At 73.1% G+C, this 224,806-nt stretch carries 202 protein-coding genes, 5 tRNA genes and 2 pseudogenes (1 of these 209 cut by a window edge); 78 read left to right on the top strand and 131 right to left on the bottom strand.

Annotated features, from left to right (window positions below):
• The 4 genes from rfbC to ACWDRR_RS12025 form a co-directional block, all read left to right on the top strand.
• A protein-coding gene (rfbC, locus tag ACWDRR_RS12040) for a dTDP-4-dehydrorhamnose 3,5-epimerase (RefSeq protein WP_352286363.1) crosses the window boundary here: on the top strand, positions 1-191 show its 3' end. 409 nt of this gene lie to the left of the window's left edge; the window shows 191 of its 600 coding nt (coding positions 410-600); its start codon lies off the left edge, out of view; the stop codon is at positions 189-191.
• A 168-nt stretch (positions 192-359) separates the two neighbouring features.
• The gene (locus tag ACWDRR_RS12035) at positions 360-1,262 is read left to right on the top strand and encodes a glycosyltransferase family 2 protein (protein WP_449772044.1); all 903 of its coding nucleotides are present in this window, start codon (positions 360-362) and stop codon (positions 1,260-1,262) included.
• A gap of 67 nt (positions 1,263-1,329) precedes the next feature.
• Positions 1,330-2,286, top strand: coding sequence for an NAD-dependent epimerase/dehydratase family protein (locus ACWDRR_RS12030; RefSeq protein ID WP_449772043.1), 957 nt, complete (start codon positions 1,330-1,332; stop codon positions 2,284-2,286).
• A gap of 116 nt (positions 2,287-2,402) precedes the next feature.
• Complete coding sequence (locus tag ACWDRR_RS12025; protein WP_449772042.1) at positions 2,403-3,608, top strand: acyltransferase family protein; 1,206 nt, start codon at positions 2,403-2,405, stop codon at positions 3,606-3,608.
• On the opposite strand, the gene ACWDRR_RS12020 is transcribed toward ACWDRR_RS12025, so the two are convergent.
• From ACWDRR_RS12020 to ACWDRR_RS11980, 9 genes are all read right to left on the bottom strand, one after another.
• Entirely contained in the window at positions 3,595-4,062 is a 468-nt protein-coding gene (locus tag ACWDRR_RS12020) for a GtrA family protein (RefSeq protein ID WP_449772041.1), read from the bottom strand. The two genes, ACWDRR_RS12025 and ACWDRR_RS12020, sit on opposite strands and share 14 nt — an antisense overlap.
• A 29-nt stretch (positions 4,063-4,091) precedes the next feature.
• Complete coding sequence (locus ACWDRR_RS12015) at positions 4,092-6,500, bottom strand: hypothetical protein (protein ID WP_449772040.1); 2,409 nt, start codon at positions 6,498-6,500, stop codon at positions 4,092-4,094.
• Between the two features lie 94 nt (positions 6,501-6,594).
• Positions 6,595-7,608, bottom strand: coding sequence for a glycosyltransferase family 2 protein (locus tag ACWDRR_RS12010; RefSeq protein ID WP_449772039.1), 1,014 nt, complete (start codon positions 7,606-7,608; stop codon positions 6,595-6,597).
• Positions 7,609-7,813: 205 nt separating this feature from the next.
• Positions 7,814-9,007: an acyltransferase family protein gene (locus tag ACWDRR_RS12005; RefSeq protein WP_449772038.1), complete on the bottom strand. Its 1,194-nt coding sequence runs from the start codon at positions 9,005-9,007 to the stop codon at positions 7,814-7,816.
• Between the two features lie 209 nt (positions 9,008-9,216).
• On the bottom strand, positions 9,217-10,410 hold the full coding sequence (gene tuf / locus ACWDRR_RS12000) for an elongation factor Tu (RefSeq protein ID WP_313764195.1): 1,194 nt from the start codon (positions 10,408-10,410) through the stop codon (positions 9,217-9,219).
• Between the two features lie 234 nt (positions 10,411-10,644).
• A complete protein-coding gene (gene fusA, locus ACWDRR_RS11995; RefSeq protein WP_449772037.1) occupies positions 10,645-12,750 on the bottom strand; it encodes an elongation factor G in 2,106 nt (701 codons plus the stop codon).
• A 39-nt stretch (positions 12,751-12,789) separates the two neighbouring features.
• A complete protein-coding gene (rpsG, locus tag ACWDRR_RS11990) occupies positions 12,790-13,260 on the bottom strand; it encodes a 30S ribosomal protein S7 (protein WP_030055803.1) in 471 nt (156 codons plus the stop codon).
• 2 nt (positions 13,261-13,262) lie between these two features.
• A complete protein-coding gene (gene rpsL / locus ACWDRR_RS11985) occupies positions 13,263-13,634 on the bottom strand; it encodes a 30S ribosomal protein S12 (protein ID WP_014144289.1) in 372 nt (123 codons plus the stop codon).
• A gap of 431 nt (positions 13,635-14,065) precedes the next feature.
• Entirely contained in the window at positions 14,066-14,647 is a 582-nt protein-coding gene (locus tag ACWDRR_RS11980; RefSeq protein WP_449772036.1) for a DUF1707 and DUF4190 domain-containing protein, read from the bottom strand.
• A gap of 239 nt (positions 14,648-14,886) precedes the next feature.
• Here ACWDRR_RS11980 and ACWDRR_RS11975 point away from each other — a divergent pair, with 239 nt between their 5' ends.
• The 4 genes from ACWDRR_RS11975 (at position 14,887) to ACWDRR_RS11960 (ending at position 19,988) form a co-directional block, all read left to right on the top strand.
• Complete coding sequence (locus ACWDRR_RS11975; protein ID WP_449772035.1) at positions 14,887-15,690, top strand: ABC transporter ATP-binding protein; 804 nt, start codon at positions 14,887-14,889, stop codon at positions 15,688-15,690.
• Positions 15,687-17,333 carry a transporter gene (locus ACWDRR_RS11970; protein WP_449772034.1) on the top strand — a complete coding sequence of 549 codons (1,647 nt, stop codon included), beginning with the start codon at positions 15,687-15,689 and terminating at the stop codon, positions 17,331-17,333. The genes ACWDRR_RS11975 and ACWDRR_RS11970 overlap by 4 nt, the downstream gene beginning before the upstream one ends.
• Positions 17,334-17,454: 121 nt before the next feature.
• Positions 17,455-18,777: a DUF2786 domain-containing protein gene (locus tag ACWDRR_RS11965; protein ID WP_449772033.1), complete on the top strand. Its 1,323-nt coding sequence runs from the start codon at positions 17,455-17,457 to the stop codon at positions 18,775-18,777.
• A 104-nt stretch (positions 18,778-18,881) separates the two neighbouring features.
• Complete coding sequence (locus ACWDRR_RS11960; protein WP_449772032.1) at positions 18,882-19,988, top strand: ADP-ribosylglycohydrolase family protein; 1,107 nt, start codon at positions 18,882-18,884, stop codon at positions 19,986-19,988.
• Between the two features lie 82 nt (positions 19,989-20,070).
• Here ACWDRR_RS11960 and ACWDRR_RS11955 read toward each other — a convergent pair whose 3' ends face one another.
• The 17 genes and pseudogenes from ACWDRR_RS11955 to ACWDRR_RS11875 form a co-directional block, all read right to left on the bottom strand.
• Positions 20,071-21,417, bottom strand: coding sequence for a serpin family protein (locus ACWDRR_RS11955; protein ID WP_449772031.1), 1,347 nt, complete (start codon positions 21,415-21,417; stop codon positions 20,071-20,073).
• A gap of 71 nt (positions 21,418-21,488) precedes the next feature.
• Positions 21,489-22,487 (bottom strand): ADP-ribosylglycohydrolase family protein, encoded by a 999-nt coding sequence (locus ACWDRR_RS11950; protein WP_449772030.1) that lies wholly within the window; start codon positions 22,485-22,487, stop codon positions 21,489-21,491.
• Between the two features lie 8 nt (positions 22,488-22,495).
• A pseudogene (locus ACWDRR_RS11945) lies at positions 22,496-23,709 on the bottom strand (cytochrome P450).
• Between the two features lie 74 nt (positions 23,710-23,783).
• Positions 23,784-24,524: an SIR2 family NAD-dependent protein deacylase gene (locus ACWDRR_RS11940; RefSeq protein ID WP_449772029.1), complete on the bottom strand. Its 741-nt coding sequence runs from the start codon at positions 24,522-24,524 to the stop codon at positions 23,784-23,786.
• 171 nt (positions 24,525-24,695) lie between these two features.
• Positions 24,696-24,769, bottom strand: a tRNA-Met gene (locus ACWDRR_RS11935).
• Positions 24,770-24,994: 225 nt separating this feature from the next.
• A complete protein-coding gene (locus ACWDRR_RS11930) occupies positions 24,995-28,888 on the bottom strand; it encodes a DNA-directed RNA polymerase subunit beta' (RefSeq protein WP_449772028.1) in 3,894 nt (1,297 codons plus the stop codon).
• A gap of 104 nt (positions 28,889-28,992) precedes the next feature.
• Positions 28,993-32,469, bottom strand: coding sequence for a DNA-directed RNA polymerase subunit beta (rpoB, locus tag ACWDRR_RS11925; RefSeq protein WP_449772027.1), 3,477 nt, complete (start codon positions 32,467-32,469; stop codon positions 28,993-28,995).
• Between the two features lie 804 nt (positions 32,470-33,273).
• Positions 33,274-33,654: a 50S ribosomal protein L7/L12 gene (gene rplL, locus ACWDRR_RS11920; protein ID WP_329488166.1), complete on the bottom strand. Its 381-nt coding sequence runs from the start codon at positions 33,652-33,654 to the stop codon at positions 33,274-33,276.
• Positions 33,655-33,744: 90 nt separating this feature from the next.
• Positions 33,745-34,308 (bottom strand): 50S ribosomal protein L10, encoded by a 564-nt coding sequence (gene rplJ, locus ACWDRR_RS11915; RefSeq protein ID WP_352286328.1) that lies wholly within the window; start codon positions 34,306-34,308, stop codon positions 33,745-33,747.
• A gap of 338 nt (positions 34,309-34,646) precedes the next feature.
• Positions 34,647-35,516: a hypothetical protein gene (locus tag ACWDRR_RS11910; RefSeq protein ID WP_449772026.1), complete on the bottom strand. Its 870-nt coding sequence runs from the start codon at positions 35,514-35,516 to the stop codon at positions 34,647-34,649.
• A 357-nt stretch (positions 35,517-35,873) separates the two neighbouring features.
• Positions 35,874-36,707, bottom strand: coding sequence for a hypothetical protein (locus ACWDRR_RS11905; protein ID WP_449772025.1), 834 nt, complete (start codon positions 36,705-36,707; stop codon positions 35,874-35,876).
• Between the two features lie 90 nt (positions 36,708-36,797).
• Positions 36,798-37,589 carry a hypothetical protein gene (locus ACWDRR_RS11900; RefSeq protein WP_449772024.1) on the bottom strand — a complete coding sequence of 264 codons (792 nt, stop codon included), beginning with the start codon at positions 37,587-37,589 and terminating at the stop codon, positions 36,798-36,800.
• A 204-nt stretch (positions 37,590-37,793) separates the two neighbouring features.
• Positions 37,794-38,516, bottom strand: coding sequence for a 50S ribosomal protein L1 (gene rplA, locus ACWDRR_RS11895; RefSeq protein WP_449772023.1), 723 nt, complete (start codon positions 38,514-38,516; stop codon positions 37,794-37,796).
• A 76-nt stretch (positions 38,517-38,592) separates the two neighbouring features.
• Positions 38,593-39,027 carry a 50S ribosomal protein L11 gene (gene rplK, locus ACWDRR_RS11890; protein WP_148644356.1) on the bottom strand — a complete coding sequence of 145 codons (435 nt, stop codon included), beginning with the start codon at positions 39,025-39,027 and terminating at the stop codon, positions 38,593-38,595.
• Between the two features lie 180 nt (positions 39,028-39,207).
• On the bottom strand, positions 39,208-40,128 hold the full coding sequence (gene nusG, locus ACWDRR_RS11885) for a transcription termination/antitermination protein NusG (RefSeq protein WP_449772022.1): 921 nt from the start codon (positions 40,126-40,128) through the stop codon (positions 39,208-39,210).
• 212 nt (positions 40,129-40,340) lie between these two features.
• The gene (secE, locus tag ACWDRR_RS11880; protein ID WP_449772021.1) at positions 40,341-40,694 is read right to left on the bottom strand and encodes a preprotein translocase subunit SecE; all 354 of its coding nucleotides are present in this window, start codon (positions 40,692-40,694) and stop codon (positions 40,341-40,343) included.
• A 149-nt stretch (positions 40,695-40,843) separates the two neighbouring features.
• Positions 40,844-40,916, bottom strand: a tRNA-Trp gene (locus ACWDRR_RS11875).
• A gap of 252 nt (positions 40,917-41,168) precedes the next feature.
• Between ACWDRR_RS11875 and ACWDRR_RS11870 the strand changes: the two genes are divergently transcribed.
• A complete protein-coding gene (locus ACWDRR_RS11870) occupies positions 41,169-42,416 on the top strand; it encodes a pyridoxal phosphate-dependent aminotransferase (protein WP_449772020.1) in 1,248 nt (415 codons plus the stop codon).
• A gap of 96 nt (positions 42,417-42,512) precedes the next feature.
• Positions 42,513-43,592: an adenosine deaminase gene (locus tag ACWDRR_RS11865; protein WP_449772019.1), complete on the top strand. Its 1,080-nt coding sequence runs from the start codon at positions 42,513-42,515 to the stop codon at positions 43,590-43,592.
• A gap of 43 nt (positions 43,593-43,635) precedes the next feature.
• Here the strand turns inward: ACWDRR_RS11865 and ACWDRR_RS11860 are convergent, their stop codons facing one another.
• From ACWDRR_RS11860 to ACWDRR_RS11835, 6 genes are all read right to left on the bottom strand, one after another.
• A complete protein-coding gene (locus tag ACWDRR_RS11860; RefSeq protein ID WP_449772062.1) occupies positions 43,636-44,679 on the bottom strand; it encodes a UDP-N-acetylmuramate dehydrogenase in 1,044 nt (347 codons plus the stop codon).
• A 70-nt stretch (positions 44,680-44,749) separates the two neighbouring features.
• Entirely contained in the window at positions 44,750-45,172 is a 423-nt protein-coding gene (locus tag ACWDRR_RS11855; RefSeq protein ID WP_449772018.1) for a MaoC family dehydratase, read from the bottom strand.
• A 4-nt stretch (positions 45,173-45,176) separates the two neighbouring features.
• Positions 45,177-45,635 carry an FAS1-like dehydratase domain-containing protein gene (locus ACWDRR_RS11850; protein ID WP_449772017.1) on the bottom strand — a complete coding sequence of 153 codons (459 nt, stop codon included), beginning with the start codon at positions 45,633-45,635 and terminating at the stop codon, positions 45,177-45,179.
• Positions 45,636-45,750: 115 nt separating this feature from the next.
• Positions 45,751-45,915, bottom strand: a complete 165-nt coding sequence (gene rpmG, locus ACWDRR_RS11845) for a 50S ribosomal protein L33 (RefSeq protein WP_006604855.1) — start codon at positions 45,913-45,915, stop codon at positions 45,751-45,753.
• Between the two features lie 83 nt (positions 45,916-45,998).
• A tRNA-Met gene (locus ACWDRR_RS11840) sits at positions 45,999-46,071 on the bottom strand.
• Positions 46,072-46,114: 43 nt separating this feature from the next.
• A tRNA-Thr gene (locus ACWDRR_RS11835) sits at positions 46,115-46,187 on the bottom strand.
• A gap of 253 nt (positions 46,188-46,440) precedes the next feature.
• Between ACWDRR_RS11835 and ACWDRR_RS11830 the strand changes: the two genes are divergently transcribed.
• Positions 46,441-47,712 carry a hydrolase gene (locus ACWDRR_RS11830; RefSeq protein ID WP_449772016.1) on the top strand — a complete coding sequence of 424 codons (1,272 nt, stop codon included), beginning with the start codon at positions 46,441-46,443 and terminating at the stop codon, positions 47,710-47,712.
• A 261-nt stretch (positions 47,713-47,973) separates the two neighbouring features.
• On the opposite strand, the gene ACWDRR_RS11825 is transcribed toward ACWDRR_RS11830, so the two are convergent.
• The 8 genes from ACWDRR_RS11825 to ACWDRR_RS11790 all read right to left on the bottom strand — a co-directional run bounded on the left by ACWDRR_RS11825 (position 47,974) and on the right by ACWDRR_RS11790 (position 60,520).
• A complete protein-coding gene (locus ACWDRR_RS11825; protein ID WP_449772015.1) occupies positions 47,974-48,648 on the bottom strand; it encodes a response regulator in 675 nt (224 codons plus the stop codon).
• A complete protein-coding gene (locus ACWDRR_RS11820) occupies positions 48,645-51,179 on the bottom strand; it encodes an ATP-binding protein (RefSeq protein WP_449772014.1) in 2,535 nt (844 codons plus the stop codon). Before ACWDRR_RS11820 ends, ACWDRR_RS11825 begins: the two co-directional genes overlap by 4 nt.
• Positions 51,180-51,292: 113 nt before the next feature.
• Positions 51,293-51,925 (bottom strand): potassium-transporting ATPase subunit KdpC, encoded by a 633-nt coding sequence (kdpC, locus tag ACWDRR_RS11815; RefSeq protein ID WP_449772013.1) that lies wholly within the window; start codon positions 51,923-51,925, stop codon positions 51,293-51,295.
• A gap of 15 nt (positions 51,926-51,940) precedes the next feature.
• Complete coding sequence (gene kdpB / locus ACWDRR_RS11810) at positions 51,941-54,058, bottom strand: potassium-transporting ATPase subunit KdpB (protein WP_449772012.1); 2,118 nt, start codon at positions 54,056-54,058, stop codon at positions 51,941-51,943.
• On the bottom strand, positions 54,058-55,719 hold the full coding sequence (gene kdpA / locus ACWDRR_RS11805) for a potassium-transporting ATPase subunit KdpA (RefSeq protein WP_449772011.1): 1,662 nt from the start codon (positions 55,717-55,719) through the stop codon (positions 54,058-54,060). Before kdpA ends, kdpB begins: the two co-directional genes overlap by 1 nt.
• Before the next feature lies 1 nt (position 55,720).
• Positions 55,721-55,810 (bottom strand): K(+)-transporting ATPase subunit F, encoded by a 90-nt coding sequence (gene kdpF / locus ACWDRR_RS11800; protein WP_097237446.1) that lies wholly within the window; start codon positions 55,808-55,810, stop codon positions 55,721-55,723.
• A 549-nt stretch (positions 55,811-56,359) separates the two neighbouring features.
• Positions 56,360-58,354: an APC family permease gene (locus ACWDRR_RS11795; RefSeq protein ID WP_449772061.1), complete on the bottom strand. Its 1,995-nt coding sequence runs from the start codon at positions 58,352-58,354 to the stop codon at positions 56,360-56,362.
• A 333-nt stretch (positions 58,355-58,687) separates the two neighbouring features.
• Complete coding sequence (locus ACWDRR_RS11790) at positions 58,688-60,520, bottom strand: APC family permease (RefSeq protein WP_449772010.1); 1,833 nt, start codon at positions 60,518-60,520, stop codon at positions 58,688-58,690.
• Between the two features lie 362 nt (positions 60,521-60,882).
• Between ACWDRR_RS11790 and ACWDRR_RS11785 the strand changes: the two genes are divergently transcribed.
• Both ACWDRR_RS11785 and ACWDRR_RS11780 read left to right on the top strand, forming a co-directional pair.
• On the top strand, positions 60,883-61,575 hold the full coding sequence (locus ACWDRR_RS11785) for an HAD family hydrolase (protein WP_449772009.1): 693 nt from the start codon (positions 60,883-60,885) through the stop codon (positions 61,573-61,575).
• Between the two features lie 79 nt (positions 61,576-61,654).
• Entirely contained in the window at positions 61,655-61,876 is a 222-nt protein-coding gene (locus tag ACWDRR_RS11780) for a hypothetical protein (RefSeq protein WP_449772008.1), read from the top strand.
• A 106-nt stretch (positions 61,877-61,982) separates the two neighbouring features.
• On the opposite strand, the gene ACWDRR_RS11775 is transcribed toward ACWDRR_RS11780, so the two are convergent.
• Positions 61,983-62,064: transfer RNA gene (locus tag ACWDRR_RS11775), tRNA-Tyr, on the bottom strand.
• A gap of 216 nt (positions 62,065-62,280) precedes the next feature.
• On the opposite strand from ACWDRR_RS11775, the gene ACWDRR_RS11770 reads away from it, so the two are divergent.
• A complete protein-coding gene (locus ACWDRR_RS11770; protein ID WP_449772007.1) occupies positions 62,281-62,769 on the top strand; it encodes a YajQ family cyclic di-GMP-binding protein in 489 nt (162 codons plus the stop codon).
• Between the two features lie 71 nt (positions 62,770-62,840).
• Here ACWDRR_RS11770 and ACWDRR_RS11765 read toward each other — a convergent pair whose 3' ends face one another.
• Positions 62,841-63,431: a hypothetical protein gene (locus ACWDRR_RS11765; RefSeq protein WP_449772006.1), complete on the bottom strand. Its 591-nt coding sequence runs from the start codon at positions 63,429-63,431 to the stop codon at positions 62,841-62,843.
• A 96-nt stretch (positions 63,432-63,527) separates the two neighbouring features.
• Positions 63,528-64,028 (bottom strand): hypothetical protein, encoded by a 501-nt coding sequence (locus ACWDRR_RS11760; protein WP_449772005.1) that lies wholly within the window; start codon positions 64,026-64,028, stop codon positions 63,528-63,530.
• A gap of 413 nt (positions 64,029-64,441) precedes the next feature.
• Between ACWDRR_RS11760 and ACWDRR_RS11755 the strand changes: the two genes are divergently transcribed.
• From ACWDRR_RS11755 to mug, 6 genes are all read left to right on the top strand, one after another.
• The gene (locus ACWDRR_RS11755; protein WP_449772004.1) at positions 64,442-65,974 is read left to right on the top strand and encodes an APC family permease; all 1,533 of its coding nucleotides are present in this window, start codon (positions 64,442-64,444) and stop codon (positions 65,972-65,974) included.
• Complete coding sequence (locus ACWDRR_RS11750) at positions 65,971-66,408, top strand: hypothetical protein (RefSeq protein ID WP_449772003.1); 438 nt, start codon at positions 65,971-65,973, stop codon at positions 66,406-66,408. The genes ACWDRR_RS11755 and ACWDRR_RS11750 overlap by 4 nt, the downstream gene beginning before the upstream one ends.
• Positions 66,409-66,462: 54 nt before the next feature.
• On the top strand, positions 66,463-67,815 hold the full coding sequence (locus ACWDRR_RS11745) for a M20/M25/M40 family metallo-hydrolase (protein WP_449772002.1): 1,353 nt from the start codon (positions 66,463-66,465) through the stop codon (positions 67,813-67,815).
• A gap of 109 nt (positions 67,816-67,924) precedes the next feature.
• Positions 67,925-69,043 (top strand): aminopeptidase P family protein, encoded by a 1,119-nt coding sequence (locus tag ACWDRR_RS11740; RefSeq protein WP_449772001.1) that lies wholly within the window; start codon positions 67,925-67,927, stop codon positions 69,041-69,043.
• A 111-nt stretch (positions 69,044-69,154) separates the two neighbouring features.
• On the top strand, positions 69,155-70,159 hold the full coding sequence (locus ACWDRR_RS11735; protein WP_449772000.1) for a phosphatase PAP2 family protein: 1,005 nt from the start codon (positions 69,155-69,157) through the stop codon (positions 70,157-70,159).
• A gap of 88 nt (positions 70,160-70,247) precedes the next feature.
• Positions 70,248-70,787: a G/U mismatch-specific DNA glycosylase gene (gene mug, locus ACWDRR_RS11730; RefSeq protein ID WP_449772060.1), complete on the top strand. Its 540-nt coding sequence runs from the start codon at positions 70,248-70,250 to the stop codon at positions 70,785-70,787.
• A gap of 23 nt (positions 70,788-70,810) precedes the next feature.
• Here the strand turns inward: mug and ACWDRR_RS11725 are convergent, their stop codons facing one another.
• Positions 70,811-71,773 carry a LysR family transcriptional regulator gene (locus ACWDRR_RS11725; RefSeq protein ID WP_449771999.1) on the bottom strand — a complete coding sequence of 321 codons (963 nt, stop codon included), beginning with the start codon at positions 71,771-71,773 and terminating at the stop codon, positions 70,811-70,813.
• A gap of 138 nt (positions 71,774-71,911) precedes the next feature.
• On the opposite strand from ACWDRR_RS11725, the gene ACWDRR_RS11720 reads away from it, so the two are divergent.
• Complete coding sequence (locus ACWDRR_RS11720) at positions 71,912-72,922, top strand: NADP-dependent oxidoreductase (protein ID WP_449771998.1); 1,011 nt, start codon at positions 71,912-71,914, stop codon at positions 72,920-72,922.
• Between the two features lie 18 nt (positions 72,923-72,940).
• Here the strand turns inward: ACWDRR_RS11720 and ACWDRR_RS11715 are convergent, their stop codons facing one another.
• From ACWDRR_RS11715 to ctaD, 4 genes are all read right to left on the bottom strand, one after another.
• Complete coding sequence (locus ACWDRR_RS11715) at positions 72,941-73,342, bottom strand: YccF domain-containing protein (RefSeq protein WP_449771997.1); 402 nt, start codon at positions 73,340-73,342, stop codon at positions 72,941-72,943.
• 200 nt (positions 73,343-73,542) lie between these two features.
• Positions 73,543-74,532 carry a M56 family metallopeptidase gene (locus ACWDRR_RS11710; RefSeq protein WP_449771996.1) on the bottom strand — a complete coding sequence of 330 codons (990 nt, stop codon included), beginning with the start codon at positions 74,530-74,532 and terminating at the stop codon, positions 73,543-73,545.
• 3 nt (positions 74,533-74,535) lie between these two features.
• Positions 74,536-74,961: a BlaI/MecI/CopY family transcriptional regulator gene (locus tag ACWDRR_RS11705; protein WP_329488209.1), complete on the bottom strand. Its 426-nt coding sequence runs from the start codon at positions 74,959-74,961 to the stop codon at positions 74,536-74,538.
• An 88-nt stretch (positions 74,962-75,049) separates the two neighbouring features.
• Positions 75,050-76,744 (bottom strand): aa3-type cytochrome oxidase subunit I, encoded by a 1,695-nt coding sequence (ctaD, locus tag ACWDRR_RS11700; protein ID WP_449772059.1) that lies wholly within the window; start codon positions 76,742-76,744, stop codon positions 75,050-75,052.
• Between the two features lie 299 nt (positions 76,745-77,043).
• Between ctaD and ACWDRR_RS11695 the strand changes: the two genes are divergently transcribed.
• Positions 77,044-77,514, top strand: coding sequence for a DUF7144 family membrane protein (locus ACWDRR_RS11695; RefSeq protein WP_449771995.1), 471 nt, complete (start codon positions 77,044-77,046; stop codon positions 77,512-77,514).
• A gap of 81 nt (positions 77,515-77,595) precedes the next feature.
• On the opposite strand, the gene ACWDRR_RS11690 is transcribed toward ACWDRR_RS11695, so the two are convergent.
• Positions 77,596-78,513, bottom strand: coding sequence for a DMT family transporter (locus ACWDRR_RS11690; RefSeq protein WP_449771994.1), 918 nt, complete (start codon positions 78,511-78,513; stop codon positions 77,596-77,598).
• On the opposite strand from ACWDRR_RS11690, the gene ACWDRR_RS11685 reads away from it, so the two are divergent.
• On the top strand, positions 78,512-79,987 hold the full coding sequence (locus ACWDRR_RS11685) for an aminotransferase-like domain-containing protein (protein ID WP_449771993.1): 1,476 nt from the start codon (positions 78,512-78,514) through the stop codon (positions 79,985-79,987). The two genes, ACWDRR_RS11690 and ACWDRR_RS11685, sit on opposite strands and share 2 nt — an antisense overlap.
• A 75-nt stretch (positions 79,988-80,062) precedes the next feature.
• Here the strand turns inward: ACWDRR_RS11685 and htpX are convergent, their stop codons facing one another.
• The 11 genes from htpX to ACWDRR_RS11630 form a co-directional block, all read right to left on the bottom strand.
• Positions 80,063-80,926: a zinc metalloprotease HtpX gene (gene htpX, locus ACWDRR_RS11680; protein WP_449771992.1), complete on the bottom strand. Its 864-nt coding sequence runs from the start codon at positions 80,924-80,926 to the stop codon at positions 80,063-80,065.
• A gap of 140 nt (positions 80,927-81,066) precedes the next feature.
• Positions 81,067-82,719, bottom strand: coding sequence for an NADH-quinone oxidoreductase subunit N (locus ACWDRR_RS11675; protein ID WP_449771991.1), 1,653 nt, complete (start codon positions 82,717-82,719; stop codon positions 81,067-81,069).
• Between the two features lie 2 nt (positions 82,720-82,721).
• Positions 82,722-84,326: a complex I subunit 4 family protein gene (locus ACWDRR_RS11670; protein WP_449771990.1), complete on the bottom strand. Its 1,605-nt coding sequence runs from the start codon at positions 84,324-84,326 to the stop codon at positions 82,722-82,724.
• Positions 84,327-84,401: 75 nt separating this feature from the next.
• Positions 84,402-86,438, bottom strand: coding sequence for an NADH-quinone oxidoreductase subunit 5 family protein (locus tag ACWDRR_RS11665; protein ID WP_449771989.1), 2,037 nt, complete (start codon positions 86,436-86,438; stop codon positions 84,402-84,404).
• Complete coding sequence (gene nuoK / locus ACWDRR_RS11660) at positions 86,435-86,806, bottom strand: NADH-quinone oxidoreductase subunit NuoK (RefSeq protein WP_449771988.1); 372 nt, start codon at positions 86,804-86,806, stop codon at positions 86,435-86,437. The genes ACWDRR_RS11665 and nuoK overlap by 4 nt, the downstream gene beginning before the upstream one ends.
• Positions 86,806-87,504: an NADH-quinone oxidoreductase subunit J family protein gene (locus tag ACWDRR_RS11655; RefSeq protein WP_449771987.1), complete on the bottom strand. Its 699-nt coding sequence runs from the start codon at positions 87,502-87,504 to the stop codon at positions 86,806-86,808. The genes nuoK and ACWDRR_RS11655 overlap by 1 nt, the downstream gene beginning before the upstream one ends.
• Entirely contained in the window at positions 87,501-88,052 is a 552-nt protein-coding gene (locus tag ACWDRR_RS11650; RefSeq protein WP_449771986.1) for a NuoI/complex I 23 kDa subunit family protein, read from the bottom strand. Before ACWDRR_RS11650 ends, ACWDRR_RS11655 begins: the two co-directional genes overlap by 4 nt.
• A 73-nt stretch (positions 88,053-88,125) precedes the next feature.
• Positions 88,126-89,079, bottom strand: a complete 954-nt coding sequence (nuoH, locus tag ACWDRR_RS11645; RefSeq protein ID WP_449772058.1) for an NADH-quinone oxidoreductase subunit NuoH — start codon at positions 89,077-89,079, stop codon at positions 88,126-88,128.
• A 2-nt stretch (positions 89,080-89,081) separates the two neighbouring features.
• Positions 89,082-90,272, bottom strand: a complete 1,191-nt coding sequence (locus tag ACWDRR_RS11640) for an NADH-quinone oxidoreductase subunit C (RefSeq protein ID WP_449771985.1) — start codon at positions 90,270-90,272, stop codon at positions 89,082-89,084.
• Complete coding sequence (locus ACWDRR_RS11635) at positions 90,269-90,913, bottom strand: NADH-quinone oxidoreductase subunit B (protein ID WP_449771984.1); 645 nt, start codon at positions 90,911-90,913, stop codon at positions 90,269-90,271. The genes ACWDRR_RS11640 and ACWDRR_RS11635 overlap by 4 nt, the downstream gene beginning before the upstream one ends.
• Positions 90,904-91,311, bottom strand: a complete 408-nt coding sequence (locus ACWDRR_RS11630) for an NADH-quinone oxidoreductase subunit A (RefSeq protein ID WP_449771983.1) — start codon at positions 91,309-91,311, stop codon at positions 90,904-90,906. The genes ACWDRR_RS11635 and ACWDRR_RS11630 overlap by 10 nt, the downstream gene beginning before the upstream one ends.
• Before the next feature lie 310 nt (positions 91,312-91,621).
• On the opposite strand from ACWDRR_RS11630, the gene ACWDRR_RS11625 reads away from it, so the two are divergent.
• Positions 91,622-92,845, top strand: a complete 1,224-nt coding sequence (locus ACWDRR_RS11625; RefSeq protein ID WP_449771982.1) for a sensor histidine kinase — start codon at positions 91,622-91,624, stop codon at positions 92,843-92,845.
• 192 nt (positions 92,846-93,037) lie between these two features.
• On the opposite strand, the gene ACWDRR_RS11620 is transcribed toward ACWDRR_RS11625, so the two are convergent.
• Entirely contained in the window at positions 93,038-94,186 is a 1,149-nt protein-coding gene (locus ACWDRR_RS11620) for a S1C family serine protease (protein ID WP_449771981.1), read from the bottom strand.
• Positions 94,187-94,368: 182 nt separating this feature from the next.
• Here ACWDRR_RS11620 and galE point away from each other — a divergent pair, with 182 nt between their 5' ends.
• Positions 94,369-95,370: a UDP-glucose 4-epimerase GalE gene (galE, locus tag ACWDRR_RS11615; RefSeq protein ID WP_449771980.1), complete on the top strand. Its 1,002-nt coding sequence runs from the start codon at positions 94,369-94,371 to the stop codon at positions 95,368-95,370.
• Positions 95,371-95,401: 31 nt separating this feature from the next.
• Here the strand turns inward: galE and ACWDRR_RS11610 are convergent, their stop codons facing one another.
• On the bottom strand, positions 95,402-97,786 hold the full coding sequence (locus ACWDRR_RS11610) for an outer membrane protein assembly factor BamB family protein (protein WP_449771979.1): 2,385 nt from the start codon (positions 97,784-97,786) through the stop codon (positions 95,402-95,404).
• Positions 97,787-98,211: 425 nt separating this feature from the next.
• On the opposite strand from ACWDRR_RS11610, the gene ACWDRR_RS11605 reads away from it, so the two are divergent.
• Entirely contained in the window at positions 98,212-98,859 is a 648-nt protein-coding gene (locus ACWDRR_RS11605; protein ID WP_380571712.1) for a TetR family transcriptional regulator, read from the top strand.
• Between the two features lie 284 nt (positions 98,860-99,143).
• Here ACWDRR_RS11605 and ACWDRR_RS11600 read toward each other — a convergent pair whose 3' ends face one another.
• From ACWDRR_RS11600 to ACWDRR_RS11575, 6 genes are all read right to left on the bottom strand, one after another.
• Complete coding sequence (locus ACWDRR_RS11600) at positions 99,144-100,088, bottom strand: beta-ketoacyl-ACP synthase III (RefSeq protein ID WP_449771978.1); 945 nt, start codon at positions 100,086-100,088, stop codon at positions 99,144-99,146.
• Between the two features lie 119 nt (positions 100,089-100,207).
• On the bottom strand, positions 100,208-101,545 hold the full coding sequence (locus ACWDRR_RS11595; RefSeq protein ID WP_449771977.1) for a L,D-transpeptidase family protein: 1,338 nt from the start codon (positions 101,543-101,545) through the stop codon (positions 100,208-100,210).
• Positions 101,546-101,670: 125 nt separating this feature from the next.
• The gene (mqnE, locus tag ACWDRR_RS11590) at positions 101,671-102,834 is read right to left on the bottom strand and encodes an aminofutalosine synthase MqnE (RefSeq protein ID WP_329488230.1); all 1,164 of its coding nucleotides are present in this window, start codon (positions 102,832-102,834) and stop codon (positions 101,671-101,673) included.
• 62 nt (positions 102,835-102,896) lie between these two features.
• Complete coding sequence (locus ACWDRR_RS11585) at positions 102,897-103,859, bottom strand: threonine ammonia-lyase (RefSeq protein WP_449771976.1); 963 nt, start codon at positions 103,857-103,859, stop codon at positions 102,897-102,899.
• 4 nt (positions 103,860-103,863) lie between these two features.
• Positions 103,864-104,325, bottom strand: coding sequence for an Lrp/AsnC family transcriptional regulator (locus tag ACWDRR_RS11580; RefSeq protein ID WP_329488232.1), 462 nt, complete (start codon positions 104,323-104,325; stop codon positions 103,864-103,866).
• A gap of 141 nt (positions 104,326-104,466) precedes the next feature.
• A complete protein-coding gene (locus tag ACWDRR_RS11575) occupies positions 104,467-105,120 on the bottom strand; it encodes a UbiX family flavin prenyltransferase (RefSeq protein WP_449771975.1) in 654 nt (217 codons plus the stop codon).
• Positions 105,121-105,187: 67 nt separating this feature from the next.
• Here ACWDRR_RS11575 and ACWDRR_RS11570 point away from each other — a divergent pair, with 67 nt between their 5' ends.
• Positions 105,188-105,931: a cyclase family protein gene (locus ACWDRR_RS11570; protein ID WP_449771974.1), complete on the top strand. Its 744-nt coding sequence runs from the start codon at positions 105,188-105,190 to the stop codon at positions 105,929-105,931.
• A 59-nt stretch (positions 105,932-105,990) separates the two neighbouring features.
• A complete protein-coding gene (locus ACWDRR_RS11565) occupies positions 105,991-106,701 on the top strand; it encodes an MOSC domain-containing protein (protein ID WP_449771973.1) in 711 nt (236 codons plus the stop codon).
• Positions 106,702-106,721: 20 nt separating this feature from the next.
• Here ACWDRR_RS11565 and ACWDRR_RS11560 read toward each other — a convergent pair whose 3' ends face one another.
• Positions 106,722-107,105 (bottom strand): VOC family protein, encoded by a 384-nt coding sequence (locus ACWDRR_RS11560; RefSeq protein WP_449771972.1) that lies wholly within the window; start codon positions 107,103-107,105, stop codon positions 106,722-106,724.
• A gap of 213 nt (positions 107,106-107,318) precedes the next feature.
• Here ACWDRR_RS11560 and gcvH point away from each other — a divergent pair, with 213 nt between their 5' ends.
• Positions 107,319-107,705, top strand: a complete 387-nt coding sequence (gene gcvH / locus ACWDRR_RS11555; RefSeq protein WP_449771971.1) for a glycine cleavage system protein GcvH — start codon at positions 107,319-107,321, stop codon at positions 107,703-107,705.
• Positions 107,706-107,732: 27 nt separating this feature from the next.
• Here the strand turns inward: gcvH and ACWDRR_RS11550 are convergent, their stop codons facing one another.
• A complete protein-coding gene (locus ACWDRR_RS11550; protein ID WP_449771970.1) occupies positions 107,733-108,620 on the bottom strand; it encodes an ATP-grasp domain-containing protein in 888 nt (295 codons plus the stop codon).
• Between the two features lie 96 nt (positions 108,621-108,716).
• On the opposite strand from ACWDRR_RS11550, the gene ACWDRR_RS11545 reads away from it, so the two are divergent.
• Complete coding sequence (locus tag ACWDRR_RS11545) at positions 108,717-109,211, top strand: GNAT family N-acetyltransferase (protein WP_449771969.1); 495 nt, start codon at positions 108,717-108,719, stop codon at positions 109,209-109,211.
• An 11-nt stretch (positions 109,212-109,222) separates the two neighbouring features.
• Here ACWDRR_RS11545 and ACWDRR_RS11540 read toward each other — a convergent pair whose 3' ends face one another.
• Positions 109,223-109,843, bottom strand: a complete 621-nt coding sequence (locus ACWDRR_RS11540; RefSeq protein WP_449771968.1) for a DJ-1/PfpI family protein — start codon at positions 109,841-109,843, stop codon at positions 109,223-109,225.
• An 89-nt stretch (positions 109,844-109,932) separates the two neighbouring features.
• Positions 109,933-110,415, bottom strand: a complete 483-nt coding sequence (locus tag ACWDRR_RS11535; protein ID WP_449771967.1) for an HIT family protein — start codon at positions 110,413-110,415, stop codon at positions 109,933-109,935.
• A gap of 233 nt (positions 110,416-110,648) precedes the next feature.
• Between ACWDRR_RS11535 and ACWDRR_RS11530 the strand changes: the two genes are divergently transcribed.
• Entirely contained in the window at positions 110,649-110,864 is a 216-nt protein-coding gene (locus ACWDRR_RS11530; RefSeq protein ID WP_449771966.1) for a DUF4287 domain-containing protein, read from the top strand.
• A 28-nt stretch (positions 110,865-110,892) separates the two neighbouring features.
• Here the strand turns inward: ACWDRR_RS11530 and mqnP are convergent, their stop codons facing one another.
• Entirely contained in the window at positions 110,893-111,801 is a 909-nt protein-coding gene (gene mqnP / locus ACWDRR_RS11525; protein ID WP_449772057.1) for a menaquinone biosynthesis prenyltransferase MqnP, read from the bottom strand.
• Complete coding sequence (locus tag ACWDRR_RS11520; protein WP_449771965.1) at positions 111,798-113,249, bottom strand: menaquinone biosynthesis decarboxylase; 1,452 nt, start codon at positions 113,247-113,249, stop codon at positions 111,798-111,800. Before ACWDRR_RS11520 ends, mqnP begins: the two co-directional genes overlap by 4 nt.
• A gap of 112 nt (positions 113,250-113,361) precedes the next feature.
• Between ACWDRR_RS11520 and ACWDRR_RS11515 the strand changes: the two genes are divergently transcribed.
• The 4 genes from ACWDRR_RS11515 to ACWDRR_RS11500 all read left to right on the top strand — a co-directional run bounded on the left by ACWDRR_RS11515 (position 113,362) and on the right by ACWDRR_RS11500 (position 116,995).
• A complete protein-coding gene (locus ACWDRR_RS11515) occupies positions 113,362-113,766 on the top strand; it encodes a PLD nuclease N-terminal domain-containing protein (RefSeq protein WP_449771964.1) in 405 nt (134 codons plus the stop codon).
• Positions 113,767-114,208: 442 nt separating this feature from the next.
• Positions 114,209-115,810: an acyl-CoA carboxylase subunit beta gene (locus ACWDRR_RS11510; protein WP_449771963.1), complete on the top strand. Its 1,602-nt coding sequence runs from the start codon at positions 114,209-114,211 to the stop codon at positions 115,808-115,810.
• Positions 115,811-115,869: 59 nt separating this feature from the next.
• Positions 115,870-116,082, top strand: a complete 213-nt coding sequence (locus ACWDRR_RS11505) for an acyl-CoA carboxylase epsilon subunit (protein WP_360630498.1) — start codon at positions 115,870-115,872, stop codon at positions 116,080-116,082.
• Positions 116,083-116,371: 289 nt separating this feature from the next.
• The gene (locus ACWDRR_RS11500) at positions 116,372-116,995 is read left to right on the top strand and encodes a ScbR family autoregulator-binding transcription factor (RefSeq protein WP_449771962.1); all 624 of its coding nucleotides are present in this window, start codon (positions 116,372-116,374) and stop codon (positions 116,993-116,995) included.
• Between the two features lie 79 nt (positions 116,996-117,074).
• Here the strand turns inward: ACWDRR_RS11500 and ACWDRR_RS11495 are convergent, their stop codons facing one another.
• On the bottom strand, positions 117,075-117,692 hold the full coding sequence (locus ACWDRR_RS11495; protein ID WP_449771961.1) for a ScbR family autoregulator-binding transcription factor: 618 nt from the start codon (positions 117,690-117,692) through the stop codon (positions 117,075-117,077).
• A 349-nt stretch (positions 117,693-118,041) separates the two neighbouring features.
• On the opposite strand from ACWDRR_RS11495, the gene ACWDRR_RS11490 reads away from it, so the two are divergent.
• Positions 118,042-119,094, top strand: coding sequence for a ScbA/BarX family gamma-butyrolactone biosynthesis protein (locus ACWDRR_RS11490; RefSeq protein WP_449771960.1), 1,053 nt, complete (start codon positions 118,042-118,044; stop codon positions 119,092-119,094).
• A gap of 57 nt (positions 119,095-119,151) precedes the next feature.
• On the opposite strand, the gene ACWDRR_RS11485 is transcribed toward ACWDRR_RS11490, so the two are convergent.
• The 7 genes from ACWDRR_RS11485 to hemL all read right to left on the bottom strand — a co-directional run bounded on the left by ACWDRR_RS11485 (position 119,152) and on the right by hemL (position 126,131).
• Positions 119,152-119,556, bottom strand: coding sequence for a hypothetical protein (locus ACWDRR_RS11485; RefSeq protein WP_449771959.1), 405 nt, complete (start codon positions 119,554-119,556; stop codon positions 119,152-119,154).
• Between the two features lie 123 nt (positions 119,557-119,679).
• Complete coding sequence (gene ccsB, locus ACWDRR_RS11480) at positions 119,680-120,810, bottom strand: c-type cytochrome biogenesis protein CcsB (RefSeq protein ID WP_449771958.1); 1,131 nt, start codon at positions 120,808-120,810, stop codon at positions 119,680-119,682.
• Positions 120,811-120,813: 3 nt separating this feature from the next.
• Positions 120,814-122,535 carry a cytochrome c biogenesis protein ResB gene (resB, locus tag ACWDRR_RS11475; protein ID WP_449772056.1) on the bottom strand — a complete coding sequence of 574 codons (1,722 nt, stop codon included), beginning with the start codon at positions 122,533-122,535 and terminating at the stop codon, positions 120,814-120,816.
• Between the two features lie 65 nt (positions 122,536-122,600).
• Positions 122,601-123,374, bottom strand: a complete 774-nt coding sequence (locus tag ACWDRR_RS11470; RefSeq protein WP_449771957.1) for a cytochrome c biogenesis CcdA family protein — start codon at positions 123,372-123,374, stop codon at positions 122,601-122,603.
• Positions 123,371-123,979: a TlpA family protein disulfide reductase gene (locus ACWDRR_RS11465; RefSeq protein WP_449771956.1), complete on the bottom strand. Its 609-nt coding sequence runs from the start codon at positions 123,977-123,979 to the stop codon at positions 123,371-123,373. Before ACWDRR_RS11465 ends, ACWDRR_RS11470 begins: the two co-directional genes overlap by 4 nt.
• A 110-nt stretch (positions 123,980-124,089) precedes the next feature.
• Positions 124,090-124,737 carry a histidine phosphatase family protein gene (locus ACWDRR_RS11460; RefSeq protein WP_329492147.1) on the bottom strand — a complete coding sequence of 216 codons (648 nt, stop codon included), beginning with the start codon at positions 124,735-124,737 and terminating at the stop codon, positions 124,090-124,092.
• A gap of 62 nt (positions 124,738-124,799) precedes the next feature.
• Complete coding sequence (hemL, locus tag ACWDRR_RS11455) at positions 124,800-126,131, bottom strand: glutamate-1-semialdehyde 2,1-aminomutase (RefSeq protein WP_449771955.1); 1,332 nt, start codon at positions 126,129-126,131, stop codon at positions 124,800-124,802.
• Between the two features lie 291 nt (positions 126,132-126,422).
• Here hemL and ACWDRR_RS11450 point away from each other — a divergent pair, with 291 nt between their 5' ends.
• A complete protein-coding gene (locus ACWDRR_RS11450) occupies positions 126,423-127,052 on the top strand; it encodes a hypothetical protein (RefSeq protein ID WP_380383597.1) in 630 nt (209 codons plus the stop codon).
• A 79-nt stretch (positions 127,053-127,131) separates the two neighbouring features.
• On the opposite strand, the gene ACWDRR_RS11445 is transcribed toward ACWDRR_RS11450, so the two are convergent.
• The 9 genes from ACWDRR_RS11445 to ACWDRR_RS11405 all read right to left on the bottom strand — a co-directional run bounded on the left by ACWDRR_RS11445 (position 127,132) and on the right by ACWDRR_RS11405 (position 137,845).
• On the bottom strand, positions 127,132-128,076 hold the full coding sequence (locus ACWDRR_RS11445; RefSeq protein ID WP_449771954.1) for an EamA family transporter: 945 nt from the start codon (positions 128,074-128,076) through the stop codon (positions 127,132-127,134).
• A gap of 182 nt (positions 128,077-128,258) precedes the next feature.
• The gene (locus ACWDRR_RS11440) at positions 128,259-129,479 is read right to left on the bottom strand and encodes an ATP-grasp domain-containing protein (RefSeq protein WP_449771953.1); all 1,221 of its coding nucleotides are present in this window, start codon (positions 129,477-129,479) and stop codon (positions 128,259-128,261) included.
• Positions 129,480-129,545: 66 nt separating this feature from the next.
• Complete coding sequence (locus ACWDRR_RS11435) at positions 129,546-130,886, bottom strand: hypothetical protein (protein ID WP_449771952.1); 1,341 nt, start codon at positions 130,884-130,886, stop codon at positions 129,546-129,548.
• A gap of 183 nt (positions 130,887-131,069) precedes the next feature.
• Positions 131,070-131,810 carry a GNAT family N-acetyltransferase gene (locus ACWDRR_RS11430; RefSeq protein ID WP_449771951.1) on the bottom strand — a complete coding sequence of 247 codons (741 nt, stop codon included), beginning with the start codon at positions 131,808-131,810 and terminating at the stop codon, positions 131,070-131,072.
• Positions 131,807-133,048: an ATP-grasp domain-containing protein gene (locus ACWDRR_RS11425; protein ID WP_449771950.1), complete on the bottom strand. Its 1,242-nt coding sequence runs from the start codon at positions 133,046-133,048 to the stop codon at positions 131,807-131,809. The genes ACWDRR_RS11430 and ACWDRR_RS11425 overlap by 4 nt, the downstream gene beginning before the upstream one ends.
• Positions 133,041-134,297 carry an ATP-grasp domain-containing protein gene (locus tag ACWDRR_RS11420; RefSeq protein ID WP_449771949.1) on the bottom strand — a complete coding sequence of 419 codons (1,257 nt, stop codon included), beginning with the start codon at positions 134,295-134,297 and terminating at the stop codon, positions 133,041-133,043. Before ACWDRR_RS11420 ends, ACWDRR_RS11425 begins: the two co-directional genes overlap by 8 nt.
• A gap of 89 nt (positions 134,298-134,386) precedes the next feature.
• Positions 134,387-135,088 (bottom strand): hypothetical protein, encoded by a 702-nt coding sequence (locus tag ACWDRR_RS11415; RefSeq protein ID WP_449771948.1) that lies wholly within the window; start codon positions 135,086-135,088, stop codon positions 134,387-134,389.
• Between the two features lie 436 nt (positions 135,089-135,524).
• The gene (locus tag ACWDRR_RS11410; protein ID WP_449771947.1) at positions 135,525-136,811 is read right to left on the bottom strand and encodes an MFS transporter; all 1,287 of its coding nucleotides are present in this window, start codon (positions 136,809-136,811) and stop codon (positions 135,525-135,527) included.
• 53 nt (positions 136,812-136,864) lie between these two features.
• On the bottom strand, positions 136,865-137,845 hold the full coding sequence (locus ACWDRR_RS11405; RefSeq protein ID WP_449771946.1) for an ArsR family transcriptional regulator: 981 nt from the start codon (positions 137,843-137,845) through the stop codon (positions 136,865-136,867).
• Between the two features lie 86 nt (positions 137,846-137,931).
• On the opposite strand from ACWDRR_RS11405, the gene ACWDRR_RS11400 reads away from it, so the two are divergent.
• Positions 137,932-139,209, top strand: coding sequence for an MFS transporter (locus ACWDRR_RS11400; RefSeq protein ID WP_449771945.1), 1,278 nt, complete (start codon positions 137,932-137,934; stop codon positions 139,207-139,209).
• 17 nt (positions 139,210-139,226) lie between these two features.
• On the opposite strand, the gene yczR is transcribed toward ACWDRR_RS11400, so the two are convergent.
• From yczR to ACWDRR_RS11380, 4 genes are all read right to left on the bottom strand, one after another.
• Complete coding sequence (gene yczR, locus ACWDRR_RS11395) at positions 139,227-140,663, bottom strand: MocR-like transcription factor YczR (protein ID WP_449771944.1); 1,437 nt, start codon at positions 140,661-140,663, stop codon at positions 139,227-139,229.
• Complete coding sequence (locus tag ACWDRR_RS11390) at positions 140,660-140,983, bottom strand: hypothetical protein (protein ID WP_449771943.1); 324 nt, start codon at positions 140,981-140,983, stop codon at positions 140,660-140,662. Before ACWDRR_RS11390 ends, yczR begins: the two co-directional genes overlap by 4 nt.
• A gap of 61 nt (positions 140,984-141,044) precedes the next feature.
• Positions 141,045-142,040 (bottom strand): NAD(P)/FAD-dependent oxidoreductase, encoded by a 996-nt coding sequence (locus ACWDRR_RS11385; RefSeq protein ID WP_449771942.1) that lies wholly within the window; start codon positions 142,038-142,040, stop codon positions 141,045-141,047.
• A gap of 210 nt (positions 142,041-142,250) precedes the next feature.
• The gene (locus ACWDRR_RS11380; protein ID WP_449771941.1) at positions 142,251-143,273 is read right to left on the bottom strand and encodes a ParB/RepB/Spo0J family partition protein; all 1,023 of its coding nucleotides are present in this window, start codon (positions 143,271-143,273) and stop codon (positions 142,251-142,253) included.
• Positions 143,274-143,424: 151 nt separating this feature from the next.
• On the opposite strand from ACWDRR_RS11380, the gene ACWDRR_RS11375 reads away from it, so the two are divergent.
• Both ACWDRR_RS11375 and ACWDRR_RS11370 read left to right on the top strand, forming a co-directional pair.
• On the top strand, positions 143,425-143,598 hold the full coding sequence (locus ACWDRR_RS11375; protein ID WP_449771940.1) for a hypothetical protein: 174 nt from the start codon (positions 143,425-143,427) through the stop codon (positions 143,596-143,598).
• Positions 143,567-144,955, top strand: coding sequence for a helix-turn-helix domain-containing protein (locus tag ACWDRR_RS11370; RefSeq protein ID WP_449771939.1), 1,389 nt, complete (start codon positions 143,567-143,569; stop codon positions 144,953-144,955). Before ACWDRR_RS11375 ends, ACWDRR_RS11370 begins: the two co-directional genes overlap by 32 nt.
• A 566-nt stretch (positions 144,956-145,521) precedes the next feature.
• On the opposite strand, the gene ACWDRR_RS11365 is transcribed toward ACWDRR_RS11370, so the two are convergent.
• The 3 genes from ACWDRR_RS11365 to ACWDRR_RS11355 form a co-directional block, all read right to left on the bottom strand.
• Positions 145,522-147,024: a DHA2 family efflux MFS transporter permease subunit gene (locus tag ACWDRR_RS11365; RefSeq protein WP_449771938.1), complete on the bottom strand. Its 1,503-nt coding sequence runs from the start codon at positions 147,022-147,024 to the stop codon at positions 145,522-145,524.
• 93 nt (positions 147,025-147,117) lie between these two features.
• Positions 147,118-147,606 carry a MarR family winged helix-turn-helix transcriptional regulator gene (locus tag ACWDRR_RS11360; protein WP_449771937.1) on the bottom strand — a complete coding sequence of 163 codons (489 nt, stop codon included), beginning with the start codon at positions 147,604-147,606 and terminating at the stop codon, positions 147,118-147,120.
• 104 nt (positions 147,607-147,710) lie between these two features.
• Positions 147,711-148,982 (bottom strand): hypothetical protein, encoded by a 1,272-nt coding sequence (locus ACWDRR_RS11355; RefSeq protein ID WP_449771936.1) that lies wholly within the window; start codon positions 148,980-148,982, stop codon positions 147,711-147,713.
• A gap of 181 nt (positions 148,983-149,163) precedes the next feature.
• Here ACWDRR_RS11355 and ACWDRR_RS11350 point away from each other — a divergent pair, with 181 nt between their 5' ends.
• Positions 149,164-149,754: a DUF4291 domain-containing protein gene (locus ACWDRR_RS11350; RefSeq protein ID WP_449771935.1), complete on the top strand. Its 591-nt coding sequence runs from the start codon at positions 149,164-149,166 to the stop codon at positions 149,752-149,754.
• A gap of 10 nt (positions 149,755-149,764) precedes the next feature.
• On the opposite strand, the gene ACWDRR_RS11345 is transcribed toward ACWDRR_RS11350, so the two are convergent.
• Both ACWDRR_RS11345 and ACWDRR_RS11340 read right to left on the bottom strand, forming a co-directional pair.
• Positions 149,765-151,444 (bottom strand): RICIN domain-containing protein, encoded by a 1,680-nt coding sequence (locus ACWDRR_RS11345; RefSeq protein WP_449771934.1) that lies wholly within the window; start codon positions 151,442-151,444, stop codon positions 149,765-149,767.
• Between the two features lie 277 nt (positions 151,445-151,721).
• Positions 151,722-151,961 carry a chaplin gene (locus ACWDRR_RS11340; RefSeq protein WP_449771933.1) on the bottom strand — a complete coding sequence of 80 codons (240 nt, stop codon included), beginning with the start codon at positions 151,959-151,961 and terminating at the stop codon, positions 151,722-151,724.
• A gap of 231 nt (positions 151,962-152,192) precedes the next feature.
• Here ACWDRR_RS11340 and ACWDRR_RS11335 point away from each other — a divergent pair, with 231 nt between their 5' ends.
• From ACWDRR_RS11335 to ACWDRR_RS11320, 4 genes are all read left to right on the top strand, one after another.
• Positions 152,193-152,444, top strand: a complete 252-nt coding sequence (locus tag ACWDRR_RS11335) for a chaplin (protein ID WP_449771932.1) — start codon at positions 152,193-152,195, stop codon at positions 152,442-152,444.
• Positions 152,445-152,756: 312 nt separating this feature from the next.
• On the top strand, positions 152,757-152,999 hold the full coding sequence (locus ACWDRR_RS11330) for a chaplin (RefSeq protein WP_449771931.1): 243 nt from the start codon (positions 152,757-152,759) through the stop codon (positions 152,997-152,999).
• Positions 153,000-153,109: 110 nt separating this feature from the next.
• Positions 153,110-153,382, top strand: coding sequence for a chaplin (locus ACWDRR_RS11325; RefSeq protein ID WP_449771930.1), 273 nt, complete (start codon positions 153,110-153,112; stop codon positions 153,380-153,382).
• 119 nt (positions 153,383-153,501) lie between these two features.
• The gene (locus ACWDRR_RS11320) at positions 153,502-153,933 is read left to right on the top strand and encodes a hypothetical protein (RefSeq protein WP_449771929.1); all 432 of its coding nucleotides are present in this window, start codon (positions 153,502-153,504) and stop codon (positions 153,931-153,933) included.
• A 105-nt stretch (positions 153,934-154,038) separates the two neighbouring features.
• Here the strand turns inward: ACWDRR_RS11320 and ACWDRR_RS11315 are convergent, their stop codons facing one another.
• A complete protein-coding gene (locus ACWDRR_RS11315; protein WP_449771928.1) occupies positions 154,039-154,695 on the bottom strand; it encodes a hypothetical protein in 657 nt (218 codons plus the stop codon).
• 299 nt (positions 154,696-154,994) lie between these two features.
• Here ACWDRR_RS11315 and ACWDRR_RS11310 point away from each other — a divergent pair, with 299 nt between their 5' ends.
• The 3 genes from ACWDRR_RS11310 (at position 154,995) to ACWDRR_RS11300 (ending at position 156,237) form a co-directional block, all read left to right on the top strand.
• Entirely contained in the window at positions 154,995-155,339 is a 345-nt protein-coding gene (locus tag ACWDRR_RS11310; RefSeq protein ID WP_313764319.1) for a rodlet layer protein, read from the top strand.
• A 75-nt stretch (positions 155,340-155,414) separates the two neighbouring features.
• Positions 155,415-155,759 (top strand): rodlet layer protein, encoded by a 345-nt coding sequence (locus tag ACWDRR_RS11305; protein WP_449771927.1) that lies wholly within the window; start codon positions 155,415-155,417, stop codon positions 155,757-155,759.
• 220 nt (positions 155,760-155,979) lie between these two features.
• Entirely contained in the window at positions 155,980-156,237 is a 258-nt protein-coding gene (locus ACWDRR_RS11300; RefSeq protein ID WP_449771926.1) for a hypothetical protein, read from the top strand.
• Between the two features lie 65 nt (positions 156,238-156,302).
• Here ACWDRR_RS11300 and hemB read toward each other — a convergent pair whose 3' ends face one another.
• The 7 genes from hemB to ACWDRR_RS11265 form a co-directional block, all read right to left on the bottom strand.
• Positions 156,303-157,283 carry a porphobilinogen synthase gene (gene hemB, locus ACWDRR_RS11295; RefSeq protein ID WP_449771925.1) on the bottom strand — a complete coding sequence of 327 codons (981 nt, stop codon included), beginning with the start codon at positions 157,281-157,283 and terminating at the stop codon, positions 156,303-156,305.
• 70 nt (positions 157,284-157,353) lie between these two features.
• Positions 157,354-159,021 (bottom strand): uroporphyrinogen-III synthase, encoded by a 1,668-nt coding sequence (locus tag ACWDRR_RS11290; RefSeq protein WP_449771924.1) that lies wholly within the window; start codon positions 159,019-159,021, stop codon positions 157,354-157,356.
• Entirely contained in the window at positions 159,018-160,028 is a 1,011-nt protein-coding gene (gene hemC, locus ACWDRR_RS11285) for a hydroxymethylbilane synthase (RefSeq protein WP_449771923.1), read from the bottom strand. Before hemC ends, ACWDRR_RS11290 begins: the two co-directional genes overlap by 4 nt.
• A 41-nt stretch (positions 160,029-160,069) precedes the next feature.
• Complete coding sequence (locus ACWDRR_RS11280) at positions 160,070-161,407, bottom strand: glutamyl-tRNA reductase (protein WP_449771922.1); 1,338 nt, start codon at positions 161,405-161,407, stop codon at positions 160,070-160,072.
• A gap of 100 nt (positions 161,408-161,507) precedes the next feature.
• On the bottom strand, positions 161,508-162,410 hold the full coding sequence (locus tag ACWDRR_RS11275; protein WP_449771921.1) for a redox-sensing transcriptional repressor Rex: 903 nt from the start codon (positions 162,408-162,410) through the stop codon (positions 161,508-161,510).
• A 101-nt stretch (positions 162,411-162,511) separates the two neighbouring features.
• Entirely contained in the window at positions 162,512-163,258 is a 747-nt protein-coding gene (locus ACWDRR_RS11270) for a 3'-5' exonuclease (protein ID WP_449771920.1), read from the bottom strand.
• 172 nt (positions 163,259-163,430) lie between these two features.
• Positions 163,431-163,715 (bottom strand): glutaredoxin family protein, encoded by a 285-nt coding sequence (locus tag ACWDRR_RS11265; protein WP_449771919.1) that lies wholly within the window; start codon positions 163,713-163,715, stop codon positions 163,431-163,433.
• Between the two features lie 174 nt (positions 163,716-163,889).
• Here ACWDRR_RS11265 and ACWDRR_RS11260 point away from each other — a divergent pair, with 174 nt between their 5' ends.
• From ACWDRR_RS11260 to ACWDRR_RS11250, 3 genes are all read left to right on the top strand, one after another.
• On the top strand, positions 163,890-164,951 hold the full coding sequence (locus tag ACWDRR_RS11260) for an HAD family hydrolase (protein ID WP_449771918.1): 1,062 nt from the start codon (positions 163,890-163,892) through the stop codon (positions 164,949-164,951).
• 587 nt (positions 164,952-165,538) lie between these two features.
• A complete protein-coding gene (locus ACWDRR_RS11255) occupies positions 165,539-166,318 on the top strand; it encodes an ECF subfamily RNA polymerase sigma factor, BldN family (RefSeq protein WP_449772055.1) in 780 nt (259 codons plus the stop codon).
• A 280-nt stretch (positions 166,319-166,598) separates the two neighbouring features.
• Positions 166,599-167,903, top strand: a complete 1,305-nt coding sequence (locus ACWDRR_RS11250; protein ID WP_449771917.1) for a DUF5667 domain-containing protein — start codon at positions 166,599-166,601, stop codon at positions 167,901-167,903.
• A 118-nt stretch (positions 167,904-168,021) separates the two neighbouring features.
• Here the strand turns inward: ACWDRR_RS11250 and ACWDRR_RS11245 are convergent, their stop codons facing one another.
• The 6 genes from ACWDRR_RS11245 to ACWDRR_RS11220 form a co-directional block, all read right to left on the bottom strand.
• Positions 168,022-169,032, bottom strand: a complete 1,011-nt coding sequence (locus ACWDRR_RS11245; protein WP_449771916.1) for a lysophospholipid acyltransferase family protein — start codon at positions 169,030-169,032, stop codon at positions 168,022-168,024.
• Positions 169,033-169,039: 7 nt separating this feature from the next.
• On the bottom strand, positions 169,040-170,134 hold the full coding sequence (locus tag ACWDRR_RS11240; protein WP_449772054.1) for an NAD-dependent epimerase/dehydratase family protein: 1,095 nt from the start codon (positions 170,132-170,134) through the stop codon (positions 169,040-169,042).
• 149 nt (positions 170,135-170,283) lie between these two features.
• Complete coding sequence (locus tag ACWDRR_RS11235; RefSeq protein ID WP_003948845.1) at positions 170,284-170,382, bottom strand: 30S ribosomal protein bS22; 99 nt, start codon at positions 170,380-170,382, stop codon at positions 170,284-170,286.
• Positions 170,383-170,571: 189 nt separating this feature from the next.
• Positions 170,572-170,781, bottom strand: a complete 210-nt coding sequence (locus ACWDRR_RS11230; RefSeq protein ID WP_148644250.1) for a helix-turn-helix domain-containing protein — start codon at positions 170,779-170,781, stop codon at positions 170,572-170,574.
• Between the two features lie 226 nt (positions 170,782-171,007).
• On the bottom strand, positions 171,008-172,204 hold the full coding sequence (locus ACWDRR_RS11225; RefSeq protein ID WP_449771915.1) for an acetoin utilization protein AcuC: 1,197 nt from the start codon (positions 172,202-172,204) through the stop codon (positions 171,008-171,010).
• Positions 172,205-172,270: 66 nt separating this feature from the next.
• Positions 172,271-172,624 (bottom strand): HGxxPAAW family protein, encoded by a 354-nt coding sequence (locus ACWDRR_RS11220; RefSeq protein WP_449771914.1) that lies wholly within the window; start codon positions 172,622-172,624, stop codon positions 172,271-172,273.
• 143 nt (positions 172,625-172,767) lie between these two features.
• Between ACWDRR_RS11220 and ACWDRR_RS11215 the strand changes: the two genes are divergently transcribed.
• Entirely contained in the window at positions 172,768-173,247 is a 480-nt protein-coding gene (locus tag ACWDRR_RS11215; RefSeq protein WP_449771913.1) for a MarR family transcriptional regulator, read from the top strand.
• A 28-nt stretch (positions 173,248-173,275) separates the two neighbouring features.
• Here ACWDRR_RS11215 and ACWDRR_RS11210 read toward each other — a convergent pair whose 3' ends face one another.
• The 3 genes from ACWDRR_RS11210 to proC all read right to left on the bottom strand — a co-directional run bounded on the left by ACWDRR_RS11210 (position 173,276) and on the right by proC (position 176,085).
• Positions 173,276-174,481, bottom strand: coding sequence for an MFS transporter (locus ACWDRR_RS11210; protein WP_449771912.1), 1,206 nt, complete (start codon positions 174,479-174,481; stop codon positions 173,276-173,278).
• Positions 174,482-174,581: 100 nt separating this feature from the next.
• Positions 174,582-175,235: an HAD family hydrolase gene (locus ACWDRR_RS11205; RefSeq protein ID WP_449771911.1), complete on the bottom strand. Its 654-nt coding sequence runs from the start codon at positions 175,233-175,235 to the stop codon at positions 174,582-174,584.
• 22 nt (positions 175,236-175,257) lie between these two features.
• Positions 175,258-176,085: a pyrroline-5-carboxylate reductase gene (gene proC, locus ACWDRR_RS11200; protein WP_449771910.1), complete on the bottom strand. Its 828-nt coding sequence runs from the start codon at positions 176,083-176,085 to the stop codon at positions 175,258-175,260.
• A 223-nt stretch (positions 176,086-176,308) separates the two neighbouring features.
• Here proC and ACWDRR_RS11195 point away from each other — a divergent pair, with 223 nt between their 5' ends.
• Positions 176,309-176,758, top strand: coding sequence for a hypothetical protein (locus ACWDRR_RS11195; RefSeq protein ID WP_449771909.1), 450 nt, complete (start codon positions 176,309-176,311; stop codon positions 176,756-176,758).
• A gap of 133 nt (positions 176,759-176,891) precedes the next feature.
• Positions 176,892-178,235: an SCO2583/SCO2584 N-terminal domain-containing protein gene (locus ACWDRR_RS11190; RefSeq protein WP_449771908.1), complete on the top strand. Its 1,344-nt coding sequence runs from the start codon at positions 176,892-176,894 to the stop codon at positions 178,233-178,235.
• 15 nt (positions 178,236-178,250) lie between these two features.
• Here the strand turns inward: ACWDRR_RS11190 and ACWDRR_RS11185 are convergent, their stop codons facing one another.
• From ACWDRR_RS11185 to ACWDRR_RS11145, 9 genes are all read right to left on the bottom strand, one after another.
• Positions 178,251-178,778, bottom strand: a complete 528-nt coding sequence (locus ACWDRR_RS11185; RefSeq protein ID WP_449771907.1) for a hypothetical protein — start codon at positions 178,776-178,778, stop codon at positions 178,251-178,253.
• An 83-nt stretch (positions 178,779-178,861) separates the two neighbouring features.
• Positions 178,862-180,706 (bottom strand): dihydroxy-acid dehydratase, encoded by a 1,845-nt coding sequence (ilvD, locus tag ACWDRR_RS11180; RefSeq protein ID WP_449771906.1) that lies wholly within the window; start codon positions 180,704-180,706, stop codon positions 178,862-178,864.
• Positions 180,707-180,824: 118 nt separating this feature from the next.
• Positions 180,825-181,595 carry a class I SAM-dependent methyltransferase gene (locus ACWDRR_RS11175; protein ID WP_449771905.1) on the bottom strand — a complete coding sequence of 257 codons (771 nt, stop codon included), beginning with the start codon at positions 181,593-181,595 and terminating at the stop codon, positions 180,825-180,827.
• Between the two features lie 39 nt (positions 181,596-181,634).
• Positions 181,635-182,438, bottom strand: coding sequence for a sugar phosphate isomerase/epimerase family protein (locus ACWDRR_RS11170; protein ID WP_449772053.1), 804 nt, complete (start codon positions 182,436-182,438; stop codon positions 181,635-181,637).
• Positions 182,439-183,182: 744 nt separating this feature from the next.
• Positions 183,183-184,148: a Ppx/GppA phosphatase family protein gene (locus ACWDRR_RS11165; protein ID WP_449771904.1), complete on the bottom strand. Its 966-nt coding sequence runs from the start codon at positions 184,146-184,148 to the stop codon at positions 183,183-183,185.
• 107 nt (positions 184,149-184,255) lie between these two features.
• On the bottom strand, positions 184,256-185,116 hold the full coding sequence (locus tag ACWDRR_RS11160; protein WP_449771903.1) for a glycerophosphodiester phosphodiesterase: 861 nt from the start codon (positions 185,114-185,116) through the stop codon (positions 184,256-184,258).
• A gap of 225 nt (positions 185,117-185,341) precedes the next feature.
• A complete protein-coding gene (locus ACWDRR_RS11155) occupies positions 185,342-186,646 on the bottom strand; it encodes an SUKH-4 family immunity protein (RefSeq protein WP_449771902.1) in 1,305 nt (434 codons plus the stop codon).
• Between the two features lie 88 nt (positions 186,647-186,734).
• Positions 186,735-189,629: a toxin glutamine deamidase domain-containing protein gene (locus tag ACWDRR_RS11150; RefSeq protein ID WP_449771901.1), complete on the bottom strand. Its 2,895-nt coding sequence runs from the start codon at positions 189,627-189,629 to the stop codon at positions 186,735-186,737.
• Between the two features lie 168 nt (positions 189,630-189,797).
• Entirely contained in the window at positions 189,798-190,238 is a 441-nt protein-coding gene (locus ACWDRR_RS11145) for a hypothetical protein (protein ID WP_449771900.1), read from the bottom strand.
• Between the two features lie 257 nt (positions 190,239-190,495).
• On the opposite strand from ACWDRR_RS11145, the gene ACWDRR_RS11140 reads away from it, so the two are divergent.
• Positions 190,496-191,329 (top strand): hypothetical protein, encoded by an 834-nt coding sequence (locus ACWDRR_RS11140; protein WP_449772052.1) that lies wholly within the window; start codon positions 190,496-190,498, stop codon positions 191,327-191,329.
• A gap of 51 nt (positions 191,330-191,380) precedes the next feature.
• On the opposite strand, the gene ACWDRR_RS11135 is transcribed toward ACWDRR_RS11140, so the two are convergent.
• Positions 191,381-192,550 carry an NADH-quinone oxidoreductase subunit D gene (locus ACWDRR_RS11135; RefSeq protein WP_449771899.1) on the bottom strand — a complete coding sequence of 390 codons (1,170 nt, stop codon included), beginning with the start codon at positions 192,548-192,550 and terminating at the stop codon, positions 191,381-191,383.
• Positions 192,547-193,566 carry an SAM-dependent methyltransferase gene (locus tag ACWDRR_RS11130; RefSeq protein ID WP_449771898.1) on the bottom strand — a complete coding sequence of 340 codons (1,020 nt, stop codon included), beginning with the start codon at positions 193,564-193,566 and terminating at the stop codon, positions 192,547-192,549. Before ACWDRR_RS11130 ends, ACWDRR_RS11135 begins: the two co-directional genes overlap by 4 nt.
• 128 nt (positions 193,567-193,694) lie before the next feature.
• Here ACWDRR_RS11130 and ACWDRR_RS11125 point away from each other — a divergent pair, with 128 nt between their 5' ends.
• The 19 genes from ACWDRR_RS11125 (at position 193,695) to ACWDRR_RS11035 (ending at position 215,739) form a co-directional block, all read left to right on the top strand.
• Positions 193,695-194,924: a sensor histidine kinase gene (locus tag ACWDRR_RS11125; protein ID WP_449771897.1), complete on the top strand. Its 1,230-nt coding sequence runs from the start codon at positions 193,695-193,697 to the stop codon at positions 194,922-194,924.
• A 31-nt stretch (positions 194,925-194,955) separates the two neighbouring features.
• Entirely contained in the window at positions 194,956-195,645 is a 690-nt protein-coding gene (locus ACWDRR_RS11120; RefSeq protein WP_449771896.1) for a response regulator, read from the top strand.
• A 196-nt stretch (positions 195,646-195,841) separates the two neighbouring features.
• Positions 195,842-196,789 carry a Rossmann-like and DUF2520 domain-containing protein gene (locus ACWDRR_RS11115; RefSeq protein ID WP_449771895.1) on the top strand — a complete coding sequence of 316 codons (948 nt, stop codon included), beginning with the start codon at positions 195,842-195,844 and terminating at the stop codon, positions 196,787-196,789.
• Positions 196,789-197,694 carry a pantoate--beta-alanine ligase gene (gene panC, locus ACWDRR_RS11110; protein WP_449771894.1) on the top strand — a complete coding sequence of 302 codons (906 nt, stop codon included), beginning with the start codon at positions 196,789-196,791 and terminating at the stop codon, positions 197,692-197,694. Before ACWDRR_RS11115 ends, panC begins: the two co-directional genes overlap by 1 nt.
• A 118-nt stretch (positions 197,695-197,812) precedes the next feature.
• Positions 197,813-198,262: an aspartate 1-decarboxylase gene (gene panD, locus ACWDRR_RS11105; protein WP_449772051.1), complete on the top strand. Its 450-nt coding sequence runs from the start codon at positions 197,813-197,815 to the stop codon at positions 198,260-198,262.
• Between the two features lie 17 nt (positions 198,263-198,279).
• Complete coding sequence (locus ACWDRR_RS11100) at positions 198,280-199,953, top strand: L-aspartate oxidase (protein WP_449771893.1); 1,674 nt, start codon at positions 198,280-198,282, stop codon at positions 199,951-199,953.
• A gap of 4 nt (positions 199,954-199,957) precedes the next feature.
• The gene (gene nadC / locus ACWDRR_RS11095; protein WP_449771892.1) at positions 199,958-200,920 is read left to right on the top strand and encodes a carboxylating nicotinate-nucleotide diphosphorylase; all 963 of its coding nucleotides are present in this window, start codon (positions 199,958-199,960) and stop codon (positions 200,918-200,920) included.
• Between the two features lie 35 nt (positions 200,921-200,955).
• Entirely contained in the window at positions 200,956-201,741 is a 786-nt protein-coding gene (locus ACWDRR_RS11090) for a type III pantothenate kinase (protein WP_449771891.1), read from the top strand.
• Positions 201,742-202,067: 326 nt separating this feature from the next.
• Positions 202,068-203,714, top strand: a complete 1,647-nt coding sequence (locus tag ACWDRR_RS11085) for a peptidoglycan-binding protein (RefSeq protein WP_449771890.1) — start codon at positions 202,068-202,070, stop codon at positions 203,712-203,714.
• Positions 203,711-204,406, top strand: a complete 696-nt coding sequence (locus tag ACWDRR_RS11080; RefSeq protein WP_449771889.1) for an ABC transporter ATP-binding protein — start codon at positions 203,711-203,713, stop codon at positions 204,404-204,406. The genes ACWDRR_RS11085 and ACWDRR_RS11080 overlap by 4 nt, the downstream gene beginning before the upstream one ends.
• The gene (locus ACWDRR_RS11075) at positions 204,403-205,638 is read left to right on the top strand and encodes an ABC transporter permease (RefSeq protein WP_449771888.1); all 1,236 of its coding nucleotides are present in this window, start codon (positions 204,403-204,405) and stop codon (positions 205,636-205,638) included. Before ACWDRR_RS11080 ends, ACWDRR_RS11075 begins: the two co-directional genes overlap by 4 nt.
• A 99-nt stretch (positions 205,639-205,737) precedes the next feature.
• Positions 205,738-206,469 (top strand): hypothetical protein, encoded by a 732-nt coding sequence (locus tag ACWDRR_RS11070; RefSeq protein ID WP_449771887.1) that lies wholly within the window; start codon positions 205,738-205,740, stop codon positions 206,467-206,469.
• A 121-nt stretch (positions 206,470-206,590) separates the two neighbouring features.
• A complete protein-coding gene (lysX, locus tag ACWDRR_RS11065; protein WP_449771886.1) occupies positions 206,591-208,150 on the top strand; it encodes a bifunctional lysylphosphatidylglycerol synthetase/lysine--tRNA ligase LysX in 1,560 nt (519 codons plus the stop codon).
• Positions 208,151-208,154: 4 nt separating this feature from the next.
• On the top strand, positions 208,155-208,277 hold the full coding sequence (locus tag ACWDRR_RS11060) for a hypothetical protein (protein WP_329488349.1): 123 nt from the start codon (positions 208,155-208,157) through the stop codon (positions 208,275-208,277).
• A gap of 117 nt (positions 208,278-208,394) precedes the next feature.
• Positions 208,395-208,832 (top strand): BlaI/MecI/CopY family transcriptional regulator, encoded by a 438-nt coding sequence (locus ACWDRR_RS11055; RefSeq protein ID WP_449771885.1) that lies wholly within the window; start codon positions 208,395-208,397, stop codon positions 208,830-208,832.
• A 9-nt stretch (positions 208,833-208,841) separates the two neighbouring features.
• Complete coding sequence (locus ACWDRR_RS11050; RefSeq protein ID WP_329488351.1) at positions 208,842-209,378, top strand: amino-acid N-acetyltransferase; 537 nt, start codon at positions 208,842-208,844, stop codon at positions 209,376-209,378.
• 92 nt (positions 209,379-209,470) lie between these two features.
• The gene (locus ACWDRR_RS11045; RefSeq protein WP_449771884.1) at positions 209,471-209,821 is read left to right on the top strand and encodes a histone-like nucleoid-structuring protein Lsr2; all 351 of its coding nucleotides are present in this window, start codon (positions 209,471-209,473) and stop codon (positions 209,819-209,821) included.
• A 691-nt stretch (positions 209,822-210,512) separates the two neighbouring features.
• Complete coding sequence (locus ACWDRR_RS11040; RefSeq protein ID WP_360634506.1) at positions 210,513-213,032, top strand: ATP-dependent Clp protease ATP-binding subunit; 2,520 nt, start codon at positions 210,513-210,515, stop codon at positions 213,030-213,032.
• Positions 213,033-213,384: 352 nt separating this feature from the next.
• On the top strand, positions 213,385-215,739 hold the full coding sequence (locus ACWDRR_RS11035) for an immune inhibitor A domain-containing protein (protein ID WP_449771883.1): 2,355 nt from the start codon (positions 213,385-213,387) through the stop codon (positions 215,737-215,739).
• A 176-nt stretch (positions 215,740-215,915) separates the two neighbouring features.
• Here the strand turns inward: ACWDRR_RS11035 and ACWDRR_RS11030 are convergent, their stop codons facing one another.
• Positions 215,916-217,085: a threonine aldolase family protein gene (locus ACWDRR_RS11030; protein ID WP_449771882.1), complete on the bottom strand. Its 1,170-nt coding sequence runs from the start codon at positions 217,083-217,085 to the stop codon at positions 215,916-215,918.
• A 378-nt stretch (positions 217,086-217,463) separates the two neighbouring features.
• On the opposite strand from ACWDRR_RS11030, the gene ACWDRR_RS11025 reads away from it, so the two are divergent.
• Positions 217,464-218,396 (top strand): M23 family metallopeptidase, encoded by a 933-nt coding sequence (locus ACWDRR_RS11025; RefSeq protein ID WP_449771881.1) that lies wholly within the window; start codon positions 217,464-217,466, stop codon positions 218,394-218,396.
• Positions 218,397-218,504: 108 nt separating this feature from the next.
• Here the strand turns inward: ACWDRR_RS11025 and ACWDRR_RS11020 are convergent, their stop codons facing one another.
• Positions 218,505-219,131, bottom strand: a complete 627-nt coding sequence (locus ACWDRR_RS11020) for a TetR/AcrR family transcriptional regulator (RefSeq protein ID WP_449771880.1) — start codon at positions 219,129-219,131, stop codon at positions 218,505-218,507.
• A gap of 234 nt (positions 219,132-219,365) precedes the next feature.
• On the opposite strand from ACWDRR_RS11020, the gene ACWDRR_RS11015 reads away from it, so the two are divergent.
• Complete coding sequence (locus ACWDRR_RS11015; RefSeq protein ID WP_449771879.1) at positions 219,366-220,973, top strand: MDR family MFS transporter; 1,608 nt, start codon at positions 219,366-219,368, stop codon at positions 220,971-220,973.
• Positions 220,974-221,055: 82 nt separating this feature from the next.
• On the opposite strand, the gene ACWDRR_RS11010 is transcribed toward ACWDRR_RS11015, so the two are convergent.
• Positions 221,056-222,003: an A/G-specific adenine glycosylase gene (locus ACWDRR_RS11010; RefSeq protein WP_449771878.1), complete on the bottom strand. Its 948-nt coding sequence runs from the start codon at positions 222,001-222,003 to the stop codon at positions 221,056-221,058.
• A 181-nt stretch (positions 222,004-222,184) separates the two neighbouring features.
• On the opposite strand from ACWDRR_RS11010, the gene ACWDRR_RS11005 reads away from it, so the two are divergent.
• Together ACWDRR_RS11005 and ACWDRR_RS11000 are read left to right on the top strand one after the other, a co-directional pair.
• Positions 222,185-223,084 carry a hypothetical protein gene (locus ACWDRR_RS11005; RefSeq protein ID WP_449771877.1) on the top strand — a complete coding sequence of 300 codons (900 nt, stop codon included), beginning with the start codon at positions 222,185-222,187 and terminating at the stop codon, positions 223,082-223,084.
• A 364-nt stretch (positions 223,085-223,448) separates the two neighbouring features.
• Positions 223,449-224,654, top strand: a pseudogene (locus ACWDRR_RS11000) (S8 family serine peptidase); the annotation flags it as partial.
• Positions 224,655-224,806 lie beyond the last annotated feature (152 nt).

The raw sequence follows: 224,806 nt of genomic DNA, 5'->3' as shown, positions 1-224,806 counted from the left end.
CCTACAACCCGACCGGCGAGCACGCGGTGCACCCGCTCGACCCGGACCTCGGGATCGAGTGGCCCACCGACGCCCCGCAGCTGTCCGCCCGTGACGACGCCGCGCCCTCGCTGGCCGAGGCGCTCGCCACCGGCCTGCTGCCGGACTACGAGAAGTGCCTCGCCTTCACCGAGAGCCTGCGCACCCGCTGAACCGCCCGATGCCCGGGCCCGCCGCCCTCCGGCGCGGGTCCGGGCATCGTCGTACTCCCCGGCGGGCGGCACGGCCGGAGCCGGCGGCGGGCTCAGTATGATGGGCGCGCCGCGGGGTCTTCGCCCTGCTCCCGGCCCCGACTCAGACCAGCGGATGTGCCCTCCACCATGACCACTCTGGAAATCCTGCTTCCGTACTACGGCAACGTCGCACTGATGCAGGCCGCGGTCCGCAGCGTGCTGGCGCAGAGCGATCCCGACTGGCGCCTGACCGTCGTCGACGACGGCCGGGAGCCCGGCGTCCCGGAGTGGTTCGCCGAGCTCGACGACCCGCGGGTGCGCTACTTCCGGAACGAGCAGAACCTCGGCGTCACCGGCAACTACCGCAAGTGCCTGGGCATGGCCGAGCACGAGTACATGATGTTCATGGGCACGGACGACATCATGCTGCCCAACTACGTCGCCACCATCCGCTCGATCCTCGCCCAGTACCCCGGCGTCGCGATGATCCAGCCGGGCGTCCAGGTGATCGACGGCGACGGCAAGCCCTCCAGCTCGCTCGCCGACGAGGCCAAGCGCCGCATCTACGCGCCCAAGCAGCAGGGCCGCACCCTGCGGGGCGGCGAGGAGCTCGCGGTCAGCCTGCTCAAGGGCAACTGGCTGTACTTCCCGTCGATCTGCTGGCGCACCGAGGCCGTGAAGACCACCGGCTTCCGCGACAACCTGGAGATCATCCAGGACCTCGCGCTCGTCATCGACCTGCTCCAGGCCGGCGAGCACATGGTCGTCGACGACGTCCGGGCCTTCCAGTACCGCCGGCACGCGGTCAGCATCTCCTCCTCGTCCGCCTTCAGCGGCACCCGGTTCACCGAGGCCCGCCGGTACTTCCTGGACGCCGCCGACCGCCTGGACGCGCACGGCTGGCCGCGGGCCGCCAAGGCGTCCCGGATGCACCTGTCGGCCCGGATCCACGCCCTCACCCTGGTCCCGGGCGCGATGCGCGCCGGCCAGTGGGACGGGGCGAAGGCCCTGCTGCGCAACGCCACCAGCACCGCCGCCCGCCCCCGCTGATCACGCCCACCACCCTCCCGGGCCCGTCACCGTCCCGGGCCCGTCACCGTCCCAGGGAGTCACCGCAATGACCGCACCGCACCCGGCCGCCTCCCGCGTCGCCGTCCTCGGCGGGACCGGCTTCATCGGCCGCGTGCTCGGCGCCCGCCTGCTGGAGCGGGGCGCCGAGGTCGTGAGCCTCGCCCGCAAGGCCCCGGCGGTGCCGGCGCCCGGCCGGTTCGTCGCCTTCGACATCTCCTCCGACGCCGCCGCCGACCTCACCGCGCTGCTCGACCGCGAGCGGATCGACACCGTCGTCAACGCGGCCGGCGGCATGTGGGGCCTGAACGACGAGCAGATGTACCAGGCCAACGTGGTCCTGGTGGACCGGCTGATCGAGGCCGTCGCCGCGATGGCCTCCCCCGCCCGCCTGGTCCACCTCGGCACCGTGCACGAGTACGGCATGGCGCCGGTCGGCACCAGCCAGCGCGAGAGCGACCCCGCCGCCCCGGTGATGGAGTACGGCAAGCTCAAGCTCGCCGCCACCGAGGCCGTGGTCCGCGCCGTCGAGGCCGGCCGGCTGGACGCGGTGTCGCTGCGGCTCGGCAACGTGGTCGGCGCCGGCCAGCCCGGCCACAGCCTGCTCGGCGTGATGGCCGCCAAGCTGGACGCCGCCCGCCGGGCCGGCGAGACCGCGCAGCTCTCGCTCCAGCCGCTCACCGCCCAGCGCGACTTCGTCGACCTCACCGACACCCTGGACGCCGTGCTCCTCGCCGCCGTCCGGCAGGGCGTCCCGCCGGTGGTCAACGTCGGCACCGGCGCCGCGTCCTCCGCCCGGCTGCTGGTCGAGCTGCTGATCGAGGAGAGCGGGGTGCCCACCGAGATCACCGAGGTCCCCGCGCCGGACGGCACCGGCCCGGAGACCGAGTGGCAGCAGCTCGACATCACCGTCGCCCGCGAGCAGCTCGGCTGGGAGCCCCGGCGCACCCTGCGCCAAGCCGTCCGGGAGCTCTGGGAGGCCCAGATCGCCGCTCCCCAGGCGTAGGTCCCGGCCACGGCCGAACGAGCACCGCATGCCATGACGTGGCGGCGTCCGCGACCGGTCGCGGACGCCGCCCGGCCGAACCAGCCGGGGGAAGGGGAGCCATCAGCCGACCAGCAGTGCTCCGCCCGCGCGGCACGCTCGCGCAGCTCCTCCACGGCCGGGCCAACGGGTTCGGCGCGCTCCGGCTCCTGCTGGCCGCCACCGTCGTCGCCTCGCACGTCTTCCCCATCGGCTGGGGGCACCCGGATCCGCTCTGGTACTGGAGCGGCGGGCAGACCGACCTCGGCAAGGCGGCCGTCCTCGGGTTCTTCGCGCTCTCCGGCTTCGTGATCACCGGGAGCGCCCGGCGGCTCCCGGTCGGCCGCTACGTCTGGCACCGGGCCCTGCGCATCGTGCCCGGCGTCTGCGGCTCACTGCTGTTCTCGGCCGCCGTCCTGATGCCCGCCCTCTACTGGTGGCAGCACGGCACCCTGAGCGGCTTCTGGAGTCGCCCGGACGGTCCGCTGAGCTACCTGACCAGTCTCGGGAGCGCCACGCCGACCACGGGCTGGGACGTCTCGGGCGTCATCGCCGAGGGCGTCCGCAGCGGAACCAACTTCGACCGGAGCCTCAACGGCGCCCTCTGGTCGCTCAAGTACGAGCTGCTCTGCTACCTGGTGGCCGGACTGCTGGCCGCCCTCGGGCTGCTGAACCGGCGACTGTTCGTCGCCGCGGCGACGCTCGCCCTCTGGCTCCTGATCGCGGCCGGTGCGGCGGACCTCCCGGCCGGGGTGCCCCCGGCGGGCGGGCCCGGGGTCGCGCTCCCGCTGCTGGGCCAGGTCACCTTCCACCTCGCCGCCGGCCTCGGGCTCGCCTTCCTGCTCGGTGGCGCGCTGCGGCTCCACGCCGAGCGGATCCCGCTCGACGACACCCTGGCACTGGCCGCCGCCCTCGTCGCGGCCGGGGCGGCCCGCTGGGGCGGCTTCGCGCTGCTCGGCGTCCCCGCGCTGGTCTACCTGCTGTTCTGGGCCGCGGCCAGGCTGCCCCAGCGCTTCCGGGCGGTCGGGAGCCGCACCGACTACTCGTACGGCGTGTACATCTACGGCTTCCCGGTCGAGCAGGCGATCGCGCTGGTCGGCGGCGCGCAGTTCGGCCCGCTCGGCTTCCTGGCCTGCGCCCTCGCCGCGACCGGCCTGCCGGCGGCGCTCTCCTGGCACCTCGTCGAGGCGCCCGCGCTGCGGCTGCGCTCCTGGACCCCGGGGCCGCTGCGGCGGGCCGCCGAGCGGGAGCCCCGGCCCGCGTCGCAGCCACCGTCGCAGCCGCCCGAGGTCACTTCGTCCTGAAGACCCAGACCTTCATCAGCAGGAACCGGACCACCGTCGCCAGACCGTTCGCCGCGACCAGCCCGGCCACCTCGACGGTCTTCGAGGCGTTCGGCGCCGCCAGGTCGAGCAGCGCCAGCGCCCCGGAGCTCAGGCCGAGGCCGATCACGAAGGCCACCGCGCCCTGGAGCTGGTGACGCAGCGCGCCCTCACTGCCGGTGATGCCGAAGGTGAACCGGCGGTTGGCGGCCGTGTTGGCGACCGCGCTGACCGCGAGCGCGACGAGGTTGGCCACCTGGGGGTCGACGAAACGCCGGGCCACCACGTAGAGGAGCAGGTAGAAGAGGGTGCTCAGGACCCCGATCACCAGGAAGGAGGGGACCTGGCGCTTGGCCGTCCCGGTGTCGGAGGGCTGCGGGCCCTGGCCGGCCGGCGGCACCTCGGCCGCTTCGGTCGGCTGGTCGGTGGAAACCATGTGAGCACCCATGTGATCGGTTCGTCGGATCAGGAAATCTCGTACACGGCCATCCGGCCGTTGTCGAAGACCTGCTTGGCGAGGGTCTTCAGGGCCGGGGACTCCGGCGCCACCTTGCGGTTGACCACCACGTAGCGGACGTGGTGCCGCTCGCGCAACTGGTCGAGGATAGCGGCCGTCGGCCGGTAGACGGCGTCCTCGTTGAGCTTGAGCAGCTCCTGGTCCCAGAAGGAGCCCGACTTCTCCGACATCAGCCGCGGCGAGTAGGCCCAGCCCTCCACCAGCACCGAGCGCTCGGAGTACCCGCTCAGGTAGAAGGACAGGGAGTTCCAGCAGTTCTCCCCGGGGACGGTGTAGTCGCTCTCCGAGCGGCAGTGGCCGTTGGTGGCCAGGACGTCGTCCGGTTCGCTGTGCGCGCGGACCCAGCGCGCGGCCTCCACCTGGCTGGCCGGCAGCGGCCACGCGCCGTCCCACGGGACCTGCCGGGACTGCTGGACGTCGAGCAGCAGTGCGGGGGCGCCCGCCGCGAGCGCCGCGGTGAGCAGGACCACGGCGCCCCGGCCGCGCAGGGCCGGCAGCGCCCGGCCGGCCGCCCACCAGAGCGCACCGCCGACCGCCGCGATCCCGGCCAGCGCCGCCGCGGCGGCCAGCGCCGGGACCAGCGCGGTGTAGGACGCGGTGCCGTCGGCGTCGCCGACCGCCTTGAGCGCGAAGGTCGCCCAGTCACCCGCGTACTGGTAGATGCCGTAGGTGAGCAGGAGGACGAAGGCCACCGTGCCGACGCCGAGCGCGATCTTGCCCCGGGCGGGCAGCGCGGCACGCTCGAAGACCTCGCAGTAGCCCCAGGCCGAGAGCAGCACCCCGAAGGAGAGCCCGGCGAGGGTGAAGTAGCTGGCGTTGAAGCCGTTGACCACCAGGTAGACGGCCGGGCCGGCGAGGGCCCCGCCGAGCAGGAACCACTGGGTCTGCTCCAGGCGGAGCCGGCGACGCCACAGGAGCGGGATCATGCCGACCATCCGGAGCTGGTGGTTCAGCAGGAACGCGACCAGCGTCGCGGCGACGACCACGCTCTGGGTCACCGCCGTCCGGGTGTGCTGCGGATCGGCCCAGTACTTCTCGATGTTGCCGAAGGGCACCACTTCGAGGCCGTAGCTCTCGAACCGGAACAGCACCGCGGTGGCGAAGACCTGGGCACCGGCGATGATCGCGCCGAGGCCGACGACGGTCCACGGGATGCGCCGCGTCCCGATCAGCACCATCGCACCGGCGAAGGCCAACGCGGCCAGCGTCACCGGGAGCGAGCTCGCCTTGGCCGCGCTGGAGGCCACCGCGAACAGCGCGGTGAGCACGAACGCACCGCGGCCGAGCGCCGGGATCCGAGCGGCCCCGTCCTCCTCGCCACGCCCCTCGCCGCCGCGCCCGCGCAGGGCGTCGGCGACCACGCCGATCAGGGCCATCAGCAGCGGCTGGCTGTACGTCAGCGACAGGCTCGCCCAGGACATCAGCGGCACCGCCGGAGCCCCGAAGGTCCAGTGGCCGACGTTGTTGGGGTAGATGGCGTTGAACTCGCCCACGGCGAAGATCAGCAGGGCGGCGACCGGACCGGCCCACGGCCGGCCGGTCAGCCGGTGCGCCACCACGGCGGTGATCACCATGGCCAGGGCGGCCAGCGCCGGGACCATCAGCCGCATCTGGACCACGGTCAGGTCGATGTGCCCGACCAGGTCGGTCATCGCCATGTGGACGAAGGTGAACCAGTGGTAGTGCAGCGGCTCCCCGGCGGCCTGCGGGAAGGTCAGCGGGAAGTTGTGCTTGGCGTTCCCCGCCAGCGACAGCAGGTACGGCAGGTCGATGTACTGCCGGGTGGTCTCGCTGTCCGGCACGATCGGGTTCCGGCTGAGCACCGCCCCGTACATGTAGGCACTGGTGAACGCCACCGTGCCGGCGACCGACCAGGACCAGCCCGGCGAGGTACGGCGGTAGCCGCGCGGCCGCCAGTGCCGCCGCAGCCGCGGCACGGCGGCGAACGGGATCACGACCACCAGCGGCCAGGCCGTGGCCACCGACTGCAGGCCGAGGCCGACCAGCACCACCCAGGCGGCCAGCTCCAGCACCAGGCCGACCACGGCGCCGAAGGCCAGGTCCTCGACCAGCGTGTGCGGACGGCGGCGCAGCAGACGGAAGACCAGCGTGCCCGGGAGCATGACGCCCCACAGCACGTAGAAGGTGTAGCGCGCGACGTCGCTGACCGAGGTGTCGGCGGCCAGCAGCAGGACGACCAGGAAGAGGTAGGCCGCGACCGCGGGCAGGAAGGCCGTCAGCCGGTCGCGGAGGCCGAGCGGGGCACCGCCCGCGTCCGGCGCGGAACTACCGGTCCGCCGCCCGTCGGGCGCGGTCGGCGTGCCCAGGGCGGGCGCGGTGCTGTCGGTGGTGCCCATCGCTCTTCTCTCCTGCGGGCTGTGCGTCGGCTTTCCCGGTCGGCGGCGGTCGGGTCCGTCCCGCGGCGGTCGGCGCCGCGGGACGGACCGGAGGTCACACCGCGTACTCGGAGACCTTCGCGGTCTTCGCGCTGTTGTCCTCGGCCGAGTCGTACCCGACGAAGTAGGCCGGTCGGGCCTGCGCCGCCGAGTAGATCCGGCCGACGTACTCGCCGAGCAGACCGATGCAGACGAGCTGGACGGCGCCGAGGAAGAGCATGCCGACGAACAGCGAGGACCAGCCGGGCACGGTCTTGCCGAGCGCGTACTCCACCGTGGTGTAGATCCCCAGGCAGAAGCAGAGCACGAAGCTCAGCAGGCCGAGCCAGGTGGCGAGCCGCAGCGGGCTGGCGGAGAAGTTGGTGATGCTGTCGATGGCGAGACGGACCATCTTGGACAGCGGGTAGTGCGTGCTGCCCGCGACCCGCTCCTCGCGGACGTAGACGACCTCGCCGCTGGGGAAGCCCAGCCACGGGACCAGCAGCCGGTAGACCGGCTGGTGCTCGGGCATCGCCTTGAGCGCGTCCACCGCGGCCCGGCTGAGCAGCCGGAAGTCACCGGCCTGGTTCGGCATGTTCTTGCCGACGAGCTTGCGCATCAGCCAGTAGTAGGCACCGGCGGTCCGCCGCTTGAAGAAGGTGTCGGTGCCGCGGTCGCCGCGCACACCGTAGACGATGTCGAGGTTCTTCTCGCGGGCGAGCGCGAGCATCTCGGGGATCTTCTCCGGCGGGTCCTGCAGGTCGGCGTCGATGGAGACGACGTAGTCGCCGTAGGCGCGGTGGATGCCGGCGGTCAGCGCCGCCTGGTGCCCGGAGTTGCGCGCGAAGCGGACGATCCGGAACTCCGGCCAGTCCTGGTGGATCTTCTGCATGATCGCCGGGGTGGCGTCGGTGCTGCCGTCGTCGATGCCGACGACCTCGTAGGTGATCCCCAGCTCATCCAGGATCGGACGCAGGCGCTGGACCGTCAACGGCAGGGCCTCCTGCTCGTTGTAGATCGGCATCACGACCGACAACAGCGGCGCCGGCGGGACGGCCACCTGCTCTGCCGATACAGCTGCGTTGTACATCAGTGTCGCCTGTCCCTTATGTCTTTGAGAACGATCGATCGATGCCGGAGTGCGGCCGGATGGCCCGGACGACCGAGCTGATGGATGCGAAGGAGAGGTGCGGAGCCGGAGCCGGATCCGTGATGGCGGTCAGGCTAGCAGCAGGATTTTGCGATTGCATGAATGATCCTTGGGGCCGCGCATGCACGCGGCCCCCCATGCATTGTCAGCGCTTCACCGGGGCGGGCTCGTCCGAAACCCTGCGCAGGGTCGCCATCGAACGGTCCAACGCGCTCTTCAGGATCTTGGACACCGGCCGCTCGACCAACCGGTGGATCAGCCAGGCCGCGACCATCACCGCGGCCAGCGTCGTCACCAGGGCCGCCTTGACGCCGAAGTCCTCGGTGAGCAGGTAGTGGATCAGCGTCCAGCCGATCTCCTGGTGGATCAGGTAGAGCGGGTAGGTCAGCGCACCGGCGACCGTCAGCCACTTCCACTGCACCCAGTCGAACAGGCCCAGCGCGGCACCCAGCACCAGGGCGAACGCCGCCGTCACCGCGCCGGCCATGACGTTCCACGACAGGGGGTGGCCGAGGACGTTGACGTAGACCTCCTGGATCGCCCCCAGACGGGTCAGCGCCAGGATCCAGGAGAATCCCACGATCCCCCAGAGCAGCAGGTTCTGGCCGAAGCGGTACATCAGGAACATGCCGACGCCGGCGATGAAGAACGGCGACTCGTTGGGCATGGCGAGCGTGGTCAGCAGCGGAATCTGCGCCTGCGGGGCGAGCACCGCGAGAATCGTCCAGATCCCGCAGAAGGCCACCACCTTGCGGTAGGTGAGGCCGGTCGCCACCACGATGGCGAAGAGCAGGTAGAACCGCATCTCCACCCAGAGCGTCCAGTAGACGCCGTCGACGTGCCGCATCCCGAGCGGGGTCTGAAGCATGGTCAGGTTGCCGAGGATGGTGCTGGCGTTGAGCCCGTCACCCGCACCCGAACGGGCGAACTGCTTGAGGTTCAGCACCACCAGGCTGGTGAGCGCTATGCCCGCCCAGTAGCCGGGGTACAGGCGGACCACCCGGGAGACGAAGAACTCCCCCGGTCGCTTCCCCCAACAGCTCATGCAGATCACGAAGCCGCTGATGACGAAGAACAGCTCCACGCCCAGCCAGCCGTAGGCCGCCATCCGGTTCACCAGGGGCAGGGCCTCCTTCGGGGTGACGCCCTGCCACACCCCGGAGATGCCCACGTAGGCCGTCCAGTGGAAGGAGAGCACGCTCAGGGCCGCGAACAGCCGCATCCCGTCGAGCGCGTACAGCCGGGGGCGCTTGGCGCGGCCGTCGGGCGACTGGCCCGCGCGGGTGGCCGACCGGCGCCGAAGGAGCGACGGCTTCGAAAGAAGGGGGGCAGAGGTCATTCCGGAGCGCTTTCGGCGAGTGGGGCGGAGAGCCTCGGTCAGCCTCGCCCTGGCGACGGCTGCGGGTGGCTCAGTCTATCCGCAGCACGATTCCCCTACACACATGGCCCCCGCGCTCTCCACCCGACACGCCGAAGGGCCCCGCACACCGAGGTGTGCGGGGCCCTTCGAACATCACCTGTGTCGAACAGGCAGGTCAAGAGCCTCGATTACTTGAGGATCTTGGTGACCTGGCCGGCGCCGACGGTGCGGCCACCCTCACGGATGGCGAACTTCAGGCCCTCCTCCATGGCGATCGGCTGGATCAGCACGACCGTCATGGCGGTGTTGTCGCCCGGCATGACCATCTCGGTGCCCTCGGGGAGGGTCACGACGCCGGTCACGTCCGTGGTACGGAAGTAGAACTGCGGGCGGTAGTTGTTGAAGAACGGGGTGTGACGGCCACCCTCGTCCTTCGACAGGATGTAGGACTGGGCCTCGAACTCGGTGTGCGGGGTGACCGAACCGGGCTTGATGATGACCTGGCCGCGCTCGACGTCCTCGCGCTTGATGCCACGGAGGAGCAGACCGACGTTCTCACCGGCCTGGCCCTCGTCGAGCAGCTTGCGGAACATCTCGATGCCGGTGACCGTGGTGGTGGTCTTGGTCTCCTTGATGCCGATGATGTCGACAGTCTCGTTGACCTTGAGGATGCCACGCTCGATACGACCGGTGACGACGGTGCCACGACCGGTGATCGTGAAGACGTCCTCGATCGGCATCAGGAACGGCTGGTCCACGGCGCGGGCCGGGGTCGGGATGCTCTCGTCGACCGCGTGCATGAGGCCGAGGAGCTTCTCGCCCCACTCCTTGTCGCCCTCCAGCGCCTTCAGCGCGGAGACGCGGACGACCGGCAGGTCGTCGCCCGGGAACTCGTACTCGGAGAGGAGCTCACGGACCTCGAGCTCGACGAGCTCCAGGATCTCCTCGTCGTCCACCATGTCGGCCTTGTTCAGGGCGACGACGATGTAGGGGACGCCGACCTGGCGGGCCAGGAGGACGTGCTCCTTGGTCTGCGGCATCGGGCCGTCGGTGGCGGCGACGACGAGGATCGCACCGTCCATCTGGGCCGCACCGGTGATCATGTTCTTGATGTAGTCCGCGTGACCCGGGCAGTCGACGTGGGCGTAGTGACGCGCCTCGGTCTGGTACTCGACGTGCGCGATCGAGATGGTGATACCGCGCTGCCGCTCCTCCGGCGCCTTGTCGATCTGGTCGAACGGCGTGAAGGGGTTGATCTCCGGGTACGCGTCGTGCAGCACCTTGGTGATGGCCGCGGTAAGGGTCGTCTTACCGTGGTCGATGTGACCGATGGTGCCGATGTTGACGTGGGGCTTCGTCCGCTCGAACTTCGCCTTCGCCACTGCAGTCCTCCTGAGGACAGTTCTGTACGCCGTGCTGACGTCAGTTGGTCTTTGATCGGGTTGGGTACGGGGCGCCCGGGAGCGCCCCATGCCGTCCCGCGGGTGGGGGCGGAGGCCCCGGGAGAATCCGGTCGGATTCTCCCGGGTCGCCTCCTAATAGCCTAAGGGTTCGCAATCGTCCCGAATGTCGGGATGTCCTGCGGCCTCGGGTAGGGACTCGGCTGGTGCCGGTCCTTACTCGCCCTTGGCCTTGGCGATGATGTCGTCCGCCACGTTCCGCGGAACCTCGGCGTACGAGTCGAACTGCATCGAGTAGCTCGCGCGACCAGAGGTCTTGCTGCGCAGGTCACCGACGTAGCCGAACATCTCGGAGAGGGGCACCAGCGCCGAAACGACGCGGGCACCGTAACGCTCGTCCATGGACCGGATCTGGCCACGGCGAGAGTTGATGTCGCCGATCACATCGCCCATGTAGTCCTCGGGCGTGGTGACCTCGACGGCCATCATCGGCTCGAGCAGCGTCGGGGACGCCTTGCGAGCGCCCTCCTTGAAGGCCATCGAACCGGCGATCTTGAACGCGAGCTCGGAGGAGTCGACGTCGTGCGAGGCACCGTCGAGCAGCGTCACGCGGACACCCTGGAGCGGGTAGCCGGCGAGCACGCCGAACTCCATGGCCTCCTGGCAACCGGCGTCGACCGAAGGGATGTACTCCTTCGGCACGCGGCCACCGGTGACCTTGTTGACGAACTCGTAGCCCTCGCCGGACTCGATCGGCTCGATCGCGATCTGGATCTTCGCGAACTGGCCGGAGCCACCGGTCTGCTTCTTGTGCGTGAAGTCGATGCGCTCGACGGCCTTGCGGATCGTCTCGCGGTACGCGACCTGCGGCTTGCCGACGTTGGCCTCGACCTTGAACTCACGCTTCATACGGTCGACCAGCACCTCGAGGTGCAGCTCGCCCATACCCGCGATGATGGTCTGGCCGGTCTCCTCGTCCGTGTTGACCTGGAAGGACGGGTCCTCCTCGGCCAGGCGCTGGATGGCGGTACCGAGCCGCTCCTGGTCGCCCTTGGACTTCGGCTCGATGGCGACGCGGATGACCGGGGCCGGGAAGTCCATGGACTCCAGGATGACCGGGTGCTTCTCGTCGCTCAGGGTCTCACCGGTGGTGGTCTGCTTGAGACCCATGACGGCGACGATGTCGCCGGCGCCCACCGACTCGATCTCCTCACGCTTGTTCGCGTGCATGCGGTAGATCTTGCCGATCCGCTCCTTGCGGCCCTTCACCGCGTTGAGGACGGCGGTGCCGGCCTCAAGGCGCCCGGAGTAGATCCGGACGAAGGTGAGCTTGCCCAGGTGCGGGTCGGACATGATCTTGAACGCCAGAGCCGCGAGCGGCTCGTCGTCCGACGCCTTGCGGGAGATCTTGACCGTGTCGTCGCCGGGCTTGGTGCCCTCGATGGACTCGATGTCCAGCGGCGACGGGAGGTAGTTGACGACCGCGTCGAGCAGGGGCTGAACGCCCTTGTTCTTGAAGGCGGTGCCGCAGAAGATCGGCGTGAAGTCCGAGTTCAGCGTGCCCTTGCGGATCGCGGCGATGAGCAGCGCCTCGGGGACGTCCTCGCCCTCCATGGCGAGTTCCATCACCTCGTCGCTGACGGTCGACACGGTGTCCAGCAGCTTCTCGCGGTACTCCTCGGCCTGGTCCACCAGGTCGGCCGGGATGTCGACGATGTCGTACATCTCGCCCTTGGCGGCCTCGGCCGTCCAGACCAGCGCCTTCATGCGGACCAGGTCGACGACGCCCTGGAAGTCCGCCTCGGCACCGATCGGGAGCTGCATCACCAGCGGGGTCGCGCCGAGGCGCTCCACGATGGTGTCGACGCAGAAGAAGAAGTTCGCGCCCGTGCGGTCCAGCTTGTTGATGAAGCAGATGCGCGGGACGCCGTAGCGGTCAGCCTGCCGCCACACGGTCTCGGACTGGGGCTCGACACCGGCGACACCGTCGAACACCGTGACGGCACCGTCGAGGACGCGCAGCGAGCGCTCCACCTCGACGGTGAAGTCGACGTGACCCGGGGTGTCGATGATGTTGATGGTGTTGTCAACGCCGTCGAGCGTCCAGTGACAGGTCGTCGCGGCCGACGTGATCGTGATGCCGCGCTCCTGCTCCTGCTCCATCCAGTCCATGGTGGCAGCGCCATCGTGGACCTCACCGATCTTGTACGAGACACCGGTGTAGAACAGGATCCGCTCGGTGGTGGTGGTCTTGCCCGCGTCGATGTGCGCCATGATCCCGATGTTGCGGACCCTGGCGAGGTCAAGGGAGGTTGCAGCCATGGTGGCTCGTTCTCTCTCTGTCTAGTGACGGGGTTGGGACTACCAGCGGTAGTGCGCGAAGGCCTTGTTGGACTCGGCCATCTTGTGGGTGTCCTCGCGACGCTTCACGGAAGCGCCCAGGCCGTTGCTGGCGTCGAGGATCTCGTTCATCAGGCGCTCGGTCATGGTCTTCTCGCGACGGGCGCGGGAGTAACCGACCATCCAGCGCAGCGCCAGGGTGCTGGCGCGGCCCGGACGGACCTCGACCGGGACCTGGTAGGTCGCGCCACCGACACGGCGGGACTTGACCTCGAGGGCCGGCTTGACGTTCTCCAGCGCGCGCTTCAGCGTCACGACGGGGTCGGAGCCGGTCTTCTCACGGACGCCCTCGAGGGCGCCGTAGACGATCCGCTCGGCGGTGGAACGCTTGCCGTGCAGCAGGATCTTGTTGACCAGCTGGGTGACGACCGGGGAGCCGTAAACCGGGTCGATGATGACCGGGCGCTTCGGGGCGGGGCCCTTACGAGGCATTCTTACTTCTCCTTCTTGGCGCCGTAGCGGCTGCGAGCCTGCTTGCGGTTCTTGACACCCTGGGTGTCGAGCGAACCGCGGATGATCTTGTAGCGGACACCAGGAAGGTCCTTCACACGACCACCGCGCACCAGCACGATGGAGTGCTCCTGCAGGTTGTGGCCCTCGCCCGGGATGTAAGCGGTGACCTCGATCCCGCTGGTGAGGCGCACACGGGCGACCTTACGAAGCGCCGAGTTCGGCTTCTTCGGGGTGGTCGTGTACACACGCGTGCAGACGCCGCGACGCTGGGGCGAACCCTTCAGCGCGGGAGTCTTGTTCTTCTCGACCTTGTCCTGCCGGCCCTTTCGGACCAGCTGCTGGATCGTAGGCACCGTTTCTCCGTTTTCTGTGTGCCAAGGCTTGGTGGAACTAACCTGCGGTGTCTCCATCGCACACGGCCCCGTGGTCGACCCACGCGGTCGGGTGTGTTGGGCTTATTCCGACACGGAATCCCATGAGCTGATGTACAGCGACGGCGCTCAACGCGCGGAGCACCGAAAGGCGCTCCGGCTCGGCGCGGCGGCCGGTGTGCATGCACGCACAAGGACCCGGGGACACCCCAGGCACAAGGTCAGAGCGTACCTAGCGCATCGGGCTCGGTCAAAACAAATGCAACGCCGCAGGTCGCGGCCGTCGGCCGGGTGTCGCCGGGGTGTCCCGCGCACGGCCGCCCGGTGTCGAACCGCTCTCCTGCCGCTCTACCACACCCCGGCGGGCGCCGCCACCGGAGCGGGGGCGGCCCCGGCCCCCGGGCGGCCCGGGCTCAGGCGATCAGGGCCAGCATCAACAGGGTGTAGAGCGCGGTCGCCAGGTAGCCGAAGACCAGGCCGACCGTGGCCATCGTGTCGCCCTCCTCGTTGCGCTCCCGGATCTGGGCCTTGGCGATGTGGCCGGTGATCACCGCGGGCAGCCCCAGTCCCAGCAGGCCGAGCACCATCGACGCGACGGCCGTGCCGTTGGTCGGCCGGGACGGCACCGGCGGGGGCAGCAGGAAGGTCTGCGGCACCGGGTGACCGACGGCCGTCATCGGCGCCATCGGCGTCACCATCGGACCGGAGGGCAGGTCGGCCACCAGCCGGGCCAGCTCGCCGTACGTCTGCGCGGCGCTCGCCGCGTCGAAGCGCTGGCCGTACTCGTCGGCGGAGAGCCGGCCCTCGGCGTACGCGGCCTTCAGCACGTCGACGGTGCGGTCCCGGTCCGTGTGCGCCGCCCGCATCGCCGCCTGCGGCATCGGCGCGGGCTGGGCGTAGGGCTGGGCGTACGGCTGGGCGTACGGCTTGGCCGGTACCTGGGGCGGCCGTCCTCCGTACCCGGGGCCCTGCTCGCCCCACGGTTGAACGGCCATCCGCCACCTCCGACACCCCGGCGCGCCGTGCGCGCTCACTGGCCTTCATAGTGCAGGACGAACAGGGGCTCTGAGTAGTTGCCACTTTCCCCGACCGGCCTCGACGGGCTTCGGCGGGCCCGGTGTGCTCACCCGTTCGGCCCAGACGCACCGAAGAGCGCCAATCCGGACGACAGCCCGCCCCGGGCAATGGCAGGCTGGCCTGGACATTCACCCGTTTCCCAGCAGAGAAGGCCGCCATGCAGGCGTCAGCGCCGCCGTCCCCAGTCCCCTCCTCCCCTGCCGCCTCCGCCGTGAGCATCCAGGGGCTGTGGAAGCACTTCGGCAGCCAGGCGGCGGTCGCCGGGCTGAGCCTGGAGCTGCCGGCCGGAGCGTTCATCGGCCTGGTCGGTCCGAACGGCGCCGGCAAGACCACCACGCTGTCCATGGTCACCGGCCTGCTCCGGCCCGACCAGGGCACCGTCCTGGTGCACGGCGCCGACGTCTGGGCCGACCCGGTCGCCGCCAAGGCCCGGATCGGCATCCTGCCCGAGGGCCTGCGGATGTTCGAGCGGCTCAGCGGCCGCGAGCTGCTGCAGTACAACGGCCGGCTGCGCGGCCTGCCCGGTGCCGAGGTGGACCGCCGCGCCGAGGAGCTGCTGGCCGTCCTGGACCTCGCCGGCCACGCCGACAAGCTGGTCGCCGACTACTCCACCGGTATGCGCAAGAAGATCGGCCTGGCCGCCGCGCTGCTGCACAACCCCGACGTGCTCTTCCTGGACGAGCCCTTCGAGGGCGTCGACCCGGTCTCCGCCCAGACCATCCGCGGCGTGCTCAAGCGCTACGCCGCGGCCGGCTCGACCGTCATCTTCTCCAGCCACGTCATGGAGCTCGTCGAGCAGCTCTGCGACTGGGTCGCCGTGGTCAACGCCGGCCGGGTGATCGCCCAGGGCCCGCTGGACGCCGTCCGCGGCGAACGCAGCCTGCACGAGTCGTTCCTGGACCTGATCGGCGTCCGCGAGGACGACGGCCAGGCCCTCGGCTGGCTCGGGGGCGAGCGGTGAGTGCCGCCCCCGCCGACGCCCGGGCCGGCACCACCCGCACGCCGGTGCCGGACGGCCGCGTCGTGGTCCGCACCCTGGTGTCGCTCAAGCTCCGGCTGCTCCGCAACGGCCTGCGGCGCAGCCGCGGGCGGGCGGTGCTCTACGTCGTCGGCGCGGTGGCCGGCCTGCTGTTCGCCGCGCTGGTCGCGCTCGCCCTGGCCCTGCTGAACGGGCACCGCGGCGCCGGCGACGCGGGCGTGATGCTGGCCGGCGCCCTCACCGTCAGCTGGGCCGCGCTGCCGCTCTTCCTGTTCTCCACCGACGAGAGCGCCGACCCGACCCGGCTCACCATGCTGCCGCTGCGCCCCGGCCCGCTGCTGCGCGGCTCCCTGCTGGCCGCGCTGATCGGGCCCGGGCCGCTGGTCGCCCTGGTCCTGCTGACCGGTGCGGCGCTGTCCGGCGCGAACGGCGCCGCCTCGGCGGTGGCCGCGGTGGTCGGTGTCCCGCTCGCGGTGCTCGGCCTGGTGACGCTCTCCCGGTCGGTCGCGGCGGGCAACGCCCGGCTGCTCTCCAGCCGGCGCGGCAAGGACTTCGCGATCTTCGGCGGGCTGCTCTTCGCGCTGCTGATCCAGGTGGCCAACGTCGGCTCGCAGAGCGTCTTCGGCAAGGCCGGCAAGGACGGCCTGGACCTCAGCCCGCTGGCGCCGATCGCGTCGGTGCTGCGCTGGGTGCCGCCGGTCGCCGGGGTGGACGCCGCCCGCACCGCCGGCGAGGGCCGGTACGCGCTCGCCCTGCTCCAGCTGGCCTCGACGGCCGCCCTGCTGGTGCTGCTGCTGCGCTGGTGGCGCTCCAGCCTCCAGCAGCTGATGGTCACCGCCGACGCCTCCACCCTGGAGGTGTCGCGCGGCGTGCAGGCCTCGCGCGGCTGGGGCTTCCTGCCCGGGGGCCGCACCGGCGCGGTGATGCAGCGCCACCTGCGGTACGCCTGGCGGGAGCCGCGGGCCAAGGCCGCCGTCTTCACCAGCATCGGGATGACGCTGGTGATCTGCGTGCTGTCGGTGGTCCAGGGCTGGTCGAGCGTCTACCTGGTGGCCGCCACCGGGATGTTCCTCGGCCTGCAGATGCTCAACCTGTTCGGCATGGACGGCTCGGCGTTCTGGATGGTCGCCGCCACCCTGCTCACCCCCGCCGACGCCCGGGAGGAGCTGCGCGGGCGGGCGTTCGCGGTGCTCTCGTACGCGCTGCCGGTCACCCTGGTGCTGTCGCTGTTCCTGGCCGTCGTCACCGGGGACTGGGCCGGTCTGGCCCCGGCGTTCGGCCTGGCGCTCGGCCTGCTCGGCTGCGGCATCGCGATCGGCGCGGTGCTCAGCGTGCTGGCGCCGTACACCATGCCGGCCGACAGCAGCCCGATGCGCAACGCCGCCCCCGGCCAGGGCGGGCTGGTGATGCTCAACAGCTTCGGCTCGATGTTCGGCGCCGCGCTGCTCAGCCTGCCGGTCGCCGGCTACCTCGGCTGGGCGCTGCTCTCCGACGGTCCGACCTGGCCGGTGCTGCTGCTCGGCCCGCTGTACGGCGCGCTGGTCGCCTTCCTCGGCATCCGGCTGGCCGCCGGCCGTCTGCTGGAGCGGGCCCCGGAGATCCTGGCCAAGGCCGTCGAACGCTGACCGCCGCTCCCTCCGAGCACCCGTGCGAGCGCCCGGTCCCCGTCGTCGGGGCCGGGCGCTCCGGCATCATGGGCGCAGGCCCCCTGACCGCAGGACGGGCACGAGGAGAGCAGGCGACACCGTGGGCAAGCGCAGCCGACAGGGCGGGACCGGGGCGGACGGGAGCGCCGGACCGCTACTGGAGCAGGCGGTGCGGGCGGTGCTGGCGGCGCCGGACGAAGGGCTGGACCTCGCGCTGGACACCGGGGCCTCGCTGCTGGCCGCCTCCCCCGGCCAGTGGCAGGCGGTGAGCCGGGCCGTGCTCGGGTACGCGGACACGGCGGTCGGGCGGTGCTGGTCGGCGGGCTGGCGGCCGGCGGATCTGGCCCGGGTGGTGCGGCGGGAGCTGAAGCCGGTGCACCTGGCGCTCGCGGTGGACCTGATCGCGGCCGAGAACCGCCGCCACCCGGCGGCCACGACGGACCGGCGCTGGCAGGAGCAGCTGCGCGAGCTGGAGACCGAGGTGTGGTGGGAGGGCGACGAGGCGTACCTGGGAGCGTTCGCCCACCGGCACCGGCTGGACCGGTTCGCGCTGGCCACCACCCTCCTGGAGCTGCTGCGCAGCTGGGGCCGGCTGCCCCCGGTCGCCCCGGTCGGCCCGGCTCCCGGGCAGGGCGCGGCGGGCGGGCAGGCGCCGCGGGTGGAGCGCCGGGCGCAGGGCCCGGTGACGGGCGAGCCGCGGATGCTGTCCCGGATCCGGGCGCTGCTGGCGAAGGCCGAGTCCACCGAGTACCCGGAGGAGGCCGAGGCGCTGACCGCCAAGGCCCAGCAGCTGATGGCCCAGCACAGCCTCGACGAGGCGCTGCTGGCGGTCGGCGGCGAGGACCGCAACGCCCCGGCGGCGCTGCGGATCGGCGTGGACAACCCGTACGAGGGCCCGAAGACGATGCTGCTGGACGCGGTGGCGGCGGCGAACCGGTGCCGGGTGGTGTGGGCCAAGGAGTTCGGCTTCTGCACCATCATCGGCTTCGACGCCGACCTGGACGGCGTCGAGCTGCTGTACACCTCGCTGCTGGTGCAGGCGACGCACGCGATGAACAAGGCCGGTTCGCGCCAGCACCTGGACGGCGCCTCGCGCACCAAGGCGTTCCGGCACTCCTTCCTGGTCGCGTACGCGGCGCGGATCCGCGAGCGGCTGACCGCCGCGACCGAGCGGGCCACCAGCGACGCGGCGGCCGGCCGGCACCTGCGCGAGGACGGCACCGCGGAGCAGTTGGTGCCGGACGAGCGACTGCTGCCGGCGCTGGCGGCCCGGACCGAGGCGGTCGACCAGCAGGTCGGGCGGATGTTCCCGAAGCTGGTGTCGCAGCGGGTCCGGGTGAGCGACGGCGAGGGCTGGGTGGCGGGCCGGGCGGCCGCCGACCGGGCCGCCCTGCACGGCCGGGCCGGGGAGATCCGGCGGTAGCGGCCGGCCTGATAGAACGGACTTCGTCAGGGCCGGTCTCGGCCGGCCGGGCCGGTCTCGGCCCGAATCGGCCGGTCCGGCCCCAGGAGCGAGGGGGAGCGACGGTGGCGGTGACGGAGTCGGGGTACGCGGACCGGGTGCGCGGGGCGCTGCTCGGCGGGGGCGTCGGAGACGCCCTGGGCTGGCCGGTGGAGTTCCAGCAGCTGCACCAGATCCGGGAGCAGTACGGCCCCGCCGGGGTGACCGGGCTGCCGAGCGGCGGACGGATCGCCGAGGTCACCGACGACACCCAGATGACGCTGTTCACCGCCGAGGGGCTGATCCGCGGCTTCGTCCGGGGCTGGTCGGGCGGCGGCGGCTCGGTGCCGGAGGCCGTCCACGGCGCCTACCGGCGCTGGCTGCTGACGCAGCAGCAGGGCGCGCCGGACCAGCGGCCGCTCCCCCGCCCCTACGACGGCTGGCTGCTGCGGCAGCCGTTCCTGTACGCGCGGCGGGCGCCGGGCAACGCCTGCCTGAGCGGGGTGTCGTACCACCCGGAGTTCCAGGCGCCGGCGCCGTTGGGGCAGCCGGGGCCGATCAACGCGCACTCCAAGGGCTGCGGCACGGTGATGCGCTCGGCACCGTTCGGGCTGGCCCGGCTGGGCGTCGAGCAGTCCTTCGGGCTGGCCGCGCAGTGCGCGCAGCTCACCCACGGGCACCCGACCGGCTACCTGGCGGCGGGCGCGTTCGCGTCGCTGGTCGAGCGGCTGGTGGACGGGGTCGAGCCGTGGACGGCGGTCGGCCAGGTCGTCGAGCAGACCCGGGACCTGCCGGCCTCCAAGGAGACCGTCCTGGCGCTGCACCGGGCGGTGCGGGTGGCCGAGGAGGCGGAGCCCTCCGCGGAGGCGGTGGAGCGGGTCGGGCTCGGCTGGATCGCCGAGGAGTGCCTGGCGATCGCGGTGTACTGCCTGCTGGCCGCCGCGTCCGGGCCGGACCCGGCCCGGACGGCGCTGCTGCTGTCGGTGAACCACTCCGGGGACAGCGACTCCACCGGCGCGGTCTGCGGCAACCTGGTCGGCGCGGCGTACGGCGCGGCGGCCCTGCCGGCGGACTGGACCGAGGCCGTCGAGGGCGGGGAGACGCTGCTGCGGGTGGCGGACGACCTGCTGGTGCTGTTCGGCAGCCGGGAGCCGACCCACCCGGCGCTCGACGGGCGCTACCCGGCCTGGTGACCGGGCGCGGCACGCGCGCCGCGCCGCCGGGCTCCGGGTCGGTGAGCAGGCCTGCCCGCCGGTCAGCGGGCCTGCGGGTCGGTCAGCGGGCCTGCGGGTCGGTGACCTGGCCGAGGAAGAGCGGCCGGCCGCTGGTGGTGTCCCTGATCAGGAACAGGAACGGCCGGTCGATGTGCAGCTCGACGGCCTTCTGCGGGGCCGCCGCACCCGCCGCCTCGATGCCCACACCGCTGCCCGCGGCGGCCACCGTGCCGTCCTCGTCCACCTGGACGGTGGCCTTCTGCACCACCGTGCCGACCTTCAGCTGCTCGCCGGCCCCCGGTCCGGGGATGCCGCTGAGATCGGCGGCGTCGAAGGCGGCGTTGACGCCGAGCGCGCGCAGGACCGGCGTCAGCTCGTTGGCCGTGTCGAAGTGGAAGCGCGGCAGGGTGAGGTCGACCGGCCGTTCGGCCAGCGAGTCCAGGATCATCGTGAGCTGGGCCTGGTCCAGGCCCTTGCCGAAGGCCTCGAACCCGCCCTGCGCCGGTACCAGCAGGTCCATCGCCGTCCCGCCGTCCGCGTAGCGGAGTTCGACGGCCTGCCAGGGCTGGCCGAGGATGCCGCCGGTGCCCTCGGCGTAGCGGAAGGTGCCGCTCTGGGCCATCGTGGCGACGGCGGGGGTCGAGCCGTCCAGGCGGTGGAACGGCCGGTCGGAGGTCTGCGCGGGCTTGAACGGGGACGCCCACTTCGCCTTCAGGTAGAGCGCGTCGGTGAGCGCCAGCCGGGTGTCCGGGTTGATCGCCTTCTCCCCGAAGAGGTCCTTGATCCGGCCCTCGGTCGCCTTCTCCACCGCCGCGTTGACGGTCTTGCGGGCGCCCTGCGGGTCCTTGCGGAAGTCGGCGGTGTGCACGCCGGTGCCGAAGGCGGCGGCGAGGGTGGCCAGGTAGCCCTGGTCGAGCGGGAAGCCCTGCTGGACCCAGAGGTCGTCCGCCTGGCGCAGGGTCAGGCCGTCGGTGGGCGGCGCGGCGCGGTTGAGCGCGCCGGTGGCGAGGGCGTACTGCTGCGGGGTCAGCCCGGTGTGCAGGGCCCTGGCGAGTTCGTCGGCGGTCGTGCCGCGGGCCCCGGGCAGCACCATGGCGAGCACGGTGGCCAGGCCGGACGGGGAGAGCACGAGGTTGCGACCGGCGCCCTCGGGCGCGGCGGTGAGGGTGTGCAGCAGGTCCAGGCCGAAGGCGCCGGTGGCGGCGGAGGTCGCCGAGACCTGGGCCGGGTCGACGGGTGGGGCGGAGGTGGGCACGGAGGCCCGGACGACGACCGGGTCGGCGTTGCCCGTGCTGCCGCAGCCGGTGAGCAGCGGTGCGGCGAGCGCGGCGGCGAGGACCGGCGCGAGGAGCGGGGCCACCGGACGGCGGCCGGTGCGACTGCGGGTGCTGCGAGTGCGGCTCGTCATGGCGGTTCGACGCGGCCGGCGTCCGGGCGGTTCCCCCACCGCCGCCCGGGCGCCGCCGCCGCGCCGTGCGCTCAGTCCCAGAGGGCGCCGAGCGCGAGCAGCTCGTCCCGGTACTCGATCCGCTCGACCCAGTCCGCCGGCCAGGCCCGCTCGCCCAGGTGCGCGCCGGCGAAGGCGCCGGTCAGGCAGGCGATGGAGTCGGAGTCGCCGGAGGAGTACGCGGCCCGGCGGACGGCGGCGACCGGGTCGTCCGGCAGCAGCAGGAAGCAGAGCAGGCCGGTGGCGAGCGCCTCCTCGGCGATCCAGCCCTCGCCGGTGGCCAGGCACGGGTCGGCCTCGACGTCGGGCGCGGCGAGCGCCGCGTCCAGCCGGTCGAGGACACCGAGGCACTCGTCCCAGCCACGGGCGATGAACTGCTCCGGCGACGGGTCCTGGGCGTGCTGCGCGAGGTCACCGAGCCAGAACTCGTCGTACCGGGTGCGGTTGGCCAGCGCGTACGTCCGCAGTGCGGCGGTCAGGGCGGACGGCGCCAGGCCCTCGGCGAGCCTGCGGACCGCGTACGCGGTGAGGTCGCTGGCCGCGAGCGCGGTCGGGTGCCCGTGGGTGAGGGCGGACTGCAGCTGGGCGGCGCCGGAGAGCTGGCGCTCGGTCAGCTCCTTGACCAAGCCGATCGGGGCGACCCGCATGTTGGCGCCGCAGCCCTTGGAACCGATGTCGCTCGCCTCCTGCCAGCGGCGGCCGTCGCTGAGCCGCCAGCAGGAGCGCAGGCAGGTCATCCCCGGTGCGCGGTTGTTCTCCGGCGACCGCCACCAGTCGACGAACTCCTCGCGCAGCGGCCGCTCCAGCCGCAGCGGGCCGAGCGGCCCGCGCTCCAGGGCGGTGCGCAGGGCGCGGCCCAGGGCGAGCGTCATCTGGGTGTCGTCGGTGACCATCGCCTGCCTGGCCAGCGGCAGTCGACGCCAGTCCGGCCCCTCGTAGGCGGCGATCGTCTCCACCGTGCGGAACTCGGTCAGCCGTCCCAGCGCGTCCCCGATCGCCAGGCCCAGCAGTGACCCCGTCGCCTTGCCCACCGTTCCCCCTAGATCTCGACCAGCAGTTCCTCCAGCCCCGGATCACATAGCCCGGGCGCCACCCGGGCTCGCGGACCGGCCGCAGGCCGGGCGCCCGGCGCAGCAGTGCGCCGTAGGACTCGATGAGCTCCAGTCTGGCGAGCGGAGCGCCGAGACAGAAGTGGATTCCGGCGCCGAAGGTGATGTGCGGGTTGTCGGCGCGGCCGAGGTCGAGCCGGTCGGGGTCGGCGAAGCGGGCCGGGTCCCGGTTGGCGGAGCCGAAGAGCAGCGCGACCTCGGAGCCGCGCGGGACGGTCGTGCCGCGGATCTCGATGTCCTCCAGCACCCAGCGCTCGAACATCTGCAGCGGGGTGTCCCAGCGCATCAGCTCCTCGACGGCGGTGGGGAGCAGTTCGTCCACCGAGCCGCGCAGCCGGGCGAGTTCGCCGGGGTTGCGGAACAGCGCCCACCAGCCGTTGCCGGTGGTGTTGACGGTCGCCTCGTGACCGGCGTTCAGCAGCAGCACGCAGGTGGAGATCATCTCCTGCTCGCTGAGCGCGTCGGCGCCCTCCTGGGCCTGGATCAGCGCGCTGATCAGGTCGCCGCCGGGATCGGCGCGGCGGGCGCGGATCAGGGCGCGCAGGTAGTCCGAGAACTCGGTGCTCGCGGTGACGGCCCGGCGGGCGGCCTCCTCGGTCGGGTTGAGCTCGTACATGCCGGTGATGTCGGCCGACCACGGCCGCAGGAGGTGGCGGTCGCTCTCCGGCACGCCCAGCATCTCGGCGATCACCGCGACCGGCAGCGGCTCGGCGACGGCGGCGATCAGGTCGCCGCCGCCGGCCGCGAGCAGCCCGTCCACGAGGTCCGCGGCGAGCCGCCGGACGGTCGGGCGCAGCCCCTCGACCATGCGCGGGGTGAAGGCCTTGGAGACCAGCCGCCGGATCCGGGTGTGGTCCGGCGCCTCCAGGTCGAGCAGCCCGTGGTCGTTGAGCGTGTGGAACGGCTCGTGCGCCGGGTCGGGCGCGGGCCGGCCGAACTCCTCGTGGGTGAAGCGGTGGGTGTACGTCCGCCCCAGCCGGCGGTCCCGCAGCAGCGCGCTGACGTCCTCGTGGCGCGACACCAGCCACTGGCCGGTCGGCTCGTAGTACGTCACCGGGGCGTGCTCGCGCAGTTCGGTGTACGCGTCGTAGGGGTGGGCCACGAACGCCGCCGACCAGGGGTCGAACTTCGCCGTCGTCGTCATCGATCGATCACTCCTGGCCGTGAGGGGGAGCCGGGGTGATCATCGTACGCACGCGGCCGGTCGGTCGACAGGGGTCAGAACCGCCCGGCCACCAGCCTGCGGACCAGGGCCGGGAGCGCGGTGGAGATCGGCTCGCGGATCACCTCGTCCGCCGCCTCGTCGAACGGCGTGGGCTCGCCGTTGACGACGACCAGCCGGGCGCCGGACTCCAGCGCGATCTGCGGGAGGGCGGCCACCGGGTACACCTGGAGGCTGGTGCCGACCGCGATGAAGAGGTCGCAGGCCTTGGTCACGGCGTCGGCCTGCTGGAGCACCACCGGGTCGAGCGCCTCGCCGAACATCACCGTGCGGGGCTTGAGCACCCCGCCGCAGTCCCGGCAGGCCGGGTCCGGCTCGCCCGCGGCGACGCGCTCCAGCGCCTCGGCCGTCGGCGCGACCACGTGACAGCGCACGCACTCCACCTCCCGCGCGGTGCCGTGCAGTTCGAGCACCTTGCGGGCGGGCATCCCGGCCCGCTGGTGCAGGCCGTCCACGTTCTGGGTGAGCACCCGCACCGGCAGCCCGCTGCGCTCCAGCTCGACCAGCGCGAGGTGTCCGGCGTTCGGCTCGGCGGTCAGCGCGCCCGCGTCCCGGCGCATCAGCCAGGCCCGCCGGCGGACGTCCGGATCGGCCAGGTACGGGCCGATGGTGACGAGCTGTTGGGCCGCCGGGTCGCGCTGCCAGAGGCCGGCCGGGCCACGGTAGTCGGGGATGCCGGAGTCGGTGGAGATACCGGCACCGGTGAGGACGGCGATCAGCGGACGCTTGGCGGTCATGCCCGGGACGCTACGGGCCCGGAGCCGCGGACCGCCACCGAGAATCCGGTGCCCGGGCCGCCGCCCGGGGCCGGCCGACCCACCCGACCGGTCCCCCGGGGTCCCCCGCACGAGGGGGCCGGGGAACGCCGAAGGGCCCGGAGGCTGAATGCCTCCGGGCCCTTCGATTTGTAGCGGGGACAGGATTTGAACCTGCGACCTCTGGGTTATGAGCCCAGCGAGCTACCGAGCTGCTCCACCCCGCGTCGGTAAACACGACTCTACGCGACTTCTGCCGGGGAACCTAATCCGCTGAACTTCCGCCCCTCGGGCCCCCGACGAGCGGCCCCGCGGGGTGCCACGGAGGACGCGCGGACGAGGCCGCCACCCGGTGCCGCGGAAGGCCCCTGCGGGGCCCTGGAGCCCCCGGGAACGCCGCCGGGCGGCCACCCCGTGAGGGGTGACCGCCCGGCGGTTCGGTGACCGTGGACTCAGCCGGTGTACGGGCCGTAGTCGTAGTCGTCCAGCGGAACGGCCTGGCCGGAGCCGGCGCCGAAGGGCGACAGGTCGTAGTCGTCGTAGCCGACGGCCGAGTACATCGCGGCCTTGGCCTCCTCGGTCGGCTCGACCCGGATGTTGCGGTAGCGGGGCAGACCCGTACCGGCCGGGATGAGCTTACCGAGGATGACGTTCTCCTTGAGGCCCAGCAGCGGGTCCGACTTGGCGTGGATCGCCGCGTCGGTGAGGACCCGGGTCGTCTCCTGGAAGGAGGCGGCCGACAGCCAGGACTCGGTGGCCAGCGAGGCCTTGGTGATACCCATCAGCTGCGGACGGCCGGAGGCGGGGTGACCGCCCTCGGAGACCACACGACGGTTCTCGGTCTCGAAGCGGCCGCGCTCGACGAGCTCGCCCGGGAGCAGCTCGGCGTCGCCCGACTCGATGATCGTCACGCGGCGCAGCATCTGCCGGATGATGATCTCGATGTGCTTGTCGTGGATCGACACACCCTGCGAGTTGTAGACCTTCTGGACCTCGGCGACCAGGTGGATCTGGACGGCACGCTGGCCCATGATCCGCAGCACGTCGTGCGGGTTGGTGGCACCCATGGTCAGCTTCTGGCCGACCTCGACCGCCTCGCCCTCGCTGACGAGCAGCTTCACACGCTTCGAGACCGGGTAGGCGATCTCGTCGGTGCCGTCGTCCGGCGTGACGACCAGCTTGCGGGTCTTCTCGGTGTCCTCGATGCGGACCCGGCCCTGCGCCTCCGAGATCGGGGCCACACCCTTGGGGGTACGGGCCTCGAAGAGCTCGACGACACGGGGCAGACCCTGCGTGATGTCGTCACCGGCCACACCACCGGTGTGGAAGGTACGCATGGTCAGCTGGGTACCGGGCTCACCGATGGACTGGGCGGCGATGATGCCGACCGCCTCACCGATGTCGACCAGCTTGCCGGTGGCCAGCGAGCGGCCGTAGCAGAAGGCACAGGTGCCGACGGCCGACTCACAGGTCAGGATCGAGCGGGTCTTGACCTCGCTGATGCCGTGGCGGATCAGCTCGTCGATCAGCACGTCACCGAGGTCGGTGTTGGCGGTGGCGAGGAGCTTGCCGTCCACCGTGATGTCCTCGGCGAGCATGCGGGCGTAGACGCTGGTCTCGACGTCGTCCGTCTTGCGCAGGACGCCGTCGGCACCGACGGTGCCGATCGCAAGCTTCAGGCCGCGCTCGGTGCCGCAGTCCTCCTCGCGAATGATGACGTCCTGGGAGACGTCGACCAGACGACGGGTGAGGTAACCGGAGTCGGCGGTACGCAGAGCGGTGTCGGCCAGACCCTTACGGGCACCGTGGGTCGAGATGAAGTACTCGAGAACGGTGAGGCCCTCACGGAACGACGCCTTGATGGGACGGGCGATCGTCTCGTTCTTCGCGTTCGACACCAGACCACGCATACCGGCGATCTGACGCATCTGCATCATGTTTCCTCGAGCGCCCGAGTCCACCATCATGAAGATGGGGTTGGTCTTCTCGAAGTTGGCGTTCATCGCCTCGGCGACCTCGTTGGTCGCCCGGGTCCAGATGCCGATGAGCTCCTGCTTGCGCTCGTCGTTGGTGATCAGACCGCGCTCGTACTGCTTCTGGATCTTCTCGGCCTGCGCTTCGAAGCCCTCGAGGATCTGGGCCTTCTGCGGCGGGACGACGACGTCCGAGATCGAGACGGTGACACCCGAGCGGGTGGCCCAGTGGAAGCCGGCCGCCTTCAGGTTGTCCAGGGTCGCCGCGACGACGACCTTGGGGTAGCGCTCCGCCAGGTCGTTGACGATCGCGGAGAGCTGCTTCTTGCCCACCTCGTAGTCGACGAACGGGTAGTCCTCGGGCAGCAGCTCGTTGAAGAGCGCGCGGCCCAGGGTGGTGCGCAGGCGGAAGGACTCGCCCTCGAACCAGGCCGGCTGACCGTCCTCGTCGACCGGCGGGGTCCAGCCGCGGGGCGGGACGGTGCCGATCGGCAGGCGGACGTCGATGACGGCCTGGACGTCCAGCTCCTTGGCGTCGAACGCCATGACCGCCTCGGCGGTCGAGGAGAAGGAGCGGCCGTCGCCCTTCACCTTCTCCCGGTCCGAGGTGAGGAAGAACAGACCGAGCACCATGTCCTGGGTCGGCATGGTGACGGGGCGACCGTCGGCCGGCTTCAGGATGTTGTTCGAGGACAGCATCAGGATGCGGGCCTCGGCCTGCGCCTCCGCGGAGAGCGGCAGGTGGACGGCCATCTGGTCACCGTCGAAGTCCGCGTTGAACGCGGTGCAGACGAGCGGGTGGATCTGGATGGCCTTGCCCTCGACCAGCTGGGGCTCGAAGGCCTGGATGCCGAGGCGGTGCAGGGTGGGTGCACGGTTCAGCAGCACCGGGTGCTCGGCGATGACCTCTTCGAGCACGTCCCACACGACCGGGCGGGCACGCTCGACCATGCGCTTGGCCGACTTGATGTTCTGCGCGTGGTTGAGGTCGACCAGGCGCTTCATCACGAACGGCTTGAAGAGCTCCAGCGCCATGGCCTTCGGCAGACCGCACTGGTGCAGCTTGAGCTGCGGGCCGACGACGATGACCGAACGGGCCGAGTAGTCGACTCGCTTGCCGAGCAGGTTCTGACGGAAACGACCCTGCTTGCCCTTCAGCATGTCGCTGAGGGACTTCAGCGGGCGGTTGCCGGGGCCCGTGACCGGGCGACCACGACGGCCGTTGTCGAACAGCGCGTCGACGGCCTCCTGGAGCATGCGCTTCTCGTTGTTCACGATGATCTCGGGGGCACCGAGGTCGAGGAGGCGCTTCAGGCGGTTGTTGCGGTTGATCACGCGGCGGTACAGGTCGTTCAGGTCGGAGGTCGCGAAGCGGCCACCGTCCAGCTGCACCATCGGACGCAGGTCCGGCGGGATGACCGGGACGCAGTCCAGCACCATGCCGTTGGGCTTGTTGGTGGTCTGCAGGAACGCCGAGACGACCTTGAGGCGCTTGAGCGCACGGGTCTTCTTCTGGCCCTTGCCGGTGCGGATGATCTCGCGCAGGCGCTCGGACTCCTCCGCCAGGTCGAAGGTCTCGAGGCGGTCCTTGAGGGCCGCCGCGCCCATCGAGCCGGAGAAGTAGGTGCCGAAGCGGTCGCGCAGCTCGCGGTAGAGCAGCTCGTCGCCCTCGAGGTCCTGGACCTTGAGGTTCTTGAAGCGGGCCCACACCTCGTCGAGGCGGTCGAGCTCGCGCTGCGCACGGTCGCGCAGCTGCTTCATCTCGCGCTCGGCACCCTCGCGCACCTTGCGGCGCACGTCGGCCTTGGCGCCCTCGGCCTCCAGCTCGGCCAGGTCGGTCTCGGCCTTCTTGGCACGGGCCTCGAGGTCGGAGTCGCGGCGGTTCTCGATCTGCTGGCGCTCGACCGAGACGTGCGCCTCCAGGGACGGGAGGTCGCGCTGGCGGCGCTCGTCGTCGACCCAGGTGATCATGTAGGCGGCGAAGTAGATGACCTTCTCGAGGTCCTTCGGCGCCAGGTCGAGCAGGTAGCCCAGGCGGGACGGGACACCCTTGAAGTACCAGATGTGGGTGACCGGAGCGGCCAGCTCGATGTGGCCCATCCGCTCACGGCGCACCTTGGCGCGGGTCACCTCGACGCCGCAGCGCTCACAGATGATGCCCTTGAAGCGGACGCGCTTGTACTTGCCGCAGTAGCACTCCCAGTCACGGGTGGGGCCGAAGATCTTCTCGCAGAAGAGCCCGTCCTTTTCCGGCTTCAGGGTGCGGTAGTTGATGGTCTCCGGCTTCTTGACCTCGCCGTGCGACCACTGGCGGATGTCGTCGGCGGTGGCCAGGCCGATGCGGAGCTCGTCGAAGAAGTTGACGTCAAGCACTGGTCGTCAAGCCCTCTTTCGTAAGTCGAGAGTCGTTCATGTGGTCTGAGGGGGGCCTGGGGGCGGGCCGGCTCCCGGGTTGCGGGGAGCCGGCCCGGCCTCCGTCAGACCTCTTCGACGCTGCTCGGCTCGCGCCGGGACAGGTCGATGCCGAGCTCCTCGGCGGCGCGGAACACGTCCTCGTCGGAGTCCCGCATCTCGATGGACTGGCCGTCCGAGGACAGCACCTCCACGTTGAGGCAGAGCGACTGCATTTCCTTGATGAGGACCTTGAAGGACTCGGGAATGCCGGGCTCGGGGATGTTCTCGCCCTTGACGATGGCCTCGTAGACCTTCACGCGGCCGAGAACGTCGTCGGACTTGATGGTGAGGAGCTCCTGCAGCGCGTAGGCCGCGCCGTACGCCTCGAGGGCCCACACCTCCATCTCACCGAAGCGCTGACCACCGAACTGCGCCTTACCACCGAGCGGCTGCTGGGTGATCATCGAGTACGGACCGGTCGAGCGGGCGTGCAGCTTGTCGTCGACCAGGTGGTGCAGCTTGAGGATGTACATGTAGCCGACCGAGACCGGCATCGGGAACGGCTCGCCGGAGCGGCCGTCGAACAGCCGGGCCTTGCCCGTGGAGTTCACCAGGCGCTCACCGTCACGGGTGAGGGTGGTGTTGTCCAGCAGACCGGTGATCTCGTCCTCGCGGGCGCCGTCGAAGACCGGGGTGGCGAGGTTGGTGCCGCCCTGGACGGTGTCGGCGCCGATCGCCTGCAGGCGCTGGGCCCACTCGTCGGCCAGCCCGGAGACGTCCCAGCCCTGCTTGGCGAGCCACCCGAGGTGGATCTCCAGGACCTGTCCCGGGTTCATTCGGGACGGGACACCCAGCGGGTTGAGGATGATGTCGACCGGGGTGCCGTCCTCCAGGAACGGCATGTCCTCGACCGGCAGGATCTTCGAGATGACGCCCTTGTTGCCGTGACGGCCGGCGAGCTTGTCACCGTTGGTGATCTTGCGCTTCTGGGCCACGTAGACGCGGACCAGCTGGTTGACGCCCGGGGGCAGCTCGTCGCCCTCTTCGCGGTCGAAGACGCGGACGCCGATGACCTTGCCGGACTCACCGTGCGGCACCTTCAGCGAGGTGTCGCGGACCTCACGGGCCTTCTCGCCGAAGATCGCGCGGAGCAGGCGCTCCTCCGGGGTCAGCTCGGTCTCGCCCTTGGGCGTGACCTTGCCGACCAGGATGTCGCCGGTGACGACGTCGGCGCCGATGCGGATGATGCCGCGCTCGTCGAGGTCGGCGAGGACCTCCTCGGAGACGTTCGGGATGTCCCGGGTGATCTCCTCGGGGCCGAGCTTGGTGTCACGGGCGTCGACCTCGTGCTCCTCGATGTGGATCGAGGAGAGGACGTCGTCCTGCACGAGGCGCTGCGACAGGATGATCGCGTCCTCGTAGTTGTGACCCTCCCACGACATGAACGCCACGAGCAGGTTCTTGCCGAGGGCCATCTCGCCCTCGTCGGTGCACGGGCCGTCGGCCAGCACCTGGCCGGACTCGACCCGGGCGCCCTCGTCCACGAGCACCTTCTGGTTGAAGGCGGTGCCCTGGTTCGAGCGGGTGAACTTGGCGGCGCGGTACGTGGTGTACGTGCCGTCGTCGTTGGCCACGGTGACGTAGTCGGCCGAGACCTCCTGGACGACACCGGCCTTCTCGGCGGTGATGACGTCCGCGGCGTCGACGGCGCAGCGGTACTCCATGCCGGTACCGACCAGCGGAGCCTCGCTCTTCAGCAGCGGCACCGCCTGGCGCATCATGTTCGAGCCCATGAGCGCGCGGTTGGCGTCGTCGTGCTCGAGGAACGGGATCATGGCGGTCGCGACCGACACCATCTGGCGCGGCGAGACGTCCATGTAGTCGATCTCGGTGCCCGGGATGTAGTCGATCTCGCCGCCACGGCGGCGGACCAGGACACGCGGCTCGGCGAAGGTCAGCTCCGCCGTCAGCGGGGCGTTGGCCTGCGCGATGACGTAGCGGTCCTCCTCGTCGGCCGTGAGGTAGTCGACCTGCTCGGTGACGACACCCTCGATGACCTTGCGGTACGGGGTCTCGATGAAGCCGAACGCGTTGACCCGGCCGTACGAGGCCAGCGACCCGATCAGACCGATGTTCGGGCCTTCGGGGGTCTCGATCGGACACATGCGCCCGTAGTGCGAGGGGTGCACGTCTCGGACCTCGAAGCCGGCGCGCTCACGGGAGAGACCACCGGGGCCGAGGGCGGACAGACGGCGCTTGTGGGTCAGGCCCGACAGCGGGTTCGTCTGGTCCATGAACTGCGACAGCTGGCTGGTGCCGAAGAACTCCTTGATGGAGGCGACGACCGGCCGGATGTTGATCAGGGTCTGCGGCGTGATCGCCTCGACGTCCTGGGTGGTCATGCGCTCGCGCACGACGCGCTCCATACGGGCGAGACCCGTACGGACCTGGTTCTGGATGAGCTCGCCGACGTTGCGCAGACGACGGTTGCCGAAGTGGTCGATGTCGTCGACCTCGACCACGATGTCGCGGCCTTCGGTGTCACGCCACTCGGTCTCGCCCGCGTGCAGCTTCACCAGGTACTTGATCGCACCGATGATGTCGGGCTCGGTGAGCACGCCGGAGTCGAGCGACTCGGCGTTGCCCAGCTTGCGGTTGACCTTGTAACGGCCGACCTTGGCGAGGTCGTAGCGCTTCGGGTTGAAGTAGAGGTTCTCCAGAAGCGTCTGCGCGGCCTCGCGCGTGGGCGGCTCGCCCGGGCGCAGCTTGCGGTAGATGTCGAGGAGCGCGTCGTCCTGGCCCTGGGTGTGGTCCTTCTCCAGGGTGGCGCGCATCGACTCGTACTCGCCGAACTCCTCGAGAATCATCTCGTTGGTCCAGCCGAGCGCCTTGAGCAGCACGGTGACGGACTGCTTGCGCTTGCGGTCGATGCGGACGCCGACCATGTCGCGCTTGTCGATCTCCATCTCCAGCCAGGCACCACGCGAGGGGATGACCTTGCAGGAGTAGATGTCCTTGTCGGACACCTTGTCCAGGGTGGAGTCGAAGTACACACCCGGGGAGCGGACGAGCTGCGAGACGACGACACGCTCGGTGCCGTTGATCACGAACGTGCCCTTGTGGGTCATGAGCGGGAAGTCGCCCATGAAGACCGTCTGAGACTTGATCTCACCGGTCTCGTTGTTGGTGAACTCGGCCGTGACGAAGAGCGGGGCCGCGAACGTGAAGTCGCGGTCCTTGCACTCGTCAATGGAGTTCTTCGGCGGCTCGAAACGGTGGTCGCGGAAGGTCAGCGACATCGACCCACTGAAGTCCTCGATCGGGGAGATCTCTTCGAAGATCTCCTCCAGACCGGACTTGGTGGGGACGTCCTGACCACTCTCCAGGGCCGCCTCGACCCGGGACTTCCAGGCCGCGTTGCCGAGCAGCCAGTCAAAGCTCTCGGTCTGCAGGGCCAGGAGGTTCGGGACCTCGAGGGGCTCCTTGATCTTCGCGAACGAGACGCGGAGCGGGGCGGTGGATGCGGCGGAATTGTTCGAGGCGTTGCGCGGCGCGGCCAAGAGGGGGGTCCTTCCGAGGGCTCGGAGCTCACTGCGCGCGTACCGGCCGGGCCTGGAAAGGCTTGGTCCCACCTCCCTCGCCACTGGCCTCCGCCTGGGGTGAAACCCGAGGTCAGAGCCGTTTTGCGGAGGCGGTGCCAGACCCCTTCAGGGCAACGCAAACTCCGGGCGACGAGTCACGGAGCAGCTAACAGGCAGCGCAAAGGGACAGTGTAGCCAAACGGCACACTGCTGTCCAGCTCTGATTCGGAAACCGAATCGGAGACTCCTCCCGGTAGCCGGCGGACGCGAACGCCCACCGGGTACTGCACGGGCCCGGACGCTGCCGGGCCGCTTCGACTCACGTGGAGTCACTTCCCTCCGGAGCCGCTGGTTATGCATCCACCAGCGAACCAACCGGGGCGGACTCGCGCCACGAGAATCGCGCGCCGCGCCTGGTTCGTCAAGGGCCTGCCTCCGGCACGGACCTCGACCCGTTCATCGCCCGGAACCCTCCCGGCGTTACAGAAGCCGTGGTGAGGGCCACTCTCGATGACAGCGATCACCATACCCGCCCGGACCGACAGTGCCGAGTGCGCTCTCGGCCACACCCGCGCACCCGGGCCGCCGGGCCCGCCGCGGGGCCTTCCCGGGCCGCCGCCGACCCGCCTGCGGCCTGCCTCCGGGCCGCCCCGGCCCGCCCGCGGCCGGGAACGCGAAAAGGCCGGGCCGACCACCCGCAAGGGTGATCGGCCCGGCCTCCGGCAGCCTCCGCCCTCAATGAGGGCGTGCGGCTGCCTCCCGGCCCTCAGGGCCGGAGAGGAGTCACTTGACGGTGACCTTGGCGCCAGCGGCCTCGAGGGCAGCCTTGGCCTTCTCGGCAACGTCCTTGGCAACCTTCTCCAGGACCTTGGCACCAGCGGTGTCAACGAGGTCCTTGGCCTCCTTCAGGCCGAGGGAGGTCAGGGTGCGCACCTCCTTGATGACCTGGATCTTCTTGTCGCCGGCACCGTCGAGGATGACGTCGAACTCGTCCTGCTCCTCAACAGCCTCGACCGGGGCAGCGCCACCGGCGGCGGCAACGGCGACCGGAGCGGCAGCGGTGACGTCGAACTTCTCCTCGAACGCCTTCACGAAGGCGGCGAGCTCGATGAGGGTGAGCTCCTCGAACTGCGCGAGCAGCTCGTCCTGGGTCAGCTTCGCCATGATTGGCGTCCTTCCACTAATTCGGCAGGTGGTGCCGTATGTACGGGTTGGCGGGCGTACGGGCCCGCAGCGAGGCGTGAGCCTGCGGAATTACTCCGCGGCCTCGTCCTCGGCGGCGGGAGCCGGCGTACCGGCACCGCCCTGCTCGACCTTGTCGCGCAGCGCGTCCACAGTGCGGACGAGCTTCGACGGCAGGGCCTGGAAGAGCGCGGCAGCCTGGGACTGCTTGCCCTTCAGAGCGCCGGCCAGCTTGGCGAGCAGCACCTCGCGGGACTCGAGGTCCGCGAGCTTCTTGATCTCATCGGCGGTCAGCGCCTTACCGTCAAGGACACCGCCCTTGATGATGAGAGCGGGGTTCTCCTTGGCGAAGTCACGCAGAGCCTTCGCCGACTCCACCGGGTCACCGGTGACGAAGGCGACAGCCGTCGGACCGGCGAACAGGTCGTCGAGCTCCGTGATCCCGGCCTCATTGGCCGCAATCTTGGTCAGCGTGTTCTTCACCACGGCGTACTGGGCGTTGTCACCCAGCGAGCGACGCAGGGTCTTAACCTGCTTCACCGTCAGACCGCGGTACTCGGTCAGCACGGCCGCGCTCGAGGCACGGAACTGCTCCGTGATCTCGGCGACGGCGGCAGCCTTGTCGGGCCTAGCCATAGGCTTACGCCTCCTTCCGTGATGTCGAAGTCGGGCCGACCGCGAAAGTCGACCATTCGAGCCTCGGACCACCGGACGGAAGGAAAGCTCCTGCGGAAAGCAGATGAGCCCCGGTGCGCAGGCGCACGGGGCTCAGTTCGACCTCTACAGATCCACGTGCGAACACGCGGGACCCGGAAGTCCAAGCTCCAAACAATCCTGCGCGGGCTGCCTGCGACGAATCGCAGATCCTTCGGCCCCCGTGTCTCTCGCGAGCGCACGGCGACAACCAGCGGTCTTTGGCTTCGGTAACACTAGCCGGACTCCGCCGTCCGGGGCAAATCGCCCACCTCCGGCCCTCAGCGGGCCAGCGGGGAGACGCTGCGGGTGCCCGCGTCCACGGTGTCCGCCTCGGCCGGGGCCTGCACCGAGAGGGTGCCGGCGAAGTCGCTGTAGAGCACCGCGTCGTCCGCCCGGCCGCTCTCCCCGGTGCCGGTCCGCTGCATCCTGACCAGCTGGTCCTTGTCGTTCAGCCACAGGTCGAGGGTCAGCGAGACGGACCCGCCGGGGGCCAGCGCGGTCCGCAGGCCGTCCCGGCGGGCCTGGCTCAGCTGGACCTGGGCGGCCGCGTACCGCTCGGCGTCGGTGGTGACCCGGTAGTGCTCGACCGTCGAGTCCTCGAACTTCTCCTCGCCGACGAACTGCGCCTCGACGCCGTCGGCGGTCGCGGCGGCCAGCGCCTCGACCGGGTTGAGCAGGTCGATCAGCCCGGCGTACGGGATCTCCCGGTGGCCGTCCGCACTCGGCGCCCCGGAGAAGCGCTCCCAGTGCTTGCCGCCCAGTCGGGCCGCGGTGGCCGCGTCACCGCCCTGGTAGGCCACGGTGTCCACGACGATCAGCTGCTCGGCCTCGGCCGGGGTGGAACGTTTGACCTGGAGCGCGGTCTTCGGCTGCCAGAACAGCGGGCCGGTGCCGGCGTCCGCCCCCAGCCGGTAGCCGACCTTGGCCCGGCGGGCGGTCTGCATGGCGAGCTGGGCCGAGAGCAGGACGCCGTGCGGCGACCGGTCGGTGGGCTTGGCCGGCCCGGTCGGGGAGGCGCTGCTCGTCGTCGGGGTGCCGGTGGAGGGCGTCGCCGTCGCGGCACCGCCCCCGCCGCCGCCGCACGCGGTGAGGCCGCTCGCCAGGAGCACCGCGGCCGTCATGGCCGCCAGTCGCTGCCGCACCGCCATGCCCCCTCCCCTTCCGTCCGGTCGCCGCGGCGGTCCCGCCGCGGGACGCCCCGTCCTCGGCCGCCTGTCCCGGCTGCCCTGTTCCCGGCCGCTGTGCTCGGCCGCTGTCCCAGCCACCATGCCACCAGGGGGCCGGTCGGCCGGCGGCGCCCCCCTCGGCCTCCCGGGCGGTGTCGGCGAAGTCCGGCACCCCGGCCGGGCCGGGCGAGGCGCCGGAAACCGTGGCCCCGCCGCCCGGTCGGGTGACGGTGACGTCGAACGGCCCGCCCCCGCCCGGCCCGTCCGCCCGGCTCCTCCGGTCGGCCGGCCCCGCCGCCCGGCCGCCCTGGAACGGCCGACCGGGTCACCCGGTCCGGGTCAGAACTTGAAGCCCTTGGCGAGGTCGGCGCCCGAGCCGACGTCGCTCGCGGCCGGCGCCTCGATCTTGGGCGCGGCACCGAGGCCCGTGTAGCCGACGGTGACGGCCGAGGCCTCGCCGCCCTTGTCGCCGTACTCCTTGAGCTGGACGAGCTGCTGCCCCGCGTTGATCCAGAAGTCCACGGTCAGCGTGCTGCCGCCGGTGTCGAGCGTCTGCTTGACGGCCGCGCGCTGGTCGGCGGAGAGCATGGTCAGGCTCTCGATCAGCTTGGCGGCGTCCTCGACGGCGCGGTAGTGGGTGGCCTGGCCCCCGGCCACCGTCTCCGTACCGATCTTGGTGAGCTTGCCGCTCTGGGCCGCCGCCGACAGCTGGAGGACCGGGTTGGTCAGCTGCGCCATGGTCAGGAACACCAGCGACATCGAGCCGACGACCGGGTCCTTCGGGCCGACCTTGGCCCAGTGCCGCCCGCCCAGCACGACCGTCGTCTCGGGGCCGCCGCCGAGGTAGACGTCGTCGCCCAGCACGCGTGCCCTGGTGCCCCCCTTGGACTTGCCGGCCAGGTCGACGAGGGTCTGCTGCCGCCAGTCGCCGCTGCCGGTCAGGGTGTCGCCGTCGGTGGCCAGCGTGAGGGAGCCGTTGCCGGCCCGCTGCATCACCACGGCCGACGCGGCCAGCGCCGCCCGGGGGTCGAGGTCCGCCACCTTGCCGGCGATCGCGTCCCCGGCGGCCTTGGTGTCCGCCGTACCACCGGTACCGCTGCTGCTGCAGGCCGACAACCCGGCGGCCAGGACGGTCGCCGCGACAGCGACGGATGCAAGGCGCACGATGCGCATGAAGAGCCCCCCATTGACCGATCATCAGAAATACCCAGCGGACTCTAATGGATCGCCGGGCCCCTCCCCCACCGCACGCGGCGGCCCCGCCTACCCGGCCGGGGCCGGGCTCTCGGTGCTCGCCACGGGGTCGGAGACGTCCGTCGTGGTGACCACGGTTCCGGCGCTGCCCGCCGCGGTGGCACGCAGCCGGAGCAGGCGGTCCCCGGGCGCGACCCAGAAGTCGTAGCCGATGGCGGTGACCCCGCGCTCGCGGTAGTACCCGAGCACCACCGCCAGCCGCTCGGGCGTGAGGCCCTGGTCGACGGCGAAGAACTCGGCCACCGGCGCGCTGCCCCGGTAGTGCGCCACGATGCCGCCGGCCAGCTGCTCCCCGCCGAGCGAGGTGAGCCGGCCGGCCAGCGCCATGCCGTACACCGAGTCGCCCGGATTGGAGACCAGGCCGGACATCCAGCCGCCCGCGTAGCCGCCCGTCCCCCGGACCGCGCGCGGGTCGAGCGACTCGGCCTCGGCCCGCTCGGCCCGCATCGGCGGCGCCCCCTCGTACCCGAGGTCGATCGTGCCGTCCTGGCTGTGCAGCCGGCCGGTGCCCCGCTCGTCGGTGACGGTCAGCTCGGCCGCCTCCCGGGCCCCCCAGAACACCGTGCCGGTGGCGGTGCGCCGGCCGGCCGGCCCCTCCTCGACCACCTCGACGTGCGCGCCGCCGGTGTCGTCCAGCGTCTGCGCGGCCGCGAGCAGCACCTGCTTGGGCGGCCGGACGGTCGCGGGCGTGCCCTGCGGGGTGCGGTCCCCCGAGACGGCCAGCAGGCTGCACGCGGTCAGGCCGCTGGCGAGCACCAGCAGGGCCGCCCCCCAGGCGGCGGGGCGAAGGGCGGGCGGCACGGCACACTCCGGCGGTCGGCTGCGATCACGCGTCGATCGGATGATCGGACCGGCCGAGCGTACGACGACCCGCCCGGGAGTTCCCCACCGCCCGGATCTCGATCCGGACACGACGACGGGCCCGCACCCCCGGTGAGGGGGTACGGGCCCGTCGTACGGACTACTGCTGCGCCCAGGACGCGGCTACCGGTCGGAGCTCAGGGCTCAGACGGCGGCCGGGTCCTCCTCGACCAGGAGGTTGCGGGTGCGGTTCGGGTCCACCAGGATGCCGGGGCCGATCGTGGTGCTGATCGCGGTCTTCTTGATGTAGCGACCCTTGGCGGCGGACGGCTTGGCGCGGAGCACCTCGTCCAGCGCGGCGGCGTAGTTCTCGACCAGCTGCACGTCGGTGAAGGAGGCCTTACCGATGATGAAGTGCAGGTTCGAGTGCTTGTCGACGCGGAACTCGATCTTGCCGCCCTTGATCTCGTTCACGGCCTTGGCCACGTCCGGGGTCACGGTGCCGGTCTTCGGGTTCGGCATCAGGCCACGGGGACCGAGCACGCGGCCCAGGCGGCCGACCTTGCCCATGAGGTCCGGGGTGGCGACGACGGCGTCGAAGTCGAGGCGGCCCTTGGCGACCTCGTCGATGAGCTCGTCGGAGCCGACGATGTCGGCGCCCGCAGCACGCGCGGCCTCGGCACGCTCGCCGGTCGCGAAGACCAGGACCCGAGCGGTCTTACCGGTGCCGTGCGGGAGGATCACGGTGCTGCGGACCATCTGGTCGGCCTTGCGCGGGTCGACGCCCAGACGCATGGCGACCTCGACGGTGCCGTCGAACTTGGTGGTGCTGGTCGCCTTGGCGAGGCGGATGGCCTCGAGGGGGGCGTAAAGGCGCTCGCGGTCGACCTGTGCGTCCGCGGCCTTCAGAGCCTTGCTGCGCTTCACTGCTGCTCCTGAATGGGGAATGGAGTCGTGGTATGGACGGGCCGCGCAGGCCCTACCACATGGACGAGAAGGGTGATCAGCCCTCGACCGTGATGCCCATCGACCGGGCGGTGCCGGCGATGATCTTCGACGCGGCGTCCAGGTCGTTGGCGTTCAGGTCGGGGAGCTTGACCGTGGCGATCTCGCGGACCTGGGCGGCCGTGAGCTTGGCAACCTTGGTCTTGTGCGGCTCGGCCGAGCCCTTGTCCACGCCCGCGGCCTTCAGGATGAGGCGCGCGGCCGGCGGCGTCTTCGTGATGAAGGTGAAGGAGCGGTCGTCGTAGACCGTGATCTCCACCGGCACGATCATGCCGCGCTGCGACTCGGTCGCGGCGTTGTAGGCCTTGCAGAACTCCATGATGTTGACGCCGTGCTGGCCCAGCGCGGGGCCGACCGGCGGCGCCGGGTTGGCCGCACCGGCGTTGATCTGGAGCTTGATAAGCCCCGTGACCTTCTTCTTCTTGGGAGGCATTTCTCTCCGGGTCCTTCCGAGAGGTGATTGCTGGTGTGTGCCGAGCCGGGGCGACACCCGACCGCCAGCACACACATCGGACCAGGCTAACGCGGATGCGCCGCTGGACCAAAACGGTTTCGGGGCGGAGCCGAAGCCCCGCCCCGAAGCCGAAGACTCGTACGAGTTCTTCCGGCCGTGCTAGTTCTTCTGGATCTGGTCGAAGGAGAGCTCGACCGGGGTCTCGCGGCCGAAGATCTCGACCAGGCCCTTGACCTTCTTCGAGTCCGGGTTGATCTCGTTGATGGTCGCCTGCAGGGTGGCGAAGGGGCCGTCGGTGACGGTGACCGAGTCGCCGACCTCGAAGTCCAGGACCTGGATCTCGCTCGGCTTGACCGGCGAGGGCTTGCCGGCCTCCTTGGCCGCCTGGCGCTCGACGTCGGGGGCGAGCATCTTGACGACCTCGTCCAGGGTCAGCGGGTACGGGTCGTAGGCGTTGCCGACGAAGCCGGTGACACCGGGGGTGTTGCGCACGACGCCCCAGGACTCCGGGGTGAGGTCCATGCGCACCAGGACGTAGCCGGGGAGCTTGTTCTGGCGGATGGTCTTGCGGTCGCCGTTCTTGATCTGGACGACCTCCTCCTGCGGCACCTCGGCCTGGAAGATGTACTCCTCGACGTTGAGGGAGACCGCGCGCTGCTCCAGGTTCTGCTTCACCCGGTTCTCGTAGCCCGCGTAGGTGTGGATCACGTACCACTCGCCGGGCATGAAGCGCAGGTCCTCGCGGAACTTGGCGACCGGGTCGACCTCGACGGCCTCCTCGGCGGCCTCGTCCTCGGCCTCGACCTCGTCCGCAGCCTCGTCCTCGTCCTCGGCGGCCTCGGCGTCGAGCTCCTCGGCGGCGGGCTCCTCGTCGGACTCCACGTGCAGCGCGGCCTCCTCGGCGGGCTCGCCGGCCTCGGCCTCGTCGTCCGCCGCGACCTCGTCCTCGTCGCTGTCCGCGGCGTCCACGATCTGCTCGGCGGCCTCGGCTTCGTCAGCCAGCTCGGCCGCGTCCAGCTCGGCGGCGACATCCGCCTCGCGGACGGTCTCGTCGGCGTCGTACAGGGGGGACTCAGACACGGTGGCTGCTTCTTTCCTGGAGATGGTGAAGGTGGCGCGCTCCGGGACCGCTCCGGCGCCGCTCCGCTTCACGCGGGCGCCAGGAGATGACTCGGAGACTTCAACAGTACCGAGTCAACGGTAGCGGCCTCGTACGTCCGGCGCCGACAGCTCGACCCGGACCGAAGAATCGGCCCGGGTCGGGAAGCTGTTTCGAAGGTGGGACCGGTCGGTCAGCCGAAGACCCAGAGACTGAGCTTCGAGAAGCCGTAGTCGAGGCCGGCGACAAACGCCATCACGACCACGACGAACACGACCACCACTGTGGTGTAGTTGACCAGCTCGTTGCGGGAGGGCCAGACGACCTTGCGCAGCTCCGCGATGATCTGGCGGTAGAACAGCGCGAGCCGGGCGAAGACGCCCTTCTTGGCGCGCTTGCCGGACTTCTTGTCCGCGCGGCCCGCCCGCTTGCGGTCGCGGCGCGATCCCTTGCCATCGCCCTCGGCAGGCGTGGTCTCGTCAGCGCCGTCGGCACCCTCGGGGTTGCCGCTCTCAGGCGTTGCGGTGGAGCCCGTGGTCTCCGTCACTCGTCCTCACCTGAATCCGGGTCCTGCCGAGCATCACCTGCGTACCCGACGGGGCACGAGCGGCCGGCTAAAGCGGTGCTGTTCGGTGCCCTCTCCGCATCAAGCCCGCTCGCTCTGTGGAGCGAACGGGCTGAATACGGATCAAGCAGCAGGGCAAGAGGGACTTGAACCCCCAACCGCCGGTTTTGGAGACCGGTGCTCTACCAATTGAGCTATTGCCCTACGGTGCCTTGCGGCTCCTGTAGCGACCACCAACCTACCGCATCTCCCGCTGCTGCATGCACAGGCAGTGGAAGTCGTGGCTTCTCGGTGGCCGTCGAGGAGTGAGCATACGTGGTCGAGGGGCGTTTGGTCGAACCTCTTCTTTCACGACCGACCACCGACCGGACCACGTTCGGGCCGCCATGTGGACGAGCCCGTACATATGGTGAAACCCCCATGCCCGGTCCGTCCCGGTTCTGCGACCATGCAGGCATGAGCGCTTCCACCCCGCAGCCCGACAGTTCCGTCCGCCCCGCCGACCGCCGGGTCTCCGCCCGGATCGGCGCGATCGCCGAGTCCGCGACCCTCGCCGTGGACGCCAAGGCCAAGGCCCTCAAGGCGGCCGGCCGGCCGGTCATCGGCTTCGGCGCCGGCGAGCCGGACTTCCCCACCCCGGACTACATCGTCGAGGCGGCCGTCGAGGCCTGCCGTGACCCGAAGAACCACCGCTACACCCCGGCCGGCGGTCTGCCGGAGCTGAAGGCCGCGATCGCCGCCAAGACGCTGCGCGACTCCGGCTACCAGGTGGACGCCTCCCAGGTGCTGGTGACCAACGGCGGCAAGCAGGCGATCTACGAGGCCTTCGCCGCGATCCTCGACCCGGGCGACGAGGTCATCGTCCCGGCCCCGTACTGGACGACCTACCCGGAGTCGGTCCAGCTGGCCGGCGGTGTGCCGGTGGAGGTCGTGGCCGACGAGACCACCGGCTACAAGGTCTCGGTCGAGCAGCTGGAGGCCGCCCGCACCGAGAACACCAAGGTGGTGCTCTTCGTCTCGCCGTCCAACCCGACCGGCGCGGTCTACACCGAGGCCGAGGCCCGGGCCATCGGCGAGTGGGCACTGGAGCACGGCCTCTGGGTGCTGACCGACGAGATCTACGAGCACCTGGTCTACGGCGACGCGAAGTTCACCTCGCTGCCGGCCCTGCTGCCCGAGCTCGCGGACAAGACCATCGTCGTCAACGGCGTGGCCAAGACCTACGCCATGACCGGCTGGCGGGTGGGCTGGGTGATCGGCCCCAAGGACGTGGTCAAGGCCGCGACCAACCTGCAGTCGCACGCCACCTCGAACGTCTCCAACGTCGCGCAGCGCGCCGCGCTCGCCGCCGTCAGCGGCGACCTCGCCGCCGTGCACGAGATGCGCACCGCCTTCGACCGGCGCCGCAAGACCATCGTCAAGATGCTGAACGAGATCGAGGGCGTCGTCTGCCCCGAGCCCGAGGGCGCGTTCTACGTCTACCCGTCGGTCAAGGGCCTGCTGGGCAAGGAGATCCGCGGCAAGCGCCCGCAGAGCTCCGCCGAGCTGGCCACGCTGATCCTGGACGAGGCCGAGGTCGCGGTCGTTCCCGGCGAGGCCTTCGGCACCCCGGGCTACCTGCGGCTCTCCTACGCGCTGGGCGACGCCGACCTGGTCGAGGGCGTCGGCCGGATGCAGAAGCTGCTCGGCGAGGCGACCGCCTGACGGGCCCGCTCCTCCGCGACCGCCCCCTTTTCACCCCTTCGGGGGACGTGAAGGGGGCGGTTCCCGTATCGGGGCCCGATGCGGCAGTATCGGCGAATGGAACGCCTGCCAGAACCGCGAGACGTCAGGGACCTCCCGAAGGCCCACCTCCACCTGCACTTCACCGGCTCGATGCGGCCCGCCACGCTGCTGGAGCTGGCCGACAAGCACGGCGTCCGGCTGCCGGAGGCGCTCAGCTCCGCCGAGCCGCCCAGCCTGCGGGCGACCGACGAACGCGGCTGGTTCCGCTTCCAGCGCCTCTACGACACGGCCCGCTCGGTCCTGCGCGACGAGTCCGACATCCGCCGGCTGGTCCTGGAGACCGCCGAGGACGAACGCCGGGACGGCTCGCGCTGGCTGGAGATCCAGGTCGACCCGACCTCGTACGCGCCCCGGCTCGGCGGTCTGATCCCCGCCCTCGAACTGATCCTGGACGCGGTGGAGCAGGCAGCCGGGGCCACCGGCGTCGGGATCCGGGTGCTGGTCGCGGCCAACCGGATGAAGTCCCCGATGGACGCCCGGACGCTGGCCCGGCTCGCCGTCCGCTACGCCGACCGGGGCGTGGTCGGCTTCGGCCTCTCCAACGACGAGCGGCGCGGCCTCGCCCGGGACTTCGACCGGGCCTTCGACATCGCCCGCAAGGGCGGGCTGCTGGCCGCCCCGCACGGCGGCGAGCTGGCCGGGCCGGAGTCGGTCCGGGACTGCCTGGACGACCTGGGCGCGGGCCGGATCGGCCACGGCGTCCGGGCCGCCGAGGACCCCCGGCTGATGCAGCGGCTGGCCGACCGCCAGATCACCTGCGAGGTCTGCCCGTCGTCCAACGTCTCGCTGGGCGTCTACGAGCGGGCCGAGGACGTCCCGCTGCGCCGGCTGTTCGACGCGGGCGTGCCGCTGGCGCTGGGCGCCGACGACCCCCTGCTGTTCGGCACCCGGCTGGCCGCCCAGTACGACCTGGCCCGCGACGTGCTCGGCTTCTCCGACGCCGAACTCGCCGAGCTGGCCCGCCAGTCGGTGCGCGGCTCGCGCGCGCCGGACAGCGTCCGGAAGGAGCTGCTGGCGGACATCGACACCTGGCTGGGCGACGGCGGCGCCCCCAGCCTGCCGGCCGCCCCGGACCTGACGGCCGCCCCGAGCTGACCGCCGGCCGGGGCTCGACCGCCGACCGGAGCCCGACCGCCGGCTAGAGCTCGACGCCCACCATGACCGGCTCGTTGACCAGCTCCACGCCGAACGCCGCCCGGACGCCGTCGCGGATCTCGCGGGCCAGCGCCAGCAGGTCCTCGGCGGTGGCCGCGCCGCGGTTGGTCAGGGCCAGGGTGTGCTTGGTGGAGAGGGTGGCCGGGCCGGTGCCGTAGCCCTTGCCGAAGCCGGCCTTGTCGATCAGCCAGGCCGCCGAGGTCTTGGTCCGGCCGTCCGGCGCCGGGTAGGCGGGGGCGGTGAGCTCGCGCTCGGCGGCCAGCGCCAGGAAGGCGCCGTACTGCTCGGCGGACAGCACCGGGTTGGTGAAGAAGGAGCCCGCCGACCAGGTGTCGTGGTCGGCCGGGTCGAGCACCATGCCCTTGCCGGCGCGCAGCCGCAGCACGGCCTCGTGGGCCTCGCGCAGTCCGACCGGCTCGCCCTGCTCGACGCCCAGGTGCCTGGCCGTCTCGGCGTAGGCGACCGGGGTGGAGAGCCCGCCGTCGTCCCGCAGGCCGAAGCGGACCCGCAGGACGACGTAGCGCTCCGGGTCGGCCTTGAAGCGGCTGTGCCGGTAGGAGAACTCGCACTCGGCGTTGGAGAGGGTCACCGTCTCGCCGGCCCGGCGGTCGTAGGCGACCACCTCGGTGACGGACTGCGCGACCTCCTGGCCGTACGCGCCCACGTTCTGGACCGGCGTGGCGCCGGCCGAACCGGGGATGCCGGCCAGGAACTCGATCCCGGCCAGCCCCTCGTCCACCGTGCGGGCCACGGCCGAGGCCCAGACCTCGCCGGCGGCCAGCTCCAGGGTGGTGCCGTCCAGCGCGAAGCCGGTGGTGGCGATCCGCAGCACCGTCCCGGCGAAGCCGGCGTCGCCGATCACCAGGTTGGAGCCGCCGCCGAGGACCAGCAGGGGCTCGCCGGCCGCGTCGGCCTCCCGGACGGTGGTGATCACGTCCTCGTCGGTCTGCGCGGTCACCAGCCGGCGGGCGGGACCGCCGAGCCGCAGGGTGGTCAGCGGGGCGAGGGGGGCGTCGAGTTCTACCAGCACGCCCCCAGCGTACGGGGAGGGGCCGGTCGGCCCCTCCCCGCCGCCTCCGTCGGCACGGACCGGCGGCTCAGACCAGCCGGACGACGGCGCGGGACATGCCCAGCACCTTCTGGCCGCCGTAGGTCGCCAGCAGGTCGACCTGCACCTTGCGGTCGTCCAGCAGCTTGGCGACCTTGGCGGTGACGTCGATCACGGAGCCGACGCCGTCGTTGGGCACCATCACCGGCCGGGTGAAGCGCACCCCGTACTCGACCACCGCGCCCGGGTCGCCGACCCAGTCGGTGACCACCCGGATCGCCTCGGCCATGGTGAACATGCCGTGCGCGATGACGTCGGGCAGGCCGACCTCCAGGGCGAACTTCTCGTTCCAGTGGATCGGGTTGAAGTCGCCGGAGGCGCCCGCGTACTGCACCAGCGCGGCGCGCGTCACGGGGAAGGACCGGGCCGGCAGCTCGGTGCCGACCGCGACCTCGTCGTAGCTGATCGCCATCGTGTTACTCCCCCGCCTCGTCGGCGGCCCGGGCCACCAGGGTCATGACCGACGTCACCACGTGCTCGCCGGTCTCGTCCGTCACCTCGCCGCGCACCGTGAGCACGTCGTTGCCCGCGAGCGACTTGATGTTGTCGATGGTCACCGCGACCGAGAGCCGGTCGCCGGCCCGCACCGGACGGGTGTAGGCGAACTTCTGGTCACCGTGCACCACGCGGCTGTAGTCCAGGCCCAGCTGCGGGTCCTCGACCACCTGGCCGGCGGCCCGGTAGGTGAGTACGAAGGGGAAGGTCGGCGGGGCGATGACGTCCGGGTGGCCGAACGCCTTGGCGGCCTCCGGGTCGGTGTACGCCGGGTTGGCGTCGCCCACGGCGACGGCGAACTCGCGGATCTTCTCCCGGCCGACCTCGTACGGTTCGGTGGGCGGGTAGGTCCGCCCGATGAAGGAGGGGTCGAGTGCCATGGCAGCTCCTCAAGAGCGCGGTGAATGACGAAAAGACTCCGGGCCGCACCCTGTGAGGGGTACGGCCCGGAGTCGTAGACCTGTAGTCACACAGGCCCGCAGACACGCGACAGGGTCAGCGGGTCTCGCGGTGCGCGGTGTGCGAGTTGCAGCGGGGGCAGTGCTTCTTCATCTCAAGACGGTCCGGGTCGTTACGCCGGTTCTTCTTGGTGATGTAGTTCCGCTCCTTGCACTCCACGCAGGCCAGCGTGATCTTCGGGCGGACATCGGTGGCAGCCACGGGAGTGCCTTCCTTGGACAATGAATAAGAACACAACAAGAGTAGCCGACCGGGAGTGCGATCTCCCGACCGACTACGCGGGGTAGCGGTGACCGGACTTGAACCGGTGACACAGCGATTATGAGCCGCTTGCTCTACCAACTGAGCTACACCGCCACAGTGATCCGGAGCACAGCCGAAGCTGACTCCTTCTCACCAGAGCCCCCATGCGGAATCGAACCGCAGACCTTCTCCTTACCATGGAGACGCTCTACCGACTGAGCTATAGGGGCGAACGAGGAAGAGATTACACGTTCCGCGCCCAGAGGTGAAATCCGTATCCCGGCGCGAAGACCGCAGGTGGGCGAGGTGCACGGGCAGGCGATCGAAGGCCGGGTGTTCGAACGGCCTCCGCGGGGCGCGGCCCGACCCGATACGACTATTGCCCGCCTCCCCGCACCCCGCGCCCCGGCGCCATAGGCTCGTCGCTCATTGATCGGGACGGGCCGGGGATCTGGACGGGCCAGCGCGAGGAGGAACCGGGCGATGGACAGCGCACCCTCCGACGGGCCGCACCCCGGCTCCGGCCCGGCCGCCAACCCGCTGGGGCACGGCCCCGTCCTGCTGCTCACCGACGCCCGGCTCGCCGACGGCCGGGTGGTGGACGTGCGGATCAGCGGCGACCGCATCCAGGCCGTCGGCACCACCGGCAGCCTCGGCCCGCTGCCCGCCCTCCCCGGCGCCCCCACGGCCACCACCGGCGCCCGGATCGACCTCAAGGGCTACCTGCTGCTGCCGGCCCCCGCCGAGGCGCACGCCCACTACGACGTCGCCTTCTCCGCCGCGCTGCCCGCGCCGCCGCCGGAGACCTCCACCGACCTCACCCGCCGGGTCACCGAGGCCGCGCTCACCTCGCTCGGCTACGGCGCCACCGCGCAGCGCACCCACGTCCGGATCGGCGACGTGCACGGGCTGCGCCGGCTGGAGGCGGTGCTCACCGCCCGGCAGGCGCTGCGCGGCCTGGCCGAACTGCAGGCCGTCGCGATGCCCCGGCTGCTCACCGGCCGGGCCGGCGCGGACGGCCGGGCCCAGCTGCGCGACGCGCTCAAGCTGGGCGCCACCGCGGCCGGCGGCTGCCCGGAGCTGGACCCGGACCCGGCCGGGTACGTCCAGGTGCTGCTGGAGGCCGCCCGGGACGCGGACTGCGGGGTGGACCTGCACACCACGGGGGCCGACGCGGCGCAGCTGGCCCGGCTGGCGAGTGCGCTCGCCCCGCTGCGGCCCCGGGTGGTGCTCGGCCCGTGCGGGGCGCTGGCGCCGGGCGGCCCGACGGTGCTGGCCAGCAGTGGCGTCCGGGTGGTCTGCCTGCCGCAGAACGGCTGCTGCAGTGGGCTGGAGGGCCGGGCGGCCGGGATGCGGCCGGGGCTGGCACGCGAGCTGGCCCAGGCCCGGGTGCCGCTCGCGGCGGGCAGCGGCTCGCTGCGCGACCCGGCCAATCCGGTGGGCCGGGCCGATCCGCTGGAGGCCGCCTACCTGCTGGCGGCGAGCGGGATGCTGGACGTGGAGGCGGCGTACGACGCGGTGGCCAACCAGGCCCGGGCGGCGCTCGGGCTGCCGCCGGTCCGGGTGGACGCCGGGTTCCCGGCGGAGCTGCTGGCGGTGCGCGGGGACAGCCTGGCGGGGGCGCTCGCGGGCGGCCACAGCCGGTTGGTGGTGCACAGCGGGCGGATCGTCAGCCGGACCAGTGCCGTCCGGGAGTTCGCCGACACGGTGGCGCTGGCGCTGCCGCGGCAGTCGGGGAGCACGGGCGGGGGCTGAGTGCCGCACGCCCGGCGACGGGCCCTGCCCGGGGCCGATCGGGTGATAGGGGCGCGCGTCGTTGCTCGCGCGCCCCTCCCCCACCGGTCGGCCGCCGAGGCGGCGGAGCGGCCCCGGCATCCCCCACATGGAGCAGGGCCGCTCTCCCACCGCTGACGCTACGCCCCCGAACGGCACCGCCCGGCCTGCCTTGACGCCCTCCTGTCGCCCGGCGGCCCGCCCTTGACGGCTCGTTGACGCCGGCCGCCGCCCGACCGGTCGTCAGGGCTCGTACCGGTAGCCGATACCGGGTTCGGTGATCAGATGGCGCGGCCGGGCCGGATCGCGTTCCAGCTTGCGGCGCAGCCCCGCCAGGTAGACCCGCAGGTAGTTGCCGCGCTCCTCCTGCGCCGGGCCCCAGACCTCGCGCAGGATCTGCCGCCCGGGCACCAGCCGGCCGGGGTTGGCGAGCAGCAGCGTGAGGATGCGCCACTCGGTGGGGGTGAGCCGGACCGGGCCGCCCGGGCCGGTGACGGTGGTGGCGGTGATGTCCACGGTGTGCTCGCCGATCACCGGCGCGGCCGGGGCGGGGCCGCCCGGCGGGCGGCGCAGCACGGCGCGCAGCCGGGCCAGCAGCTCCTCCATCAGGAAGGGCTTGGTGAGGTAGTCGTCGGCGCCGGCGTCGAGGGCGCCCACCTTGTCGGCGGCGTCGGTGCGGCCCGAGAGCACGATGATCGGCACGGCGCTGCGGCTGCGCAGGCCCCGGATGACGTCCATGCCGTCCAGGTCGGGCAGGCCCAGGTCGAGCAGGACGGCGTCGGGCGAGGTGCGGGCGGCCCGGTCCAGCGCCTCGCCGCCGCTGGCGGCCGTCCGGACGGCGTACCGGCGGGCGCTCAGATTGATCCGCAGGGTGCGCAGCAGCGCCGGTTCGTCGTCGACGATCAGGATCTCGCTCATGCGGGCGCTCCTCCCGGGTGGACGGCGGGCAGGGTGAGCAGCATGGTGGTGCCGCCGCCGGGGGTGTCCTCGACCTCCAGGCTGCCGCCCATGGCCTCGGCGAGGCCGCGGGAGAGCGCGAGCCCGAGGCCGACGCCGGTGGTGTTGTCGGTGTCGCCGAGGCGCTGGAAGGGCAGGAAGACGCGGTCGCGGTCCTCGGGGGCGATGCCGGGGCCGCGGTCGATGACGCGGACCTCCACCTGGTCGCGGAGGTGGCTGGCGGTGACCAGGACGGGGGCGCCGGGGGCGTTGTGCCGCAGGGCGTTGGCGATGACGTTGGCCAGCACGCGTTCCAGCAGCGGCGGGTCCACCAGGACGGCCGGCACCGTGTCGAGGTCGAGCGGCTGCACCGGCGCGTACGGGTCGGGGAGGGTGTCCAGGGCCCGGGGCAGGATCTCGTCGAGGTGGGTCTCGGCGAGGTGGAGGGTGAGGGCCCCGGCCTGGAGGCGGCTCATGTCGAGCAGGTTGTCCACCAGCCGGGTGAGCTTGACCAGGGACTCGTCGGCGGTGGCCAGGAGTTCGGCCTGGTCCTCGGCGGAGAACTCGACGTCGGGGCTGCGCAGCGAGCCGATCGAGGCGAGGGCGGCGGCCAGCGGGGTGCGCAGGTCGTGGCTGACGGCGGCGAGCAGGGCGGTGCGCATCCGGTCGGCGGCCCTGATCGGTTCGACCTCGGCGGCGACCACGGCGAGCCGGTCGCGCTCCAGGGCGGCGGCGACGTGGGCGGCGAAGGCGGTGAGGACGCGCTGGTCGGCGGCGGGCAGCCGGCGGCCGGTGAGCGCCAGCAGGGCGTCGGCGCCGACCGGGATCTCGGTGGTCTCCCCCGGTCCGGCGGGTTCGCCCTCGCCGTCGCAGCGGGCCAGCACCGTGCCGCCGGTGCGTTCCAGCAGGGCGACGGAGTCCATGCCGAAGGCCGTCCGGGACTTCTCCAGCAGGGCGGGCAGGGCGTCGGCGCCGCGCAGCACGCTGCCGGCGAGGGTGGACAGGGTCTCGGCCTCGGCGGTGGCCCGGGCGGCCCGGGTGGTGAGCCGGCCCGCGTGGTCGACCACGGTGGAGACGGTGAGGGCGACGGCGGCGAACACCACCAGGGCGACGATGTTGTTGGTCTCGCCGATGGTCAGGGTGTGGACGGGCGGGATGAAGAAGTAGTTCAGCAGCAGCGAGGCGACGAGGGAGGCCAGCAGGGCCGAGGTCGCGCCGCCGAGCAGGGCGACGACGACCACGCCGAGCTGGAAGATCAGCGCGTCGGTGGTGAGGTTGACGGTGTCGTGGGCCTGCGAGAGGGCGGCCGTCAGCAGCCAGGGCAGGACGAAGCCGGCGAGGAAGCCGGCGACGGTGCGGCGCCTGGAGTGGCGGCGGCCGAGCGAGGGCAGCCGGCCGCGGCCGGTGAACTCGTGGGTGACCATGTGGACGTCGATGTCCTCGGAGGCGTCCACGGTGGTCTCGCCGATGCCCGGGCCGGTGAGGAGCCGGGTGATCCGGCCGCGCCGGCTGGTGCCCAGGACGAGCTGGGTGGCGTCGTGGGCGCGCGCGAAGGCCAGCAGCGCGGTGGGGATGTCGTCGCCGACCACCACGTGGTAGCTGCCGCCCAGCGCCTCCACCAGCTGCCGCTGCTGGGCGAGCGCGCCGGAGGAGGCGCCGGCCAGGCCGTCGCTGCGGGTGACGTGCACCGCGAGCAGGTCGCCGCCGGCCGTGCGGTCGGAGATCCGGGCGGCGCGGCGGATCAGCGTCTCGCCCTCCGGGCCGCCGGTGAGGGCGACCACCACCCGCTCGCGGGTCTCCCAGACGCGGTCGATGTTGTGGCTGGCCCGGTAGTCGCGCAGCCCCTCGTCGACCCGCCCGGCCACCCAGAGCAGGGCGAGCTCGCGCAGGGCCGTCAGGTTGCCGACCCGGAAGTAGTTCGAGAGCGCGGCGTCCACCTTCTCCGCCCTGTAGACGTTGCCGTGGGCCATCCGGCGGCGCAGCGCCTGGGGGGCCATGTCGACGAGTTCGATCTGGTCGGCCCGGCGGACCACCTCGTCCGGGACGGTCTCGCGCTGGGGGATGCCGGTGATCTTCTGGACGACGTCGTTCAGCGATTCCAGGTGCTGGACGTTGACGGTGGTGACGACGTCGATCCCGGCGTCGAGCAGCTCCTCGACGTCCTGCCAGCGCTTGGCGTGCCGGCCGCCGGGGATGTTGGTGTGCGCCAGCTCGTCCACCAGGACCACCGCGGGCCTGCGCCGCAGCACCGCGTCGAGGTCCATCTCCTCGAACTCGGCGTCCCGGTAGGAGCGGGACACCCTGGGCAGCACTTCGAGCCCGTCCACCAGGCCTTCGGTGAACCTGCGCCCGTGGCACTCGATGTAGCCGACCACGACGTCCGCGCCACGGGCCCGTCTGCGCTGGGCCTCGTCCAGCATCCGGTAGGTCTTGCCGACACCGGGGGCGGAACCGAGGTACACCCTCAGCCGGCCGCGGCGGGGGCCGGTGCCGGGGGTGAGGTCGCGGGCCATGGGCGCTGCTCTTTCGTCTTCGTACGAGAGTCGGGACGTACGGCGGCCGACCCGGGCGCGGGGTGGTGCCCCGGCCCGGGTCGGCCTGTCTCACGGATCCAGCCGATCGGCCGTCACTTCTGCTGCGCCAGCGCGGTGTTGAGGAGGACGACGTTGACGCCCTCGTCGCCGAGGAAGCCGAGTGAGCGGCTCTCGGTGTACTTCTCGACGAGCCCGTTCAAGGTCTCGGCCGAGACGTTGCCGCGGGCCCTGGCGACCCGGTCGACCTGCTCCTTGGCGTAGGCGACCGAGATGTGCGGGTCGAGGCCGGAGCCGGAGGCGGTGACGGCGTCCACCGGCACGCTCGCCGGGTCGACGCCGTCGAACGCGGCGACGGCCTTGCGCCGCTCCTCGACGGCCGCGCCCAGGTCCTCGCTGTTGGGGCCCTGGTTGGAGGCGCCGGAGCTCCGCGGGTCGTAACTCCCCGCGGAGGGCCGGGGCTGGAACCACCGCGGGTCCGGGACGGCGGCCTCCTCGGCGTCGTCCGGGTTCTTCTTCGGCAGGTCGTAGTTCTGGCCCAGCAGGCTGGAGCCGACCTCCTTGCCGTCGGCCTTCACGATCGAGCCGTTGGCCTTGTCGCTGAAGGCGACCTGGCCGATGCCGGTGATCAGCAGCGGGTAGGCGAGACCGAGGATCACCGTCATCACCAGCAGCATCCGCAGTGCGGTGAAGTGCGTGCGCACGGTGGTGGGCAGGGGCTTGGACATCTGGGTTCTCCTCTCTCAGCTCAGGCCGGGGATGAACTGGACGACGAGGTCGATCAGCTTGATCCCGACGAAGGGGACCACCAGCCCGCCGAAGCCGTACAGCCCGAGGTTGCGACGCAGCAGCGAACTGGCGTCGGAGGGACGGTACGTGACGCCGCGCAGGGCGAGCGGGATCAGGCCGACGATGACCAGGGCGTTGAACACGATCGCCGAGGTGATCGCGGACTGCGGGCTGTGCAGGCCCATGATGTTGAGCCTGTCCAGGCCCGGGTAGACGCTGGCGAACATCGCCGGGATGATCGCGAAGTACTTCGCGACGTCGTTGGCGATCGAGAAGGTGGTCAGCGCGCCGCGGGTGATCAGGAGCTGCTTGCCGATCTCGACGATCTCGATCAGCTTGGTGGGGTTGGAGTCCAGGTCGACCATGTTGCCGGCCTCCTTGGCCGCCATGGTCCCGGTGTTCATCGCGACACCGACGTCGGCCTGGGCGAGGGCGGGGGCGTCGTTGGTGCCGTCGCCGGTCATCGCGACCAGCTTGCCGCCGGCCTGCTCCTTCTTGATCAGGGCCATCTTGTCCTCGGGGGTGGCCTCGGCGAGGAAGTCGTCCACGCCCGCCTCCTCCGCGATCGCCCTGGCGGTCAGCGGGTTGTCGCCCGTGATCATGATGGTCTTGATGCCCATCCGGCGCAGCTCGTCGAACCGCTCCCGCATGCCCTCCTTGACCACGTCCTTGAGGTGGATGACGCCCAGGACCTTGGCCGGGGCGGAGGCCGTCCTCGTCGCCACCACCAGCGGGGTGCCACCGGCGGCGGAGATGCCGTCGACCAGGGTGGAGACCTCGTCGGTGACCGTGCCGCCGTTGTCGGTGACCCAGGTGGTGACGGCGGCGGCCGCGCCCTTGCGGACCTGGTGGACGCCTTCGGCCTCGTCCAGGTCGACGCCGGACATCCGGGTCTGCGCGGTGAACGGCACCCAGGTGGCGTGCGTCAACTCGCCCTGGGCGCGCGCCCGCAGACCGTACCCGGTCTTGGCGAGGACGACGATGGAGCGGCCCTCGGGGGTCTCGTCCGCGAGGGAGGAGAGCTGGGCGGCGTCCGCGAGCTCCTCGGTGGTGACGCCCGTGGCGGAGAGGAACTCGGCGGCCTGGCGGTTGCCGAGGGTGATGGTGCCGGTCTTGTCGAGCAGCAGGGTGTTGACGTCGCCCGCCGCCTCGACGGCCCGGCCGGACATCGCCAGCACGTTGCGCTGGACCAGCCGGTCCATGCCCGCGATGCCGATCGCCGAGAGCAGCGCGCCGATGGTGGTCGGGATGAGCGCCACGATCAGGGCGACCAGCACGATCATCGACTGCGGCGCACCCGCGTAGGTGGCCATCGGCTGGAGGGTGACGACCGCGATCAGGAAGACGATCGTCAGCGAGGCCAGCAGGATGTTGAGCGCGATCTCGTTCGGCGTCTTCTGCCGGGCCGCGCCCTCGACCAGGGCGATCATCCGGTCGATGAAGGACTTGCCGGGCTCCGAGGCGATCTTCACCACGATCCGGTCGGAGAGCACCTTGGTGCCACCGGTCACCGCGCTGCGGTCACCGCCCGACTCGCGGATCACCGGCGCGGACTCGCCCGTGATCGCCGACTCGTCCACCGAGGCGACGCCCTCGACGACGTCGCCGTCGCCGGGGATGATCTGCCCGGCCTCGACCACCACGTGGTCGCCCAGCCGGAGCGCGGTGCCGGAGACCTCCTCCTCCGCCCGGCTCCTCGGCCAGTCGGTGAGGCGGCGGGCCATCGTGTCGGTCTTGGTCTTGCGCAGGGTGTCCGCCTGCGCCTTCCCGCGGCCCTCGGCCACCGCCTCGGCCAGGTTGGCGAAGATCGTGGTCAGCCAGAGCCAGACCGTGATCGACCAGGCGAACACCGACGGGTCGCCGATCGCGGCAACGGTGGTGACCACCGAGCCGACCTCGACCACGAACATCACCGGGTTCTTGACCATCACCCGGGGGTCGAGCTTCTTCACCGCGTCGGGCAGCGAGGAGAGGATCAGCTTCGGGTCCAGCAGACCGCCGGAGACTCTGTGCGGCGCCGCGGCGGGCGCCTCCGGCTGCGTGGCCGGCTTGTCGGTAAGGGTGGACGACATCAGGAGAGACCTTCCGCGATCGGCCCGAGAGCCAGGGCCGGGAAGTAGGTGAGGCCGACGACGATCAGGACGACGCCCGACAGCAGGCCCACGAACAGCGGCTTGTGGGTGGGCAGGGTGCCCGGGGTGGCGGGGACGGGCTGCTGCTGCGCGAGCGAGCCGGCCAGCGCCAGGACGAAGACCATCGGCAGGAACCGGCCGAACACCATGGCCAGGCCGATCGCGGTGTCGTACCAGTCGGTGTTCACGGTGATCCCCGCGAACGCCGAACCGTTGTTGTTCGCGCCCGAGGTGAACGCGTACAGCACCTCCGAGAAGCCGTGCGCACCGGAGTTGAGCATCCCGGCCCGCTCGCCGGGCAGCGCCATCGCGACACCCGTACCGACCAGCACCAGCGTCGGCGTGGTCAGGATGTACAGCGAGGCGAACTTCATCTCGCGCCCGCCGAGCTTCTTGCCCAGGTACTCCGGCGTGCGGCCGACCATCAGACCGGCCACGAAGACCGCGACGACCGCCAGGATCAGCATCCCGTACAGGCCCGAACCGGTGCCGCCGGGAGCGATCTCCCCCAGCATCATGTTGAACATCGTCAACCCGCCGCCGAACGGCGAGTACGAGTCGTGGAAGGAGTTCACCGCGCCCGTCGACGTCAGCGTCGTCGAGGCCGCGAACAGGCCGGAGGCCGCGATGCCGAACCGCTGCTCCTTGCCCTCCATCGCGCCGCCGGCCGCCTGCATCGCCGAACCGGAGTGCTGCGACTCGAAGAAGGTGATCAGCGCGACCGAGGCCACCCAGAACAGGCCCATCACCGCGACGATCGCGTAGCCCTGGCGGTTGTCGCCCACCATCTTCCCGAAGGCGCGCGGCAGCGCGAACGGGATCAGCAGGATCAGGAAGACCTGCAGCAGGTTGGTGAACCCGGTGGGGTTCTCGAACGGGTGCGCCGAGTTGGCGTTGTAGAAGCCGCCGCCGTTGGTGCCCAGCAGCTTGATGACCTCCTGCGAGGCCACCGGACCGCCCGGGACCGCCTGCGGGTCGCCCGCCAGGGTGGCCACCTCGTGGAAGCCGTGGAAGTTCTGCACCACGCCGTTCGCCACCAGCACCAGGGCGAACACGATCGAGACCGGCAGCAGCAGCCGCAGGGTGATCCGGGTCAGGTCGACCCAGAAGTTGCCCACCCGGTCCGTCCGGTTGCGGGTGAAGCCCCGGATCAGGGCCGCCACGATGGCGATGCCGACGGCGGCGGAGACGAAGTTCTGCACCGCCAGGCCGGCCATCTGCGCCAGGTGGCCCATCGCGGACTCGCCGCTGTAGGACTGCCAGTTGGTGTTGGCGACGAACGAGATCGCGGTGTTCCACGCCTGGTGCCCCGACATCTGGGGGACCCCGAGGCTCAGCAGCAGGTGGCCCTGGAGCCGGATCAGGCCGTAGAGGAAGAGCACGGAGACGGCCGAGAAGGCCAGCACCGAGCGCAGGTAGACCGGCCAGCGCTGGTCGGCGTCGCCGTCCACCCCGATGACCTTGTAGAGGCCGCGTTCGGCTCTGAGGTGCTTGGACGTGGTCAGGATGCGGGCGATGTGGTCGCCCAGCGGCCGGTAGCACAGGGCCAGGGCGCCCACCAGGGCGATGACCTGCAGCCAGCCCGCGAGAGTGGAGCTCATGTCAGAACTTCTCCGGGTAGATCAGCGCGACGACGAGGTAGCCGACGAGGGCGACGGCGACGATGAGACCTGCGATGTTCTCGGCGCTCATGCGTCCACCTCGCTCCGCTCGGCGGGCGCTTCGCGCCGCGCGCCGCCACTGACGGTTCGTTCGCTGCGCTCGCTCACAGCTTCTCCACCCCTCGCGCGATCAGGGCGATGACGGCGAACACGGCGACCGTGACACCGACGTAGATGAGATCGGACATGGGCTCCACCACAGTGGTTCGGAGGTGGCCGCGGCCAGGCCCTGGGGGCGGTCGACGCGGCGCCGGCGGCGGGCCGGCTAGGACAGCCAACCGCCCCTACGGACCGTTACCGCCGTTCTTGACGGCCTCCATACGGCGCCCGTTCGATTGTTGACGGGCTCCATACGGCGGCTCGGCGCCGTGGCGGGCGGGCGCGCCGCGGGCCCGCTTCGGGAGCGCCCCGGGACCGCTTCGGCACGGGCTCCGGAACGGCTTCGGAACCGGCGTGGGAACGGCTCCGGCACCGCTCCGGGACCGGCTCCGGAACGGCTTCGAGGGCGGCTCCGGGGCCCGCCCGCCGGGCATGCCGAGAGCCCCGGACCGTGCGGTCCGGGGCTCTCGCGGGCGAAGCCTCAGGCGTTCTCGGGCGCCGGCAGCTTCTCGTACTCCGACCGCGTCGCCGGCTCGCCGCGGCGGACCGCGCCGGGGGCCCGGCGGGACGGGTGGTAGGCCTTGCTGGAGGAGGTGAGCTGCCACGGCACGCTGATCACCATCACCCCCGAGGTGAACAGCAGCCGGCTCTTCAGCCAGAGCGCCGACTGGTTGTGCAGCAGGTGCTCCCACCAGTGCCCGACCACGTACTCGGGGATGAACACGGCCACCGCGTCCCGGGGGCTGGTCCGGCGGTACTCGCGCACGTACCCCACCACCGGCCTGGTGATCTCCCGGTACGGCGAGTCCAGCACCTTCAGCGGCACCTGGACGTCCAGGTCCCGCCACTGCCGCTCCAGCTCGTCGGTGGCCTCCTGCTCCACCGCCACGGTCAGCGCCTCCAGCGAGTCCGGCCGGAACGCCTGCGCGTAGCCGAGCGCCCGCAGCGTGGGCTTGTGCAGCTTGGAGACCAGCACGATCCCGTGCACCTTGGAGGGCCGCACCGAGTCCGCGTGCGGGTCGTCCACCGCCAGCTCCTCGGCGACGCTGTCGTAGTGCCGGCGGATGCCCCGCATCATCACCCAGAGCACGACCGCCGCGACCACGGCCAGCCAGGCGCCCTGGGTGAACTTGGTGAGCAGCACGATGACCAGCACCAGCGCCGTGGTGACCGCGCCGAAGGCGTTGATCACCCGCGACCGCTGGGCCGAGCCGCGCACGGCCGGGTCGGCCTCGGTGCGCAGCACGCGGTTCCAGTGCTTCACCATGCCGATCTGGGAGAGCGTGAAGGAGGTGAAGACGCCCAGGATGTAGAGGTGGATCAGGCTGGTGACGTCCGCGTCGTACAGCCAGAGCAGCCCGCCGGCCACCACCGCGAGCGCGATGATGCCGTTGGAGAAGGCCAGGCGGTCGCCGCGGGTGTGCATCTGCCGGGGCAGGTAGCGGTGCTCGGCCAGGATCGAGGCCAGCAGCGGGAAGCCGTTGAAGGCGGTGTTGGCCGCCAGGATCAGCACCAGCGCGGTGACGGCCTGGATGAAGTAGAAGAGGAGGCTCTGGTCGCCGCCGAAGATCGCGGCCGCCAGCTGGGCGATCACGGTCTGCTGCGGCGCGGTGTGGCAGTCCCCGGGGAAGCCGGTCAGCGCGCAGGCGTCGTCGGTGATGTGGACCTTGGACATCAGGGCCAGCGCGGTGATGCCGACGAACATGACCACGGCGGTGGTGCCCATCACGGCCATCGTGGCGGCGGCGTTCTTGGACTTGGGGGCCCGGAAGGCCGGTACGCCGTTGGAGATCGCCTCCACGCCGGTCAGCGCCGTGCAGCCGGAGGCGAACGCCCGCAGCCCCAGCATCAGCAGCCCGAGCCCGGCGAGGGTGTCCTTGCCGTCCACCGGCAGGACCCCGTACGAGGCGCTGGCCGCGACCGGGGTGTCCCCGAAGGCCGCCTTGATCAGGCCGGTGACCACCATCAGCAGCATGCCGCCGATGAACAGGTACGTCGGCGCGGCGAAGGCCTTGCCGGACTCCCGCACCCCGCGCAGGTTCATCGCCGCGAGCAGCACGACGAAGGCGACCGCCAGCTCGACCCGGTGGTCGGCCAGCGAGGGCAGCGCCGAGATGATGTTGTCGACGCCCGAGGCCACCGACACCGCGACCGTCATCACGTAGTCGACCAGCAGCGAAGCCGCCACCACCAGCCCCGAGTTGGCGCCGAGGTTGCGGGACACCACCTCGTACGAGCCGCCGCCGCTCGGGTAGGCGTGCACGACCTGGCGGTACGACATCACCACGACCGCCATCAGGGCGACCACGCCGGCCGCGACCCACGGGGTCAGGTACAGGAAGGCGGTGCCACCGACGGTGAGCACCAGCAGGATCTCCTGGGTCGCGTAGGCGACCGAGGAGAGCGGGTCGGAAGCGAAGATCGGCAGCGCGAGGCGCTTGGGGAGCAGCGTCTCGCCCAGCTCCTCGCTGCGCATGGCTCTGCCGATCACTAGGCGCTTGAGCGCCTGGGGCACGTTGAACACATGGGCGAGCGTAAGGGCCGGGAACGGGCCGGCAATGGGCCCGGACGGAGTGCCGCGAGCGCCCGACACGCCCTTTGGGAGGGGTGTTCCCGCAGGTGGAAGCCGCTATGTGCGGGGCGTGCCGGGCGAACGGGGGGCGTTTGGGAGGCGTTGAGAGGGCCCGTTAAGACATCGTCAAGATATGACGATCGGATAGGGCATTCACGACATAGCCGACGAATCCACCGGGTGCGCGACGTCCGACCCCGCCTCGTCCGGGCCCCTCCCGCCACCCCCTCCGCCCCCCTACATCCGCATCCGCAGCCGGCAGACCACCGCGTCGGTGTGGCGGCGCAGGGCCCGGTCGATGACGGCGCCGCGCCGGTTCTGCAGCGCCCGCTGCCAGGGCCGGACCGGCTCGACCTCGGGGATCAGCACGGTGAGGCGGTCGTAGGCGTGCTCGGTGGCGAGCCGGTTGACGAAGGCGGCGATCGGCGGACCGAGCCGGCGGTGGTCCTCCGGGATCTCCACCAGCGGCACCCCCGGGCGCCAGAGCTCCCAGTCCCGGCGCAGCGCCTCGGCCTCGGCGGGTTCGTGCACCACGGTGACGGCCATGACCTCGTCGCCGAGCGAGAGGGCGGTGGAGAGGGCGTCGCGGGTGAGGCGGGTGATCGCGGTCACCGGCACGACGACCAGGCTCCGCTGCGGGGTGAGCGGGCCGGGGACGCGCCCGAGCTCCAGGCGCTCGCCGATCCGGGCGTAGCCGCGGTGGATCGCCTCGAAGAGCAGCACCAGCAGCGGCAGGGCCAGGCAGATGCCCCAGGCGCCCTCGGTGAACTTGGTGCCGGTGACGACGACCGCGGCCACCCCGGTGAGCAGCGCGCCGAAGCCGTTGAGGGCGGCCTTCGCCCGCCAGCGCGCCGGCTTCTCCAGGGACCAGTGGCGGACCATGCCGACCTGGCAGACGGTGAAGCCGACGAACACCCCGATCGCGAACAGCGGGACCAGGCTGTTGACGTCGCCGCCCGAGCCGACCAGCAGCACCGCCGAGACGGCGGCCAGGAAGAGCACGCCGTGGCGGTGGACCTGGCGGTCGGCGCGCAGGGCGAAGACGTGCGGCAGGTGGTTGTCGCGGGCGAGCAGGTGGAGCAGGACGGGCAGCCCGCCGAAGGAGGTGTTGGCGGCCAGCCCGAGCAGGACGACGGTGGAGAACTGCACCAGGTAGAAGCCGGCGCCGTGGCCCAGCGAGGCGTCGGCGAGCTGGGCGAGGACGGTGACGCCCTCGACCGGCTGGAGGTGGAAGCGGCCGATCAGCACGGCCAGTCCGATCAGCATCACGCCCAGCAGCGCGCCGAGCGCGACCTCCGTACGCTGCGCGCGCTTCACGCCCGGCGCGCGGAACGACGGGACAGCGTTCGCCACCGCCTCCACGCCGGTCAGCGCCGAGCAGCCGGCCGCGAAGGCCTTGAGCAGCAGCAGCGCGCCCACCGCGGTGGCGTTGCCGGCCAGCACGGACGCGTGCCCGGCGGCGGCCTCGGTGCTCGCCGGCGCCGCCCGGAACAGGCCGACCACGATGATCGCCAGGATCGACAGCACGAACACCGCCGTCGGCGCCAGGAACCAGCGTGCCGACTCCGCGATCCCCCGCAGGTTCACCGCCGTCACCAGGGCGAGCACGCCCAGGCAGAGCCAGACCCGGTCGTCGTACAGGCCCGGCACCGCCGAGGTCAGCGCCGCCACCCCGGCCGTCACCGACACCGCGACGTTCAGCACGTAGTCGATGACCAGGGAGGCCGCCGCCGTCAGCGCGGTCCGCCGCCCCAGGTGCGCCTTGGCCACCGCGTACGCGCCGCCGCCGTCCGGGAACGCCGCGATCACCTGCCGGTAGGAGGCCACCAGCACGGCCAGCAGGACCGCGATCGCCGCCGTCACCGGGAGCGTGAAGCCCAGGCCGTACGCCCCGGCCGCCGCCAGCACCAGCACGATCGACTCCGGCCCGTACGCCACCGACGCCATCGCGTCCAACGACAGTGCCGCGAGCCCGCCCAGGGCGGTCAGCCGGTGGCGGTCCGCCGGGGCCGCGCCGGTATCCGGGGGCTCGGGCTCGGCGGTGACAACCGGGGTGGTGGCGCTGGACATCGGACAAGACCTCCGCAGTCGGGTACTGCTCCGATCCTGCGGGCCCCCGGGCTGCTCGCCGCCCTTCCCCTACGCGTTCCTGACGGGCCGCCGGGCGTCCTTGACGCCTCGTTGACGCCCCTCGCGCGCGAAGTGGCGGGGAGAGTGGGCGGGGTGGGTGGGCCGATGTCCCGGCGGGCGCCGGTTGGGAAGACGATCAGCTCGGACGGAGGACCCCCGGCGCACCTGAGCACGTCCGGGACTTCTCGGCGGGGAGGCTGAACGGCCCGCCCCACCCCTCGGAGAACACTCTGCTGCTTGCTCCGGGCAATTGCAAGTAATGCGCAATAATGCCGACCCGCCTGTTGCGCTACTGTCCGCTCATGATCAACCACTCTCCGCATCGGGACCGCCACGCCGGCTCCGGCCCCCTCCTCCTCATCGACCTCGACCACACCCTGGTCGAACGCGACGGCGGCGCGGACGCCTGGACCCCGGGCTTCTGCACCGCCCACGGCCTCCCCCTCGACGCCGCCCCCGTCGTCTTCACGCTCTTCCGCGCCGACCGCTCCCCCGCCGGCTTCGCCCGGATCGCCGCCCGCTACGGCCTCCCGCAGTCCGGCGGGAGCCTCTGGGAGGAGCACGTCGCCCGCGAGGCCGCCCGCACCCACCTGATCCCCGGCGTCCCCGCCGCCCTCGCCGCCCTGCGCGAAGCCGGCTGGACCATCGGCGTCGTCACCAACGGCTGCACCGACATCCAGCGCGCCAAACTCGCCCGGACCGGCCTGCTCCCCGCCGTCGACACCGTCTGCGTCTCCCAGGAGGCCGGCGTCCGCAAGCCCGCCCCCGAGATCTTCCGACTGGCCGCCGCCCGCCTCGGCCGCACCCTCACCCCCGACGCCTGGATGGTCGGCAACAACCCCGCCACCGACGTCCAGGGCGCCCACGCCGCCGGCATCCGCTCCATCTGGATCACCCCCGCCCCGCCCCCGCGCCTGCCCGCGTCCCACCCCACCCCCACCCACACCGCCCCCGACACCCCCACCGCCACCACCCTCCTCCTCACGGGCCAGTGAGCCGGTGAGCCAGTGAGCCGGTGAACCGGGCCGCTCCCGCCCGTCCGCCGATGTCGGCCCCCTCGGGCAGGCTGTCCCCATGCGCGCACCCCGAGTCCAGTGCCCCGCCTGCGGCCGACCGGTCGCCCTGATGCCCACGCGCCGGTCCGGCTACGGCGTCATCCACGACCACAAGAGGGACCGCCGCTCCCTGGTCCTCTGCGAGGCGAGCATGCGTCCCCTCCCGCTCTCCCAGGCCACCGCCTGGCAGGACGCCCTCCCCGGAGTCGTCCCCGACCCTCCGGCACCCACACTCTTCTGACACCCCGGCACCACCCCGCCGGGCGGGCCCCCGCGCACTCGTCCGGATACAACAGAACCGGCCCTGAGCGGCGTTTCCGCTGCTCAGGGCCGGTCTGGTAATCCAGTGGCTGGTGTAGGGTTCGAACCTACGTAGGCTATGCCGGCAGATTTACAGTCTGCTCCCTTTGGCCGCTCGGGCAACCAGCCAGGATTGGTGTCTCGCGGGGGCTTGCCCCGTTCGACTCCGTAAACAATACCCGATGCCGGGGGGTGGTTCGCCACCCGGTTGGTCACGTGATGATCAAGGGACCTGGCGTGGCTGTCGGGGGCGGTGGCGGGGTGGTGCTGGATAGGCTGGGGTGGCGGGCGTCCGGTGGGACGGTCCGTGTCAGTGAAGCCAGAGCATCAAGGAGACCAACACCCATGGCCGACTCCAGTTTCGACATCGTCTCGAAGGTCGAGTGGCAGGAGGTCGACAACGCGATCAACCAGACCTCGCGTGAGATCGCCACCCGCTTCGACTTCAAGAACGTCGGCGCCGAGATCAGCCGCTCCGGCGAAACGATCGAGATGAAGGCCAGCGGCGAGGAGCGGGTGAAGGCCATTCTGGACGTGCTGCAGAGCAAGTTCATCAAGCGTGGCCTGTCGCTGAAGGCGCTGGACGCCAAGGACCCGCAGCTGTCCGGCAAGGAGTACAAGATCTTCGCGGACGTGAAGGAGGGCATCTCCCAGGACGATGCCAAGAAGGTCGCGAAGATCATCCGTGACGAGGGCCCGAAGGGCGTGAAGGCCCAGGTCCAGGGTGACGAGCTCCGCGTGAGCTCGAAGAGCCGTGACGACCTGCAGACCGTCCAGGCACTGCTCAAGGGCAAGGACCTCGACTTCGCGATCCAGTACGTGAACTACCGCTGACCCCGCGGGGCGTGCGCGGCGAGGCCCCGGTCCCGGGTTCGGGACCGGGGCCTCGCCCGTTGGCCGGGGGGTCAGCCGGCGGCGGGGTGGGGGTGGAGGGCGGCCAGGCGGGCCGCGGCGTCCGTGAGGGACTGCCCCTGCGCCTTGAGCGTGGCGAGCTGCTCCGACAGGGCCGGCGCGGTGGCGCCGGGGACGCTCGGCGGGTCCGGGACGGTCACCGGCGGCGTCGGCAGCTGGCCGAGCAGGCCCTGGAGGACGGCCTGCAGCGAGGCGAGCAGCTGCTGGATGCCGAGGTCCGGGAGGGAGGAGAGCAGGGACGGGATCAGCCCGGTGACCGTGCCGACGAGGTCGCCGACCGTCCCGAGCACCGCGCCCGGGTCGGGGACGGCGGAGAGGTCCGGGGCGGCGGGCGCGGCGGGGAGGCCGGGCACCGGCGCACTGGCCGGAGGCACCGTCACGGGCAGCGGCGCATCGGCCGGACGCGCGGGGACGGCCGGGACGGCGACGGCCACCGGGAAGCCCGGCAGGGCCGGGACGGTGACGGCGAAGGGGGACGTTCGGGGAGCCGGGCCTTCATGGCCGGCGGGGGTGGCGGACGCCGTGGCGACCGGGGTCAGCACGATGGCTGCGGTCAGCGCGGCGGCCATCCAGGTGGCACGCATGGGTGTTGCTTCCTCTCGATGCGAATCAGGCGAAATGCCTGATTCACACGTTGGGGCACGCCAGTTGACCCGGCCACCGCGCCTACGCCGAACGGTTCACGCCCCGCCGGGGGCGGCCCAGTGCCCGGTGCTGCGGTGGGCGGCCAGGCCGACCGCCTCGAACTCGTCGTGGTGGCGGGCGTCCACGACGCGGGCGCCGATGCGCCGCAGGGCGCGGGAGATCGGGCTGCCCTCGGGCGGACTGGGCTCGAACTCGCCGCTGACGAGCGGCCCCAGGTCGAGCCGGCCGTCGGCCCAGACGGCGGCGCGCTGGGTGCCGCTGCCGCCGAAGTAGTCGGCCTCGACGCAGGCGATCGGGCCGGCCTTGGACCAGGCGGCGAGCCGGCGTTCGAGACCGTCCGGGAACCAGTCGAAGCCGGACTCGCCGCCGAACCCCGGCTCACCGCGGCCGAACTGGAGCGCGGACAGGAAGGCGGGGGTGGCCGGTATCAGGGCCAACCCCTGGGACAGCGGACTGAGATGGGCGGCCGGGACCTCGGCGGCGGCCACCGCGAGCAGCTCCGCCGAACCGATCAGCGCCTGAAGTTCGTACGACATTCAGTCATCCTGAACCACGGCACTGACACTCCGCCCGGCATTTACCATTCCGTACCCGGACGGGTACGACCCGGACGGCACCGCTCCGGGCGCGGGTCGCCCCGGGAACGGGCACGAGCGGCCCCGGGGCCGGGCGCGGCCCACCCCGGAAGCGGGCGCGAGCGGCCCCGGAGGAGGCCCCACAGCAGGCTCCGCAGCAGGCCCCGCAGCAGGCCCCGCAGCAAACCCCGGCCGGCGGCGGTCCCCGGCCGGCACCTGGCCAAACCTCCGGCACGCGGTCCTGACAGTCGATCACCCGTGCGGGTGCACGCCGCATGCGACACCCCCGGCAACCGGGTGAACTGGCCGGGTACGGCCCGCCTCCGGGGATCTCCCGGAGCGAACGCACCCGGGGCCGCACCCGAGGAGGACGCATGAGTTCGATGGAGGCACCGTCGCCCGGCCGGGGCAGCCCGGGCCCGACCACCCCCCGGAAGAGCGGCGGCGCGGTGGCCGCCCGGATGGCCAGCGCACCGCGGATGTCCTGGCTGACCCTGGCGCTGATGACGACCAGCTCGGTGGCCAGCCTCCGGGCCGCCCCGACCATGGCGGTGTACGGCCTGGCCTGCGTCTTCCTCTACCTCGTCCCCGCGATCGTCTTCCTGCTGCCGACCGCGCTGGTCTCCGCCGAGCTGGCCTCCGGCTGGGAGGGCGGCGTCTACCGCTGGGTGTCGGAGGGCCTGTCGAAGCCGCTCGGCTTCCTCGCCGTCTGGTGCCAGTTCGCGATGACGATCTTCTACTACCCGTCCCTGCTCGCGTACGTGGCCTCGACCATCGCGTACGTGGTCAACCCCTCGCTGGCCAGCAACGGCCCGTACACCGCCGTGGTGATCATGGTGCTGTACTGGACCGGCGTCTGGGTCTCCTCGCGCGGGACGAAGGCCGTGGCCGGCCTCTCCTCCTGGGGCCTGGTGATCGGCACCCTGATCCCCGGCACGCTGCTGGTGGTGCTCGGCATGGTCTTCCTCGGCCAGGGCAACTCCTCGGCCGCCCCGATGAACGCCGCGCACATCTTCCCGCAGTGGACCGGCCTGGCCAGCCTGGTGCTGATCGTCAACAACTTTCTCAGCTACTCCGGCATGGAGATGAACGCGGTGCACGTCTCCTCGCTCCGCGACCCGGCCCGCGAGTTCCCGCGGTCGATGTTCACCGCCTCCGGGATGGTCCTGCTGATCTTCATCCTGCCCGCACTGGCGATCAGCTGGGTGGTGCCGTCCAGCGAGCTGAGCCTGACGGCCGGCGTGATGCAGGCCTTCGACGCCTTCTTCCAGTACTTCCACATCGGCTGGCTCACCCCGGTGATCGCGGTGGCGCTGGTCGCCGCCGCCCTCGGCGGCATGCTGACCTGGCTGGCCGGGCCCTCCAAGGGCCTGCTGATGATCTCCCGCCAGGAGGGCTACCTGCCGCCGTTCCTGCAGCGGCTGAACAAGGAGGGCATCCAGCAGAACCTGCTGGTCACCCAGGGTGTGGTCACCACGGTCATCGCGCTGGCGTACGCGCTCATCCCGAACGTCTCCAGCGCCTACTGGATCTTCTCCGTGATCACCACGCAGGTGTACCTGATCGTCTACCTGCTGATGTTCCTCGCGGCGATCCGGCTGCGCCGCACCCAGCCGGACCACCCCCGCGGCTACCGCGCCCCGGCGCTGGTCCTGGTCTGCGTGACCGGTTTCCTGGCCTCGGCGGCGGCGATGGCGATCGGGTTCGTGCCGTCCTCGCAGTTCGGCAGCGGCAGCGTCTGGTCGTACGTCGCGATCGTCGCCGGCGGCCTGGTGCTGCTCGGCCTGGTGATCCCGTACCTGTTCCTGCGGCTGCGCGAGCCCTCCTGGCGCTCCCCCGAGGCCCAGGCCGAACTGGCCGCGCAGGAGGCCCAGGAGCGGCGCGACGCCACCGGAGGTGCGGCATGAGCGGCACGATGATGGCCTCCCGCCACCGCTGGATCTACGTGGGCGCGATCGTCCTGCTGGTCGGGATGGTGATCACCGGCCTGCTGACGTACGAGCAGCTGCACAGCACCAACCAGGCCAACGACAAGGCCAAGCAGCTCTCCTCGGCACTGGGGGCGGCCGGTTACCCGGTGCCCAGCCAGAGCCAGATCGTGCACACCCTGGGCGAGGACGGCGGCGCCGTCTGCGAGAACCCGGCGAACGCGCTGACCCAGGCGCAGTGGAAGTACGGCATGTCCAACGGCGCGGGCGGGCCCGGGCAGCGTCCGGTGCTCTCCGACCGCGAGGTGGTGTTCGCGGAGTCGATCGTGCTCTCGGTGTACTGCCCGGACAAGCTCGCCGACATCAAGGAGAAGATCGACGACCTCAAGCTCCGCGACACCGTACGGAACTGACACTCCCTCAGACATTGCCCCGACCCCACGACCGATCGCTCAGGAGTCGTACCCATGACCGACGAACTCGCCCGCCGGATCGCCGACCTGATGCCCCGGGCCAAGGCCGACCTGGCCGAGCTGGTCGCCATCCCGTCCGTCGCGGACCCCCGCCAGTACCCGCCGGAGAAGTGCCGCGAGGCCGCCGAGTGGGTCGCCGCCGCCTTCACCGGCGCCGGGCTGCGCGACGTCCACCTGGAGGAGACGCCGGACGGCAGCCACGCCGTGATCGGCCACCGCCCGCCCCCGCCCGGCGCTCCGACCGTCCTGCTCTACTGCCACTACGACGTCCAGCCGCCGCTCGACGACGCGGCCTGGACCTCCCCGCCGTTCGAGCTCACCGAGCGCGACGGCCGCTGGTACGGGCGCGGCACCGCCGACTGCAAGGGCAACATCGTCATGCACCTCACCGCGCTGCGGGCGCTCGGCGACGACCTCCCGGTCGGCATCAAGTTCGTCGCCGAGGGTTCGGAGGAGCAGGGCACCGGCGGCCTGGAGGCGTACGTGCCCCCGCACGCCGGCGAGTTGCACGCCGACGCGCTGCTGGTCTGCGACACCGGGAACGCCGCCGTCGGCGTGCCCACCGCCACCACCTCCCTGCGCGGGGTCACCAACGTGGTGGTCACCGTCTCGACCCTCGCCGGCGACATGCACTCCGGCATGTTCGGCGGCCCCGCCCCGGACGCCCTGGCCGCGCTGATCCGCGCCCTCGACTCGCTGCGCGACGCCGACGGCGGCACCCGGATCGACGGGCTGGACTGCACCGGCACCTGGAGCGGCGTCGGCTACGACGAGCAGCAGTTCCGGACCGACGCCGGGGTCCGGGAGGGCGTGCGGCTGACCGGTTCGGGCACCGTCGCCGACCGGCTCTGGGCCAGGCCCGCCGTCACCGTGCTCGGCATCGACTGCCCCCCGGTGGTCGGCTCGGCCGCCGCCGTCCCGGCCACCGCCCGCGCCCGGGTCAGCCTGCGGGTGCCGCCCGGCACCGACGCGCAGGCCGCCCAGGACGCGCTCACCGCGCACCTGGAGGCCGCCGTGCCGTGGGGCGCGCAGGTCGGGGTCGAGCCGGAGAGCGTCGGCTCGCCGTTCCGCGCCTCCACCGGCGGGCCGGCGTACTCGGCGCTCGACAAGGCCGTGCAGGAGGTCTACGGCAAGCCGATCTCCTTCCTCGGCCAAGGCGGTTCGATCCCGCTCTGCAACGTGTTCGCCCGCACCTACCCGGAGGCGGAGATCATCCTGATGGGCGTCGAGGAGCCGCGCTGCCTGATCCACGCACCCAACGAGAGCGTCGATCCCGGCGAGATCGAACACATGGCCAATGTCGAGGCGTTGTTCCTCCGGCACTACGCCGACTCCGTCCGGACGTGATGGAGTTCGGAGCACGCGACAGCAGCCCGCGCCCGGCGGCCGGCCCGATCCGGACGGCCGCCGGTCCGGGACCGACGCCGGTACGGGACAGACGCAGAGAGGAACCCTCATGCCACGACCGTTCACCACCGAGGACTACACCGCCCGGATGGCCCGGGCCACCGCCGCCGCGGCCGCCGCCGGACTCAGCGGCCTGGTCGTCGCCCCCGGCCCCGACCTGGTCTACCTCTGCGGCTACCAGCCGACCGCGATCACCGAACGGCTGACCGCGCTGCTCCTCACCGACGGGAACGAACCCGCCCTGATCGTCCCCAAGTTGGAGCGCCCGGACGCCGAACGGGCCACCGGCGCCCCCGGCCTGCGGCTGCTCGACTGGACCGACGGCGAGAGCCCGTACGCCACCGCCGTCCCGCTGCTCGACCCGGCCGGCCGCTACGGCGTCTCGGACAACGCCTGGGCCATGCACCTGCTCGGCCTCCAGGCCGCCCTGCCGGGCGCCGGCTGGACCTCGCTCACCGAGGCGCTGCCGATGCTCCGGGCGGTCAAGGACACCGACGAGCTGGAGCGCCTGGCCGCGGCCGGCGGCGCCGCGGACGCCGCCTACCGGGGCATCCTGGAGGTGCGGTTCGCCGGCCGGCGGGAGACCGACGTGGCCGCCGACCTCAGCGCCCTGCTCATCCAGTACGGGCACAGCCAGGTCGACTTCACCGTCGTCGGCTCCGGCCCCAACGGCGCCAACCCGCACCACGAGGCGGGCGACCGGGTGATCCGCGCCGGGGACACCGTCGTGCTGGACTTCGGCGGCCTCAAGGACGGCTACGGTTCCGACACCACCCGGACCGTGCACGTCGGCACCGACGTCCCGGCCGAGGTGCAGAAGGTGCACGACGTCGTCCGGCAGGCGCAGCAGACCGCGTTCGAGGCCGTCCGGCCCGGGGTGACCTGCCAGGAGATCGACCGGATCGCCCGCCGGGTGATCACCGAGGCCGGGTACGGCGAGTACTTCATCCACCGCACCGGGCACGGCATCGGCATCACCACGCACGAGCCGCCGTACCTGGTCGAGGGCGAGGAGCAGCCGCTCGTCCCCGGGATGTGCTTCTCGATCGAGCCCGGCGTCTACCTGCCCGGCCGGTTCGGGGTGCGGATCGAGGACATCGTGACGGTGACCGAGCAGGGCGGCCGGCGGTTCAACAACACGCCCCACGAGCTGGGCACCGTCGCCTGACCGCGGCCGGAGCGGGCCGCTGCGCTGTCCGGTGTCTTTCTGAGTCTTTGCTGGACGACAGGCCGTTCGCGTGAAGAGTTCTCAAAGAATGCCTTGCTAGCTTCGGCTGGCATGACCAAACTGCTCCGCCCGGCGCCGCCCCCACCCGCGAGCGCCGGGCGGCTGCGTCCGGTGACCCGGCCGCTGCCCGGTGCGCCCGCCAGCGCACTGGCCCGGCTGCGGCTGCTGGCGTGGCCGCTCTACCTCGTCGCCCTGCTCTGGTACGTGCGCACGTACGGCCTGCCGTACTCCAACGACGTGGTCTTCTGCTGGCTGATCGGTGCCCTGCTGGCCGCCGCGGTGCACAGCGGCCACGGACCGCGCGGCTTCCTGCTGGTGCTGCGGGACTGGGTGCCGGTGATGGCCGTCGTCTGGGCGTACTCGCTGCTGCGCGGGTACGGCGCCCACACCCCGTGGGCCCCGCACTGGCGGCCGCAGCTGCGGGCGGACGAACTGCTCGGCTTCGGTGAGACCCTGACGGTCCGGCTGCAGTACGGGCTCTACACCCCCGGGTCGCCGCACTGGTACGACTACGCGGCGGTCGCCGTCTACATGTCGCACTTCTTCATGATCTTCGTGGTGCTGGCCGTGCTCTGGCGGCGCCGCCACGACCGGTTCCGGCACCTGCTCACCTGCTACCTCGCGCTGACCTTCGCCGGGTTCGCGACGTACATCCTCTTCCCGGCCGACCCGCCGTGGCTCACCGCGCAGGAGGGTCACATGCCGGCGCTCACCCGGGTGGTGTCGGACGTGCTGACCCAGAGCGGGCTGCCGCGGGCCGGGTCGGTCTTCGAGAACGGCAGCCGGTTCGCCAACGACGTCGCCGCGATGCCCTCGCTGCACTCCGCCTACCCGGCGATGCTGCTGTTCTTCTTCTGGCCGACGGCCGCCCGGTGGCTGCGCGTGCTGCTGGTCGCGTACCCGCTCGCGATGGCGTTCACCCTGGTCTACGGGGCGGAGCACTTCATCGTCGACGTCTTCGCGGGCTGGGCGTACGCGGCGCTGGTGGTCTACGGCGTGCAGTGGCTGCGCGAGCGGCGCCGGACCAGGCTGCTGGCGGCCGCCGCGCCGGGGTAGCCGGCCCGGGCCGCCGGACGACGGCCCGCCACCCCCGCACCGGGTCGGCGGCCGCCACCGGCAGACTGGGCGGGTGACCGAGACGCCCATGAGGCCCACCCAGGACCAGCTGCTCGCCGCCCGCGACAGCACCATCGCGGACATCGTCGCCCCCGGGCTGCGGGTGCTGTTCTGCGGCATCAACCCCGGCCTCTGGTCCGGCGCCACCGGCCACCACTTCGCCCGGCCGGGCAACCGGTTCTGGCCCGCCCTGCACCGCTCCGGGTTCACCCCGCGCCTGTTCCGCCCGGACGAGCAGCGCGAACTGCTCGACCTCGGCCTGGGCATCACCAACGTCGCCCCGCGCACCACCGCCAAGGCGGACGAGCTCACCGCCGAGGAACTGCGCGAGGGCGGCGCGGCGCTCGCCGAGCGCGTCCGGTCGCTGCGCCCGCGGGCCCTGGCCGTGCTCGGCATCGGCGCCTACCGGACGGCCTTCGGGCGGCGGACGGCGGCGGTCGGCCGGCAGCCGCAGGGCCTCGGGGAGACCGAGGTCTGGGTGCTGCCCAACCCGAGCGGGCTCAACGCCCACTACACGCCGGACGCGCTGGCGCAGGAGTTCCGGCGGCTGCGGGAGGCGCTGGAGTAGCCGGCCGCTGACGACCCGGCCGCCTACACCGCCGCCAGCCCCTCCGGCAGGGCCAGCGCCCGCAGTTCGCGGATCATCGCCCGGACGGCCGCGGTGCCCGCCAGCTCGGGCGTGGTGACGTACCCGACGTACCGGCTGGGCGGGCGCGGGCCGAGGTCGGTGACGGCGAGGCCGGGCGGCGCACCGAGCAGGGCGGTCCGGGGCATGATCGCCATGCCGAGCCCCTGGGAGACCAGCGAGACGGCGACGGTGTCGTCCTCGACGTCGATGGTCGCGGGCGGGATCCAGTCCTGGCGGTCCCACCACTGACGGGTGTAGGAGCCGCAGTTCTCGTCCCAGTCGACCAGCGGCAGCCCGTGCGGCGCCGGGTGGCCCTGCGGGTGCACCAGCGCGTACGTCTCCTCGAACAGGCGGACCGCGACCAGCCCGGGGACGGGCGGCGGCCCACCGGCGTCCAGGGTGGCGAGCCCGAGGTCGGCGCGGCCGTCCGCGACCTCGCCGGCCGTGCCCCGGCCGATCTCGCGAACGATCCGCACCTGCGGGGTCAGCCCGGGGTGGCGGGCGGTGAGCCGGGCCAGCACCGGCGGCAGCAGATGGGCGGCGACGCTGCGGAAGGCGGCGATCCGCAGCGGTCCGGTCACCTCCGCGGCGGCGTCCTGCGTACCGGCGCCGCGCACCTCCGGGCCCATCGCCTCCAGCAGCCGCAGGATGCGCCGGGCGTAGGCCACGGCCCGCGCGCCGGCGTCCGTGGGGCGCGCGCCGTGGCGGCCGCGCTCGAAGAGCACCGCGCCGAGCTTCCGCTCGCAGACCCGCACCGCGTGCGAGACGGCGGACTGGGTCGTGCCCAGGCGCACGGCCGCGGCGGTGAAGCCCTTCTCCTCCTCGACGGCCACCAGGATCCGCAGCTCCTGCGGGGCGAGATCGGGCGTGGCGGCGCGTTCGACGGCGGGGGCAGGGCCGGTGCGCCCCGGCGCGGTGACGTTCATGGGCCGAATCTACCGGCATCCATCGATCCCGCTCATGGACCGGGCCCTTCCATCGACGCGGACCCCTGCCCGGCGCACCACCGCGCTCCCTACGGTGATCACCTCAGCCCCGCCCCTTCGACCGTTCCGGAGCCCCCGATGACCCGCCCCACCGCCCTCGCCGTCCACCAGGTCTCCCGCCCGTCCGGCGCCCCCACCGCCGCCGACTTCGCCTTCGTCGAGGAGACCGTCCCGGTGCTCGCCGAGGGCGAGGCCCTGGTCGAGAACGTCTACCAGTCCGTCGACCCGTACATGCGCGAGGAGATGGACGAGGGCGGCTGGGAGCTCCACGCCCCGCTGGAGGGCCGGACGCTCGGCCGGGTCGTGGAGTCCCGCACCCCCGCGCTGCCCGTCGGCACGCTGGTCCACCACCGCCGGGCCTGGCGCACCCTCTCGGTGGTCGGCGCGGCCGAGGTCACCGTGCTGCCCGACTTCGCGGGCGTCCCGCTCAGCGCCCACCTGAGCGTGCTGGGCGGCACCGGCCTCTCCGCCTGGGTCGGCCTGACCAGGATCGCCCGCCTCCGGCCCGACGAGACGATCTTCATCTCGGCCGCCGCCGGCGGTGTGGGCAGCGCGGCCGGGCAGCTCGCCCGGCTGCTCGGCGCCGGCCGGATCATCGGCAGCGCCGGCTCCGCCGCCAAGGTCGGGCACCTCACCGACCGCCTCGGTTTCGACGCCGCGTTCGACTACCACGACGGCCCGATCGGCGACCGGCTCCGCGAGGCCGCCCCGGACGGCCTGCACGTCTACCTCGACAACGTCGGCGGCGACCACCTCGAAGGCGCGATCGGCGCGCTGCGCGACCACGGCCGGATCGCCTGGTGCGGCGCCGTCGCCCAGTACAACCACCGGAGCCGGCCGCCCGCCGCGCCGCGCAACCTCTTCGACGTGGTCGGCAAGAGCCTGCGCCTGGAGGGCTTCCTGGTCCGCGACCACCTCGACGCCCGGCCGGAGCTCTACGACTTCCTCGTCCCCCACCTGCGCTCCGGCGCCGTCGTCCCGGACGAGACCGTCGTCCGGGGCTTCGAGAACGTGGTCGACGCCTTCCTGGGCATGCTGCGGGGCGCCAACACCGGCAAGATGATCGTCCAGCTCACCGACGCGCCGTGACCCACCAGCGGCAACGGGTCAGCGTCCGCCGAACCGCTCGTCCGTCGACACGACCTCGCGCCCCAGCGGCATCAGCGAGATCGGGATCATCTTGAGGTTGGCCCAGCCGAACGGGATCCCGATGATCGAGATGAAGAGCGGGATGCTGGTCGCGATGTGCGCCAGCGCCAGCCACCAGCCCGCGAACACCAGCCAGATCACGTTGCCGACGCAGGACGGCGCCCCGGCGTCCGCCTTCTCCACCGTCGTCCGCCCGAACGGCCAGATCACGAAGCCGGCGATCCGGAACGAGGCGATGCCGAAGGGGATCGTGACGATGAGGACGCAGCAGATGATGCCGGCGATGGCGTAGCCGATCGCCATCCAGATGCCGCAGAAGATCAACCAGATGGCGTTCAGGACGAATTCGATCACCTTCATGGTGGGCACCCTCTCACGACGGACGGCCGGCCCCCATGACGTGCCATGCCCGCTGCGGGGCGTGTCTACGCCGCCGCCGGCGGCCCGGGGCGCCCTGCGCTCCGGTGCCCGCCCGCCGCGGGGGACGGTCGCCGGAGCGGGGAGTCGTCGCCCGGGCACCCGTCGTGGCGGTCCGGCGCCGGCCGCGGACCGGCGCCGCGCTACAGCGGGGTGACGGCCTTCAGCACCAGCAGCAGCGCCACCGCCGCGTTGAGCGCGCAGAGCGCCGATGCCGCCGTCCCGATCGCCGCCACCATGGCCGCGAGGCCCGCCCGGGTGTGCGCCGGCGGCCAGTTCCGCGAGGACGGCACCGGGCCGAGCAGCGCGGCCACCCGGCGCGGCACCGGTCCGGGGACCGGCCCCGGCGCCGCGAAGGCGGCGAACCCGGGGGCGGGCGCCCGGTGCGAGACCAGCGCCGCCCGGGCCACCGCCCGGGCCGTGATCCGCCGGTCGCCGACCACCGCGGCCGACTGCTCGTCCGCCCACCGCTCCGCGCTGTACGCCACTGCCTGCTGCAAGGGCCGCAGGAACGGGTTGACGCAGCCCGCGAGTTGGGTGATCAGCAGATAGCGGTGGTGCCGGTGCTCCAGGTGCGCGCGCTCGTGCGCGAGCAGCGCCGCGCGCTCGTCGGCCGCCAGCCCGGCCAGCATCCCGGTGGAGACCACCACCCGCCCCGGCGAGCCGGGCAGCGCGTACGCGTACGGGCGGTCGTCCGGCAGCACCGCGAGATCGTCCGCGACGGCGTCCCCGGGCGCGGCGGCGAGCCCGTACCCGGCCGTGCCCCCGAGCTCGCGGCCGAGCGCCCGGCGCGCCCGGGCCCGGACCCGCAGATGCCGCACCACCGTGCGCAGACAGGCCCCGGCCACCACCACCAGCACGCAGATCGCCGCCGTCCCGACCGTCTCGTGGTACGGCAGCGCGGCCCGCACCTCCGGGTCGGACCAGCTGTCCGGCAGCGGGTTCCCCGGGAGCTGGGCGGTGCCCACCACCCCGGTCAGACCGAGGCAGACGGCACTGCACAGCGCCATCACCGCACTGATCGCGGTCAGCAGCCGGGCCGCCCCGCGCGGATGCAGGTGCTGCTCGGCGAGCCGGGCGATCGGGACCGCGGTCAGCGGCAGGACGAGCGGGAGGAAGACGAAGACGCCCACGGCTCAGCTCTCGTGGTCGGCCACTGCCGGATCGGCACCGGCGCTGTCCAGCAGCGTCCGCAGCAGCTCCTCGTCGTGCGGGAGCAGGGCGGTGACGAAGCTGGCCAGCACGGCGTCCCGGTCCGGCTCGCCGTCGAGCATCCGGCGCATCCGCAGGGCGGCCAGCCCGGCCGCGTCGGAGGAGGCCTGCCAGAGGTAGGAGCGGCCCGAACGAGTCCGTGAGACGGCCTTCTTGGCGTGCAGCCGGGACAGGATGGTCATCACGGTGGTGTACGCGAGGCCGCCGTCCAGCCGCTCCTGCACCCACACCGCGGTGGCCGGTCCGGGCGCCCGCTGGAGCACCGCCAGCACCTGGGCCTCCAGCTCGCCCTGGCCGCGCCGCCGGGCCCGTGGATCCCCGGCCGCCGGGGCGTGCCTCTCCTCTGCCATGACGGCCACTCCCTCCGGATGCCGCGCCCGCAGCCGGCGGAACGCGTTCTCATCCTAACGAGCGGCCGCCGGCCGCCCGGCGGCCCGCTCAGCCCAGCGGCTCGCGCGCGTTCTGCCGCCGGTCCAGCTCGGCGATCTCGGGGTGGTGCAGGTCGAACGCCGGGGACTCCGAGCGGATCCGGGGCAGGGTGACGAAGTTGTGCCGCGGCGGCGGGCAGGAGGTCGCCCACTCCAGCGACCGCCCGTAGCCCCACGGGTCGTCCTCGCCGGCCAGGCGGCCGTGGCGCGCGGTGTGCCAGACGTTGTAGAGGAACGGCAGGGTGGAGATGCCGAGCAGGAAGGAGCCGATCGTGGAGACGGTGTTCAGCGTGGTGAAGCCGTCCGAGGCCAGGTAGTCGGCGTACCGGCGCGGCATGCCCTCGGCGCCCAGCCAGTGCTGCACCAGGAAGGTGGCGTGGAACCCGACGAAGAGGGTCCAGAAGTGGATCCGCCCGAGCCGCTCGTCCAGCATCCGCCCGGTGAACTTGGGCCACCAGAAGTGGAAGCCGGCGAACATCGCGAAGACGACCGTCCCGAACACCACGTAGTGGAAGTGGGCGACGACGAAGTACGAGTCCGAGACGTGGAAGTCGAGCGGCGGCGCCGCCAGCAGCACACCCGTCAGACCGCCGAAGAGGAAGGTCACCAGGAAGCCGACCGTCCAGAGCATCGGGGTCTCGAAGCTCAGCGAGCCCTTCCACATGGTGCCGATCCAGTTGAAGAACTTCACCCCGGTGGGCACCGCGATCAGCATCGTCATGATCGAGAAGAACGGCAGCAGGACCTGCCCGGTGACGAACATGTGGTGCGCCCAGACCGTGATCGACAGGCCGGTGATGGCGATGGTGGCGGCGATCAGGCCGGAGTAGCCGAAGACCGGCTTGCGGCTGAACACCGGGATGATCTCGGTGACGATGCCGAAGAACGGCAGCGCGATGATGTACACCTCCGGGTGCCCGAAGAACCAGAAGAGGTGCTGCCAGAGCATCGCACCGCCGTTGGCCGCGTCGAAGACGTGCGAGCCGAACTTGCGGTCCGACTCCAGGCAGAGCAGCGCCGCCGCCAGCACCGGGAAGGCGAAGAGCACCAGCACGGCGGTGAGCAGGACGTTCCAGACGAAGATCGGCATCCGGAACATCGTCATCCCGGGGGCGCGGAAGCAGACGATCGTGGTGATGAAGTTGACCGAGCCGAGGATGGTCCCGAAGCCGGAGAAGGCCAGGCCCATGATCCACAGGTCCGCGCCGAGGCCCGGGCTGTGCTCGGCGCTGTTCAGCGGGGCGTAGGCGAACCAGCCGAAGTCGGCCGCGCCGTCGGGGGTCAGGAAGCCGTAGAGCGCGATCAGCGAGCCGAACAGGTAGAGCCAGTAGGCGAGGGCGTTCAGCCGGGGGAAGGCCACGTCGGGCGCGCCGATCTGCAACGGCATGATCCAGTTGGCGAAGCCTGCGAACAGCGGGGTCGCGAACATCAGCAGCATGATCGTGCCGTGCATGGTGAAGAGCTGGTTGAACTCCTCGCTGCTGAGCAGCTGCAGCCCCGGCCGGGCCAGCTCGGCCCGCATCAGCATCGCCATCAGCCCGCCGACCAGGAAGAACAGGAACGCGGTGGTGATGTAGAGGGTGCCGATCCGCTTGTGGTCGGTGGTCGTCAACCAGCCCACCAGGGCCCGGCCGCGCCGCCGGCGCGCGGCCGCCCGCCGGCGGTCCCACCGCGGCGTGCGCGACGGGTGCGGGGCCTGCTCCACGACGTCCTTCGGCAGAAGAGTCACGCGGCGCCTTCCGTGCTCGGGGCCGGGCCGCGGACGGGACCGCCGGAGCGGCCGGCCCGGGTCCGGACGGCGGTCGGACAACCACTACCAGCCGCCGTCCGGGCCCGCCGGGGGCGCGCGGGACGCGTCACCCGAACAGGCGCGGCCCGGTTGCCCGGCGCCCGGCTCCGGTGGACGGTCGAAGTCCGTACCCCTTTCCGTACGCCCGTTCGGCCGTCGGCCCGGTTCCGGCCGGGCTCCGCCGACGGCCCAGGCCTACGGCCCAGGAGGAGTCCATGACCACCTCGTCGCCCACTCCCGACCAGCCCCCGCCCTGGCGTTCCGGCACCGGGGCACCGCCACCACCGCCTTCGGTCAACCGGTTCAGCGACTGGGCCCCCGGCCTGGTGATGTTCGCGGGTGTGCTGATGCTCATCAACGGCTTCATGGAGGCGGTGCGGGGCATCATGGCGGTCGCCGACGACGACATCTTCGTCTCGACCCCGCGCTACGTCTTCCGCTTCGACCTCACCGGGTGGGGGTGGGTCCACATCATCGTCGGCGCACTGGTCGCGGTGGTCGGTGCCTTCGTCCTCAAGGGCGCCGCCTGGGCCCGCTACACCGGCATCTTCCTCACCGCGGTGAGCGCCCTCGACAACTTCCTGGCCCTGCCGTACTACCCGCTCTGGTCGATCGTGGTGATCGCCCTGGACGTCTTCATCATCTGGGCGCTCTGCGTCTACCGCCCGGAGGACGCGGTCTACTGACCGCCCGCCGTACCCGACGGCCGCGCCCGTACCGACCACCGGGTCGGTGCGGGCGCGGCGGTGCTCCCGGCGGGCGGCGGCTCAGGTGCGGGCGCGCTGGGTGACCGCGATGCAGACCAGCACCACCACCGCGGTGACCGGCGCCGCCGCCGGCAGGTCCTCGGCCAGCAGCAGCACCGCCCAGACCAGCGTCAGCAGCGGCTGGGCGAGCTGGAGCTGACTGGCCCTCGGCACCCCGATCGCCGCCATCCCCCGGTACCAGAGCACGAACCCGCCGAACTGCGAGACCGCCGCCGTGTACGCCAGCCCGGCCAGCGCCTTCGCCCCCGGGTGCACCGCCTCGGACGGCAGTGCCAGCGCGGTGGTCGCCACGGTGACCGGCAGCGCCGCGACCACCGCCCAGGCGATCACCTGCCACCCCGGCAGCTCGCGCGCGATCCGCCCGCCCTCCGCGTACCCGGCCGCGCAGACCAGCAGCGCGGCGAACAGGAAGAGGTCCGCGGTGGTCGGCCGCCCGTGGCTCTGCAGCAGGGTGAAGGCGAGCACGGCCGCCGCCCCGGCGAGCGCCGCGCACCAGAAGGTCCGGGACGGGCGCCCACCGGTGCGCAGGGCCGAGACCGCGGCGGTGGCCAGCGGCAGCACCCCGATGACGACCGCGGAGTGCGCGGTCGAGGAGGCCCGCAGCGCCAGCGTGGTCAGCAGCGGGAAGCCCAGCACGCAGCCGGCCGAGACCACCAGCAGCCCGGGCCAGTGCCGCCGTGCGGGCAGCGGGACGCGGGCGGCCGCCAGGCAGAGCGCGGCGAGCAGCCCGGCCAGGGCGCCGCGCAGCCCCGTCGCCGTCCAGGGACCGAAGCCGGTCAGCGCCCAGGAGGTCGCGGGGAAGCTGAAGGAGAAGGAGAGGACGCCGAGGGCCGCCAGGGCGGTACCGGAGCTGCCGGGGAGTACCAGGCTCCGCGGTGCTATCGCGATCGGGCTGGTAGCGCTATCTTGTGCCGTCATGAACGAGCGTAGCAGTGTGACCGATCTCGCCGACAGCCTGCGCCGGGAGGTGGAGCGCTACCCGGAAGGGCGGAAGCTGCCGTCGAGCCGGGCCCTGATGGAGCGCCACCAGGTCAGCCCGGTGACGGTCTCCCGGGCGATCGCCGTGCTGGCGGCGGAGGGCCTGGTGGTCTCCCGCCCGGGCGCCGGGGTCTTCCGCGCCGCCGCGTTCGCGGACGGCGGCGCCGGATTCACCGGCGGCGGCTCGGCGGCGGCCGCGCCGACCGCCCGGCCCGGCGACCTCTCCTGGCAGGAGATCGCGCTGAGCGCCGACGCGGGCCCGCGCGACCAGGGCGCGGGGCCGCTGTTCGCCACCCTGAACGTCCCGTCGCCCGACGTGGTCGACCTCAACGGCGGCTACCCGCACGCCTCGCTCCAGCCGGAGCGGCTGCTGGCCGCCGCACTGGCCCGGGCCGGGCGGCGGCCCGGCGCCTGGGAGCGCCCGCCGGTCGACGGGCTGACCGAGCTGCGCGCCTGGTTCGCCCGGGACATCGGCGGCAACGGCGGGCCGCTCGGCGCGGGCGACGTCCTGGTCACGGCCGGCGGGCAGAGCGCGCTCACCATCGCGATGCGCTCCCTGGTCGCCCCGGGCGCTCCCGTCCTGGTGGAGTCGCCGACCTACCCCGGCATCCTCGCGGTCGCCCGCGCGGCGGGCGCGCGACCCGTCCCCGTCCCGGTGGACGAGGACGGCGTGCGCACCGACCTGCTGGCGGCGGCCTTCGACGCCACCCGGGCCCGGGCCTTCGTCTGCCAGCCGCTGTTCCAGAACCCGACCGGCGCCGTGCTCTCCCCCGAGCGGCGCGCCGAGGTGCTGCGGATCGCCCGGACGGCCGGCGCGTTCGTGGTCGAGGACGACTTCGCCCGCCGCCTGGTCCACACCGACGCCCCCGCCCTGCCGCGCCCGCTCGCCGCCGACGACCCGGACGGGGTGGTGGTCCACCTGCGCTCGCTGACCAAGGCCACCTCGCCCAATCTGCGGGTCGGCGCGCTCACCGCGCGCGGCCCGGCCCTGCAGCGGTTGCGGGCCACCCAGGTGGTGGACAGCTTCTTCGTCCCCCGGCCGCTCCAGGAGGCGGCGCTGGAACTGGTCGCCGACCCGGGCTGGGCGCGCCACCTGCGCACCCTGGGCGCCGAGCTGCGCGACCGCCGCACCACCGCGGTGGCCGCCCTGCGCCGCGAACTCCCGGGGCTGCTCGGCGCGTACCGGCCCGGTGGCTACCACCTCTGGCTGCGGCTGCCGGACGGCACCGACGAGGCGGCGCTGACCACCGCCGCCCTGCGCGCCGGCGTGCTGGTCACCCCCGGGCGGCCGTACCACGCCGCCGAACCGCCGGCACCGCACCTGCGGCTGAGCTACGCCGCGGTCGACAGCACCGCCCGGATCGCCGAGGGCGTCCACCGGCTGCGCCGGGCCTACGAGGGGCTCGCCGGCTGAGCCCGCGGCCCTCCGGCCCGCCCCGGTAGCCCCGGTAGCCCGACCGGACGGCCCCGGCCCCGGCAGCCCGCCCGGTCAGCCCCGGTAGCCCGCCATCCGCTCCAGGCGGGCGATCCGCTCCGCCATCGGCGGGTGCGTCGAGAAGAGCCGGGTGCCGGCCTCGCCCGGGCGGAACGGGCTGGCGATCATCATGTGGCTGGCCGTCTGGAGCTGCGGCTCCGGCGGGAGCGGCAGCTGCCGGGTACCGGCCTCCAGCTTGCGCAGGGCGCTCGCCAGGGCGAGCGGGTCGCCGGTGATCCGGGCGCCGTCGGCATCGGCCTGGTACTCGCGGGAGCGGCTGACCGCCAGCTGGATCAGCGAGGCGGCCAGCGGCCCGAGGATCATGATCGCCAGCATCCCGAAGAGCCCGGGCCCGTCGTCGTCGTCACTGCGGCCGAACGGCACCAGCCAGGCGAAGTTCACCAGGAACATCACCACCGAGGCGAGCGCCCCGGCGACCGAGGAGATCAGGATGTCCCGGTTGTAGACGTGGCTCAGCTCGTGCCCGAGCACGCCGCGCAGCTCCCGCTCGTCCAGCAGCTGCAGGATGCCGTCGGTGCAGCAGACCGCCGCGTTGCGCGGGTTGCGGCCGGTGGCGAAGGCGTTCGGGGCCGGGGTCGGGGAGATGTACAGGCGGGGCATCGGCTGGCGGGCCGAGGTGGAGAGCTCGCGGACGATCCGGTACAGCCGCGGCGCCTCGATCTCGCTCACCGGCCGGGCCCGCATCGCGCGCAGGGCGAGCTTGTCGCTGTTCCAGTACGCGTAGGCGTTGGTGCCGAGCGCGACCAGCAGGGCGATCACGAAACCGGTGCGGCCGAAGAAGCTGCCGATCACCAGGATCAGCGCCGAGAGGCCGCCGAGCAGTGCGGCGGTCCTCAGTCCGTTGTGCCGGCGGTGCACGGCAGGCCCTCCAATGGTGCGGTGGGGAAGCCCTCGCTGCCTCGTCCCTCTGCCCGCTCAACGGGCGGGAACGTCGGCCTTGTTCCCCCGTGACCACCGTCGCACCCGGGCCGCGCCCCCGCCCGCCCCGGCCGGCGGCCTCAGAACAGCGTGCCGCCGACCACCTGGAGGACCAGCTGGGGGGCCACCGAGAGCACCACGGCCACGGAGGCGGTGAGCCCCAGGGTGGCCGCGAGCGAGGCCGGCAGCCGGCGCTCGACGGCCGGCGCGGCACCGGCGGGCGGCTCCTCGGCGGCGGCCGCCGGCGCGAACAGCCGCGCCGTCCAGAGCAGGTAGTAGTACAGGGCGATGACCACATTGGCGGCCATCACCACGGCCAGCCACCCCAGACCGGCGTCGACGGCGGCGCGGAACACCACCACCTTGCCGAACAGGCCGATCACGCCCGGCGGCAGCCCGGCCAGGCAGAGCAGGAAGAAGGCCAGCGCCAGGGCCGTCCAGCGACGCCGGGCGAAGAGACCGCGGAAGTCGTCGACACTCGTCCCGGACCGGCGCCCGACGGCGGCGACCACCCCGAAGGCGCCCAGGTTCACCACCCCGTAGATCAGCGCGTACGCGGCGGTGGCGCCGAGCGGATCCGTCCCGTCCGGCGCGTAGCCGGCGGCGGCGAGCGGCACCAGCAGGTACCCGGCCTGGCCCACCGAGGACCAGGCGAGCAGCCGCACCGCGCTGTACCGGGTGTCGAACCGCTGGCGCAGCGCGCCCACGTTGCCGACCGTCATGGTCACGGCGGCCAGCACCGCGAGCACCAGGCCCCAGGTGTGCGCGTACGGGCGGAAGGCGATCGTGGTGACCAGGGCCAGGCCGGACAGGCCGGCGGCCTTCCCGACCACCGAGAGGTAGCCGGCCACCGGCAGCGGGGCGCCGATGTAGGTGTCGGGCACCCAGAAGTGGAACGGCACGGCGGCGACCTTGAAGGCGAAGCCGACCAGCGTGAGCACCGCTCCGGCCTCGGCCAGCGGCTCCAGCCGGGCCGGCGCGTGGGCCAGGCCCTCGGCGAGCGCGCCCAGGTGCAGGCTGCCGCCGGCGGCGTAGACGAAGCCGACGCCGAGCAGCATCACGGCGGTCGCGGTGACGGAGGAGAGGAAGAACTTCAGCGCGGCCTCGGCGCCCCGGCCGTCCCGGCGGAGCGCGACCAGCGCGAACGCCGGCAGCGAGGCCACCTCCAGGGCGATCACCAGGGTGGCGAGGTCGCGGGAGGCGGGCAGCAGGGCGGCGCCGGTGGCGCTGGAGAGCAGCAGGAACCAGTACTCGCCGCCGGGCAGCTTCTCGTCCTCGACGGTGTGCATCGAGAGCAGCGCGGCGATCAGCGCGCCGCCGAGCGCGAGCAGCTGGAAGACCAGGGCGAAGTGGTCCGCGACGTACGAGCAGCCGGCGTTGTCGGTGGTTCCTGTTACGTTCTGCGCACAGAAGGTGGCGCGGGGTGACCCGCCGGTGAGCGGGAGGAGGGCGATGAGGGCGAGGGCGAGTCCGGCCGCGGCCAGCCGGCCGAGCAGCCTCTTGTGGCGCTCGGGCAGGAAGAGGTCGGTGACCAGCACGGCCAGCGCGGCCAGCGCGGCGATCAGCGGCGGCGCGACGGCCACCCAGTCCACGGACTGGATCAGGCTGCCCGGGTTGGCTACGGCGAGGGAGGTCACAGTGGGCTGCCCCGTGGAGTGAGGTCCGAGTGCGGTGCCGGTCGCACCGGCGAGCTGGGTACCGAGGAGCTGGGCTCCGAGTGCGGTGCCTGGCATGCTCAGCCACCCCCGAGGAGGTACTTGACGGCCGGGTCGGAGAGGGAGAGCAGGAGCGCGGGCCACAGGCCCGCGAGCAGGGTGAGGGCGGCCAGCGGCGTCCAGCTGACGGCCTCGTACGGGCGCAGGTCGGCGAGTTCCGGCACCGGGGCGGGCTGTTTCGGGTCGCCCATGCAGACGCGCTTGACCACGATCAGCAGGTACGCGGCGGTGAGGAGGGTGCCGAGGCCGGCCAGGACCATGTAGGTGAGGAAGGCCGGGCGCGACAGGCCCTCGGCGGGGTCGAACGCGCCGAACATCGCGAGCAGCTCGCCCCAGAAGCCGGCCAGCCCGGGCAGTCCGAGGCTGGCGACGGCGGCGAAGGCCAGCAGGGCGCCGAGCCGCGGTGCCCGCCCGTAGAGGGCGGCGCCGGTGGAGCCGGCCAGGGTGTCGAGGTCCGCCGTGCCGTAGCGGTCCTTCAGCGCCCCGACCACGAAGAAGAGCAGACCGGTGATCAGCCCGTGGGCGATGTTGGCGAACAGCGCGCCGTTGACGCCCACCTGGGTGAGGGAGGCGATGCCCAGCAGGACGAAGCCCATGTGACCGACGGAGGAGTAGGCGATCAGGCGCTTGAGGTCGCCCTTGGCGCCGGAATCGGAGGGCGCGAAGCTCTTCCCGAGAAGGGTGGTGGCGGGCGACGGGAGGGCGAGCGCGAGACAGGCCAACGAGCCGTAGACGATGCCGACGGCGGCGAACGCGCCCAGGTAGGGGGCGAGCGTCGCGGTGCCGTCCGGGACGACCGGGAGGAGGACGCGGACCAGACCGTAGGTCCCCATCTTCAGCAGCACACCGGCGAGCAGCACGGACCCCACGGTCGGGGCGGCCGTGTGCACGTCCGGGAGCCAGCTGTGCAGCGGCCAGGCGGGGGCCTTGACCGCGAGTCCGACCATGATCGCCAGGGCGGCGGTCACCTGGGTGGTGTGGCTCAGGCCGGTGCCGTGCGCGGCGGCCAGGGCCTGCATGTCGAAGGTGCCCGCCTTGGTGCCGACCAGCAGGAAGCCGAGCAGCATCACGGCCGAGCCGAGCAGCGTGTAGAGGATGAACCGGTTGGCGGCCGGCACCTTCGCCCCGGTGCCCCAGCGGGCGATCAGGAAGTACATCGGGATCAGCACGATCTCGAAGGCCAGGAAGAAGAGCAGGAGGTCCAGCACCGCGAAGGTGGCGAGCATGCCGACCTCGAGGAGGAGGAACAGCCCGGTGAAGGCCCTCGCCGAGGGGATGCCCTCCCCCGACGGCAGCCGCTTCTCCGAGTACAGCGCGCAGAGGAAGGTGAGCAGCGCCGTCAGCACGATCAGCGGGAGCGAGACGCCGTCCACGCCGAGGTGGAGGCGCACGCCGACGGCCGGGATCCAGGACACGTCGGTGGTGGCCTGCATCCGGCCGGGCTCGTCGTGGTCGAAGCCCGCCGCGAGGCCGGCGGCGAGCAGCAGGACGACGCCGGTGACCACGGTGTTGAGCCGCAGCGCGCGCCGGTCGGCGGCGGCCGCGTCGGCGCCGAACACCGGCGCCAGGGTCAGCGCGGCCCCGGCCAGCGGCAGCACCAGGAGGGCGATGAGGACTGCGTTCATCGGGGGCTCCTACGGGCTGCGGTCGGCGGGGCTGGGCGGCGGTACTGCTGGGTCAACCGGTTCTGGTCCATCCGGCTACACCGCCACCAGGACGGCCAGCAGGACGACGCCGGCGAGCAGTGCGCTGAGGTAGGTCTGCGCGTTCCCGGTCTGCGCGAGCCGGACGACCCGGCCGAGCAGGTTGGCCCCGACCCCGGTGCCGCGCACGTACGTCTCGACGACCTCGCGGTCGAGGAAGCGCACCAGCCCGGCGGCGGCGGTCACCGGTCGGACGAAGAGCGTGCTGTAGAGCCGGTCGACGCCGAAGCCGTGCCGGGCCGGGCCGAACAGCGGGCCGAGCAGGGTGCGCCCGGGGTCGGCGACGATCACCTCGGCGGCCGGGGCACCGGCCTGCTCGGGCACCCTGCCCTCCGGGGCCGGGGCCGGCCGGCCGGCCCCCAGCCGCGCGGTGGCGGAGCGCCAGGCCCCGTAGGCCAGCAGCGCGCCGACCACGGCGAGGCCGGTGCCGGTCACGGCGGTGACGGCCGAGGGCCGCAGCGAGCCGCCGTCCAGCAGCGCGGGCAGCCAGTCCGAGCGCAGGCTGGTCACGCCGAAGGCCATGGTCGGGATCGCCAGCACCCAGAGCGGCCAGCGCATCGCGGGCGGCTCGGCGGTGGCCGGGTCGGCCTCGTCCAGCTCGGGCGAGTAGGGCGCGCCGGCCTCGTGGTCCGGCAGCTCGGCGGGCGCACCGGCGCCGACGGCGACGGCCGGGCTGTGGAACGCCACCAGGAACAGCCGCGCCGCGTACGCCGCGGTGAGCAGGGCGGTGAGCGCGGCCGAGATCAGCACGATCCAGCCGGCCGCCTGCGGCACCGCCGAGGCCGGGCCGACGCCGTTGGTCAGCGCCTCGCCGTTGGCGGCGTGCTCGGCGGCGGTCAGCACCGCCTCCTTGCTGAAGAAGCCGGAGAACGGCGGCAGCCCGATCAGGGCGACGAGCGCGATGCCCATCGTCCAGTAGGCGTCCGGCACCCGCTTGCGCAGCCCCGGGATCCGGGACATCGCGGAGATCGAGTTGGTGTGCGCGGCGTGGATCACCACACCGGCGGCGAGGAACAGCAGCGCCTTGAACGCGCCGTGGCTGACCAGGTGGAAGACGGAGGCCTCGCGGTCGCCGCTGGCCAGCGCGCCGGCCATGTAGCCGAGCTGCCCGACGGTCGAGTAGGCGAGCACCCGCTTCAGGTCGTCCTGGGCGAGCGCGCAGAGCGCCGAGCCGATCATCGTCACGGCGGCCATCACCGCGAGCACCACCAGCGCCGCACCGGAGAGCAGGAAGACCGGCAGCAGCCGGGCGACCAGGTAGATGCCGGCCGCGACCATGGTGGCGGCGTGGATCAGCGCGGAGACCGGCGTCGGGCCCGCCATCGCGTCCGGGAGCCAGGTGTGCAGCGGGAACTGCGCGCTCTTGCCGGCCACACCGGCCAGCAGCAGCAGCGCGATCAGCGTCGGGTGGCCGAGCCGCCCCTCGGTGGCGGCCGCCAGGACGTCCGACACCCGGAAGCTCCCGGCGTCGGCGCCGAGCAGGAAGATGCCGAACAGGAACGGCACGTCGCCGAGCTTGGTGACCAGGAAGGCCTTCAGCGAGGCCGAACGGGCGTCGGCGCTCTCCCAGTGGTGGCCGATCAGGAAGTACGAGCAGATGCCCATGACCTCCCAGCCGACCAGCAGCACGATCAGGTCGCCCGAGTAGACGACCAGGAACATCGCCGCCGTGAACAGCGAGACCAGCGCCGCGTACGAGGGGTAGCGCGGGTCGTCCTTGAGGTAGGCGGTCGAGTAGACCTGCACACAGGTGGCGACCAGGCCGACCAGCACGGAGATCAGCGAGCTGTAGCCGTCCAGGTAGAAGCCGAGCGTGATGTCCGGCCCGCCGGTCGGGGTGAGCCGGGTGGCGCTCTCCAGCACCTGGCCGGTGCCCAGCTGGAGGGCGACGACCAGGGCGAGCACGGCCGAGACGGCGACCGGCACGATCGCCAACGGCCGGGCCAGGCCGGGGGCGCGCTTGCCGACGGCCAGGGTGGCGGCCGCGCCGAGCGCGGGCAGGGTGGGGACGAGCGCGGGCAGGGCGAGGTTCATGCGGCGGCCTGGCCCTTCAGCGCCTCGGCACCGTCCGGCGCCTCCTCGGCGGCGGACTCGGCGGGATCACCGAGCGCGGTGGCCCGGTCGACGTCCGCGGTGCCCCGGGTCCGGAACAGCAGCAGGACGATGGCGAGCCCGAGACCGATCTCGGCGGCGGCGATGGTGATGGTGAACAGGGTGAGCGCCTGGCCGGCGTGCAGGGAGTCCCGCAGCCAGGCGTCGAAGGCGACGAGGTTGAGGTTGACGGCGTTGAGCATCAGCTCGACGGACATCAGCACCAGGACGACGTTGCGCCGGGCGAGCACGCCGTACACGCCGACGCTGAACAGCAGCGCGGCGAGCACGACGGGGTAGGCGAGATGCATCAGCTCTCCTCCGCCGAGGTCGTCGGAGCGGGCCCGGCGGGGGCGGCCGGGGCCTTCGGCGCGGTGGCGGCGACCGTCCCGTTGGACCCCACCGGCCGGCCCGCGCGCAGCTTGCCGGCCCGGGGCGGCGGCACCCGCCGCCCGGCCCCGCGCGACAGCACGATCGCGCCGACCAGGGCGGCCAGCAGCAGCACCGAGAGCGCCTCGAAGGGCAGCACCCACGTCCGGAACAGGCTGGTGCCCGTCGCCTGCGCCGAACCGCCGCCCGCGCCGAGGTCGATCCAGGACGTCCGGAAGGCGTCCACGACCAGCGTCACCAGCGTCCCGCCCGAGGCCAGCGCCACCACCAGGGCGACCCAGCGGTTGCCCGAGTCGGCGTCCGGCGAGCGCCCGATCGGCGCCCGGGTGAGCATCAGCCCGAACAGCACCAGCACGACGACCGAGCCGAGGTAGATCAGCACCTGCACCCAGGCGATGAACTCGGCGGTGAGCAGCAGGAACTCCACCGCCAGCCCGCCGAGCGCGACCACCAGCCAGAGCGCGGCGTGCACCAGCTGCTTGGTGGTGACGGCCACCACGGCCGACCCCAGCACGGCGACGCCGACCAGCAGGAAGACGATCTCGACCCCGGTCGGGGAGAGGAACGAGCGGGCGGCCGGGTCCAGCGACCCGGCCGCGGTCACGAGGGCGGCACTCATTGCGGGTCACCCTCCTCCTGCGCCGCCGCGGCGGCGGCCAGCTTGTCCGCCGCCTTGCGCGCGGTGGCGATCTCCTTCGGCTCCTCGGCCGCCGGGTCCAGCGCCGGCGGCGCCGGCACCGTCCACATCCACTCGCGGAGCCTGTCCCGCTCGTGGGTCAGCTCCAGGATGTCGGTCTCCGCGTACTCGAACTCCGGCGACCAGAACAGCGCGTCGAACGGGCACACCTCGATGCAGATCCCGCAGTACATGCAGAGCGAGAAGTCGATGGCGAACCGGTCCAGCACGTTGCGGGTGCGGGCGCGGGCGTTCGGATCGGCGGCCGGCAGCGTCTCCTTGTGGGAGTCGATGTAGATGCACCAGTCCGGGCACTCGCGGGCGCAGAGCATGCAGACCGTGCAGTTCTCCTCCAGCAGCGCGATCACGCCGCGCGAGCGCGGCGGCAGCGCGGGCTGCACCTCGGGGTACTGCGCGGTGATGCTCTTCTTCGTCATCGTCCGCAGGGTGACGGCCAGGCCCTTGGCCAGGCCGGAGCCGATGAAGCTCATGCGCCCGCCCCGCTTCGCTCGGCAGGGGCGTTCGCCCGTGCGCGCCTTCCGATGATGATCGTGCTTCGCACGCTCATGAGATCGCCACCTTGATGATGCCGGTGAGGGCGAGCTGGACGAGGGCGAGCGGGATCAGCACGATCCACGCGAAGCGCATCAGCTGGTCCTCCCGCAGTCGCGGGTAGGTGACCCGCAGCCAGATCACCACGAAGGCCAGCGCGAAGGTCTTCAGGATCGTCCAGAGCCAGCCGAGCTCGTCCGGCAGCGGGCCGTGCCAGCCGCCCAGGAAGAGCACCGCGGTCAGCCCGGAGACCACCAGGATCCCGGCGTACTCGGAGAGCAGGAAGAGCGCGAAGCGCAGCCCGGTGTACTCGGTGTACGCGCCGAAGATGATCTCCGAGTCGGCCACCGGCATGTCGAACGGCGGGCGCTGCAGCTCGGCCAGGCCGGCCGTGAAGAAGACGAAGGCGCCGATGATCTGCCACGGGATCCAGTACCACTGCCAGGCGTCCAGGATCCCCGGCAGCGAGAGGGTGCCGGCCGCCATCGCCACGGAGGCGGCGGCGAGGACCATCGGCAGCTCGTAGGACATCAGCTGCGCGGCCGTGCGCAGACCGCCGAGCAGCGAGAACTTGTTCGCCGAGGCCCAGCCGGCCATCAGCTTGCCGATCACGCCGACGCCCATCACGGCCAGCACGAAGAAGAGCCCGGCGTCGACCGCCTGGCCGACGAGGCCGTCCGGCCCGACCGGGATGGCGAGCAGCACGAACAGGTAGGGCAGCAGCGAGACGGCGGGCGCCAGCTGGAAGATCTTCCGGTCCGCCCCGGCCGGGACGATGTCCTCCTTCTGCGCGAACTTCACGCCGTCGGCGACGAGCTGCGCCCAGCCGTGGAAGCCGCCGGCGTACATCGGGCCGAGCCGGCCCTGCATGTGCGCCATCACCTTGTGCTCGGTCTGGCCGATGATCAGGGGGAAGGTCAGGAAGACGACGAGCGTGGCGACGCAGCGCAGCAGCGTGTCGAGCAGGTTCACGTGCTGTCCCCGTCCCGGTCGGCCGGGCCGGCCGACGTCTCCTTCGTCCCGTCCTTCTCGTTCGTCGAGTCCGTCGAGTCCTTCGAGTCCGTCGAGTCCTTGCCGTCCTCGCGCTCGGCCGGCCCGCCGGAGGCAGCCGCCTCCTCGGGCGCACCGGCCCCGGGCGCCGCAGCGCCCTCGGGCGCGTCGCCCTCACCGGTCGCGGGCCCGTGCGCGGGCACCGGCGCGTGCCAGGGCGCGTCCGCGGACTGCGTCCGGGCCGGCGCCGCACGCTCGGGCTTCGGTTCGGCAGCGGCTTCGGCCGAGTCCGCGGCGGGGGCCCCGGCAGGGGCCTGGCTCGCCGAACCGTCCGCGACCGACCTGGTCCGACGCGGCCGGTCCGCCCGCACCGGCGGGCTCACCGCCCCGGCGGCGGACTCGGCGGGATCACCGAGCGCGGTGGCCCCGGTCTCCGCGGCCTGGCTCACCGAGCCGGCGTCGACCGACCTGGTCCGCCGGGGCTGGTCCGCCCGGACGGCGGGCCCGCCCTCGGCCGCGGCGGCACCCGCGGCGGCGCGCGGCGTACGGGCCGCCGCGCCGGCCGCCCGCGCACCACGCGCGGGCCGCTCGGCCACCGGCGGCAGGGTGCCCTTGAGCGGGCCCCACTCGTTCGGGTCCGGGACCCCGGGCGGCTGCATCTTGCGCCGCGCCGGCCCGTCGCCGTGGTCGGACTCGCCCGGCTCCTTGGCGCCCGGCCAGGCCTTGGCGACCCGGGCCGCGAGCACGAACTCCTTGCGCAGCGGGTAGCCCTCGAAGCCGTCCGGCAGCAGCAGGGTGGCCAGGTAGGGGTGCCCGGGGAAGTCGATGCCGAACATCTCGTGCGTCTCGCGCTCGTGCCAGCCGGCCCCCGCGTACACCTCGACGGCGGTCGGCAGCGCGGCGCCGGCGCGCGCGACCTTGGTGCGCAGCGCCAGGTGGCGCACCCCGGGTGCGTCCGGGGCGGCCAGGTGGGCGACCACCGAGAAGCCCTCGGCCAGCTCGTCGACGGCGCTCAGCCAGTCGAAGAACCGCAGGCCCAGCACGTCCCGGGCCGCGGTGAGCGCCTCGATCCAGTGCTCGGCGGGCACGTCGACGGTGACCAGCCCGTACGCCTCGGCGCCGGTGGCCCACTCGCCGACCGACGCCGCGTACTGCTCGGCGGTGCTCACGAGACGCCTCCTTCGGCAGGACCGGGGCCGGCCACCAGCGGGCGGCGCAGCGCGCTCGCGGGCGGCGCGTACCGGTCGGGCAGCGACTCGGCGGCGATCTTCTCCTGGAGCTTGAGGATGCCCTGGAGCAGTGCTTCCGGCCGGGGCGGGCAGCCGGGCACGTAGACGTCGACCGGGATGATCTGGTCGACGCCCTTGGTGACGGAGTAGGAGTCCCAGTAGGGGCCGCCGGAGTTGGAGCAGGCGCCGAAGGAGATGACGTACTTCGGCTCGGGCATCTGCTCGTAGAGGCGCTTCACGGCGGGCGCCATCTTGTCGGTCACCGTCCCCGAGACGATCATCAGATCGGCCTGACGGGGGCCGGGCGCGAACGGAATCACACCCATCCGGATGAAGTCGTGCTTGGCCATGGACGCGGCGATGAACTCGATCGCACAGCAAGCCAGGCCGAAGTTGAAGCACCAGAGGCTGTAGCGGCGGCCCCAGTTGAGGACGACCTTGACCGGGTCCGGCGCGAGCCGGGCCAGCGGGCCGAGGCTGCTCCGCTCGACGGCGCCACCGGGGCGCGACGGGTCCGGCAGGCCGAGCGGGACCGGGCCCGCGGTGCCGTGCGCGTGCGAGTGGTCGGGGGTCACGTCCATTCCAGAACGCCCTTCTTCCAGGCGTAGAGCAGGCCGACCGCGAGGAAGCCGATGAAGACGAACATCTCGATCAGCGTCCCGGCGCCGTACCCGGCGGCGGCGAAGACCGTCGCCCACGGGAACAGGTAGATCGCGTCGACCGCGAAGATCACGTACAGGAAGGCGTAGACGTAGTAGCGGATCTGGGTGTGCGCCCAGTCCTCCCCCACCGGGTCCACGCCGCACTCGTAGGCGAGGAGTTTCTCCGGCGAGTGGACCACCGGCCGCAGGAGCCGGTTGGCGGTGAACGCCACGGCGACGAAGAGCACGCCGACGACGGCGAGCAGGCCCATCGCGGCGTACGCGTCGAAGTAGCCGCTGCCGACCGCCGGGTCGGCAGCTGCCGGCTGCCCCTCCATGCCCCTCGCCTCCACATCGCCTGGGAAAACCGCCCTCAGGGCAGTTCTACGACGTTCCTTTACACGGTCATAACCATCGCCAATGCGTGAGTCTAAGTGCACGGCCGGGGACCGCCGCATCCCGCCCGATCCGCAAGACAACCGGTGGACAGCCGGTGGACGGCCTGCGGACACCCGGCGCCCGCCCGCCGCCGCCCCCGGGGGTGGGGATAACCCCCGCCCGGGAAGACGGATCACCCCCATGGCAACGGGCACCCCCCACCAGGGAAGCTTGGACCACCAGCTCGACCCCGAGGGACGGTAGATCCACATGAAGCCTCTGCACCGCCGCGCCGCGGATGCCATCAAGGAGCAGGACGCGCGCCCGGAGCGCGCCCCGCTGTACGGCGCGCGGATGTGGCGGCAGGCCGGGCAGCTGATGCTCAACCTGCCGCTCGGCCTCGTGGGGTTCGTCTTCACCGTCGTGCTGCTGTCGGTCGGGCTGGCGCTGTCGGTCACCGTGATCGGCCTGCCGCTGCTGGCCGCCGGGCTGGCCGGCTGCCGGCTGCTGGGGGCGTTCGCCCGCCGCCGGGCCCGCTCGGTGCTGGGTTCCGAGGTGCACGAGCCGGAGCCGGTGCGCCGGGCGCGGCCGGGCCTCACCGGCTACGCGATCGCCTACCTCACCGACCCGCTGAGCTGGCGCTCGGCCCTCTACAACGTGCTGCTGCTGCCCTGGGGGCTGCTGAGCTTCGCGGTGACGCTGATCTGCGTGGTCATCGGCTGGCCGGTGCTGCCCTGGGTGGTCCGCTTCCAGGCGGCGATCGACCGGATGCTGGTGGAGACCCTGCTCTACCCGGGCGCGCTCTCCGAGCGGGTGCGGGAGCTGGAGGACGACCGCGGCACCGTGGTCGACACCGCCGCCGCCGACCTGCGCCGGATCGAGCGCGACCTGCACGACGGCGCCCAGGCCCGGCTGGTGGCACTGGCGATGGACCTCGGCATGGCCAAGGAGAAGCTGAACGAGACCGAGACGCCCGAGGACGTGGCGGCCGCGGCGAAGATGGTCGGCGCCGCGCACGGCGAGGTGAAGCTGGCCCTGCAGGAACTGCGCGACCTGGCCCGGGGCATCCACCCGGCGGTGCTCACCGACCGCGGGCTGGACGCCGCGCTCTCCGCGGTGGCCGCCCGCTGCACCGTCCCGGACGGGGTCAAGGTGCACGTCGAGCTGACGACCCCGGACGGCACGGTGGAGCGCCCGGACTCGGCGGTCGAGGGCATCGCCTACTTCACCGTCAGCGAGCTGCTGACCAACGTCTCGAAGCACGCCGGCGCCCGCTCCGCCACGGTGGACGTCTGGCGGGCCGCCGACCAGCTGATGCTGCTGGTCCGGGACGACGGCAAGGGCGGCGCGGCCCCCTACCCGGGCAGCGGCCTGGCCGGGCTGGCCGAGCGGATCCGGGCCGTGGACGGGGTGTTCCTGGTGGAGAGCCCGCACGGCGGGCCGACCACGGTGACCGTCGAGCTCCCCTGGCGCACCCGCGCCGCCCGCCGCTGACCCCGCCCTCACCGCCACCGGCTCCCCGCACGACCCCGGCCGCACCACCCCCGACGCACCAGCGGGCCGGGACTCCGTCGAGGCGGTCGACGAAGTCCCGGCCCGCTCCCGCACGCCGGCCGCCCGCGAACCCTTGCGCGGTGTGCGGGCGGCCGCCGCCGGGGGTCCGGGAGGACCGGGGGATCCGGGGGGCTAGGGGGTTTCCAGGGTGCCGAGGGTGACGTCGGCGGTCTTGCTCTGGCCGTCCCGGGTGTAGGTGACGGTCACCTTGGTCCCCGGGGTGAGCGAGGCGAGCGCGGTGGTCAGCGAGTTCAGCGAGTCGACGGTGGCGTCACCCACCTTGGTGATCACGTCGCCGGGCTGGATCCCCGCCGCGGCGGCCGGACCGCCCGAGCCGACGGCCACGACGACGGCCCCGGCCGGGCGGAAGTTCTGGTCGAAGTACGTCCGGGCGGTGATCCCGAGTGCGGCCCGGCCGGAGTTGGTGACCTTGCCGTCCTTGATCAGCTGGTCGGCGATACCGGTGATGGTGGACGCCGGGATGGCGAACCCGATCCCGGGCGCGGCGGCGCCGTTGGTCTCGGGCTCGGTGGCGGCGAGCGTGTTGATGCCGATCACCTGGCTGTTCAGGTTGACCAGCGCGCCGCCGCTGTTGCCCGGATTGATCGCCGCCGAGGTCTGCACCATGTTGCCGATGGTGGCGCCCGGCGAGCCGCCGCCCTGGGGCTCGGAGACGGTTCGGCCGGTGGCCGAGACGATGCCCTCGGTGACGCTGCTGGACAGGCCCAGCGGGCTGCCCATCGCCAGGGTGATCTGCCCCAGCTCGACCTTGGCGGAGTCCCCGAAGACGGCCGGCTTGAGGCCGCTGGGCGGGCTGGTCAGCCTGATCACCGCGAGGTCGGACTCCGGGTAGCCGGCGACCAGCGTGGCGTCCAGGGACTTGGTGCTGTTGGCCAGGGTGACGCTGAAGGTGGTGGCAGTGCCGACCACGTGGGCGTTGGTGACGATGTCGCCCTTGTCGTCGTAGACGATCCCGGAGCCGAGGCCGGTCGCGGTGGTGATCTGCACCACCGAGGGCAGCACGTCGGCGATGACCTTCTGGTAGGCGTCCTGGAGCTGGTTGCCGCCGGCCGGCCGGGCGGACGAGGACGAGGACGAGGACGCGCCGGGGGTGGTGGCGGTCGACGAGGAGGAGGACGACCCGCTGCTGCACCCGGCCACCGCCAGCGCGGTCAGCGCGGCGAGCGCCCCGGGCCCGAGCAGCCGCCCGCCGAACGCGCGGGGCCCGGTGGGGCGCGGCCCGGCCGGGAGCGGGCGGGTGGGTTCCTTCTTGCGGTTCACCTGGGCTGCCTCCGATTCCATCGGCCGTGCGGGGCCATCGCGATCCGTGCGGGCCACCGGGATCCGGCGGGGCCGTCGGGATCACAGAGATCTTTGTCAGCATTTCACCGATATGTCCGACTCCTCGCCCCGACGCGCCCGCCACCGGGGACGGGCTGCCGCCGGGGTCTTAGGATCAAGCCATGACGTGGTTGCTCACCGGTGGTGCCGGGTACATCGGCCGGCACGTGGTGCACCAGCTGGTCGAGGCCGGCGAGCGGGTGGCGGTGCTGGACGACCTCAGCACCGGCGACCGCACCCGCCTGCCGCACGGAGTCGCCCTGGTCGAGGGCTCCACCCTGGACCGCGCCGCCCTCGACGCCGCCCTGCGCACCCACGACATCGAGGGCGTTCTGCACTTCGCGGCGAGGAAAAGGGTCGGCGAGTCGGTCGAGCGGCCCTTCTACTACTACCGGGAGAACCTCACCGGCCTGCAGAACGTGCTGGAGGCCGCCGCCGAGGCCGGGGTGCGGCGCTTCCTCTTCTCCTCCTCCGCCGCCGTCTACGGCATGCCCGACGTCGAGCTGGTCACCGAGACGGCCCCCTGCGCCCCGATGAACCCCTACGGCGAGACCAAGCTGGCCGGCGAGTGGCTGGTCGCCGCGGCCGGCCGGGCCCACGGCATCTCCACCGTCTCGCTGCGCTACTTCAACGTGGCCGGCGCCGCCTCGCCCGAACTCTCCGACGACGGCGTCTTCAACCTGATCCCGATGGTCTTCGAACGGCTCACCGCCGGCCGCGCCCCGCTGGTCTTCGGCGCCGACTACCCCACCCCGGACGGCACCTGCGTCCGCGACTTCATCCACGTCTCCGACATCGCCTCGGCCCACGTGGCGGCCGCCCGGCGGCTGGCCGCCGACCCGCCCGGCGAGACCTCGATGGTCCTCAACATCGGCCGCGGCGAGGGCGTCAGCGTCCAGGAGATGCTGGACGTGATCGGCCGGGTCACCGGCTACGACACCACCGGCGAGGTCACCCCGCGCCGCGCCGGCGACCCGGCCCGGGTGGTCGCCTCCGCCGAGCTGATCCACCGCGAGCTGGGCTGGACCGCCCGGTACGGGGTCGAGGAGATGGTCGCCTCGGCCTGGGAGGGCTGGTGCGCCCGGCACCCGCAGGCCCGCCGCCCCCCGGCCCGCAGGCGCTAGCGCCGCCCGCGGGCCCCGCCCGGCCGGCCCGTCAGTGCGAGGGCACCGCCGTGCCGTAGAAGGCGTCCAGCGCGTAGACGCAGCGGTCCTTGCTGCCGACGAAGACCCGCCCGCCGACCGCCACCGGCGAGCCGGTCAGCTCGCCCTTCGTCCCGAGCTCCCAGCGCAGCTGTCCGCTCGCCAGGTCCAGGGTGTGCAGCGAGTGGTCGCGGCTGCCCAGGTGGACCAGGCCGTCGGCGACCGCCGGGGAGCCGACGATCTCGCCCCGCGCCGTGTACCGCCAGCGCTCCCGGCCGGTGGCCGCCTCGAACGCGTACAGCACGTCGCCGCTGCCGACCAGCACCATGCCGTCCCCGACGACCACCGGCTCGGCGCCCTGCCGGCTGCCGGTGGCACCGCGCCAGCGGTCCCGGCCGGTCGCCGCGTCCAGCGCGTAGACCGTGCCGAGGTAGTCGGCGACGTACACCGCGTCCGCGTCCAGCGCCGGCGGGGTGAAGAGCACCACCGGGGCCTCGAACCGCCAGCGCTCGGCACCGCTGGCCGCGTCCAGGGCGTACACCCGGGTACCGGCCGTCACGTAGAGCACACCGGCCCGCTCGGCCGGGCGGGAGGGCACGTCCTCGCCGACCGGGAAGGACCAGCGCAGGCCGGCGCCGCGCGGGTCGACGCAGCGCAGCCGCCCGCCGCCGTAGTAGTAGGCGGCGCCGCCCACCAGGGCCGGGCCGGACTGCGGGTTCTCGTAGTCCTGCTGGGCGTCGTCGGCCCGCCACAGCTCGGCGCCGCCGGCCGCCGAGCGCAGCTGCACCCCGCCGCCCCGGACGCCGCAGCAGAGCACGCCGTCGGCGGCGTCCAGCGAGTAGACCCAGCCGTCCAACGAGTTGCGCCAGCGCTCGGTGCCGTCCGCGACGTCCACCGTGTACAGGTGCGGGCCGTCGGCGGCGTGCACCCGGCCGGCGTCCACCGCGAGCGCCCAGGCGACGTCCCGGGTCTTGTAGCGGCGCTGACCGGAGGCGACGTCGAGGGCGTGCACCTCGAAGCTGGAGACGAAGAGCGTGCCGTCCGCGACCACCGGGGTGCCCCAGACGTCGTTGGACATCCGGAACCGCCAGGGGCGCCAGCGGGCGGCCTGGACGGGCGGCGGGGTGGCCCGGCGGACCCAGTCCGTCTCGGCGGGCGCGTTGCCCGGCCCGGCCTGCTCGGCGCGCGGCCCCGGGCCTATCCGCACCGAGGCGCCGGGCAGCCGCACCTCGGCGGCGCTCTCCCCGGAGACCGGGGCGCGGTGGCGCCGGGGGGCGGAGATCTTCTCGGTGGCGGCCTCGGTGTCCGGCCCGGGCGGCGCCGGCAGGGCGTGCACCGGCCCGGGAGCGGGCGGCGCGTACCCCTCGGCGGGGTGCCGGGTGCGCGGGTCGTGCTGGCCGGGGCGCTGCGGCGGGAGCGGCGGCGGCTGGTGCTGGTGCGGCACGGGCTGCGGGGCGGCGGGCTGCGGCGGCACGCTCGGACCCGGCGCCGGCGCCGGCGCGGGCTGGCGGCGCCCGCGCTTGCGCTCGATCAGCTCCAGCGCGTTGGCGGGCAGCCAGTCCCCCGCCTCGCCCGAGGCGTCGTCCCGGGAGAACAGGTGCGGGGCCAGCTCGGCCTGGATCTGCGCCGGGGAGGGCCGGTGCTCCGGGGAGGGCCGCATACAGGCGCGCACCAGGTCCACCAGCTCGACCGGCAGGCCGGAGAGGTCGGGCTGGTCGCGCAGCAGCTGGAACACCGTCTCGACCGGGTTCGCGCCCCGGTACGGCGGGTGGCCGGTGGCGCAGAAGACCAGCAGCGAGCCGAGCGAGAAGACGTCGCTGGCGCCGGTGACGCCGCGGCTGTCCCGGGCCTGCTCGGGCGACATGTACGCCGGGGTGCCGACCGCGACGTTGGTCATGGTGAGCCGGGTGCTGGAGACGCCGGCCGCGATGCCGAAGTCGATCACCCGCGGACCGTCCTCGACCACCAGGACGTTGGAGGGCTTGAGGTCGCGGTGGACCAGCCCGGCGGCGTGGATGGACTGCAGCGCCTCGGCGATACCGGCGACCAGCCAGCGCACCGCCCCCGCCGGCAGCGGCCCGCACTCGGTGACCAGGTCCTCCAGGGAGGGCGCCGGGACGTACGCGGTGGCCAGCCAGGGCACCCGCGCGTCGGCGTCGGCGTCGACCACGGCGGCGGTGTAGAAGCCGCCGACCGTCTTGGCGGCCGCGATCTCCCGGGCGAAACGGACCCGGAACAGCTCGTCCTCGGCCAGCTCCCCCCGGACGGTCTTGATGGCCACCCGCCGGCCGGACGCGGAGCGCGCCAGATAGACCAGGCCCATCCCGCCCGCGCCGAGCCGCCCCAGCACCTCGAAGGGCCCGATCCGCCTCGGATCGTGCGCCGTCAGCTGGTCCACTCCGCTGCCACCTCCCCGTTTTCCGCACCCGCCGCGGGGTGCCGGACCCGATTCTCCAATGCCGCCCCGGTCAACTCCAACCTCCCCCGCCCAGAGCCTCCTCGGGGTCACCGTCCGGTCAGTGCCGCCACAACGGCCGGATTCTGACGTCCGCTCCGCCTGCGGCTTGCGCACGAGATGCCCGCAACTCTTTTTCGAGCCGGTCGGATCGGACCGCGATCGTCACGCTCTGTCACCCGACCACCCCTCAGCGGAGGGGCCGTCACGCTGTGGGGTCATAAGCACACGGGGGGGCTTCAACAGGAGCCTTCCGGGGCGCGATGAATATCCGTCCGAAGTCGTTCACGCCCCTAAAGCAACCCCCGTGCGGAGTAATAGTCGCATCACCGAATCGCGCCAAGATCGTGCCACGGTAAGCTGACGGCATGACAGGACAAGTTCGCACCGTCGACGGTCGCGTCGCCGGGCGACGCGGACAGGAGACGCGGCAGAAGCTGCTCGACTGCCTCCGCGAGATGCTCAGCACGTCGCCCTATCGGGACGTCAAGGTCATCGACGTCGCCCGTATGGCGGGTACCTCCCCCGCGACCTTCTACCAGTACTTCCCGGATGTCGAGGGCGCTGTCCTCGAAATCGCCGAGGAAATGGCCAAGGACTCCGACACCCTCAAAGAGCTGGTGGCCGGAAAGTCCTGGGCAGGGAAGTCCGGCACGGCCACTTCGGAAGAACTGGTCGACGGATTCCTCGCCTTCTGGCGCAAGAACGACGCCATTCTCCGTGTGGTCACGCTCGGTGCCGCCGAAGGGGACAAGCGGTTCTTCAAGATCCGCATGACCGTCCTCAACGCGGTCGCCAAGCCGCTCACGGAGGCCGTCAAGGAACTCCAGGCGAAGGGTCAGGCCGACAAGTCGCTCGACCCGGCCGCCGTCGCCGGCTCTCTGGTCTCGCTGCTCGCCTCGGCGGCCGAGCACCAGAAGGCGTTCACCTCGTGGGGCGTCAAGGTCAAGGACCTGAAGCCCAACCTCGCTCCCTTGGTGTACCTGGGTGTCACCGGCAAGAAGCCGCCCAAGTAGACCGTTCCCGCCTACCCACCCATCCGCTCCGCGCGCAGCCCCGGCCTCCTGTACCGGGGAACGACGGACGGCGGCCGTGTCCTCGGGGGAGGTCCGCCGACGTACCGCAGCGCGCCAGACATGCCGGTGGGCGGGCACCCGCGCAGGGTGCCCGCCCACCGGCATGTGCGTGTGAGGGGGTGTCCCGGGCCCCCGGGAGGGGCCCCGGGGCTGGGAAGGGCCGCCGAGGGCGCCGGAGCGCCCGGGGAGGCCGTGGGGAGCGGCCAGGGGGCCGCGGGGGGCGGCTAGGGGCAGCGGACGACCTGGCCGGCGTACGCCAGGCCGCCGCCGAAGCCGAACAGCAGCACCGGGTCGCCGGGCGACAGCTCGCCGCGCTCGACCATCTTGGAGAAGGCCAGCGGGATGGAGGCGGCCGAGGTGTTGCCGGACACCACGACGTCCCGGGCGACCACCGCGTCGGGGGCGCCCAGCTTGGCCGCGATCGCGTCGATGATCCGCAGGTTCGCCTGGTGCGGCACGAAGCCCTTGAGCTCGGACGGGTCGATGCCCGCCTTCTCGCAGGTCTGCCGGGCCAGCGGGGCGATCTGGGTGGTGGCCCAGCGGAACACCGACTGGCCCTGCTGGCTGATCACCGGATCCCAGCCGGTGATCACCACGGCGTCGCTCTTCTCCGGCTCCGAGCCCCAGACCACCGGGCCGATGCCGGGTTCGGCGCCTTCCTCCTGGGCCTCCACCACTGCCGCGCCGGCGCCGTCCCCGAAGATCACACAGGTGGTCCGGTCGGTCCAGTCGAGGGTGTCCGACATCCGCTCGGCGCCGATCACCAGCGCGCGGCGGGCCGCGCCGGCCCGGATCGCGTGGTCGGCGGTGGCCAGCGCGTACGAGAAGCCCGAGCAGACCGTGTTGATGTCGTAGGCGGCCGGCGCGCGCACGCCCAGGCGCGCGGCGACGGCGGCGGCCGTGTTGGGGCTGCGCTCGACCGCGGTACAGGTGGCGACCACGACCAGGTCGATCTCGGCGGCCGAGCGGCCGCTGTTGGCCAGCGCCTTCTGGGCCGCCTCGGTGGCCAGGTCGACGAGGGTCTCGCCCTCGGCGATGTGGCGGGTCCGGATCCCGACCCGGCTGCGGATCCACTCGTCGTCGGTGTCGACCAGCACCGCCAGATCATCGTTGGTGAGGACCTTGGGGGGCTGGTAGTGGCCGAGTGCCACAATGCGCGAACCGCTCATACAGCCACTCAACCGGGTTACCCGCTGGTCAGCGGGGCGCGACCGGCTACAGGATCCGCCCCCGGATGCTGTAGGAGGCCCACAAGGGCCGTTGCGGCGCCTGGGGTGTGGCCGGACGCTCAGGCGGCCAGTGCGGCCGCGTCGCCCATCACGATCACCGGGTGGGCGGCCGGATCGAGGGTGCGGATCAGCTGGGCCATCTTGTCCTCGGGCACGGAGATGCAGCCGTGCGTCGGACCGCCGTGGTCGACGTGGATCCAGATGCCGCCGCCCTTGGTGGAGCCGCTGGGACGGCGCGGGTCGAGCGGCGAGTTGCCGGGCACCCGGTTGTAGTTGATCGCGACCACGTAGTCGAAGGAGCCGGCCAGCGGCTCGCCCGCGAACCCCCTCCCGGAGACCACGAAGTCGGCGTCCTTGTCGTACGGGAGCCGGCTGCCGGGGTCGGCCTTGCGGCCGCCCGCGTCGGTGAGCGAGAAGACCCCGATCGGGCTGCGCAGGTCGCCCTCGTTGTGGTCGGTGGTCCAGCCCTTGTTGGCGTTGTGGCCCTGCCAGGTCTCGCCGGCCAGCCAGCGGCCCTCGGCGGTGCGGGTCCAGAGCGTGACGGCGGTCCGGTTGGCGTCCTTGTCCTGGCCGGAGGCGAGCACCACCTGGGTGGTCTCGGCGGGTATCTGCGCGGTGAAGGCGGCGCCCAGACCCGGTATCGCGGCCACCGAGCCGTCCGGACGGGCCTCGCTGCGGCCGGCGGCGGGAGCCTCGGTGTGCCGGTCGTTCGCGGCCTGGGCGGCCGGCGCGGCCGCCGCGGGGGAGGGCTGGTCCGGGGCGGAGACGCCCTCCGGACCGGGGCCGCCGGCGGCGACCGCGCCCGCGTTGCCGGCGTCCTGGCCGACGGTGTACCAGCCGGCGGCGGCCGCGAGCAGCAGCGCGGTACCGGCGGTCACGGCCTTGCCGCCGCGCTTCTTCCTGGGCTTGCGCCGGTGGCCGCGGGCGGCCGCCCGGGACCCGACCGGAGCCGCGGCGGCCGGGTCGGCCCCGGGCTCCCGGGCCGGGGGCCCGGCCTGCGCGGCGGCGAGCGGCGCCGCGGGCTCGGCGGGGTGCGGCTGGAACGGTCGGTCGTAGGCGTCGTAGGCGTCGTAGCCCTCGGCGCCGAACCGGGCCTGCGGCACGTAGAGGTCCTGGTGGTCGCCGTGGTCCCGGTAGCCCTGCGGGCCCTGGTAGCCCTGGTCGCCGCCGTAGCCCTGGTCGCCGTAGCCCTGGTGGCCGCCGTAGCCCTGCTGCGGGAAGTCGCCCCGGCCGTCGTAGAACGGCTGGTTCGGGTGGGTCCCGGCCGGCGCGGGGGCGTCCCAGCCCTGGTACGACGGCTGCTCGTAGACCCCGTAGGACTGCTGCGGCCCCTCGTGAACCGGCTCGTGCATCGGCTCGTACGGCGGGTACGTGGTGGCGCGATGGGAACCGGACATGGCGCTGATCCTGCCAAACCCGGGGCCGGTTGGGAAACCCGGGGACTTGTGCGGACCCGGTGAAGAACGCCGCCCCCCGGGCCGGCGGGCGGCGCGGGAGGCGGCGGGGACCGGTCGGGGACCGGTCAGAGGCGCATCGCCTGCGGGGTCTCGCGGCGCGTCAGATCCGGGCCGTCGTACTCGCGGATGACCTCGTAGCGGGTGTTGCGCTCCACCGGGCGGAAGCCGGCGTCCCGGATCAGTCCGAGCAGGTCGTCGCGGCCGAGCTTGTTCGGGGTGCCGAAGTTGTCCGCGTCGTGGGTGATCTTGTACTCGACCACCGAGCCGTCCATGTCGTCCGCGCCGTGGCTGAGCGCCAGCTGCGCGGTGGTGACGCCGTGCATCACCCAGAAGACCTTGACGTGCGGCACGTTGTCGAAGAGCAGCCGGGAGACGGCGAAGGTCTTCAGCGCCTCGGCGCCGGTGGCCATCTCGGTGCGCGCCATCAGCTTGTTGCGCACGACGCCGTCCTTGGAGTCGTGGAAGTCGTGCTGGTAGCGCAGCGGGATGAAGACCTGGAAGCCGCCGGTCTCGTCCTGCAGCTCGCGCAGCCGCAGCACGTGGTCGACCCGGTGGCGGGGCTCCTCGATGTGGCCGTACAGCATGGTGGACGGCGTCTTGAGGCCCTTGCTGTGGGCGAGCCGGTGGATCCGCGACCAGTCCTCCCAGTGGGTGTCGTGGTCGACGATGTGCTGGCGGACCTCCCAGTCGAAGATCTCCGCGCCACCGCCGGTCAGCGACTCCAGACCGGCGTCGATCAGCTCGTCCAGGATCTCGTCGGCCGGCAGGCCGCTGATCTTCTCGAACCAGTGGATCTCGGTGGCGGTGAAGGCCTTCAGCGAGACGTTCGGCAGCGCCGCCTTCAGCTCCCGCAGCGAGCGCGGGTAGTAGCGCCACGGCAGGGTCGGGTGCAGCCCGTTGACGATGTGCAGCTCGGTGAGGGAGTCCACCTCCATCGCCTTGGCGAGGCGGACGGCCTCCTCGATGCGCATCGTGTACGCGTCCTTCTCGCCCGGCTTGCGCTGGAACGAGCAGTACGCGCAGGACGCGTTGCACACATTGGTCATGTTGAGGTGGCGGTTGACGTTGAAGTGGACGACATCGCCGTTCTTCCGCGTCCGCACGTGGTGGGCCAGACCGCCCAGCCAGGCCAGGTCGTCGCTCTCGTAGAGCGCGATCCCGTCCTCGCGGGTCAGCCGCTCACCCGCGTAGACCTTCGCCTCCAGCTCGCGCTTGAGCCCTGCGTCCATGCGGTGCCCCGCCTCCTCCGACTTCGAATCGTTGCCGGAACGAGCGTACGCCTATGCCGCCGTCACGCTGCGAGCAGCTCCGCGAGCAACGCCGGGTCGATGTTCCCGCCGCTGACCACGGCGGCCACCGCCTGGCCGCCGATCTCGGCCGCGCGGTGGAAGTACGCGGCCGGGGCGACGGCGCCGGAGGGCTCCGCGACCAGCCGGCCGCGGCGGGCCAGCAGGGCCACCGTGGCCCGGATCTCGTCCTCGGTGACGGTGACGATGTCGTCCACGTACGCGGTGAGGTGCCGGAACGGCAGCTCACCGACGGAGGGGGTGCGCAGCCCGTCCGCGATGGTCCGGTAGGTGTCGGCGACCGGCCAGGCCAGCCGCTCGCCGGCCCGCAGGCTGGCCTGGGCGTCGGCGGCCAGCTCGGGCTCGACGCCGACCACCCGGATGCCCGGGCGGGTGAGCTTGAGCGCGGCCGCCGTCCCGGAGATCAGGCCGCCGCCGCTGACCGGCACCAGTACGGTGTCCAGCTCGGCCGGGGCGTCCTCGGCGATCTCCAGGCCGACCGTGCCCTGGCCCGCGATGATGTACGGGTCGTCGTAGGGCGGGACCCAGACGTAGCCGTGCCGCTCGGCCAGCTCGGCGGGCACGGTGTCGCGCTCCTCCGGCGAGACCAGCAGCACCTCGGCGCCGAACGCGCGGGTGCTCTCCACCTTGACCGCCGGCGAGGTGTCCGGCATCACGATCACGGCCTTGATCCCGAGCAGCCCGGCCGCGTACGCCACCGCCTGGGCGTGGTTGCCGCTGGACTGGGCGACCACGCCGCGGGCCCGCTCCTCGTCGCCGAGCGCGGCGAGGCGGTTGTAGGCGCCGCGGGTCTTGAAGGCCCCGGTCGGCTGGAGGTTCTCCGGCTTGAGCCAGAGGCGGCGCTCGCCGTCGCCCGCCCACGGGGCGGGGACCAGCGGGGTGCGCACCGCGACCCCGGCGATCCGCTGCCGGGCCGCGCGCAGCTCCTCCAGACCGACCAGTTCCATCGTGCTACTCGCCTTCGACCATCGGGAGTTCGCTCACCCGGTTCTCCCACTTCGTGGAGAGTACGACGGTCGTGCGGGTACGGGCTACGCCTTTCGTGCCCGAGATCCGCTTGACCACCGACTCCAGGCCCTCCACGTCGGAGACCCGCACCTTGAGCATGTACGAGTCGTCACCGGCGATGAACCAGCAGTCCTCGACCTCGCCGAGGTCCTTCAGCCGGAACGCGACGTCCTCGTGGTCGGCCGCGTCCGTGAGCTGAAGGCCGATCAGGGCCGTGACGCCGAAGCCGAGCGAGGCCGGATTGACCGTCGCGCGGTAGCCGGTGATCACCCCGGCCTGCTCCAGGCGGTTGATCCGGTCCGTGACGCTCGGGCCGGAGAGGCCCACCAGTCGGCCCAGCTCGGCGTAGGACGCGCGGCCGTTCTCCCGGAGCGCCTGGATGAGCTGTCTGTCCACCGTGTCCATATACCGTCCGCGTCCTTCCGAACCTCACCAGACCCACAGATCATTATCCGGATTCAAAGGCGCCGTGCGCGGAACAACCCGGATATCGCAGAGAACATACTCTCCCGCCTCCGGGCGCCCCACTCCCCCCGGCTCCCGCCTTCACTCCCCCCGGTCGGCCGGGCGGGCGGCCGCGCCCAACTCGCCCTCCCAACGGCGGTACAGCGTGTGCGGAACGCCGACGGCGTCCAGGACCCGGCCCGCCACGAAATCGACCAGTTCGCGGACGGTGGAGCCACCGGCGTAGAAGCCGGGCGAGGCGGGGAGCACGACGGCGCCCTGCGCGTCCAGCTCGACCAGGTGCTTCAACGTCACCCCGTTGAGTGGCGCCTCGCGGACGCAGACCACCAGCGGCCGGCGCTCCTTGAGGGTGACGCTGGCGGCCCGCTGGAGCAGGTCCTTGCTCAGTCCGAGCGCGATCCCGGCCACCGCGCCGGTGGTCGCGGGGACGACCAGCATGCCCTTGGCCGGGTACGAGCCGCTGGACGGCCCGGCCGCGAAGTCCCCCGCCGACCAGTGGCGGACGTCGTCGAGGCCCTGGTCGCCGCCCAGCCAGGCGGCGAGGTCGGTGCGCCAGTGCGCGTCCCGGAAGGAGATCCCGGTCTCGTCCAGGATGGTGAGCCGGGCGGCCCGGCTGACCACGAGGTCGACCGGCTCCCCGGCCGCGAGCAGCGCCCGGATCACCGAGGCGGCGTACGGCGTACCGGACGCGCCCGAGACCCCGACCACCCATGGCTGACGCTTTTCTGTTCCCATGGCCCCTTTCTATACGGCGACCCCCGGGGCGGGCCCATCCGCGTTCACCCCTGCGAGGATGGGCGCCATGGCAGCGACCCTCGTCGACCTCACCCATCAGGTGACCACCGCGATGCCGGTCTACCCCGGCGATCCGGCCGTCGTCCTGGCGCCCGCGCTCACCACGGCCACCGCCGGGGTGAACGTGCTGGCCCTGCACCTCGGCTCGCAGTCCGGCACCCATGTGGACGCGCCGTACCACGTGGACGTCACCTGGCCCACCCTGGACGGGCTGCCGCTGGAGCGGTTCACCGGTCCGGCGGTCGTCGCCGACCTGCGGGGGCTGGAGCCGCGGGCGGAGGTGACACCCGAGCAGCTGGCCCCGGCGCTGGAGCGGTCCGGCGAGGGCACCGTCCTGCTGCTCGCCACCGGCTGGGCCCGGCACTGGGGCACCGACGCCTATCTGGCCCACCCCAGCCTGAGCGCGGCGGCGGCCGAGGCGATCGTCGCCGCCGGGGTGCGGACGGTCGGGGTGGACGCGCTCAGCGTCGACCGCACGCCCGACCCGGGCCCGGGCGATCCGGCGGTCGCCGCGCTGCTGGCCGACCTGACCGACGAGCACGACCAACCGGCCGCCCCGGAACCGACGTTGGCCGCGCACCGGGTGCTGCTCGGGGCTCCGGGCGGCGGGGTGATCGCCGAGAACCTGACCGACCTGCGGGCGCTGCTGGAGGCCCAACAGGCCGGTCGGCCGGTGGAGGTGACGCTGTTCCCGCTGCGACTGGTGGCCGCCGACGGCGCCCCGGTGCGGGCGGTGGCGCGCCTGGGGTGAGCGCTCGTCGGGCACTTGGTCTAGACCATCCCCGGCGGGCGCCGCTACGCTTTCGCGCCATGGCAGAGATCATCGGAGTGATCGAGCAGCTCTGGCGCTACCCCGTGAAGTCCACCGGCGGCGAGCGGCTCGACTCCGTCGAGGTGGACGAGCGCGGCCTGGCCGGCGACCGCCTCTACGCGGTGCGCGACGGCGCCGGGAAGCTGGGCTCCGGAAAGAACACCCGGCGCTTCCGCCGGATGGACGGCCTGCTCCGCCTCTCCTCCCGGCTCGGCCACCGGCTCGACGGCCCCGAGCTGTTCGACCCGCTGGGCCGGCCGGTGGCCGATCCCACCGCGTTCCTGCGCGCCTACCTCCAGCGCCCGGACGTCGCGCTCGCCCGCGAGGACGCCGTCTCGCACTTCGACCAGCTGCCGGTCAGCGTGCTCACCACCGCGACCCTGGACTGGGTGCGCGAGGCCGCGCCCTGCACCGTCGTGGACGTGCGCCGGTTCCGCCCCAACATCCTGCTGCGGACCCCGCCCGGCACCCCGCCGTTCGTCGAGGACGGCTGGTTCGGCCACGAGGGCGGCGGCGGCACCGGCGCCCGGCTCGCCTTCGTCCGGGCCAGCGAGCGCTGCGTCATGACCACCGCCGCCCAGCCCGGCCTGCCGCACGCCCCGGAGATCCTCAAGGCCATCACCCAGGCCCACGACGGCCGGCTGGACGCCCTGGCCGAGGTGGTGACTCCGGGACGCCTCAGGGTGGGTGACGAACTGTCACTGGGCTGAGGCCGGCCGGCCCCGGATCCTCACCGCGCCCCCGAGCGGGCCGGGAGCAGGCAGAACGGGTGGCCGGCCGGGTCGGCGAAGACGCGCCAGCCGCCGCCGTCACCCAGCCGGGTGGCGCCGAGTGCGAGGACCTCGCGCTCGGCGGCGTCGAGGTCCGCCACGTCGATGTCCAGGTGCACCTGCTGCGGGTGCGCGGGGTCGGGCCACCGCGGCGGCCGGTGGTCGGCGACGCCCTGGAAGCAGAGCACCGGGGCGCTCTCGCTGTGCAGGGTCGACCAGCCGTCGCCCAGCGACCACCGGGGGTCCGGCCGGTCCACCTCCCCGCCCAGCAGGGCCGCGTAGAAGCGCGCGAGCACGGCCGGCTCCGGACAGTCGAGCACGATGCACTGCAGGGTGCCGATCACGGTTCTCCTCGGTGGACGGGTGGACGGGTGGGCGGTCCGCCGCCATTCTCCTCCGCCGGGGGGCCTTCCGGCCGGAGCCGGGACGCCGGGGGACTCACTCCCCCGGGTGAACGCCCCGGCCGGGCCCCGGGATTCGCGGCGGGATCTGTAGCAGGCTCTCCCTCGCGACCGACGAGTCGTCAGTCGCGCGGCGACGAAACCACGGAGACCCTCATGGCGAACACCCCGAGCGACCTCACGTACTCCAAGGACCACGAGTGGGTGCGGACCCTGCCCGACGGCCGGCTGCGGGTCGGCATCACCGACCACGCCCAGAAGCAGCTCGGCGACATCGTCTACGTCGAACTGCCCAAGCAGGGGGACCGGTTCGAGCACGGCGAGCCGTTCGGCAGCGTGGAGTCCGTGAAGTCGGTGAGCGAGATCTACATGCCGCTGGGCGGCTCGGTCAGCGCCGTGAACGAGAGCCTGAACGACGCACCCGAGCAGGTCAACGAAGACCCGTACGGCGACGGCTGGATGATCGAGATCACGCCGGCGGACGGCGGCCCGGAGGGCCTGCTCACGGCCGCCGAGTACGAGGACTACACCAGGGCCGAGTAGCGGCGGTGCCGGGGCCGGCGGCGGGCACTACCCCGCCGACCGCCGGCTCTCGGCCGCCACGGCCTCGACGAGGCGCTGCAGCCCCTGCGGAGCGAAGCGCAGGAACAGGTTCGGCTCGATCAGCTCCAGCTCCATGACCACCGGCCGCCGGTCCTCGCCCAGCGCGAGGTCCACCCGCGCGAACAGCAGGGGGTCCGGCGACGGGACGGCCGCCAGCGCCGCGCGGGCGGTGCGCAGCTCCTCCTCGGTCGGTTCGTACGGGGTGACGCCGGGGTGCGCCACCCGGTCGTTGTCGATCACTCCGGGCTCGGTCAGCACGGGCCCCTTGCGGATCGCGTGGCTGAAGGCACCGGCGACGAAGACCAGCGCGCGCTCCCCCTCCACCACCAGCGGCAGGTACGGCTGGACCATCACGGTGCGCCCCCGGTCCAGCAGCATCCGGGCGTGCCGCACGGCGTCCGCGGCCCGGCCGGGCTCGTAGCGGGCGGTGTCGCGCGCGCCCGCGGAGACGGCGGGCTTGACCACCACGCCCCGGGGCAGGTCGAAGTCCGCCTCGTGGCAGCGCTCACCGGGGGCCAGGAAGCGCGTCGGAACGGCCGGGACGCCGCGCTCGGCGAGCACCGACAGATAGCGCTTGTCGCTGTTCCAGCGCACCACCGGCGCCGGATTCCACAGCCGGGTGGCGCGGGCCGTGGTGTCGGCCCAGGCCAGGAACTCGCCGAGGCGCTCCGAGTAGTCCCAGGTCGACCGGATGACCGCCAGGTCGAACCCCTCCCACCCCGGGGCGTCCGCGTCCCAGACCACCGCCTCGGCCGCCAGACCGCCGGCCCGCAGCGCGTCCACGATCAACGGGAGGTCGGCGTCGTACTCCGCGGCGGCGGTGGCGGTGACGACGGCGATCCTGGCAGTACCCACGCGAACTCTCCCGTCCCGACCGGCTGATGATCCCCCAGTCTAGGGAGCGGGTACGACGCGCTCCGGGCGGGGCGCCGGCCGGACTACGCTCGCGCAATGACGACGAGACTGGAGCGGCTCCGGGCCGACCACGCGACCGCCCTGCTGGCCTTCGAGCGGGAGAACCGGGAGTACTTCGCCCGGTCCGTCCCCGACCGCGGGGACGACTACTTCGCGGCGTTCGCCGACCGGCACCGCGCCCTGCTCGCCGAACAGGCCACCGGGGCCTGCCACTTCCACCTCCTCGTGGACGAGCGGGGCGGACTGCTCGGCCGGGTCAACCTGGTGGACGTCGCGGCCGGGGCCGCCGAGCTCGGCTACCGGATCGGTGAGCGGGCCGCCGGCCGGGGCGCGGCGACGGCGGCCGTCCACGAGGTGTGCCGGCTGGCCGCGGCGGAGTACGGCCTCGCCGCGCTCACTGCCGTCACCACGCTCGACAACGCGGCGTCCCGGGCCGTCCTGCGGCGCACCGGGTTCGCCGCGGTCGGCGAGCTCGACCTCGACGGCCGGCCGGGCCTGCGGTACCGGCGCGAGCTCGACGCCGCGCGGTAGCCGCGGCCCGCTCAGCCGAGCGTGCGGATGCGCTCCCGGACGGCGGCCGGCGCCTTGGCCACCGAGCCGGTGTCGAACGGGGGCTGGGGGTCGTACTCGGTGTGGAGCTGGATGGCCTGGGCGGTGAGGTCGTCGGTGAGCAGGGCGGCGAGGCGCAGGGCCATGTCGATGCCGGAGGAGACGCCGGCCGAGGTGATGATCCGGTCGTGGCGGACGACCCGCTCGGCGGTGTAGGTCGCGCCGTGGGCCTCCAGTTCGGCGACCGCCGCCCAGTGGGTGGTGGCGGTGAGGCCCTTGAGCAGCCCGGCCGCGCCGAGCACCAGCGCGCCGCTGCACACCGAGGTGGTGAACCTGGTCGCCCCGTGCACCTCGCGGACCCAGTCCAGGAAGTCCGGATCGTCGAGCAGCGGGCGCGTGCCCGCGCCGCCCGGCACGAGCAGCACGTCGCAGGAGTCGATCTCCGAGTACCGGGTGGGGACTTCGACCGTCAGGGCGCCCAGCGCGTCGGTGACCCGCCCCGGCTCGGGGGCGACGAAGCGCACCTCGGCGCCCGGGACGTGCCCGAGGATCTCGTACGGCCCGATCGCGTCGAGCGGCTCGAAACGGTCGAAGAGCGGGATCACGATGTCCATGGGCGCAGCGTAACCGCCGCCCGGTCCGGGCCCGTTGGGCGAACGGCCAGGTTCACGGGATGGAGTGATCGCGGCCGCCCGCGGGAATATCAGCGCAACGCGTCGAGCTCGGCGCCGATGGCGGCGCGGACGGCGTCCTGCTCCGGGCCGAGGGCGTACCGGGCGTCGCGCCAGTGGTCCTGGGGGTAGAGCCAGACCGGCATCCGCACCAGGTGCTCCGGCTCCCAGTCGAAGCGGGGCCAGACATGGGCGTGCAGGAACGGGTCCTTGTTGCCGAGGATCTCCAGGTTGACCCGGCGGAAGGCGGGGTCGACGGCGCGGCAGGCCCGTTCGACGGCCTCGCCGAGGCGGTCGAGGTCGGCGAGGTAGGCGAGCCGGCGCGGGCGCGGCAGGTCGGAGAGGCGCTCGACGCCGGGTACGTCGGTGAGCAGGATCGCGTAGCCGGGCAGGAACTGGACGTCGCCCATCACGGCGAACCCGGCATCGAGGCGGCGCACCACGGTGGGGTTCTCGCCCCGCAGCGCGCTGCCGACCCGGTCGGTGCGGAAGTCGGCGCGGAAGTCGGCGGTCATCGGGCGCTCCGGACGTCGGGGGCGGCCCTGCGCCGCCGGTGCGGTGGCCCGGCGACGACGCCCCGGCCCCGACCGGGATCGTAGACCGGCGGGACGGGCACCCCCTGTGACGCGGGTCACTCCCGCCGCACCGATGAGTTCCGCGGCCGCGCCCGGTCCACCCTTCGACACCGGGGTCCCGGCCGGCCCGGCATGATCGACTCACCGCGAACGACGCCCGACAGGAGACTCCCGTGACAGCCGAACCCGTGAAGGGTCCCGCCAGCTACTTCCCCTCGATCGAGGAGAAGTACGGCCTGCCGGTCGCGCACTGGAAGGAGCTGATCCGCTCCTCCCCGCTGACCAGGCACTCCGAGCTGGTCGCCTGGCTCAAGTCCGAGCACGGACTGGGCCACGGCCACGCCAACGCCCTGGTGAAGCACACCCTCGACGAGGACGCCGGCCGGTAGGGCCGGCGCCCGGGCGCGGCCGGGGAGGTCAGATCCCCAGGCCGCGCACCACCAGGTCCACCAGGGCGAAGAAGAACAGCGAGATGCCGACGAAGCCGTTGGTCTGGAAGAACGCCCGGTTCAGCTTCGACAGGTCGTGGGGCTTCACGATGCTGTGCTCGTAGCCGAACGCCCCCGCCACCACCAGCAGTCCGACCCAGAACGCCGGACCGGCGTCGGTCAGCACGGCGTACCAGCCGAGCAGCAGCGTGGTCAGCACGTGGCAGGCGCGGGCGCCCCGGATCGCCGCCGGGACGCCGAAGCGCGCCGGCACCGAACGGACGCCGCCCGCCCGGTCGGAGGCGACGTCCTGGCAGGCGTAGATCAGGTCGAAGCCGCCGATCCAGATGCCCACCGCCGCACCCAGCACGACCGCGTCCCAGGACCACGAGCCGGTGACGGCGAGCCAGGCGCCGATCGGGCCCATCGCCTGGGCCAGGCCGAGGATCGCCTGCGGGAAGTCGGTGAACCGCTTGCCGTACGGGTAGACCACCATCGGCACGACGGCGACCGGCGCCAGCGCCAGGCAGAGCGGGTTCAGCAGCGCGGCGGCACCGAGGAAGACCACCAGCGCGACCGCCGAGCCGATGTACGCCGTCTTCACCGACACCGCGCCGGTGACCAGTTCGCGCCCGGCGGTGCGCGGGTTCCGGGCGTCGATCTCGCGGTCGATGATCCGGTTGGCGGCCATCGCGAAGGTCCGCAGGCCGACCATGCAGACCGTGACGATGAACAGCTCGCCCCAGTGCACCCGCTCGTCGGCGAGGAACATGGCCGTCAGCGCGGCGATGTAGGCGAAGGGCAGGGCGAAGACCGAGTGCTCGATCATCACCAGCCGCAGGAAGGCCTTGACCTTGCCGGGCGGGACCTCGGGGAGTGCGGCAGCCGTACTCATCAGAGCCCGTACTCCTTCCAGCGCCGGTCCACCAGGGCGGCGACGGCCGGGTCCGACGAGACCATCTCCGGCCAGCCGCCGTCCCGGGTGTAGCCCTCCTCGGGCAGCTTGCGGGTCGCGTCGATACCGGCCTTGCCGCCCCAGAACTGCTGGTAGGAGGCGTGGTCGAGGTGGTCGACCGGGCCCTCGACGACGGTGAGGTCCCGGCTGTAGTCGACGTTGCCGAAGGCCCGCCAGGCGACTTCCTGGTAGTCGTGCACGTCGCAGTCGGAGTCCACCACGATGATCAGCTTGGTCAGCGACATCATGTGGGCGCCCCAGATGGCGTGCATCGTCTTCTGGGCGTGCTTGGGGTACTTCTTGTCGATCGAGACGATCACGCAGTTGTGGAAGCCGCCGGCCTCGGGCAGGTCGTAGTCGACGATGTCCGGGATGATGATCTTCAGCAGCGGCAGGAAGAACCGCTCGGTGAACTTGCCCAGCGGGCCGTCCTCGGTCGGCGGGCGGCCGACCACGATGGACTGCAGGATCGGCCGGCGGCGCATCGTCACGCAGTCGATCGTCAGCGCCGGGAACGGCTCCTGCGGCGTGTAGAAGCCGGTGTGGTCGCCGAACGGGCCCTCGGGCAGCATCTCGCCGGGCTCCAGCCAGCCCTCCAGGACCACCTCGGCGTCGGCCGGGACCTGCAGCGGGACGGTCTTGCAGTCGACCATCCGCACCCGCTCCCCGGCCACGAAGCCGGCGAACAGGTACTCGTCGATGTCACCGGGCAGCGGCGCGGTGGCGGCGTAGGTGACGGCCGGCGGGCAGCCGAAGGCGATCGCGACCGGCAGCCGCTCGCCGCGCTTCGCGGCCACCGCGTAGTGGTTGCGGCTGTCCTTGTGGATCTGCCAGTGCATGCCGATGGTCCGCCGGTCGTGCCGCTGGAGGCGGTAGAGGCCGAGGTTGCGGACGCCGCTGTCCGGGTCCTTGGTGTGGGTCAGGCCCAGGTTGAAGAAGGAGCCGCCGTCCAGCGGCCAGGTGAAGAGGGCGGGCAGCTCGTCCAGGTTGACGTCGTCGCCGGTGAGCACGACCTCCTGGACCGGGGCGTCCTTGACGTTGCGCGGGGGCACGTGGGCCATCGAGGCGAGCTTGCCGAAGGCGTCCCGGAAGCCGGTGAAGCCCTGCGGCAGCTCCGGCTTGAGCAGCCCGGCGATCTTCTCGGCGATGTCCTCCGGGCCCTTGAGGCCGAGCGACTTGGCGAGCCGGCGCTCGGTGCCGAAGACGTTCATCGCCAGCGGCATCGACGAGCCCTTGACGTTCTCGAACAGCAGGGCCGGGCCCTTGGCCTTCTGGACCCGGTCGACGATCTCGCCGATCTCCAGATGGGGGTCCACCTCGGCCTTGATGCGCTTGAGATCGCCCTCGCGGTCGAGGGCCCGCAGAAACGAGCGGAGATCGTCGTATGCCATGCCAGTCAGTATCCGCCACCCGATAGCCTGGCTCGGTCAAGGGTCCCTGTGAAGCCGCCCGCCGCTTCGAGGCCGCCCGCCGCAACCGCCGTCGCCGGGGGAGATCGCCGCCGTGCTGAGGATTCTGACCTTCGTGCTCCCGCTCGCCCTCTGGGTGTGGGCCTTCATTGACTGCCTGACCACGCCCGAGGACGAGGTGAAGCACCTGCCGAAGGTGGTCTGGGTGATCATCGTGCTGCTCTTCCCGCTGGTCGGCTCGATCGCCTGGCTGGTGGCCGGCAAGCGGCGCGGCGCCCCGCAGACCCGCCCGGCCGGCGGCCCCGGCGGCCACCCGGAGTACGAGCGCCCGCGCGGCGGCCGGCCGCTCGCGCCGGACGACGACCCCGAATTCCTGGCCTCGTTGAAGAAGGACAACAAGCAGCACGAGGACATGCTCAAGCAGTGGGAGGCGGATCTGCGCCGCCGCGAGGAGGAGTTGCGCGGCAAGGACGAGCCGGAGGACGGCCGTAAGAGCTGAGCCGGCCCACCCGGACGGCCCACCCGGCGAGCTTCCGGGTGGGCCGCGGCGTTTTTGGTGCATCCCTACGAGTGGCGGACCGCGGGACGCGCTGCGCCGACCGGGTCACGGCCGACCGGCGCCGTTCGGCCGCAGGCCTCGCGACACCCCGCAGCACGCCGTCGCAGACGTCGCTGACCTGCACGTTCCCTCATGTTCAGATCATCTGCCCGCAGCCGTCGCGACAGCTTCGGGTAATCGAACGGACACCTACCGTGCGTAGCCCCACCGGCCGGTTTCTGTGCAGCCCTGACATCTAAACGGACGCGACCTTGTACGGAATCGACGCCGAAACCAGCGTGCGGCCCCTCGTACAGTCATAAGTGAAGAAAGTGATTCGCAGCCGGGGGCACACGCAGACGTTGGCTGTCGGACAGTTCCCTCACCCTTGGAGTGGTTCGAGATGACGGTTGTGCATGAGGCGCCGGTCGGCGACGAGGTCCCCGAGATCCCGGCCGACGCCCACGGGCGGGTCGCCGAGCTGCACGAACTGCGCGACCAGGTCCGCCGCGGCCCGAGCGAGAAGGCCACCGAGGCCCAGCACGCCAAGGGCAAGCTGACCGCCCGCGAGCGCATCGAGCTGCTGCTCGACGAGGGCTCGTTCCACGAGGTGGAGCAGCTGCGCCGGCACCGGGCCACCGGCTTCGGCCTGGAGGCCAAGAAGCCGCACACCGACGGCGTGATCGTCGGCTGGGGCACCGTGCACGGCCGGACGGTCTTCACCTACGCCCACGACTTCCGGATCTTCGGCGGCGCCCTGGGCGAGGCCCACGCGCAGAAGATCCACAAGATCATGGACATGGCCATCGCGGCCGGTGCCCCGCTGGTCTCGCTGAACGACGGCGCCGGCGCCCGCATCCAGGAGGGCGTCACCGCCCTGGCCGGCTACGGCGGCATCTTCCAGCGCAACACCCGGGCCTCCGGCGTCATCCCGCAGATCTCGGTGATGCTCGGCCCGTGCGCCGGTGGCGCCGCGTACTCCCCGGCCCTGACCGACTTCATCTTCATGGTCCGCGAGACCTCGCAGATGTTCATCACCGGCCCGGACGTGGTCCAGGCCGTCACCGGCGAGAAGATCAGCCAGAACGGGCTCGGCGGCGCCGACGTCCACTCCGGGGTGTCCGGCGTCTCGCACTTCGCGTACGACGACGAGCAGTCCTGCATCGAGGAGGTCCGCTACCTCCTCTCGCTGCTGCCGCAGAACAACCGCGAGATGCCGCCGCCGGTCGTCAACGACGACCCGGTGGACCGCCGCAACGACGTGCTGCTCGACCTGGTGCCGGCCGACGGCAACCGCCCGTACGACATGCGCAAGGTGATCGAGGAGATCGTCGACCACGGCGAGTACCTGGAGGTCCACGAGCGCTGGGCCACCAACGTGCTCTGCGTGCTGGCCCGGATCGACGGCCACGTCACCGGCATCATCGCCAACCAGCCCCAGTCGCTGGCCGGCGTGCTCGACATCAACGCGAGTGAGAAGGCCGCGCGCTTCGTCCAGATGTGCGACGCCTTCAACATCCCGCTGGTCACCATGCTCGACGTCCCCGGCTTCCTGCCCGGCGTCGACCAGGAGCACGACGGCATCATCCGGCACGGCGCCAAGCTGCTCTACGCCTACTGCAACGCCACCGTGCCGCGCATCCAGCTGATCCTGCGCAAGGCCTACGGCGGCGCGTACATCGTGATGGACTCCCGCTCGATCGGTGCGGACCTGTCGTTCGCCTGGCCGACCAACGAGATCGCCGTCATGGGCGCCGAGGGCGCCGCCAACGTGATCTTCCGCCGGGACATCAACGGCGCCGAGGACCCCGAGGCGATGCGGGCGCAGAAGATCAAGGAATACAAGAACGAACTGATGCACCCGTACTACGCGGCCGAGCGCGGCCTCGTGGACGACGTCATCGACCCGGCCGAGACCCGTCAGGTCCTGGCCTCCTCGCTGGCCATGCTGCGCACCAAGCACGCGGACCTGCCGAGCCGCAAGCACGGCAACCCGCCCATGTAGCACCGCGGTACCGCGCCACCGACCTCACACCACACTTTCGCCGGGGGAGAAACCGAATCATGACTGCTTCCGCCGAACCTCTCGTCCGCATCGTCCGCGGCTCGCTGGACGACGAGGAACTCGCCGCCCTGACCGCCGTCCTGCTGGCCCGCGCCGCGGCCGCCCAGCAGGCCGCGGCCGCCGCCGCGCCGATCGAGCCGATCGCCAACTGGCAGCGCCTGGAGCGCCGCCCGGCCTACTACTCGCCGGTCAGCTGGCAGCAGGCCGCCTGACGGCCCCACCGCGCCCCGCCCGACGGCCGGTCACCCTCCCCGGGTGGCCGGCCGTCGGCGTTCGCCCGTGCCGTCGGCCGGCCGGCGTTCGGGGCCGCGTTCCGGCCGGCGCGTCGGCCTGCGTTCCGGCCTGCGCGTCGGCCCGGCCGGCCCCGATCGGCGGCGCTGCGGGCCCGGTCCGGCCCGGGGCGGCTCGGTAGAATACCTACTGGACGGTATGTGCTCTCCGCGCCGTCGGCGCCCTAGGATCAGCCGCTGCCGAGCACGAGAACAATCCAGGGAGGCTGCGATGGCCAGGCAGGCCCGGGCACTGGCGACCCGCCAGGCGGTACTCCTCGCCGCGGCCGAAGTCTTCGACGAGCGCGGTTACGCCGCGGCCACCATGGCGGAGATCCTGGAGCGGGCCGGCGTCACCAAGGGGGCGCTGTACTTCCACTTCCACTCCAAGGAGGAGCTGGCGCTGGCCGTGATCGGGGGCCAGGCCGCCTGGCTCGCCACCTGGCAGCCGACCTCCGACAGCCCGGTGCAGACCCTGATCGACCTGGGCTACGCCTTCGCCCACGCCCTGCTGGACGATCCGCTGGTCCGCGGCAGCATCCGGCTGACCATCGAGCACGGCAGCTTCACCCAACCGCAGATCGAGGCCTACCAGGGCTGGTCGGACGCGGCGCGCGGGCTGCTGGAGCGGGCCCGGGAGGCGGGCGAGCTCCACCCGGGGCTGGACGTCGCGGCTGCGGCCGGGGTGATCACCGGGGCGGTGACCGGGATCCAGCTGAGCTCGCAGGTGCTGGCCGGCCGCCAGGACCTGCTGCGGCGGATGACCGACCTCTGGACACTGCTGCTGCCGGGCCTGGTCCAGCCGCACGCGCTCGCCCGGCTCGACGTGGCCGAGCGCGCCCCCGGCGGCGCCTGAGCGACGGCCCGGGCGGTACGGGCAGGGCGGACGGCGCAGGCGGCCCGAGCAGGGCGGGCAGGACGGACGGCGCGCGGTGCTACCCGCGGTACCAGGGCGCGCAGGTGCGGTAGGCGGTGCAGCGGTCCCCCGGGACCAGCGCGGGCAGCGCGGCCGCCCACAGGCCCCGCACCGCCTCCGGGCGGAGCCGGCCGGCGTCCTCGGGGGCGAGCAGCACCAGCCCGGCCGCCAGGGTGGTGAGCAGTTCGGCGGCCGGCCGCAGGTCCAGCCCCGGGCGCAGCTCGCCGGCGGCGGCGGCGCGTTCCAGCAGCCGGCGGACCACGGCGGTCAGGCTGTGCCAGGCGTCCGCGCCGCCCCGGGCGCCCTGGCCGAGCTGGACGCCGGCCCGGACCACGACGTCCTCGCGGAGCAGCCGGGCCAGTTCGTGCGAGAAGTCGATCAGGCCCTGGATGGCCGGTCCGCCGCCGCGCAGGGCGCGGAGCGCGGCCGAGCCGATCTCGCGCCCGGCCGCGGCGCGGACGCCGTCGGCGAGGGCCTGCTTGGAGACGAAGTGGAAGTAGAGCGCGCCCTTGCTGACGCCCGCCCGGCGGCTGATGTCGATCAGGCTCGCGGACTCGAACCCCGCGTCCGCGAAGGTGTCCGCCGCGGCGAGCAGGACGGCCTGCCTGGTCCGACCCGCGCGTTCCTGCTTGACCACTCGGCCCCTCCGGCCTCGGCCTCGGCGAGATCGCGGCTCGCCCGGCTGCTCTCAGGGCGCCGTCGTCGGTGGTGCGACGCCTCGCATGCGGACGGGCCATCCCAAACCGCATGGTTGGTATCTAATCTAGCCCCTCGCTCGTCCCCGCCGTCCAGGGGGGATCGACCCCCGTCCGACGTCGGACCTTCTCCCCTCGGGACGTTCCCGCAGCCCAACGCGCGGGTACCGTGATCACGCGGAGTGCTCGGCAGCGGCGACCCCGCCAGTGGAGCGCAAACCGGGTGGTCTGTATGTTTTACCGAGGCCGTCTGCGCGGCCGGTCGGCCGAGACCCGGGAGTGGGGCCAGTCATGCCATTGATCGTAGATCCGGATGCCGGCGGCCCCTACCCCTACCCCGGACCCGGCTACGACTTCCACGAACGGACCGTCTCCCGGCACCTGGTCCACCGCTCCTGCGTCTCCGACGTCCTCATCACCGGCTGGCAGTCCACCGGCCCGTACGACTTCCTGCTCGGCGCCCAATGGCCCCGGTCGCACGGTTTCTACCGGCTGGCCGACGACCGGCACCACGACCCGCTGCTGATGGCCGAGACCGTCCGCCAGGCCGGTCTGCTGATCGGCCACGTCGGCTTCGGCGTGCCGCGCGGCCACCACTTCGCGCTCGACGAGCTCTGCTACTCGCTCGGCCCGGCCGGCCTGGAGGGCCTCGCCGTGACCGCCGCGCCGGCCTCGCTGATGCTCAAGGTCAGCTGCCAGGACGTCCGGATGCGGCACGGCCGGCCGGCCTCGCTGCGGGTCCACGTCGAGGTCGAACGGGACGGACGTCCGGTCGGCCACGGCTCCGGAGAGCTACGAGTCCTCTCCCCCGTCGCGTACACCCGGCTGCGCGGGCCCGGCCCCCGGACGGCGGCTCCCCGGCTGCCCGGCGCGCCCGCCGTGATGGCCACGGCGCTCCTCGCGCCCACCGCGCCCGAGCTGGTCGGCCGCGAGCGGTCCGCCGATGTGGTGCTCGGCCCGTCGCCGGCACCGGACAGCTGGCTGCTGCGGGTCGACCCCGGCCATCCGGTGCTGTTCGACCCGGCGGCGGACCACGTCCCCGGGATGCTGGTGCTGGAGGCCGCCCGGCAGGCCGCCCAGCGGCTGCGGCACCCCGAACCGGTGGTGCCGGTCGAGCTGCTGTCCTCGTTCGGCCGCTACATCGAGCTGGACCGGCCCTGCCTGGTGCGGGCCGTGCGCGAGAGCGGCTCGGACGGCCGGCGGGTGCCGGTCAGGGTCCAGCTGGTCCAGGACGGCCGCACGGCGGCCGAGTGCCGGCTGCTGACCGAGCCGGCCCGGCAGGAGGCCCTCGACGGCCGCCCCGCCGGCTCCGGGCGGACGCGGGGCCTGCCGCTCGCCAGCTGACCCCGGACCGCTGGGTCCGGGGCCGACGGGCGGCCGGCAGGCCCCGTGTCCGCCCGGTCAGGCCGCGACCAGCGCGGCCGGCCGGCCGGCGTGCATCACGCTGAGGTTGGCGGCCAGCCGGATCGGGTCCTGCGCCAGCCAGAGCCGCAGCGCGGCGCCCAGCATGGCGCTGGCCGAGCCGATCCGCACCTCGGTCACCTGCGCGATCCGGGCCGCGCCCGGCACCAGCAGGTCGGCCAGCGGCGTCGGCAGCCAGACGGTCAGCGCGCACGGCGCGGGGGCCGTGAGGGCGCCCAGCAGCCGGTAGGCGTCCCCCGGCGAGCTGAGCGTGGGGATGATGTCCAGCAGGCCGTCGGCCACGACCTCGGACACGTCGCTGCGATGCCCCTGGGCGAGTCTGCGGAGCAGGGTGCGCTCCGCAGCGGTGATTCGGACGGTCAGCATGACCTCGTCGCACTCCATCGCGCGATTTCCTCCTCGTTCCTCCCCGTGCCGGCGCGGGTCGGCCGGCACGAACTACCCCTGTCACACCTCGGCCCGGCTTCCCCTCGTGCGGAGCGCCGGGCCGTGGGTGGCTTCCTCCGGTCAGATCCCCGCGTAGGAGTGCTTTCCGGTCACGAAGATGTTCACGCCGTAGTAGTTGAACAACCAGCAGGCGAACGCCGCCAGCGCCAGGTAGGCGGCCTTGCGGCCCTTCCAGCCGGCGGTGGCGCGGGCGTGCAGGTAGCAGGCGTAGGCGACCCAGGTGATGAACGACCAGGTCTCCTTCGGGTCCCACTCCCAGTACTTGCCCCAGGCGGCCTCGGCCCAGATCGCGCCCGCGATGATGGTGAAGGTCCAGAGCGGGAAGACCAGGGCGTTGATCCGGTAGGACAGCTTGTCGAGCGTGGACGCGGCGGGCAGCCGCTGCCAGATCGACGCCGAGGTGCCGAGCGGACCGGTGGTCAGACCGGCCGCCGCCCGCTTGTCGAAGGAGTCCTTGCCCAGGTACAGCAGGGTCGCGATGAAGGCCGCGTAGAACGCGCCGCCGCAGACGATCGCGGTGGAGACGTGGATCGCCAGCCAGTACGAGTGCAGCGCCGGGACGAGCTGCTCGGACTCGGTGTACAACACCTGGGTGGCGATGCCGAGGGTGAGCACGACGGCCAGGGTGACCGGCAGGCCGAGCCAGCGGACGGGCTTCCTGGCGGCCAGCAGGCCGAGGTAGGCGACCGTCATGGCCAGCGCGAAGGCGCAGGAGAACTCGTACATGTTGCCCCACGGCCAGCGGGACACCGAGAGGCCGCGGGTGACCACCCCGGCCGCGTGCAGCAGCGCGCCGAGGACGGTGAGCGAGACCGCGATCCGGCCGGCCAGGTCGGCCTTCTCGCTGCCGCCGGCGGCGCCGGGGCCGTCCTCCTCGTCCTGGCCGCGGCCGCTGGTGACCACCGTGGCGCCCTCGCCCGCCAGGGCGGTGCGGGTGAGCGTGGTGGTCCCGCCGCCGGCCGAGGCGACCGTGACGGTGACCTTCTTCCCGCCCTTGGCCCCGGCGGCGGCGACCGTCTCGGCCAGGCTGCCCGCCTGCGCGGACGAGCGGACGGCGACGGCGCCCTTGCTGCCGAAGGTCCACTCGAACATGTGGGCGAGCATGGCGATCGTATAGACGGCCATCGCCGAATAGATCAGCTTGTTGGAGAGGTCGGCCAGTTGGGGGTCGACCGCCGAGGCGAGATACACCGTCTACTCCTTGGAGTTCTGGTCGGCAGGGACTGCGGGGTCTTCGGGCTCTTCGGGCTCTTCGGGGTCTTCGGGGGCCGAGGCCGCGCCGGCCTCGTCGGCCGCGTCGGGCCCGGTGGTCTCGGACTCGGACTCGGGCTCGGGCTCGTCGGACGCGGGGGCGTCGTCCTGGAGGTCCACCGCCAGCTCGGCCAGCTCCTCGGCGATCTTCGCCGACTCGCTGCGGCCCAGCCCGGCCAGCTCGACCAGGGTGCCGCCGCCGGGCAGGGCCACCGCGCGGACCCAGATCCGGCGCCGCTGCACGAACAGCGAGCCGATCAGCCCGAGGATCGCCAGCACCCCGCCGGCCAGGGCGATCGCGTTGCCCGGGCGGTGCGAGATGTTGAAGCTGGCCCACTGCTTGTAGCCCTCGAAGGTGACACTGCCGTAGCCGTCCGGCAGCTCCCACGCCTGGCCCGGCTTCAGCCGGACCTTGGCGATCTTGCCGTCCTGCTGCAGCTGGGTCAGGTTCTTGGTGTTGAGCTGGTAGACGTTCTGCGGCAGGCCGGAGTCGGTGCCGAGGTCGCCCGCGAAGGCGTTCAGCACCAGCGCCGGGTCCGCGTCACCGGGGAAGAGCGAGCGCGGGCCGGTGTTGGCGTCGAAGGCCACCGGGGCGGTCGGCAGGAAGAAGCCGGAGAAGCCCATCTGGGTCTTCTTGCCGTCCTTCTCGCCGTAGTCGGAGACCTTGATGACGCCGGTGGAGGTCAGGTTGCCGTCCTGCGGCAGGAACGGCGTCGCACCGGTGTAGACGACGTCGCCCTTGGCGTTGCGCACGGTGACCACCGGGGCGTAGCCGTGGCCGATCAGGTACACCTTGCTGCCGTCGATCTCCAGCGGGTGGTTGACCTCGATCGAGCCCTGCTTCAGCTTCGACGCGTCGCTGCCCGCGTAGTACTCGACGTTCGCGGTGAACTGCCGGGCGGCGCCGATCTGGTCGCCCTTGGTCTGGAAGCGCGAGGTGAAGTCGTTCAGCTTCAGGTAGAACGGGTCGAGGTCCTGGGAGCCGTAGAACCGCGAGCCGGTGAAGTCGTCGAGCTGGGTGATCGTGTTGGAGTAGCCCTCGCCGGCGACCATCAGCTTGCCGCCGGTGCCGCTGGCCAGGCTCGCCCAGGCGAAGCCGCCGAGCAGCGCGAACAGCGACAGGTGGAAGACCAGGTTGCCGACCTCGCGCAGGTAGCCCTTCTCGGCGGCCACCGCGCCGCCGGCCAGGTCCGCCCGGAACCGGCGCCGGCGCAGCAGCCGGTGCGCGGCGGCGTTCACCGCCGCGGCGTCCGCCTCGGTGCGCCAGGCCGCGTAGACCGGCATCCGGGTCAGGTTGCGCGGCGCGGCCGGCGGCTGGGCGCGCAGCACGCCGACGAACTGCCAGGTGCGCGGGACGATGCAGCCAGCCAGCGAGACGAAGAGCAGGATGTAGATCGCCGAGAACCAGACCGAGCTGTAGACGTCGAACAGCTGGAGCTTCTGGTAGATCGGCGCGACCGCGGTGTGCTGGGTCTTCCAGGTCTCGACCTTGAACTCGTTCTGGCCGTTCTGCGGGATCAGCGAGCCCGGGATGGCGGCCAGCGAGAGCAGGAAGAGCAGGATCAGCGCGACCCGCATCGAGGTCAGCTGGCGCCACGTCCAGCGCAGCCAGCCGAACGCCCCTATGCCGGTGGGGCCGTCCGACTCGACCGGGGCGGTGGTCATCCGCTCGGCCGCGTCCTCGACCGCCTGCGGGGGCAGCTCGGTATCGGTCGTGGTCTTGCTCACGGTCAGATTCCGATCTGGAAGTCGGCGGTCCAGGACTGCAGTTCGTTCACCATCGAGTCCCAGACCCCGGTGACGAGCAGCAGACCGACCGCGACGAGCATGCCGCCGCCGATCCGCATGACGAGCGGGTAGTGCCGCTTGACCCAGCCGAAGGCGCCCAGCGCCCGGCGGAAGGCCACCGCGGCCACGACGAACGGTACGCCCAGGCCCAGGCAGTAGGCCGTCATCAGCAGCGCGGCGCGGCCGGCGTCGGCCTCGTTGAGCGCCAGGTTCTGGACGGCGGACAGGGTCGGGCCGAGGCAGGGCGTCCAGCCGACGCCGAAGACCACGCCCAGCATCGGCGCACCGAGCAGGCCGACCGCCGGGCGGCGGTGCGAGCGCACCTCACGCATGCTCAGCCCCGGCACCAGCCCCATGAAGGCCAGGCCCATCACGATGGTCAGCGCGCCGAGCACGATCGAGATGACCCGCTTGTGCTCCTGCAGCGTCCAGCCGAAGTAGCCGAACAGCGCGCCGGTGGAGACGAAGACGGCGGTGAAGCCGAGGATGAACAGCAGCACGCCGGCCAGCATCCGGCCCCGCCTGGCCCCGCGGGCGTCCGCGAGGTCGGCGGCGGAGAAGCCGGTGACGTAGGAGAGGTAGCCGGGCACCAGCGGCAGCACGCACGGCGAGAAGAACGAGGCCAGGCCGGCCACCAGCGCGATCGGCGCGGCCACCAGCAGCGCCCCGCTCTGGATGGTCCCGGTCGTGTCGGCGAGTTGGACCGCGGCACTCACTGCTGCTGCTCCGCGAGCACCGGCTGGATGATCGACTCCAGGGCGTCGTCGAGCTGGCCGCCGATCGCCCGGGCGGCGAGCCTGCCGTCCCGGTCGACCACGATGGTGGTCGGCACGGACTGCGGGTTGAGGCTGCCCTTGGGGAACTTCAGCAGCTGGGTGCCGGCCGGGTCGTACAGGCTCGGGTAGGTGACGCCGCGCTCCTGCTCGAAGCGGACGGCGTTGGTGATCTCCGGGTCCCGGGTGTTGATGCCGAGGAACTGGACGCCCTGGTCCTTGTACTTGTCCCAGACCCGCTGGAGGTCGTCCGCCTCGGCCCGGCAGGGCCCGCACCAGGAGCCCCAGACGTTGAGGACGACGACCTTGCCCCGGTAGTCCGAGAGCTTGACCGGGGCGCCCTCCAGGGTGCTGCCGGAGAGGTCCGGCGCGTCCTGGCGGTGGCCGACGGCGGCCTTCGAGATGTTGCTGCCCTTGGCCGAGACGAAGCCGATCTGGCCGTCACCGCTGGCCGACGAACCGGAGGAGGAGCAACCGGTGAGGACGAACGCGGCAGCGGCGGCGGTGGCGGCGGCCGCTGCGGCGAGACGGGGACGGGGGCGCGTCATGCCAGACATGTGAAAAGTTTCGCATGGAGTTCCGGGCAGGTTCGGGGGGGTCCGACATTCCGTGTCGAACCCCCTCTGACCTGCGGTTGGACCAGACCACTCGAAGGCGGTCAGGCGCCGAAGCTCTTACCCACCGGCTTGCTCTTCCCGCCCTTGCCGACCAGGTGCGCGGGCAGCAGGTCGCGGGCCGGCTCGCGGTAGCCGACCGAGACGATCCGGTCGCCCTCGTAGGTGAAGCTGGTCAGCGAGGCCAGCGAGCACTGCCGGTTGCGCGGGTCGTGCCAGAGCCGGCGGCGCTCCACGAAGGAGCGGACGATCCAGATCGGCAGCTGGTGGCTGACGCAGACCGCCTCGTGGCCGCGGGCGGCGTCCCGGGCGGCGGCCAGCGCGCCCATCATCCGCACCGCCTGCTCCAGGTAGGGCTCGCCCCAGGACGGCTTGAACGGGTTGGTCAGGTACTTCCAGTAGCCCGGGTTCTTCAGCGAACCGTCGCCGACCCCGAAGGTCTTGCCCTGGAAGATGTTGTCGGCCTCGATCAGCCGCTCGTCCACCGCGAGGTCCAGGCCGTGCGACTTGGCGATCGGCTCGGCGGTCTCCTGCGCCCGCTCCAGCGGGGAGGCCACCACGTGGGTGATGTCCCGGCCGGCCAGGTCCTCGGCCACCCGGTCGGCCATCTGCCGGCCCAGCTCGGAGAGCCGGTAGCCGGGCAGGCGGCCGTACAGGACGCCCTCCGGGTTGTGCACCTCACCGTGTCGCATCAGGTGGACGACGGTGGTCTCGTTGGCGCTCACTTCTCAGTACTCCTGGGGGTTGGCCGCGACTACGCGGGCTGGGCCTCGGCGGCCGCGCGGGCGGCGGCCGGCAGTGCGGCGGCGATCCGCCCGATCGCCCGCTCGTCGTGGGACGCCGAGACGAACCAGGACTCGAAGGCGGACGGCGGGAGGTAGACGCCCTCGGCGAGCATCGCGTGGAAGAAGGCGTTGAAGCGGAACGCCTCCTGGGTCCGCGCCTCGTCGTAGTTGGTCACGGCGGCCTCGGTGAAGAACACCGAGAACATGTTCCCGGCGGTCTGCAGCCGGTGTGCCACGCCCTCCTTGGCCAGGGCGTCGGAGACCATCGCCGACACCTCGGCGGCCACCCGGTCCACCGTCGCGTACACCTCGTCGGTGCAGCCGCGCAGCTGGGCCAGGCCGGCCGCGGTGGCGATCGGGTTCCCGGAGAGGGTGCCGGCCTGGTAGACCGGGCCGGCCGGGGCCAGGTGGCCCATCACGTCGGCGCGCCCGCCGAAGGCCGCCGCCGGGAAGCCGCCGCCCATCACCTTGCCGAAGGTGAGCAGGTCCGGCGCCCAGCCCTCGTTCGCCGCCTCCAGGCCGTACCAGCCCGCCTTGGAGACGCGGAAGCCGGTCATCACCTCGTCCGAGATGAACAGCGCGCCGTTCTCCCGGCAGAGCCGGGCCAGGCCGCCGTTGAAGCCGGGCAGCGGCGGGACGACGCCCATGTTGCCGGGCGAGGCCTCGGTGATCACGCAGGCGATCTCGCCCGGGTGCGCCCGGAAGGCCTGCTCGACCGCGGCCAGGTCGTTGTACGGCAGCACGATGGTGTCGCCGGCCTGGGCGCCGGTGACGCCCGGGGTGTCCGGCAGGCCGAAGGTCGCGACGCCGGACCCGGCGGCGGCCAGCAGCGCGTCCACGTGCCCGTGGTAGCAGCCGGCGAACTTCACGATCTTGGCCCGGCCGGTGAAGCCGCGGGCCAGCCGGATCGCCGACATGGTCGCCTCGGTGCCCGAGGAGACCAGGCGGACCTGCTCGACCGGGGCGACCCGGGCGACGATCTCCTCCGCCAGCTCGACCTCGCCCTGACCGGGCGTGCCGAAGGAGGTGCCGTGCGCGACGGCCCGCTGCACGGCGTCGATCACCGCGGGGTGCGCGTGGCCGAGGATCATCGGGCCCCACGAGCACACCAGGTCGACGTACTCGCGGCCGTCGGCGTCGGTGAGGTAGGGCCCGGTGCCGGACACCATGAAGCGCGGCGTACCGCCGACCGCGCGGAAGGCGCGCACCGGGGAGTTCACGCCGCCGGGCGTGACGACCGAGGCGCGGTCGAAGAGCGACTGGGACTGGGGGGCTTCGTAGGGGTAGCTCACGGGAGACATGGTCTCAAATCGTGTCCTTCACCTCTGCATGTCGGACCTCATCATCTGGAACGATGATCCGGGCGACGAAGTCTGTACGGTTATCCGTACAACGGGGCCCCTGGCGACTCCGGCTGCACGGACCAGTCAGACTGTGTACTCCGGGTGTGCAGAAGCTCCGGGTGTTTCAGGGGTGTGAAGAGGACTGCCGCGTGCCGCGACTGGGTACGGCGGCGCATGACGGGTAAGGAGCACGTCCGGTGGGACGCCGGACGTGCGGGGGTCTGTCGATTCCGGCGAATTCCGGTGAGGATGGTCCGAGTGTCCGAGGCGCAGGACGGCTACGACGAGGCCGCGGGTGGCCCCCGCCGGCCCGCCGAAGCCGCACGCGGGGGTACGGGAGCGGGTACGGGTCGTGGCGGTCGCGGTGGCGAGAGGCGGGGTGAGGGACGCGTGGGGGTGACGTACAAGTACTTCGGCGCACCCGACCGCGCCACCGCCGCCAGAGTCCCCACCGCGCTCGGTCCCGGAGGGCTCGGTCTGGACGCGGGCGAGCTCGGCTCGCTGGGGCGGCTCGGCGACCTGATGGAGACCAGCGGCTCGCCCAACGGCCACCTCTCCACCAAGATCAAGCCGGAGACCATGAGCGCCATGGTCCTCACCGGCATCCAGGGCGTGCCGCTGCACCAGGTCCCGCCGCTGGAGCTGGTCGTGCTGCACCCCGACTACGCCGTGGTGCAGCTTCCGCAGAACGTCGTCGAACCGCTGCGCAAGGCCGACGAGACCGAGCTCGGCGCCGCCGCGTTCATCTGGTCCACCGTGCCCGACCGCCGCGGCCCCCGGGACGCCTTCGTGATCTACAGCATGCTGCACGAGTGGCAGGACTTCGCCAACCGGCTGCACGACGCCGGGCACCAGCTGTACTGCCTGGTCTGGCCCTGACCCGCGGGTCCGCCCGCCGACCGCGCGCGTCCGCCCCGGGGCGGGCGCTCCGGGGCGGGCGCGGCGGGCTCGCGGCGGGTCAGCCGGTGGCGGCCTTCTCCGGCGCGGGGACGGCCGCGGCGGAGTCGGCGCCGTCGGGCTGCTCCGGCACGCGCTCGCCGCGGCGCACGGCGCCGAGGCTGGCCGCGACCACGCAGACGATGCCGACGATCTGAAGCGCCGTCATGGTCTGGTGCAGCAGGACGAAGCCGATCAGCGTGGCGAAGCCCGGCTCGAAGCTCAGCAGCGTCCCGAACGCGGCCGTGGTGAGCTTGCGCAGCGCGAGCATCTCCAGGACGTACGGCAGGACCGGCAGCAGCACCGCCGCCCCGGCCGCGCCGAGCACGATGCCCGGGGTGAGCACCGGCACGGCGTGCACCAGCCCGAACGGCGCGGCGACCAGGGCCGCCACGGACAGCGAGATGGCCACCCCGTCGACGCCGGAGAACCGGTCGCCGACGCGCTGGGTGAAGACCACGTAGCCGCCCAGCGCCGCCCCGGAGGCGGCGCCGAAGGCCAGCCCGACGAGGTCGACCGAGCCGTTCCACGGCTGGGTGAGCGCGAGCACCCCGCAGACCGCGAGCAGCGGCCAGATCACGTCGATCCGGCGGCGCAGCCCGGCGACGGCGACGGCGAGCGGCCCGAGGAACTCCAGCGCGCTGGAGACCCCGAGCGGGATCCGGTCGATGGCCTCGAAGTAGCAGATCGTCATCACCGCGCTGACCGTGCCGAGCGCGGCGGCGAGCAGGAGGTCCTGCCGGCTGCGCCCGCGCAGCCGCGGCCGGGCCCAGACCAGCATGATCGCGGCCGCGAAGGCCAGTCGCAGCGAGGCGGTGCCGAGCGGCCCGGCCGTCGGGAACATCCAGGTGGACACCGCGGCGCCGGACTGGACGCAGATCATCGCGCCGACGGCGAGGGCGGCGGCGCCGTAGGTGCCCGGAAGTGCCTTGCGAGCACGGCCCGTCGTGGTGGTCGCTGGGGGCATGAGGTGGTGGTCCTTCCGCGGTACTCGGGCACGGGTCTCGGGTCTCGGATCCGGCCGTGGGGGGTGGCCCACGGCCGTCCGCCACGGTCACGGTACGCAGGTCGAGGTCCTCCTGACAGGCCGTCTCGACACGTGCGGGCCGGGGCGGTTGGAGATCCGGACACCGAGCTCCCGGGGCGCCGTCACACCGCGGCGGCTTCCACGGTCTCCGCCGCGACGGTGTAGCCCTTGAACGTCTCGGTGATCGACTCCATGACCTCCTCGGCGCTGGCGCCGCGGAACCGGAAGCGCCCGCCGACGTGCTCGTAGCCGTGCGCGACCGGCAGGACGTCGCCCACCTTGGCCAGCGACTCGGCGTACGGGCCCGGGACCCGCCCGACCATCGAGGTGATCTGGGTGAAGCGGCACGGCCGGGGCGCCGGCGCCGGGACCACCAGGAAGCCCGCGACGTCCTGGACGGCCCAGTCGACGCCCTCCTGGAGCGGCACCCCGAGCTGGAGGTGGAACGCCGCCTTCATCAGGTCGTACCCGTGCACCTCGCGCCAGAGGAACGGCGTCTCCGCGCCGCCGACCCGGGCACCGGTCTCCAGGAAGGAGCAGGTGGCACCGGTGTCGGTCTCCTCCAGGAACAGCTCCAGGTGGAACGGGGTCGCCCGGTCGGTCAGCGCCCGCATGTACTGCTCGGTCGCCTCGCCGATGATCCGGTGCAGCTCCGGGTCGGCCTCCTCGATGGAGCCGTAGAAGGTGCCGTGCGCGAAGTCGAGGCAGGTGTTGACGTAGCGCGAGCCGCGCCAGACCAGCAGCCGCTCGCCGTCGAAGATGCCGTCCACGTGGCAGATCAGGTGCGGGTTGCGCACCTGGACCATGAGCTTCCAGCGGCCGAACTCGATGCGCGCCAGGTCCTCCGGGCCGGAGATCACCACGACGCCCGCGCTGCCGCTGCCGTCGCGCGGCTTCACCACGAGGTCCCAGCCGTGCTCGGCGGCGAAGGCGGTGATGTCCTCGGTCGAGGACACCGCGGCGAAGGCCGGGATCGGCAGGCCGGCAGCGGCGATCCGCTCGCCCATGACCACCTTGTCGCGGAACGCCAGGACCTCGTCGAGCCGCATGCCGGGGAGCCCGAGCTCGGCCCGGACGACGGCGGCGTTCTCCAGGTCCTCCTCCTTGAGCGTGATGAGGCGGTCCGGGGCGCCGTGGCGCTCGGCGAGGCCCAGGACGGCGGCGCGCAGCTGCGCGAGGTCCTGGATGTCGTCCAGGGTCACGACCTCGGCCGCGCCCTCGGGGACGGCTCCGCGCCCGAGCGGGCTGGTGATGTACGTGACGGCACACCGCGTGTGGTCGATGTAGGCCGCGTAGTCGGCGTAGGTGTCCTTCCAACGGTTCATCACGATGACGTGTGACATTCCGTGGTCTTCCGACGTTCTCACTTCACCCATCCTGATTGTGTACGGCGGTTCGGCGCGGACGGCTCAGTACGTCAGCACCGATCCGGTGTGGACCTGGTCGATGGAGCGGTGCCCGATGACCTCGGTGGAGCCGGCCGGGACGACCCGGGCCTGGGCACCGGCGTAGCCGTCCGGCTGGTAGAAGACGCCCCAGAGGGTCTGCCAGGGCTTCTCCTCGCCGGTCGCCGGGTCGACCATGAACTCGGTGCGCGGGACGACCCGCTCCTGCACCACGCAGCCCGCGGCCGCGCCCTCGGTGAGGGCGGTGCGCCAGGCGTCCTCGGCCGTCTCCCAGCCGGCGACCACGCCGTGTCCGCCGAAGAGGTTGTTGGGCTTGAGGATCAGGGTGTCGCGGCGCGCCATCAGGTCGTCCAGGCGGCCGGGGACCAGCAGGTCCTCCGCGCGCTGGAGGGACCGCGTCCAGGGCAGCGCGCGGTCGATGACCCGGCGCTCCTCGGCCGTGAAGCCGCCGGCGTAGTGCGGGTCGGAGAGCAGGGCCATGCAGCCCTTCTCGCCGAAGAGGTTGCTCTGCAGGGTGTGCCAGAGCAGCACCCGGCCCGCCTCGTGGGCCCGGAAGACCGGCTCGGCCAGCTCGACGAACGCCGGGTCCTCCAGCAGCTGGTCGGTGTCGAAGGCGCGCCACACCACGTCGATGACGTGGCCGTCCAGCACCAGCCGGCCGTCCTTCACCTCGAGGTCGTCGAGCTCGCCGAGGTGGAGGTCCAGACCGAGGCCGCGCATGACGCGGTGCACGTTGTACCAGGTGGCCGCGCCGAAGGTGTCGAGCCCGCCCGGGCCCTCGATGATCGCGACGACCGGCTCGCGGTCGCCCGCGATGGCCTTGGCGGCCTCCTTGATGGTGCGCACCGTCTCCCGGCCGGTGTGCACGTAGCCGAGGCCGTGCTCCCGGGCGAACGCCGCGAAGGCGTCGATCTCCAGCAGGCCGCGCGGCACCTCGCCGGCCCAGTCCCAGCCGCCGAGGTCGCTGCCGATGCCGAACTCCAGCAGCTTGAAGGCGTCGCCGTCGTGGTAGACGTCGGCGCGGCCGAAGACCACCGGGGTCCGGTCCGCGTGGCGGCGCATCAGCTCGGCGCGGGCGCCGTGGACGCCGACGGCGTCGAGGAAGCGGTCGAGGTCGCCGTCGAAGAGCCGGTCGGGCAGCGTGGTGAGCATCCCCAGCAGGGCCATCAGGTCGTCGGCGAACGCGCGGATCTCGCGCTCCTCGACGAAGTTGGGGCGCGGCGGGTAGGGGCGCTTCCAGGTCGGGATCGCCGGGTCGGCCGCCAGCGTGCGCATGACGTCGACCAGGCCGTTGCCCGGGATCTTGCAGGCGGCGTTGTACGCCTCGGTCACACGGTTGGTCATCGTCGCTTCTCCGTCATCACGTTCTCCGTACTCGGTTCCTACTCGCGTCCCGCACTGCCGCATGCGGGGCGCCGGCCCCCCGAGCCGGCGTCCCGCACGTGTCACCCCGGGCCGGCGCTCCCGCACCCGGCCCCGCACCGACCACCGCCCCGCGCCGGCCCCTCGGGCCGGCGCCGGGCGCGTTCAGAGGTCCAGCACCAGATCGGTGACCGGCCGGGTGATGCAGAGCAGCACCTCGTCGTCCTCGGGGTCGACGCCGGGATCGGTGTTGTAGCTGACGGTGCCGCGCTTGATCCGGACGGCGCACGTCCCGCACACACCCGCCCAGCAGAGCGACTCGGGCTTCAGCCCGCCGCGCTGGGCGAACATCAGCAGCGCGGTGGAGGAGGGCTCCCAGCGCAGCGTCCTGCCCGAGCGCTGGAACTCGATCTGGATGTCCGCGATCCGGCCCAGGGTCTCCAGCGCGTCATAGCCGCCGGCGGTGTCCCGGCGCAGGACGGTCGGCGACACCTCGGTGAAGCCGAGCCCGGTGAACCACTCCCGGGCCCCGCCCGGCTCCACCCGGACCTCCGTCACCGGCTCGCCGCTGAGCATCAGCAGCACGGAGGCCACCAGCAGCCGGCCGAGGCCGATGCCCCGCTTGGCCGGCGCCACCGCCAGGTCGTACAACTCGGCGCCGTCGTCGGTGCGGTGGACACCGACGCAGGCGACCACCGTGCCGAGCTGCTCGATCAGGCAGAACTCCTCGATCCGCTCGGCGTGGAAGGCCTCCGGCCGGTCCGGCAGGGCGGCACCCGCCGACCGGATCAGCTCGCCGACGGCCGCCAGGTGGGCGGCGGTGGCCCGGCGGATCTTCACCTCGTCGATGTCCGGCCCGCCCCGGGCGATCAGGATCCCGACCGGGCTGGTGAGAGCAGAGGTCATCGCGTGGCCGGCCCCTCGTGCTCGACCACCAGCCGGTAGCGCTCCATCACCGCGAGCGCCGCGCGCCGCACGGCGGCGTGGTCGGTGCCGCGCAGCCGGAAGCGACCGCCGATGTGCTCGTACCCGCCGGTGCCGTCGAAGACGGTGCCCACCTCGGGGACGACCTCCGCGTACACCTCGTCCACGGTGTCCAGCAGCGAGGTGCGGGACACCACCGTGCTGGGGTACGGCCGCGGTTCGGGGATGCTGACCCAGCCGCCGGCGACCCCGACGGGCAGCGCCTCGGCCGCCACCGCCGGCGGCAGGCCGATGGTGGCCCGGAACGCCTCGGCGAACAGGTCGATGCCGAACAGGTCGCGGTGCACGAAGGGCACCTCGGCGCCGCCCGGGCGCAGGCCGACCTCCAGGAAGACCAGCTCCCCGCCGGCGGTGTCGAAGAGCTCCAGGTGGAACGGGCCGTCGACGAGGTCCAGGGCGTCCAGGCAGCCGCCGGTGAACTCGGCGACCCGGTCCAGCCGGGGGCCCGCGTCGAGCAGGACCGACCCGAGCGGGGTGCCGGTCAGGAAGTCCAGGCAGGTGTTGATGTACTCCGACGCGCTGACGAAGTGGAACTTGCCGCCCCGGCGGATGCCGTCCACGTGCAGGATCGCGCCCTCGACGTACTCCTCGCACTCGAAGCCGTCGAGCTCCGCGCCCTGCTCGACCAGGAGCGCGGCCAGCTCGGCCTCGTCGCGGACGAGCACCACGCCGCGCGCCGACCAGCCGGCCCGGGGCTTGAGGATCAGCGGCAGCCCGACCTCGGCGGCGATCCCGGCGGCGGTGCTGTCCGCGTCCAGCCGGCAGAACCGCGGCACCCGCAGCCCCGCACCGCCGACGATGTCCTTCATCCGGGCCTTGTCGCGGAAGGCGGTCACGAACTCCGGCTCCCAGCCCGGGACTCCGAGCTCCACCCGCAGCTGGGCGGTGGAGAGCACGTCGTACTCCGAGGGGCCGACGACGGCGTCGAAGCCGCCGTGCAGCTCGGCCAGCCGGCGGGCGACGGGCAGCAGCGTCCCGATCTCCAGGTCGTCGACCACGACGAGGTCGAGGGCGCTCTCCTCGTCCAGGATCGGCAGGCCGCAGGGCAGCGTGATGTACGCCAGCCGGCAGCTGCCCGGCTCGACGAACCGGTGGTACTCGCCGAACTCGTCGTCGAAGCGGTTGATGACCAGGTACTGCGGGATCTCTCGACTAGACAAAGCGCACCTCGTCCCGGACGGCGTGCCAGCGCGTCGCGGCGTCCTCGTACGACTCGGCCTTGTAGACCACATGGCCGAGGAAGCAGCGGAAGTCCTCGGCCGGCGGGATCGGCTCCCCCGGCCGGACGTAGAGCTGCACCTCCAGGGTGTCCGGATGGGCGCGCAACTCGTCCAGACCCTCGATGTCCTGGTACTGCGTCAGCCCGTAGGCGGTGAAGCAGGCGATGCCCACGTACTTGGCGGTCGGCGCCGAGGAGGCACCCACGTCCTGGGCGCTCAGGCCGGTGTAGCCGGCGAGCATGATCCGCACCTGGGAGATCCCGGTGACGGCCTCCACCAGCTTCGGGATGCGGTGGCCGGCCAGCCGGGCGCCGAGCTCGATCAGGACCGGCTCCCCCGCCGGCAGCCGCAGCTCGCAGTGGAACGGCCCCCGGGTGACGCCGAGCGCCTCGCAGACGCCGGCGACGTAGGCGTCGATGGCCGCCTTGGCCTCCGGGGCCGCCGGGTGCGGCATGATCTGGCCGAGCTCCACGAAGTAGGGCTCCGGGCCGAGCATCTTGGTGGTGACCGCCAGGACGACGGCGCGGCCGTCCTCGACGTACCCCTCGACGCTGACCTCGGGACCGTCCAGGTACTCCTCCAGCAGCACCGGGCCGTCGAGGACCCGGCCGAGGTCGGTGCGGTGGTCGGCGCGCAGGCTGCGGAAGGCGGCGAGGAGCTGCTCGGGCGAGTCGACGCGGCTGACGTGGATGCTGCCCGCGGACTCGGTGGGCTTGAGGACCGCCGGGTAGCCGACGTGGGCCGCGGCGGCGAGGAGCTCCTGCTCGTCGGTGGCCTCGGCGTGCCGCGGTACCCGCAGCCCCGCCGCCTCGACGAGCCGGCGCATGGTGGCCTTGTTGCGCAGCCCCCGCGCGGTGTCGGCCCGCAGACCGGGCAGGCCCAGGGCCGGCGCCAGTCGCGCCACGGTGTCCACGTAGAACTCGAACCCCGGCACGATGCCCGCCAGCGGGCGCTCGGCGTGGAGGGCGGCGGCGGCCTCGGCCAGCGCCTGCTCGTCGTTGGTGTCCACCACGACCAGGCGGTCGACGTGGGCGCGGGCCGCGTCCGGGAGGCGACGGTCGTCGACGTCCGCCGACGCCACGACGGTCTCGAAACCGAGCGCGTGCGCCTCCGCGAGCAGGGCGACCCCTGACGAGCTCGGCTCGACGATCAGGACGCGCCCGCGCGGGGCGGGCAGTTGTTCAGACATCAGTGTTCAACCCTCACGGACGGGTGCGCGACATGATCAGGGGCGGCCGGCACGGGCGCGGCGCGAGGCCGCGCCCGTGCCGTTCTCACTCAGACCCCGGCGGGCTGCTTGCTGCCCACGGTCAGCTCGTAGAGCTCGGCGAAGTAGTCACCGATGAGCTCCACGAAGGTCGCGAGGTCCTGGTACGCCTGCTTCGGGGTGCCGAACACCTCGACCGCGCGGGCGACCGTACGGAACATCAGCTCGTCGTGGTCGTGCGACTCGTCGAACTCGATGTGGGTCGCCGTGCCCGCGACGAACTCGCGGCCGAAGTCCTCGGCGGCCTTGTTCGTGATGGTCGGGTTGTAGCGGTCCGAGTACCACTCGACCAGCCAGTCCCAGACCGTCGTGGGCGCCGGGCCGCGCGAGTCGGCCTCGAGGCGCAGGTAGCCCATCAGCTTCTTGGTCGCCGGGAACACATCGGTGGCGTCGATGTCCTCCTGGGTCAGACCGAACTTGAAGAGGTCACGGGTGAACATGCTCTCGTGACCGAACTCCTCCGCCAGGTACTTGGCGAGGTGGGCGGCGAGGGTGTCGTCCTTCGAACCGACCTTGAAGAGGGCGTAGGTGTCGACCTCGTTGTTCAGACGGATGCGAAGCACGGTCTCGGTGATGTGACGGATGTAGAAGTCCCGGTCCGTCCACTCGCCGGCGTGCAGCTCGCGCATCTTGGGAACGCGCTGGAACTGCTTCTCGATCAGCTCGGCCGCGAGGTTTTCCAGCTTCTCGCGGTCCAGGGTTTCCGCTGCCACTTGTTTCCTCCTAGTACCAATGCGCTGCCATGTCAGGGAGGCGCCACATACTGCTCCGAATGTGCGGCTCAATGGCGCATTCCCCGTCGATAAGGACGCTAGCAACCGGCGCGGTGCTCGGACAGTGCCAATTCGCCATCCTTGGCACCATGGCTCCGGGCGGTCGGCACACGAATAGGCCCGTGGCCGGCCCGGTGGAGCGGGCCGGCCACGGGCCGAGGAATTACCGGAGGGTCGGAGAAACGACCGGCGGGTGAAATCGGGAACCACCGGGACCCGCCGCCGGAGAAACAGTGCGCGAATGCGCGGGGCGGCGCGGCGGGCGCGATGATCACCCGGCGGCGGAGGGCCGGGCGAAAGCGGAGTTCACCCGGCGGCGGAGGGCCGGAGGAAAGCGATGATCACCCGGCGGCGGAGGGCCGGAGGAAAGCGGAGGTCACACGGTGGCGGGGGCCGCCGCGGGCTCGTCCGCCGGCGCGGTCGGAAGCTCCCGCATCGAGCGCAGCGGCGAGATCACGACCGGCAGGACGGCGAAGAGCTCGCCGACCACGCCCACCCACATCGCCGCCCGGACGCCGTACTCCTCGGCCAGCACGCCAGCGAGGAGGGCGCCGATCGGCACCACGCCCCAGACCATGAACCGGATCGTGGCGTTCATCCGGGCCATCAGGTGCTTGGGGGTCACCCGCTGCCGGAAGCTGACCTGGGTGACGTTGTAGATGATGAACGGGATCCAGCCCAGGCCGTGCAGCACGATGCCGAGGGCGAGCCGCCAGTCGTCCTGGTAGAGCGGGAGGGCGAGGAACCAGCAGACCGTGCTGGCGACCATGCAGATCCAGATCGCCGGCCCCTGGCCCAGCCGGGCGACTACCCGCTCCGCCAGCACCGCGCCGGCGATGCCGCCCAGGGCCGCGGCGCTGAAGACCAGGCCGACCAGCAGGGCCGACAGGTGCAGGGTGTCCGCCAGCAGGACCACCAGCAGCGAGATGCCGATGGTGCCCCACAGGTTGGAGATCGTCGCCGTGGCGGCGATCGGCCGCAGGATCGGGTGGCCGAGCACGAAGCGCAGCCCCTCGCCCATCTCCTTGCGCAGGTTGCCGTCCGGGCGGGCCTGCGGCCGCTGCTCGGGCCGGCGGATGCGGGTCAGGAAGAGCGCGGAGCCCAGGAAGCTGACCGAGTTGACCGCGATCGCCAGCGGGGCGCTGAGGACGTTGATCACCGCGCCGGCCAGACCGGGCCCCCCGACCTCGGCCACCTTGCGGGTCGCTTCGAGCTTGGCGTTCCCCTCGACCAGCTGCTCGTCGGCCACCAGCGAGGGCAGCACGCTCTGGTAGGCCACGTCGAAGAAGAGGGTGAGCACCGAGGTGCCGAAGGTGACGGCGTAGAGCTGGGTCAGCGTGAGCGCGTCGAAGGCGTGGGCGACCGGAATGGACCCGAGCAGAATCGCGCGGCCCACATCACCCACGATCATCACCCGGCGGTGCCGCATTCGATCGACCCAGGCGCCGGCCGGAAGGCCGAGCAGCAGGAATGCGAGGTACTGGAACATCGTGAGCAGTGTCACCTGGAAAGGCGTGGCGTCCAGCTCTTTGATCGCCAGATACGGCAGCGCGAGCAGCGTCACCGCCGAGCCGATCTGACTGATGGACTGGCCGGCCCAGAGTTGCCGGAAATCGTGGTGGGAAATCAGGCTCTTTTTGGGCGCCGGGCTCGATTGGGACACCAGAGGAGCATGCTGCGCGGCCGGTCGGTCTGTCAACGCGATACCGCCCGGAACTACGCCTGCTGCAAGAGGGCCGTCCCCAGGTCACTGACCGTGTAATTCACCTCGCGCCGGTACCGGTGGCTGGTCACCAGTCCGGCGTCGCGCAGCACCGCGAGGTGCTGGGAGACCGCGCCCAGGCTGAGCCCGGTGCGGGCGGCCAGCTGGGTGGTCGTGGTCGGCGAGCTGGTACAGGCCAACAGCTGGGCCCGGCTGCGGCCGAGCAGCCGGGCCAGGCCGTCGCCCGCGCTCTCCCGGCGCTCCCAGAGCACCCCGAGCGCCCGGGACGGGTAGACCGCGCCGGGCGGGGTCGACCGCCGGGCGGGCAGCAGGTGGCAGCGGCCGGCGAAGGCGCTGGGGGTGAGGGTGATGCCCGCGCCGCCCAGGTCGAGCCCGGCGGCCGGGAGGTCCGGCGAGACCAGGCGGTCCCCGGCCCAGTGCAGGCTCGGGTGCAGACCGCCCAGCACCTGCTGGATGCCGTCCTCGGCGAGCCGGCGGGTGCGGTGGGCGATGTCCGCCTCCAGCACGGCGCGGATCCGCGGCCAGTGCGGCTTGACCGCCGCCAGCCACCAGGCGTGCACGGCGTCGGCCAGTTCGGGCAGCGCCCGTTCCGGGTCCTCGGCGAGCCGGCGCCCGAACGGCGACCGGGGCCGCACCGGGCAGGCCGCGCCGAGACCGGCCCGGACCTCCTCGTCCGGGGTGGCCAGCAGGATCGCGAGCTCCTCCTCGATCTCGGCCAGCGGGCAGCGCGGAGGGGGCGTCAGAAACGCGGGCCCGTCGTCGTGCAGGGGCAGCAGCAGGGCCGAGAGCGGCGCCGTGCGCAGGACCAGCGCGCGGTCCTGCCGCAGCGCCAACGCCCGCCTGATCCAGGGGAGGTGGACGACGTGCCGGCCCGGATCGGCAACCGCCCGGAGGCTGGCGACCGTCTCCCAGAGCGGGGAGATCGCGAACTTGATGTTGACGATGTCGTGCACGCCGAACCGCAGTTCACCCATGGCCTCGTCCTCCGCCCGCCGTGCGAGGTTTTCGCCCAGACTAAAACAATGGCCGTTCCGGCTCCAGAGTGGTGGTGTTGGCGGCCATGACAGCGCCTCGCACCAGTCTCTTCCGCCATACCGACTTCCGTCGGTTCTGGGCGGCCGACTCGGTGAGCCAGGCGGGAACGGCCGTCACGCTCATCGCCCTTCCGCTCGTCGCGATCGGCACGCTCCACGCCACGCCCTTCCAGGCGGGCCTGCTGGTGACCTTCGAGTACCTGGCGTTCCTGCTCATCGGCCTGCCGGCCGGTGCCTGGGTGGACCGGGTGCGCCGGCGGCGCGTGATGGTCCTCGGCGACCTGGGCCGGGCCCTGCTGCTCGCCTCCGTCCCGATCGCCTCCTGGCTGGACGGCCTGACGCTCCTCCAGTTGTACGGGGTGGCCTTCGGGATGTCGGTCTGCACCGCGTTCTTCGACGCGGCGCACGGCAGCTACCTGCCCCACCTGGTGGAGGACGCACAGCTGGTGGAGGCCAACGTCAAGATCGAGGCCAGCCGCAGCACCATCCAGGTCGGCGGGCCGGGCGTGGGCGGGGTGCTGGTCGGGGCGCTGACCGCGCCGGTGGCGATCGTGGTCGACGCGGTGAGCTTCGTCCTCTCGGCGCTCTTCGTGGGCCGGATCAGGCGGCCCGAGGAGCGGCCCGAGATCCGTCCGGACGCGAGCCTGCGGGCCGAGATCGGTGAGGGGCTGCGGTTCGTCTTCGGCGACAGGCTGCTGCGGTCGATCACCCTCACCGCGGCGATCTCCAACATGTGCGGCACGATCGGCGCCTCGATGCTGCTGGTGCTGCTCGCCGGCGAGCTCCACCTGTCGCCGTTCCTGTGCGGGCTGGTGTTCACCGCGGAGGCCGTCGGCGGCCTGATCGGGAGCCTGGTCACGGTGCGGATCGTGACCAGGTTCGGCCAGGGGCCGGCGATGTGCGCGGCGATGATCACCAGCGCCGTGCTGTGGCTGCTGGCCCTGCCGATGTACCAGGCCGACTGGCGGTTCGCGGTCGCCCTGGCGCTCCAGGCGCTGGGCTGGGTGGTCTTCATGACCTTCAAGATCACCGGGGTGGCGTTCCGCCAGCAGCTCTGCCCCAAGCCGCTGCTGGGCCGGATGACGGCGACGGTGCGCTTCCTGGTCTGGGGCGCGATGCCGCTGGGCGCGCTGATCGGCGGCGTGCTGGGGCAGAGCATCGGCGTCCGGCAGGCGATGTGGGTGGGCGTCGTCGGCGAGCTCTTCGCCGTCCTGCCGGTCCTCCTCTCGCCGCTGCGGCGGATGCGCGAACTGCCGAGCGCGCCCGCGGCGGCGGGCGGGGCGCCGCTGGCGCTGGCGCCGTGACGGCGGCCCCGCCGGCATCAGGCCGCCGCCTGCGCCCGCCGGTTCCCCCGGCCGGTCAGCAGGACCTCCCGCCAGGCCTCCGCGAGGCGCTCGCAGCCCGCGACCAGCGTCCGCTCGTCGGCGACGAAGGGGATCCGGATGTGGTTCTCCAGCGTGCCGTCCACGCCGAACCGGCCCCCGGAGAGGATCTCCACCCCGCGCCGGCCCGCCGCCTGCGCCAGTGGCGAGCCCAGCCGGGCCCCGAGGTCCACCCAGAGCGAGAGACCGCCGTGCGGCACGGAGAACCGCCAGTCGGGGAAGTCCCGCGCCAGCAGGTTCACCAGGACCCGGCGGCGTTCCAGCAGCAGCTCCCGCCGCTCCCGCAGCAGGCCGGCCCCGGACTCCAGCACCCGCAGCCCGATGAGCTGGGTGAGCAGCGAGTTGCCGGTGTCGACGAGGTTGCGCAGCCCGATCAGCCGGGCGATCACCGGCTTGGAGGCGCGGATCCAGCCCACCCGCAGGCCGGCCCAGCAGGTCTTGCTCATGGTGCCGATGGTGATGATGTGATCGGGCGTCGAGTAGGAGGCCATCGGCGGGGGCGGCTCCCCGCCGTCGAGCGCGAGTTCGCGCAGCGCCTCGTCGACCACCAGGTAGGTGCCGGAGCGGCGCGAGGCCTCGACGATCGCGGACCGCGCGGAGTCCGGCATCACCAGACCGGTCGGGTTGTGGAAGTCCGGCACCAGATAGGCCAGCCGCGGTGCCTCCTGGCGCAGTGCGGACTTCCAGACGTCGGTGTTCCAGCCGTCGGCGCCGAGGCCCACGGTCAGCAGCCGGCGGCCCAGCGCCCTGGTCAGGTCGATCACGTTGGGGTACGTCGGGCTGTCGGTCATCAGCGCCTCGCCCGGGCGGGAGAGCAGGCGGATGAGCAGGCCGAGCGCGTGGTCGGCGCCGGCGGTCACCAGGATCTGGCCGGGATCGGTCGGGGCACCGCGCCGGGTGAAGTCCTCGGCGATCGCCCGGCGGAGGTCGGCCACGCCCGCCACGTCGTAGCCGAGCAGGTGCGAGTACCGGCCGAGGTCGCCGGCGGCCAGCCTGGTCGCGGCACCGAGGACGGCCTCGGGGGCGGGCAGCGAGGCCACCGCCAGGTCGATCGACCCGGCGCCGCGGGCCGCCAGGGAGTACGGGGCCCGCGTCCGCGGTCCGGGCTCCGGCAGCCGGACGAACGAGCCCGCCCCGCGGTCGCTGGCCAGGAACCCCCGCTCGCGCAGGATCCGGTAGGCCGCGGTGACGGTGTTCCGGCTGAGCCCGCACTGGGCGGCGAAGGTCCGCTCGGCCGGGAGCCGGGCCCCCGCCGGCAGCCGGCCGTCGGAGATCAGCACCTGGAACGCCTCCGCCAGGTCCGCGTAGGCCGGCCCGGCCGCCCGCCAGTCACCGAGCATGCGAACGACCTGGGAGGCCGTCAGCGCGTAGCTCAACGCGCCGACGGACCGGCGGAGGCGAGGTCCGCTTCGGTCCCGCTGAAGGGGGAGTTCAGCCGGACGCCCACCGAGCAGGGCACCGGACCGGTCCGGGCCGCGGTGGCGTTGGTCAGCATCGCGCCCAGCTGCCGGGCGTTCTCCTCGGTGAGGATGAACTCGATGCGGTCGCACCGCTCGGAGTTGCGGCCGTGCCGGCCGACCAGGACGTGGAGGGAGACGTTGCCCTCCGCGTCGAGCGTGGCCGTGACCGTCCCGTCGACCACTCCGGGGATCACGTCGTCGCTGAACTGGCCCGACTCAATCTGAGGTGTCGTCATCATTGGCTTCCTCTCATCGGTGTGGCGGCACGCGCCGGGGCGCGTCGGGGCGGTCGTCGGCTCAGGCCGGACCGGACTGCGGAAAGTCGGAGGAGTGCTCCGGGGCGAGCTGGGCGCCAGGGCGCAGCGCCACGGCCGCGTGGTTCACCGCGGTGGCGGCCTCGCCGAAGCCGACCGAGATCAGCGGGACCCGGCCCTCGTAGGTGCAGCCGTCCCCGACCGCGTAGACCTGCGGCAGGCTGGTCCGCATCGCGGCGTCGACCAGGATCTGGCGGTGCTCCAGCGCCAGGCCCCAGTCGGCGATCGGGCCCAGCTGGGAGGAGAAGCCGAGCGCGGCGACCAGGGCCTGCGCGGGCAGCTCCAGCCCGCCCTCGGGGCTGTGGACGGTCACGCCCTCCAGGTGGTCCGCGCCGTGGCAGGCGGTGACCTGGGCGTCGGTGACGACCCGCACCGGCGCGGCGTACAGCTGCTTCACGCTGTGCTCGTGGGCCCGGAAGCTGCCGCGCCGGTGGACGACGGTGACCGACCGGGCGATCGGGGCCAGCGCGAGCGCCCAGTCCACCGCGCTGTCGCCGCCGCCGACGATCACCACGTCGCGGTCGCGGTGCTCCTCCAGCCGGGGCACGTGGTAGGCGACGCCCCGGCCCTCGTAGGGCAGCGAGCACGGCAGGGTGCGGGGCACCACGCGGCCGATGCCGGCGGAGATCACCACCGCCCCGGCGAGCACCCGGCTGCCCGCGTCGGTGGTGATCTCCCACCCGGTGCCGTGCGGCGCGAGGGTCGTCGCGGTCTGGCCGAGCAGGTAGCGCGGCTCGAAGGTCGCGGCCTGCTCCAGCAGGTTGTCGATCAACTCCCGCCCCTTGACCGCGACATGGCCGGCCACGTCGTACAGCCGCTTCTCGGGGTAGAGCGCGGCCACCTGGCCGCCCGGCTGCTCCAGCGCGTCGATGACCGCGCTGGTCAGACCGCGGAACCCGGCGTAGTACGCGCCGTACAGGCCCGCGGGGCCGGCTCCGACGATGGCGATGTCGACAGTGGACTCGGTGGCTGGCGCCACGGCCGTCTCCTTTGGTGTTCGGAAGCAGGGATGGGCGCGGTCCGGCCGGCCAGGGCGCGGGCTCAGGACCTGAGGCCCGCGGTGTCGACGCGCTGCGGGCGCCGAGCACGGAGGAAGGCGGGACGAACGCGCGGAGAGCCACCACGCCGGTGGCTCTCGTCGCACTCACGGCAGCAGCGCGTCGATCCTCGCAACGCTCCCGATCGAGCGTCAAGAAGCCTTGGGGCGGCCACCGTCCGGGACGTCGGCCCGCTGGGCGAGCTCGTCCGCGAAGCGGCTCCACTCGCGCGCGAAACTGCTCGCCAGGTCGGCCACGGCCGCGGCACAGTGCGGCGGCACGGCGGCGATCAGCTCCTGGCCGGTCCGCGCGTCGAAGTCATGGGTGCCCAGCCAGCGCAGCAACAGCCGCCCGGACTCGGTGAACCGCAGCGACGGGTCCTTCGCGAGCCGCTCCAGGATGCCCGACCGGTCGGGCTCCGGGGTCCGCGACCGCGCACCCTGGCCGGAGCGGGCCGGGAGGGCGCGGCGGTCCTGCTTCGGGACGCGTCCGGCCAACCGGAGCGGGTCCTCCCCCTGCCGCAGCAGCCGGCGCACCTCGTGCGCGGTGCTGGACGAGATGCCGACGGCCTGCGAGATCTCCCGCAGGGTCGCCTCCGGCCGTTCGGTCAGCAGGGCGACCGCGGCCCGGCGCCCCTCGACGGGATCCACCGGACGGATCCGGCCGTCCTGGCCGACCCGGGCGCTCGACTGAGGATTTTCCTCGCTCGACCGGCGCCTGATCGCCCCCACGGTCTTCGGCGACAGCCCGGTGGTGCGCGCGATCGCCCGGTCCGACCAGCCCGGATGGGAGCCGAGGATGCGGGTGGCCGCCGCCCGGCGGTCCCCCAGGGTCAGCGGAAGGCCGTGCGCCACATTGGCCTCGACCGACCGGATGAAGATCTCCTCCTCCGGCCCGTCCAGGTAGCGCACCCTGATCCGGCGCTCGCCCCGCAGGGTGGCGGCGCGCAACCGGTGCATGCCGTCGACCACCCGCCGGGTGGCACGGTGCACCAGGATCGGGTCGAAGGCCGTCCCGCTCTGGGCAAGCGTCTCGACATGTCCGCTGTCCTCGCCCGCGAGCCGCGGCGAGTCGGCCGGCCTCAACTCCGCGATCGGCACGCTGTTGACTTCGGACGTGACAGCCCCCGTCACCACCACCACCCCCTTCTCCGCTACCGCCTCATAAGACAGCACCCTTCGATTGCTTGCCAAGTTTGTCAATCTCTTTGGCAGATGCTTGTCAAAGAACCCGAGGTGAGCTACGTTGCCGCTGCGGAGTGATCGGGGGGAAGCCGGCCCGTACCGCCGCCAGGATTCACTGCTGAACAACCCTAGGGAATGCACGATGAACACACTCCGCCGCTCTCTCGCGCTCACCGGTCTGGCGGTGGTCCTCGCATTCGGCGCGGCCCAGAACCTCCATGCCCTGTCGGGCCACCCGGCCACCACGACCACGGCGGGAACCGGCATCACGATCGTCGTTCCCGATGGCAAGGAGGGCGACATCGAGTGGCCGTGAGCCCCTCCGACCAGCCCTGATCCGCCGCGCGCCGGGCCCCGGTTTGACAGAATTGCCGGGGCCCCGGTGCGGGCTTGACAAATGCCGGTGGCGCTGTGGCAGTGTCGTCGCCATGCTCCAGACGTCCATCCAAACCCTGCCACAGCCCTACTTCGGCATCCGGCTACGGACGATCCGGCAGAACCGAGGCATCTCGCAGGCCCAGCTGACAGGGCCCGGCATGTCAGCCGCCTACCTCTCACGTCTGGAGTCGGGCAGCCGCCCGCCGACCGACCGCGCGGTGGCCTACCTCTGCGACAAGCTGGACCTGCCGCTCTCCTCGTTCCAGGCCGAGCCGGCCGACCGTACCGCCGAGACGCTCGCCATGGTGGTCTCCGGGTGTGACACCGAGGACGCCACCCGACTGCTGCTGGACACCGTGCAGCAGGGCGCCCCCACCCACCCCGCACTGCGCTGGCAGTCCCTCTGGATGCTGGCCGAGAACCAGCGCAAGAGCGGCGCCCGCCAGGACCAGCAGAGCACCCTGCAGTCGCTCACCGAGCTGAGCGACCAGATCGAGCACCCCCACCTCCAGGTCAGAGCCCGGGTCCAGCTGGCGCGATGTCAAAGGACCACCGGCGACGCGCACGCCGCCCACCGGGTCGCCACCGAGGCCTACGCCCTCGCGACCGAGCACCAGCTCTCCCGCAGCGACCTGACCCGCACCCTGCTCGTCCTGATCTCCGTCGAGGCCGAGACCGGCCGGCTGGTCGAGGCCGTGGACCACACCGACCAGGTGCTCCGGCTGGCCGACGAACTCCCGGTCGCCCTGCGTGCCGAGTCCTTCTGGACGGCCGGCAGCATCCGCATCCGGCAGGGAAGACACGCCGACGCCGCCGCCCTGCTGGAACAGGCCATGGACCTGCTGGGCGCCGGCAACGACGAACTGCTGCTCTGGATGCGGCTGAGACTCGCCGCCGCCTCGCTCTACCTGCGGATGGACCCGCGCCGCGCCGACCAGGCCGAACGCCGGCTCCGCGAGGCCGCCCCGGCCGTCGAACTGCTGAACCTCCCGGTCCACCAGCAGGAGTTCCTCACCCTCCAGGCGCACCTCGCCTTCCACCAGGACGACCACCCGGCCGCCCGGGAACTCTGCGAACGCCTCGGCGACCACCCCGAGCACCTGTCCTTTCGGGACCGCGTCCGGCACCTCATGCTGCGCAACCAGCTGCGCATCCTGAACGGTGAGCGCGACGCCGCGATCCGGGAGCTGGAACAACTCGCCCAACAGGCCCAGGACGCGGCCAACATCGACCTCGCCTCCGAGGTCTGGCGCTCCCTCGCCGTCACGCTGGCCCAGGCCGCACGCCCCGCCTGAGCCGGTCCGGTCCGCCCTCCGGTCACCGTCGGTAAACGATCCCGACCCACCGGCGGAGCAACGGGCCCCGCTCGAACGCCGCGACGCGAAGTGCCCCCGGCCGGAGAACCCGGCTCAGCACTCGCGGACCGCGCCCCCGCCCCGGTGACCGCCGTGCCGACCCCGCCGGCCGCCACCCGCGCGCCGCCGCCACCCGCGCACCGCCGCGCACCCCCACCGCCTGCGCAACTCCCCCCGCCGCCAGCGCCGTCGGCCGGATCGTCCTGCCTCCTCCGTGCCCCACCCCGCACGGAGTCGAGCACGCCGCCGAACGCCCTTTTCGCGCCGCCGAGGATTCCGTCCCGCATTTGGCGATGATCACACCTCATGCCCATATCCGGAGGAGCTCCGACCGCTTCGGCGCGCGTCGCAACGCCACGAAGGCAGGCATAGCCGACATTCCCCTGAGCACACATGAAAATTGCCCCGGGATTCCCTCCGAATCCTTGACAAGCGGCCCGGTCGCGGCCTGAAAACCCCGCGGGCCACCGGGGTCGCCCCGGTGGCCCGAATGTCATCACGGAGAGTCAGAGCAGTGGCCCGACGGGCTGCTCGGCGGACCCCGGAGCCCCTGCGGACCGCGCGGGCTTCAGGACGACGGCCGTCAGCAGCAGGGCCAGCGCCAGCAGCGCGGCGGCGACCGTGAACGCGAGCCGGAACCCGCCGGTCAGGGCCTCCGCGGCGGGGTGCCCGGCGCCGGTCAGCGTCTCGGTCCGGGTGGCGGCGAGGGTGGTCAGGACGGCGACGCCGAGCGCCGCACCGACCTGCTGGGTGGTGTTGAAGAGACCGGAGGCGGCGCCCGCGTCCGCCGCCCCCGCACCCGACATGCCCAGCGCGGTCAGACCGGAGAGCACCAGGCCGCCACCGCCGATCAGCAGCATGGTCGGCAGCAGGTGGACGGGGTAGTCGGCGTCGGCCGGCAGCCGGGTGAGCAGCCCCAGCGCGGCGACCAGCAGGGCCAGACCGGCCAGCAGGACGTTGCGCTCGCCGAAGCGGGCGTTCAGCCGGGCGGAGAGGAACAGCGACACGGCCCCGATGGAGAGCGCCGCCGGGAGCATCGCGAGGCCGGTCGCGGCCGCGCCGTAGCCGAGGACGTTCTGCAGGTAGAGCGCGAGCAGGATCTGGAAGCCGAACAGCCCGGAGATCGCCAGGACCTGGACCAGGTTGGCGCCGGCCACGGTCCGGGAGCGGAGCATCCGCAGCGGCAGCAGCGGGTGGGCGGCGCGGGCCTGGCGCAGCAGGAAGCCGGCCAGCAGCAGGGCGGAGAGCGCGCCGAGGCCGAGGGTGCGGGCGGACGCCCAACCGTGCTCGCCGGTACCGACGATGGTGTAGATGCCGAGCATCAGGGCCGCGGTGATCAGCACCGCGCCGAGGGCGTCGGCACCGGCCCGCAGACCCGGGCCGCGGTCGGCGTCGAGCACCCGCACCGCGAGCAGGACGGCGGCGAGGCCGAGCGGCAGGTTGATCAGGAAGATCCAGTGCCAGTTGAGCGCCTGGGTGAGGATGCCGCCGAGGACCTGGCCGATCGAGGCGCCGGCCGCGCCGACGAAGCTGAAGGCGCCGATCGCCCGGCCGCGCTCGCCCGGCTCGGGGAAGAGCGTGACGATCATGCCGAGGCTGACCGCGGAGGCCATCGCGCCGCCGACGCCCTGGAGGAAGCGGGCGGCGATCAGCATGCCCTGGTCGGTGGCGACCGCGCAGAGCAGCGAGGCGGCGGTGAAGAGGGCGAGCCCGGCGATGAAGACCCGCTTGCGGCCGATCAGGTCGCCGAGCCGGCCGGCCAGCAGGAGCAGACCGCCGAAGGCGATCAGGTAGGCGTTGACCGTCCAGGTCAGATCGGCGGACGAGAAGCCGAGGTCGGACTGGATGGCCGGCAGGGCCACGGTGACGATCGAGCCGTCCAGGATGATCATCAGCATCCCCGCGCAGAGCACCGCCAGGGCGAGGGCGCGGGATCGGGCCGCTGCGGCCCGGGTCGGGGCGGGGGCGGGGGCGAGCGGGGCGGGGGCGCTCGGAGCATGCGTGGTCATGGCGGGTCTCCCGGTTCGTCGAGTACCGGGTATGACACTAACAGATTGTTTTGTTCGGGACTATCTTTCTCAGGATGGTCCCTCTCGGGATGCTCAGCCCCGGGAGCGGCGGGCCCGCCGAACCGTCCGGTCGCTCTCCACCGGCTCCGCCAGATGCCCGCCCACCAGTCGGGTCAGCGCCGAGACGAAGATCGTCCGGTCGGGCTCGGGCAGCGACTCCAGCAGCTCGCGGTGGACCCGGTCGGCGATCGCGGTGCCCTGCTCGACGGCCCGCTCGCCCGCCTCGGTCACCGAGATGATCCGGGCCCGGCGGTCGGTGGCGGACGGCCGGCGCTCCGCCAGGCCCGCCTTCTCCAGCTCGTCCACGGTGACGACCATGGTGGTCTTGTCCAGGTCCGACAGCTCGGCCAGCTGGATCTGGGTGCGCTCGGACTCCAGCGCGTGGAACAGCACGCAGTAGGCGCGGGGGGTGATCCCCAGCTCGGTGAAGGCGGCCGCCATCCGGGTCGCCAGCACGTGGCTGGCGTGGTCCAGCAGACCGGAGATGTCTCGAATCTGGCGCACGGCCGGGCTCGTCGTCATACGTCCGAGCGTAGCAAGGCCGTCTGCCGGCAGATGATCCCGTGAGCAACCAATCCGGGCGCGGCGCGGACCTCCGGAGGGGCCGGCGGCACCCCCGCCGCGGTCTACGGAATGCCGAGCTCGAACAGCGCGTACCCCGCGTACCAGCCCGCCGCGAGGGTCGGCATCGCGAACAGGCCCACCAGGGTGGGCACCCGCACCCGGCGCAGCGCGATCGCCAGACCGATGAAGAGCGGGAAGGCGGGCAGCAGGTAGCGCGAGATGTTGCCGAAGATCTGGTTGCTGCTCAGCGCGGTGAAGACGGTCAGCAGGGTGTAGACCACCAGCACCAGCGGCGGCCGGAGGCGCAGCAGCAGCACCAGCAGCCCGGGCAGGGCGATCAGCAGGGCCACCGCGATGAGGTCGGGCGCCGGGTTCGACTGCCAGAAGTCCCAGTGCCCGGTGATCACGTCCAGGAAGGTGCGGGAGGTCGAGGCGCCCCAGTCGAAGTAGCGGTTCCAGGCGCCGCGCTGCAGCTTGAAGTAGCCGCCCCAGTCGTCCATCCGGTAGCCGACCCAGCCGACGTACCAGAGCAGGCCCCACGGGGTGATCAGCATCGCGGTCAGCGGTCGCGCCACGCCGTCCGTCCGCCGGACCAGGGCCACCAGTGCGGAGATCGAGACGGCCGCGATCAGGGCGGCGGCGGTGGGCCGGTTGAGACCGGCCGCGAAGGCGAGCAGTCCGGCGGCGAGCCAGCGGTGCGTCATCACGCAGTAGCAGGCCCACGCGGAGATCGCGACGAACAGCGAGTCCGAGTAGACCGCCCACTCGGCCCCCGAGCCCGGGAAGAGGCCCCAGATCACCGCGGCGGTCACACCGGCCCGGAAACCGCCGAGCCGCTCGGCGACGGCGAAGATGCCGGCCGCCGCGACGAACGAGGCCAGCACCGAGACCGCGATGCCCGAGCCGTAGGGGCCGAGGCCGGTGACGGCACCGACCAGGCGCATCAGCCACGGGTAGAGCGGGAAGAAGGCGGCCGAGTTCTCGTAGTAGGTGGCGAGCGGGTAGCCGTGCAGCGGGATCAGCTGCGGGTCGTAGCCGTTCTCGGCGATCCGCTGGTACCAGACGCCGTCCCAGGTGCCGAGCACGTCCCAGGGCTGGGCGCCGCCGCCGCGGCCCGGGTCCTTCCTGAGGAAGTCGCCGGTGTGCGAGAGCAGCAGCAGGAAGACGGTCAGGCCGGTGGCCTTCACCACCGCGTACGCGCCGAGCGCGGGCGCGAAGCGGTCCACGGCGGCGGCGAAGCGCCCCTGCCGCTCGGCGTCGCCCGGGGCCGCCCCGGCGCCGGGCGGCTCAGCGCTCGCCGGTTCCGTGCTCGATGTACTCGATGCCGTGCTCATCAGCTCTGGACTCCCCGCCCCCGCTCGTGATCGGCGCGGCCACGATCGCGCCGCCGAGCGAGCCTACGGCACTGGGGTTCGACGACCCGCGCCAACCTTCCGTCCCGGACCCCCCGGAGGAGGAGAACCCTCGCGGGAAAACGGGTGGCGCCCACCGGGTCCCGCACCGGACGATCGCGGGATGTCCGACCACCACCCTCCCGTGCGCCAGGTCCGGGCGGCCTTCACCGCCGACACGATCACGGTCTACCAGGCCTTCGCTCCGGAGATCGCCGGTCCGGCGGCGGCCGACGGGCGCTTCCCGGCCGCCTTCGACCGCGACCGGATGACCTGGATCAAGCCGTCCTTCCTCTGGCTGATGCACCGCAGCGACTGGGCCCGCAGCCCGGGCCAGGAGCGGGTGCTGGCCCTGGAGATCAGTCGCGCCGGATTCGACTGGGCGCTCGGGCAGGCGGTGCTGAGCGCGTACACCCGCCGGGTGCACGCGTCGCAGGCCGACTGGAAGCGGGAGCTGCGACGGAGCCCGGTCCGGGTCCAGTGGGATCCGGACCGGGGCCCGGGGCTCCAGCCGCTGGCCCGGCGGGCGATCCAGGTGGGCCTGCGCGGCGAGGCGGCGCGACGCTACGCGGACGAGTGGATCACGCGGATCACCGACGTCACCCCGCTGGCCGACGCCGTCCGGCGCGGTGGGGACGTCTCGCTGCTGCCGGTCGAGTCGGCGTATCCGGTGGACGGCTCCGCCGCCGCCCGGTTGGGGGCGGCGGCGGGGTAGTGGGGTGCCGTCAGCCGTGCAGGTAGACGATGCCGAGCTTGGTGAGCCGCCAGAGCTGGTTGGCGGCGCCGGTGTCGGTGGCGAGTTCGACCAGGGTGTTGCCCTTGGCGTCGAGGCTGCCGCTCGCGGTGGCGACCTTGCTCCGGTCCTGGGAGTCGGCCAGCTTGTAGCGGCCGTCGCCGGCCGGCTCGAAGACCCAGTGCTGGTTGCCGCCGCCGTTGCAGCCCCACTGCTGGAGCCGGGTGCCGGGGGCGGTGGAGCCCGCGTTGGCGTCCAGGCACATGTTCCGGTTGCCGCTGAAGTCCAGCTCGTAGCTGCCGCCCTGCTTGGCCTCCAGGACGAAGGACTGGTTCAGCCCGCCGGTGGCGGTGTAGGTGATGGCGCTGCGGCCGTTGGTGGAGTCGCCGTAGGTGCCGCCGCCGGAGAGGTCGAGCACCTTGCCGTCGGCGGCGGAGGTGAGCTGGTACCAGGCGCCGTCCTCGGGTGCGTCGGCGAACGGCTTCCCGGGGGTGAGCGGCTGGATGGACGTGGTGTTCTGCTGGTTGAGGGTGCAGTAGGCCTGCTGCTGGTCCGGCCGGGCGTAGAACTGGCCGAGGCAGACGCCCTCGCCGCGGTAGCCGGCCACCCGCAGGTGGTACGACTGGCGGACCATGTTCATGCAGAGGCCGGGGATGCCGATCTGCGAGTCGCAGCCGTTGCGCACCCACTCGGAGAGGTTGATGACGTCCCCGTTGGTGTACTCGTACGGGGAGCTGGTCCACTCGGCGCAGACCTCGTGGCCGAAGGCGACCCGCCGCTGGTCCAGGTACCGGACGCCGGGCACCTGCTCGGCCGCGCCGCGCAGCATGTCGCTGAAGAGCGGCACCACCCAGTTGTGGCCCCAGGCGAGGTCCTCGGGGAACGCCGGGCAGCCGTCGGCGATCTTGCCGAGGTAGTCGTTGCGGCGGATGTCCGGGGTGATCGGGTTGAAGTAGGACTGGTAGACCAGCTGGTAGGCGGAGTCGGCGTAGCCGGCCTTCCGCATGGTCTGACGGATGTTCTGCAGCGCCGCGACGACCTTGGGACGGACCCGCTCGGCCCGTGCGGCGATCTCCTGGCTGCCGAGGGTGTCGCGGCAGCCCTGGTCCTTGGGGATCGGGAAGTACTGCGCGAGGCAGTGCATCATGATCCCGCTGAAGTCGAAGTCGTCGTTGGCGCCGATCGTGACGACGACCAGCTTGACGTCGTACGTGCTCGCGACCTCGGCGAGTTGGACGTCCTGCTTGCGCTCGCCGAAGTCCCCGCTGCCGGGGCCGGTGATCGCGGCCAGCGCGGGGTCGCTGACCAGGTCGCCGGTCTGGGCGCCGGAGCAGGCCAGGTCGACCGGGGTGACGTCCGGGATGCCGGTGACGAAGATCTCCGACTTGGGGTGCCGGTGGCAGTAGTTGGTGGGCGAGTCGGTCTCGGGGAAGTAGCCGTCACCGGTGTCGGTGCCGGCCCCCTCGCCGGAGATGGCGCTGTCGCCGAGGGCGACGACCGCGGCCGGACGGGTGGCGGGGGCGGCGGCCGGGCCGGTGTCGGCGAGGGCGGTGGGGGCGCCGGCCAGGCCGAGGGCGGCGACGAGGGCGCCCGTCGCGAGCAGCGCGCCGTACGGGGAGCGGCGCGCGACCGACCGGGGTCTGCGCGCGCCTGACAGTCGTGACCTGATCACACGTGACTCCTTGCGGGGTGGGGGACCGCCCGACCGGGGGCGCCGGACGGCTCGGAGCAAAGAAAGGTGAGCAGGTCTCACATTCTAGATACTGACAAGTAACGCAACAAGGCTCCGGACAGCACCGGCCGCAGTTCCCCACCCGGGCCGCGAACACGGCCGGGGACACCGGCGCGAACACGACCGCGAACACGGCCGGGAACGCGGAGAGCCGCCGCTCCGCGCCCCAGGAGGGAAGCGCGGAACGGCGGCTCGCGCCGGCCGAACCGGGCGCAGATCAGCCAGCGTTGACGCAGTGGTTGCCGAACGAGGGGTTCAGCAGGCCGATGATGTCGATCGTGTTGCCGCACAGGTTGATCGGGACGTGGACCGGCACCTGCAGCTGGTTGCCGGAGATGACGCCGGGGGAACCCGCGGCGACACCCTCGGCGCCGGAGCTGGCCACCGCGGTGCCGGCACCGGCCGCCACGATGCCTACCACGGCGGCACCGACGGCGGCCGTCTTCTTGATGCTCATAGGAGCCTCCTGACTAATCGACAGAGATGCACGGGGAGTGCGACATCTAGAACGACACCCGTCCGACCCGGTTGCGACGCCGCCCGCTTTGTCACCCGAGTGGCCCAACAGGGTCCGGGCCCGGGCATTCGGGTGATCACCGGACCCGACCGTTTCCCCCCGGACGCTGCCTCGTTCTCCCTGACGGAACCACGCTCCGCACAGGCCCACTAGACGAATCGAGTACCGCACATGCGCAAGCTCGCCCACGGCGCCATCGGCACGGCGGCCACCGCCGCCCTGCTGGCCGCCGGCGCCGGCGTCGCCGCCGCCCACCACGCCCACGGCGCGTCCGCCGAGGGCGTCGCGGCCGGTTCGCCCGGGGTGGCCTCGGGCAACCAGATCGAGGTCCCGGTGCACGTCCCGGTGAACCTGTGCGGCAACTCCGTCAACGTGGTCGGCCTGCTCAACCCGGCGTTCGGCAACCACTGCGCGAACGCCTGACCCAGCGCGGAGCGGCCGCCCGGCACGCCGGGCGGTCCATCGACTCCGGGAGATCCGCCGCCGGTCCGACCCCGTCCGGAATTGCTCCTGGTCGCGCGTCTGCGCGAGTTGTTCCCGGCCGTGCGGGAATTCCTCGCGACGCGCGGTGCAGCGGCGGCCGATCCATCGCCCAAGCCACGGGCGACACGCGCCACTTGGGCCGCCAGAGTGACAATCACGGCAATCCCAGAAGCCAGCGGGCGATGATTTCCCTTCGCCCGGCTCCCGACTAATTCCCTTTACGGTCGGGCAGAAAACGGAGGAAGAAACCACATGCGCAACCTCAAGAAGGCCGCCGTCCTGTCCCTCGCCGCCGCCGGCCTGGTCGTCGGCGCGGCCGGCGGCGCGTTCGCCAGCTCCGGTGCCGAGGGCGTCGCCGCCGGCTCCCCCGGTGTGCTCTCCGGCAACCAGATCCAGATCCCGGTGCACATCCCGGTCAACGTCTGCGGCAACTCCATCGGCGTCATCAGCATCCTGAACCCGGCGTTCGGCAACAACTGCGCCAACATCGGCTGATCCGGCGGTCGCCGAACCGGCGACAGCTGCTTCACCGAGTCCGTGCCGCACCCCGCCCACAGCGGGGTGCGGCCCGCTCCACCCGTGTGTGATCGAGGAGATCAACCCCCATGCAGAACGTGAAGAAGGCCGCCGTCCTCTCCGCCGCCGCCGCCGGCCTGGTGATGGGCGCGGCGGGCTCCGCCGCCGCCAGCTCCGGCGCCGAGGGCGTCGCCGCCGGCTCCCCCGGCGTGCTCTCCGGCAACCAGCTCCAGGTCCCGGTGCACATCCCGGTGAACCTGTGCGGCAACTCCGTCAACGTGGTCGGCCTGCTGAACCCGGCGTTCGGCAACGCCTGCGCCAACGTGGAGGCGCACCCGCACCACGACGCGGACGACTGCTGATCCCCGATCGGCACCCGTACCGGCCGAACTGCCCCCCGCCCAGCCGGCCGGGGGGCAGTTCGGCGTACCCGGGCGCAGTCCGGCGGCCCGGGGCCCCGATCCCCCGAAGGGTGACTCGCATGGCAGCGAAGAGCGCGGTTCCGAAGAGCACGGCCGCGAAGAGCACGGCCGCGAAGAGCACGATCTCGATGACGGGCGGGGCCGGCCTGGCCGCCGCCCTGGGCGCCGCGATGCTGCTCGGCGCCGGTGCCGGCACGGCGTACGCGGCGCCGGCCGAGGGCGGCGCCAACCTGGCCAAGACCGACCTCGCCCAGGCGCTGGGCGGCACCACCGCCGGCCTCGGCTACGGCATCGCGCCGATCAAGGACCTGCGGGTGGACCCGTGGGCCAACTCCTCCGCCGACGTGCTGAACAACGGCGCGACCGTCCGGCCGGAGGACACCGGACTGGCCCCGGTCAGCACCAGCACGCTGACCGGCCCGCTGAGCGCCGGCGGCGGCCCGCGCGACCTCCCGGTCGTCGGCCAGCTGCTCGGCGCCCTGCCGGGCTGAGCCCGCCGCCGCACGGCCGGGAGCCCGGCGCCCCGTCCGTACGGAGGGGGCGCCGGGCTCCCGCGCTGCCCGGCCCGCGGCCCTGCGGCCCGGTCCCGGAGCGGCTCAGAGCTGGGCGAGCCCGGCCAGGCCGGTCTGCTCCACGACGCCGGTGGTGGTCGCGGCGGTGGTCGCGGCCAGGTTCCCCACCGAGTCGGTGACGGAGATCCGCTCGTCCTCGTTGCCGAGGGTCGCCTTGGCGCCCGGGACGGCCTGCACCGCGCCGGTGATCAGCCGCGGGTCGATCTCGTCGACCTTGAGCGTGCCGTCGGCCAGCTGCCCGGTGCCGTCCTGGGCGAGGGCGAGCGGCTTGCCCAGGCCGATCCCGGGGGTGTCGGCGTGCAGCGGGGCAGCCGGGGCCTCCAGCAGCAGCTCGCCGAGGTCGGCGCCCCGGTCGACCAGCGGCAGCGGCAGCTCGGCCTTGGCCGACGGGCCGACCTTGCCGGTGACGAACCCGGGCACGATCTGCTCCGGGAGCAGGTCGTTGCCGGTGGTGCGGCCGGGCACGGCCGGCATCACCAGCGAGGTCGGGATGCCGCCGGAGATCCGGCTGTCCAGCGGCGCGAGCGGCACGTCCACCGGGACCTGCTGGGTGGCCAGCCGGTCCTCCAGGGCTCCGACCTGGTCGGGGTTGACCGCGGCGGCGGAGGCCGCCCCCGGGGAGGCGAGCATGCCCGCACCGACCGCCAGCAGCATCGCGCCGGCCCGCTTGGAGAACTTCATGCTTTTCACCGTTCTACCTGTCCGTACTGGGGATCTGGGGGACGGCTGCGCAGGGCGCAGCCGAAAGCAATCTGTCTCAACGAGACACCCGGAGCCCGGATTGCGGCGGTTAACCGGTTCGGCCTAATAATCCGACCGGAAACCCTCGGAAGCCGCGCCTCCCGGACTCTTTTCAAAAATCCCCGTAACCTTCCGTGGCGTCATTCTTTGATCTGAATGTCAGTGACCGCAGACCGGGCCTGAGCGTTCTACGCGTTGTACGCACGGAAACCAAAAGCATTCCAGAGAGGGATCTCCCCATGATCCAGAAGTCCTTCGCCGCCGCCGGCCTGGCCGTCGCCGCGCTGGCCGCCGCCGCGGCGCCGGCCTCGGCCATCGCGGACTCGGACGGCTCCGCCGCGTCCCTCCAGGGCAACGGCGGGACCAACTTCACCGGCACCGTCGGTGACAACAGCCCGAACTTCCACTTCCTGGACAACGCGAACGTCTGCCTCCCCGAGATCCACAACATCGCCGTCGGCGTGCTCGGTGTGGCCGTCCCGGTCGAGGTCCCGATCGCCAACAGCGGTGGCAAGCAGTACTGCACCCAGGGCCAGGGCACCCAGAGCAAGGGCGACTCCGGCGTCTCCCACCTCATCGGCTGACCTGCCGTCCCGCGTCACCTCCCTGAACCACCCTTCGAATCGCTCCCCGATTCACCTCCCGAGAGGAAACCCGAAATGATCAAGAAGACCCTCGCCGCCGCCGGCCTGGCCGCCGCCGCCATCGCGATGTCCGCCGGCTCGGCCTCCGCCATCGCCGACTCGGACGGCTCGGCCGTCTCCGCCCAGGGCAACGGCGGCACCAACCAGACCGGCACCCACGGCAACGGTTCGCCGAACTTCCACACCCTGGACAACGCGAACATCTGCCTGCCGGAGGTCCACAACATCGCGGTCGCCGTCATCGGTGTCGCGGTTCCGGTCGAGGTTCCGGTCCTCAACAGCACCCCGAAGCAGATCTGCAACGTCGGCCAGAACACCCAGTCCTCGGGCGACGCGGGTGTCTCGCACCTGATCGGCTGATCCCGGCAACAGGGCAGCGACGGAGGGCCCGGGGACGTGTCCCCGGGCCCTCCGGGCTTCGGTGGCTCGACTGCCCGGACGGTCCGTGCTCCGGTGACGGGCCGACCGGGTGACAGGCCGTCGGTGCGGCGCGTGGGGCGCCCGCGGCCGACGGCACCGTGTGTTCACGTGTCAGTGGCAGGGCGCCCGGACGGGCGCTCCGGAAGAGAGGGATGATCCCATGAAGAGCATGCTGGGCAAGGCCGCGCTGACCGCCTTCGGCGCACTGGCGCTCGCGGGTGTCGCCACCCCGGCGTTCGCGCACGTCGGCCTGGCCGGCGGCGGCGAGTTCGTCGCCTCGGCCCACCCGGTGTTCGCCGCCGGTGAGGTGTGGGGCCTCGCCCACACCTCGCACATCCACAGCGGCGCGCACGGCTGGGGCGCCGCCACCTCCACCGACGCGCTCGGTGGCCTGGAGGGCTTCGCCCACGTCGGCTGAGGCCCGGGCAGCACGACGGAGGCCGGACCCCGCTCGGGGTCCGGCCTCCGTCGTGCGTCGATCTGCTACTTGATCATCGCGGCGGCCTCGACCGCCCAGTAGGTGAGGATCTGCTCGGCGCCGGCCCGGCGGATCGAGGTCAGCGTCTCCAGGATCATCCGCTCCCGGTCGATCCAGCCGTTGGCCGCGGCGGCCTCGACCATCGCGTACTCCCCGGAGACCTGGTACGCGGCGACCGGCACCGGCGACGCGTCGGCCACCTGGCGCAGGATGTCCAGGTAGGCCATCGCGGGCTTGACCATCACCAGGTCGGCGCCCTCGGCGACGTCCAGCTCCAGCTCGCGCAGCGCCTCGCGGGCGTTGGCCGGGTCCTGCTGGTAGCTCTTGCGGTCGCCCTTCAGCGAGGAGCCGACCGCCTCCCGGAACGGGCCGTAGAACGCCGAGGCGTACTTGGCGGTGTAGGCGAGGATGCCGGTGTCCTGGTGCCCGGCCTCGTCCAGGGCCCTGCGGACCACGGCGATCTGGCCGTCCATCATCCCGGACGGGCCGACCAGGTGGACGCCCGCGTCCGCCTGCACCCGGGCCATCTCGGCGTAGCGCTCCAGCGTCGCGTCGTTGTCCACGCTGCCGTCGGCGGCCAGGACGCCGCAGTGGCCGTGGTCGGTGTACTCGTCCAGGCAGAGGTCGGACATGACCACCAGGGAGTCGCCGACCTCGGAGACCACGTCCCGGATCGCCTGCTGCAGGATGCCGTCCGGGTTGGTGCCCTCGCTGCCGGTCGCGTCCTGCACCTCGGGCACGCCGAACAGCATGATCCCGCCCAGGCCCGCCTCGGCGGCCTCGACCGCGGCCTTGCGCAGCGTGTCGCGGGTGTGCTGGACGACGCCCGGCATCGACGTCACCGGGACCGGCTCGCGGACGCCCTCGCGGACGAACAGCGGCAGGATCAGCTCCGCCGGGTGCAGCCTGGTCTCCGCGACCAGCCGGCGCATCGCCGGGGTCGAGCGCAGCCGGCGGGGGCGAACGTACGGGAATTCAGCGGACACGGCTTCTCTCTCCGAACGGTTGTGCAGTGCCGGGGGCGGCGGTGCGGCCGCCCCCGGTCCGGGAAGGTGCTCAGCGGGCCTTGCGGCGCGAGCCGGGACGGCGCTCGCTGGGCCGGTAGACCGGCTCGCCCGCCGCCGTCGCAGTGTCGCGGCGCCTGGCCCCGAAGTCTGCCAGGGCCTGGGCCAGCGCGGCCGCCGACGGCGCCGGGGCCATCACGTCGACCCGCAGGCCGTGCTCCTCGGCGGTCTTGGCGGTGGCCGGGCCGATGCAGGCGATGACCGTGACGTTGTGCGGCTTGCCGGCGATGCCGACCAGGTTCCGCACGGTCGAGGACGAGGTGAACAGCACCGCGTCGAAGCCGCCGCCCTTGATCGCCTCGCGGGTCTCGGCCGGCGGCGGCGAGGCGCGCACCGTCCGGTACGCCGTCACGTCGTCGACCTCCCAGCCCAGCTCGACCAGGCCGGCCACCAGGGTCTCGGTGGCGATGTCGGCGCGCGGCAGCAGCACCCGGTCGATCGGGTCGAACACCGGGTCGTACGGCGGCCAGTCCTCCAGCAGCCCGGCGGCGGACTGCTCGCCGGACGGCACGAGGTCCGGCTTCACGCCGAAGTCCACCAGGGCCTGCGCGGTGGTCTCGCCGACCGCCGCGACCTTGATCCCGGCGAAGGCCCGGGCGTCCAGGCCGTACTCCTCGAACTTCTCGCGGACGGCGCGCACCGCGTTCACCGAGGTGAAGGCGATCCACTCGTAGCGGCCGGTGACCAGGCCCTTGATCGCCCGCTCCATCTGCTGCGGGGTGCGCGGCGGCTCGACCGCGATGGTCGGCACCTCCTGCGGCACCGCGCCGTACGAGCGCAGCTGCTCGGAGAGGCCGGTGGCCTGCTCCTTGGTGCGCGGCACCAGCACGTTCCAGCCGAACAGCGGCTTGGTCTCGAACCACGAGTGCGAGGCGCGGTGCGCGACCTGCTCGCCCACCACGGCTATCACCGAGGTCGCCGGGTCCACCGGGGCGGAGACCGGCGAGGGCAGCACCCGGGCCACCTTGAGGTCCGCCGCGATGGTGGCCAGGGTGGCGGTGAAGGTGCGCTGGCGGGTGGTGGTGCCGGAGAGCGTCGCGCTGAGCGCCGACTCCGGCTTGCGGCCGTTGGAGACCAGCGCGTTGGCGGTGGCCGGCAGCTGGCCCAGCGTGGTGCGCACCACCAGGGTGGTCTCCGGCGCGCCCAGGTCCACCGGGCTGCCGGCGAGCAGCGCCGCGCCGTCCACGAAGCGGACGTCGGTGCCGCCCACGCCGCGCAGCGGGACACCCGCGTAGGCCGGGACGCCGACCGACTGGGCGACGCCCGGGATCACCTCGAAGTGGATGCCGTGGCCGGCGCAGCCGAGCATCTCCTCGGCGGCGCAGCCGTCCAGGCCGGGGTCGCCGTCGACGGTGCGGACCACGTGCTTGCCCGAGCGGACCGCCTCGGAGACCAGCGCGGCCAGGTCGAACTCGGGGCCCTCGGCGCCCGGGGTGTGCACCTGCACACCGGCCGGACAGTGGCTGCGCACGGCGGCGGCGGTGAGCGGGTCGGCGACCAGGATGTCGGCCGAGGCCAGCACCTCGACCGCGCGCAGGGTCAGCAGGCCCGGGTCCCCGGGGCCCGCGCCCAGGAAGGTGCACCGGCCCGCGGCGGGCGTCCCGCCCGGGAAGGGGCTGTCGGCCGGGAACGGCGTCTCGGTGGCGGCGGTGGGGCTCATCGGGCTCGCTCCCCCATCAGGGCGGCCGCGCCCGCGTCGAGCAGCCGGGCGGCCAGGGCGCGGCCGAGGGCCGCCGCCTGCTGCTCGGCGGTCTCGTCGAGGACGATCGGACCGTTGGCGGACATCTTCAGCAGGGTGGCGCCGTCGACCGTGCCGACCACGCCCTCCAGCTGCAGTTCGTACTCGTGGCCCCAGGTGGCCAGCGCGGCGACCGGTGCGGAGCAGCCGGCCTCCAGGGTGGCGAGCAGGGCACGCTCGGCGGCCACCGCGACCCGGGTGGGGGCGTGGTCGAGGGCCGACAGCGCGTCGGCCAGCTCACCGTCGGCGGTGGTGCACTCGATGGCGAGCGCACCCTGGCCGGGGGCCGGGATCATCAGCTCGGGGTCGAGGTGCTCGGTGATCTCGGCGGCGCGGCCGAGCCGTTTCAGACCGGCGGTGGCCAGCACCACCGCGTCCAGCTCGCCGGAGGACACGAAGCCGATCCGGGTGTCGACGTTGCCGCGGATCGCGACCGTCTCGATCCGGGCCCCTCGCTCGCGGGCCCAGGCGTTGAGCTGGGACATGCGGCGCGGGGAGCCGGTGCCGATCCGGGCGGCGCGGCCGGCGCCGGCCAGCTTCTCCACCAGCTCGCCCAGGGCGAGGCCCTCGCTCGCCACCAGGGCGTCGCGGACGTCCTCGCGCGCGGGGACGGCGGCCAGCACCAGGCCCTCGGGCTCGGCGGTGGGCAGGTCCTTCAGCGAGTGCACGGCGAAGTCGATCCGGCCCTCCAGCAGCGCGTCGCGCAGGGCGGAGACGAACACGCCGGTGCCGCCGATCTGCGCCAGCGCCTCCTTGGAGGTGTCGCCGTAGGTGGTGATCTCCACCAGCTCGACGGGGCGCCCGGTGACCCTGGTCACCTCGCGGGCGACCATGCCCGACTGGGCCATGGCGAGCGCGCTGCGCCGGGTGCCGAGCCGCAGTGCTGCGGTGGCGGCCGGGGCCTGGTCGGTGAGCGGTTGACCATTCATGAGGTGATCGTCCCGGTGGTACTCGTGGGATGGCTGACGGTTCATCTGGCGCCCCCGCCCGAGGGCTGCTGGGTGCCGATCGGGGTGCCCGAGACCGCGTGCACGGCCGCCGGGTCGAGGTCGAACAGCTCGCGCAGCGCGTCCGCGTAGGACGCGCCGCCCGGCTCGGCGGCAAGCTGCTTCACCCGCACGGTCGGGGCGTGCAGCAGCTTGTCGACGACACGGCGGACGGTCTGGGTGATCTCGGCGCGGGAGCGCTCGTCGAGGGCGGGCAGCCGCGAGTCGAGGCGGCCCAGCTCGGCGGCGACCACGTCGGAGGCCATCGCCCGCAGCGCCACCACGGTCGGGGCGATCCGGGCGGCCCGCTGGGCGGCCGCGAAGGCGGTGACCTCGTCGGCGACGATGCCGGAGACGGCGTCGACGTCCCCGGCGCCGGGGGTGGCGGCGTGGGCGTGCGAGAGGCTCTCCAGGTCGACCAGGAGCGCGCCGGGCAGCTCGTGCACGGCGTGGTCGACGTCGCGCGGCATGGCGAGGTCGAGCAGCGCCAGCGGGGTCGCGCCGGCCCGTGCGGTGACGGCGGCGGCGACGTCCTCGGCCCCGATCACCACGCCGGCCGCGCCGGTGCAGGAGATCACCAGGTCGACGTCGGCCAGCGCCTCGGGCACCTTGGCCAGCTCGATCGTCCGGGCCACGTCGGCGCCGAGGATCTCGACCAGGCGCTCGGCGCGCTCGGGCGTCCGGTTGGCGACCAGCAGATCGGTGACGCCGGAGCGGACCAGCGTGGCGGCGGCCAGCGAGCTCATCGAGCCGGCGCCGACCACCAGGGCCCGCTTGCCCGCGATCTCGCCCGCGCCGGCCGCGACCTGCTCCAGGCCGAAGGTCACCAGCGACTGGCCGGCCTTGTCGATGCCGGTCTCGCTGTGCGCCCGCTTGCCGACCCGCAGGGCCTGCTGGAACAGCTCGTTCAGACCGCGCCCGGCGGTGTGCTCCTCCTGGGCCTTGGCCAGCGCGTCGCGCAGCTGGCCGAGGATCTGCCCCTCACCGACCACCATCGAGTCCAGGCCGCAGGCCACCGAGAAGAGGTGGTGGACGGCGCGGTCCTCGTAGTGGACGTAGAGGTGGGAGGTCAGCTCCTCCAGGTCCACGCCGCTGTGGTGGGCCAGCAGCAGCGACAGCTCGGCGACGCCGGCGTGGAACTTGTCCACGTCCGCGTACAGCTCGATCCGGTTGCAGGTGTTCAGCAGCGCGGCCTCGGCGACGGTCGCGGTGGCCGCCGCGTCGTGCAGCAGCCGGGTCGGGACGTCACCGGTCAGCGCGGCGCGCTCCAGCACGCCGACCGGGGCGGTGCGATGGCTCAGTCCTACGACGAGGAGGCTCATGCCCGCCCCCCGGTGCCGTGGATCCCGGGGTTCGTGCGCCCGGACCGCTGCGCCGCACGGCCGCTTCGCACCACGCGCGCCTTTCCGATGGTTCGCTCGCTCACGCCGGCATCACCGCGGAGAGCTCGCCCTCGCCGCCGGCCTTGCCGGTCTTGCCCTTGGCCGGCGCCTCGCCGTCCTTGGCCGGCTCGGCGGCCGGACGGGCCTTGCCGCTGCCGCCCGCGGCGGCGCGGCGCAGCTTGGCCGCGGCCGCGCGGACCGGGCCGGGGGCGCGGTCCAGCACCGACTCGGTGCGGTCCGGCTCCTCGCCCGCCTTGCGCTGCTCGTGGAAGGCCAGGATCTGCAGCTCGATGGAGAGGTCCACCTTGCGCACGTCCACGCCGTCCGGGACGGTGAGCACCGTCGGGGCGAAGTTCAGGATGCTGGTCACGCCGGCCTCGACGAGGCGGTCGCAGACCTGCTGGGCGGCGCCGGGCGGGGTGGTGATCACACCGATGGAGACCTGCTGGTTCTCCACGATGGACTCCAGTTCGTCCATGTGGCGCACCGGCAGGCCGGCCGCGCTGCTGCCGACCACGGCCGGGTCGGCGTCCAGCAGGGCCGCCACCCGGAATCCGCGGGAGGCGAAGCCGCCGTAGTTGGCGAGCGCGTGGCCGAGGTTCCCGATGCCGACGATGACGACGGGCCAGTCCTGGGTCAGGCCGAGCTCGCGGGAGATCTGGTAGACGAGGTACTCGACGTCGTAGCCGACGCCGCGGGTCCCGTACGAGCCCAGGTAGGAGAAGTCCTTGCGCAGCTTCGCGGAGTTCACGCCGGCGGCGGCCGCCAGCTCCTCCGAGGAGACGGTCGGCACGGAACGCTCGGAGAGCGCGGTGAGTGCCCGCAGGTAGAGGGGAAGGCGGGCGACGGTCGCCTCCGGGATGCCCCGGGCACGCGAGGGTCGGCGCGCGGCGCCCTGGTCGGGCGTCTGCGAACTGCTCTGTGGTGATCGGCCGATTGCCACGGTGCTCCTGTGGGTGAAGCTGGGCTTTGGCAGCCAGGCTATGCGTTTGTGAACGTGTGCACAAAGATGGTGTCCGTTTTGTCCCCGCACAGTGATGCGCATCACGCCGACGAGTCCATAGCACCGGCCCGCGTCGGCACCGCCGCCGGGGGCTGTGCGCCGGGTGGCCGCTGACCGTACGGCGCCTCCCGGCGGAGCACCGGGACGTCCGTCCCCGAGGTGCGCGAGCGGGCCCGGCCCAGCCTCGGCCACGGCACCCGGGCCGCCTCGCGCAGCGGCGCCGCCCAGTCGTCGGGCGGGCAGGAGGGCGCCCCCAGGCAGTGCCGGAGCAGCCCGGCGGTGGCCCGGGCGTCCCCCAGCGCGGTGTGGGCCGGGAACCGGCCGAGCCCGGCCGCCTCCGCACAGGCCGCCAGGCCGAAGCCGCCCGCCTCCGACAGGTGCGCCCGGGCCAGCCGCATCGTGCAGAGCAGCGGGACGGACGGCAGCACCACCCCGATCCGGGCGAACTCGCGATCGAGGAAGGCGTGGTCGCAGGTGACGTGGTGGCCGACCAGCACCCGGCCGGCCAGCAGCTCCAGCAGCCGCGGCGCGATCTCGCGGAACCGGGGGGCGCCCTCGACGTCGGCCTGGGCTATCCGGTGCACATGGGTGGGGCCGACCGGGCCCGCCGGGTCCAGCAGGGTGCAGAACTCGGCCTCGGGGCGGAGCCCCTCGTCCAGCAGCACGACCGCGACCTCGACCACCCGGTGGCGCCACGGGCTGCGGCCGGTCGTCTCCACGTCCACCACCGCGAAGCCCCCGGCCGCCGGCGCGGCGGCGGGCGTCCCTGGGGTCGGGGCGGGAAGCATGGCGGCACTCCTCGTGTGCTCAGCCCCCCACGGGCGCAAACGAGTTCGATCGTAAGCCGACGAACGGCGCCGCTCCCAGGCCCGCTCCGGGATTCTTCACAACGATTCGGCGAACCGCCCCCGCCGGTCGGCGGGGCCGGTCCGCCGGGGCGCGCGGCCCGGCCCGGCGGCCTCAGGCCCCGAGGGCGGTGCGCAGGCGGCGCTCGTCGACCCGCCAGAAGTCGTGCTGGCGGCCGTCGATCAGGGTGACCGGAATCTGCTCCCAGTAGGTGCGGTACAGCTCCTCGTCCTGCGTGATGTCCTTCTCCTCGAAGGTCGCGCCCAGCTCGCCGGTCACCCGGACGATCACCTCCCGGGCGTCGTCGCAGAGGTGGCAGCCCGGCTTGCCGACCAGGGTCACGGTGCGGTCGGCCGGCTTCGGGCTCTGGTTCTTGTCACGTCGCAGCAGTGGGCTCACCCGGCCATTGTGCGCCCGCCTCACACCGGCCCGCCCCGGTGGCCCGGCGGGGCGCCGTCCGGCCGCGGGGCCGGCGGGCGGCCGTTCGGCCCCCGGCGCCGGGCAGGCGCTGTTCACCCCGTGGGCACGCCGCCGTCACGGCTCCTCCCGGCCCGGCTGGCTATGCTCGGTGACATGGCCGTGCTCCGAAGGCTCACCCAGTCAAGGCGTTCCACCACCGAGCGGAGCGCCCTGGCCGGCGAGGCTGCGGCCGAGGCCGCGGAGGCCGCCCTGCGGGCCGCGCCGGACGCCCCGAGCACCCCCGACGCCCCGAGCGCTCCGGCCGACCGGGACACCCCGGGCACCGCGGGCACCCCGGCCGACCCGGACGCCTCCGGCGGGCGGGCCGCGACGGCCGCCGCGCCCGACCGGGCCGCGAAGGCCCCCAAGGCGCCCGCCGAGAACCACACCCCCGAGCGGGACGACCCGCGCGCCGCCGCCTTCTTCGACTGCGACAACACCATCCTGCGCGGCGCCGCGATCTTCTACCTCGGGGTCGGCCTCTACCGCCGCGGCTTCCTCACCCGCCGCGACATCGCCCGGTTCGCCTGGCAGCAGGCCTGGTTCCGGCTGCACGGCACCGAGGACCCGGACCACATGGCCGACGCCCAGCACACCGCGCTCGGCCTGGTCGCCGGGAAGCGCACCGCCGACCTCGAAGCCATCTGCGAGGAGGTCTTCGAAGAGGTCATCGCCGAGAAGATCTGGCCCGGCACCCGCGCCCTGGTCCAGATGCACCTGGAGGCCGGCCAGCGGGTCTGGCTCGTCACCGCCGCCCCGCTGGAGGTGGCCCGGATCATCGCCCGGCGGCTCGGCATGACCGGCGCGCTCGGCACCGTCGCCGAGGCCCGCGGCGGCCTGTACACCGGCCGGCTGGTCGGCGAACTGCTGCACGGGCCCGCCAAGGCGGCCGCCGTCCGCTCGCTGGCCCGCCGCGAGCGGCTCGACCTGGACCGCTGCGCCGCGTACAGCGACTCGGCCAACGACATCCCGATGCTCTCGCTGGTCGGCCACCCGTACGTGGTGAACCCGGACGGCGCGCTGCGCCGGCACGCCCGGGCCCAGGGCTGGCGGGTACGGGACTTCCGGACCGGGCGGAAGGCGGCCCGGGTGGGCCTGCCGGCCGCCGCCGCGCTCGGCGTGGCCGCCGGGGCGACGGCCGCCGGGATCGCCCTGCACCGCCGCCACCGCGCCTGAGGCCACGCCCGGCGCCACACCCGGGCCGACGCCCCCTGAGCGGGTGACCGACCGTCAATCCGTACACCGAACAGGGCGCCCGTACGGGCTAACTGCCCTCCGCCGATGGTGAGTCCGGAGCGCCCGACCGAACCTGTCACCCGGTGACTGGTTCTGATCGTTCGTCAGACGGGGAAAGTCAGGGGTTACCGAGGCCAACCATGGGGAAACCCGCCGTCAGACCGCCGAATTGGTCACCCGGTGCACCTGTTCGATCACGTTGAGCCGGATGAACGATGACACGTTCGGTCAGTGTCAGCCGAATATGCACGCCATGTGGATCCCAAACGACCACTTCGACCACACGGTGTAGCTGTCATTGCACAAAGCGTTATTCTCTCCTGGATGCACGTCACCCACGCACCCCGCTCGAACGGGCGGCGCGGGCGTGCTCTCCGCGCAGGCGGAGGTGATCCGTCCACAGTTCTGCCTCTGGGAGTCCCGTGTACCCACCCGTCCGGAACGACGCGCCTGCACCCTCCCGCCCGTCGCCCTCCCCCCTGCGCTCCCGCACCAGCCTGCGCGGCCGCCCGGCCTCGGCCCGCCAGATCTCCACCGGCCTGGAGCTGTTGCGCACCCTGCTCCGCAGCCAACTCGTCACCTCACCCCAACTGGTGCCCGTCGGCGCCCCGCTCGGCCACCAGCCGCAGCCGGCCGGCCTGGCCCTGCGCACCACCGCGGCCGGCTCCGCCGGAACCGGCTCGCGCGGGCGGACCGGAGCCACCGGCAGCACCGGCCGGAGCCGGGCGCGGACGGCCCCGGCCCCCGGCTTCGAGACCGAGCACAACCCGATCATGGAGCTGGTCGAGCGGGCCCAGGCCGGCGAGAGCGACGCCTTCGGCAGCCTCTACGACCACTACGCGGACACCGTCTACCGCTACATCTACTACCGGGTGGGCAGCCGGGCCACCGCCGAGGACCTCACCAGCGAGACCTTCCTGCGCGCGCTGCGCCGGATCGGCACGTTCACCTGGCAGGGCCGCGACTTCGGCGCCTGGCTGGTGACCATCGCCCGCAACCTGGTGGCCGACCACTTCAAGTCCAGCCGGTTCCGGCTGGAGGTCACCACCGGGGAGATGCTCGACTCCAACGAGTGCGAACGCAGCCCCGAGGACTCGGTGTTGGAGTCGCTCTCCAACGCGGCCCTGCTGGACGCGGTGCGGCGGCTCAACCCGCAGCAGCAGGAGTGCGTCACGCTCCGCTTCCTGCAGGGGCTCTCGGTGGCCGAGACGGCCCGGATCATGGGCAAGAACGAGGGCGCCATCAAGACCCTCCAGTACCGCGCGGTGCGGACGCTGGCCCGCCTGCTGCCGCCCGACGCGCGGTGAGCGGGCAGGTGACCGGGGGCGGCGGTGCGGACGGCACCGGCGAGATATCCGGTGGACCGTCACCGACGGCGGCGGTCCGACACGTCCGGGTGAACGGTCGATCCGATGATCAGCCGTGCGTAACCGACCGCCCGCACCGCTCGTTGGCCAGCGTGCAAGCCTCCACCAGGCGTACGGTCAAGTCGAATTGCGACCTCTCACCCGATGGAGTGGCTTTGGCCCGCCGAGGCAACCGTCCGGCAGGCCGGGGTGTCGACAACGACGAAGGGAGGTGTGGCCCGTGACGGCAAACGTGCTGGAGCACCGGCGGGCGAAGGCCTTCGCCGAGGCGCTGGAGGCCCACCAGGCAGAGGAACGCGGCGCCGCCAGTGCCGGAGCGGCCAACACCGCTTCCAGCGGCGCCGGTTCGGCCGCGATGGCGGAGCTGGTCGGCATGGTCGGCGCACTCGGCGCGCTGCCCGGACCGGCGCTGGACCGGGAGGTCCGAACGGTCCAACGCGCCCAGCTGATGGCCGCGTTCGAGCAGGCCTTCGCCGGCGGACCGGGCGCTGCGGTGCCCCGCCAGCGCGGGCACCGGGCGATCCGGACGGCTCCGCGCGGCCGCTGGAGCCGCCGCTTCGCGATCGGCGGCCTGGTCGCCGGGCTCGCCGTCGGCAGCCTCGCGGGCGCGGCCGCCGCCAGCGCCAACGCCCTCCCCGGGGACACGCTGTACGGCATGAAGCGCGGCCTGGAAGGGCTCCGGCTGGACCTCGCGGACTCCGACAGCGAGCGCGGCGCGCTGCTGCTGGACAACGCCGCCACCCGGCTCGGCGAGGCGAAGAGCCTGGTCGGCCGGACGGACGCGGCCGGCTCGCTCAGCCCGGGCACCGTCGACCAGGTCCGCAGGGCGCTCGACGACATGCACGCCGACGCCCTCAAGGGCCGCGACCTGCTGCGCTCGGTCTACCGCAGCAACGGCTCGCTGGACCCGATGCGCGCCCTGGCCGGCTTCGCCCAGGACGAGGACGGCCACTGGACGGAGCTGCAGAGCCGGCTGCCCGTCCAGCTGACCTCCCAGGCGCACCTGGTGGACCAGCTGTTCGACGACATAAGCGAGGACGTCGCGCCCCTGCGGCTGGCCCAGCCCCCCGCCAAGAGCGGTGGACCGGCCGGCGGCGGGGCGGGCGGCGCGGCGAACCCGGCCGACGGCACCTCCCCGGCCGACACTCCGGCCGTCGGCGGGAACGCCGCACCGGGTGCCGGACCGGCCCAGGGCGGCGGCACGGGCGGTGCGAACGGCGGCAGGCCCGGCAGCACCGAGCGGGCGCCGTCCGCCGGGGCGAGCACGCCCGGCACCGGCGGCAGCGGCGGCGCGCCCAGCAGCGCACCGAGCAACCCGGCGGGCGCGGTCGGCGGGCTGGTCGACAACCTCACCAGCGGGCTGACCGGCCCGAAGCCCTCGCCGAGCGCGGACCCCGCGCCGGACCAGGCGGCCCCGCGGCCGTCCGGTGCGCCGAGCACGGCTCCCGGCGCCGCTCCGCAGGGCGTCGAGGTGCCGCCGCTGATCCCCGGGCTGCTGCCCGGCCTGCGGATCCTCGGCGGCTGAGCCGGCCGGGACGGTCGCACGCTGAGGGGCCCCGGCGGATCCGCCGGGGCCCCTCAGCGTGCCGGGACGAAGCCGCCGGGACGGACCCGCTCGGTCGGACTCAGCAGAAGCGGCTGACTCAGAAGAACACCGAACGCCGCTGCACCAGCAGCTTGTAGAGGGTGTGCTGGATGGTCTCCCGCACCTCGTCGGCGAGGTCGAAGACCAGCATCGGGTCGTCCGCCGCCTCCACCGGGTGCCCGTCGGTGGCGATCGGCTCGCCGAACTGGATGGTCCACTTGGTCGGCAGCGGCACCGCGCCGAGCGGCCCGAGCCACGGGAAGGTCGGCGTGACCGGCACGTACGGCAGCCCCAGCAGCCGGGCCAGCGTCCGGAAGTTGCCGATCATCGGGTAGGTCTCCTCCGCCCCGACGATCGAGCAGGGCACGATCGGCACCCGGGCCCGCAGCGCCGAGGAGACGAAGCCGCCGCGGCCGAACCGCTGCAGCTTGTACCGCTCGGAGAAGGGCTTGCCGATGCCCTTGAAGCCCTCCGGCCAGACCCCGACCAGCTCGCCGCGCTCCAGCAGCGCCTGGGCGTCCTCGTTGCAGGCCAGCGTGTGGCCGGCCTTGCGGGCCAGCTCGTTGATGCCGGGCAGGACGAACACCAGGTCGGCGGCGAGCATCCGCAGGTGCCGCCGGCTCGGGTGGTGGTCGTGGATGGCGACCTGGGTCATCAGGGCGTCCAGCGGGATCGTCCCCGAGTGGTTGGCGACGATCAGCGCGCCGCCCTCGGCCGGGATGTTCTCGATCCCGCGCACCTCGACCCGGAAGTACTTCTCGGCGAGCGGGCGCAGCAGCGCGAGCAGCACCTCGTCGGTGAGCTCGCGGTCGAAGCCGAACTCGTCCACCTCGTAGTCGCCGGTGATCCGGCGGCGCAGGAAGGCGAGGCCCTCGGCGGCCCGGCCCTCCCAGCCCTTGCCGAAGAGCCGGGTGGCGGTCGGGCCGAGCCGCCCGGCCAGCGCCCCGCCGACGGCGTCGGCGAGCTGGTCGGCCAGGCCGGCGGGCCGGTCGGGCTCGCTCCAGCTCGGCGCGGACTCGATCGGGATGACCTTGGCCTCGCCCGGCGCGTTCTCGGCAGCGGCACTCATCGCGGGTTCAGCTCCTGGGTCGGCTTGGGTGCGAACGGGCGGCCGGCGCGTACTCCGGCCCGAGCAGCGCGGCCAGCCCGTCGGTGACGGCGGTCAGCCGCGCGGGCGGCAGCAGGCCGGCGGACTGGGCGGCGGCGAAGTCGGCGAAGGCCTCCGGGGTGGTGAACCGCGGCCGGTACCCGAAGGTCTCGCGCAGCCGGGTGGTGTCCACGACCCGGCCGTGGGTCAGCAGCCGCAGCTGCTCGGGCGAGAAGTCGACCATCCTGGTCTGCCGGGCCACCGCCGCCATCCAGCTGATCGCGGGCAGCAGCAGCGGCAGGGTCGGCCGGCCGAGCCGGCGGGCGCACTGGGAGAGCAGCAGGACGCCCTCCCCCGCCACGTTGAAGGTGCCGGTGTTGACGGTGTCCGGCTCCGGGGGCCGCGCCGCCCGGCAGAGCACCGCGACGACGTCGTCCTCGTGGGCGAACTGCAGCCGGGGGTCGTACCCGAGGACGGTGGGCAGCACCGGCAGCGCGAAGTACTCGCCGAGCGGGGTGTCCGCGCCGGGGCCGACGATGTTGGCGAACCGCAGCACCGTCACCGCGACGTCGGGGCGGCGCCGGGCGAAGCCGCGGACGTAGCCCTCGACCTCCACCGCGTCCTTGGCGAAGCCGCCGCCCGGCAGGTTCTTGGGCTGGGTCCGCTCGGTGAACACGGCCGGGTCGCGCGGTGCCGAGCCGTACACACCGGTGGTCGACTTCACCACCAGCCGGCGCACGCCGGGCGCCTTCTGGCAGGCGCCGAGCAGCTGCATGGTGCCGATGACGTTGGACTCCTTGACCGAGGAGCGGTTCGTGGAGCCCAGTCCGGTGGCGCTGACGGCGAGGTGGACGACGGTGTCGACCCGGTGCTCGGCGATCACCCGGGCGACCGCCGGGCGGCGCAGGTCCAGCTGCTGGAAGCGGTAGGGGGCGGCGGGCCCGTCCGGTTCCTCGACGGGGTGCCGGGGCGGCTGCACGTCCACGCCGACCACCAGGTCGACGCCGGGCCGGCGGCGGATCTCCGCGACGAACCGGGCACCGAGGTGGCGGGCCACGCCGGTGACGAGCACGACCATGCCCACAGTGCTGCACCCCATTCCTCGGCCTGAAGCGGCCCTGCGTGCACCGTACCGCGCCGCCACATCGGGCCGTGAAACGACACCGCCCGCCCAGGCCACGAGGGCCTGGACGGGCGGTGGAAGCGCCGGGCGCGCAGCTGCGCGGCGGGCGCTTACTTCTTGTTGCGACGCTGCACGCGGGTGCGCTTCAGAAGCTTGCGGTGCTTCTTCTTGGCCATACGCTTGCGACGCTTCTTGATGACAGAGCCCACGGAACAACCCTCGCTCACTGAGACTCCCGTCCGTGAGAGACGGAGTCCATACGACTGACGGAGGGCCTAGCCTACCGTCCGCGCGGCCAGGGCCGTAATCGTGCTCCCCGGACCGGGAAACTCGCGGGAAATCTGCGGCAAACGGGTGCGGGGTCCACCGGCTGTGGACCCCGCCCCCGTCAGCCCGCCCTACGCGCTCTCGAGCCGCACGTAGGACTCCTTGAGGTACTCGTGCACCGCCTGCTGGGGCACCCGGAAGGACCGACCGACCCGGATGGCCGGCAGCTCTCCGCTGTGCACCAGGCGGTACACCGTCATCTTGGACACCCGCATGACCGCAGCCACCTCGGCCACGGTCAGGAAGACGACTTCCTGCAGGGGGCGTTCGCCGGAACTCATGACCATCACCCGACCCTTACCCGTGTGCAAGGCACCGGCTTCCCCTCCGGTGACTCCACCGGCACACGTGTATCCCCAGAGTAGTTATGGGTGGTACCAGTGGGAAGAGGGGGAAGCCCAGTCCTCGTACGGTGAGAGATAGTCCTGTTGCAGTACGTAGTCGATCCGCGATCTGTCGCAGTGGGCGTGCGCACCGCCGCGCGCCTCCACAACCGGGGGCCGGGATTCAGGGCAGCAGGCCGTGGTGCGGCAGGACGGCGCGGCGGCTGGCCAGGATCGCCTGGTCGAGGCGGTCGGCCGGATCGTATCCCGCGTCGAAGTCCCGCCAGGCCGGCCGGGCGCCGTCGGTCATCCGCAGCGGCGCCGGGCGGCGGGTGCGGCGGTAGACCTCGGCGCGCCAGGCCTCCGGCGTCTCGGTGGCCGGGTCGACGGGCCGCCCGGCGGCGGTGGCGACCAGGTGGGTCCAGGTCCTCGGGACGACGTCCACGACGGCGTAGCCGCCCCCGCCCAGGGCGATCCAGCGGCCGTCGGCGTGCTCGTGGGCCAGCGCGTGCAGCTCCTCGGCGATCAGCCGCTGGGCGTCCACGGTGACGGCGAGGTGGGCGAGCGGGTCCTCCAGGTGGGTGTCCGCGCCGTGCTGGGTGACCAGGACCTGCGGGCGGAAGGCGGCCAGCAGTTCGGGCACCAGGGCGTGGAAGGCGCGCAGCCAGCCGGAGTCGCCGGTGCCGGCGGGCAGCGGCAGGTTGGCGGCGGAACCGGGCGCGGCCGGGCCCCCGGTCTCGGTGGCCCAGCCGGTCTGCGGGAAGAGCGTGGCGGGGTGCTCGTGCAGCGAGACGGTGAGCACCCGGGGGTCGTCCCAGAACGCCTGCTGGACGCCGTCGCCGTGGTGGACGTCCACATCGACGTAGGCGACCCGCTCGGCGCCGAGTTCGAGCAGCCGGGCGATGGCGAGCGCGGGGTCGTTGTAGATGCAGAAGCCGGACGCCCGGCCGGGCATCGCGTGGTGCAGCCCGCCCGCGAAGTTGACGGCGTGCGGGGTCTCGCCGCGCCAGACGGCCTCGGCGGCGGCGACCGACTGCCCGGCGATCAGCGCGGAGGCGGAGTGCACGGCCGGGAAGGCCCAGTTGTCGTCGGTGCCGAGCCCGTGCCGCTGGTCCACCTCGTCGGGGTGGGCGGCGGCGTGCTTGACCGCCTCGACGTACGCGCGGGTGTGCACCAGCCGCAGGGTGGAGTCACCGGCGGGCGGTGCGGACCGGACGGTGACGCCCGGTCCGGTGTTCAGCCCGAGGGACTCCACCAGGCGCATGGTGAGCGCCAGCCGGTCCGGGTCCATCGGGTGGCCGGGACCAAAGTCGTAGGCGGTGACCGCCTCGTCCCAGAAGAGGTGCAGGCCGCAGGGGGTGTCACGCTCGGCTTCGGGCATGGCGTCCACGGTAGTGCGTGCGCGCGGCCCGCCGGCCGCCAGGTCGCACCCCGGGGCGGCCCGGCGCTACCCCCGGGAGAGCCGGGCGGCGGGGCGGGGCGCGGGGGCCGGCGCGGCCCCGGTACGGCCCGCCAGGCGGCAGCCGAGGCAGTCGGGGTGGCCGCCCCGGGCGGCGGTGTCGCGGGTGCGCCAGTGCCGGCGGCCGACCGGACGGGGCCCGGTGGCCTTGCCCCGGCCCGCGAGGTGCAGCAGCCAGGCGGCGGGCGCCCCCGAGGCGGCGACGGCGAGGCCGGCCCAGAAGGCGGCGGCCGAGCCCGCCGCGAAGGCCACGCCGGCGACCGCGCTGCCGGCGATCGCGAGCGCCGCACCCGTCCAGCCGGCGACGGTGTGGCCCATGTCGTGCTCGTCGTGTGCGCCCATGTCTCCCTCTTTGGTGTGATGGGGCTCAGGTGTGACGGGACTCGGCTGTGATGGGGTTGGCGAACGGCCGGCCCCGTGACGGGGCGGTCGCGCCGGTGCTTTATCTCACGAGCTAAGTAACTTAGATGCTAAGGAGATTTCCCGTGGAGGGCAAGCCGCGCCCACAGGCGACGGCCGAACAGGCGCAGTACGCGATGGACCGGATGATCGCGCTCGCCCAGTTCGGACAGCAGGACATCGCCGCACGGCTCGGGCTCAACGTCACCGACCTCACCTGCCTCGGCTTCGTCATCGAGGCGGCCATGGCCGGGGAGCCGCTCGCCGCCGGCGACCTCGCCGAGCGGGCGCAGCTGACCACCGGCGCGGTGACGGGCGTGCTCAACCGACTGGAGAAGGCCGGGTACGCCCGCCGCGAGGCCGACCCGGCCGACCGGCGCCGGGTGCGGGTGGTGATGGAGGACTCCGCGCAGGCGCGCATCCTCCAGGTCTACGGCCCGATGTACGAGCGGCTCGGCCGCCTGTTCGCCGACTACTCCCCGGACGAGATCGCCGTCCTGGCCGACTGGTTCACCCGCGCGAAGGCCCTGATGCGGGAGTCCCTGGACGAGATCCGCGAAGGCTGAGCACCCGGGTCCGCCGTGAGGCCGGCCGTCAGGCCCGCGCCGGGACGAGCGCCGGGACCGGGGCGAAGCGGTCGGCCAACGGGAGGACGGCGAGCACCAGGAGCATCGGGGCGAGCAGCGCCCAGCGGTACGAGCTCGCGTCGGCGATCGCGCCCACCAGCGGCGAACCGATCAGGAAACCCACGTAGTTGAAGAGGTTGAGCCGGGCCACGGCGGCGTCCGAGTCCGCCGGGAAGAGCCGCCCGCCGGCCGCGAAGACCTGCGGGATGATCGCGCAGATCCCGAAGCCCAGCACGGTGAACCCGGCGATCCCGGCCCAGGCGGCGGGCGCCGCGGCCGCGATCGCGAAGCCCAGCGCGGCCAGCGCGGCGCCGCCGCGGACCACCGGGACGGCGCCCCAGCGCTGCACCGCGCGGTCCCCCAGCGCACGGCCGAGCAGCATCGCCACCATGTAGCCGAGGTAGGAGAGCTTGGCGACGTCCTCGGGGCTGCCGAGCCCGTCGGTGAGGTACTTGACGCTGTAGTTGGAGACCGAGGCGTCCGCGATGTACGCGAAGGCCATCGCCAGGCAGAGCGGCAGCAGCGGCCGCCACGGGACGGCCCGGGCCGCGGCCTCGGCGGCCTCCCGGACGGCGTCGCCGAGTTCGGCGGGCCCGGCGAACCAGCGGCCGGCCAGCACCGCGAGCGGGGCGATCACCGCGGCGGCCGTCCCGAACAGCACCGGCAGGCCGAGGTGGTAGTGCGAACCGAGGCCGGTGACGACCGTGCCGAGGATGCCGCCGAGGCTGAACGCGGCGTGGAAACCGAGCATGATCGAGCGGCCGTAGCGGCGCTGCAGACCGACCCCGAGCATGTTCATACTGGCGTCCAGCGCCCCGACCAGCAGGCCGAACGCGCCGAGCGCGAGGGCGAGTTGCCAGAGCGTGCGGCCGAACCCGGCGCCCGCCAGGCTGAGGCAGACGGCGGGCTGGACGACCCGCAGCACCGCCCGCGCGCCGGTCCGCCGCACCAGCTGCTCGGAGACGATCGACCCCACCCCGGCCAGGATCGGCACGGCGGCCAGGAAGACCGGCAGCAGCGCGTCGCTCAGCCCGTACCGGTCCTGGATCTCGGGGATGCAGGTGACCAGCAGCGCGAAGGTGACGCCCTGGAGCAGGAAGCCCGCGGCGAGCGCGGCCCTGGCCGCCCGCAGCCGTGGCGGTGCCCCGGTGCCCGGCGCTGTCCCGATCTTCACGCACACCCCGCTACTGGCCGGTACGACGATGTTGGCGAGAGCGTAGGGGGTGGCGCGGCTTTTGGGGAGGGGGTGCGCAGCGGGGAAGCTCCGGCCGGGCCTAGCCGATCAGCGCGACGGCCTCGGCGAGGTCCCCGATCAGGCCGGTGGCACCCGCGGCCGTCAGCTTCGCCGGGTCGGTGAGCGCGGTGTAGCCGTACACGTCCATCCCGGCGGCCCGGGCGGCCAGCACGCCGTTGACGCTGTCCTCCAGCACCAGGCAGCGGGCCGGGTCGACGCCCAGGGTGCGGGCGGCGTGCAGGAAGAGGTCGGGGGCGGGCTTGCCGATGCCGACGTCCTGGGCGCTGAAGATCCGCTCCTCGGCGAAGTACCCGCGCAGACCGGTGACGTCGAGGGCGGTGCGGATCCACTCGTGGTGCGCCGAGGAGGCCAGGCAGAACGGCACGGAGCGCTGCCCGAGCTCCTTCAGCAGCGTCTCCGCGCCCCGCACGGCGGTGAGTTCGGCCCCGAACGCGGCGAACACCCGGGCGTGGAACAGCTCGTCGAAGCCCTCCGGCAGCCTGGCGCCGTCGTACCGCTCGGCGATCACGTCGTGGATCCGGTGGGCCGCGGTGCCCATGAAGTCCCGGTAGGAGTCCTCGATCGTGGTCGGGTAGCCGAGTTCGGTCAGGTACTCGGCGAGCAGCCGGTTGGAGAGCGGCTCGCTGTCCACCAGCACGCCGTCGTTGTCGAAGATCACCAGGTCGTAGGCCATGCGGTCGAGCCTACTGGGCGGCCTACTTGCCGCCGGAGGCCAGCTCCCGCGAGCGGTCCCGGGCCGCCTCCAGGGCGCCCAGCAGCGCGGCCCGCACCCCGTGGTTCTCCAGCTCGCGGATGGCCGCGATGGTGGTGCCGGCCGGCGAGGTGACCGCCTCGCGCAGCTTCACCGGGTGCTCGCCGGAGTCCCGCAGCATCACCGAGGCGCCGATCGCCGACTGCACGATCAGGTCGTGCGCCACGTGCCGGGGCAGGCCGAGCAGGATGCCGGCGTCCGTCATCGCCTCGACCAGGAAGTAGAAGTAGGCCGGGCCCGAGCCGGAGAGCGCGGTCGCCGCGTCCTGCTGGGACTCGGGCAGCCGCAGCGCCTTGCCGACCGAGCGGAAGATCTCCTCGGCCCGCTCCAGGTGCGCCTCGGTGGCGTGCGAGCCGCCGGAGATCACGCTCATGCCCTCGTCCACCAGGACGGGCGTGTTGGGCATCACCCGGACCACCGGGGTGCCGGCCGCCAGCCGTGCCTCGAACCACGCGGTGGGGATGCCGGCCGCGGCCGAGATCACCAGCCGGTCCGCGCCCACGTGCGGGGCCAGTTCGTCCAGCAGGGTGCCCATGTCCTGCGGCTTCACCGCGAGGATCAGGGTGTCGGCGAGCTTGGCGGCCTCGTGGTTGCCCACCACGCCGACGCCGTACTTCGCGGCCAGTTCGGCGGCCCGCTCCGGCCGGCGGGCGGTCACCAGGACGTCCGCCGGGTCCTTCCCGGCCCGCAGCAGACCGGAGAGCAGGGCCTCCCCGATCTTGCCCGTCCCGAGGAAGGCGATCTTCTGCCCGTGCGCCGCGCCGCTGCCCATGCCCGCTCCTTGCATCCGTTCCTGCCGCCATCCTCGCACCGCTCCCCCGCCCGCAGCGGGAGCGTCCACCCTGCGGAAGGCCCCGGACCGGCCGGTCGTCGGCCGAGGCGGGCCGGCGGCGGGACGGGCGACGGGACGGGCGACGGGAGAGCGGCGGGCCCTAGGGAGAAACTCGGGGTTCTCCCCTATGGCCCCGGGCTGTGCGCGGGCGCACCGTGGAGGCATGGCACACGGAGAGATGTCCCGACGTGAGAACCGGCAAGCCGCCGTCGCCGCCGCGACGGTGGGACCGTGGCGGACGGCCGCGGGAGTCGGTGCGGTGGTGGGGGCGACCGCCCTGGGGATCGACGCGATCACCGGCGACTGGTCGCTGAGCATGCTGGCCGGTCCGGCCGGCTGGGCCCTGTTCTTCTTCTTCCTGGTCGGCACGGTGGGCGGCCAACTGCGCAGGGACACCGCCGACCGGCGGCTGCGCCGGTGGGCGGACGCGCACCCGTGGAGGTCGGCGCTGCCGGCGGCGGGCGGGCTGCTGGTGCTGAACATGCTGGCGCAGACGATCCTCGGCGACGCGGGCCTGTTCGGCGCGTTCTTCCTCTCGCTGCTGCCGGCCGGCATCCTGCTGGCCGTCGCGGGCGTGGTCGGCTCGGTGAAGCAGGCGCGCGGCAAGGGGTGACGGCCCGTCCGCGAGGGGATGACGGCCCGTCCCTCCGGACAAAAAGGGCTGATCGCCGCACATCGCACACGAGTTCATCACGCGGTGTGCCCCCGATCAATGAAACGTCACACCCCGTCGGCATACTGGCGCGATGCCGATAGCCGAAGATCCAGAACCGCGCCCGTCCGAGGACCGGGCCCCGGACGGGGCGGACCCGTCCGGCGCGGACGGGAAGGACCCGTTCGCCGACCTCGTCCTGGACGAGGAGTTCGTTCGCGGCGCCGCCGTGAAGGAGCAGTCGGGCCGCACCCGGATGCTCAGCGCCCGGTGGCAGCACACCCCGCCGGTCGACCCGGGCGGGCGGCGGTCGGTGAACGACGGCCCGAAGAAGGCCGGGCGGTTCGGCCGCAAGCCGAAGCCGGTCGACCCCTGGGGCAACTCCCGCCCGCGCCGCCGGCCCGAGTGGCGCACGCCGCTGTACGTCGTCCTGACCGTCGCGGTGCTGCTCGCCGCGCTCAACATCGACGGCCTGCGCTCCTGGTACTCCACGCGGTTCGGCGACGGCGCCGACGGGCCCGGCGGCACGCACTCCGCCGCGCCGGTCGCCCCGGAGACGGCCCGTCCGACCACCGCCCCGCCGCCGGTCGACGAGAAGCAGCCGACCGTCGACCACCCGTGGGCCGGCTCCCCCGCCGAGGGCTGGCCGACCACGATGGACGCCTTCGACCTGCCGCAGGCCCCGGGCGCGATCGGGGTGTTCGGCGCCGAGCAGGTCGCCGCCCAGGTCAAGCTGGTCAAGGAGTACCTGGCGGCCGCCAACCTGGACCCGAAGGTGATCGCCGGCGGGCGGCCGGACACCGCGCTCGCGATGCTGGAGCGGGAGACCAGGGACCGCCTGGAGGCCGCGCTGGCCCACCCGTCGGAGAAGGACGACCCGCTCACCTCGTTCAGCCGCTTCGATCCGCGCGAGGCGATCCAGGTCACCGACACGGTCAAGCTCCAGGGCCGGATCAGCGTCGAGGGGGACGGGGAGCGGGGCGTCGTGGTGCACACCGACTTCACCTACGTCTACGCCCTGCGCCCGGGCCCGGAGGCCGCTCAGCGGGCCTTCACCCGGCCCCCGGCGGCGAGCGCCCCGCCGAAGTCGGCCGCGCCGGCGCCCAAGGACGGGACGGCCAAGCCGGTGGGCCTGGTGGTGCCGGTGGCCGACGCCCCCGGGGACACCTGGACCACCCGCACCGTGGTGCGCAGGATCGACGACTTCCGCTTCTACGACCCGGCCAGGTACCAGAACAGCCCGAAGAAGATCAACTTCGGCAAGCGCAGCTCGGAGTCCGGCAACTCCGCCTGCGACGTCTACGACGGCTACTACCACCCGCAGTTCGACCAGTTCGCCCGGCCGAACCCGGAGCAGAGCGGGCCGACCACCGACCCGTACGACCGCTCCAAGGGCCTGACGGACTCCGAGGAGTGCGGCACGGTCAGCCGCAGCTGACCGCCCCGCGGCGGCTCAGCGCCTGCGCTTGCCCCGGCCCGGCGCCCTGGCGTCGGGCCGGCCGGTGCGACCGGCCTGGCGCCGCCCGTACTGGGCGGTGGCCCGCTCGTACCGGGCGCGCTTGACGGCCTCGCCGGGCGCCTCGACCAGGCCCCGCAGGAAGTAGGCGAACAGCGCGCCGACCCCGCCGATGATCCAGACCACGCCGAGCGACTTGTCCTCGGCCATCCAGCCGGTCAGCCGGTCCTTGCCCTCGCTGAGCAGCTTCCAGTTGCGCAGCCCGGCCAGGCAGGAGCAGATCGCCACGGCGGCGACCAGCAGGCCGTTGACGAAGCCGCCGTTGTCGGAGAGCCGGACCCCCTCGACGGCGAAGCGCAGCACGAACGCCCCGGCCGCGGCCGCGAGCAGGGCGCCGATCGGCACCACGACCCGGCGCAGCCGGTAGTCGGTGCCGCGGCCGACCCAGCTGGTGCCGAACCAGCGGATCGGTTCCGGCTCGGGGGCGCCGGCGGGCTTGGGGGCGGGGGTGGGGTCCTCGGTCACACGGCCGATTATCACCCGGCGACGCCCGAACGCGGAGGAGCCGTCCCACCGGGCGGGACGGCTCCTCGTGGTGCGCGGGGGTGTCAGCCGAGCTTGGAGACGTCCCGGACGGCGCCCTTGTCGGCGGAGGTGGCCATCGCGGCGTAGGCGCGCAGCGCCTGGCTGACCTCGCGGACGCGGTTCTTCGGGCGGTAGCCGCCCTCGGACTCCAGCTTCAGCCGGCGCTCGTGCAGCTCCTCGAAGGAGACCTCGAGCGAGATCGTCCGGCCGGGGATGTCGATGGCGATGATGTCGCCGTCCTCGACCAGGGCGATCGTGCCGCCGGAGGCGGCCTCCGGGGAGGCGTGGCCGATCGAGAGGCCCGAGGTGCCGCCGGAGAAGCGGCCGTCGGTGATCAGGGCGCAGGCCTTGCCGAGGCCCCGGCCCTTGAGGAACGAGGTCGGGTAGAGCATCTCCTGCATGCCGGGGCCGCCCTTGGGGCCCTCGTAGCGGATGACGACGACGTCGCCCTCCTTGACCCGCTTGGTGAGGATCGCGTCGACCGCGTCCTCCTGGGACTCCAGCACCACGGCGGGTCCGCTGAAGGTCCAGATCGACTCGTCGACGCCGGCCGTCTTCACGATGCAGCCGTCCTCGGCCAGGTTGCCGTAGAGCACCGCCAGCCCGCCCTCGACCGAGTAGGCGTGCTCGACGCTGCGGATGCAGCCGCCGGCGGCGTCGGTGTCCAGGGTGTCCCAGCGCTCGGACTGCGAGAAGGCGGTCGCGGAGCGGACGCAGCCGGGGGCCGCGTGAAACAGCTCGACGGCCTCGGGGGACGGGGAGCCGCCCCGGATGTCCCAGGTCTTCAGCCACTCGGCGAGCGAGTCGGAGTGCACGGTGTGCACGTCCTCGTTCAGCAGCCCGCCGCGGTAGAGCTCACCGAGGATGGCGGGGACGCCGCCGGCCCGGTGGACGTCCTCCATGTAGTACTTGCCGTTGGGCGCGACCTTGGACAGGCACGGGACACGGCGCGAGATGGCGTCGATGGCCCGCATGTCGAAGTCCACCTCGGCCTCCTGGGCGGCGGCCAGCAGGTGCAGGATCGTGTTGGTGGAGCCGCCCATCGCGATGTCCAGCGCCATCGCGTTCTCGAACGCGGCGCGGGTGGCGATGTTGCGCGGCAGGACCGAGTCGTCGTCCTGGTGGTAGTACCGCTTGGTGATCTCCACGATGTTCCGGCCGGCGTCCTCGTAGAGGGCCTTGCGGGCGGTGTGGGTGGCGAGCACCGAGCCGTTGGCGGGCAGCGAGAGGCCGATCGCCTCGGTGAGGCAGTTCATCGAGTTGGCGGTGAACATGCCCGAGCAGGACCCGCAGGTCGGACAGGCGTTCTCCTCGATGATCGCGATGTCCTCGTCCGAGACGTTCTCGTTGACGGCGTCGGAGATCGCGTTGACCAGGTCGAGCTTGCGGACGGTGCCGTCCACCAGCACGGCCTGGCCGGCCTCCATCGGGCCGCCGGAGACGAACACGGTGGGGATGTTGAGGCGCAGGGCGGCCATCAGCATGCCGGGGGTGATCTTGTCGCAGTTGGAGATGCAGATCAGCGCGTCCGCGCAGTGCGCGTTGACCATGTACTCGACCGAGTCGGCGATCAGGTCGCGCGAGGGGAGGGAGTAGAGCATGCCCGCGTGGCCCATCGCGATGCCGTCGTCCACCGCGATGGTGTTGAACTCGCGCGGGATGCCGCCGGCCGCCTGGATCGCCTCGGAGACGATCCGGCCGACCGGCTGGAGGTGGGTGTGCCCGGGGACGAACTCGGTGAAGGAGTTGGCGACCGCGATGATCGGCTTGCCGAAGTCCTCGCGGGCTACGCCGGCGGCCCGGAGAAGCGCCCGGGCGCCTGCCATGTTGCGACCGTGGGTGACCGTACGGGACTTCAGCTCGGGCACTGTGCTCCACTCCTTCGGAGGCTGTGGCGGCGCCGCCGGTAGGGAGGGTGCGGCGGACGCTGTGTCTTCCGAGACTACGCCCGCCGTCCGGCGGGCGGACACCGCGTCCGCCATGCGGTCAGGCCGCGCCGCCCGGGGTGATCGCGACGGTGAGGTCCAGCACGTAGGGCTCGATCACCCAGCCGTCCGGGAACTCGGCCAGCAGCGCCTCGCGCTCGACGGCCAGCAGCGGCGCCCGCTCCTCGGGGGTGAGCGCGGCGAAGTACGACCGGGAGGTGAGGTCGGTGATCACGTGGTCGACGGTGACCCGGCGCTCCCAGCGCAGCACGGCGGTGCCGGTGCGCAGGTCGTAGGGGGCGAGGTGGCCGGTGATCTCGTTGACCGCGCCGTAGCCGTGGCAGCCGTCCGCCAGCGCGGCCGCGAGCCGCTCACCCATCGCGCGCACCCAGCCGACGCTGCTGTCCTTCACGTTCCACCAGGTGGCGAGCGCGCCGCCGGGGCGCAGCACGCGCATCGCCTCGGGGACGGACCGCTCGGGACGGGTCCAGTGGAAGGCCTGGGCGTAGGTGACGAAGTCGGCCGAGCGGTCGTGGAAGGGCAGCTCGTCGCCGGTGCCCCTGACCAGCGGCAGGCCCGGCGAGGAGGCCAGGAACTGGGCGCCCATGCCGGGGGTGGGCTCGACGGCGACGACGTCCGCGCCGCGGGCGGCCAGCAGCCGGGTGGCGATGCCGGTGCCGGCGCCGACGTCCAGCACCCGGGCGCCCTTGAGGGTGCGGCCGGCCAGCCGCTCCAGCTCGTCGAAGAGCTCGTCGGGGTAGGAGGGACGGGCCCGGTCGTACTCCGCGGCCACCCCGCCGAACGATCCTGCGAGCTCCCGGTAGTCCTTCATCTCTCCCCCTCGGTACGGCAGATCACGCTCGGTACAAGATCAGCGTACGCGGGCGGGAGTGGCCAGGTGAAGACGGGTGAAGGCGAGCGCCTCGGCGAGATCGGCCTCGCGTTCGGCGGGGGACGCGGAGCGCCGGGTGTTGACCTCCAGCACCACGTGGCCGTCGAAGCCGGTCCGGGCGAGGTGCTCCAGCAGTTCGGCGCAGGGCTGCTTGCCCCGGCCCGGGATCAGGTGCTCGTCCTTGCCGGAGCCGCTGCCGTCGGCCAGGTGGATGTGGGCGAGCCGGTCGCCCATCCGGTCGACCATGGCGAGGGCGTCGATCCGGGAGGTCGCGGCGTGCGAGAGGTCGATGGTGAAGTGCCGGTACTCCTCCTCGGTGACGTCCCAGCCGGGCGCGTAGGCCAGCATCTCGCGGTCCCGGTAGCGCCAGGGGTACATGTTCTCGACCGCGAAGCGGACGTCGGTCTCGCCCGCCATCCGGTTGATGCCCTCGACGAACTCGCGCGCGTACTGGCGCTGCCAGCGGAACGGCGGGTGGACGACGACGGCGCTCGCGCCGAGCTTCTCGGCCGCCGCGCGGGCCCGGACGAGCTTGGTCCACGGGTCGCTGGTCCAGACCCGCTGGGTGATCAGCAGGCAGGGCGCGTGCACGGCCAGGATCGGCATCCGGTGGGCGTCGGAGAGCCGGCGCAGCGCCTCGATGTCCTGGCTGACCGGGTCGTTCCAGACCATCACCTCCACGCCGTCGTAGCCGAGCCGCTCGGCCAGCTCGAAGGCGATCGCGGTGTTGGCCGGGTAGACCGAGGCCGTGGAGAGGGCGACCTTGGTGTCGGGGATGTGCAGGCCGGGGTGCGGGGGCAGGACCAGGCGGTCGGTGGTGCGCAGCAGCGGGGCCGGGCGGGCGGCGGCCTGCCGGGCGGCCTTGACGGACTTCACCGACTGGACCGCGGCCTTGGCGGCGCCGGCCGCGCGGGCCGTCCGGGTCTCGCGGGGCGCCGCCCCGGCGGCGGTGCGCCGGCCGGTCGTGCTCCCGGCGGTGCTCCCGCTGGTGGGGGCCTTCCCGGCGGCCTTCTTCCCCACCGGCTTCCCCGCCGGCTTCTCCGCCGTCCTCGCGGCCGTCTTCCCGGGAGTCTTCTCTGCCTTCTTCGCGGCCTTCTTCGCGACCTTCTTCGCGGCTTTCCTCACCGCGCCGCCGGTGGTGTTCCGGGCCGTCCGGGGGGCCTTCGCGGCGGTCGCCGCCTTGACCGCCTCGGCCGCCTTGGCGCTCTTCACACCCTTGACGGCCTTGCCGAGCTTGCGGGCGCGACCCGTCCCGGTGGCCTCGGCCGTCTCGTCACCGGCGACGGCGGGCGGGCGGTCCGTGCCGCGCGGGGCGTCCGGCCGCGGCTGCCCGTCCCCGGGAGCGCGGCCCTCCTGCGTCCCGTCCTCGCCCGCTGGTTGCGCCACGGGAGACAGCGTAAGCGGACCGCGCCCGGAACGGGGAGCGGCCCTCCCGGTGCGGCCGGACCGCCCTCGGGTCCGGTCCGGCCGGTCGCGCCCGGGCCGGAGCGCCCCGGGGCGGTCGGGTCCGGTCCGGCCGGTCGCGCCTCAGGTGGCGAGAGCCGCCGGTCGGCGGCGGTCGACCGCGCCGTCCATGGTGTCCAGCCGGCGCAGGATGATGCCCTCGCGCAGCGCCCACGGACAGACGTCGAGCTCGTCCAGGCCGAAGAGGTCCATCGCGGCGTCGGCGACCAGGGCGCCGGCCAGCAGCTGCTTGGCGCGCCCCTCGGAGACGCCGGGGATCTGCGCCCGTTCGGCGACGGTCATCGCGGAGAGCCGGGGCAGCCAGGCGGAGAGGTTGCTGCGGGTGAGCCGGCGGTCGGCGTACGGGCCGGCGTCGGCGGGGGCCGCGCCGGTCATCCGGGCCAGCTGCTTGAAGGTCTTGGAGGTGGCGACCGCGTGGTCGGGGGTGCCGAGCCGGGCGATCTCGCCGACGACGGTGGCCATCTCGGCCCGGATGTGGCGTCTGAGCTCGCGCAGGCCGTCCGGGTCGGCCACGTCCCCGGGCAGCCAGCGGCCGGTGAGCCGGCCGGCGCCGAGCGGCAGCGAGCAGGCGACGTCGGGCTGCTCGTCCAGGCCGCAGGCGATCTCCAGCGAGCCGCCGCCGATGTCCAGGTTGAGCAGCCGCCCGGAGGACCAGCCGAACCAGCGGCGGACGGCGAGGAAGGTGAGCCGCGCCTCGTCCTGCCCGGAGAGCACCCGCAGTTCGACGCCCGTCTCCGCGGCGACCCGGCGCAGCACCTCCTCGCCGTTGGCGGCCTCCCGGACGGCGGAGGTGGCGAACGGCAGGATGTCGAGCACGCCCTTGTCCTCGGCGACCCGCAGCGAGGAGGCGACCATGCCGACCAGCTTCGCCACACCGGGCTCGCTTATCGCGCCCCGGTCGTCGAGGAGTTCGGCGAGCCGCAGTTCGGCCTTGTGGGAGTAGGCGGGCACCGGGGCGGCCCCGGGGTGGGCGTCCACCACGAGGAAGTGGACCGTGTTGGAACCTACGTCGAGAACACCGAGTCGCATAACTCTCCACGCTACGCGATCCCGCCTCGCGGCAGACCTGGCGCGTCGGTATTCGTGCCGGCCCGGATTCCCGCTGGTCCGGCGGGTCGGACCGGACCGCCGGCGGCTCAGTCCCCGCGGACGGTGTCCGGAGCGGCCGGGCGGGCGGGGCGGCAGGCGGCGTCGGCCCAGCGGCGGGCCCGGCCCGGGGCGTCGGTGATCAGGCCGTCGGCCGCCCGGTCGGTCATCAGCTGCCAGGACTCCTCGTCGTCCAGCGTCCAGACGTAGACCTCGCGGCCGGCCGAGCGCTCGGCGGTGATCCGGGCGGCGGTGGCCAAGGTCGCGTCCAGCGCGACGCCGTACAGCGGCAGGTCACCGGGGTCGTCGGCGAGCGAGGCGCCCTGGATGAGGACGACCGGCAGGGCGGGGGCGGCCGCGTGGGCCTGGCGCAGGTGCTCGGCGGAGAACGAGTAGAGGAAGACCCGGGCGCCGCTGCCGGCCGCGGCCCGGGCGATCCGGGCGACGTCCTCGGCGCGCTGCCACTTGATCTCCATCAGCAGCGTGACGCCGCTGCCGGCGAGCCGCTTCAGCAACTGGTCCAGCGTCGGCACGGGTTCGGCCGGCCCGGGGCCGACGGTCACCCGCAGGGCCGCGAGCTGAGCGGCGGTCAGGTCGGCGACGGCGCCCTTGCCGTCGGTGGTGCGGTCCACGGTGGCGTCGTGCATCAGCACCGGGACGCCGTCCCGGCTGGTCTGGACGTCGGTCTCCAGCCAGTCGGCGCCCTGCGCCAGGGCCTTCTCGAAGGAGGCCATGGTGTTCTCGGGGGCGTCCAGCGGCGAGCCCCGGTGGCCGATCACCGTCGGTGCGGCGCAGACCCGCTGGGCCGCGACCGGGTCGGCGCGGAGTCCGGGTGCGGAGGCGCAGCCGGCGGCCAGGACCGCGAGGGCGGCGAGGGCGGCGGCGCGGGCGGCGCGGGGCGAGGCGGTCACGGCTCGGGCTCCAGCTCTGGTTCGGACGCCGGGAGGGCACGGGGGGCGCCCGGCAGGGTGCGGGCGCCCGGGAAATCGTCGACGGGGCGGTGAAGGATCACCGCACTGATCCGCCAACCCGACCGTGGCGTCGGTTCCCCTCAGCGTGCCCCCGCCGCCCGGCGCGTCCCGGCCGCGGCGCACCGCGGGTCACCCGGACGCCCGCCGCGCGCGGCCGGCCCGCCGTCACAGCAGACCGTCCCACAGTTGCTCGACGATGACGGCCCACCAGTTCTCCGGGTCGTCGAAGACCGTCGGGTCGAGCGCCGCCAGGCCGCGCTGCAGCTCGGCGACGGCGGCGCCGGCGGCCCGCTGGTCGAGCCCCGGCAGGCCCGGCAGCCACCGGGCGAACAGGGCCAGGCTGCGGACGAAGGCCTCCGGCCCGGCGTTGCAGTGCCGGGCCGTGGCGTAGTCCGGGTCGACGGCGCGGACGGCGCCGCAGGCGGTGTCCAGGGTGATCAGCGCCCAGCCGTCGGTGCCGAGCAGCAGTTGCGGGGCCAGCGCCAGGCGCTCCCGCTCGGCGACCCGGGTGCCGCGGCCGGTCTCCGCCAGGTGGGCGGCGAGCGGCGGCAGCACCGTACCGGGCCGGGTGCCGTCGGCGATGGCGTCCGGCCGCGGGTGGTGCAGCGCGAAGAACCCCTCGACCGCGACCGGTACGCCGGCCGCCAGCAGCACCCGGGCGGTGGCCTCCGGCAGGTCGGCCCGGGCGACGTCGGCCGGGTCGAAGCGCTGGACGCCGCCGGTGCCGAAGCGCTCCACCAGCAGGGCCGGCAGCTCCCCGTCCGGCTCGGCGGCCGGGGCCGGGACGGCGCGCGGGAAGGGCACCCGGTTGCGGGCCGGGTCGCCCGGCTCGACCGGCAGCGCGCGGACGGCCGCCGCCCGGTGGTCGAAGCGCGGCCCGTACGGCAGGTCGGCGTCCACCCGGGCGCCCGGCAGCTCGGCGGCCAGCGCGTACGCCCAGTACCCGCCGGGCAGCGCGCTCAGCCGCAGATCGGTGCGGACGGCCAGCACGTCCTCCGCCCGGACGCCCCGCTCGCGCAGCCACCACCAGCCGCGCAGCGCCGGGTGCGGCAGACCGGGCGCCGAGCGCAGCGCCAGCGACCGCACCTCGCCGAGGTCGTCGCGGTAGCTCAGCTCGGCCCGGGTGCCCCGCCCGGTGGCCGGCGGCAGGGCGGGGTCGTGGGCGCCGGCGCCGAGGAAGTCCCGGTAGAGCACGGTCACTTCGTCCACCGGCACGGACGGCCAGACGGTGAACCGCCCGGTCGCCCGGTCCACCACGGCGCAGGCCGCCCCCACCTCCTCGGGCGCGCGCCGCTCCCCCGTCAGCGGGTCCACCCCCACCGGCGAGGGCTCCGCCCAGACCACCCACCCGAGGTCGAACTCGTGCGAGTGCACCCGCCGGCTCCCGGTCGAGCCGTCGGCCGAGGCCCTCGGCAGCTCGCCGTTGATCCAGCGGTGGGCGGCCTCGATCGCCTGGGCGCGGGTGGTCACGGGGTGGTGCTCCTTGCATGGGCGCGGGCGCGGCGGGGCGGGCCGGCGGTGGAGGGCGCGGCGGCGGGCCGCGCGGGCGGGCGGGGTGTCACCGGGCGCCGCTCGCGGCGGGCTCGGGGCGGCGGGCGGCGAGGTCGAGCGGCCGCCCGTCCGGGTCGAGGGCGATGGCCCAGAGGCCGCGGGCGGCGTCGTGCAGCGGGTCGTCCCCCCGGCGGCCGACCTGGTGGTCCAGGTAGGTCACGGTGTCCCGGTGGTTGACGGCGTTCCAGGCGTGCGGGCGGCCGAAGCCGTCCAGGGTGAGCAGCACGGCCTGGGAGCCGTGGCCGGCCCGCCGCAGTTCGCCGGCCAGGCGGCCGAAGGCCGGCCCGCCGTCGCCGAGGTCGCGGAACGGGGCGCCGAGCTCGCGCTCGGCGCGGTCGCGGCCGCCGCGCTCCCCGGCGTCGCCCTCGGTGGGGATGCGGGGCGCGGCGCAGGTCGGGCGGCCGGTGAAGGTGTCGACGGCGGAGAGCGCGATCTCCAGGCTGTTGTTGGCCCGGCCCGGCGCGTGCGGGCCGTCGGCGTTGACGACCTCCGCCCAGCCGCCGGCCGCCGGGTCGGGGTGGCGCACGGGCAGGCCGTCGGCGTCCCGGGGGGTCCGGCGTTCGACCTCGCGCTGGTGCTCGGGGTCGACCGGGGCCAGCCCGCCGGGCAGGCCGTACGGGCGGCTGTCCGCGATGGTCCGCAGCCGGACGAGGTGCTCCTCGGGGGCGCTGCCGCGCAGGGCGCGCCGGGCGAGCTGGAGCGCCATGGCGTGCGCGGTGGCGACCGGGACGGCGGCCCAGGCGAGGCCGTTCTCGCGCTCGGCCGGGGGGCCGTCGGGGCGGCGCCGGTGGTCGTCCGGGTGGGATTCGGGGCGGCCGCTGCCGGGACCGGCGACCGGCGGGGCCGACGGCGGCGCGACGGGCAGCGGGACGGGTGCGGTGACGGGGTGCGGGGTGCCGGTGGCCGCCCGTGGCCCGCCCGCGCCGAGGCCCGCACCGGCGCCCGGCCGGGCCTCGGCCGGGGCCTGCTGTCCGGGGGCGGCGCTGCCGGGCGCACCCGGCGCGCCCGGGGTGCCCGGCGCACCGGCCGCCGGGGTGCCCGGGCCGGGGACGGCGACCGGGCCGACGGGCCCGGCGCCACCTCCGGCGGGCCCGGCGCCCACCCCGCTGCCGAACGGCGCCGGACCGTGCCCGACCGCCACCGGACCGCCGTAGGCGCTGCCGGGCGGGCCCGCGAGCGGGCCGGGGCCGGTCGGCCCGGCGCCCACCGGCACGGTGAACGGGCTCCCGTAGGAGCTGCCGTACGGGTTGCCCTGGGCGGATCCGCCGCCGGTCGGGCCGTCGGGCACCGTCGCGTGGTGCGCGGGCGCGGCGGGGGCCGACGGTGCGGGCGGGGCGAGCACCGAGTCGGTCCGCACGGTCACGGGCTCGCCGCCGCCACCGCCGGGGTGCGCGGGCGGCAGGTGGTAGTCGCCGTCCGCCGGGCCGCCGTAGCCGGCCGAGCCGCCACCGCCGCCGTTGTCGTGCGCCGGGGCGGCCGCGCCCGCCGGACGGCCCGCGCCGTCCGGGCGTCCGGACGGCGTCCGGTCCCCGTCACCGCCGCCCGCCGAACCGGTCCGCACCGGCCCCGCGCCGCCGCCGTCCGCGTCCGGGCGCCCCGCCGGACCGCCCGCACCGGGGTGTCCGCCGGAGTCCGGCCCGGCCATCACGACCACGCTGTCCGGCCCGACCCCGGGGGTACCGGCCCCGGGCACACCGGGCGCCCCGGGCGTCCCCGGCAGCACGGCGCCCGGACCGTCGGCGAGCGGACCGCCCGGCTTGCCGTCCAGCCCGTGGCCGTTCCGGCCGGCGCCCGCCGCGAGGTCGGTCAGCGGTACGCCGCGGACCTCCTTGCCGTCCTTGTCGGTCAGCACCGGCAGCCCGTCCTTGCCGAGCACCGGCCGCCCCTGCTCGTCCAGCTTCACCGCGAGGTCCTCGACCCCGACCAGGGGCTTGCCGTCCGGGCCCCGGACGACGACCAGCCCGTCGGCGTCCGCCACCGGTGTGCCGTCGGCCCGGACGATGACCGGGTCGCCGTGCTCGTCCAGCACCGGCCGGCCGGCCTCGTCGAGCTTGACCGTCAGCCCCGGCACCCCGACCACGGGCTTGCCGTCCGGGCCGAGCACCACGGCCAGGCCGGCGCCGTCCGCCCCCAGCACGCCCGGCTCGCCGAGCGCCGCGGGCAGCCCGGCGGCGACCGGGTCGAAGACGCCGCCGGGGTACGACGCCGGACGCACGCCCGGGCCGCCGCCCGGCGCGAGGCGCAGCAGCGCGACCACGGCGGGCTCCTTGAGCGTGCCGTTCAGCGCGTCCTTCATGGCCCGGCCGAGCTCGTCCAGCAGGCCGCCGATCTTCAGCCCGGCGGTCTCGACGGCGATGGCCGCCATCGCCTCGGCGACCTGCCCGGTGGCGGCGTTCCGCACGCCGCCCGCCACCGCGGCGACGCCCTGCCGCAGCCCGCCGAAGACCCCGCCGGGCGCCGCCCCGTCGCTGCGGGTGGCGGCGGCGACCTCGGTCGCGGCGGCCTTGGCCTCGGCGGCCTGCTCCTCGGCCTTCTTCAGTTCGGCGGCCAGCTCGGTGAGGGTGGCCACCAGGTCGGCCTTGCAGCTGTCGACGGCCCGGGCGGCCTTGTCGAAGGCGCCGGCCACCAGGGCGGTGGCGGCGTGCGCGTCGTCCAGGTGGCCCGTACCGCCGCCGCTGAACGCCCGCCAGTACTCGCCGAAGGCCTCCACCGCGCGGCCGGAGTTCTCCTCGGTGACGCGCTTGGCGGAGTCCCCGCCGCGCTTGCCGAGCCGCTCGGCCTCGGTGCCGAACTCGCGCCAGAGGCCGGCCGCCCTGCGCAGCCCGTCCTCGTCGGCCTGCGGCCACTGGTGGCCGGTCCTGGCCAGCACCGGTGCCAGCTCCTCGGGCAGCTTCCGGGACATGCGCTTCCCCCTTCGACGTACGGACTTCGACGTACGGACTTCGGCATGCGGACTTCGGCATGCGGACGACGGCGAGCGGGCCCCGGCATCCGGCGCGCCGCCCGCGCCGACCGCGGCGTCACCGCGCGGACCCCGCCGCCGGGTCCGGCGGCGCGGGCGGCCGGGCCGTCAGGCCGATCTGTCCTTGGGGACGCTCGCCGCGGCCACCGGGGTTGCCGGTTTCCCGGGCCTCCCGCCCGGTGCCGGGGCGCCGGGCCCGCCCGGTGCCGCGGTGCCGCCGAAGCCGGCGGCGGCCGTCGTCTCCGCGTCGACGGTCCGCTCGGCCATGGTGTGCAGCCCGGAGCCGACCTGCCCGAGCTGCCCGGCCAGACCGCGCAGGCCGCCGAGCAGCCCGCCGCGCGCGTCCTTGTAGACGGCGGCGAACCCGCTGCCCGGCTTGTCCAGCCCCCACGGGCTGCCGAGCGCGGTGAGCGACTGCTCCAGGGTGGCGGCGGCCTTCCCGAAGTCCTCCGAGATCTTCTCGAACTCCCGCCCCTCGCCGTGCACTTCCCACGGCTTGATGGCGAACCTGCCGCTTCCGGCGTCGCCGCTGCTGCTGCCGCTGGCCATCCCCGTACCTCCCCGTAGCGGACCGGCCGCCATCCTAGGGGTGCCGCCGGGCCGGGCCGCAGCGCGCCGAAGACCTCTTCACCCCGCCTTCACCGCGCCCGACGACGGCTCCGGCGGCGGCCGCCCGGTGAAATCACCGCAAATGCCCCGGCCACAGGCGGTTCGCACCGCCGTGAAGGCTCTACCCTTGCCGGGTGGCAGCAGCAGAGACGTCCAAGAAGAAGTCCAAGGCCGGCGCGACCCCGGTCGACCTGGCGATGCCGACCCTGCGCGCCGAGGTCCCGCTCGACTTCCCGCGCCCCGAGGTCGGGCTCGACTTCCCGCGGGCCTGGGTCGAGTTCGCCGACCCCGACGACGAGGAGCAGGTCTTCCGCTGCGACCTCACCTGGCTGACCTCCCGCTGGACCTGCATCTTCGGCCGCGGCTGCCAGGGCATCCGCGAGGGCCGGGGCGAGTCGGACGGCTGCTGCACGCTCGGCGCGCACTACTCGGACGAGGACGACGAGAAGCGCGTGGCCGGCCACGCGGCCCGGCTGACGCCCGAGATCTGGGAGAACTTCGCGCACGGCACCGACGCCAAGGGGCGGATCAGGCTCGACGGCGGCATCACCATGTTCGACGAGGACGGCGACCGGCAGACCCGCCGGGTCGACGGCGCCTGCCTCTTCCTCAACAGCCCCGGCTTCCCCGGCGGCGCCGGCTGCGCCCTGCACACCCTCGCCCTCAAGGAGGGCAAGGAGCCGCTGGAGACCAAGCCGGACGTCTGCTGGCAGCTCCCGGTGCGCCGCACCTACGACTGGATCGACCGCCCGGACGACACCCGCTACCTCCAGGTCACCATCGGCGAGTACGACCGCCGGGGCTGGGGCCCGGGCGGCCACGACCTGCACTGGTGGTGCACCGGCAGCCCGGACGCGCACACCGGTCCGGACCCGGTCTACATCAGCTACCGCCCCGAACTCACCGAGCTGATGGGCAAGGCCGGGTACGCGGTGCTGGCCGGCCTCTGCGAGCAGCGGATCGCCACCAAGGGCGACCGCAAGGTGGCGCCGCACCCGGCCGACCCGGTGAAGAAGGCCGGCAAGAAGTAGCCCGCCGCCGCTCCGGCGCCGGCGCCACCCCGGCGCCGTCGCTGTCCCGCGCTACTTGTCGATGTCGCCGACGACGAAGAACATCGAGCCCAGGATGGCCACCATGTCGGCGACCAGGGTGCCGGGCAGCAGCTCGGTGAGCGCCTGGATGTTGTTGAAGGACGCCGAGCGCAGCTTCAGCCGCCACGGCGTCTTGTCCCCGCGCGAGACCAGGTAGTAGCCGTTGACGCCGAGCGGGTTCTCCGTCCAGGCGTAGGTGCTGCCCTCGGGGGCCTTGAGCACCTTGGGCAGCCGCAGGTTGACCGGGCCGGGCGCCAGCGTGGCCAGCTTGTCCAGGCAGGCGTCCGCGAGGTCCAGCGAGTTGACCGTCTGCTCCAGCAGGCACTCGAACCGGGCCAGGCAGTCGCCCTCCTCGCGGGTGACCACGGTCAGCACCTCGCGCAGCTCGTCCGAGCCGTACGCCAGGTAGGGCTCGTCGCGGCGCAGGTCGAAGTCGAGCCCGCTGGCCCGCGCGATCGGGCCGCTGACCCCGTACGCCTCGGCGTGCGCCCTGCTGAGGATGCCGACGCCGGCGGTGCGGGCCCGGAAGATCTCGTTGCCGAGGACGAGCTCCTCGAAGACCGGCAGCTGCGAGCGGACGGTGGCGACCGCCGCCCGGACCCGGCCGAGCCAGCCGGCCGGCAGGTCCTCCTTGAGGCCGCCGACCCGGTTGAACATGTAGTGCATCCGGCCGCCGGAGGCCTCCTCCAGCACGTGCTGGAGGTCCTCGCGGCCGGAGAAGGCGTGGAAGATCGGGGTGATGCCGCCCAGCTCCAGCGGGTAGGAGCCGAGGAACATCAGGTGGTTGAGGACGCGGTTCAGCTCCGCGAGCATGGTGCGGATCCAGACCGCGCGCTCGGGCACCTCCATGCCGAGCATCCGCTCGACCCCGAGCACCACGCCCAGCTCGTTGGCGAACGCGGAGAGCCAGTCGTGCCGGTTGGCCAGCATGATGATCTGCCGGTAGTCGCGGGCCTCGAAGAGCTTCTCCGCGCCGCGGTGCATGTAGCCGATCACCGGCTCGGCGGTGACGATCCGCTCGCCGTCCAGCACCAGCTTCAGCCGCAGCACGCCGTGGGTCGCCGGGTGCTGCGGGCCGATGTTGAGCACCATGTCGGTGCTGTCCGCCCCGCCGGTGAAGTTCTCGGCTCCCGCCCCGATGCCGACCGTGGTCTCCCTCATGACCCGAGAGTCTGCCATCCCCCGAGGCCGGCGAGGGTCTCCGGTACCGGCATGCGGACGGCCTGCGCGAGCCAGCCGAACGCGCCCAGGCCCGCCCGGTCGGTCAGCTCGGCGGCCTCCCCGGCGCCGCCGAGCGCCCGCAGGTAACCCGCCGGGTCGGTGGAGGCCAGCGCCAGCGGCGGGCGGGCGCCGCTCACGCCGAGCGCCCGCAGCGCCTCCCGCTGGGTTGTCCACAGGCTGTGGAGGGCGGGCGCGGCCACGGCGTCCAGCGCCACGTGCGCGGTGAGGTCGCAGGAGCCGTCCGGCACCGGGCGCACCTCGCGGCCGGCCCGGAAGCCGGTCAGGGTGGTGAAGGGCGGGCGGTGCCCGGCGGTGTGCCCGTAGTCCACCGCGACCGCGAGGCCGCGCTCCAGCCCCGCCACGGCCGAGGCCCAGCGCGCGTCGCGCGGTGCGCCGAACTCCACCAGGTCGCCCGGCGCCGCGGCCGGCCACCAGCGGGCGGCCCAGGCGGCGTCGGCCGCGTCCACCGCGCCGCCGAGGCGCTCGTCGCCGGTCGCGGTGTCCACCTCGACGTAGCGCAGCACCCCCTCCTCGTCCACCTCGCCGAAGTCCAGCGGCACGTTGTCGAGCCACTCGTTCGCGAACAGCAGGCCGCTGACGCCGCGCGGCACCTCGTCCGTCCACAGGGCTGTGGACGGCAGTCCCGCCGGGCGCTCCGCCGCGATCTCCACGCCGTACGGCCGCAGCCGGGCCCGCACCGCGTCCGGCAGCTCGGCCAGCACGCCGGCCAGCAGCTCGCCGCGGCCCGCCCCGACGTCCACGAAGGCCAGCTCCTCCGGACGGCCGAGGGCCGCGTCCACCTCCAGCAGCAGCCGGGCGGCCGCGCGGGCGAACAGCGGGGAGGCGTGCACCGAGGTGCGGAAGTGCCCGGCCGGCCCCTCCGGCCTGCGGTAGAAGCCGCCCTCCGGGGCGTAGAGGGCCTGTTCCATGGCGGGCCGCCACCGCATCCAAGTCATGCGGCGGGACGCTACCCGGGGCGGGGCACCCCTCCCAACCGGAGCCGGGGCTTCTCCGACCTAGGGAGTAGGACGGATCGCCCTCCCGGCGGACCCGACCACGCTCCGCGACTGCCTAGGCTTGAGACGTGCAACGACTCAACGCCTGGCTCCGCCGTCACCCCATGGTGGTCGACTCCGCCTGGGCGGCGATCGTGCTGTTCTTCGGGGTGCTCCCCAACGACGCCGGCGAGGTCGGGTGGCACGGGGGCGTCCAGCTCGCGATCGCGGTCGTCCTGCCGCTGCTGATGGTCTTCCGGCGGCGCCGGCCCGACCTCACGGTGGCCGCCGCCCTCGCGGTCGGACTCGCCCAGGTCGCGCTCGACATCGACCCGGGCGCCTCCAGCATCGCCTACCTGGTCTTCGCGTACACCGGGGCCGCCTTCGGCTCCACGTGGATCTCCCGGTTGGCGCTCGCCGGCGGCCTGGCCGCGGGGCCGCTGGTCTTCTGGCAGCAGGGGCTGCTCAAGAGCCAGTACCACCCGGAGACCAGCACGACCACCTTCCACCCCTACGGGGTCGGCGAGACGCTCCTGATCATGGGGCTGATGACCAGCCCCTTCATCCTCTGCTGGGCGTGGGGCCGGCTCACCCGGGTGCGCCGCGCCTACCTGGTCGAGCTGGAGGACCGCGCCGCCCGGCTGGAGCGCGAGCGCGACGCCCAGGCCAAGGTGGCGGTCGCCGCCGAGCGGGCCCGGATCGCCCGCGAGCTGCACGACGTGGTCGCGCACAACGTCTCCGTCATGATCGTCCAGGCCGACGGCGCCGCCTACGTGCTGGACAACTCGCCCCAGCAGGCCAAGGAGGCGCTGAGCACGATCGCCTCCACCGGGCGCCAGGCCCTCGTCGAGATGCGCCGGCTGCTGGGCGTGCTGCGCACCGCCGACACCGCCGAGGAGTACGTGCCGCAGCCCGGCGTCGAGGAGCTGCCCGAGCTGCTGGACCAGGTCCGCACCGCCGGCCTCCAGGTGGACTTCGCCACCTCGGGCGACCCGCGCGAGCTGCCGCGCGGCGTCGAGCTGACGGTCTACCGGATCGTCCAGGAGGCGCTCACCAACGTCCGCAAGCACGGCGGCCCCGATGTGCACGCCCGGGTCGCGGTCGACTTCGGCGAGCGCGAGCTGGCCGTCCTGATCGAGGACGACGGCCGGGGCTCGACCGACGAGCAGCTGGCCTCCGGCGGGACGGACGGCCAGGGCCACGGCCTGATCGGCATGCGCGAGCGGGTCGGCATGGTCAGCGGCAGCCTCGACGTCGGGCCGCGCCCCGGCGGCGGCTTCCGGATCCGCGCCGTCCTGCCGCTCAAGGCAGCACACTGACCACGTTGCCGCCCACGAACTAGGAGCCACCTTGACCATCCGCGTGATGCTCGTCGACGACCAGGAGCTGCTGCGCACCGGCTTCCGGATGATCCTGCAGTCCCAGGGCGACATCGAGATCGTCGCCGAGGCCGGCGACGGTGCGCAGGCCCTGGAGCGGCTGCGGCACACGCAGGTGGACGTGATCCTGATGGACGTCCGGATGCCCCGCCTGGACGGGGTGCAGACCACCCGTCGGATCTGCCTCGCCGAGGACGGCAGGCCGGTGCCGAACGCCCCGCACGTCCTCATCCTCACCACCTTCGACCTGGACGAGTACGCCTTCGCCGCGCTCAAGGCCGGCGCCAGCGGCTTCCTGCTCAAGGACGTGCCGCCGACCGAACTGGTGGCCGCGATCCGCGCGGTGCACGGCGGCGACGCGGTGGTCGCGCCGACCACCACCCGCCGCATGATCGACCGGTTCGCCGAGGTGCTGCCCACCGCGGCGAGCACGCCCGGCCCGGACACCCTGGGCCCGCTCACCGAGCGCGAGCGCGAGGTGTTCCTGCTGGTCGCCCAGGGCCTGTCGAACGGCGAGATCGCCGCCCGGCTGGTCCTCTCCGAGGCCACCGTGAAGACCCACGTCGGCCGGATCCTGGCCAAGCTCGGCCTGCGCGACCGGGTCCAGGCCGTCGTCCTCGCCTACGAGGCGGGCCTGATCCGGGCCGGCGCCGGGGATTAAGCCGCGGCCGGCGCCGGCCGTAGAATGGGCCGGTGCGTCCGGTACCCGCCGAGGACCGGAACGGTAAGAGTGAGGACCAGGGCCGAGCTGTGAGCGAGCGAACCGGGCTCACCGTCGAGAGGTGCGCCATGGCGATTGCCCCCGCCGAGCGCCGGGGCCGCCGGCCCCGGCCCGGGAACGGCGCGGAGGTGGGCGCGTGAGCACCTCCGACCACGCCGACCCCTCCCCGCTCGCCGACGGCTTCGGCGACCCGGCCGACCCCGGCAACCGCCCGGCCCGCCTCGCCGTCGGCGTGGTCGGCACCGGCCGGGTCGGCCCGGCGCTGGGCGCCGCCCTTCAGCTCGCCGGACACCGGGTGGTCGCCGCCTCCGGGGTGTCCGCCGCCTCCCGCCGCCGCGCCGAGCAGCTGCTGCCGGGCGTCCGGATCGTCTCCCCGCCGCAGGTGCTCGCCGCCGCCGACCTGGTGCTGCTCACCGTCCCCGACGACGCGCTGGCCGACCTGGTCGCCGGCCTCGTCGCGACCGGCTCGGTGCGCCCAGGCCAGCTGGTGGTGCACACCTCCGGCGCGCACGGCGTCGCCGTCCTGGAGCCCGCCACCCGGGCCGGGGCGCTGCCGCTGGCGCTGCACCCCGCGATGACCTTCACCGGCACCTCGGTGGACCTCGCCCGGCTGGCCGGCTGCCCGTTCGGGGTCACCGCCCCGGACGAGCTGCGCCCGGTCGCCGAGGCCCTGGTGGTGGAGATGGGCGGCGATCCCGAGTGGGTGCCGGAGGGCGTCCGCCCGCTCTACCACACGGCCCTCGCGCACGGCGCCAACCACCTGGTCACCCTGGTCTCCCAGGCGCTGGAGCTGCTGCGCACGGCCGGCGTCGCCGAGCCCGGCCGGCTGCTCGGCCCGCTGCTGGGGGCCGCCCTGGACAACAGCCTGCGCTCCGGCGACGCGGCCCTCACCGGCCCCGTCGCGCGGGGCGACGCGGGCACCGTTCGGCGCCACCTGGCGCAGCTCAGTACGGTGTCCCCGGACATCCCGGCCGCCTACCGGGCGATGGCCCGCGCCACCGCCCAGCGGGCGCTCGCCCGCGGAACGATCGACGAAGCGTCGGCGGCGGCGCTGCTCGACGTACTGAACGAGGAGAACCACTGATGGCACGCGGCAAGCAGCCCGGCAAGGCCAAGCAGGCCCCGAAGGTCCACCGGGCCGTCGTCACCCGGACCGTCACCGACTTCGAGGCGGCCTTCTGGCCGGACGAGCAGCCGGTGGACAACGCGGTCGTGATGACCATGGGCGCGCTGCACGAGGGCCACGCCGCGCTGATCCGGGCCGCCCGCAAGCAGGTCGGCCGGGACGGCCGGGTCGCCGTCACCGTCTTCGTCAACCCCCTGCAGTTCGGCGCCGGCGAGGACCTGGAGCGCTACCCGCGCGACCTGGACGCGGACGTGCAGCTGGCCGAGCAGAACGGCGCCGACGTCGTCTTCGCGCCGTCCGTCGAGGAGGTCTACCCGAACGGCGAGCCGCAGGTGCGCCTGGCGGCCGGCCCGATGGGCGAGCGGTTCGAGGGCACCACCCGGCCCGGCCACTTCGACGGGGTGCTGACCGTGGTGGCCAAGCTGCTGCACATCACCGACCCGGACTTCGCCTTCTTCGGCGAGAAGGACGCCCAGCAGCTGGCGGTCATCCAGCGGATGGTGGCCGACCTGGACTTCGACGTCGAGATCATCGGCGTGCCGACCGTCCGCGAGGAGGACGGGCTGGCGCTCTCCTCCCGCAACCGCTTCCTCTCCGCCGAGGACCGCGAGCACGCGCTCGCCCTGTCCCGGGCGCTGTTCGCCGGCCGCGACGTGGCCGCGCAGGGCCCGAAGGCCGTGCGCGAGGCCGCCGCTGCCGCCCTGGACACCTCCGAAGGTGTCACCCTCGACTACCTCGCCCTGATCGACCCGCACGACTTCACGGAGGCGGCGGACGACTTCCAGGGCGAGGCGGTGCTGGCCGTCGCCGCGAAGGTGGGCTCCACCCGCCTGATCGACAACGTTCACCTCATCTGCCGCTAGGCAGAGAACCGACCGGCACGGAATCTGCCGCCAGGCAGAGGAACGACCAGCACGGAACCGTTCGGCAACCGGTAGCAGTCCCCCTTTCAGGCATGCACTCACAGGAGGCGTGACCCCCTTGCTCCGCACCATGCTCAAGTCCAAGATCCACCGGGCCACCGTGACCCAGGCCGACCTGCACTACGTCGGCTCCGTCACGGTGGACGAGGACCTGCTCGACGCCGCCGACCTGCTCCCCGGCGAGCTGGTCCACATCGTCGACATCAACAACGGCGCCCGGCTGGAGACGTACACCATCGCCGGCCCGCGCGGCACCGGCGTGATCGGCATCAACGGCGCCGCCGCCCGCCTGGTCCACCCCGGCGACCTCGTCATACTCATCGCCTACGGGCAGATGGACACCGCCGAGGCCAAGGGCTACCTGCCGAAGGTGGTCTTCGTGGACGCCGACAACCGGATCACCGGCCTGGGCGGCGACCCCGCCGAGGCCGGGGAGGGCACCGGCCTGCTCCGCGGCGACGCGGCGTACCGTGACGGCAACGGCGCGGCCCCGACCGCCGCGCGCTGAAGGAGCCACTGAACGCCATGTCCGTCACGCACCGCCTCACCGCCCCCGCCCCCGGCTGGACGACCACCACCGACGTCGTCGTGGTCGGCTCCGGCGTGGCCGGGCTCACCGTCGCCCTCAACGTCCGCAAGGCCGGCCTGCGGGCCGTGGTGGTCACCAAGGCGATGCTCGACGACGGCTCCACCCGCTGGGCCCAGGGCGGCATCGCCGCCGCCCTGGGCGAGGGCGACACCCCCGAGCAGCACCTGGACGACACCCTGGTGGCCGGTGCCGGGCTCTGCGACGAGGCGGCCGTGCGCACCCTCGTCACCGAGGGCCCGGAGGCCGTCCGCCACCTGATCGCCACCGGCGCCGCCTTCGACCGCGGCGCGGACGGCGAGATCCTGCTGACCCGCGAGGGCGGCCACCACCGCCGCCGGATCGCGCACGCCGGCGGGGACGCCACCGGCGCCGAGATATCGCGCGCCCTGGTCACCGCCGTCCGGTCCGACCCGGGCCTGGAGCTGATCGAGCACGCCCTCGTCCTTGACCTGCTCACCGACGCCGACGGGCACGCCGCCGGCCTCACCCTGCACGTGATGGGCGAGGGCCAGCGGGACGGCGTCGGCGCCATCCGGGCCCGCGCGGTGGTCCTCGCCACCGGCGGCATGGGCCAGGTCTTCTCCGCCACCACCAATCCGGCGGTCTCCACCGGCGACGGCGTGGCGCTCGCGCTGCGGGCCGGCGCCGAGGTCACCGACCTGGAGTTCGTCCAGTTCCACCCGACCGTGCTCTGGCTCGGCCCGGAGGCCGAGGGCCAGCAGCCGCTGGTCTCCGAGGCGGTCCGCGGCGAGGGCGCGTACCTGGTCGACGCGGCGGGCACCCGCTTCATGCTCGGGCAGCACGAGCTGGCCGAGCTGGCCCCGCGCGACATCGTCGCCAAGGCCATCACCCGGCAGATGCAGCTCCAGGGCGCCGAGCACATGTACCTGGACGGGCGGCACTTCGGCGCCGAGATGTGGGAGCAGCGGTTCCCGACCATCCTCGCGTCCTGCCGGTCGCACGGCATCGACCCGGTCACCGAGCCGATCCCGGTCGCCCCGGCCGCGCACTACGCCTCCGGCGGCGTCCGGACCGACCTGCACGGCCGCACCACCGTCCCCGGCCTGTACGCCTGCGGCGAGGTGGCCTGCACCGGGGTGCACGGCGCCAACCGGCTGGCCTCCAACTCGCTGCTGGAGGGCCTGGTCTTCGCCGAGCGGATCGCCGCCGACCTGACCGCACGGCACCGCGCCGACGAGCTGCCCGAGCGCTCGGTGGACGTCGCCGCCGCGCGCGCCGCGCACCCGGTGCCGCTGCCCGCGCCCGAGGCGCGCGCCGAGATCCAGCGGCTGATGTCGCGCGGGGCCGGCGTGCTGCGCTCGGCCGCGTCGATGGCCGGCACGGCCGCCGGGCTCACCCTGCTCGCCGAGCAGGCCTACGCGCACGTCGCCGAGGAGAAGCCGGCCGACCCCCGGGTGGAGACCTGGGAGGCCGCCAACCTGCTGCTGGTCGCCACCGCCCTGGTGACGGCCGCCGACCGGCGTGCGGAGACCCGCGGCTGCCACTGGCGCGAGGACTTCCCCGAGCGGGACGACGCCCACTGGCAGCGCCACCTGATCACCACCCTCACCGCCTCCGGCGATCTTGTCAGCACCCCTGAGGAGCAGTAGAACCATGACCCACTCCCACGAGGAACTCCCGATGGCCGGAGGCTGCGGCGACGGCTGCGCGTGCGGCGACGGCGAGGGCTACGAGACCGGCCTGGACCCGCAGCTCGCCGAGCTGCTGGAGGAGGCCGGCCTCGACCCGATCGAGGTCGAGGACATCGCCACCCTGGCGCTGGCCGAGGACCTGGCCGGCGGCGAGGACGTCACCTCGGTCGCCACCGTGCCCGCCGACGCCGTCGCCACCGCCGACTTCACCGCCCGCGAGGCCGGCGTGGTGGCCGGTCTGCGGATCGCCGAGGCGGTCGTCTCGCTGGTCTGCGAGGAGGAGTTCGAGGTCGAGCGGCACGTCCAGGACGGCGACCGGGTCGAGGCCGGCCAGGTGCTGCTCTCCGTCCGCAGCCGCACCCGCGACCTGCTGACCGCCGAGCGCAGCGCGCTCAACCTGCTCTGCCACCTCTCCGGCATCGCCACCGCGACCCGCGCCTGGGCCGACGCCCTGGAGGGCACCGGCGCGGTGGTCCGCGACACCCGCAAGACCACCCCGGGCCTGCGGGCGCTGCAGAAGTACGCGGTCCGCTGCGGCGGCGGCGCCAACCACCGGATGGCGCTCTCCGACGCGGCCCTGGTCAAGGACAACCACGTGATCGCGGCCGGCGGCGTCGCCGAGGCGTTCCGGGCCGTCCGGGCCGCCTACCCCGACCTGCCGGTCGAGATCGAGGTCGACACCCTGGAGCAGATCCCGCCGGTGCTGGAGGCCGGGGCCGACCTCGTCCTGCTGGACAACTTCACCGTGCCGCAGCTGAAGGAGGCCGTCGAGCTGGTGGCCGGCCGCGCCCGGCTGGAGGCGTCCGGCGGACTGACCCTGGCCAGCGCGCGCGAGGTCGCCCAGACTGGGGTCGACTACCTGGCCGTGGGCGCGCTCACGCACTCCTCGCCGATCCTGGACATCGGCCTCGACCTGCGCGCCTGATCACCTCTGATCACCCCTCACGCAGAAGGCACCCCATGCTGCTCACCATCGACGTCGGCAACACCCAGACCACGCTCGGCCTGTTCGACGGCGAGGACGTGGTCGAGCACTGGCGGATCTCCACCGATCCGCGCCGCACGGCCGACGAGCTGGCGGTGCTCCTGCAGGGCCTGATGGGCTCGCACACCGCGGTCAACGAGGCCGCGGTGGAGGGCCTGGCGATCTGCTCGTCCGTCCCCTCCGTGCTCCACGAGTTCCGCGAGGTGACGCGCCGCTACTACGGCGACGTCCCCGCGGTGATCGTGGAGCCGGGGGTGAAGACGGGCGTGCACGTCCTGATGGACCACCCCAAGGAGGTCGGCGCCGACCGGATCGTCAACGCGCTGGCCGCCAACCACCTGTACGGCGGACCGTGCATCGTGGTCGACTTCGGCACCGCGACCACCTTCGACGCGATCAACGCCCGCGGCGACTACGTCGGCGGCGCGATCGCCCCCGGCATCGAGATCTCGGTGGAGGCGCTCGGCGCGCGCGGCGCCCAGCTGCGCAAGATCGAGCTGGCCCGCCCGCGCAACGTGATCGGCAAGAACACCGTCGAGGGCATGCAGTCCGGCATCCTCTACGGCTTCGCCGGCCAGGTCGACGGCCTGGTCGACCGGATGGCCAAGGAGCTCTCCAAGGACCCGGACGACGTCCAGGTCATCGCCACCGGCGGGCTGGCCCCGCTCGTCCTCGGCGAGGCCGGCACCATCGACGTCCACGAGCCCTGGCTGACCCTGATCGGCCTGCGCCTGGTGTACGAACGCAACCGGCCCAGCTGAGGCGGGACTTCACCGCACCCGCCCGCCCCGAACCCACCCGAACGGGACATTCGCGCCCGCTCCCCGGCACCCGCCCCACGGTTCCTCGCGATCCCGGCCGACGCGCCCCCGCGCTGTGTTAGTTTCACGCCCCGGGACCGGGCAGCGCGCCGGCCCCGCGGCCGGGGAGGCCGGTGGGCACCGGGGGGTGCGGGCGCGGCCCTGCCCGCCCGCCCGACGGGCCCGCCCATCCGGCCGCAGGCGCTGACGCCCCGTCGGGTACGGGGCGGGCGAACCGTACGGGGCCACTCGGTCGGGCGGCCCGGAAGCCGGATCGAGGGTGGGGCGTGTCGAACGTCGAGGGGTCCGGGGCGGCGCAGGACGACCGCCCGGCCGCAGGATCCGAGCCGCCGCGGACGGGCCCCGGCGGGCCCGGCCTGCGGCGCCGCAGACGGCTGCTGCTGGCGGTCGTGGTGACGGCGTCGGCCGTCTCGGGCGCCGGGCTGGCCGCTTCACTGGTGGTCAAGTCGCCCGCGCAGGCCGCGGCGGAGCACAGACCACCGCCGGCGGACGTCCTGACGGCCGCCGTGGAGCAGCGCGTGCTGACCGACTCGGTGGTGCTCCGCGGCCAGGTCGGCGCCGGCCAGACGGTCGAGGTAGCACCGGCCGGGAGCGGTGGGCCGGCCGGGGCGAAACCGGTGGTGACCAAGCTGCCGGTCCGGGCCGGCGACCAGGTCGCGGCCGGGCAGTCGGTGCTGGAGGTGGCCGGGCGGCCGGTGTTCGCCCTCCGGGGCGAGCTCCCGGTGTACCGGGACCTCCGGCCGGGAGCCACCGGGCAGGACGTCGAACAGCTCCAACAGGCCCTGAAGGCCCTCGGTTTCGACTCGCAGGGCGATCCCGCCGGGCGCTACGGCGCGGCCACCGGGGCGGCGGTGACGGCCTTCTACGCCGCACGCGGCTACGACCCGCTGCCGGCCTCGCCGGACGGGGACGCCCAGGTGTCGGCCGCCCAGGACGCGGTGACCGGCGGCGAGCGGGCCCTGGCGGACGGCAAGGACGCGCTGAAGGCCGCGCAGAAGCGGCTCGACGACGCCGTGGCCGCCCAACAGGCCCAACAGGCCGCCCAAGCCGCCCAAGCCGCCCAGGACCGGGCCGCCGCGAGCGCCTCCCCGCCCGCCTCCCCGGCACCGCCCGTGCCGCCCGTGCCGCCCGCCGCGAGCGCCGCCGCACCGGCCGGCGAGAGCCCGGTGGACGCGGCCCGCACCGCCGTCGAGACGGCCCGCAAACAGGTGACCCGCGCCGGCGAGGACCTCGCCAGGCTCCGCGGGAAGGCCGCCGACGTCCGGGCCGCCGTCGGCCCGATGGTCCCCGCCGGCGAGCTGCTCTTCCTCTCCGGCTTCCCGGCCCGGGTGGACACCGTCACCGGCCGGGTCGGCGGTGAGGTCACCGGCACGGTGCTGACCGTCTCGGCCGGGGCGCTGGTCGTCAGGGGCAGTCTGACGGTCGCCGACAAGGGCCTGGTCCGCCCGGGCCAGGCGGTGGAGATCCTCTCCGAGGTCACCGGGACCACCGCGGCCGCCAAGGTGACCGCGGTGGCCGACACCCCCGGCGGCGGGCCCCCGGCGGGCGCGGGCACCGGGCCCGCCGGCGCCCAGCAGCCCGGCACCGACCGGACCGGCTACCCGCTGGTGGTCGAGCCGGACGCCCCGCTCGACCCGCGGCTGGCCGGCCAGGACGTCCGCCTCACCGTCCGGGCCGCCTCCTCGGCCGGCCCGGTGCTGGTCGTCCCGCTCTCCGCCGTCTCCGCCACGGCGGACGGCAGGACGGTGGTGACGGTGTACGAGAACGGGCAGCGCCGCCGGGTCGAGGTGGCCCCGGGCATGGTCGGCGGCGGCAGCACCGAGGTGCGCCCGCTGACCGGGGGCGCGCTCGGGCCCGGCGACCAGGTGATCGTCGGGGTGCAGGACCCGGCGGCCCGGGCGGGCGCCCGGTGAGCACCCCCGTCGTCGAGTTCCGCCGGGTCGGCCTGACGTACCCCGGGCCGCCCCCGGTCACCGCCCTGACCCCCTGCGACCTGGCCGTCGCCCCGGGCGAGTACGTCACGGTGACCGGCCCGTCCGGCTCCGGCAAGTCCACCTTCCTCAACATCGCCGGCCTGCTGGACACCCCCACCACCGGCCGCTACCTGCTGGACGGCATCGACACCGGCCCGCTCCGCGACGGCGACCGCACCGCGCTGCGCGGACGCCGGATCGGCTTCGTCTTCCAGTCCTTCCACCTGCTGGCGCACCGCTCGGCGGCGGAGAACGTCGCGCTCGCCCTGCTGTACACCGCCGCGCGGGGCCGCCGGGCGGCGGCCGAGCGGCGGGAGCGGGCCCACGAGGCCCTGGTCCGGGTGGGCCTCGGCCACCGGGCGGACGCCGTGGCCACCCGGCTCTCCGGCGGCGAGCGGCAGCGGGTCGCGATCGCCCGCGCACTGGTCGGGCGGCCCGCCCTGCTGCTCTGCGACGAGCCGACCGGCAATCTGGACACCGCCACCGCGCAGTCCGTCCTCGCCCTGCTGGACGACCTGCACGCGCAGGGCCTGACCGTCCTGCTGATCACCCACGACCCGCAGGTGGCCGCCCGCGGCCGGCGGACGGTGACGATCCGCGACGGGGTGCTGCGGGAGGTGGGCGCGCCATGAGGCCGCGCACCCGCGCCCGCGTCGTCGAGCCCTCCCGGCTGCCGCTGCGGGAGCTGCTCGCCGAGGCCCTCGCCGGGCTGCTCCAGCGGCCCGCCCGCTCGGCGCTGACCGGCCTCGGCACCGTCCTCGGGGTCGGCGCCTTCGTCGCCGTCCTCGGGCTGACCGCCACCGCCTCCTCCCAGATCGACTCCCGCTTCAGCGTGCTGACCGCGACCGAGGTGCGCGTCGAGGACACCGGGGGGCCGCGCCCGGATCCCGCGGGGCTCTCCTTCCCCGCCGACGCCGACGCCCGGATCGGGCGGTTGAACGGGGTCGAGGCGGCCGGCGTCTACTGGCCGGTCCAGCTGCCCGCCGGATCGGTCCGGGCCGCGCCGGTGGGCCGCCCGTCCGGCGGCGAGCAGGTCCCGGTGGTCGCCGCCTCGGCCGGCCTGCTCACGGCGGCCGAGCCGCACCTGCTCCAGGGCCGGACCTTCGACACCTGGCACGACACCACCGGCCGGCAGGTGGCGGTGCTCGGCTCCGCCCTCGCCGCCCGGCTCGGGATCGGCACGCTCGACACCCAGCCCGCCGTCTTCCTGGCCGGCCGGCCGTTCACCGTCATCGGCATCGTCGACGACGTCCGGCGGGGGCCCGACCTGCTGCTCTCCGTCGTGGTGCCGCGCGGGACCGCCCTCCGGCTCTGGGGCGGGCCCACCCAGGACCGGGCGAAGATGATCGTCGCCACCAGGATCGGCGCCGCCCGGCAGATCGCCGGCGAGGCCGCGCTCGCGCTGGACCCGACCCACCCGGAGAACTTCACCGCGCTGCCGCCCCCGGACCCGCGCACCCTGCGCACGGCCGTCACCTCCGACCTCGACCGGCTCTTCCTGCTGCTCGCCGGGATCTGCCTGGTGATCGGGGCCGTCGGGATCGCCAACACCACCCTGGTCGCGGTGCTGGAGCGGACCGGCGAGATCGGGCTGCGCCGGGCGCTGGGGGCCCGGGGCCGCCACATCACCGGCCAGTTCCTCTGCGAGTCGGCGTCCCTGGGGCTGCTCGGCGGCCTGGTCGGCAGCTCGCTGGGGGTGCTGACGGTGCTCGGCGTGGCGCTGGCCCGGGACTGGACCCCGGTGGTGGCCCCGGTGACGGTGGCCGCCGCCCCGGCCGTCGGGCTGGTCACCGGTCTGCTGGCCGGCGCCTACCCGGCGTGGCGCGCGGCCCGCATCCAGCCGGCCGAGGCGCTGCGGCGCTGAGCGGGCGGTCCTTCGTCCACAGGACATTCACCGGGCCAAACGTGGGGGATCGGCGCGACGTTACCGACAAATCGGATATTCCTCACGTAGTGTCAGCCCATGCCTACGCCACACGGATCGCGCGGCGGCATGGCCTTCAGCGCCGACGAAGTCCGCGTGCTGCGCCGCGCCCTCGCCCAAGCACTGCACCCCGCCGTCCCCTTCCATCTCCAGGGCCCCGACCGGCTGCCGTTCGCCGGCGCGGGCGCCGAGCTGTGGGCGGAGGACGTCCAGGACGCCCTGCGCCTGACCGAGGCGATCGACGAAGCCGTCCAGGAGGGCGGCCGGCTGCGCGCCTTCCTGCTCGCCGACCTCGGCCGCTACCGGGCGGCGCTGCCGGGCAGCGCCGCCGGCTACCTGGAACGCCTGGAGGAGGCGGTGACCGACGGCTACCTCCCCGGGCCCGAGGACCTCACCGCGCTGCGCGGGCTGACCCGACAACCGTGCGGCCAGACCGAGCGGTCCCGCCGCTCGCGACTGGCCGGGCGCTGCCACGCGCTGGCCGAGGCGGCCGTCCGCGAGCGGCTCGCCCTCACCACCGGCCAGCGCCACCTCGTCGCCGTACCGAGCCCCGCCGCACCCCCGAGCAGTCTCCCCACCCCTGTTGGAGGACGGATCCCGATGAGCAGCACCGAGCCCGGCGCAGAGCAGCCCGACGCCCCCCGGCCCCAGCCCCGCCCGCACCGGATGCCGACCCCCGCCGAGCTCTTCGGCCGCCGCCCCAAGCCCCCGGCCCGGCCCGCGCCGCCCACCGCCCCCGAGGAGCTGGAACTGGCCACCGGCACCGGCTGACCGACCCGCCCACGGAGGGGGGACCGCCTCGGCGGTCCCCCCTCCGGCGCGCGGGCACCGCCCCGCGCGGCACGGCCAACCCGTGGCGGATCGGCGGTCCGGGGCTGGCTACCCTGGTGGGGTGAGCGATCAGAGCCCCATCCCCGCGACCGACGACCTCCCCGAGCAGATGCGCGTCCGGCGCGAGAAGCTGGACCGGCTCCGGGCGGCCGGCGTCGACCCGTACCCGGTCGGCTTCCCCCGGACCAGCACCATCGCCGACCTCCGGGCCAAGCACCCGGACCTCGCACCGGACACCGCGACCGGCGAGCGGGTCGGCATCACCGGCCGGGTGATCCTCTCCCGCACCGGCGGCAAGCTCTGCTTCGCCACCCTGCGCGACGGCAGCGGCGACCTCCAGGTGATGTTCTCCCTGGACAAGCTGGGCGAGGAGCGGCTGGCGGCCTGGAAGGCCGACATCGACCTCGGCGACCAGGTCGGCGTCGAGGGCGAGGTGATCACCTCCCGCCGCGGCGAGCTGTCGGTGATGGTGGACGCGTGGGCGCTCACCGCCAAGTGCCTGCGCCCGCTGCCGGACAAGCACAAGGGCCTGACCGACCCGGAGGCCCGGGTCCGCCAGCGGTACGTGGACCTGATCGTCAACCCCGAGGCCCGCGAGATCCTGCACCTGCGCAGCAAGGTGGTCCGCTCGATCCGCCGCACCTACGAGGAGCGCGGCTACATCGAAGTCGAGACCCCGATGCTGCAGCCGGTGCACGGCGGCGCCAACGCGCGGCCGTTCAAGACCCACATCAACGCGTACGACATCGACCTGTTCATGCGCATCGCCCCCGAGCTGTACCTCAAGCGGCTGGTGGTCGGCGGCGCGGAGAAGGTCTTCGAGATCAACCGCAACTTCCGCAACGAGGGCGCGGACTCCACCCACAACCCCGAGTTCACCTCGCTGGAGTCCTACGAGGCCTACGGCGACTACGACACCCAGGCCGAGCTGATCCGGGCGACGATCATCAACGCCGCCCGGGACGCGCTGGGCACCACGGTGATCCGGGGCCTGGACCCGCACGGCGTGGAGCACGAGATCGACCTGGCCGAGCCGTGGGCCGAGATCGGCGTCTACCCGGGCATCTCGGAGCACCTGGGCACCGAGGTCACCCCGGAGACCGGCGTGGAGGAGCTGCGCAGGCTGGCCACCGAGCACGGCATCCCGTTCGAGAAGGACTGGGGCCACGGCCAGATCGTGCTGGAGATGGTCGAGCGCCTGCTGGAGGAGAACGCCGTCGCGCCGACCTTCATCAAGGACTACCCGACCGAGGTCTCCCCGCTGACCCGCCAGCACCGCTCGATCGCGGGCGTGGCCGAGAAGTGGGACCTGGTGATCTTCGGCACCGAGATCGGCACCGCCTACTCCGAGCTGGTCGACCCGGTCGAGCAGCGCGCCCGGCTGACCGCGCAGTCCCTGCTGGCGGCCGGCGGCGACGTCGAGGCGATGCAGGTCGACGAGGACTTCCTGCGGGCCCTGGAGTACGCGATGCCGCCCACCGGCGGCCTCGGCCTCGGGGTGGACCGCCTGATCATGCTGCTCACCGGCAAGAACATCCGGGAGACCGTGCTCTTCCCGCTCGTGAAGCCGGAGCCCAAGGCGTCCGCCGCCACCGCGGCGGACAAGACCGAGGAGGAGTGACCTGATGGACTACGTCAGCGCGATCGTCCCGCCGCTGGTCATGGCGATCGGCTTCGGCTTCCTGGTGCGGGCCATCATCCGCAGCCAGGGCGGGGCCCAGAAGGCCAAGGAGGACGCGGTCGACTGACCCCGGCCCGGCCCCCGAGCACCGGCGCGCCGTCATTCCCGATTCCGGGGGTGGCGGCGCGCCGGTTTGCCGCACTTCACAAGATTTGCCCCTTTCACTCCCTATCCTGGCCGCACTATGGTCCGGCAACTCGGCGAACTTGAGAACGCCATCATGACCCGGGTGTGGCAGTGGAACCGACCGGTCACGGTTCGCGAGGTTCTCCTGGATCTGCGGTCGGAACGCGAAATCGCGTACACCACGGTGATGACCGTCCTGGACAAGCTCCACAGAAAGGGCTGGCTGCGCCGGGACCGCGTCGGGCGGGCCTATCGATATGAACCGGTCTCGTCCCGCGAGGCGTACACGGCGGCTCTGATGAACGACGCCTGGGCCACCGGCGACAATCCCGCGGCCGCCCTGGTGCACTTCTTCGGCCTGATGTCGCCCGAGCAACGCGAGGCGCTGCGCGACGCGTTGCGGGTGGCCGCTCTGTTCCCGCCCGATCCGGCCGGGCCGGATTCCGAGGGGGGCGGGCCGGATACCGACGAGACCCGGCCGGGGCCGGCACGATAACGTCCCGCCATGGAGGTCACCATCCGCCGGGCGCGGACCACGGACGTGCGGGCAGTGCGCGGGCTCATCGACGCCTACTCCCGCGACGGCATTCTGCTCGACAAGCCCACCGTCACCCTGTTCGAATCCGTGCAGGAGTTCTGGGTCGCGGAACGCGACGACACCGGGGCGGTGGTGGCCTGCGGCGCGCTGCACGTCATGTGGGAGGACCTCGCCGAGGTGCGCACGCTCGCGGTCGACCCGTCCTGCCGCGGCCACGGCGTCGGACACCTGCTGCTGGAGAAGCTGCTGCAGACCGCGCGCTGGCTCGGCGTCCGTCGGATTTTCTGCTTGACGTTCGAGGTGCCCTTCTTCGCGAAACACGGTTTCGTCGAGATCGGCGAGGTCCAGGAAACCGATGATGGTACGACAGACCCGGCGGCGATCGCTACGGATGTCTATGAAGAACTTCTCCGCTCGTACGATGAAGGTGTCGCGGAGTTCCTGGACCTGGAGCGGGTGAAGCCCAACACACTGGGCAACTCGCGCATGCTGCTGCACCTGTGAGCGGCTCCCGACCCGGGCAGGGGTTTGTGTTTTCCGGAGAAAGGCGCTTTCCTTTCCTTAGGCAATGGGTCGTTTAGCGGAAAGGGAAGCCCGTGGCACAGAGGGTGCAGGTCATTCTTGAAGACGATCTCGACGGCGGTTCGGCGGACGAGACGGTGACGTTCGCGCTCGACGGCGTTGCCTACGAGATCGATCTGAAGAGCGCCAACGCGGACAAGCTGCGCGGTCTGCTGGCGCCGTACGTGGACAAGGGCCGCAAGCAGAGCGGCCGGCTCGCCGGCGCCCGGCGCCCGGGCCGCGGCACTGCTCCGCGCCCGTCCGGCAGCGCGCCGGACACCGCCAAGATCCGCGCGTGGGCCAAGGAGCAGGGTCTGGACGTCAACGACCGCGGTCGGGTGCCGAGCACCGTCCGCGAGGCCTACGACAAGGCCAACGCGGCCTGACTCCGGCAGTGCCGGACCGCCGGAGCGGGTGCGGGGCTCCGGTGGCCGTCCGAGGCACACCTGGCACATGCGCGGGGCGCGGAGGAACCTTCTCCGCGCCCTGCGGTGCGTGCCCGTCCGGACCGGCCGCCCGCCCCCGTGGGCACGGCGGCGGGCCGGGGCACGGGCGCCCCTTCGGGCACCCGCCCGGGCAGCACCGGATCGGGCGGCGGAACAATCACGAGCTGTGCAACGCTGTAGGGGCGAAGCGGTAACGCCGACACCACCGGGATGGCCTACCGACCCCGACGGTCGGAGCTGACCCACCGTCACCGCCGGCCGACTTCTCGCCAGGCGAACACCGCCACCGCGGAAACTGCGCGAGAACCGCGCCGATACCGGGTATGAATGCAGGTGGACGGCGCCCCGGGCACCGTCCGGGGCAGTACGTGCGACCCGCCGGAGACCGTCCGGATCCGCCCAGGCCGGTGTTGTTCGCCGATGGCGTAGCGGTATCTGGTGCATCCGGCCCACCTGTGGGAACACCGTCTCCCAGCATCAGGTTGGGATTGGTGTCGGCTGGTCGCGCAGCATGTCGCTCCCGTACCGGGGAGTGAATCCGTGGGCCGCGCCGCTGAGCGGGACTAGCATGCGGAAGGACAGGGCGGGGACCGACCCCGAACTGCCCGACCGCTCTGAGGAGCGATAAACGATGTTCGAGAGGTTCACCGACCGCGCGCGGCGGGTTGTCGTCCTGGCTCAGGAAGAAGCCCGGATGCTCAACCACAACTACATCGGCACCGAGCACATCCTCCTGGGTCTGATCCACGAGGGTGAGGGTGTCGCCGCTAAGGCCCTGGAGAGCCTCGGGATTTCTCTTGAGGCCGTTCGCCAGCAGGTCGAGGAGATCATCGGCCAGGGCCAGCAGGCCCCGTCCGGTCACATTCCCTTCACCCCCCGGGCGAAGAAGGTCCTGGAGCTGTCGCTCCGGGAGGCCCTGCAGCTCGGCCACAACTACATCGGCACCGAGCACATCCTGCTCGGCCTGATCCGCGAGGGCGAGGGCGTCGCCGCCCAGGTCCTGGTGAAGCTCGGCGCCGACCTCAACCGGGTGCGCCAGCAGGTCATCCAGCTGCTCTCCGGTTACCAGACCGGCGGCGGCAAGGAGTCGGCCACGGCCGGCGGGCCCGCCGAGGGCACCCCGTCGACCTCGCTGGTCCTGGACCAGTTCGGCCGCAACCTCACCCAGGCCGCCCGCGAGGCCAAGCTCGACCCGGTGATCGGGCGCGAGAAGGAGATCGAGCGGGTCATGCAGGTGCTGTCCCGCCGCACCAAGAACAACCCCGTGCTGATCGGTGAGCCCGGCGTCGGCAAGACGGCCGTGGTCGAGGGCCTGGCCCAGGCGATCGTCAAGGGCGAGGTCCCGGAGACGCTCAAGGACAAGCAGCTCTACACGCTGGACCTGGGCGCCCTGGTGGCCGGCTCGCGCTACCGCGGTGACTTCGAGGAGCGCCTGAAGAAGGTGCTCAAGGAGATCCGCACCCGCGGCGACATCATCCTGTTCATCGACGAGCTGCACACCCTGGTCGGCGCGGGCGCCGCCGAGGGCGCCATCGACGCCGCCAGCATCCTCAAGCCGATGCTGGCCCGTGGTGAGCTGCAGACCATCGGTGCCACCACGCTCGACGAGTACCGCAAGCACCTGGAGAAGGACGCCGCGCTGGAGCGCCGCTTCCAGCCGATCCAGGTCGCCGAGCCGTCGCTGCCGCACACCATCGAGATCCTCAAGGGCCTGCGCGACCGCTACGAGGCCCACCACCGGGTCTCCATCACGGACGCCGCCCTGGTCGCCGCCGCCACCCTGGCCGACCGGTACATCTCGGACCGCTTCCTGCCGGACAAGGCCATCGACCTGATCGACGAGGCCGGCTCCCGGATGCGCATCCGCCGGATGACCGCGCCGCCGGACCTGCGCGAGTTCGACGAGAAGATCGCCGACGTGCGCCGCGAGAAGGAGAGCGCGATCGACGCGCAGGACTTCGAGAAGGCCGCGTCCCTGCGCGACGACGAGAAGCAGCTCCTGCAGGCCAAGGCCAAGCGCGAGAAGGAGTGGAAGGCCGGCGACATGGATGTCGTCGCGGAGGTCGACGAGGAGCTCATCGCCGAGGTCCTGGCCACCGCCACCGGCATCCCGGTCTTCAAGCTGACCGAGGAGGAGTCCTCCCGCCTGCTGCGCATGGAGGACGAGCTGCACAAGCGCGTCATCGGCCAGAAGGACGCCATCAAGGCGCTCTCCCAGGCCATCCGGCGCACCCGTGCGGGCCTCAAGGACCCGAAGCGCCCCGGCGGCTCGTTCATCTTCGCCGGCCCGTCCGGCGTCGGTAAGACCGAGCTCTCCAAGACGCTCGCCGAGTTCCTCTTCGGCGACGAGGACGCGCTCATCTCGCTCGACATGTCCGAGTTCTCGGAGAAGCACACCGTCTCCCGGCTCTTCGGTTCGCCCCCCGGCTACGTGGGCTACGAGGAGGGCGGCCAGCTGACCGAGAAGGTCCGCCGCAAGCCGTTCTCCGTCGTGCTCTTCGACGAGGTCGAGAAGGCCCACCCGGACATCTTCAACTCGCTGCTGCAGATCCTGGAGGACGGTCGCCTGACCGACTCCCAGGGCCGCGTGGTCGACTTCAAGAACACCGTCATCATCATGACGACCAACCTCGGCACCCGGGACATCTCCAAGGGGTTCAACCTGGGCTTCGCGGCCACGGGCGACTCCACCACCGGGTACGAGCGGATGAAGGCGAAGGTCGGCGAGGAGCTCAAGCAGCACTTCCGCCCCGAGTTCCTGAACCGCGTCGACGACATCGTGGTCTTCCACCAGCTGTCCGAGGAAGACATCATCCAGATCGTCGACCTGATGATCGACAAGGTGGACGGCCGGCTGCGGGACCGCGACATGGGCCTGGAGCTCAGCATCGAGGCCAAGAAGCTGCTCGCCAAGCGCGGCTACGACCCGCTGCTCGGCGCCCGTCCGCTGCGCCGCACCATCCAGCGCGAGATCGAGGACCACCTCTCCGAGAAGATCCTCTTCGGCGAGCTGCGGGCCGGCCACATCGTGGTCGTCGGTGTCGAGGGCGAGGGCAAGGAAGCGAAGTTCACCTTCCGCGGCGAGGAGAAGTCCGCGGTCGCCGACACTCCGGCCGCGGTGGCCTCGCCCGGTCCGGACCTGACGAAGTAGTAACAGTTAACAGATAACAGCACACGGTCTGAGCCCCCGACGTTCGCGTCGGGGGCTCAGACCGTTTTGCGTGCCGTGACAAAAGCTGTGATCCACCCCACGAACTCGCAGGCGGGAGGCCTGGTGGGGCGGCGGTCCGGGTGCGATCGAATATGCAGGCATCTTTAATGCCAATGCTCTTGACGGTTCGTCAGTTGATAGTGAGTCGCGGAGCATAGCGCTGTGGCCATGTCACGGTCAAGGTCTATCTTTTCCGTCCACGCTTGGATCAAATGTCGTCCACCTGTCTTTCATTGGTTTACCGGAAGGCCAAGAGCCGGACCGGTTTGGGGAGGACGTCACAACGTTGAAGATGACCAGGAAAGCCGCCGCGGCCGCCACGGCCGGGGCGGTCATAGCCGCTCTCGGCGCGGGTCTGTTCCCGAGCGTGGCCACCGCGGCCGGCTCGGCACCCGTCCCGCACGACCCTGCTGACGCCGTCCAGTCGGTCAAGACCGACCACAACCTGCCGGGCCCGCTGACCGAGAAGGTCGAGGCCGAGCAGAAGGCCGCCACCGAGCAGCTGCTCGCCGGCACCGCGAAGGTCGAGGAGCACGGCGGCAGCACCAGCATCAAGCTGGGCAAGGACAAGTACGTCGAGCTCGCCCGTGAGCGCACGGACAAGATCTTCACCATCCTGGTCGACTTCAGCGACCAGGTGGACAACACCACGAAGACGCCGGACGGCAAGATCAAGTTCGGTGGGGACCCCGGTCCCCAGCACAACCAGATCGAGAAGCCCGACGCGGCGACCAACAACTCGACGCTCTGGCAGGCTGACTACAACCAGCAGCACTACCAGGACATGTACTTCAGCAAGACCCAGGACTCGCTGAAGACCTTCTACGAGAAGCAGTCCTCGGGCCGCTACTCCGTCGACGGCCAGGTCACCGACTGGGTGAAGGTCCCGTGGAACGAGGCCCGTTACGGCTCGGACTACTGCGGCCAGCACGTCTGCAACAACGCGCAGGACCTGATCCGCGACGGCATCAACGCCTGGGTCGCCGACCAGAAGGCCAAGGGCCAGACGGACGCTCAGATCAAGGCCACCATCGCGCAGTACGACCAGTGGGACCGGTACGACTTCGACCACGACGGCAACTTCAACGAGCCCGACGGTTACATCGACCACTTCCAGATCGTGCACGCCGGCGAGGACCAGTCGGCGGGCGGCGGCAAGCAGGGCGACAACGCGCTGTGGGCCCACCGCTCGTACGTCTACGGCACCGCGGCCGGCTCCACCGGCCCCGCCAACAACCTGCTCGGCGGCACCCCGGTCGGCTCCACCGGCATCTGGATCGGTGACTACACCATGCAGCCGGAGAACGGCGGCCTCGGTGTCTTCGCCCACGAGTACGGCCACGACCTCGGCCTGCCGGACCTGTACGACACCTCGGGCAGCGGGATCGACAACTCGGTCGGCTTCTGGTCGCTGATGTCCTCCGGCTCCTGGCTCGGCGAGGGCAAGAACTCGATCGGCGACATGCCGAACGACCTCGACGCCTGGAGCAAGCTCCAGCTCGGCTGGCTGAAGTACGACAAGGCCAAGGCCGGCACCGAGTCGACCCACCACATCGGCCCGGTCGAGTTCAACACCGCCCTGCCGCAGGCCCTGGTCGTCGACCTTCCGAAGAAGAAGGTCACCACCACCATCAACACCCCGTTCGCGGGTGCCAACGAGTGGTGGAGCGGCAGCGCAGACGACCTGAACGTGTCGCTGACCCGTGACGTCGACCTGACCGGCAAGACCAGCGCCACGCTGACGGCCAAGGCCTGGTACGACATCGAGCAGGACTTCGACTACGGCTACGCCGAGGTCTCCACCGACGGTGGCGCCAACTGGACCGCCCTGAACGGCACCTTCAACGGGGTCGCGATCCCGAAGAACGCCGCCGACAAGGCCGGCCTGACCGGCAACTCGGGCAACAAGTGGGGCGACCTGTCGTTCTCGCTGGACGCCTACGCGGGTAAGGCCGTCAAGGTCCGCTTCCACTACACCACCGACGGCGGTCTGCACCTCAAGGGCCTGGCCCTGGACGACATCGCCATCGCCGCCAACGGCGCCACCGTCTTCACCGACGGTGCCGAGAACGGCGACAACGGCTGGACCGCCAACGGCTTCTCCCGGATCACCGGCTCGTTCTCGAACGACTACGCGCAGTACTACATCGCCGAGAACCGCCAGCACATCTCGTACGACCGGACCCTGAAGACCGGCCCGTACAACTTCGGCTTCTCCAACACCAAGCCGAACTGGGTGGAGCACTACCCCTACCAGCAGGGTCTGCTGATCTGGCTGTGGGACACCTCCCAGAGTGACAACAACGTCACCAACCACCCGGGCTCGGGCCTGATCCTCCCGATCGACTCGCACCCGACCCCGATCAAGTGGACGGACGGCACCCTGATGCGCCCGCGCATCCAGGGCTACGACTCGACCTTCGGTTCGCGCAAGGTCGACGGCCTGTCCCTGCACAAGGCCGGCGTCGAGACGGTCGTCCCGAAGGCCAAGGGCGTCGACGAGTTCAGCGACCTCAAGTCGTACTGGACGAAGGACAACCCGTACAGCAGCGTCATCGTCCCGAAGACCGGCACCAGCATCGAGGTCGAGAACGAGTCCTCGAACTACCTCGAGACCTGGATCCGCGTCCGCCCGGTCGACAACTGATCGAAACGAGCAGTGACGATCAGCCTCTGACCAGGCACACCTGATTCACCGTCCGGCCCGTCCCCGCACCTGCGGGGGCGGGCCGGATGCTTGTCCGCGGCGCCTCCGGGCCCCGCCCGGTGCCGCTCGGGCCGGCCGGTGCCACCCGAGTCCGCCGGGTGCCGCCCGGAGCCCGCTCAGGCCGGCCGCTCGGGCAGCAGCGCGCGGAAGGCGTCCACCGCCTCCACGACGTCCTTCCCGGTCCACTCCAGGGCGTCCGCGGCCACCGTGACCTCCGTCATCGACAGCCCCGGCAGGCCCTGCTCGCGCCAGCCGCCGAACAGGGCCGTCCCCGACTCCTCCGCCAGCCGCAGTCCGGCGAGGTCCAGCTCCCCGGGGGTGTACGGGAGCCAGAGCTGGAACTGGTGGGTGTGCGGCGGGGCCGGGTGGACCCTGGCTCCCGGGACGTCCGAGAACCCCTCGGCGAGCGCCGCCGCGACGGTCCCGGCATGCCCGACGTACTCGCCCAGGCGCGGCAGTTCGCGGTCCAGCCCGGCCAGCGCGGCCAGTGCGGCCGGCCACTGCTGGAAGAGCTGGCCGCCGTAGCGGTGCCGCCAGGCCCTGGCCGTCCGGACGAAGGCGCCCCGGCCGGCCAGCGCGGCGCCGCTGATCCCGCCGAGGGTCTTGTAGAAGGACACGTAGACCGAGTCGGCCTGCGCGGCGATCTCCGGCAGCGGGCGGTCGAAGTGGACCGCCGACTCCCAGATCCGGGCCCCGTCCAGGTGCAGCGCGGCGCCGTGCTCCTCCCGGACCACCCCGGCCACGGCCAGCAGGTCCGCCCAGGACGGCAGGACGAACCCGGCTTCGCGCAGCGGCAGCTCCAGGATCAGCGCGGCGTACGGCTCGTCGAAGGCCCGCAGCTCGGCCACCGTCGGCATCCGCGGCGCGATCGTCGGCCAGACGCTGCGCAGACCGCTGAGCTGCACCAACGCGTGCCGCTCGTGCAGCTCGGTGTGGCCGAGCGGGTGCGTGGCCACCGTCGGCAGGCCGGCGGCCTCGGCGTGGATCCGCAGCGCGACCTGCTGGGCCATCGTGCCGGTGGGGAAGAACGCCGCGTCCTCGGTCCCGAGCAGCTCGGCCACCCGCTGTTCCAGGGCCCGCACCACGCCGTCGCCGTACATGTCCGGCCGCCGGTCGAGGTCGTACGCGTGCTCGCCCTCCTCGGCCAGGGCGGCGAGGCGCTCGCGCAGGCTTCGCGGCCGGGTGCCGGACAGCAGCCGCTCGCTGGCACGCAGCGCGGCGTACCGGCGCTCCTGGACGCCCGGCCCGCGGCTGCCGTCGGTCTCTTCGCTCCTGTTGGGATACATGCGTCGATGGTCCCGCAGGGAGCGCGCCGGGTCAGCGGTGCGGACACGACGGGAACGCCCGAGGTCTCCCAAACCCCGGTGCCGGGTGGCACTGGTCACAAGCCCCCGCCGTGGTACGAGCGGCGGTAGTAGCGCGGTGCGGCGCACCCCGACGGCGCACGGGCCATGAACGGACTGTCGGATTTCATGATCGTTACTCCGTCGGCTTGAATCTCCGGCGCAACGCTGACTACACGCCGTAGTACGTCACACCGTTTGGGAGTCCGCTCGGTGACGGTTACACCTGAGTGGTCCCCCGCTCAGCACGCCCGAACGGGCTCGTTGTGCTGCCCCCGTACGTCCGTGAGGTTGAGCTACCCGATGTCTTCCGTCCCGCCCATGGGGCCGGCCCTCCGCCGCCTCGCCGCCCGCGCGGCGACCCAGGCGGCGGCCTGGCAGCCCCGGCTCGGCCAGGCCGTCCGCACCCACGCCGCCCCGCTGCGCACGCTCACCGCGCCCCGCCACACCCTGCCCGGCGGCCCGCTCCGGACCGACCGCCACCGCACCGTCACCGCGGTCGGCGCGAGTGCGGTGATACTGTCCGGCGCCCTGCTGGTCGCCGCCCCGGGCAGCGCCTCGGCGCAGACGGTCATACCCACCACCCCCGGCAGCTCGGCCTTCACCGCCTCGCCGGACGCGGTGCCCGCACCCGCGCCGGTGCAGGTCGCCGGCCCGAGCTCGTACCAGCTGCCGCACGCACACGGCTCGGCCCAGGAGTACGTGGCGGTGGCCGCCAACCTGCTGCCCCCGGAGCCGCCGGCCGCGCCCGCGCCGTCCGCCGACCAGGCCCCGGCGCCCGAGCCGGCCCCGGAGCCGGCCCCCGCACCCGTTCCCGCCCCCGCCCCGGCACCCGCTCCGGCACCGGAGTGGTCCGCGCCGGTGCCGGGCGCGCCGACCAGCAACCCGTACGGCGTGGCCAACCCGGAGTACGCCGCCGGCTACCACACCGGGGTGGACTTCGCGGTGAAGCCGGGCACCCCGCTGCTCGCGGTCGGCAACGCCACCGTCGTGTCGGCCGGCTGGGACGGCGCCTACGGCAAGGAGGTCGTGCTGCGGCTGGCCGACGGGCGCTACGCGCAGTACGCGCACATGTCGGCGATCTCGGTGTCGGCGGGCGACCGGGTGTCGGCCGCCGAGCAGATCGGCAAGTCCGGGAACACCGGCAACTCGACCGGTCCCCACCTGCACTTCGAGATCCGCTCCAGCAACCACTACGGCGCGGTGGTCAACCCGATCGCCTACCTCTCCGGGCACGGGGTCACCGGCTTCTGAGGCGGCGGCGAACGACGAGGGGCGGACCGGTCGGTGACCGGCCCGCCCCTCGGGCGTCGTGGGCGGTCCGGGCCCGGAGGCCGGCCGGACGCCCGCCCGACGGACCGGTCAGACCCGCGCCGGGGGGCTGATCAGGGCACCGATCTCCAGCGCGACCCGCTGCGCGGCCGCCATCGCCTCCTCCACGGTGGCCGCCGGCACCGCGTCCTGCGGGATGTGCCCGGGCTTCCGGCACTCGGAGGCGTCCTGCTTGATCAGGAACAGGGCCGAGTTGATGGTGAACAGCGACATCGCGGCGCGCAGCCGGTCCTCGAAGGTGGCGTCCGGGCCGTGCACCAGCCGGACCATCGCGATCATGCGCTCCTTGAACTCCACCCCGGCCGGCGAGTCGCGCAGCGCGGGCTGGTTCTCGTGGAAGAAGCGCAGCAGCGGGGCCCGCTCCGACATGCCCGCCGCGAACCGCCGGATCAGCTCGTCCCGCAGCGCGGGCGTCCACTCCTGCTCCCCGCCCCAGGCGATGGTCTCGTCGATCGGCGCGGCCATGCTCTGCACGATGCCGTGGACGATGTCGTCCTTGGTCTTGAAGTGGTAGTAGAGCGCGGCCTTGGTGACGCCGAGGCGGTCGGCGATCTCGCGCAGCGAGGTCTGCTCGTAGCCCTGTTCGGAGAAGAGTTCCAGTGCGACCGCGACAATACGGGCCCGGGTGTCACTGCGGGGGCTGTGCGTCGTACCCATGGCCTGCCTCGTTGACTGCGTCGGTGACTACTGCGGCTGCGTTCGGCGGGCGCCGGTCCAACGCCTGTCCGAACTCATTCTCCCCGCCCGGAGGGCCGGCCGAGAAACTGGCTTGACGACCGGCTAGTGGACAACCTACCGTGCCGACGGTCCACAAACTAGCCGGGCGACAAGTAAGTAAGCCTTTCGCAGGCCAGATCGGTCGTCCGCCTCCAGTCCGGGAGACACCACCCCATGTCACAACCCAAGGCCGACACCCCGGCACCGGAAACGAAGACGACCGAGGAGGAGCCGCAGCGCTCCCCCCGTGAGATCCGCCTGGTCATGATCGGCCTGGTCGTCACCATGCTGCTGGCCATGCTCGACAACCTGATCGTCGGCACCGCGATGCCGACGATCGTCGGCGACCTCGGCGGCGCCGAGCACCTGTCCTGGGTGGTGACCTCGTACACCCTGGCCACCGCCGCCTCCACCCCGATCTGGGGCAAGCTCGGCGACCTCTACGGCCGCAAGGGCACCTTCCTCACCTCGATCGTGATCTTCCTCGTGGGGTCGGCCCTCTCCGGCCTCTCGCAGAACATGAACGAGCTGATCGGCTTCCGCGCCCTCCAGGGCCTGGGCGCCGGCGGTCTGATGGTCGGCGTGATGTCGATCATGGGCGCGCTGGTCCCGCCGCGTGACCGCGGCAAGTACCAGGGCATGTTCGCCGCCGTGATGGCGCTCGCCACCATCGGCGGCCCGCTGGTCGGCGGCTTCATCACCGACCACCTGAGCTGGCACTGGACCTTCTACATCAACCTGCCGCTCGGCGTGATCGCACTCGCCGTCGTCGTGGTCACCCTGAAGCTTCCGAAGGTCCGCAACAAGGCCCGCATCGACTACCTCGGCGCGATCCTGCTCACCACCGGCATCACCGCGCTCACCCTGATCACCACCTGGGGCGGCCAGGAGTACGCCTGGGGCTCCAAGCAGATCCTGGGCCTGGCCGCGCTCGCCGCCGCCACGCTGATCGCCTTCTGTTACGTCGAGCAGCGGGTCGAGGAGCCGATGCTCCCGCTCGACCTGTTCAAGAACCTGAACTTCACCCTGGTCTCGCTGATCGGCTTCATCGTCGGCTTCGTGATGTTCGGCTCGACCGTCTTCCTGCCGCTCTACCAGCAGACCGTGCAGGGCGCCTCGGCCACCAACTCCGGCCTGCTGCTGATGCCGATGATGTTCGGCATGCTGGTCATCTCGCTGGTGGTCGGCCAGGCGGTCACCAAGACCGGCAAGTACCGGATCTACCCGATCATCGGCACGATCGTGATGACCGGCGGCATGCTGCTGCTGTCCACGCTCTCCACCGACACCAGCAGCTTCGCCTCGGCCTGCTGGATGGTGGTGCTGGGCGCCGGCATGGGCTTCCTGATGCAGATCACCATGCTGGTCGCGCAGAACAGCGTCGAGCTCAAGGACATGGGCGTGGCCAGCTCCACCGCCACCCTGTTCCGCACCATCGGCGGCTCCTTCGGTGTGGCGCTGTTCGGTGCCCTGTTCAACAACCGGGTCACCGAGACCATGAAGGAGCGGCTCGGCGACGCGGCCGCCAACGGCGGCGGCAAGGGCGACCCGAGCTCCCTGAGCCCGGCCGCGCTGCGGGAGCTGCCCGCCCCGGTCCAGGACGCGTACCACCACGCCGTGGCCAACGGCATGCACACCGTCTTCCTCTGGGGCGCCGCCGCCGCGGTGATCTCGATCGCCGCCGCGGTGTTCATGCGCGAGGTGCCGCTGCGCGGCGCCGGCTCGCCCGCGAAGGGCGACGACAAGGGCACCGAGCCCAACATCGAGGCCGTCGCGATCTGACGCCCGGACGTCCCCCCTCCCGCTGCGGGAGGGGGGATTCCGCGTTTCCGGGCCCGGCAGCGTGCGCGGCGCTCTCCCGGTGCTACTGCGGCAGCCGGTAGACGCCCTGCTCGACCGGCTCCACCAGACCGTCGGCGACCAGCCCGTCCAGCGCCCGGGCCCGCTGCACCGCGTCCGGCCAGACCGCGTCCAGCCGCGCCTGCTCGACCGCGCCGTGCGCGTCCCGCAGCACCGCCAGGAGCTTCCCGCGGACCTGCCGGTCCGTCCCCTCGTAGGACTGGCCGCGCCGGGCCGGACCCTCGTACGGCGGGCAGCCGGCCCGCTGCCAGGCGCAGTGGCTGAACAGCGGGCAGCCGCCGCACTCCGGGCCGCGCGCCGTGCAGACCAGCGCCCCCAGCTCCATCACGCCGACCGCCCAGGTCGCCGCCGTCCCGGCGTCGTCGGGCAGCAGCGCGGCGGCCGTCCGCCGCTCGGCCGCCGTGGTGGCCTGGGCCGGGTACTCCACCCCCGTCACCGCGCGGGCGAACACCCGCCGGACGTTGGTGTCCAGCACCACGTGCCGCTGGCGGAAGGCGAACGAGGCCACCGCGGCCGCCGTGTACTCCCCGACGCCGGGCAGCGAGAGCAGCGTCGCGTGGTCGTCCGGGACGACGCCGCCGTGCTTCTCCGTGATCGCCACCGCCGCGCCGTGCAGGCGCAGCGCCCGCCGGGGGTAGCCCAGCCGGCCCCACATCCGGACCGCCTCGCCGGGCGCGTCGGCCGCCAGGTCGGCCGGTGTCGGCCAGCGCTCCAGCCAGGCCTCGTAGGCCGGCAGCACCCGCTTCACCGGAGTCTGCTGAAGCATGAACTCGCTGACCATCACCGCCCAGGGCGAGGCCTCCGGAGTCCGCCAGGGGAGATCGCGCGCATGGGCGTCGTACCAGCCGAGGACGGTCGAGTGCAGCACCGGCAGCGGCAGCGGCAGCGCCGGCGGGGCGGCCGCTGCGGACGCGGGGGCGGGGACGGCGGGGGTGACGGTGATGGCAGCCATGGCCCTTCGATCCTCCCACGGCCGCGCCGTCACCCGAAGCGGAGGAGCGAAGTCCGGATTCCCCCGAAAGGCCCCCGTCGGGCCTCCCCCGAACGGCGCATATGGCGGATCATGTGAAGGAAGGGGCGAGTGTGCGGTGTTGGTGAGTCAAAGGGCACACAGTGTCTCGTAGAGTTTGGGCGTGCCCTCTCTGCGTCAACCCGTGGGACCGTTGCCGGCCTCGATCTACTGGCGACGGCGCCTCGTCGTGCTCGTCGCCGTCGCCGCGGTCGTCGCCCTGCTCGTCTGGCTGATGTCCGATCAGGGCGGTGGTGGTGACGGACCGGCGGGCAAGGCCGCGCAGGCCGCACCCTCCCAGTCCCAGACCCCGGTCCAGGCGATCACGCCCGGGGCGTCCCCGAGCGGCCCCGCGAACAACTCGCGCCCCGGCAGCGGCGGGACGGGCGGCACCAACCCGAGCGGGGGCGCGGTCTCCGGATCCGGCGGCGGTGACGTCACCCTCAGCACCGGTGGCACGGGCGGCGCGCCCAACCCGGCCCCCGCCACCGGCGGATCGACCACGGGCGGCTCGGCCGCCGGCGGGTCCACCACGGGCGGTGCGGGCGGCGGCGCGGCCGGCGGCACCAACGGCGGCGGCACTCCCCCGGTGAACACCTCCGAGGTCATGGCACTGCCCGTCTGCGCCTCCTCCCAGGTGACGCTGGAGCTGGCCAGTGCCCAGAACTCCTACCAGCCCAAGGACAAGCCGAAGCTGACGCTGACCGTCCACAACTCCTCCGGCGCCAACTGCCGGGTGGACCTGGGCCGGACGGCCTCCGCCATCACGGTGACGGCCAGCAACGGCGACCGCATCTGGTCCTCCGGCGACTGCCCGGCCGACCGGGGCGGCAACTGGGCGCAGATCCCGGCGAACGGCGGTCTGACCGAGACCTTCACCTGGGACCGCGGCCGCAGCAAGCCGCAGTGCGCCAGCGCCGACCCGGCCGCCGCACCCGCCGGCACCTACCTGGTGGTCGCCGACCTCACCGGCCTCTCCGGGGGCCAGGTCTCGGCGCGCTCCTCGATCCGCCTGGAGAGCTGAGCCCTCCTCGAAGCCCACCTCTCGCCGAAGCACCGAAGCCCCGACGCCCGTCGCGCCGGGGCTTCGGTGCGTTTCCGGCCGCCCGTGCGGCGCGCCCCGCCGCGAGGGCGTTGAGGAAGGGTGTCGGCCGGTGTCCCCGGGTGACGCCCCGATGGCGGCCGGGCCCCGCGGGCCGGCCGGCACCGCTCGTTCCGCCCGGTTCACCCCGGCTCGACCCCGTCGCCGGATGTCCTTGGTGTAGCGCCGGTATGACGACCTGAAAGTCTCCTTGTCGCGTCCCTGCCAGTGGCCGAATGCTGATCCCCCGGGCCGAAGCACCGCCCGGTACCCAGCTCCGCACCACCGACGAGGAGGAACACCTCTCATGGCAGTGCAGCGCATCACCCGCCGCCGAGCCGCGGCCGCCCTGACCACCGCGATCGCCACCGCCGTCCTGTGCGGCGCCGCCACCCTGCCCGCCGGCGCGGCCGAGCTCCCCGAGGGCGTCGTCCAGCAGGCCGACTCGCCGACCGCCGTCCCGGGCAGCTACATCGTCACCCTTCGGACGGGCTCGGGGGTCCGGGCCGAATCCGAGCAGGGCCGGCACCTGGTGGCCCGGCACGGCGGCCGGATCCAGCAGACCTGGAACGGGGTGGTGAACGGCTACGAGGTCGCCCTGACGGCCAAGCAGGCCCGCCGGCTGGCCGCCGACCCCGCGGTCGCGTCGGTCGAGGCCAACCAGGTCTTCACCGTGACCACCACCCAGGTGAACCCGCCCTCCTGGGGCCTGGACCGGATCGACCAGGCCGCCCTCCCGCTCGACTCCCGCTACACCTACCCCGACACCGCCGGCGCCGGGGTGACGGCCTACGTCATCGACACCGGGGTGCGGACCTCGCACACCGACTTCGGCGGCCGGGCCGCCAACGGCTACGACTTCGTCGACAACGACGCCGTCGCCCAGGACGGCAACGGCCACGGCACCCACGTCGCGGCGACCATCGCGGGCAGCGCCCACGGGGTCGCCAAGGCCGCCAAGGTGGTCGGGGTCCGGGTGCTCGACAACAACGGCTCCGGCACCACCGCGGGCGTCATCGCCGGCGTCAACTGGGTCACCCAGAACGCGAAGAAGCCCGCCGTCGCCAACCTCAGTCTCGGCGGCTCGGCCAGCACCACGCTGGACAACGCCGTGGCCGGCTCGATCGCCTCCGGCGTCACCTACGCGATAGCCGCCGGCAACTACAACGCCCCGGCGCAGAACTACTCGCCGGCCAGGGTGGCGACCGCGATCACCGTCGGCGCGACCACCAACACCGACGCCCGGGCCACGTACTCCAACTACGGCAGCCGGGTCGACATCTTCGCCCCCGGCACCTCCATCACCTCGGCCTGGGGCACGAGCGACACCGCCACCAACACCATCTCCGGCACCTCGATGGCCAGTCCGCACGTGGCCGGCGCGGCGGCGGTCTACCTCTCGTACCACCCCGGGGCCGACCCGGCGGGCGTCGCCGGCGCCCTCACCTCGGCCGCCACCAGCGGCCTGCTCACCTCGATCGGCAGCGGCAGCCCGAACCTGCTGCTGCGCGTGACCCAGTAGCGGCGACGCGGTAGCGGCGCGGCGCGGCACCGGCGACGCGGTAGCGGCGCGGCGCGGCACCGGCGACGCGGAAGCGGCGCGGCACCGGCGACGCGGAAGCGGCGCGGCACCGGCGACGCGGAAGCGGCGCGGCACCGGCGACG

The organism is Kitasatospora sp. NPDC003701, from assembly GCF_053587085.1.
Note: the sequence above shows the minus strand (reverse complement) of the source record. Positions and strands in the feature narration are given on the sequence as shown.

Excerpts from the sequence above, each read along its gene's own strand:
- ACWDRR_RS12035 (WP_449772044.1), top strand. The coding sequence starts at position 360 with ATGACCACTCTGGAAATCCTGCTTCCGTACTACGGCAACGTCGCACTG.
- ACWDRR_RS12030 (WP_449772043.1), top strand. The coding sequence starts at position 1,330 with ATGACCGCACCGCACCCGGCCGCCTCCCGCGTCGCCGTCCTCGGCGGG.
- ACWDRR_RS12020 (WP_449772041.1), bottom strand. The coding sequence starts at position 4,062 with ATGGTTTCCACCGACCAGCCGACCGAAGCGGCCGAGGTGCCGCCGGCC.
- ACWDRR_RS12015 (WP_449772040.1), bottom strand. The coding sequence starts at position 6,500 with ATGGGCACCACCGACAGCACCGCGCCCGCCCTGGGCACGCCGACCGCG.
- ACWDRR_RS12010 (WP_449772039.1), bottom strand. The coding sequence starts at position 7,608 with ATGTACAACGCAGCTGTATCGGCAGAGCAGGTGGCCGTCCCGCCGGCG.
- ACWDRR_RS12005 (WP_449772038.1), bottom strand. The coding sequence starts at position 9,007 with ATGACCTCTGCCCCCCTTCTTTCGAAGCCGTCGCTCCTTCGGCGCCGG.
- fusA (WP_449772037.1), bottom strand. The coding sequence starts at position 12,750 with ATGGCTGCAACCTCCCTTGACCTCGCCAGGGTCCGCAACATCGGGATC.
- rpsG (WP_030055803.1), bottom strand. The coding sequence starts at position 13,260 with ATGCCTCGTAAGGGCCCCGCCCCGAAGCGCCCGGTCATCATCGACCCG.
- ACWDRR_RS11980 (WP_449772036.1), bottom strand. The coding sequence starts at position 14,647 with ATGGCCGTTCAACCGTGGGGCGAGCAGGGCCCCGGGTACGGAGGACGG.
- ACWDRR_RS11975 (WP_449772035.1), top strand. The coding sequence starts at position 14,887 with ATGCAGGCGTCAGCGCCGCCGTCCCCAGTCCCCTCCTCCCCTGCCGCC.
- ACWDRR_RS11955 (WP_449772031.1), bottom strand. The coding sequence starts at position 21,417 with ATGACGAGCCGCACTCGCAGCACCCGCAGTCGCACCGGCCGCCGTCCG.
- ACWDRR_RS11940 (WP_449772029.1), bottom strand. The coding sequence starts at position 24,524 with ATGACCGCCAAGCGTCCGCTGATCGCCGTCCTCACCGGTGCCGGTATC.
- rplL (WP_329488166.1), bottom strand. The coding sequence starts at position 33,654 with ATGGCGAAGCTGACCCAGGACGAGCTGCTCGCGCAGTTCGAGGAGCTC.
- rplJ (WP_352286328.1), bottom strand. The coding sequence starts at position 34,308 with ATGGCTAGGCCCGACAAGGCTGCCGCCGTCGCCGAGATCACGGAGCAG.
- ACWDRR_RS11910 (WP_449772026.1), bottom strand. The coding sequence starts at position 35,516 with ATGGCGGTGCGGCAGCGACTGGCGGCCATGACGGCCGCGGTGCTCCTG.
- ACWDRR_RS11905 (WP_449772025.1), bottom strand. The coding sequence starts at position 36,707 with ATGCGCATCGTGCGCCTTGCATCCGTCGCTGTCGCGGCGACCGTCCTG.
- rplK (WP_148644356.1), bottom strand. The coding sequence starts at position 39,027 with ATGCCTCCCAAGAAGAAGAAGGTCACGGGGCTTATCAAGCTCCAGATC.
- ACWDRR_RS11870 (WP_449772020.1), top strand. The coding sequence starts at position 41,169 with ATGAGCGCTTCCACCCCGCAGCCCGACAGTTCCGTCCGCCCCGCCGAC.
- ACWDRR_RS11865 (WP_449772019.1), top strand. The coding sequence starts at position 42,513 with ATGGAACGCCTGCCAGAACCGCGAGACGTCAGGGACCTCCCGAAGGCC.
- ACWDRR_RS11855 (WP_449772018.1), bottom strand. The coding sequence starts at position 45,172 with ATGGCGATCAGCTACGACGAGGTCGCGGTCGGCACCGAGCTGCCGGCC.
- ACWDRR_RS11850 (WP_449772017.1), bottom strand. The coding sequence starts at position 45,635 with ATGGCACTCGACCCCTCCTTCATCGGGCGGACCTACCCGCCCACCGAA.
- ACWDRR_RS11830 (WP_449772016.1), top strand. The coding sequence starts at position 46,441 with ATGGACAGCGCACCCTCCGACGGGCCGCACCCCGGCTCCGGCCCGGCC.
- ACWDRR_RS11825 (WP_449772015.1), bottom strand. The coding sequence starts at position 48,648 with ATGAGCGAGATCCTGATCGTCGACGACGAACCGGCGCTGCTGCGCACC.
- ACWDRR_RS11820 (WP_449772014.1), bottom strand. The coding sequence starts at position 51,179 with ATGGCCCGCGACCTCACCCCCGGCACCGGCCCCCGCCGCGGCCGGCTG.
- kdpC (WP_449772013.1), bottom strand. The coding sequence starts at position 51,925 with ATGTCCAAGCCCCTGCCCACCACCGTGCGCACGCACTTCACCGCACTG.
- kdpB (WP_449772012.1), bottom strand. The coding sequence starts at position 54,058 with ATGTCGTCCACCCTTACCGACAAGCCGGCCACGCAGCCGGAGGCGCCC.
- kdpA (WP_449772011.1), bottom strand. The coding sequence starts at position 55,719 with ATGAGCTCCACTCTCGCGGGCTGGCTGCAGGTCATCGCCCTGGTGGGC.
- kdpF (WP_097237446.1), bottom strand. The coding sequence starts at position 55,810 with ATGAGCGCCGAGAACATCGCAGGTCTCATCGTCGCCGTCGCCCTCGTC.
- ACWDRR_RS11795 (WP_449772061.1), bottom strand. The coding sequence starts at position 58,354 with ATGCGCAGCGAGGAGCTGGGCGAGACGCTGCTCCCCAAGCGCCTCGCG.
- ACWDRR_RS11790 (WP_449772010.1), bottom strand. The coding sequence starts at position 60,520 with ATGTCCAGCGCCACCACCCCGGTTGTCACCGCCGAGCCCGAGCCCCCG.
- ACWDRR_RS11785 (WP_449772009.1), top strand. The coding sequence starts at position 60,883 with ATGATCAACCACTCTCCGCATCGGGACCGCCACGCCGGCTCCGGCCCC.
- ACWDRR_RS11780 (WP_449772008.1), top strand. The coding sequence starts at position 61,655 with ATGCGCGCACCCCGAGTCCAGTGCCCCGCCTGCGGCCGACCGGTCGCC.
- ACWDRR_RS11770 (WP_449772007.1), top strand. The coding sequence starts at position 62,281 with ATGGCCGACTCCAGTTTCGACATCGTCTCGAAGGTCGAGTGGCAGGAG.
- ACWDRR_RS11765 (WP_449772006.1), bottom strand. The coding sequence starts at position 63,431 with ATGCGTGCCACCTGGATGGCCGCCGCGCTGACCGCAGCCATCGTGCTG.
- ACWDRR_RS11760 (WP_449772005.1), bottom strand. The coding sequence starts at position 64,028 with ATGTCGTACGAACTTCAGGCGCTGATCGGTTCGGCGGAGCTGCTCGCG.
- ACWDRR_RS11755 (WP_449772004.1), top strand. The coding sequence starts at position 64,442 with ATGAGTTCGATGGAGGCACCGTCGCCCGGCCGGGGCAGCCCGGGCCCG.
- ACWDRR_RS11750 (WP_449772003.1), top strand. The coding sequence starts at position 65,971 with ATGAGCGGCACGATGATGGCCTCCCGCCACCGCTGGATCTACGTGGGC.
- ACWDRR_RS11745 (WP_449772002.1), top strand. The coding sequence starts at position 66,463 with ATGACCGACGAACTCGCCCGCCGGATCGCCGACCTGATGCCCCGGGCC.
- ACWDRR_RS11740 (WP_449772001.1), top strand. The coding sequence starts at position 67,925 with ATGCCACGACCGTTCACCACCGAGGACTACACCGCCCGGATGGCCCGG.
- ACWDRR_RS11735 (WP_449772000.1), top strand. The coding sequence starts at position 69,155 with ATGACCAAACTGCTCCGCCCGGCGCCGCCCCCACCCGCGAGCGCCGGG.
- mug (WP_449772060.1), top strand. The coding sequence starts at position 70,248 with ATGAGGCCCACCCAGGACCAGCTGCTCGCCGCCCGCGACAGCACCATC.
- ACWDRR_RS11725 (WP_449771999.1), bottom strand. The coding sequence starts at position 71,773 with ATGAACGTCACCGCGCCGGGGCGCACCGGCCCTGCCCCCGCCGTCGAA.
- ACWDRR_RS11720 (WP_449771998.1), top strand. The coding sequence starts at position 71,912 with ATGACCCGCCCCACCGCCCTCGCCGTCCACCAGGTCTCCCGCCCGTCC.
- ACWDRR_RS11715 (WP_449771997.1), bottom strand. The coding sequence starts at position 73,342 with ATGAAGGTGATCGAATTCGTCCTGAACGCCATCTGGTTGATCTTCTGC.
- ACWDRR_RS11705 (WP_329488209.1), bottom strand. The coding sequence starts at position 74,961 with ATGGCAGAGGAGAGGCACGCCCCGGCGGCCGGGGATCCACGGGCCCGG.
- ACWDRR_RS11695 (WP_449771995.1), top strand. The coding sequence starts at position 77,044 with ATGACCACCTCGTCGCCCACTCCCGACCAGCCCCCGCCCTGGCGTTCC.
- ACWDRR_RS11685 (WP_449771993.1), top strand. The coding sequence starts at position 78,512 with ATGAACGAGCGTAGCAGTGTGACCGATCTCGCCGACAGCCTGCGCCGG.
- ACWDRR_RS11690 (WP_449771994.1), bottom strand. The coding sequence starts at position 78,513 with ATGACGGCACAAGATAGCGCTACCAGCCCGATCGCGATAGCACCGCGG.
- ACWDRR_RS11675 (WP_449771991.1), bottom strand. The coding sequence starts at position 82,719 with ATGCCAGGCACCGCACTCGGAGCCCAGCTCCTCGGTACCCAGCTCGCC.
- ACWDRR_RS11670 (WP_449771990.1), bottom strand. The coding sequence starts at position 84,326 with ATGAACGCAGTCCTCATCGCCCTCCTGGTGCTGCCGCTGGCCGGGGCC.
- ACWDRR_RS11665 (WP_449771989.1), bottom strand. The coding sequence starts at position 86,438 with ATGAACCTCGCCCTGCCCGCGCTCGTCCCCACCCTGCCCGCGCTCGGC.
- nuoK (WP_449771988.1), bottom strand. The coding sequence starts at position 86,806 with ATGCATCTCGCCTACCCCGTCGTGCTCGCCGCGCTGCTGTTCAGCGTC.
- ACWDRR_RS11655 (WP_449771987.1), bottom strand. The coding sequence starts at position 87,504 with ATGAGTGCCGCCCTCGTGACCGCGGCCGGGTCGCTGGACCCGGCCGCC.
- ACWDRR_RS11650 (WP_449771986.1), bottom strand. The coding sequence starts at position 88,052 with ATGAGCTTCATCGGCTCCGGCCTGGCCAAGGGCCTGGCCGTCACCCTG.
- ACWDRR_RS11635 (WP_449771984.1), bottom strand. The coding sequence starts at position 90,913 with ATGGACGTGACCCCCGACCACTCGCACGCGCACGGCACCGCGGGCCCG.
- ACWDRR_RS11630 (WP_449771983.1), bottom strand. The coding sequence starts at position 91,311 with ATGGAGGGGCAGCCGGCAGCTGCCGACCCGGCGGTCGGCAGCGGCTAC.
- ACWDRR_RS11625 (WP_449771982.1), top strand. The coding sequence starts at position 91,622 with ATGAAGCCTCTGCACCGCCGCGCCGCGGATGCCATCAAGGAGCAGGAC.
- galE (WP_449771980.1), top strand. The coding sequence starts at position 94,369 with ATGACGTGGTTGCTCACCGGTGGTGCCGGGTACATCGGCCGGCACGTG.
- ACWDRR_RS11605 (WP_380571712.1), top strand. The coding sequence starts at position 98,212 with ATGACAGGACAAGTTCGCACCGTCGACGGTCGCGTCGCCGGGCGACGC.
- ACWDRR_RS11600 (WP_449771978.1), bottom strand. The coding sequence starts at position 100,088 with ATGAGCGGTTCGCGCATTGTGGCACTCGGCCACTACCAGCCCCCCAAG.
- ACWDRR_RS11595 (WP_449771977.1), bottom strand. The coding sequence starts at position 101,545 with ATGTCCGGTTCCCATCGCGCCACCACGTACCCGCCGTACGAGCCGATG.
- mqnE (WP_329488230.1), bottom strand. The coding sequence starts at position 102,834 with ATGGACGCAGGGCTCAAGCGCGAGCTGGAGGCGAAGGTCTACGCGGGT.
- ACWDRR_RS11585 (WP_449771976.1), bottom strand. The coding sequence starts at position 103,859 with ATGGAACTGGTCGGTCTGGAGGAGCTGCGCGCGGCCCGGCAGCGGATC.
- ACWDRR_RS11580 (WP_329488232.1), bottom strand. The coding sequence starts at position 104,325 with ATGGACACGGTGGACAGACAGCTCATCCAGGCGCTCCGGGAGAACGGC.
- ACWDRR_RS11575 (WP_449771975.1), bottom strand. The coding sequence starts at position 105,120 with ATGGGAACAGAAAAGCGTCAGCCATGGGTGGTCGGGGTCTCGGGCGCG.
- ACWDRR_RS11570 (WP_449771974.1), top strand. The coding sequence starts at position 105,188 with ATGGCAGCGACCCTCGTCGACCTCACCCATCAGGTGACCACCGCGATG.
- ACWDRR_RS11565 (WP_449771973.1), top strand. The coding sequence starts at position 105,991 with ATGGCAGAGATCATCGGAGTGATCGAGCAGCTCTGGCGCTACCCCGTG.
- gcvH (WP_449771971.1), top strand. The coding sequence starts at position 107,319 with ATGGCGAACACCCCGAGCGACCTCACGTACTCCAAGGACCACGAGTGG.
- ACWDRR_RS11545 (WP_449771969.1), top strand. The coding sequence starts at position 108,717 with ATGACGACGAGACTGGAGCGGCTCCGGGCCGACCACGCGACCGCCCTG.
- ACWDRR_RS11540 (WP_449771968.1), bottom strand. The coding sequence starts at position 109,843 with ATGGACATCGTGATCCCGCTCTTCGACCGTTTCGAGCCGCTCGACGCG.
- ACWDRR_RS11535 (WP_449771967.1), bottom strand. The coding sequence starts at position 110,415 with ATGACCGCCGACTTCCGCGCCGACTTCCGCACCGACCGGGTCGGCAGC.
- ACWDRR_RS11520 (WP_449771965.1), bottom strand. The coding sequence starts at position 113,249 with ATGGCATACGACGATCTCCGCTCGTTTCTGCGGGCCCTCGACCGCGAG.
- ACWDRR_RS11510 (WP_449771963.1), top strand. The coding sequence starts at position 114,209 with ATGACGGTTGTGCATGAGGCGCCGGTCGGCGACGAGGTCCCCGAGATC.
- ACWDRR_RS11505 (WP_360630498.1), top strand. The coding sequence starts at position 115,870 with ATGACTGCTTCCGCCGAACCTCTCGTCCGCATCGTCCGCGGCTCGCTG.
- ACWDRR_RS11500 (WP_449771962.1), top strand. The coding sequence starts at position 116,372 with ATGGCCAGGCAGGCCCGGGCACTGGCGACCCGCCAGGCGGTACTCCTC.
- ACWDRR_RS11490 (WP_449771960.1), top strand. The coding sequence starts at position 118,042 with ATGCCATTGATCGTAGATCCGGATGCCGGCGGCCCCTACCCCTACCCC.
- ACWDRR_RS11485 (WP_449771959.1), bottom strand. The coding sequence starts at position 119,556 with ATGGAGTGCGACGAGGTCATGCTGACCGTCCGAATCACCGCTGCGGAG.
- resB (WP_449772056.1), bottom strand. The coding sequence starts at position 122,535 with ATGACCACCGCCCCGGTCGAGTCGGACGGCCCCACCGGCATAGGGGCG.
- ACWDRR_RS11465 (WP_449771956.1), bottom strand. The coding sequence starts at position 123,979 with ATGACGCGCCCCCGTCCCCGTCTCGCCGCAGCGGCCGCCGCCACCGCC.
- ACWDRR_RS11460 (WP_329492147.1), bottom strand. The coding sequence starts at position 124,737 with ATGCGACACGGTGAGGTGCACAACCCGGAGGGCGTCCTGTACGGCCGC.
- hemL (WP_449771955.1), bottom strand. The coding sequence starts at position 126,131 with ATGTCTCCCGTGAGCTACCCCTACGAAGCCCCCCAGTCCCAGTCGCTC.
- ACWDRR_RS11450 (WP_380383597.1), top strand. The coding sequence starts at position 126,423 with ATGGTCCGAGTGTCCGAGGCGCAGGACGGCTACGACGAGGCCGCGGGT.
- ACWDRR_RS11445 (WP_449771954.1), bottom strand. The coding sequence starts at position 128,076 with ATGCCCCCAGCGACCACCACGACGGGCCGTGCTCGCAAGGCACTTCCG.
- ACWDRR_RS11440 (WP_449771953.1), bottom strand. The coding sequence starts at position 129,479 with ATGTCACACGTCATCGTGATGAACCGTTGGAAGGACACCTACGCCGAC.
- ACWDRR_RS11435 (WP_449771952.1), bottom strand. The coding sequence starts at position 130,886 with ATGACCAACCGTGTGACCGAGGCGTACAACGCCGCCTGCAAGATCCCG.
- ACWDRR_RS11430 (WP_449771951.1), bottom strand. The coding sequence starts at position 131,810 with ATGACCTCTGCTCTCACCAGCCCGGTCGGGATCCTGATCGCCCGGGGC.
- ACWDRR_RS11420 (WP_449771949.1), bottom strand. The coding sequence starts at position 134,297 with ATGTCTGAACAACTGCCCGCCCCGCGCGGGCGCGTCCTGATCGTCGAG.
- ACWDRR_RS11405 (WP_449771946.1), bottom strand. The coding sequence starts at position 137,845 with ATGGGTGAACTGCGGTTCGGCGTGCACGACATCGTCAACATCAAGTTC.
- ACWDRR_RS11400 (WP_449771945.1), top strand. The coding sequence starts at position 137,932 with ATGACAGCGCCTCGCACCAGTCTCTTCCGCCATACCGACTTCCGTCGG.
- ACWDRR_RS11390 (WP_449771943.1), bottom strand. The coding sequence starts at position 140,983 with ATGACGACACCTCAGATTGAGTCGGGCCAGTTCAGCGACGACGTGATC.
- ACWDRR_RS11375 (WP_449771940.1), top strand. The coding sequence starts at position 143,425 with ATGAACACACTCCGCCGCTCTCTCGCGCTCACCGGTCTGGCGGTGGTC.
- ACWDRR_RS11370 (WP_449771939.1), top strand. The coding sequence starts at position 143,567 with ATGGCAAGGAGGGCGACATCGAGTGGCCGTGAGCCCCTCCGACCAGCC.
- ACWDRR_RS11365 (WP_449771938.1), bottom strand. The coding sequence starts at position 147,024 with ATGACCACGCATGCTCCGAGCGCCCCCGCCCCGCTCGCCCCCGCCCCC.
- ACWDRR_RS11360 (WP_449771937.1), bottom strand. The coding sequence starts at position 147,606 with ATGACGACGAGCCCGGCCGTGCGCCAGATTCGAGACATCTCCGGTCTG.
- ACWDRR_RS11355 (WP_449771936.1), bottom strand. The coding sequence starts at position 148,982 with ATGAGCACGGCATCGAGTACATCGAGCACGGAACCGGCGAGCGCTGAG.
- ACWDRR_RS11350 (WP_449771935.1), top strand. The coding sequence starts at position 149,164 with ATGTCCGACCACCACCCTCCCGTGCGCCAGGTCCGGGCGGCCTTCACC.
- ACWDRR_RS11340 (WP_449771933.1), bottom strand. The coding sequence starts at position 151,961 with ATGAGCATCAAGAAGACGGCCGCCGTCGGTGCCGCCGTGGTAGGCATC.
- ACWDRR_RS11335 (WP_449771932.1), top strand. The coding sequence starts at position 152,193 with ATGCGCAAGCTCGCCCACGGCGCCATCGGCACGGCGGCCACCGCCGCC.
- ACWDRR_RS11330 (WP_449771931.1), top strand. The coding sequence starts at position 152,757 with ATGCGCAACCTCAAGAAGGCCGCCGTCCTGTCCCTCGCCGCCGCCGGC.
- ACWDRR_RS11325 (WP_449771930.1), top strand. The coding sequence starts at position 153,110 with ATGCAGAACGTGAAGAAGGCCGCCGTCCTCTCCGCCGCCGCCGCCGGC.
- ACWDRR_RS11320 (WP_449771929.1), top strand. The coding sequence starts at position 153,502 with ATGGCAGCGAAGAGCGCGGTTCCGAAGAGCACGGCCGCGAAGAGCACG.
- ACWDRR_RS11315 (WP_449771928.1), bottom strand. The coding sequence starts at position 154,695 with ATGAAGTTCTCCAAGCGGGCCGGCGCGATGCTGCTGGCGGTCGGTGCG.
- ACWDRR_RS11310 (WP_313764319.1), top strand. The coding sequence starts at position 154,995 with ATGATCCAGAAGTCCTTCGCCGCCGCCGGCCTGGCCGTCGCCGCGCTG.
- ACWDRR_RS11305 (WP_449771927.1), top strand. The coding sequence starts at position 155,415 with ATGATCAAGAAGACCCTCGCCGCCGCCGGCCTGGCCGCCGCCGCCATC.
- ACWDRR_RS11300 (WP_449771926.1), top strand. The coding sequence starts at position 155,980 with ATGAAGAGCATGCTGGGCAAGGCCGCGCTGACCGCCTTCGGCGCACTG.
- ACWDRR_RS11290 (WP_449771924.1), bottom strand. The coding sequence starts at position 159,021 with ATGAGCCCCACCGCCGCCACCGAGACGCCGTTCCCGGCCGACAGCCCC.
- hemC (WP_449771923.1), bottom strand. The coding sequence starts at position 160,028 with ATGAATGGTCAACCGCTCACCGACCAGGCCCCGGCCGCCACCGCAGCA.
- ACWDRR_RS11280 (WP_449771922.1), bottom strand. The coding sequence starts at position 161,407 with ATGAGCCTCCTCGTCGTAGGACTGAGCCATCGCACCGCCCCGGTCGGC.
- ACWDRR_RS11270 (WP_449771920.1), bottom strand. The coding sequence starts at position 163,258 with ATGCTTCCCGCCCCGACCCCAGGGACGCCCGCCGCCGCGCCGGCGGCC.
- ACWDRR_RS11260 (WP_449771918.1), top strand. The coding sequence starts at position 163,890 with ATGGCCGTGCTCCGAAGGCTCACCCAGTCAAGGCGTTCCACCACCGAG.
- ACWDRR_RS11245 (WP_449771916.1), bottom strand. The coding sequence starts at position 169,032 with ATGAGTGCCGCTGCCGAGAACGCGCCGGGCGAGGCCAAGGTCATCCCG.
- ACWDRR_RS11230 (WP_148644250.1), bottom strand. The coding sequence starts at position 170,781 with ATGAGTTCCGGCGAACGCCCCCTGCAGGAAGTCGTCTTCCTGACCGTG.
- ACWDRR_RS11225 (WP_449771915.1), bottom strand. The coding sequence starts at position 172,204 with ATGCCCGAAGCCGAGCGTGACACCCCCTGCGGCCTGCACCTCTTCTGG.
- ACWDRR_RS11220 (WP_449771914.1), bottom strand. The coding sequence starts at position 172,624 with ATGGGCGCACACGACGAGCACGACATGGGCCACACCGTCGCCGGCTGG.
- ACWDRR_RS11205 (WP_449771911.1), bottom strand. The coding sequence starts at position 175,235 with ATGGCCTACGACCTGGTGATCTTCGACAACGACGGCGTGCTGGTGGAC.
- proC (WP_449771910.1), bottom strand. The coding sequence starts at position 176,085 with ATGGGCAGCGGCGCGGCGCACGGGCAGAAGATCGCCTTCCTCGGGACG.
- ACWDRR_RS11195 (WP_449771909.1), top strand. The coding sequence starts at position 176,309 with ATGGCACACGGAGAGATGTCCCGACGTGAGAACCGGCAAGCCGCCGTC.
- ACWDRR_RS11190 (WP_449771908.1), top strand. The coding sequence starts at position 176,892 with ATGCCGATAGCCGAAGATCCAGAACCGCGCCCGTCCGAGGACCGGGCC.
- ACWDRR_RS11175 (WP_449771905.1), bottom strand. The coding sequence starts at position 181,595 with ATGAAGGACTACCGGGAGCTCGCAGGATCGTTCGGCGGGGTGGCCGCG.
- ACWDRR_RS11165 (WP_449771904.1), bottom strand. The coding sequence starts at position 184,148 with ATGCGACTCGGTGTTCTCGACGTAGGTTCCAACACGGTCCACTTCCTC.
- ACWDRR_RS11150 (WP_449771901.1), bottom strand. The coding sequence starts at position 189,629 with ATGTCCCGGAAGCTGCCCGAGGAGCTGGCACCGGTGCTGGCCAGGACC.
- ACWDRR_RS11145 (WP_449771900.1), bottom strand. The coding sequence starts at position 190,238 with ATGGCCAGCGGCAGCAGCAGCGGCGACGCCGGAAGCGGCAGGTTCGCC.
- ACWDRR_RS11140 (WP_449772052.1), top strand. The coding sequence starts at position 190,496 with ATGCCGACCCTGCGCGCCGAGGTCCCGCTCGACTTCCCGCGCCCCGAG.
- ACWDRR_RS11135 (WP_449771899.1), bottom strand. The coding sequence starts at position 192,550 with ATGAGGGAGACCACGGTCGGCATCGGGGCGGGAGCCGAGAACTTCACC.
- ACWDRR_RS11130 (WP_449771898.1), bottom strand. The coding sequence starts at position 193,566 with ATGACTTGGATGCGGTGGCGGCCCGCCATGGAACAGGCCCTCTACGCC.
- panC (WP_449771894.1), top strand. The coding sequence starts at position 196,789 with ATGGCACGCGGCAAGCAGCCCGGCAAGGCCAAGCAGGCCCCGAAGGTC.
- ACWDRR_RS11100 (WP_449771893.1), top strand. The coding sequence starts at position 198,280 with ATGTCCGTCACGCACCGCCTCACCGCCCCCGCCCCCGGCTGGACGACC.
- nadC (WP_449771892.1), top strand. The coding sequence starts at position 199,958 with ATGACCCACTCCCACGAGGAACTCCCGATGGCCGGAGGCTGCGGCGAC.
- ACWDRR_RS11090 (WP_449771891.1), top strand. The coding sequence starts at position 200,956 with ATGCTGCTCACCATCGACGTCGGCAACACCCAGACCACGCTCGGCCTG.
- ACWDRR_RS11075 (WP_449771888.1), top strand. The coding sequence starts at position 204,403 with ATGAGGCCGCGCACCCGCGCCCGCGTCGTCGAGCCCTCCCGGCTGCCG.
- ACWDRR_RS11070 (WP_449771887.1), top strand. The coding sequence starts at position 205,738 with ATGCCTACGCCACACGGATCGCGCGGCGGCATGGCCTTCAGCGCCGAC.
- ACWDRR_RS11060 (WP_329488349.1), top strand. The coding sequence starts at position 208,155 with ATGGACTACGTCAGCGCGATCGTCCCGCCGCTGGTCATGGCGATCGGC.
- ACWDRR_RS11055 (WP_449771885.1), top strand. The coding sequence starts at position 208,395 with ATGGTCCGGCAACTCGGCGAACTTGAGAACGCCATCATGACCCGGGTG.
- ACWDRR_RS11050 (WP_329488351.1), top strand. The coding sequence starts at position 208,842 with ATGGAGGTCACCATCCGCCGGGCGCGGACCACGGACGTGCGGGCAGTG.
- ACWDRR_RS11040 (WP_360634506.1), top strand. The coding sequence starts at position 210,513 with ATGTTCGAGAGGTTCACCGACCGCGCGCGGCGGGTTGTCGTCCTGGCT.
- ACWDRR_RS11035 (WP_449771883.1), top strand. The coding sequence starts at position 213,385 with ATGACCAGGAAAGCCGCCGCGGCCGCCACGGCCGGGGCGGTCATAGCC.
- ACWDRR_RS11030 (WP_449771882.1), bottom strand. The coding sequence starts at position 217,085 with ATGTATCCCAACAGGAGCGAAGAGACCGACGGCAGCCGCGGGCCGGGC.
- ACWDRR_RS11025 (WP_449771881.1), top strand. The coding sequence starts at position 217,464 with ATGGGGCCGGCCCTCCGCCGCCTCGCCGCCCGCGCGGCGACCCAGGCG.
- ACWDRR_RS11020 (WP_449771880.1), bottom strand. The coding sequence starts at position 219,131 with ATGGGTACGACGCACAGCCCCCGCAGTGACACCCGGGCCCGTATTGTC.
- ACWDRR_RS11015 (WP_449771879.1), top strand. The coding sequence starts at position 219,366 with ATGTCACAACCCAAGGCCGACACCCCGGCACCGGAAACGAAGACGACC.
- ACWDRR_RS11010 (WP_449771878.1), bottom strand. The coding sequence starts at position 222,003 with ATGGCTGCCATCACCGTCACCCCCGCCGTCCCCGCCCCCGCGTCCGCA.